This window comes from Sphingopyxis sp. NJF-3, assembly GCF_053514865.1.
Genome location: NZ_CM130726.1, coordinates 254,616 through 482,858, shown reverse-complemented (window position 1 = coordinate 482,858; position 228,243 = coordinate 254,616). Strand labels below are relative to the sequence as shown.

The window sequence follows — 228,243 nt, the reverse complement described above, 5'->3', positions numbered from 1 at the left end:
TAAGTATTGAGGTTAATGGCGGCAGGAATGAGCGGTCAGCATTCGCGGAGGCGGCGGGGCTGTACCTGTAGGCGCACCGGGCTGGCCACAACCAGCCCGGCACTTTCAATCAACACCTACTGGAGAGGTGAATTATGACAACACAACATATTATCGAACCAGGGCAAGCAGTGCATCAAGCAGCGGCTATTCTTTCTTCTTTGGAGTACATCAACCAAGCGGAAGCGCGGAGCCTTGGGCCATTGGCCGAAGCCGTCGCTAATGCTTTTATGGTGGTGTACTACCAAGCTGAAACGGGCCGGGCGACACAGGCTGATTTTCAAGAAGCAATGAACGCCTTGCGCCAAGCGTGCAGCTAATGACGAAAGGGCGGCCACTCGAACTGGCCGCCTTTTTCAATCTTCACTGTTTGGCCATTCCCGACCCACAGACGGCGCATCCATCCATTCGCGTTCCTCCGGCGGCAGCGGGTAAGCCCCGGATGCTTCCGCGTCGGCCAGTAGTTCGGCCAGTGTGTAGCGCACCCGACCAGTGGAAACGGCGCGGGCCGGGTCGGCCTTCTCATGCAGCCTGTTCTCTAGGTTCTTTGGGTCTGTCATCGGGCGACCTCAGCAAGCATGGATACTAGGTGTTCCAGGTCAGTGATCGAATGCGCCAGGAAGCGGCCGGCGCGGCAATCTGCAATCATTTCCTCAGTTTTTTCCTACTCATGTTCAACCTCGTTCGTACCAGCTCTTCGAGCGATTCACCACGCGCACGACCAGCAGCATCACCGGCACTTCGACCAGGACGCCGACCACGGTTGCCAATGCAGCGCCGGAGTGCAGACCGAACAAGCTGATGGCGGCCGCCACGGCCAGCTCGAAGAAGTTGCTGGCACCGATCAGGGCCGAAGGACAGGCGACAGAGTGCTTTTCCCCCGCCCGCTTGTTCAGCCAGTAGGCTAACCCGGAATTGAAGAACACTTGAATCAAGATCGGCACGGCTAGCATGGCGATCACTAACGGCTGCCGGATGATGGCCTCGCCCTGGAAGGCGAACAGTAGAACCAACGTCAGCAGCAGCGCGGCCATCGACCACGGCCCGATCTTCTGCATGGCCCGTTCAAAGGCGGCCTGTCCTTGCTTGAGCAGATGCCGCCGCAAGAGCTGCGCCAGGATCACCGGCACGATGATGTAGAGCACGACCGAAATCAGCAGCGTGTCCCAAGGCACCGAGATCGAGGACATGCCCAGCAGCAGGCCGACGATGGGCGCGAAGGCCACGATCATGATGGCGTCGTTCAGAGCCACTTGCGAGAGCGTGAAAAGCGGGTCGCCGTTGGTAAGGCGGCTCCACACGAACACCATTGCCGTGCAGGGCGCGGCGGCCAGCAAGATCAAGCCCGCGATGTAGCTGTCCAGTTGATCGGCCGGCAGGAACGGAGCGAACACTTGTCGGATGAACAGCCACCCCAGCAGGGCCATCGAGAATGGCTTGACGGCCCAATTCACGAACAGCGTGACGCCGATGCCGCGCCAATGCTCTTTGACCTGGTGCAGCGCCCCGAAGTCGATCTTGACCAGCATCGGGACGATCATTACCCAAATCAGCAGGCCCACCGGCAAATTGACCTGGGCCACTTCCATGCGGCCTATGGCCTGGAACACGTCAGGAAGGCCCTGGCCGAGCGCAACACCGGCGACGATGCACAGGGCCACCCACAGCGTCAGGTAACGCTCGAAGCCGCTCATCGGGGCCTGGCGCGGCTTCGCGGCGATGGCCTGTGCGCCGGCGCTCATGCTTCCTGCTCGGTCTTGCCGATGTTCGCCAGCTCGCGCTTGATGGCCGTCTGGTCAAGCATTTTGAGAGGCAGATTCACGAACAGGCGGACGCGGTTCATCATGTGCCGGAAGGTTTGTTCGAAGGCCCGGCGCTTCTCGGCGTCAGTGCCTTCGACGGCGGCCGGGTCTTCAAATCCCCAATGCGCCGAGATCGGCTGACCAGGCCACACCGGACACATTTCGCCGGCGGCGTTGTCGCAGACGGTGATGATGAAGTCCATCTTCGGTGCGTCGGGCGTGGCGTACTCGTCCCAGCTCTTGCTGCGCAGATTCTCGGTCGGGTAATTCACCGACTCCACCTTTTCGACGGCGAAGGGATTGACCTTGCCGGTTGGGTGACTGCCGGCGCTGTAGGCGCGGAAGCGCCCTTGCCCCATCGTGTTGATGAGAGCTTCGGCCATGATGCTGCGCGCCGAATTGCCGGTGCAGAGGATGAGGACGTTATAGATTCTTTCGGTCATGATGTTTCGCTTTCTGGTAGTGGCTGGGGAGCAATGGCGATGGATGAAAGATCGGTGGCCTCGTCGATGACGTGGCCGGCCGCTTTCCGTTCGGAATAGCGGTCTGTCAGTGCTTCACGGTGCGGCCGTACCAGCGCCGTGAAGCGCACCAGTTCTTCCATCACATCGGCTATTCGGTCGTAGTACGGCGAGGGCTTCATGCGGCCCGCCGCGTCGAACTCTTGGAACGCTTTGGCGATACTCGACTGGTTCGGAATGGTGAACATTCGCATCCAGCGGCCGAGCAGACGCAAGGTGTTCACGGCGTTGAAGCTCTGCGAGCCGCCGGATACCTGCATCACGGCCAGGGTGCGGCCTTGGGTCGGCCGGATGCCGGCCATTTCAAGCGGCAGATGGTCAATCTGCGCCTTCATGACACTGGTAATCTGACCGTGGCGTTCCGGGCTGCACCAGACTTGTCCCTCTGACCACTCGGACAGGGCGCGCAGCTCCTTGACGGCCGGGTGATCGTCGCTTTGCACTTGATCGGGCAACGGCAAATCGGACGGGTCGAAGATGCGTGTTTCTGCGCCAAAGAATTGCAGCAGCCGGGCCGCTTCCTCGACGGCCAGCCGTGAGAACGAGCGGGCGCGCAGCGAGCCATACAGCAGCAGGATACGCACCGGCGGGGCGTCGGGTGCCAGCCCGAGCGCCGGGCGCTCGATGGCAAAGGATTTGTCCAAAGCGGGCAAAGAATCGGGGTCGGAAAGATGGCGAAGTCTCATGCCAACACCTTCCCGGCTTCCGTGGTGCAAGACAGGTTGCACACCTGGCCGCCGCAGCAGTTTTCCGTGAGAAAGGCCACCAGGTTAGTGGCCGTCGAAAAGTTCGCCTCGTAGATCACAAATCGGCCTTCTTGCCGCGACGTGACCATGCCGGCGTGTGCCAGCTCTTTCAGGTGGAAGGATAGCGAAGACGGCGGGATGCCGGCCGCTTCGCTGATTTTTCCGGCGGCCATGCCGGCGGGGCCGGCCTGGACGAGAAGCCGGAACACCGCGAGGCGCGATTCTTGAGCGATGGCCGCCAGGGCGGCTACAGCATTTATCGTTTCCATGTTTCAATAATAGTCGAAATATGGAGTGTGCTCAATAGCTCATTTAAGCTGTAAAAATGAGCTAGGCGCATTTAGATCGATATGTGATAAATTGGCCTGCCAGTTTAAGATGGGTGCATTTGAGTATGCCCAAAGGAGCCCGCAAGTATGCGCAGGACGAAGCCAGTAGCCGCGCCGATGGTGGCGCGGGTCTATCTGCGCGTCAGCACCGACGCGCAGGACTTGGAACGCCAAGAGGCGATCACTACGGCCGCGAAGGCCGCCGGCTACTACGTCGCCGGCATCTACCGTGAGAAGGCATCCGGCGCACGCGCCGACCGGCCTGAGCTGCTGCGCATGATCGGCGACCTACAGCCCGGCGAGGTGGTCATTGCCGAGAAGATCGACCGCATCAGCCGCCTACCTTTGCCCGAGGCCGAGCGCCTGGTGGCCTCGATACAGGCCAAAGGCGCACGCCTGGCCGTCCCTGGCGTGGTCGATCTATCCGACCTGGCGGCCGAGGCCCAGGGCGTCGCCAAGATCGTGCTGGAAGCCGTGCAGATCATGCTTTTTCGCCTGGCCTTGCAGATGGCCCGCGACGACTACGAGGACAGGCGCGAACGCCAGCGCCAAGGCATTGAGTTGGCCCGCCAGGCCGGGCGGTACAAGGGCCGCCGTGCTGATCCGAAGCGCCGCGCCCAAGTTGTCGCGCTGCGCAAGTCCGGCTACAGCATCAACAAGACCGCCGAGCTGGCCGGGTACAGTGCGGCCCAGGTGAAACGGATATGGGCCGAGGTCAGCCAGGCCGAAGCGAAGCAGCACGGCGCGTTCGTGGAGGACGCATTGACGGAAGCCGATGCCCTGGCCGCTGTCGGCCAGGATGAGCGCCAGGAGGAAAGGGCATGAAGAAGCCGAACCAAGACGACGAGCCGTTTTTCATCACCGAGGAGATTGCGGCCGAAATGATCGCCGGCGGCTATGAGTTCGAGCTGCCGCCCATTCCTTGCACCATCCGCCTACGCGACGTGCTGGAGCGCATGACCGATGCTGAGCTAGCATTGCAGCCGGGCGAGATCGCCGACCAGGAGCGTGAACGCTGCCGGCGCAAGCCGTGTTCAACCTCATGATCTGGTCATGGTATTTTTCATGGCACTGAGCCTGATAGTTCTTGCAAATTGTTGTCACTAAAGGGTTTTGTGTGCTTGTTTACAATCGAGTGGGAGTGACGGGCACTGGCTGGCAATGTCTAGCAACGGCAGGCATTTCGGCTGAGGGTAAAAGAACTTTCCGCTAAGCGATAGACTGTATGTAAACACAGTATTGCAAGGACGCGGAACATGCCTCATGTGGCGGCCAGGACGGCCAGCCGGGATCGGGATACTGGTCGTTACCAGAGCCACCGACCCGAGCAAACCCTTCTCTATCAGATCGTTGACGAGTATTACCCGGCATTCGCTGCGCTTATGGCAGAGCAGGGAAAGGAATTGCCGGGCTATGTGCAACGGGAATTTGAAGAATTTCTCCAATGCGGGCGGCTGGAGCATGGCTTTCTACGGGTTCGCTGCGAGTCTTGCCACGCCGAGCACCTGGTCGCTTTCAGCTGTAAGCGTCGCGGTTTCTGCCCGAGCTGTGGGGCGCGGCGGATGGCCGAAAGTGCCGCCTTGCTGGTTGATGAAGTACTGCCTGAACAACCCATGCGTCAGTGGGTGTTGAGCTTCCCGTTTCAGCTGCGTTTCCTGTTTGCCAGCCGGCCCGAGATCATGGGGTGGGTGCTGGGCATCGTTTACCGCGTCATTGCCACGCACCTGGTCAAGAAAGCGGGCCATACCCACCAAGTGGCCAAGACGGGCGCGGTCACCCTGATCCAGCGTTTTGGATCGGCGCTCAATCTGAATGTTCACTTCCACATGCTGTTTCTCGACGGTGTGTATGTCGAGCAATCCCACGGCTCAGCGCGTTTCCGCTGGGTCAAGGCGCCGACCAGCCCAGAGCTCACCCAGCTGACGCACACCATCGCCCACCGGGTGGGTCGCTATCTGGAACGGCAAGGCCTGCTGGAACGGGATGTCGAAAACAGCTATCTGGCCTCGGATGCGGTGGATGACGACCCGATGACACCCCTGCTGGGGCACTCGATCACTTACCGTATCGCTGTCGGTTCACAGGCGGGGCGAAAGGTGTTCACTTTGCAAACTCTGCCGACCAGTGGTGATCCGTTCGGTGACGGGATTGGCAAGGTAGCCGGGTCCAGCCTGCACGCCGGCGTGGCGGCCAGGGCCGATGAACGCAAGAAGCTCGAACGGCTGTGCCGGTACATCAGCCGCCCGGCGGTATCCGAGAAGCGGCTGTCGTTAACACGAGGCGGCAACGTGCGCTACCAGCTCAAGACGCCGTACCGGGACGGCACCACGCACGTCATTTTCGAACCATTGGATTTCATTGCAAGGCTGGCCGCCCTGGTACCGAAGCCCAGAGTCAACCTAACCCGCTTCCACGGGGTGTTCGCACCCAACAGTCGGCACCGGGCGTTGGTCACGCCGGCAAAACGGGGCAGGGGCAACAAGGTCAGGGTGGCTGATGAACCGGCAACACCAGCACAACGGCGAGCGTCGATGACATGGGCGCAACGGCTCAAGCGTGTTTTCAATATCGACATCGAGACCTGCAGCGGCTGCGGCGGCGCCATGAAAGTCATCGCCTGCATTGAAGACCCTATAGTGATCAAGCAGATCCTTGATCACCTGAAGCACAAAGCCGAAACCAGCGGGACCAGGGCGTTACCCGAAAGCCGGGCGCCACCGGCTGAGCTGCTCCTGGGTCTGTTTGACTGACGAGCCTGAAGGCCAACGATACCAATCAAAATGCTGCGTTCACAGCGCCGCGGCAGGGATCCGCCGTGCTGGTTGTCGGAAAAGGAGCCGCTAGTGGGAAAGAGGAGGGTAAATTTTCAGCGTTGCTGGCTCCCCGTCAGCCGGATTGGGTTGCATCGCAGGGGTGTCGAAAGAGTCAACTGCGGTCCAAAGCTGTTGGACTTGGGTGAAAAGGGCGTTTATTCTTCCTATACGTTGTCGGCAGCGGGCCAAAAAGGAATACGTCCATGCCCATCGAGGTGAAACCGGCTGTGAGCGCGGGTTCAAGCATATAGCCCGACAGGCGCGTATCCTTGCCGATCACGACACGATGGCGGTGGTCACCGCGACGAAAGACACGGCCAGCCGCCATGCCGACGCGCAAGGCGGTTTCCGCCGTCATCGCGCCTTCGTTGGCTTTGCCACGAATACCGTCTGTGCCGAAATATTTGCGCACCATAAGGTCGATTATCCTGTCGTCGGGTCGCCCTCAAAGGGGACATGCCTGCTGAACCGCGAATATAGAGAAATATCCCGAATGTGCAGTTAACGAATTCTTGCGGTTTCTTTCAGCGCCGCCAATACCGCCAGCCCGTCGCGCAAGGGGCGCGGCTCGTGTGTGCGGATGAAGTCAGCTCCACCTGCGGCGGCGGCAAGCTCTGCAGCGAGTGTCGCGGCCCCGACATCCCCCGGACCACGGCCTGTGAGCGCGCGCAGAAAGGATTTGCGCGAAACAGACAGAAGCACCGGCAAATCGAAGCGCAGCCGCAATTCATCGAACCGCGCCAGCACCGAGAGCGAGGTTTCGGGAGCAGCCCCCAGAAAAAACCCCATGCCGGGATCAAGGACAAGGCGGTTGCGTTTGATACCGGCACCCGTCAGCGCCGCGATGCGCGCGTCAAAGAACGCCGCAATGTGATCCATGATGTCGCCAGCGGGTGCCTCGCGCCGATCTGCCTGCCCGTCTTGCACCGAATGCATAACGACGAGTTTGGCAGATGATTTCGCCAATTGCGGATAGAACGCAGCGTCTGGAAAACCGCGAATATCATTGAGATAGGCCACACCACGCGACAAGGCATAGGCTTGCGTCGCGGGTTGATAACTGTCGAGCGAGACGGGAATGCCATCTGCCTTGAGCGCGTCCAGCACCGGCGCGATACGCGCGATTTCTGTGTCGGACGAAACAGGCGCGGCGTCGGGATTGCTGGATGCCGGACCGAGGTCGATCACATCTGCCCCCTCGGCCATCAGCTTACGCGCCTGCGCAATGGCTGCGTCTGGCGCCAGATACCGGCCTCCATCGGAGAAACTGTCCGAGGTTATGTTGACGATGCCGAAAATGATGAGCGATTTATTCATGGGGGCTTCTATAATAATAATAATCGAGCATGAGTCTCATACGGATGCTCGGGTCGAAAGGGAATCCCCAGGCGAGTAACCTGTTTGCGGTGATCCATTAGCTGCAGGAGCAGAAGAGCATACATCTGGAAGCAAAGCCAGGAAAGCGGCCTATGGAGCTGTGCGGCAGCGCTCAGTAGGCAATTTTTCAAAATATTGTTAAGCCTTTTCTGAGCATGGTATTTTTCATGGTATTACCAATTAGCAGGAAAATAAGCCATTGAATATAAAAGATAAAAATGTCTTGTTTACAATAGAGTGGGAGTGATGGATAGTATAGGCGGCAATGGCGTAGTTTCGGCGGCGATTTACGCTGTGCTGCGATTTACGCCCCTTCGTTATGAGCTGCTATCTAGATTTGCAATTGGCTGCCGAGCTCGACGACCCGATTGGTCGGGAGCTTGAAGAACTCCATCGCGCTTTCCGAGCTCTTCATCATCCAGGCGAACAGCCGTTCGCGCCAGATGGCCATACCGGGATGGTCCTTCGAGGCGATCAGCTTCTGCCGGCCGAGGAAGAAGCTGGTACTCATCATGTTGAATGGTTCGCCGATGGAATCGATGCTGGCGAGGTCGCGCGGAATGTCGACGTCCTCCATGAAACCGTGGTGGAGGATGACTCGGTAGAACCCCTTGTCGGCGTCATGGACTTCGATGCGACCTTCCGGGTCTGCGTAAGGTATTTCCTCAACCAGGACAGTAAGGATGAGCACGCGGTCGTGAAGCACCTGGTTGTGCTTGAGGTTATGCAGCAACGCCGAAGGGATTCCTTCGGGCGAAGCCGACAGGAAGACCGCCGTGCCCCGGACGCGGTGCGCCGACGAGGCGGCGGAATCGATGAATATCTGCAGTGGCATGGCGGCTTCCTTGAGCCGCTCGCGCATTAGCCTTCGCCCGGCTGCCCAGGTCGTGAGGACGGTGAAGAGCACGGCGGCGACAACCAGCGGGAACCAGCCGCCGTCCGGAATCTTCGTGATGTTGGAGGCGAAGTAGGCGCCGTCGATCAGCACGAACAATCCAATCGTTCCGGTCGCCAGCAGCCGGTTCCAGCGCCACACCTGGAATATGAGGAAGGCAAGCATGATGGTAGTAATCAGCATCGTACCGACGACTGAGATGCCATAGGCCGAGGCCAACCGCGTCGATTCACCGAAGCCGAGCACAAGAATGAGCACCATTGCGAGGAGGCCCCAATTGATGGCCGGCATGTAAATCTGCCCGGCCGCCTTCTCGCTCGTGTGGAGCGTGCGCAGCCGCGGCAGGAAACCGAGCTGGATTGCCTGGTGCGTCACGGAAAACGCCCCTGTGATGACCGCCTGGCTGGCGATGATCGTCGCCGCCGTGGCAATGAACACCAGAGGGAGCCGCGCCCATTCGGGCGCCATCAGATAGAATGGATTGTGGGCGGCCTCGGGCGTGTCGAGCAGCAGGGCGCCTTGCCCCATGTAGTTCAGCATGAGGCAGGGATAGACGAGCGCCAGCCAGCTGATGCTGATGGCCTTGCGGCCGAAGTGTCCCATGTCCGCATAGAGCGTCTCAGCCCCCGTCACCGAGAGGAAAACCGAGCCCATCGCGAGGAATGCGACGCGCGGGTCGTTTCGGAAGAATTCGACCGCCCAATAGGGGTTGAGGATTCCGAGGATTTCGGGATGGCGCGCGATGTTGACGACGCCGAGCGTGGCCAGGGTGGCGAAATAGACCAGCACGATCGGGCCGAACAGCGCGCCCACCCGGGCGGTGCCGCGCGACTGGATCAGGAACAGCGCGACGAGGATCGCAACCGCGATCGGCAGCACCAGCGGCTCCAGGCTTGCCTCGACAATCGTCAGCCCCTCGACCGCCGAGAGGACCGAGATTGCCGGCGTAAGCATCGCATCGCCATAGAACAGCGAGGCGGCGAGGACGCCGAGCACGACCAGCCCGGCTGTCCAGCGCTTTCCTTCGAGATGCCGGGAGATGAGCGACAGGAGCGCGAACGATCCGCCCTCGCCGCGATTGTCTGCGCGCATCGCGATGAACACATATTTCGCAGTCACGATCAGCATCAGCGACCAGAAGATCAGGCTCAGCACCCCGAAGATGTGCAAGCGATCGACCGCCAGTGGATGCGGCCCGAAGAAGCTCTCCTTCAGGGCATAGAGAGGGGAGGTGCCGATGTCTCCGTACACGACGCCGATCGCACCGAGCATGAGGATTGGCAGACTCTCCCTGGGGCCGTGCGGGATTGGCGCGGCATTGAGTGCGAACGAGGTGGTTCTGGCGCTGGTCATGTGCGAGAAGTGGCCTGGACCGGCATAAAGAATCCATGTGGATTTGGCGGATTTCCGACCGAAAGCCTTGGAAATCGGTGAGGAATGCCCTCTCGACGTGAAGCACCTCCGCTAGCACTCTGAGTACATCATGATAGCAACCCCGCCAGCTTCGAACTATCAACCCAGAGTCGCCGGCTCGCGCCTGCGGGGATATGGGGAAGCCCTGTTGATGGTCACAGCGGCCACCTTGGCCGGACTGCTGATCGCGCCGCGCTGGGGCACCGCGCCCGTCGTCCTTCTCTACCTTCCTCCCGTGCTGGGCGCGGCGGTATTCTATGGGCTCGGCCCGGCGCTTCTTGTGGCCGTCGTTTCGACCCTTGCCTATAATTTCTTCTTCACCGCGCCCTATCGCACGCTGTTGATCCACAGCGCGGCGGACATGATGACGGTCCTCGTCCTGTTTCTTGTCGCGCTGGTCACGAGCCAGCTTGCCAGCTCCATGCGCGAACAAGCACGCCTCGCCGCGGCCCACGCTGCGCGCAATGCGACGATCGCCGGTTTCGCACGGCGATTGCTGTCATGTGGAGAGGCTCAGAATATCGCCGAGGTGGCAGTTGGCGAGTTGTCACGCCTGCTTGGTTGCAACGCGGTGTTCGTTGCTGGCGGAGATGCACCGGCTCTGCTGGCGAGCGCTCCGATTGAAATGACGTTGGCTCCCGGCGACATTGCCGCCGCGCGCCTGGCGCTCGACACCGGCGATCCCGCAGGGAGGGGGCTCCGGCACGACAGCATGGCGGACTGGCAGTTCCATCCCATTGCGTCCGATCAGACCGTGATGGCAGTCCTGGGCTTGGCGCGTAGCGACGGATCGCGGCCGGTGCCGGAAGACCAGCTCGCGCTCCTGGGCAATCTTCTCGACCAGCTCGCGCTTGCCCTCGAGCGCACCCGTCTGGAGCACGAGGCGCGCGAATTCTCCGCCACGCGCGAACGCGACAGGTTGCGCGCCGCTTTGCTGGCGTCGATCGGAGAGGACGTGAAGCCACGGCTCATGTCCATCATGCAGGCCGCCCGCACGCTGCGGCGCGATCCCGCAAGCAACAGGGCGGTCGTTGCCACCTTGACAAACGAGGCGACAAAGCTCGACCGCTACATAGATCATCTGGTCGACCTCAGCCCCGGTTCGGATCAGAAGCCCATCGAACTGGGGGAGGTGACAATTGACGTCTATCGGCGCTCGGTCTGCCGACGCGGCGAGGAGGTCCATTTGACGCCCAAGGAATACGCCGTGCTTGCGGAACTCGCCAAGCATGCCGGCCGGGTGCTTACCCACGCGCACCTGCTTCGCAGCGTCTGGGGGCCGGCGCAGGAAGGGCAGATCGATTACCTTCGCGTCGCGGTGCGGGCACTTCGGCAGAAGCTGGAGCGGAACCCCGCACGACCCGAGCTGATCGTCAACGAACCGGCCGTGGGCTATCGACTCGCAACGCCCTAGATCGATGCCGGCATGCTCCCAAACCGTCGGATACGACCGAGCGGGAGTGAGGGACAACTCAGCCGCGTAGCACGGGCTCGCCCGTTCGGGGATTGACCAGCGTTACATTTTCGAGCGCCTGGATTCGCCACGCGCCGCCGCGCCGCGTCACCACCGCGAGGATCATCGTATCGACCTCGTGCGGCCCCGCGGGATGCGCCGCGCCCGCGCTCAACCGCGACCAGATATGCAGAACCGCGGCATCGGCCGAAATCGGATCGACGTCGGCGACCTCGTTGGTCAGCGTCGAATCGCTGTAGATCGTCTCGTGAATAGGCGCATGGCCCGCGACGATCTGCTCGACCCCGCGCCAATAGGTGCCGAAGCGGTTCACGAAGCTGGCGTCGGGGTGGAACAGCTCGCCGAACACGGCCATGTCGTGCCGGTTCCACGCCTCCGCAAACCGCACCGCGATACCCTCCGGTCCCGCATCCTCTGCCATCGTCCGCCTCCTGCTCGCCGAGCTCTCGACGAAAGAACCGCCGCTTCCTATCCTGCATCCATGACCAAAGCGACAAGCGAGTCGGCATAGTGAAGCGCATCGAAACCGAAGCATCCGGCGGCTGTCAGTGCGGCACTGTCCGCTATCATGCGTCGGCGATGCTCGACACCTCGCACGTCTGCCATTGCCGCATGTGCCAGAAGGCGGCGGGCAATTATTTCGCCGCTCTCGTCGGGGTTCCGCGCGACGCGCTGACCTGGACGCGCGGTACGCCCGCGACCTTCAAGAGCTCCGATCCCGTCGAACGCGGCTTTTGCCGCGATTGCGGGACCCCGCTTTATTATGACTATCTGGACGCCGCGCATCTGAGCGTCACGACGGGCTCGCTCGACGAACCGGCGCGCTTTCCGCCGAAGCGGCAGTTCGGCGTCGAGGCGCGCCTGCCGTGGATCGACACCATCCCCGTGCTGCAGGCCGAAGGCAGCACCGAGGAGTTGATGACCGAGGAGGCAGCCGCGATCCGGGCGAGCAACCACCAGCACCCCGATCACGACACCGAAAGCTGGCCCTCGGCCGCCGGGAAGAAACCGGGACCATCGCGCTAGGCCGCCCGCCTTACCGCTGCTACACCGCCCGCCATGTCCGAGAAGAATCATCTCTATCTGGTCGATGGCTCCAGCTACATCTTCCGCGCCTATCACCGCCTGCCGCCGCTGACGAACCCCAACGGCGTGCCGGTCGGCGCGGTCTACGGCTACACCACGATGCTGTGGAAACTGGCGAAGGATCTGAACGATGCCGAGGAGCCGACGCACCTGGCCGTCATCCTCGACCATTCGAGCCAGTCGTTCCGCAACGAGATCTACGACCAGTACAAGGCGAACCGGCCGCCGCCACCCGAGGATCTGGTCCCGCAATTTCCGCTGATCCGCGACGCGACGCGCGCCTTTTCGCTGCCGTGCATCGAGATGGCGGGTTTCGAGGCCGACGACCTGATCGCAAGCTATGCCGAGGCCGCGGTGCGCGAGGGCTGGGACGTCACCATCGTGTCGTCGGACAAGGACCTGATGCAGCTCGTCCGCGAGCCGACCGACGGCTCGCCGCGCGTCGACATGCTCGACACGATGAAGAACGTCCATATCGGGCTGGAGGCGGTGAACGAGAAGTTCGGCGTCACCCCCGACCTTGTCGGCGACGTGCTCGCGCTGATGGGCGACAGCGTCGACAATGTCCCCGGCGTGCGCGGGGTCGGGCCGAAGACCGCGACCAAGCTGATCCAGGAATATGGCAATCTGACCGCGGCGCTCGACGGCGCCAAGGGCATGAAACCGTCGAAGCTGCGCGAAAACCTGATCGAGCACCGCGCGATGGCCGAACTGTCGCGCATCCTCGTCGACCTGAAGCGCGACTGCCCGCTGCCCGATCCACTCGACGCGCTGAAGCTCGGCGCGATCCCGCCGGGCCCGCTCAAGCTGTTCCTCGACGAACATGGCTTCCGCTCGCTGTCGGCGAAGCTCGACAATGGCGTCGCGCCGTCGGGACCGCCAACGCTGCCGCGCACGGGCGCCGCGCCGGCCGCAGCGCCTGCTGCACCCTCGACCCCGACCCTGCCCCCGATGCCCGCGATCGACCGATCGCTGTACGAGACGGTGACGACGATCGAGGCGCTCGACCGCTGGATCGAGGCAGCGCGCGCGGCGCACGTCGTCGCGGTCGACACCGAGACCGCGAGCCTCGACAGCGTCACCGGCGACCTCGTCGGGGTCAGCCTGTCGACCGGGCCGGGCAAGGCCTGCTACATTCCGCTCGGCCACGGCGGCACCGACATGTTCGCCGAAAAGCCCGACCAGATTCCCATGGCCGACGCGCTCGGCCGCCTCCACGCGCTGTTCGCCGACGAGGCGGTGCTGAAGGTCGGGCACAATCTCAAATATGACATCGGCGTGCTCGCGCAGCACGGGGTGAGCATCGCGCCCTATGACGACACGCTGGTGATGAGCTTCGCGCTCGACGCGGGCAAGCATCAGCACGGGCTCGACGAGCTGGCGAAGCTCCACCTCGACCATGTCTGCCTGACCTTCAAGGAGATGTGCGGGACGGGCAAGGCGCAGATCAGCTTCGCCGAAGTGCCGCTCGACCGCGCGACCGCCTATGCCGCCGAGGACGCCGAAGTCGCGTGGCGGCTGTGGAAACTGCTCAAGCTGCGCCTGCCGATCGAGGGCGGCACCCGCATCTACGAAATGGTCGACCGCCCGCTCGCCGCGATCGTCGAGGGGATGGAGCGCGCCGGCATCATGGTGAACCGCGACTATCTCGCGCGGCTGTCGGGCGAGTTCGCGAACGACATGCTGCGCATGGAGGGCGAGATCCACGGCCTCGCCGGCCAGCCCTTCGCGATCGGCAGCCCCAAGCAGCTCGGCGAGATCCTGTTCGACAAGCTGGGGCTCAAGGGCGGGCGCAAGGGCAAGTCGGGGGTGTGGTCGACCGACCAGACCGAGCTCGAACGGCTCGAACGCGACGGCGTGCCGATCGCGCGCAAAATATTGGAATGGCGCCAGCTCGCCAAGCTCAAGTCGACCTACACCGACGCGCTGCAGGAACAGATCAACGCGGTGACCGGGCGCGTCCACACGAGCTACAGCCTCGTCGGTGCGCAGACGGGCCGGCTGTCGTCGACCGACCCCAATCTCCAGAACATCCCGATCCGCACCGAGACCGGACGCCAGATCCGCGACGCCTTCATCGCGGCGCCGGGTCATGTGCTGATGGCGGCGGACTATAGCCAGATCGAGTTGCGCCTCGCCGCGCACATGGCCGACGTGCCCGAGCTCAAGGAGGCGTTCGCGCGCGGCGACGACATTCACGCCGCGACCGCGATCGAACTGTTCGGCGAGGTCAATCGCGACACCCGCGGTAAGGCGAAGACGGTCAATTTCTCCATCCTCTACGGCATTTCGCGCTGGGGCCTCGCCGGACGGCTCGAGATCACCCCCGACGAGGCGCAGGCGCTGATCGCCCGCTATTTCGAACGCTTCCCCGGCATTTCGGACTATATCACCGACACGCTCGAAGGCGCGCGCGCGAAGGGCTATACCGAGACCTTGTTCGGGCGGAAGACTTGGTTCCCGCGCATCAAGGCGGCGAGCCAGCACGAGCGCGCGGGCAGCGAACGCGCCGCGATCAACGCGCCGATCCAGGGCACCAGCGCCGACCTGATCAAGCGCGCGATGGCGCGCATGCCCGCGGCACTCGCCGACGCCGGACTGTCCGACGTGAAAATGCTGCTCCAGGTTCACGACGAACTCGTGTTCGAAGCCCCCGAGGCTCAGGCCGAAGCCGCGGGCGAGATCATCCGCCGCGTAATGATGGGCGCCGCCGAGCCCGCGCTGACGCTCTCGGTGCCGCTGGAAGTCGAGATCGGCACCGGCAAGAGCTGGGGCGACGCGCATTGATCGCCGCCCTGCTGCTGCTCACCGCCGATCCGGCGCCCATGCAGGCCCCGCCTCCCGCCGCCGCCGAAGCGCCTGCGCCTTTGCCGTCCGCGCCCGTCGCCGATAGCGATATCCGCGAATATGCGGCGATCGTCGGGCGCAAGGCGGTCGGCAGGCCCGTCGGCGGTCCTTTCGGCACCGCCGACAAGGTGCTGATCATCGCGCGCGACGACAAGGGTTATCCGGCCGTCGGCGCGAGCTTCGGATTTCCGGTTCGCGAATCGCTGCCTGCCCCGCCCGCCGGAACGCTGGCGGTCGTGCGGCTGCACCAGAAGCCCAGCGTCGTGATGCCGGGGCCGACCGACGACGACTTCGCATTCGTCGCGGCGAACCGGCTGCCCTTGTTCGTGATCGGCGAATGGGCGCGCCCGGCGCCGATGTGGGAAATCGCATGGCTCGACGGCGCGGTTCGCTATCGCACCGTGGGCGAGGTCGGCGAAATCGGACCCTGGCGGGACTAGGGTCAGGACCCCAGCCTCACCCCGCGACGGATAATCGCCGAGCCGCCACGCTGGCCGGATGGCCCGAGCCCCCAGGCGGCGCCCGCCCTTCCCTTGCCCGGCATTCGCGCCTATGACCGCAGCGTGACGTCTGGCTGACACAGATGTGACGGCCATCGACGAAAGACCGGCATGCACAATAATCTGCCCAGTACCGCTACAACAATTCAGCCGCCGACGCGCATCCAGCAGAATATCCTCGCGCGCAGCGAGCGGCGGGTGCTCAACTGGCTGTGCGCGCGCCTTCCCGGCTGGGTGACCCCCGACCAGCTCACCGCGCTGGGCTTCGCGGGCGCGGTGCTCGTCGCGGCGGGCTATATGCTGAGCTGGATCGACGACGAATGGCTGGGGCTGTCGCTCGCCGGCTATATCGTCAACTGGTTCGGCGACTCGCTCGACGGCAGTCTGGCGCGCTGGCGCCACATCGAGCGTCCCTCCTACGGCTATTTCGTCGATCACAGCGTCGACGGGCTCGCGATCGTGCTGATCGTCGGCGGTATCGGGGCCAGCCCCTATTTCCGCCTCGACGTCGCGCTGTTCGGCGCGATCGGCTATCTGCTGCTCGCGATCCACACCTTCCTCTCGGCGAAGGTCCTCGGCGAATTCCGTCTCTCCTACATGGCGGGCGGGCCGACCGAGCTCCGCCTGATGCTCATGGCGATGACGATGATCATGCCGCTGGTCGGCGGCGCCTCGGTGCTCGGCACCAGCTTCTCGGCCTTCGACCTTTTCGGCCTGGGCGTCGCGAGCATCCTGGTGACGCTGTTCGTCATCCAGAGCCTTGCGACCGCGCGGCTGCTCCGCAAGCGCGGCGGCTGAGCATCTCTTGAGTTCGGCGGCGCGGGCCCGCGCCGGAAATTACCCCCGCACCCGCGCCATCGGATAGGTGCCGAGCAGGCGCAGCGATTTGGTCTGGAAATCGAGCTCCTCGAGCGCGCGGTCGATCGTCTCCTCGCCCGGCGCGCCGACGATGTCGGCGTAGAAGGTCGTCGCGGCGAAGCTGCCGCCGACCTGATAGCTTTCGAGCTTGGTCATGTTGACGCCGTTGGTCGCGAAGCCGCCAAGCGCCTTGTAGAGCGCGGCGGGCACATTCTTCACCTCGAAGATGAAGGTCGTCATCAGCGGCACATCCCGCGGCGGCGCGGCGAGCGGTTCGCGCGCGAGGACGACGAAGCGCGTCATATTATGATCGGCATCCTCCATGCCGGTGCCATGCAGCGTCAGCCCATAGAGGTCGGCGGCGTGCGGCGGCGCGAGCGCGGCGAGCCCGACCTCGTCGCTGTCGGCGACCCAGGCGGCGGCGCCCGCGGTATCGCTATGCGCGACGGGCGCAATGCCGTTGGCGCGCAGCCACTGGCGGCACTGGCCGAGCGCCTGCTCGTGGCTCATCGCGCGCGTCACCGGGCCGAGGTCGCGGCTCATCAGGCCATAGCGGATCGGCAGGAAATGCTCGCCGACGATCGACAGGCCGGATTCGGGCAGCAGGAAGTGAATGTCGGCGACGCGGCCGTGCAGGCTGTTCTCGATCGGGATGATCGCGCGGTCGACGCGCCCCTCGCGCACCGCCTCGATCGCGTCCTCGAACGCATAGCAGGGCAGCGGCAGCGCATGCGCGTCATATTCGCGCGCGGCGAGATCGCTGTTGGCGCCCGGCGCGCCCTGAAAGGCAAGGCCGCGCGCCGGTTCGGCGAGCGCCGCCGCCTTCATCTCGTCGACCAACCGCTGCGCCGAAGCCGAATAGCTGCCCATATCTGCCTTCCCTGGAGTGCGCGGCGGCGCATAGCCGGACGGCCCGCACCGCGCAACTGTGCCGAGCGGCCTTCATCCCCTTGCGCCGCCGCGCGCGCGCCAGTAAGGGAGCGGCCAATCATATCATGCGCCCCAGCCGCGGGCGCCAGCGAACGGGGCTGCTAGCATGGACAATCGCAACAATACTATTGCCGGATGGGTGCTGTTCGCGGGCATTTGCGCGCTCGGACTGTCGATCGGTTCGGGCATGTTGAATGCGAGCCATAATCCCGAAAAGCCGGGCTTCCCGATCGAGGACGCTGAAGCCGGTGCCGCCGGCGGCGAATCGGCCGTGCCGCTCGCCAACCTGCTCGCCACCGCAGACCCCGCCAAGGGCGAGACGGTGTTCGCGAAGTGCGCGGCGTGCCACACGGTCAACTCGGGCGGCGCCAATGGCATCGGCCCCAATCTTTTCGGCACACTGGGCGAGGAAATCGGCCACGGTAAGCACGGCTTCGCCTTCTCCTCGGCCCTGTCGGGCATGGGCGGAAGCTGGGATTTCGAAAAGATGGACAAGTGGCTGACCAGCCCGCGCAAGTTCGCGCCGGGCACCAAAATGTCCTTCGCCGGCCTGTCGAGCGCCGAGGATCGCGCCAACCTGATCGTCTATCTGAACGCGCAGGGTTCGAACCTGCCGCTTCCGGCGCCCGAGGCCGCTCCGGCCGCCGACGCGGCGGCGGCGCCCGCCGAGGGCGACAAGGCGGCTGCCCCCGCCGATGCCGCGGCCGCACCGGCTCCCGCCGAAGCCAAGAAATAATGCGCGCGGCGTCCGCCCTGCTGGCGGGCGCCCTGGCGCTCGCCGGCTGCGGCAAGCCGCAGGACGCGCCGTCCCCGGACACCGCGAGCGCTGACGCGCCCGCCGCTCCGGCTGCCGCGATCGAACCGACCGCCGCGATGGGCGAGCAGGTCTTCAAGCGCTGCGTCGCCTGCCACACGATCGACAAGGACGGCGCCAACGGCATCGGCCCGGGCCTCCATGGCATCGTCGGCCGCGCGGTCGCCGCACACCCCGGCTTCTCCTATTCGGGCGCGATGAAGGCGAAGGGCGGCACCTGGGACGAGGCCGCGCTCGACACCTATCTTGCCGAACCGATGAAGACCGTGCCCGGCACGCGCATGGCCTTCGCCGGCGTCATCGACCCGGCCGACCGCAAGGCGCTGATCCTCTATCTGAAAGCGCAGTCGGAATAATCCCCCTTCCCCCTTGATGGGGAAGGATACGCGGCCTTATCGCGGAGCGATTAGGCGGAGTTCGATGGGGGTGATGGCGCGGGGTAGCGCAAGGCCGAGAGCTCACCCCCTCCGCTGCAACTAGCCAGCAAGCTGGCAAGTTTCGCTGCCTCCCCCATCAAGGGGGAGGACCATTCTAGTGATGCTCGGCGTTCGCGTAGAAATCCTGGATGATGGTCCACGCCTCCTCCGCCGTCTCGACGAAGGTGAACAGGTCGAGGTCGCGGGCGCTGACCACGCCTTCCTCGACCAGCGCCTCGAAATTGACGACGCGGTTCCAGAAGGATTTGCCGAACAGTACGATCGGGATCGGCTTGATCTTGCCGGTCTGGATCAGCGTCAGCAGCTCGAACATCTCGTCGAAGGTGCCGAAGCCGCCCGGAAAGACCGCGACCGCGCGCGCGCGGAGCAGGAAGTGCATCTTGCGGAGCGCGAAATAGTGGAACTGAAAGCTCAGCTCCGGGGTCACATAGCGGTTCGGCGCCTGTTCGTGCGGCAAAACGATGTTGAGCCCGATCGATTCGCGCCCTTCGTCGGCGGCGCCGCGGTTCGCGGCCTCCATGATCGACGGCCCGCCGCCCGAGCAGACCACGAAATGGCGGTCGCCATTGGCGTCGACCGGCACCTGGCTTGCCAGGCGCGCGAGCTTCCGCGCTTCCTCATAATATTTCGCCTTGGCCTTCAGTCGCCGCGCGATGTTGCGCGAAGCGTCGTCGGTCGCCGCGGTCTCGAGCGCATCGGCCTCGCCGGGCTCGGGAATTCGCGCCGAGCCATAGATGACGAGCGTCGATTCGATCTTCGCCTCGTCGAGCAGCAGTTCGGGCTTGAGCAGTTCGAGCTGGAAGCGGACCGGGCGCAGATCCTCGCGCAGCAGGAAGTCGGTGTCCTGAAAGGCGAGCCGATAGGCCGTGCTGGCGGTCTGGGGGGTGGAGGTCGCCTGCTGGGCGAATTCGGCGTCGTCCTTGGCCTTGTGGAACCGCGAACGATGGGGTTGTTTCTCTTTTGTCATTAGGGAGCGGCTAGCGACTTCCCCGCGCTTTGCCAAGTCAGCGGCAATATCCGTTGCCGCTCATGTCGAGATGGAAATGATTATAGTGCGCCGCATTGTAATCGGGACTGAGCACGGTTCCGAAGCGCCGGCACGCCGATTTGTGCAGCGCGCGCAGGAAATCCTGCGACGTCTTGTCGCCATTCCAGCCGCCGTCGAGCATGATCCGCCGCCCATCGGCGAGCACGAAGCCCGCGACATCGACCGCGTTCGAGGAAGCATGCTGCGACAGTCGCCCCGATCGGCCGCCATAGATGTTGCGGCAGCTGTAGGTGCCGAAGGTCTCGATCTTCACCACCTCGGTGCCGAAATAGGCACGCGCCGCGGGGCGCACCGCATATTGCGCCCAGGCGGCGAAGTTGCGCGCGAGCGGACAGGTCATCGCGCCGAGGTTGGTGACCGGGGTGCCGATGTCGAGCAGCTTCACCGAATCGATCGAGGTGCAGCCGCCGCCATGATCCTCGTTGGGAAGCGGGGTGAAGCGCACGCCCGCCCGCTGGAGGTCGAACGCGCATTGCTTCGCCTCGGCGCTGGTGAAGGAGGGGGTGCCCACGCTCTGGGGGCGATCGGGCTTCGATGCGCCCGGCCGCTTGCCGCCATATTGCTTCATCGCGTCGGGAGCGCCGAAACAGGCGGACAGCGCCAGCGCCGCGGTCATCGCGAGGAGCATCCGGGGCTTCAGGAGCGTCGGGATCGCCATGGCGTCAAATTACCGACAAATTGGTAAAGAAGCTCTTAACCATTGACTCGGCTCACCGATAATTTCGCGCGGCCTGCGCATTTTGTTTGACAGTTTCGCGGCCCGCCCTAAACGCGGCGCCGGGCCACGCGGTCCCAACGCCGCGCGCGCTCTCTGCAAGGAGAGACTATGATGAGTGAAGTGCCGACGCCACAGGTGCGCCCGACGCGCCCCTATTTTTCTTCCGGTCCCTGCGCCAAGCCGCCGGTCTGGTCCCCCGACAAACTCGCCACCGAATCGCTGGGCCGGTCGCACCGCGCCAAGATCGGCAAGACGCGCCTCCAATATTGCATCGACCTGATGCGCGAGATGCTGCAACTTCCCGACACCCACCGTATCGGCATCGTGCCCGGATCGGACACCGGCGCCTTCGAAATGGCGATGTGGACGATGCTCGGCGCGCGTCCCGTCACGACGCTGGCGTGGGAGAGCTTCGGCGAGGGCTGGGTCACCGACGCGGCCAAGCAGCTCAAGCTCGACCCCACCGTCATCCGCGCCGATTACGGCCAGCTTCCCGACCTGACGCAGGTCGACTGGTCGAACGACGTCCTTTTCACCTGGAACGGCACCACCAGCGGCGTGCGTGTCCCGAACGGCGACTGGATCCCGGCAGATCGCGAGGGCCTCGCCTTCGCCGACGCGACCTCGGCGGTGTTCGCCTACGACCTGCCGTGGGACAAGATCGACGTCGCGACCTTCAGCTGGCAGAAAGTGCTCGGCGGCGAAGGCGGTCACGGTGTGCTGATCCTCGGCCCCCGCGCGGTCGAGCGGCTCGAAACCCACACCCCCGCCTGGCCGCTGCCGAAGGTGTTCCGCCTCGTCTCGAAGGGCGCGCTCGCCGAGGGCGTGTTCAAGGGCGAGACGATCAACACCCCGTCGATGCTCGCGGTCGAGGATGCGATCTTCGCGCTCGAATGGGCGAAATCGCTGGGCGGTCTCGACGGCCTGAAAGCACGCAGCGACGCGAATGCCGCGGCGCTCGACACGATCGTCGAAGGCCGCGATTGGCTGAGCCACCTCGCCGCCGATCCCGCGAGCCGGTCGAAGACCTCGGTCTGCCTGTCGGTCGCGGGCGCCGACGCCGACTTCATCAAGAAGTTCGCCGGGCTGCTCGAAAAGGAAGGCGCGGCCTATGATGTCGCGGGCTACCGCGACGCCCCGCCGGGCCTGCGCATCTGGTGCGGCGCGACGGTCGACACCGCCGACATCGAGGCGCTCGGGCCCTGGCTCGACTGGGCCTACGCCTCGCTCAACGCATAACGTCGTCCCAGCGAAAGCTGGGACCGCTATCGATCATCCCCATTCCCAACGATCCCAGCTTTCGCTGGGATGACGGAGAAAGCCAATGACCACACCCAAAGTCCTCATCAGCGACAAGATGGACCCCAAGGCCGCCGCGATCTTCAAGGAACGCGGCATCGACGTCGACGTCATCACCGGCAAGACCAAGGACGAACTGATCGCGATGATCGGCGACTATGACGGTCTCGCCATCCGTTCGGCCACCAAGGTCACCGCCGACGTCCTCGCCGCCGCGACCAATCTCAAGGTGGTCGGCCGCGCCGGCATCGGCGTCGACAATGTCGACATCCCGGAGGCGTCGAAGAAGGGCGTCATCGTGATGAACACCCCCTTCGGCAACTCGATCACCACCGCCGAGCATGCGATCGCGATGATGTTCGCGCTCGCACGCCAGATTCCCGAAGCCAATGCGCTGACGCAGGCGGGCAAATGGCCGAAGAACGACTTCATGGGGGTCGAGCTGACGCAGAAGACGCTCGGCCTGATCGGCTGCGGCAATATCGGCAGCATCGTCGCCGAGCGCGCGCTGGGCCTGCGCATGAAGGTCGTCGCCTTCGACCCCTTCCTGACCCCCGAGCGCGCGATCGAGCTGGGCGTCGAAAAGGCCGATCTCGACACCTTGCTCGCCAAGGCCGACTTCATCACGCTGCACACGCCGCTGACCGACCAGACACGGAATATCCTGTCGAAGGAGAATCTCGCCAAGACCAAGAAGGGCGTGCGGATCATCAACTGCGCGCGCGGCGGGCTGATCGACGAGGCGGCGCTCAAGGAGGCGCTCGACGGCGGCCATGTCGCGGGCGCGGCGCTCGACGTCTTCGCGCAGGAACCGCCCGCGGCCGACCATCCGCTGCTCAGCACCCCGAACTTCATCTGCACGCCGCACCTCGGCGCCTCGACCGACGAGGCGCAGGTCAATGTCGCCATTCAGGTGGCCGAGCAGATTTCGGACTATCTGCTGACCGGCGGCATCACCAACGCACTCAACGTTCCCAGCCTGTCGGCCGAGGAAGCGCCGAAGCTGCGCCCCTATATGAGCCTTGCCGAAAAGCTCGGCAGTCTCGTCGGCCAGCTCGCGCACGACAACCTCACCACCATCTCGATCGAGGTCGAAGGCGCGGCGGCGGAGCTCAACCTCAAGCCGATCACCGCCGCGGTGCTCACCGGACTGATGCGCCGCTATTCGGACAGCGTGAACATGGTCAACGCCCCGCACCTCGCACGCGAGCGGGGGCTCGACATCCGCGAGGTGCGCCATGATCGCGAGGGCGATTACCATACCCTCGTCCGCGTCACCGTCGCGACGAGCCAGGGCGACCGCTCGGTCGCGGGCACGCTGTTCGGCAACAACGAGCCGCGGCTGGTCGAGATGTTCGGGATCAAGGTCGAGGCCGATCTCGACGGCCATATGCTCTATATCGTCAACGAGGACGCGCCGGGCTTCATCGGCCGCATCGGCACCGCGCTCGGCGAAGCGGGGCTCAACATCGGCACCTTCCACCTCGGCCGCCGCGCCGCGGGGGGCGAGGCGGTGCTGCTGCTGTCGCTCGACTCGCCGCTGCCCGAACCGATGCTGTGGCAGATCTGCCAGCTCCCCGGCGTGAAGACGGTGAAGGGGCTGACGTTCTGAACTACGACACGCCCTCCCCTTCAGGGGAGGGCAGCGAGCCCCGGATCAAGTCCGGGGCGCAGCGGGTGGGGGCCAGAGGCCTTGCGCTAACCTCGAGCCCCACCCCAACCCCTCCCCTGAAGGGGAGGGGCTTTCACAAGCCCGTACCACGGGCTAGGAGAGCCACCGCAATGACCAAGGCCCCCGCCCTGCTGCCCGAAGGCCTCCGCGACCGCCTGCCGCAACAGGCGGAGGCGGCGTCGCGCGTCACCCGCGCGCTGGTCGATGCGATGCGCTCGCACGGCTATGGCCGCGTCGCGCCGCCGCTCGCCGAATTCCGCGAAACGCTGGGCGGCGATGACGAGCGGTCGGCGCGCGACCTTCTCCGCTTCACCGACCCCGTGTCGCAGCGCACCCTTGCGCTCCGCCCCGACATCACGCGGCAGGTCGGGCGCATCGCGACCTCGCTGCTCGCCCATGCGCCGCGGCCGCTGCGCCTCTGCTACGCCGGCCAGGTCGTCAAGCTGCGCGCGAGCCAGCTGCGTCCCGCGCGCGAAATGCTGCAGGTCGGCGCCGAGCTGATCGGCAGCGACAGCGTCGCCGCGGCGCGGGAGATCGTGACCGTCGCGATCGACGCGCTCGAAGCGGCCGGGATCGGCCCCGTCACCATCGACTTCACCCTGCCCGACGTCGTCGACCTGCTCGCGGGCGGACCGCTGCCCGTCGATGCCGACATCCAGCAACTGCGCGACGAACTCGACGCCAAGGATGCCGGCGCGCTCGTGCGGCTCGGCGCCGAGGCCTGGCTGCCGCTGCTGCGCGCGACGGGACCGTTCGACCGGGCGATCGCCGACCTTCGCGCCTTCGACACCGCGGGCGTGTTGACGAGCCGGATCGAGGCGCTCGAAGCGATCGCGGCGCCGGTGCGCGGCCGCGCCGACCTGACCCTCGATCCGACCGAGCGGCACGGCTTCGCCTATCAGAGCTGGTTCGGCTTCCAGATCTTCGTTCCCGGTCAGGGCGACGCGATCGGCCGCGGCGGCGCCTATGCGATTCCGGTCGGCGAGGACCGCGAAGAACCCGCGGTCGGCTTTTCGCTCTATCCCGACCCGCTGATCGACGCGGGGCTGGGCGGCGAGGACATCGCCGAACGCCGCATCTTCCTGCCTATCGGCCACGACCCCGCGATCGCCGCGAGCCTGCGCGCCGACGGCTGGCAGACCGTCGCGGCGCTGACCGACGCCGAGGATGCGGCGCGGCTGGACTGTGGGTGGGTGCTGGGCTCCGAAGGGCCGGTCGAGGCGTAACGCTCTTATCCTTCCCTATTATCTCCATTATCTCGTCACCCTGAACTTGTTTCAGGGTCCATGGCCTGCCCTCGAATACAGCGCAGCGCAGAAGGAGAGGCCCGATCATGGATGCTGAAACAAGTTCAGCATGACGGAAGAGGTGGCGCCGGCGTGATCAAAATCGGTTCTATAGTCCCCGCCCTTGCCTCTCCGGCCAAATCCGCTAAGGCCGCGCGGGCCTTGGAGCCAGCAGACAGCAGGACAGCATCATGGCAAATGTTACCGTCATCGGGTCGCAATGGGGCGACGAGGGCAAGGGCAAGATCGTCGACTGGCTCGCCAGCCGCGCCGACGCCGTGGTCCGCTTCCAGGGCGGCCACAACGCCGGCCATACGCTCGTCGTCGGCGAACAGGTCTACAAGCTGTCGCTGCTCCCCTCGGGCATCGTCACCGGCACGCTGTCGATCATCGGCAACGGCGTCGTGCTCGATCCGTGGGCGCTCAGGGACGAGATCGCGAAGCTCCGCGGCCAGGGGGTCGAGATCAACCCCGACAATTTCGCCATCGCCGACAATTGCGCGCTGATCCTGCCCTTTCACCGCGATCTCGACGCGCTGCGCGAGACCGCGGCGGGCGCGGGCAAGATCGGCACCACCGGGCGCGGCATCGGCCCCGCCTATGAGGACAAGGTCGGCCGCCGCGCGATCCGCGTCTGCGACCTCGCGCATCTCGACCATCTCGAACCGCAGATCGACCGCCTGACCGCGCACCACGACGCGCTGCGCGCCGGTTTCGGCGAGCCGCCGATCGACCGCGAGCGCCTGCTCGCCGACCTCGCCGAGATCGCCGACTATGTGCTCGAATATGCGCAGCCGGTGTGGAAGCGCCTCAAAAAGGTGCGCAAGGCCGGCGCGCGCATATTGTTCGAGGGCGCGCAAGGCGTGCTGCTCGACGTCGATCACGGCACCTATCCCTTCGTCACCAGCTCGAACACCGTCAGCGGCACCGCCGCGGCGGGGTCGGGGCTCGGCCCCTCGGCGGTCGGCTTCGTGCTCGGCATCGCCAAGGCCTATACGACGCGCGTCGGCAGCGGCCCCTTCCCCACCGAGCTCGAGGATGCGACCGGCCAGCAACTCGGCGAGCGCGGCCACGAATTCGGCACCGTCACCGGGCGCAAGCGCCGCTGCGGCTGGTTCGACGCGGTGCTCGTGCGCCAGAGCTGCGCGGTGTCGGGCGTCACCGGCATCGCGCTGACCAAGCTCGACGTGCTCGATGGCTTCGACACGATCCGCATCTGCACCGGCTATCGGCTGCGCGGCAAGATCCTCGATTATTTCCCGAGCCACGCCGCCGATCAGGCCGCGGTCGAGCCGATCTACGAGGAAATGGACGGCTGGCACGAATCGACCGCGGGCGCGCGCAGCTATGCCGACCTCCCCGCGCAGGCGATCAAATATATCCAGCGCGTGCAGGAACTGATCGAGACGCCGATCGCGCTCGTCTCGACCAGCCCCGAGCGCGAGGACACCATCCTGATCCGCGATCCGTTCAGCGACTGACGCCAGCCGCCGCCACGTCGCAAATCGCCGCGGCGAAGCCCGCGGGATCGTTCTCCTGCACGAAATGCCCGCCGCTGAGCGTACGGTGCGCCATCCCGCGGGCACCCGGCACGCGCCCGGTGAACAGCGCGTCGCCGCCGCGCGTGATCGGGTCGCCGTCGGTGAAGCAGCAGAGAAAGGGCTTGTCGAAGGCCTCGAGCGCCGCCCACGCCCGCTTCTGGTCGGGCACCGCGACATTGTCGCCGAGCGGCACGAAGGAGGGGAAGATGCGCGCCGCGACCTTCGACGCGCGCGTCGGAAAGGGCGCGTCATAGGCGGCGATCTCCTGGGTGGTCAGCCGCTTCTTCGCCCCCGCGTTGACGATCCGGCCGATCGGTAAGACCGGGCTGAACCGCGAAAAGGCGCGCCAGATCGCGAAGGCGCGCGGCGCGGGCTGACCCTCGGGCAGCCCGCCGTTCGACAGCGCGACCCCGGCGAAGCGCTCGGGCATCTCGGCGACGAGGCGGAGGCCGATCAGCGACCCCCAGTCCTGACAGGCGAGGATGATGCCTTTGAGGTCGAGCGCCTCGATCCACTGCCGCATCCACGCGACCTCGGCGGCATAGCTGTAAGCGGCGCGATCGAGCGGCTTGTCGGAGCGGCCGAAGCCGATCAGGTCGGGCACCACGGCGCGAAAGCCCGCCTCCACCACCGGTCCGATCATGCGCCGGTAGAGATAACCCCAGGTCGGCTCGCCGTGCAGCATCAGCACCGGCTGCGCCTCGCGCGCGCCCTCGTCGACATAATGGACGCAGCCCGTCCGCCAGGTCGCGGTAGTGCGGCGCATAGGGCCAGTCCGGCAGCGCCGCGAAGCGCTCGTCCGGCGTACGATAGACGCGCATGATGATCTCCCCCACTTTGGTCGCCGCCAGCTTAGGGGCCGGACCCGCTCGCGCAAGCGCTTCCGTTTTCGCGGGCGCCGTGGCACGAGGGCGGCATGAGCCGCACCATCCTCGTCTTCTACGGAAGCTATCGTCGCGACCGGCAGGGCATCAAGCTCGCGCGCTGGATCGTCGAAGCCCTCGCCGCGCGCGGCGACCGCGCCGAGCTGGTCGATGCGAAGGCCGTCGACCTGCCGATGCTCGACCGCCGCCATAGCGACTATGCCGAGGGCGAGGCGCCCGCGGCGATGGACGCGCTCGCCGAAACCATCGCGGCCGCCGACGGCTTCGTCTTTGTCACCGGTGAATATAATGGCGGGCTGCAGCCCGGCCTCAAGAATCTGGTCGACCATTATCTGCCGCAATTCGCGTGGCGACCGGCGGCGATCGCCTCCTATTCGGCGGGCCCCTTCGCCGGCATCCGCGCCGCGACCGCGTGGCGCACCACCTTGGGCGCGATGGGGATGGTGGTGACCTCGACCCCGCTCAGCCTTGCCCGCATCGGCGGCGCATTCGACGCGGACGGAGGTCCGATGGGCGAGGATGGCACACGGATCGCCAAGGCGTTCCCGCGCTTCGCCGACGATCTATGCTGGTGGATCGACGCGGCGCGGGCGCAGCGCGCGGGGGCCGGTCAGCCTTTTTAGAACGTGATCATATTTGACGGAAACGTCATCCGAAGGCCGGGATATCACCGGTGCGTCAGCCCGAGACGGCGAGATCCCGGCCTTCGCCGGGATGACGAGAAAGAAGTGACTATGTTTCAGTCTAACCCGATCACGATCAGCCCGACTTGAGCTCGCGCCCAAGGCGCAGGCTCGCGCGCCAGAAGAAGAAGGCGGGGACCAGCCCCAGCCATGCGGCGCCATAGAGGACATAGCGCACGCTCTCCTCGCCATAGGCCGGCGCCAGCGCATCGGACAGCACGCCGAACAGGAAGGGCCCGAAACCGAGCCCGATCAGATTCTGCCCGAACAGCATGATCGACGCCGCGACCGCGCGCGCCTGCGGCCGCACCAGCCCTTGCACGCAGGCATAGGCGGGGCCGTAATAGGCCGAATTGACGATGCTCGGCACGATCAGCAGCGCCATCGCGACCCGCCAATCCTCCATATGATAGCCAAGGAACAGCAGCGGCGCGACGATCGCCATGCCATAGGCGGGCAGGCTCAATATATGCCGCTTGGCGCGCCGCCCGAACACGTCCGCCGCCTTGCCGCCCAGCCAGGTGCCGAACGCCGCCGCCAGCCCCAGGACGACCGCCATCGACAGCCCCGCCTCGGTCGTCGACAGGCCGTGGCTGCGGATGAAGAAGCTGATCGTCCACAGCGCCTTGCCATAGCCGAGGAAGGCCGTGACCGACGCCGCGATCAGGATATAGACGAAGGCGCGCGAGCCGAAGATCTCGCGCAGTGCTGCCCCCGCGGGAAGCCGCGCGGGCGCCGCCGTCGCCGCCTCGGCGACGCGATGATGCCGCGGCTCGCGCATGAAGACCAGCACCGCCAGCGCCAGAATCAGCCCCGGCGCGCCGACGAGCATCAGCGCGACGCGCCAGTTGTAGAGATCGTTGACCACCCCGCCGAGGACCAGCCCGAACAGCGATCCGATCGGGATGCCGAGCCCGTAGAAGGCGATCGCCGACGAGCGCTTCTCGGCCGGAACGCTGTCGGTGATCAGCGAATGCGCGGCGGGGGTGCACCCCGCCTCGCCCACTCCCACGCCGATGCGCGCGAAGAGCAATTGCACGAAATTCTGCGCGAGACCGCACACCGCGGTCATCGCCGACCAGATGGCGAGCGCGAGCGCGATCAGCCGCACCCGGTTCGTTCCCTCCTTGTCGGCGTGGCGCGCGATCGGGATGCCGAGCAGCGCGTAGAAGACCGCGAAGGCCGGCCCCGCGAGCAGCCCCAGTTCGGTATCGGAAAGGCCGAGATCGGCCTTGATCGGCTCGGCGAGGATGTTGACGATCTGCCGGTCGAGGAAGTTGAAGATATAGACGGTCAGCAGGATCCACAGCATCGTCCGCGTCTGCGCGGCGGTGGCACCGGCGGCGCGCGACCCGCGCCCTGCGGCAAGGGCAGGATTTTCGCTCATTTTTCTCTCCCGCCGCCATCGGAGCAGAGCCGGGGCCGGCCTGTCAACGCCGTTGCGCCCGGCCGAAATCGCCGCTTGCAATTGCCGTTACGGCTGCCAAGCCTGCATCCCATGGAAAAATTTCGCCCGCTCGCCGCGCTGGCGGTCGCCGCCGCCCTGCTGCCGCTCGTCCCCGCCGCCGCGATGCCGCCGCCGCTCCCCGATATCGAAGGCAAGGATGCGGCGACGCTCCAGGCCGAAATGACCGCGGGGACGATCGACAGCCAGCTCATCACCAGCATCTATCTCGACCGCATCCTGAAGCTCGACGACAATGGGCCGAAGCTCGGCGCGGTGATCGCAACCTTCCCCGACGCGCTCGCCGAGGCCCGGCGGCTCGACGCCGAGCGCCGCGCCGGAAAGGTCCGCGGCCCGCTCCACGGCATCCCGGTGCTGCTCAAGGACAATATCGAGGCCGCCGGGCCGGTGCCGACCACGGCGGGCTCGCTCGCGCTCAAGGACAATGTGACGAACCGCGATGCGCCGCTCGTCGCGCGGCTGCGCGAGGCGGGCGCGGTGATCCTCGGCAAGACCAATCTTTCGGAATGGGCGAACATCCGCTCGAACAGTTCGACGAGCGGCTGGAGCGCGGTCGGCGGGCTGACGAAGAACCCCTACGCGCTCGACCGCAACACCTGCGGATCGTCGGCGGGAAGCGGGGCGGCGATGGCGGCGAGTCTCGCGGCGCTGACGGTCGGGACCGAAACCGACGGCTCGATCACCTGCCCTGCGGGGCTGAACGGCATCGTCGGTTTCAAGCCCACGGTCGGGCTCGTCAGCCGCACCTTCATCGTGCCGATCAGCCACAGCCAGGACACGGCCGGGCCGATGACGCTGAGCGTGCGCGACGCCGCCGCGATGCTGGGCGTCATCGCGGGCAGCGATCCCGCCGACCCCGCGACCGCCGAGGCCGACGCGCACAAGGCCGACTTCGCCGCCACGCTGTCGCCGGACGCCTTGAAGGGCAAGCGCATCGGGGTGCTGCGCGACCGCATCGGCACGCGCGCCGACATCGCCGCGCTGTTCGACGCGGCGCTGAAGCAGATGGCCGGTCTCGGCGCGACGATCGTCGAGATCGAGGATAGCAAAACTGGCCTCGAAGGGCTTGGCGACGCCGAGTTCGAGGTGCTGATGATCGAGCTCAAGGCCGACATGGCCGCCTATCTCGCGAGCCTCCCGGCGACGAACGGGCCGAAGACGCTCGCCGACCTCATCGCCTTCAACAAGGCGCATCCCGAGGAATTGCGCTGGTTCGACCAGTCGCTGTTCGAGCTGGCCGAAGCCAAGGGCGGGCTCGATGGCCCCGCCTATCTCAAGGCGAAGGCCAAGGCGGCGCGGCTCGCCGGGCCCGAGGGGATCGATCGGCTGCTCAAGGCGCATGGCGTCGACCTGCTCGTCGGCGTGACCAACGGCCCCGCCTGGACCACCGACCTCGTCAACGGCGACCATTATACGGGGCCGAGCGTCAGCGACCTCCCCGCGGTCGCCGGTTACCCGCACCTGACCGTGCCGATGGGCGCGGTCGAAGGGCTGCCGGTGGGCCTCTCCTTCATCGGCCCGAAATGGTCCGACGGCGCGGTGCTCGCGGCGGGCTATGCCTATGAGCAGGCGAGCGCCAAGCGGATCGCGCCGACCTACAGGGCGAGCGTGGATTGATCCTCCCTGTCGCCTAGCGATGGGGAGGATTAAGCTAGGGCGTGATCATCTTTGACTGAAAAGCGTGTGTCCCCGCGAAGGCGGGGACCCAGAGCAGTCTCGCACCAACCCGCTCTGGGTCCCCGCCTTCGCGGGGACACACGGATTATTCATGACACCGATCTAACCGATCGAGCGCTAACGCCGCTGCCGCCGCAGCCAGCCCATTTCCTCACCCTCGAGCAGGTCCATCGGCACCTGGATCGCGCGGATGGCGAGGCGGACCTCGACGAGGAACAGCACCAGCGACACGAGCAGCAGCAGCATCGCGAGCGCGAACGCCCACGATGCCGCGACGCCGAGGTTGAGGCCGGTGAAGGCCTGGGTGAACAGCAGCGCGACGAGCAGGCAGACGACGATGCCGCAGACGACCGCGGCGAGGATCGAATTGTTGATCACCCGCATCCGCCGGTCGGCGGCGCGCAGTTCGGCGACCACCCGCCCATGCTCCTCGCCCTCGGTCTCGGGCCAGCGCGCCATCAGCACCCGCGATCGGTCGACGACGCGCGACAGCCGCCCCGCGAGCACGTTGAGCAGGCTGCCGGTCGCGACCAGCAGGAACACCGGCGTGACCGACAGCTGGATCGTCTGGGCTATCGCGCTCGCGTCCAAGGTCGCCACCTGCCGATCAGTTCCCGCCCGCGGCGATCGACGGCGTGTTGACGCCGTGCATCGACAGGAATTTGCGGATGTTGCGCGCCGCCTGGCGGATGCGCTGCTCATTCTCTACCATCGCGATGCGGACGAAGCCTTCGCCGTCCTCGCCATAACCGACCCCCGGCGCGACCGCGACCTTGGCGTGGGTCAGAAGCTGCTTCGAAAATTCGAGGCTGCCCATCTCCCTCAGCGCGGGCGGCAGCGGCGCCCAGGCGAACATCGACGCCGGCGGGCTGGGGATTTCCCAGCCGGCGCGGCCAAAGCTCTCGACCATCACGTCGCGGCGCTTCTGATACAGCTCGCGGTTCCGCGCGACGATATCCTGCGGGCCGTTGAGCGCGGCGCAGGCCGCGGCCTGGATCGGCGTGAAGGCGCCATAGTCGAGGTAGGATTTGACCCGCGTCATCGCCGCGATCAGCCGCTTGTTGCCGACCGCGAAGCCCATGCGCCAGCCCGCCATCGAATAGGTTTTCGACATCGACGTGAACTCGATCGCGACGTCCTTCGCGCCGGGCACCTGCAGGATGGAGGGTGTCGGATTGCCGTCGTAATAGAGTTCCGAATAGGCAAGGTCGCTGAGCACCCAGACCTTGTTCTCCTTCGCCCAGGCGACGAGCCGTTCGTAAAAGGCGAGGTCGACCGCCTCGGCGGTCGGGTTCGACGGATAATTGACCACCAGGATCGACGGGCGCGGCACGGTGAAGGCCATCGCGCGGTCGAGCGCACGCCAGTAATTCTCGTCGGGCGTCGTCGGCACGCTGCGGATCGTCGCCCCGGCGATGATGAAGCCGAAGGTGTGGATCGGATAGCTGGGGTTCGGCGCGAGCACGACGTCGCCGGGGCCGGTGATCGCGGTCGCGAGGCTCGCGAGCCCCTCCTTCGACCCCATCGTCACCACGACCTCGCTCTCGGGATCGAGTTCGACGTTGAAGCGGCGGGCGTAATAATTGGCCTGCGCGCGGCGAAGGCCCGGAATGCCCTTCGACTGCGAATAGCCGTGCGCGTCGGGCTTCTGCGCCACCTCGCACAGCTTGTCGATGACATGCTGCGGCGGCGGCAGGTCGGGGTTGCCCATCCCCAGGTCGATGATGTCTTCGCCCGCCGCGCGTGCTGCCGCTCGCATCGCGTTGACTTCGGCGATGACATAGGGCGGCAAGCGCTTGATGCGATAGAATTCATCTTCGGACATGGGAAACTAGAACAACTCCTTTTCGTGTGCGTTTGAATTGACGCGAGCGGCAATCTCGCCAGCCGCATCGCGGCTTGTTATAGGCATATTGACGGCACTGACCAGCGGGAACGAACATGAGCGATGCGGGCACCGACAAGGGTGGGAAAGACACGGTCGACACGCTGAACCCTTTCATGCCGTGGCCCGAAGACATGCAGCATTGGTCGAGCGTCATGGCGCGCGCGCAGCAGATGATGCTCGACTTTGCGCTGGGCCAGGCCGACGCGGGCCAGACCGCTACGCCGCTATTCGATCCGACCCGATGGCTGGGCAGCGACGGCGCGCAGATGTGGGCCGAGCAGAGTGCGAAGATGTGGGAACAGGGCGCCGCCTTCTGGACCTCGCTCGCGGCGCTGGCTCCCGGCTTCACCCCCGATCCGCCCGCCGATGCCCCGAGGGACCGGCGCTTCGCCGATCCCGACTGGACCGCGAATCCGGCGTTCGCGCTGATCCGCCAGACCTATGGCCTGCTGTCCGATCAATTGCTCGCGACCACGCGGCAGATGCAGGGGCTCGACGAAGCCGCGCGCGCCAAGATGGAGTTCGCGGCGAAATCGATGACCGAGGCGCTGTCGCCGACCAACCTCGCGATCACCAATCCCGAGGTGATCAAGCGCGCGGTTGAGACGCGCGGCGAAAGCCTGCTCAAGGGGCTCCGCCACATGCTCGCCGACCTGTCGCGCGGGCAATTGAGCCATGTCGATCCCCACGCCTTCGAGGTCGGGGTCAATATCGCGACGACGCCGGGCAAGGTGATCCACGAGACCGAGCTCTACCAGCTCATTCACTATGCGCCGACGACGAAGGAGGTGTTCACCGTCCCGCTCGTCATCTTCCCGCCGTGGATCAACCGTTTCTATATCCTCGACCTCAACCCCGCGAAGAGCTTCGTCAAATGGGCGACCGAACAGGGGCTCTCGGTCTTCATGGTGTCGTGGAAATCGGCCGACGCGTCGATGAAGGATCTGGTGTGGGACGATTATGTCGCGGCGCAGGTCGACGCGATCGACACGGTCCGCGACCTGCTCGCGGTGCCGCACGTCCACGCGATCGGCTATTGCGTAGCCGGCACCACCCTCGCCGCGACGCTCGCGATGCTGGCGGCGAAGGGGGAGGCCGACAAGGTGAAGTCGGCGACCTTCTTCACCGCGCAGGTCGATTTCGAACTCGCGGGCGACCTCAAGATGTTCGTCGATGACTCCTATCTGGCGCTGCTCCAGCAGCTTTCGGCGCAGGGCTATCTCGACGGCCGCTACATGGCCGCGACCTTCAACACGCTGCGCGGGCGCGACCTGATCTGGAATTATGTCGTCAGCAATTATCTGCTCGGCAACGACTATCCGCCCTTCGACCTGCTCTACTGGAACGGCGACGTCACCAACCTGCCCGCGAAATGGCACCGGCAGTATCTGGTCGACCTCTATCGCGACAACAGGCTGGTCGTCCCGAACAGCCTGTCGGTGTGCGGCACCCCGATCGACCTTAAGAAGATCAGGACCCCCGCCTATATCCAGGCGGGGCGCGAGGACCATATCGCGCCGCTCGCCAGCGTCTGGCGGCTGATGGATCATCTGGCGGGCCCCAGGACCTTCCTGCTCGCGGGATCGGGGCATATCGCCGGGGTCGTCAACCCGCCCGCGGCGGGCAAATATCAATATTGGACCGGCGACAATGCCGCCGCGAGCCTCGACGACTTCACCGCCTCGGCGACCGAGACCAAGGGAAGCTGGTGGCCGCACTGGATCGGCTGGATCGCGGCGCAGGACGGCGCGAAGACCCCCGCCAAGGGTGCGCGCGTTCCCGGCAAGGGCAAGAAAAAGGCGATCGAGGACGCCCCCGGCCGCTACGTCAAGCAACGGTAATATCCCGCGATTATCCTGCCATCGTGGCGGCTTCGCGATTATTTTTGTGCGGTGCACAAAAATTCTCTTGAAATCGCCGCGCCACTCCTATATTGTGCACTGCAACATAAAGGAGTTGTCCCATGGCTACCAAGATGGACAGTGCTGAAAAGGCTTTCGAAGCCGCGACGCTGGAAACCGCCGCCAAGCCGGCGACTCCCGCGGCCCCGGCTGTCGCCGAAGCCGCCGCCCCGACCCCCGCGAAGGTCGAGGCGCCCAAGACCAAGACCGTGAAGGCCAAGGCCAAGCCGGTCCAAAAGAAGGCCGCAAAGCCGGCCACCAAGGCCGCTCCCAAGAAGGCGACCGCGAAGACGATTGCTCCCAAGATCAAGGCCGCGCCGAAGCCGGTCGCCGCCGCCACCAAAGGATTCAAGACCATGAACGACACCGTCAAGAAGTTCGCCGACGAAGCCAAGGCCCGCACCGAAGCCCTGACCGCCGATTTCAACGAGCGCGCCAAGGAAGCGATGTCGAAGACCAGCAAGCTCGCCGAAGAAGCCGTCGAGTTCAACAAGGCCAATGTCGAAGCGCTGGTCGAAGCCGGCAAGATCGCCGCCAAGAACTTCGAAACGCTCGGCCAGGAAGGCGTCGCCTTCGCCCGCAAGAGCTTCGAGGACACGTCGGCCGCGCTGAAGGGCTACACCGCCGTCAAGTCGCCGGCCGAATTCTTCAAGCTCTATGCCGAGAACAGCAAGAAGGCGTTCGACGCCGCCGTCGCGCAGACCTCGAAGACCAGCGAGCTGGTCGTCAAGATGGCGAACGACAGCTTCGCGCCGATCTCGAACCGCGTGTCGGTCATCAGCTCGAAGATGAAGGCAGCCTAAGGGCCTTCCTCTTCCCGTTGGCGCGGGCCTCTCTCCCCTCCCCCCGCCTGCGCCGGCGACCCCAGGACCGCTCGCATCCCTCGCGGATGCGGGCGGTTCTTGCTTTCGCTGGGTCCGCTTTCCGCAAGGAGCCGCGAAAAGGGGGTTAATGCTTCCCCGCCCTCTTGCGATTCCACTGCCGCGTGCGATATTCCGGGTGATGATGTTTTCCGTTCCGCCCTCCGGTCCGGTCCGCGCCATGGCGGACAAGGACGACGACGCGCCCGGCACCCCCGGCGTCGGCATCGCGACGCGCACCCGCGCGAAGCCCAAGAAGCCGTCGATGTACAAGGTGCTGCTGCTCAACGACGATTACACCCCGATGGAGTTCGTCGTGATGGTGCTGCAGCGCTTCTTCAACATGGACATCGAACAGGCGACGCAGGTGATGCTCCACGTCCACCAGCAGGGCGTCGGCGTGTGCGGCGTGTTCAGCTACGAGGTCGCCGAGACCAAGGTGAACCAGGTGATGGACGCCGCGCGGCAGAACCAGCACCCGCTCCAGTGCACGCTGGAAAAAGCCTGACCCTTTGTCCCCTCCCTGAAAGGGAGGGGTAGCGAGACTTGCGGACTTGTCCGCTAGTCGCAGCTAGGGGTGGGTCGGCGATCAAGAAAGAACGCCTGCGGCCACCCACCCCCAACCTCTCCCTTTCAGGGAGGGGAGATCAACCCGCCTTCGCTGCCTGCTCGGCCCTGAGCGCCGGCGACGGCTCTCCCTTCAGCGCGCCATAGCGCAGCACCTCGCCGCAGCCGGGGCAGACGGTCGCCGTGCCGACGTCGGTGCCGCAGGTGCGGTGGATATAACGCATCGCGGGCCCGCCGCCGGTCTCGCCCGCTTCATACGCCCAGCGCTCGGCCCAGCCGCGCATCGCGTAGAGGACGTCGAACAGATCCCTGCCCTTCGCGGTCAGCCGATATTCGTGGCGCGGCGGCCGCTCGCGATAGGCCTGGCGCTCGACCACGCCCTCGGCCAGCAGCCGCTTGAGCCGCGCCGAGATAAGCTGCGGGCCAAGGCCGCTATTCGCCGCGATCGCCTCGAACCGCCCCCGCCCGAAGAACAGCTCGCGCAGGATCAGCAGCACCGCCCGGTCGCCGAGCAGCTCGGCGGCGCGGCCGACGGGACAATAGGTGTCCGAGAGGTCGGTACGCTTGGGCATGGGCCCTCACCAACTCGCGTCATTGCGAGCGCAGCGAAGCAATCCAGAGCGGTTGACGCCACCCTGGATTGCTTCGCTGCGCTCGCAATGACGAACCATTTTCCATGACCGTCGAAGGGACCTCCTCATCAAAAGAGAAAATATCTTGTCACTATGATTATCATATCTACTATGCCTCTCCAAGAGGAGAGTCGCGATGCCCAACCCCGCAGCCATCATCATCGGCGCCGGCGACGCTACGGGCGGCGCGATCGCGCGCGCCTTTGCCGCCGAGGGCCTCACCGCCTGCGTCAACCGCCGGACTCGCAACGCCGATGCGCTCGAAACGCTTGCAGGGTCGATCCGCGATGCAGGGCATCAGGCGCGCGCCTTCCCTGCCGATGCCCGCGACGAAGCCGAGATGATCGCGCTGTTCGACCGGGTCGAGGCCGAGGTCGGCCCGGTCGAGGTCGCGGTGTTCAACATCGGCGCCAATGTGAACTTCCCGATCAGCGAGACGAGTGTGCGCGTCTATACCAAGGTCTGGGAAATGGCGTGTCTCGCGGGCTTCCTGACGGGGCGCGAGGCCGCGAAGCGCATGGCTCCGCGCGGCCGCGGGACAATCCTCTTCACCGGCGCGACGGCAAGCCTGCGCGGCGGATCGGGCTTTTCGGCCTTCTCGGGCGCCAAGGCGGCGCTGCGGATGCTCGCCCAGTCGATGGCGCGCGAGCTGGGGCCGCAGGGCATCCACGTCGCGCACACCGTCATCGACGGCGCGATCGACACCGAATTCATCAAGGGCCGCCATCCCGATTTCGATCGCGCGAAGGCGCAGGACCTGATCCTCAATCCCGAAGCCATCGCCGCCAATTACGTCATGCTCCATCGCCAGCCCAAAAGCGCCTGGACGCACGAACTCGACCTTCGCCCCTGGGGAGAAAAATGGTGACGGGAATACCCTCTCCCCTTGCGGGAGAGGGTTGCGGAGACTTGGCGGCTCTGCCGCCTAGTCATAGCTGGGTGAGGGGTATGCGATCCGCAGGATCGCGCGAGCTTCGCTCGCACCCCTCATCCAAGTCCGCCTAATCGCTTTGCGATAAGGCTCCCTATCCTTCTCCCGCAAGGGGAGAAGGGAAAGGATTGGAAACATGACCAAGACCCTCGAACTCATCTTCGATTTCGGCAGCCCCAACGCCTATCTGACGCTGAAGGTGCTGCCCGAATTGCTCGACCGCACCGGCGCAGACCTCGTCATCACGCCCTGCCTGCTCGGCGGCATCTTCAAGACGACCGGCAACAAGGCGCCGATGCTCCAATATGCCGACGTCCCGGCGAAGCTCGCCTATGAGAATCTCGAGATGCGCCGCTTCATCGACCGGCACGGCCTGACGAAATTCCGGCTGAACCCGCATTTTCCGGTCAACACCCTCCTCCTCATGCGCGGCGCGATCGTCGCCGAGGATGAAGGCCATCTCGACGACTATATCGACGCGGCGAACCGCGCGATGTGGGAAGAGGGGCTGAAGATGGACGACCCGGAGGTCGCCGCCGCCTTCCTTTCGGCGAACGGCTTCGACGGCCCCGCGCTGCTCGCGCGGACGCAGGAGCCCGGGATCAAGGCAAGGCTCGCCGCCAACACCGAGGCCGCGGTCGCGCGCGGCGTGTTCGGCATCCCGACCTTCTTCGTCGGCGATGCCATGTTCTTCGGCAAGGATCGGCTCGATCAGGTGGAGGCGGCGCTCGCCTGACCGCCCTCGGCGGGTTTTCCCGCTACCCATATGCCCGCGACGATCAGCACCAGCCCCGCGACGTGGAAGGGGTGCAGCGCCTCGCCCAGGAACAGCATCGCCAGCCCCGCGCCCATCAGCGGCATCACGTTCAGGAACTGGCCGGTCGCCGCCGATCCGATCAGTTCGACCCCGCGGTTGAAGAAGAGATAGGCGAGGAAGGACGGAAAGACCGAGACATAGGCGATCGCCAGCGCGCTTTCCGCCGCGGGCACGATCCGCCGTCCGCCCGCCAGCTCGACCATATAGACGGGCGCGATGAGCAGGATGCCGACGATGATCGAGGCGGCGAGCAGGCTCAGCGGATGTACCGGCGGCCGCCGCCGGAGCAGCACCGAATAGAGCGCCCACAGCAGCACCGCGACGCCGATGATCGCATCCCCCCTGTTCAATTGCAGCGCGAGCAGCACGGCGGGATCGCCGCGCCCGATGATCGCCAGCACGCCCGCGAGCGACACGATCACCCCGGCAATCTGCCGCGGGCTCGTCCGGTCGCGCATCACCAGCGCGCCGACGATCAGGATCAGAGCGGGCTGGGCCGACTGGATCAGCATCGAATTGAGCGCGGTCGTGGTCTGCAGCCCGGTATAGAGCAGGACGTTGAACGAGCCGATCCCGAGGAGCCCGAGCGTCAGCACCACCGGCCAGCACGCGCGGAGTGCCGGCCAGTCGCGCTTCAGATGCGGCCAGGCGAGCGGCAGCAGCAGCGCGAGCGCGATCGTCCAGCGCCAGAAGGCGAGCGCCGCGGGCGGCACCAGCTCGCGCGCCGCGCGCCCGACGATCGAATTGCCCGCCCAGAACAGCGCGGTCAGCGTCAGCAGCACATAGGCACGCGACCACAATGCGCCCACCCCGCCACGCGCGCCCACCGCCTCGCTCCCTTCGCTGCTCATCACCCCTCTCTGTCGGCGCGGGCGTCGCGTGGCAACCGCCTCTTTTCGGCCATCAGAGACACGTCACGGTCTTCGGCAGAAGCAGACGCGCCAACAATCCTCGCCACCAGAGAGCAGCTATGGAACCATCCTCAACCGGCGGGGACGGCCCCGCCGGTTGCGAGCCAGGCCGACACCAGCGAATCCAGCCTGTCGAGCCTTTCCGCATGGGCCGCATTCAGCCTTTCCTGCCGCGCCTCGCGCGCTTCACGCGCCCGAACGACAGCGATCGCGCGGGCCACCGGGTCAGCGATATCGGCGAGCGCCTCGCGCTCGTCCTTGCCGAAAAGGCTGCCGTCGGGACGCGGCCCGAGCAACAGCCACCCGACGCGACCATGGCCTTCGGCGTCGAGCGGAACGCGCATCGGGAACAGGCGATCGTGCCGGTCGCTGTCGATCGCGTCGCCGGCCGGCGGTTGCCACCCGCTGCGCCACGCCTCGACGTCCTCGATCGCGACATCCCTCGCGCCCTCTATCTTCTCACCGACGAGCAATGCGGCCTGGCGCGCGCGAACGCCCTTCAGAACGGCGTCGAGCACCGCCGAAGCCAGCCCGTCCAGTCCCGCTGTCTCGCGCAGGTCGCCGACCAGCAGCGGCAGGCCGCGGCGAAGATGCAGCAGATGCTTCTGGAACCGGCGTTCCGCCCAATGCGTGACCCGATGGTGCAGCGGCGAGATCATCGCCGCCGCCGCCGCCGCCGCCAGACCGCCGGCGAATACCCCGAACCCGTGCCCCAGATATTCTTCGCCCAACAGCTCGATCACGCGCTCGGTGCCGGCGAAGATGGCGAGCAGCGCGACCGTCAACGCGCCATAGGCGATCGAACGGCTGATCGCCGCCTCGGCATCGTAAAGACGATAGCGCAGCAGCGAGATCAGCAGGCCGCCCACCATGCAGAGCGAAGCGACGAGACCGAATATGTTCGAAACCAGGGAGAGCGTCCAGTAAGCTGGCCCCCCGATCTGCATGGCGGCGAGGTAAAACAGGCCCGCCAGGATCAGGCTGGCGCCGCCCGCCACCAGCCCGAAGATGCCCCAGCGCACCTGTTGGCGCCCGGTGCCGAGCGGCATTCGGCGAAAGCGCAGCCATTGCCTCCCCATGCCGAGCGCGAGGAACGCGAGGATCGCCGGAACGCTGATCGAGAGGGACGGCATGACGAGCATGATGACCGACCAGCAACCGAGCGCGCCCGCGATGAGCCAGGCCGCCCGCGAGCCCATGCGACCGTCCGGAAATGCCAGCAGACCCAAGAGCAGCAGCGGCCAGTTGAGATTGGAAATGAATTGGAGCGCGTCGGCAACTTGGGGCTGATTCAGCCATACGATCGCCTGCCATGACAGCCCGACCTGGCAAACGAAGGCGAGCGCCAGAATGGCCGGCACCGGGTCGCGACGGCGGCGAAACAACAGCGCGGCGGCGCAAAGCGTTGCAATGCTCGAAAGAACGCCGGTTGTGATTTCGAACCAGCGCGTTCGCTCGGCATCGCGCGTGTTGGCGCGGTTGCGTGTCAATCGATGCTCGCGGACCTTCCCGTCTGCGCCCGCAACGACAGGCGGATCGCCGCGCCTTCCGGACGCGCCAATGCCTCCCGGGCCGCATTATAGCTCGCCCCGATCTTCTCCATCGGGATACCGTCGATCGCCACGATCGCATCGCCCGGCCGTATGTCCTGCGCGATGGCCTCGGAACCGACGACCAGCACGAGCTGCTGTCCCGAGGAGTCGGCGCTCAGACCGTAATTCAACCAGCCATATTCCATCGGCTGGGCGCTTTGCCAGGCGTTGAGCGCGGCGACGGCGATCGAAAGCCCCATCAGCGCGAACCACACCGCATCGTAAATCCTGAGCGCCCGGCCGCGCAGCGCCGGCAACGCTTCGGGCAGCGGCAGCTTGGGCTTTTCGGACACCCATTTGATCATCGCGATTTCCCCCTTCCACCCCTTTAGAGTCTTTGGTTCGCCGGGAGCAAGTGCGCGGGCGCGCGGCAGCCCGCCCGGCAAAAATGGATGGATGGGAGCGGTTTTGCACGCGCCTGCCTTGTCGCAGCCGCGCGTGGGTCAGCCCAGCGCCGGCCCCAGCAGGCATTTATAGCCGTGCAGCCCGACGACGGCCTCGCCCTCGCACAATGGCGCGGCAATCAGCCGCACCCAGCGGGTCTCCGCCCGCGCGGGGCTGATTTCGACGTCGAGGGTGAAGCCGCGGCGGTGCGCGATCGCATGGGCGCGCAGCCGCTCCATCGCCGCGCGCGATCCCTCGCAATAAAGCGCGACCGCATCCTCGCGCGCAACCGTGGCGCCGCGCGGAAGCCCGAACAGGTCATAGACCGTCGGCGACCAGGTCAGGCTGTCGCCCGCCAGGTCGCAGTGCCACGCGCCGACCCCCGCATGGGTCATCGCCTCACTCTCGTCCACCGCCCCGATCGCCATGTCCGCGGGGGGACGAATGCCCTGCCTGTCGACCCAGCCGAGATCGAAATGGCGCGCGCGTTCGAACAGCGGCCAGCTATGGTGGAGCGGCAGGGGATATTGATGTCGCAATGCGGGTGGTCCTCCCGCCCCCGATGCTAGCGCATGGCGCCCCGGAAATGTCAAACGTCCAATGCCGCGGGTGGTGACTCGGTTTGAAGGCATGCGTACGATTTTTCTTTCTTCGTCACCCCGGACTTGATCCGGGGTGACGAAGCAGGGAACGGCGCCTTCCAAATCCAAACTGAGTCACCACCATGCCGCGCGGACCAGAATGGCCTTGCCCTCGGTCGCCCGGCGTGAAACAAACGGGTGGTTGAGGGCGCCGTGCCGGTCTCTGTCAGCAGGATACCCACCATGCGTCCATCGCTCTGGGCAGATCGGCTGATGGCCCTTTCGGTCCGCGTGATCGGGCTGGTGATCATGCTCGCCGCGCTCGCCGCCGCCGTCGCCAGCTTCTTCTACAACAAGGCGCAGGAATCCGACCAGGCGGCGCGCATCGCCATGCAGGTCAACGCGCGGTTCAGCGACCAGCTCTCGATCCTCGAAGGGGTGCGCGCGCTCTATCAGTCGGACAAGTCGGCCGGCGGCGCCAGCGTCCGCGCCTATCTCGCCGCGCTCCAGCCGCAGGCGCGCGCGCCGGGGATGCAGGGCGTCGGCGTCGCGATCGCGATGGCGCGCAGCACGCCCGCCGCGGTCGAGGCGCGGCTGCGCGAAAATTACGGCCGCGATATCGCGGTCTGGCCCGCGACGGACCAGCCCGTCGGCTTTCCCATCGTCCTCATCGAGCCCGACGATCCACTCAACGCCGACGCGCTCGGCTACGACATGTACAGCGAGCCGGTTCGGCGCGAGGCGATGCGCCGCGCCTGGCTGACCGGCCAGCCGGCGGCGAGCGGCATCGTCCAGCTGGTTCAGGAACGGCACGCGGGCAGCAAACAGCCCGGTTTCCTGATCTATGTTCCCGTCTATGCCGAGCGGCCGCTGCTCGACGCAGGCGCCGCGCCGCCTCCGGACGAGGCCGCGACCCCGCCGACCGTCGCCACCGCGCGCGGCGCGCGTCCGGTCGAGGCGTTCGTCTATGCGCCTTTCCGAATCCACGACCTGATGACCTCGGTTCTCGGCAGACAGATCGACGGCATCGACGGGATAGAGGTGACCGCGGGCGAAGGCCCGTCGGCACCGCGCGTCTTCGTCCACGGCAAGATCGGCTGGGACGCGCACGAGCAGCGACTGCAGGTCGCCGACCGGCAATGGACGATGCGCATATCCTACGGCCGCTTCATCGACCGGCTGGGGCGGCCGCTCGCCATCCTGCTGTTCGGGGTCGCGATCGCCTTTCTCGCCATCCGGCTCCACCAGATGCAGCACCGGCGCCTCGGCGCCTTTCAGGCGCTCGCCGAGGAGAAGGAGCGCCATGCCGAGGATCGCGAGCTGATGATCGGCGAAATGGCGCACCGCATGAAGAACGCCTTCGCGCGCATCGGCGCGCTCGCGCGCATCACGGTGCGCGAATCGAAGGATCTGACCGATTTCGAAACCCGCTTCGACGGGCGGTTGCGCGCGCTGTCCGACGCGAAGCAGATGCTCGTCACCGGCGCGGTCGAGACCGTCGATCTCGGCGCGATCATCCGCCGCGAGCTCGACGTCGCGGGGTGGCCGGCCGAGCGCCTCGCCGCGCTCGCCGGCCCCGACGTGCGCCTGGGCGACGAGGCCGCGCAGGCGCTCGCGCTCGCGATCCACGAACTCGTGACCAACAGCATCAAATATGGCGCGCTCGCCGGGCGGGGTGAACTTGCGGTCGGCTGGCGCCGCGACGGCGAGGAGGTCACGCTCGACTGGACCGAAAGCGGCCTTCCCGAAACGCCGCATGTCGACACCGAAAGCTTCGGCACCCAGTTCATCCGCTCGCTGATCGAACGCCAGCTCAAGGGCAGCTGGGACCGCCACGCCGCCGACCACAGCCTCGCCGTGACCATCCGCTGGCCTGCCCCCGCGCCGGATTGACAAGCCCCCGGCGCGCGGCGAGAGAGGCCGGACGGCTTCGGCACCGAGGGGAGTAAGATGCTGCGTCCGACATCCTTCGACGTCGCCGAGCGCGCGGGCGTTTCACAGTCGACCGTGTCGCGCGCCTTGCGCGGCAGCCCCGGCGTCAATGCGGAAACCCGCGCGCGCGTGTCCGCCGCGGCGCGCGAATTGGGCTATGTCGTCGATCGCCACGCCTCGTCGCTGCGACTCAAGAGCAGCGAGACGATCGCGCTCGTCACCATCTGCCGCCCCGGCGAGGACCGGAGCGCGATCAACCCCTTCTATTTCGCGCTGCTGGGCAGCATCGCCGCCGCGACCTCGGCGCGCGGCTTCAACCTGCTCGTCAGCTTCCAGGAAAGCCCCGACAATTTCCGCGCCGATTTCGTCGCCTCGGGTCTCGCCGACGCGATGATCGTCATCGGCACGACCAGCAACCGCCCGGCGTGGCAATATTTCGCCGAGGCGCAGGCGTCGGGGCTCGACTTCACCTGCTGGGGCAGCCCCGGCGATCCCTTCCACTGGATGCGCAGCGACAACGAGATCGGCGGCCGGCTCGCCGCCGAGCATCTCGTCGCCAGCGGCCGCCGCCGCATCGCCTTCGTCGGCCCGCAGCAATCGCCGCAGCGCCAGTTCGACGAGCGCCGCGACGGCTTCACCGCCGCGCTCGCCGCGCACGGGATCACCCCGGTGGTCATCGCTCCGCCGCCGGCGCCCGACCGCCACGCGCAGGGCGTCGCCGCCGCCGCCGAGCTCCTCGCCGCGCACCCCGACGTCGACGCGATCTTCGCGGCGAGCGACATGCTGGCGCTCGGGGTCCTGCAGGGCCTCAAGGACGCGGGCCGCCGCGTGCCGGGCGACATCGCGCTGATCGGCTTCGACGGCATCCGCGCCGGCACCCTCGTCGATCCGGCGCTCTCGACGATCGAGCCCGACCTCGACGCCGCGGGCGAGGCGCTCGTCGCAATGGCGCTCGAGGACGCCGATCACAGCCGCAGCGGCACGCGCATCCCCGTCCGCCTCGCGCTCCGCGGCACCGCCTGAGCGCCGCGGTAGCCGGAAAAGTAATAAAGCGTTATCCCTAAGGCCCTTAAGGGAAGACCGGGTTACGCAGGACGCCGCCTTGACCGGACAATTCTTCATCTCGCTGCTCAATCCGGGCATCGGCCTCCTGTTCGCCGCCGCCTTCTTCCTCCTGTGGCTGAACCGCCGCGACCAGATCTATGTCGCCTATGCCGCGATCGCCTATCTCGCGTCGGCGCTCGCCTTCCTGATCCAGGACGTCGGCCCGATCCTGCCCTTCGAGCTGCAGCGCATCCCCTCGAACCTCGGCTTTCTCGCCACCGGCACCTTCTTCGCCGCGGCGATCGTCCGGCGCTATGGCCTCCCGGTGCCGTGGCGCGCGATGGCGGCGACCTCCGCGTTGTCGATGGCGGCCTTCCTCTTGTTCCTCCTCGGCCATCCCAGCATCGCTGCGCGCATCTATGCGATCAGCCTCGGCGCCGGGGTCATCGCGCTGATGGTCGTGCGCGCGCTGTGGCCGATCGCAAAGCCCCACCTGATCGACCGCGTCCTCTTCTGGGTCGCGGCGCTGTCGGCGGTCAACCTGATCGTCCGCCCGCTCGTCATCCTCTGGCTCGGCGGCGGCTTCGACAATTACAACGGCTTCCAGCAGTCGGTTTATTGGACGACGGTGCAGTTCAGCCAGGCGATGGTGTCGGTGCTCGCGGCGATCGCGCTGATGGTCGCGGTCGCGATCGACCTTCTCGCCGAACTGCGTGTGCAGGCGGAGGGCGACCCGCTGTCGGGCCTCCTCAACCGCCGCGGGTTCGAGGCGGCGGCGGGCGCCGCGCTCCGCCGCGCCCACGACGAACGGCGGCCCGCCGCGCTGCTGGTCGCCGACCTCGACCAGTTCAAGGCGATCAACGACACCCACGGCCACGCGGTCGGCGACGCGATCATCGCCGCCTTCGGCGCGCACGTCGGGCAGATCGGCCCCGCCGGCATGGTCGCGGGGCGCATCGGCGGCGAGGAATTCGCGCTGCTCCTCCCCGGCGCGGGGATAGAGGCGGCGCGCCGGCTCGCCGAGGCGATCCGCACCGGCCTCGCCCCCGCCTGCGAGGGCCGCATCCCCGCGGCGCTCACCCCGACGGTCAGCATCGGCCTGGCCGCTGGCGTGCCCGGCGAGGGCCTCTCGCGGCTGATGCGCCAAGCCGACCAGGCGCTCTACGAGGCGAAGCGCGCCGGCCGCGACCGCATCCGCGCCTTCAGCCCCGCGCCCGTCCCGCGCGCAATTGCCTGACCGACCCGCGCGCCGGCCGCCAGTCTGCCAGCACGCCCGGCCATCCGCGTCTCCCAGATCATTTTGGAACCCATTGGATGATAGGGATAAAGGCCTCTCGGTACATGTATATAAAGATTTCTTTATATGTTCATTGACAAACAGGCCGCGGACCCTATCCTGAAAGCTGTCGAGGTTCTTCGCGTCGCTGCGGCGGCGGGAAGCTAAGACGGGAAGCCGGTGCGCCCCGAAAGGGGCAAGGCCGGCGCTGCCCCCGCAACTGTAAGCGGCGAGCGGCGGTCATCACGCGTCACTGGTTCGGCAAGGAACCGGGAAGGCCCGACCGCCGCATGGACCCGCGAGCCAGGAGACCTGCCTCGCCAGATAACGTCCTCCGGCGGGGTGTCCGGTCAGGCCGCATGCATGGCTGCGCCCGACCTTGCCTTGCGGGCGTCGACCCCGTGCGTTCGCGTCTACCCGGCGCCTTGCTCCTTGCAAGGTGCTTATATCATGACTGTCAGTGTCGCCACTCTCGGCTTTCCCCGTATCGGCCTTCGCCGCGAGCTCAAATTCGCTCTTGAAAGCTATTGGGCGGGCAAATCGTCGCGCGCCGAACTGCTGTCCGCCGCCGCGGGGCTGCGCGCGCTGAACTGGGGGCGGCAAAAGGCGCTCGGCGCCGACATCCTGCCCTCGAACGACTTCTCGCTCTACGACCACGTCCTCGATACCTCGGCGCTGATCGGCGCGATCCCGCCGCGCTATGACTGGGCGGGCGAAAGCGTCGATCCCGATCTCTATTTCGCGATGGCGCGCGGCGCGCGAGCTGACACGGCCCGGGCCGGCTGCGGCCATGCCCATGATACGACCGCGATGGAAATGACCAAATGGTTCGACACCAACTATCATTTCCTCGTCCCCGAACTCGCGGCCGGCCAGACCTTCCGCATCGCCTCGACCAAGATTTTCGACGAATTTTCCGAGGCCAGGGCGCTCGGCTACCCGACACGTCCCGTTCTCCTCGGCCCCGTTTCCTTTCTGATGCTGGCCAAGGGCAAGGCGGTCGAGCCGCTCGCGCTGCTGCCGGCGCTGCTCGAAACCTATTCCGAAATCCTCGCGCGGCTCGCGGCGCTCGGCGCCGACTGGGTACAGATCGACGAGCCCTGCCTCGTCCTCGACCTGACCGCTGACCAGCGCACCGCCTTCGAGCGCGCCTACGCCCGCCTCGCGACGCGCGGTCCGAAACTGATGCTCACCACCTATTTCGGCGGCCTCGGCGACAATCTCGATCTTGTCGCCGAACTCCCCGTCCACGGCCTCCACCTCGACCTCGTCCGCGCGCCCGACCAGCTCGAGCCAGCGCTCGCCAGGCTCCAGCCGCACGTGCTCCTCTCGCTCGGCGTGATCGACGGCCGCAACATCTGGCGCGCCAACCTTCCCGATCTCTATTGGCGTCTCAAGGAACTGGCGGCGAAGCGCGACATCATCCTCGCGCCTTCCTGTTCGCTGATCCACGTCCCCGTCGACCTTGCGCTCGAAACCTCGCTCGATCCCGAGATCGCGCAGTGGCTCAGCTTCGCCGCCCAGAAGGTAGAGGAGCTCGCCGCGCTCGCGAAAGCCCTGAACGAAGGCGAGGATGCGAGCTTCGCCGCCTTCGCCGCCTCGCGCATCGCCGCGGTCGCGCGTCGGACCTCACCGAAAATCCACGACCCGGCCGTGGTCGCCCGCCTCGCCGCGCTCGACGCGCGCGCGACCAGCCGCACCTCGCCCTTCGCCGCCCGCCGCGAGGCCCAGCAAAAGCGCCTCGCCCTCCCCGCCTGGCCGACCACCACGATCGGCAGCTTCCCGCAGACCCCCGAGGTCCGCAAGGCGCGCGCCGCGTATATCAGGGGGGAAATCGACGATGCCGCCTATGACCGCTATCTGAAGGTCGAAACCCGCGCCGCGGTGAAATGGCAGGAAGAGATCGGTCTCGACGTCCTCGTCCACGGCGAGTTCGAGCGCAACGACATGGTGCAATATTTCGGCGAACAGCTCGCGGGTTTCGCCTTCACCCGCGCCGGCTGGGTGCAAAGCTATGGCTCGCGCTGCGTTCGCCCGCCGGTCCTCTATGGCGATGTCTCGCGCCCGAAGGCGATGACGGTCGACTGGTGGCGCTATGCCCAGGATCAAACCGATCGCCCGATGAAGGGCATGCTCACCGGCCCCGTCACCATCCTCAACTGGTCCTTCGTGCGGGACGACCAGCCGCGCGAGACGAGCTGCCGCCAGATCGCGCTGGCGATCCGCGACGAGGTACAGGATCTGGAGGCCGCCGGCGCCGCGATCGTCCAGATCGACGAGGCGGCGCTGCGCGAGGGCCTGCCCCTGCGCCGCTCCGAATGGCAGTCTTACTTGGGCTGGGCGGTCGAATGCTTCCGCATCGCCTCCTCCGCCGTTCGCGACGACACGCAGATTCACACGCATATGTGCTATTCGGAATTCAACGACATCATCCGCGCGATCGGCGACATGGACGCCGACGTCATCTCGATCGAGACCGCACGGTCGCAGATGGAGCTGCTCGACGCCTTCGCCTCTTATGCCTATCCGAACGCGGTCGGCCCGGGCGTCTATGACATTCACAGCCCCCGCATCCCCGCGGAGCGCGAGATGACCGACCTCCTGACCCTCGCCTGCAAGCACATCTCGCCCGAGCAGATCTGGGTGAACCCCGACTGCGGGCTCAAGACGCGCAAGTGGGACGAGGTGCGCCCCGCGCTGATCGCGATGGTCGCCGCCGCGAAATCGATGCGCGCCCGCACGCTGGTGAAGGAGGCCTATCTTGCAAGATAAGATCGCGCCGCCCGACCGGATGCCCGGCACCCAACCGGCGGTGCGCGTCACCGCCATGCCTGCCAACGCCAATGTCTATGGCGATATTTTCGGGGGCTGGCTGATGGCGCAGATGGACCTTGCCGCCTCCTCGGTCGCGTCGCTCCACGCGCGCGGCCGCGCGGTGACGATTTCGGTGGAGGGCATGACCTTCCACCGTCCCGTCTTCGTCGGCGACGAGGTTTCGGTCTTCGGCCGCCTCATCAAGGTCGGCCGCACCTCGATGCATGTCGAGGTCGAGACCTGGGCGCGCGAGCGGCATGCGGAGGAAGCGTACAAGGTGACGCAGGCGGTCTTCATTTTCGTCGCGGTCGGGCCCGACAGGCGGCCGCGCGCCGTCAGGACGCTGGAGGATTGAATCCGGCCGCCGAAAATCGGGGCGTGCGCCGAATGCGCACGCCCCACCCCTTGCATTTCCCGCCCTCCGGCGTAAGGCGGCGCCGACATAAACCCGCGCGCGCGACTCCCCGCGGCCCCGCTCTCCTGACCGGGCCTCGGGCCGTCATTCCCCGCCGCGCCCGAAGAGGGAACTGCACATGACCACCACCGGCCACGACACGCTTGGAACCCGCTCGACGCTCGACGTCGGGGGCAAGACCTACGCCTATTATTCGCTCGACAAGGCCGCAGCGAAGCTGGGCGACGTGTCGCGGCTGCCGTTCAGCATGAAGGTGCTGCTCGAAAATCTGCTGCGCTTCGAGGATGGCGGCTTCACCGTGTCGACCGATGACGTCCAGGCGATCGTCGACTGGCAGTCGAACCCGGTGTCGACCCGCGAGATCCAGTATCGCCCGGCGCGCGTGCTGCTCCAGGATTTCACCGGCGTTCCCTGCGTCGTCGACTTGGCCGCGATGCGCGACGCGATCGCGACGCTCGGCGGCGACACGTCGAAGATCAACCCGCTCGTCCCCGTCCACCTCGTCATCGACCATAGCGTGATGGTCGACGAATTCGGCCACCCCAAGGCGTTCGAGCAGAATGTCGAGATCGAATATTATCGCAACGGCGAGCGCTACGACTTCCTGAAATGGGGATCGAAGAGCCTGTCGAACTTCAAGGCCGTGCCCCCGGGCACCGGCATCTGCCACCAGGTCAATCTCGAACATATCGCGCAGGCGGTGTGGTCGAGCGATGACGGCGCGGGCGAAACCGTCGCCTATCCCGACACCTGCGTCGGCACCGACAGCCACACGACGATGATCAACGGGCTCGGCGTGCTCGGCTGGGGCGTCGGCGGGATCGAGGCCGAGGCCGCGATGCTCGGCCAGCCCGTCTCGATGCTGATTCCCGAGGTCGTCGGCTTCAAGCTGACGGGCAAGCTCAAGGAAGGCGTCACCGCGACCGACCTCGTGCTCACCGCGACGCAGATGCTGCGCGCCAAGGGCGTCGTCGGGCGTTTCGTCGAATATTTCGGGCCGGGCCTCGCCTCGCTCAGCCTCGCCGACCGCGCGACGCTCGCCAATATGGCGCCCGAATATGGCGCGACCTGCGGCTTCTTCGGCATCGACGACAAGACGCTCGATTACATGCGCCTGACCGGCCGCAGCGAAGAGAATATCGCGCTGGTCGAGGCCTATGCGAAAAAGCAGGGCCTGTGGCTGTCGGCCGACATGCCCGACCCGGTCTTCACCGATACGCTCGAGCTCGACATGGCGACGGTGGTGCCCAGCCTCGCGGGACCGAAGCGCCCGCAGGACAAGGTGGTCCTCACCGAAGTCGACGACGTGTTCAACGCGGACCTCAAGACGCTCTACGGCAAGAGCGGGCCGAAGCGCGTCGCGGTCGAGGGCAAGGCCCACGACATCGGCGACGGCGACGTCGTGATCGCCGCGATCACCAGCTGCACCAACACCTCGAACCCCGGCGTCATGGTCGCCGCGGGCCTCGTCGCGAAGAAGGCGAACGAGAAGGGGCTGAAGCCCAAGCCGTGGGTCAAGACCAGCCTCGCGCCAGGGTCGCAGGTGGTCACCGACTATCTCGCCAAGGCGGGGCTGCAGACGCATCTCGACGCGGTCGGCTACAATCTCGTCGGCTATGGCTGCACGACCTGCATCGGCAATTCGGGGCCGCTCGCCGAGCCGATTTCGGCCGCGATCAACGGCAACGACATCGTCGCCGCCTCGGTCCTCTCGGGCAACCGCAACTTCGAAGGCCGCGTATCGCCCGACGTGCGCGCCAACTTCCTCGCCTCGCCGCCGCTCGTCGTCGCCTATGCGCTGAAGGGCACGGTGACCGAGGATTTCACCACCACCCCGATCGGGCAGGATCAGGACGGCCAGGACGTGTTCCTCGCCGACATCTGGCCGACCAACCAGGAAGTCGCCGACGCGATCGCGGGCGCGGTCGACCGCGACATGTTCGAGGCGCGCTACGCGCACGTCTATCAGGGCGACGCGCACTGGCAGAGGATCGAGGTCGAGGGCAGCGACACCTATCAGTGGCGCGCGGGCTCCACTTACGTGGCGAACCCGCCCTATTTCGAGGGCATGGAGATGACCCCCGCGCCGGTGTCGGACATCGTCGGCGCGAAGCCGCTCGCGATCCTCGGCGACAGCATCACCACCGACCACATCAGCCCCGCGGGCAGCATCAAGGCGGACAGCCCGGCCGGAAAATGGCTTATGGAACATCAGGTTAGCAAGGCCGACTTCAACAGCTACGGCGCCCGCCGCGGCCACCACGAAGTCATGATGCGCGGCACCTTCGCCAACATCCGCATCAAGAATGAAATGGTCCCCGGCATCGAAGGCGGCATGTCGCGCTACGGCGCCGAGGTCATGCCGATCTACGACGCCGCGATGCGCCACAAGGCCGACGGCACCCCGCTGGTCGTCATCGCCGGCAAGGAATATGGCACCGGCTCGTCGCGCGACTGGGCGGCGAAGGGCACCAATTTGCTCGGCGTCCGCGCGGTGATCGTCGAGAGCTTCGAGCGCATCCACCGCTCGAACCTCGTCGGCATGGGCGTGCTGCCGCTGCAGTTCCAGGACGGCCAGACGCGCGAGACGCTGGGCCTGACCGGCGACGATGTCTTCACCATCACCGGCGTCGCTGACCTCAAGCCGCGCCAGACGGTGACGGTGAACGTGACGCGCCCCGACGGCTCGACCTTCGCCTTCGACACGCTCTGCCGCATCGATACGGCGAACGAGGTCGAATATTATATGAACGGCGGCATCCTCCACTATGTGCTGAGGAAGCTCGCGGCCTGATCGCGGCCGACGAAAGAATGCCAAAACGCCCGTCCCCGTGTGGGGCGGGCGTTTTCATATCCGGCGGCGGGCATGAGGATATGGTGGGCGATGACAGGCTCGAACTGCCGACATCCTCGGTGTAAACGAGGCGCTCTACCAACTGAGCTAATCGCCCCCATTGCGGGAAGGGCGCGCCCTGCCACAGAGCGCGCTCGCTGGCAAGCCGGCCCTATTCCTCGAGCGCCTCGAAATAGCGCGCCATCGCGTCGAACGCGCCCTCGGCGAGCGCGATGAAGATGCGGCGGCCGTCGTCGGGGTCGGCTTCGCGCAGGAACAGCCCGGCGTCGGTCATCGTCTTGATCCAGCGCAGCGCGGTTGTCGCGGGGACCGCGGCGGCGATGCACAGGCTCGACACCGACACCGGCTGGCGCTCGAGCCGCGCGGCGTAGAGGTCGAGCAGCATGTCCCACGCCGGGTCGGCGAACAGGTCGGCGGGGAAATATTGCTCGCGCATCCGCCGCTGACGCAGCATCCGCCGCACCCCCTTGGCGCGTTGCCGGTCGATCGTCCGCTCTTCAGGCAGGAAGCTGCGCGGCGTCGCGGCATAGTCGCGCGGCGGCGAGCGTAGCTGCCCCGGATAGTCACCAGCCGCCTCGCCGTGCGCAGCATAGGGTTTCGGCGTTCCCGGCAGGCCGCGCGGAGCCGTGAGATCGCCGAGCAGGCGCGCGATCCGCGCAACCTCTTCCTGCAGCCGGTCGATCCGCTCCATCGTGTCGTCGCGCGCCATGTCGTTGACGGCCATCAACCGCGGCGACTGGAGCGCCGCAACCGCCATCAGCCGGTCGGCGCTATCGGCTTCGACGAGCCATTCGGTACGCACCGAAGGAGGAATCGCCGCAGCCACGCGATCGAGCGCCGCGAGCGAGGTTTCGCACATCAGGCGGCCGCCGCGCGCGGCCAGCGCCTCGCCCAGTTCGGCCAGCACCGCGTCGTCGAGCCGCTCGGCGCCGCGGAGCCAGACGATGTCCGGCGATATCGTGTCACGGACATGGCCGGCAGCGCGCGCAGGCGCCACCGGCCCCGTCACGCGGAGCCGTGCCGCCACCGCCGGTTCGGGCGCCGCATCGCAGCCGTCGGCCACGAGCAGCACCGACATCGGCCGTTCCGGCGAGGACGCCCCCTGCCACACCGGGCGTTCCTGATCGGCCAGCATCGCCACGCTCCGCATCACATGTTCCATTGTGCCGCCCTTCCTTCCCCGCCTGTCCGTCCTGGTGTCCTTATGTCGCCACTACGGTGATATTCACCTTTTGTTCGTTCGCTTTTGCCGCCAATCCGGACCCAGCATCGTCGCTGCATGAGTCGGCGCCTGTCCTTTGGATCGGGATTGGTCCATTTTGGACATGTTTTGTTCTCGCCGTCAATCCCCCTCCGCGCATCTCCCCGCTCTTGCCAAGCGCTACGGCCGCGCGCAGGGCCGCGCCATGCCCTTCGCGCCCTCTTCGCTGACCGTTCTGCGCTGGAAGCGACGACTCCGATCCTTGGTCGCGCTGTTGCTGCTCGCCGGCATGGCGGCCGTGCTATGGGTCTGGCTTCCGGCCTCCACAACGACGCTGCCCCTCGTCCACGTCATCGACGGCGACAGCCTGACCGTCCGGCAGGCGGACGCGGCGCTGACGATCCGCTTGACCGGGCTCGACGCGGTCGAATACCGCCAGGATTGCGCACGCGCCGACGGGAGCCGCTGGCCGTGCGGGCATGAAGCGCGAACCGCGCTCGAACGGCTCGCGGGGCGCGGTCCGCTGCATTGCGAGCTCGCGGCGCGCGACATCTATCATCGCACGCTCGCCTCGTGCCGTACCGCGCCTTTCCCCGACGGCGTCGACCTCGCCGCCGAAATGATCCGCGCGGGATGGGCCGTCGCAACCGAAGACGGCTATGCGGTCGAGGAAGCCGAAGCGCAGGCGAGGCGGCGTGGAATCTGGCAGGGCGGCTTCACGCGCCCCGCCGACTGGCGCGCGGCGCACGAGCGTCCGGCGCCCGCGATGACGGCCCCCGATACATAGCAATGCGGCCGCTTTGCCTGAGCCGCTTTTGCGGCTAGGGCGGAGCCCATGAACGGCCTTTTCCCTGTCATGGTCGGCGGCGCGATCGGCGCCGGCGCCCGCCACCTCGTCGGCCAGGTGATGCTGGCGCGGCTCGGCCCCGGCTTTCCCTGGTGGACGCTGTCGATCAACATCGCGGGAAGCCTGCTGATGGGCCTGCTCGTCGGCTGGCTCGCGCGGAGCGGCGGCAGCGACACGACGCGCCTTTTCCTCGGCGTCGGCATTCTCGGCGGCTTCACGACCTTTTCCTCGTTCAGCCTCGAATTCTGGCTGCTGTTCGAACGCGGCGCTATCGCGCAGGCGGTCGCCTATGTGCTGTCGTCGGTCGTCGTCGGCATCGTGGCCTGCGGCCTCGGCATGCTGCTTATCCGGCAGCTTCCGGCATGAGCGCGCCCGAAACCGATCGCGACGGCGCCGTCGTCGCCGAAGAGGATGACGGCATCCGCCTCGACCGCTGGTTCAAGCGCCACCGGCCGGGTACGCCGCACGCGCTGATCGCGCGCTGGGCGCGGTCGGGCGAGCTGACCCTCGATGGCCGCAAAGCCGATGTGTCCGACCGTATCGAGGTAGGGCAACGCATCGCCATGCCCGTTCCCCCCGCAGCCCCGGCGGCGCGCCCGGCGCGCAAGGGGCGCCCGCTGACCGATGCCGACGTCGCGCTCGCCACGTCGATGGTAATCCACCGCGACGCGAGCGCGCTGGTGCTTGACAAGCCACCGGGCCTCGCAACGCAGGGCGGCACCAAGACCGACAGCCATGTCGACGGCCTGCTCGATGCGCTTCAGTTCGACGCGCCGGTGCGGCCGAAGCTCGTCCACCGGCTCGACAAGGACACGTCGGGCGCGCTGCTCGTCGCGCGCACCCCGCGCGCCGCGGCCTGGTTCGCCAAGGCCTTCTCCAATCGAAGCGCGCGCAAGACCTATTGGGCGATCGTCGTCGGCGTTCCCGACATCGCGCAGGGAGAGATCGACCTGCCGCTCGCCAAGCAGCCGGGGTCGGGGGGCGAGAAGATGCACGTCGATGACAAGGGGCTGGCGTCCAAGACGCGCTACCGGATCATCGAGCGCGCCGGGAACAGCGCGGCGTGGGTCGAACTCCAGCCGCTGACCGGACGCACCCACCAGCTTCGCGTCCATATGGCGGCGATCGGCCACCCGATCGTCGGCGACGGCAAATATGGCGGCAAGGGCGCCTTCCTGACCGGCACGATCAGCCGCAAGCTCCATCTGCACAGCCGCCGGCTGCGCATCGACCATCCCGATGGCGGCGCGATCGACATTTCGGCGCCGGTTCCCGAGCATTTCGCCGCCAGCCTCGACGCGCTCGGCTTCGACCCGCTGCTGGGTGACGTGCTCGCCGAAGAAACGCCGAAGCCTTCGGCCAAGACCGTGCAGAAGGCAAAGGCCAAGGCCCACGCCAAGCAGGTGCGCAAGGCACGCCGCGGCGAAAGGCGCGGCCGGGCCGAAGCCAAGGTTCAGCCCAAGGGACCGCCGAAGCGCGGGGCCGCAAAGCCGGGGAGCCGCAAGCCGGGTCCCAAAAAGCCGCGCTGATGCACCCCAATCCCGCTTTCCGTCCGAAGCAGGACGATCTTGCCGCCTTGCTCGTGCGCGAAATCGGTTTTGCCGCGATCTTCGCGAGCACGCCCGATGGTCCGCGGGTCGCCCATGCGCCGGTGATCCTCGGCGAGAATGCGACGACGCTGCAATTCCATCTCGCGCGCGGCAACGGGCTGACCAGGCATTTGGAGGGCGCGGTGGCGCTGGCGGTCGTACAGGGCCCCGATGCCTATGTCAGCGCGAACTGGTACGCGGACCGGGCGACGGCGGTGCCGACCTGGAATTATGTCGCGGTCGAAATGGAAGGGATGACGCGCAAGCTTGGCGATGCCGAATTGGCCGCCCAGCTCGACGCGCTGTCCGCGCTGCACGAGGCGCGGATCGGAGAAAACCCGCCCTGGACGCGGGACAAGATGGACCAGGCCTATTTCGCCAAGCTGACCGGAGCGCTTACCGGCTTCGAGATGCGGATCACCGCCTGGCGCCCGACGATCAAGCTGTCGCAGAACAAAGACGAAGACCGAGAGCGCATCGCCGACGGGATCGAGCGGACGGGCCATGGCGCGCTCGCCCATTTGATGCGTCAGCTCGGCGGCGTTAGGGAGGGGGCATGATGACCCCGGCCAACGACGCTCTCGCCAAAAGGCGCTTCTTCGCGCTCAACGCCATCCGCATCACGGGTGCGATCTTCACGCTCGCGGGCTTCGTCCTGATCCGCGGCGGCTGGACGCTCGCCGGGCCGCCTGCCGACCGTTGGATCGGGGTCGCGGTGGTCCTGATCGGCCTGTTCGACTTCGCGGTGATGCCGAAGATCCTCGCGCGCCGCTGGAAGTCGCCTGGGCCGCGATGAAGCGTTTCTGGAAGAAGAGCGAAGCCGCCCCGCAGGATGGCGGCTGGGGCATCACGCTCGATGGACGTCCCGTGCGCACCCCGACACGCGCGCCGCTCGTCGTCGCGAACCCGGCGCTCGCGGAAGCGATCGCCGCCGAATGGGCCGCGCAGGGCGAGACCCTCGACCCCGCGTCGATGCCGCTGACCGGCCTCGCCAACGCCGCGATCGACCTCGCGAGCCCCGACCCCGCCGCCTTCGCGGCGCCGGTCGCCGCCTATGCGGAGAGCGACCTTCTCTGTTACCGCGACGCGCGCGACGCCGCGCTGCAGACCGAGCAGGCGGCGACGTGGAATCCGCTGCTCGCCTGGGCGGAGGGGCGGCACGGCATCGAATTCACCCTCGCGCAAGGGGTCATCCCGGTCGACCAGCCCGCGGCGACCATCGCGGCGTTGCGTGGCGCGGTGCTGGACCTCGACCCCTTTCGCCTCGCCGCGCTCACACCGCTCGTCACGATCGGCGGCTCGCTGGTCGCTGGGCTCGCGCTGATCGAAGGCGCGTTCGGCGCCGCAGAGCTATGGGGGGCGGTCAACCTCGACGAGCTGTATCAGGAACGCCGCTGGGGCGCCGACAGCGAAGCGCAAAAGGCGCGCGCGCGGCGCGAGGCCGACTGGCACAATGCGGCACGGTTTTTGAGTCTTCTCGATTGACCGTCAATCGACGAAATTCGGTTTTCTTTTCTCCATCCCGGCCATCACTGCCTCCATCTGATTGGGGGTGCGGATGACCTTCACCTGCTCGTCGCTTTCGGCCTGAAGAATGTCCGCATCGCTCGCGTCGGCGAGCATGTTGCACAAGCGCTTCGCGCCGCGGATCGCGTGCGGATTCTTGTTCGCGATCACTTCGGCCAGTTCCATCGCCTTCGCCAGCGGATCGTCGGAGACATGCGTCGCGAAGCCCAGCGCCTTCGCCTCCGACCCGTTGAATTCGCGATTGGTATAGATCATCTCGCGCAGCACATCGTCGGCGACCTGCGTCCGCCACAGCGCCATGCCCGCGACGTCGGGGACGAGGCCCCAGCGCATCTCCATGATCGCGATCCGCGTGTCGGGGTGGACGATCCGGATGTCGGCGGCCGCCATGATCTGGCTGCCCGCGCCAAAGGCGACGCCGTGCACCGCCGCGATCACCGGCACCGGTAGCTCGCGCCAGCCCCAGGCGGCATATTGGGCATTGTTCGATATCCCCCGCGTGCGGTCGGAGAGCGTGCCCCCCGCGCTGCTCGCCCCCGGATCGCGCTCGGCGCTGAGGCTCGACAGGTCGAGCCCGGCGCAGAAGGCGCGCCCCTCGCCCGACAGCACCACGACGCGCAGACCCTGCCGGGCCTTGAGGTCGTCGATCGCCTCGGCGAGCGCCGACCACATTGCGGCGTCGAGTGCGTTCATCTTGTCGGCGCGGATCAGCCGGACGTCGGCGATCCCGCCGCCCAGCATGGTGATGGAAATGCGGTCCTTCATGGGAGAGTCCTTCGCGGTCAGCGTTGCGTTCAACGTGGCGTTCAACGTTTCAGGGCCGCTTCGACGAGCGGCAGTTGGTCGTTACCGAAATACATGTCCTCGCCGTCGACGAAGATGGTCGGCGAGCCATAGCCGCCGCGCGCGACCACTTCCTCGGTATTCGCGCGCAGCCGCGCCTTGACCGCATCGCTGCCGGATGCCGCGCGGATCGCTGGCCCGTCGAGCCCCTCGGCGGCGGCAACGGCTTCGAGCACGTCGGGATCGTCGAGATTTTCCTGCCGGTCGAAATAGCTCGCGAAGGCGGCGCGCGCGAAACGGACCAGCGCCGGCTGATCGTCCTCGAGCGCGGCGGCGAAGCGCATCGCGGCCACGCTCTTGGCCGGGTGCCATTGCGAGGGGAAATTCATCGGCACGTCGGCGAGCCGCGCCCAGTCCTTCAGCACCTTCCAGCCATGCTGCATCCGCCGGCTGTCGGCCTGCTCGCGCGCCGCGTAAACCGCCGGGTTCACCGCATTGAACACGCCGCCGACCAGGATCGGGCGGTGGCGCGCGCTCGCGCCGGTGCGCGCGAGCACCGCCGGCAGATTATGGAAGGCGAGGCAGGTCCACGGGCTCGACAGATCGAAGAAGAATTCGACGCGGGTTCCCATCACGCCTTTTCCTTCGCCTGCTCCCAATAGCGGTCGCGCAGCAGCCGCTTGTAGAGCTTGCCCGTGTCGTGGCGCGGCAATGCTTCCATGAAGTCGATCCGCCGCGGGATCTTCACCCCCGACAGTTTCTCGCGCGCATAGGCGCCCAGCTCCTCGCGGAAGGCGTCGGTCGCGTCGGCCATGTCGGCGGGCTGGACCACCGCGATCACCTCTTCGCCCATTTCCTCGTGCGGCCCGCCGACGACCGCGACATCGGCGACCTTCGGATGGGTGACGAGGTGGTTCTCGATTTCCTGCGGATAGATGTTCACCCCGCCCGAAATGATCATGAAGCTCTTGCGGTCGGTGAGGTAGAGGAAGCCGTCCGCGTCGAGCTTGCCCACGTCCCCCAGAGTCGACCAGCCCTTCGCGTTGCGGCTGGAGGCGGTCTTTTCGGGATCGTCATGATATTCGAAAACGCTTTCGCTTTCGAAGAAAACCGCCCCCTCCTCCCCGACGGGCACCTCGGTCTCATTATCCTCGCCGACGATATGAACGACGCCGTTGATCGCGCGGCCGACCGTGCCCTTGTGCGCGAGCCAGTCCTGGCTGGTCGCGAAGGTCATGCCATTGCCCTCCGACCCCGCATAATATTCGAGCAGCACCGGCCCCCACCAGTCGATCATCGCCTGCTTGACCGGGATCGGGCAGGGCGCGGCGGCGTGGATCGCGCTCTTCATCGTCGACACGTCATATTGCGCGCGCACCGCTTCGGGCAGCTTGAGCATGCGGACGAAATGCGTCGGCACGAACTGCGACGCGTTGCAGCGATAATGCTGGATCGCCGCGAGCGCGCCCTCGGGATCGAATTTCTTCATCAGCACCACCGTGCCGCCGAGCCGGTGGATCGTCATCGACCAGCGCAGCGGCGCGGCATGATAAAGCGGCGCGGGCGACAGATAGACGCTGTCGGGCCCGATGCCGAAGGCCGCGGCGGCGAGCATGACGAGGCTGTTCGGCGCGTCGATCGCGGGCTCCTCGGGCAGCGGCACGCGCACCCCCTTGGGGCGACCGGTGGTTCCCGACGAATAGAGCATGTCGACCCCGGCGCGCTCGTCGGCGACGGGCTCGGCGGGCATCTTCGCCAGTTCGTCCTCGATCTTCGGCCAGCCGGCGATATCGCCGCCCATCGAAAAGCGTTCGATCTGCGTCTGGAGTTGGAGCGCCGCGGGGGCGAGGCTCGCCGCGACGACGAGCATCCTCGCGCCCGAATTGTCGAGGATATAATCGGTCTCGTCCTGCGTCAGTCGCGACGAGATGCAGACATAGCGCAGCCCCGCGCGCTGTGCGCCCCATGTCAGGCCATAATAATGCGGCGTGTTGTCGAGCATGAAGGCGACCACATCCTCATGCCCCAGCCCGTGCGCCCGGAACATCTGCGCGGCGCGGTTCGACGCGGCATCGAGTTCGCCATAGCTGATCGTCTCGCCGGTTTCGGCGACGATGATCGCGGGCTTGTCGGGATTGGCGCGGGCATGGACAGAAGGGTGCATCGGCGATCGTCTCCGGGGCTGTCTGGTTTCTTTATTCCCGAGATGAGTAGCGGGTTGAAACTTTTGGTCAAGCAAGCTCGCCGCGCCGCGAGCGCAGCGCATAGCCGCGGCCCTTGACCGTGTGCAGCATCGGCCAGGCGAAACCACGGTCGATCTTGGCCCGCAGCCGCGACATATGCACCTCGACGCGGTTGGTGCCGGGATCGAAGTCGATCCGCCACACCGCGCGCAGCAACGCCTCGCGTGACACCGGCCGGTCGGGCACGCGCGCGAGATTCGCGAGCAGGTCGAATTCGCGCAGCGGCAGCCGGATCAGCCGCCCGGCGCGCTCGACACGGCGATCGATCAGGTCGATGCGCAGCTCATCCGTGCTGAGCTGCCCTGCCGCCATGCGGCTGCGGCGCAGCAGGCTCGCGACGCGCGCGACCACCTCCGTGGGATCGTCGGCCCAGCCCACCGCGTCGTCGGCGCCCGCGCCCAGCGCCGTCATCCGCTCGGCCCGGCACTCGCGGTCGGACAGGATGAGCAGCGGCCGCCGCGCCGCGATGCTGCGCGCGAGCAGGATGGTATCCGCCGCAGCCGGATCATCGAATGGGTCGACCACGAGCGCATCGAAACAACCATCGCGCCACCGGGCAGCACCGCCCGCGAGGGGCGGCAGGAGCGCGACGCGGAAGCCGGCGGCGGACACCGCGTTCGCGAGCGTCCATGCGCGGGCCTCGCGCGGGTGATGGATGGCGACGAGCGGCGGAAGGTCGATCGGCGCACAGCCGTCGCGTTCGTCCATCGCCCCTCCCCGCGGCCGCCCCGCCTCAGCCCGGTCCCTTCCCCATGTCGTTGCACGCTAGCGCCGCTGTGCTAACGAATCGCTATGACCAGTGCCGACCTGCTCGCCTCCGACTTCGCCACCCTGCCCGATCTGGTTCGCGCCCACGCGCAGGAACGTCCCGATGCCGTAGCGGCTGCCGATCCGTTTCGGCGCCTGAGCTGGTCCGAACTGGACCAGATGATCGACCGAATCGCCGCGCGGCTTCAGCAGGATGGCTTGGCGAAGGGCGACCGCACCGCCATCGCCGGGCTCAACAGCGTCGAGCAGATCGCGGTCATCCTCGGCACGCTGCGCGCCGGCGGCGTCGCGGGGCTGATCACCAACAGCGCGACGGGCGAGCAGATGGCGGCGATGATCGCCGACACCGGCGCACGCCACCTCTTCCTCGACAGCGCCGCCTCGGTGAGCCTCGAAGGACAGGCCGTCACCGCCAGCGACCGGATCGCGATGGACGGCAGCGACGTCGGCGTGGCGCTGGGCGACTGGATGGCCCCCGAAGGCGCCACGCCGGCCGCCGTCGCGATCGATCCGCTCGACGGCTTCAACATCATCTATTCGTCGGGCACCACCGGCACGCCGAAGGGTATCGTCCACAGTCATGCGATGCGCTGGCAGCATATCCAGCGCGGCGTCCCCGCCTATGGCCCGGCGGCGGTGACGATCCTGTCGACCCCGCTCTATTCGAACACGACGATGGCGAGCTTCCTGCCGACGATCGGGTCGGGCGGGCAGACCGTGCTGATGAAGAAGTTCGACGCGCGCGGCTTCCTCGAACTCGCCGAGCACGAGCGCGCGACCAACACGATGCTCGTGCCCGTGCAATATCGCCGCATCATGGCGCTCGAGGATTTCGGCCGTTTCGACCTGTCGAGCTTCATCATGAAATATTGCACTTCGGCGCCCTTCCCCGCCGCGCTCAAGGCCGACGTGCTGGCACGCTGGCCGGGCGGGCTCGTCGAAATATACGGCATGACCGAGGGCGGCGCGGCCTTCATCCTCGAGGCGCATCAATTCCCCGACAAGCTCCACACCGTCGGCAAGCCCGCGCCCGGCCATGTCGCCAAGGTGATCGACGAGGAGGGCAACGAACTGCCGCAGGGCGAGGTCGGCGAGGTGGTCGGCCGCAGCCCGGCGATGATGACCGGCTACAACAACCGCCCCGATGCGACCAAAGCGATGCACTGGCACGACGCCGACGGAAACCTCTTCTATCGCCACGGCGACATCGGCCGGATCGACGAGGACGGCTTCCTGACGCTGATGGACCGGGCGAAGGACATGATCATCTCGGGCGGCTTCAACATCTTTCCGAGCGATCTCGAGGCGATATTGGCCGCCGACGACCGCGTCGTCGAAGCCGCCGTCGTCGGCATGCCGAGCGACGAATGGGGCGAGACGCCGGTGGCGTTCGCGGTGCTGAAGGCGGGCGCCGACCCCGAAGCGGTGCGCGCCGACTGCAACGCCAAGGTCGGCAAGACCCAGCGGCTGAGCGCGATCAAGGTCGTGGAGGAACTGCCGCGCAGCCCGATCGGCAAGGTGCTGAAGCGCGAATTGCGCGATGCCTATGCGGGGTGAATGGCCGGTAGCGACCGAAGGCGGCCATAGCTGACGTGATCCCCGGCGAAAGCCGGGGTCCAGGGCGTTGGAGTGCCGACGCTGCGCCGTCACGCTCTGGAACCCGGCTTTCGCCGGGGTCACGAGAGGATTACCGATAGAAACGCAATTCTTTTTCCATCGTCATCCCGGACTTGATCCGGGATCCCGCTTTTGAAGGCATCGACTGGCTTCGGCATCCAGCGGGACCCCGGATCAAGTCCGGGGTGACGATAGTGAATAGATAGCCGCTCTCTACCGCAAAAACCGACATCCAGCCGTGCTCTTAATTTACGTCAACCCGGCCGCCTGGATCGCCGCCAGCGCGCTGTCCAGCCGCGCGTCGCCTGTGCCCTCGACCCACGCCCAACGCAGCCTTCGGCGGTCGAGTTCGCCAATCGCCACGTCCATGAAGCGTCGCCGCGCCGCCGCGCTGCCGAAGAGACGCGTGCCGTCCTCCTGCCACGGCAGGTCCATCGCGGGGACGAGATAGAGGTCGGCGGTGCCCTGCCACCGGTCGATCGCGGGCAGGCGGCGGCCGAGCAGCATGATCGCCCATGCCTGCGTCATCAGCGGGTCGGTGTCCGAAACCAGCCAGTCGGGCCGCTGCGCCAGCGCCGCCTCCGTCGCGGCAACATGGCCATCGAAGATCGCGAGCAGGTCGGCCTCGTCGAACTCAGTGCCGTTCGCTTCGGCATAGAGGCGGCCATATTCGGGTACCACGACTCCGCCAAGCCGGGCCGCAAGGCGCGGCGCCAGCGTCGACTTGCCGGTGCTTTCGGCGCCGTGAAGGCAAATGTGGCGCGTCATGCGGGCGCCGCTCCCACCGCAGCGGCGCGGCGCCATTCGATCAGGCCGGCGATCGAAATGCCGAGCAGCACGACATAGACCGCGCTCGTCGCATAAAGGCCCCGCCACGCGAACAGCGGGACCGCGATCAGATCGACGAGAATCCAGAGGAACCAGCTTTCGACCCGACGCCGCGCGAGCAGGCCTTGCGCGGCGATGCTCGCCATCGCGATGCCGCCGTCGGCCCAGGGCGCCGCTGCGTCGGTGAAACGGTGCATCGCCGCGCTCCACGCGACCCAGGCGATGATCGTCGCGAGCGCCCAAAGACTCCGCTCGCGCGGCGTCATCCAGCCGACCGGCACGCCGCTGTCGTCCTTTGCGCGCAGCCAGTTCGCCCATCCGTAGAGGTTGAGCGCGAAGAAGAAGCCCTGGAGCAGCATGTCGCTGTAGAGCTTCGCTTCATAAAAGACGAAGGCGTAGAGCGTCACCGCGACGAGCGCGAAGGGATAGTTCCACACGCTGCGCCGCGCGACGAGCGCGACGTTGATCAGCACCAACACCGCCGCCAGCCATTCGAGTTGGCTCATTCGCCTTTCCCTGCCCGCGGCCGCGTCCACAGCCCCTCGCGGCTGATCCGGCGCAGCGGCGGGCGGCGCAATACCGACCAGCCGGCGCGGGCGACCCAGCCGAGCTTCGCGCCAAGCGAACTCGATGCGCGGTGATCCCAGGCATGGTCGCCGCGGCGGCGGACCTCGCGAGCGATGTCGCCGTAGATACCGGTCGCGGCGAGCACAGCCCAGCGGCTGCGCGGGCCGAGCTTGCGCGCGCCCCAGCGTGCCGATGCCTCATATTCCTCGGCCATTTCAGCGAGCCATTTCGCCATCACCGCAAGCCGGGACCGGAAGGCGGGGTGCATGTGCTGGCCGGGTGGGATGTCGAGTTCGACGAGCCATTCGTCGGGCAGGTAGCAGCGGTCGGCGGCGGCATCCTCGGCGACGTCGCGCGCGACATTGGCGAGCTGGAAGGCGATGCCGAGGTCCGATGCGCGGTCGAGCGTCATCTCGTCGCCGGCGTCGATCCCCATCACCAGTGCCATCGCGACTCCCACCGCGCCCGCGACATGATAGGCATAGCGGAGAAGATCCGCCTCGCTGCGCGGCCGCCAGTCGTCGGCGTCGAGTTCGAAGCCGGCGATGATGTCGTCGATGACGCCGCGCGGAATCGCGATTTCGCTGAGCAGCAGGCCAAGCGCGTCGAAGGCGGGCGCGCCGGTCGGCTCACCCGCGAACGCGCGGTCGGTCAGCGCGCGGATCCGCGCCAGCGCCGCCTTCGCGTCATGGCCTCCGGCCATCGCCCCACCGTGATCCTGCCCGTCGACGAGATCGTCGGCGGCGCGGCACCAGGCGTAGAGCAGCCACACCCGTTCGCGCGTGATCCGGTCGAACAGCCGGCTCGCGAGCGCGAAGCTCTTCGACCCCTGCGCGATGCTGTCGTGCGCGAAGCCGTGCAGGGCCTGTGCGTCATAGCCCCCCGCTTCGTTCATCAGAGATCGTCGGCCTTCATGGCGAAGATCGGCTCGTGCGGCCGATAGGCCGCCATCTTGTCGAGCAGTTCGTCGATTCCCGCATCGACGATCATGATTCCCGCGTGCGCGGGGCGGATGAAGCCCACGTCGATCATCTTGCGGTTGAAGGCGATCAGATCGTTGTAGAAGCCCGCCGCATTGAGCAGCCCGACGGGCTTCGCGTGATAGCCGAGCTGCGCCCAGCTGATCGCTTCCCACAGCTCGTCCATCGTGCCGACGCCGCCGGGGATGGTGAGGAAGCCGTCGGAGAGGTCGGTGAACATCCGCTTGCGCTCGTGCATCCCCGAAACGACATGGAGTTCGGTGACGCCGCGGTGCGCGACCTCGGTGCCGACGAGCGCGTCGGGGATCACGCCGATCACCTCGCCGCCCGCCTCGAGCGCCGAATCGGCGACCGCGCCCATCAGCCCCAGGCGCCCGCCGCCATAAACGACGCCGATGCCGCGGCTCGCCAAGGTGCGGCCAACGTGGCGCGCGGTTTCGATATAGACGGGATCGGCGGGGGTCGCGGATCCGCAATAGACGGCGAGGCGTTTCATAGATCTTCCAACATCAAACGGGCCGTTGCCTTGGCGCTGCCAACGACCCCGGGGATACCAGCGCCCGGATGCGTCCCCGCGCCGACGAAGTAAAGGTTCGAAATCCTGTCGTCGCGGTTATGGGCGCGAAACCAGGCGCTCTGCCGCAGCAGCGGTTCGAGGCTGAAGGCGCTGCCGAGATGCGCCGACAGGTCGCGGCCGAAATCGCGCGGGCTATAATGGAAGCGGGTGACGAGACGGGAGCGCAGCCCCGGCAGCATGCGCCGCTCGACCTCGGCGAGGATCGCGTCGGCGAAGCGCTGCCCGAACGCGCCGTCCCAGTGGGCGGGCGCCTTGCCGAGATGCGCGACCGGCGCGAGCGCGTAGAAGGTGGCGTGGCCCGGCGGCGCCATGCCCGGGTCGGTCGCGCTCGGGTGATGGAGGTAGAGCGAGACATCGTCGGGCACGGCGCCGCGCCGGTAGATGTCGTCGAGCAGCCCCTTGTAGCGCGGGCCGAACAGGATGCTGTGATGCGCGACGTCGGGATAATCGCCCTTCACGCCAAAATGGACGACGAACAGCGAGGGCGACCAGCGTTTGCGCGCGAGCCCTTTGGCGATCCTGGCGCCGCGCTTGTGATCGAGCAGGTCGCGATAGCTGTGCATCAGGTCGCCGTTGCACGCGACCATGTCGGCGTCCGCCCGCCAGCCGCTTCGTGTCGTCACGCCGGTCGCGCGGTCGCCCCGCGTTTCGATTTTCGCCACCGGATCGCCGAGACGCAACGTCCCGCCCAATCGCTCGAACAATCGCACCAGCCCCGCGACCAGCGCGTTGGTGCCGCCGCGCGCCCACCAGACGCCGCCCTGCTTCTCGATCGTGTGGATCAGCGCGTAGATCGCGCTCGTCGTCATCGGATTGCCGCCGACGAGCAAGGTGTGGAACGACAGCGCCTGCCGCAGCCGCTCGTCGCGAACGTAGGACGAGACGATCGAATAGACGCTGCGCCACGCCCGATATTGCATCAGCGCTGGCGCGGCGCGGAGCATCGAGGCGAAGTCGAGGAAGGCGGCCGCGCCGAGCTTCACATAGCCTTCGCGATGCACCCCATTCGCATATTCGAGGAAGCGCTCGTAGCCGTCGACGTCGGCGGGATCGAGCTTCGCGATTTCGGCGCGCAGCGCGGGCTCGTCGTTCGAATAGTCGAAGCTCGACCCGTCGGGCCAGTCGAGGCGGTAGAAGGGGGCAACGGGCACCAGTTCGACATCGGCCGCCATATCCTGCCCGCTCAGCGCCCACAGCTCCTCAAGGCACGGCGGATCGGTGATGACCGTCGGCCCCGCGTCGAAGGTGAAGCCATCGCGCCGCCAGTGATAGGCGCGCCCGCCGGGTTTGTCGCGCGCCTCGACGATGGTGGTCGCGACGCCCGCGGACTGGAGCCGGATCGCGAGCGCGAGGCCGCCGAAGCCCGCGCCGACGACGATCGCGCGGCGCGTCATCTCCAGTCGAAACGCCGGAGCGCGGCAATCGCCCGGCCGACCGGCACCGGCGGCTTGCCGGCGAGCAGGCGCAGCTTGTCGCCGGCTCGCAAGCGCCCCGCGTAGAAGCGCGCGATCAGGCCGGGTGAGAGGCGGTAAAAGCGCTCGAAGATGCGATAGCGCTCGTCGGGTGCGGCGGCGCGGAAGAGCATCGCGCCGAGCATCCGGTAGAAGCGCTGACGCCGCCACCCCGCCGCGGCCCGCTCGCGCAGCACGGTGGGCAGATCGGGGCCGATCAGGTCGGGGAGCGCGGCGGCGGTACGCACGGCATCGGGAAGCGAATAACCCGTCGTGGCGTGAAAGGCGCCGGCGCGCACGCCGATGCGCGCGGTGCGATCGGACGGCGGCCAATAGCGATCGAAGTCGCCCGCGATCACCACCGGCAGCGCACCGCTCTCCTCGCGCACGGCCTTCTTCGCGACCTTCCACCCCTGCGCCGCGGCATAAGCCTGGATGCGTTCGCGGACCGCCGGGACGTCGAGGTCGGGCGCATCGCTGTAGCAGGTGTCCTCGATGAACATCGTCTCCGCATCGAGCGGGAGCAGATAGACGAAGCGATAGCCGCCGATCTGCTCGACCGCGGCGTCCATCACCACCGGCTGGGCCAGTCCGTGCCCGCCCTTCACGCGCAGCGCCTGTCCGACGAACTTCTGCCAGCCGCAGGTCAGCGCCGACCCGTTCCCCGCGCCGCGCGCGTCGATGACGTGGCGCGCGTCGAGCCGCCCGCCCGCGGCGAGCAGCACATGGTCGGGCGCGAGATGCAGCGCGCGGTCGGCGATCAGGCGCCCCTCAGGCAGCGCTTCCGCGACAGCCTCCGCCAGCGCCTCGCCGGGGATGCTCTTGTACCCCATGCGCAGCGTCCGGTGATGCCCGGGGAAGCGGACATGATAGGCCGGCCAGTGATGGCGGACGAGCGGTGCGACGAGCCAGCGGTCGCGTTTCGCGATGTCGCTGTCGAAGAAGGACCAGATATGGTTGCCGCCGACCGTCCCCGCCTCGACCAGCCGGACGTCGAGCTCCGGCCGTTTCGCCGCGAGCGCCAGCGCGGCGAGCCCGCCCGCGAGCCCGCCCCCGACGATGGCGATGTCGCAGCGCGAGGACGGGGTGCTGGTCATGCGACGGGCGTAGCCGAGGGAGGTGCGGCGGGGAAGGCAAATGGCGCACCGTTCGGCGCGGATGACTTTCGGTGCGGCTTGCTGCAAAATCCCGCCATGTCCACGCCCGGCCCTCTCATCGAACCCGCAACACCCGACGACGCCCGGGCGATCGCGTCGATCTACGCGCATCATGTCGCGCGCGGCACCGCGAGCTACGACATCGAGCCGCGCAGCGTCGCGGTGACCACGGCGCTGATTTTGGAGCATCGCGCCAGGGGCTGGCCCTTTCTCGTCGCGCGCGACGCGGACGGCGGGGTCGCGGGCTACGCCTATGCCAGCCAGTTCCGCCCGCGCGCCGCCTATGCCTGGGCGTGCGAGGACAGCATCTACGTCGCCCCGGCGCAGCAGGGTCGCGGCGTCGGCCGCGCGCTGCTCGACGCGCTGCTGGTCGCGGCCGAGGCGGCGGGGTTCCGCACGATGGTCGCGGTCATCGGCGGCGGCGAGCCCGGATCGGTCGCGCTCCACGCCGCCTGCGGCTTCGCCCACGCCGGACGCCTCGCGGGGATGGGCTGGAAGCATGGGCGCTGGCTCGACACCGTCTATATGCAGCGCGCGCTCGGCGACGGCACCGCGAGCCCGCCCGAATGAGCGCCGCGGCGGCCATCGCGCTCGCGGCGCTCGCGATGACGCTGATCGTCGGGGGGCGCTATCTGGTGTCAAGCGGCGCCTTCGCGCTGGCGACGCGGCTTCGGCACCCCGGCCTCTATCGCGGGCTGGGGCCGCAGATCCGGCGTGAGATCGGCTGGAGCCTCGCGAGCGCCGCCATCTACGGCATCCCCGCCGGCATCGTCGCCTGGGGCTGGCAGGCGCGGGGCTGGACGCGCATCTACACCGATGTCGGCGACTATCCGCTCTGGTATCTGCCGGTCAGCCTGCTCGCCTATCTGCTGATCCACGACGCCTGGTTCTATTGGACGCACCGGGCGATGCACCGCCCCTGGCTGTTCCGCCGCGCGCATGCGGTGCATCACGCGAGCCGCCCGCCGACGGCCTGGGCGGCGATGAGCTTCCACCCCGCCGAAGCGGCGACCGGCGCGGTCGTCATCCCGGCACTGGTTTTCGTCGTCCCGATCCATGTCGCCATGCTCGGCCTCGTCCTCGCGATCATGACGCTGATGGGCGTCGCCAATCATATGGGGTGGGAAATGGCGCCGCGCGCGCTGGTGCATGGACCCGCCGGGCGCTGGCTGATAACCGCAACGCATCACGAGGCGCATCACGCCGCCTATCGGGGGAATTATGGGCTCTATTTCCGCTTCTGGGACAAAGCGTGCGGCACGGATATCGGGCTTGGTTCTTTTGCCGTTGCTGATCGCCGCGAGCGCGCCGCCGACGGTTGAGGTCAGCGTCACCGGGCTTCGCAGCACCAAGGGGCAGATCCTCGTCTGCCTGACCACCAATGCAAAGGCGTTTCCCGATTGCAGCAAGGACAAGGGCGCGGTGCGGCTCGCCGTGAAGGCGGCCGATGCCGGAGATTTCAAGCTCGCCGCTCCCGCCGCGGGCACCTATGCGATCGCGATCGTCCACGACGAGAATGGTAACGACAAGATGGACATGGCGCTGTTCCTGCCCCGCGAAGGCTTCGGATTTTCACGCAACCCGGCGATCATAGCCGGGCCGCCGAGCTTCAAGGCGGCGAGCTTTGCCGTGAGCGGCGAGGTGCGGCAGGCGATCAAGATGAAATATATGCTTTAGCGGAGGCCCGGTTCGAGGCGGCCCTTGGGGTGGGGAGTTGACATCCCCACCTTCGTCATTTCCGCGAAAGCGGGAATGACGAAGCTATGAGACGCAGAATGTCGCTAACCGCTCACAACCAGCCATATCCTCTCCGGCGCATGCGTCATTGTCGCCGCCCCATCGCGCCGCTAAAGCACCCGCGTGACCGCGCTTTCCTCCCGCATCGCCGCTCTCGCCCACCGCTGGCCGAAGGGCCTCGCGCTGCTTCTCGGCCTCGTATCCGCGACCGGCTTTGCGCCGCTGAACCTGTGGCCGCTCACCCTGCTCGCATTCGCGGGCTGGCTGTGGCTCGTCGCGCGAGCGCCGCGCGGCTGGCGCGCGTTGGAGATCGGCTGGGCGTTCGGGGTCGGTCATTTCGCGCTCGGATTGAACTGGATCGCGACCGCCTTCACCTATCAGGCGGCGATGCCGGCCTGGCTCGGCTGGATCGCAGTGCTTCTGCTGTCGCTCTATCTTGCCGTCTATCCGGCGCTGGCGGCGTGGGGGGCTTGGGCGGTGCAGACATTCGTCGCCCCAGCGAAAGCTGGGGCCGCCAGCAGGCAAAGCACGAGGCCGAATGCGGCCCCTGCCTTCGCAGGGGCGACGCTCTCCTTCATCCTCGCCTTCGCCGCGCTGTGGACGCTGACCGAATGGCTGCGGAGCTGGGTGTTCACCGGCTTTGCGTGGAATCCGTTAAGCGCCTTCCTCGTTCCGGTTTCGCTGGCATCACCGGCGAAGATCGTTGGAACTTACGGCTTGTCGGGGCTTGCCTTGCTTTGGGTGGGGTGGGGTTTGCGGCTTGCGCCCCGATGGCTGACGGTCTTTCGCAGCAGCCTCAAGGATGGCACATTCGTTTCGGTCATGATCTTGGGTCCGATCGCCTTTTTCGGCGCCCCCGTCCTTGTCGCCGCGCTGATGAATATCGGCGAGGCCGAATTTGCGCGTCTGGGGGCCATCACCCCCATCACCGTCGTCCAGCCCAACATCGGACAACAGGACAAATGGGAGGGCGGCAAGGCCGACGCCAATTTCGCCAAGCTCGCGCGGCTGACGATGCCGCAGGACGACGCGCCGCGTCTGATTCTGTGGCCCGAGGCCGCGATCCCCGACTATCTCGAAACCGGCTATCCGCCTGTCTATTATGATCGCTCGCCCGCAGAAGCGCGCGGTCGGCTGACCAGCCTGATGAACACGCACGACCTGATGCTGCTCGGCGCTCTCAAGCTCGAACTCGATCGCACCGGCGAGGCCATCGGCGCACGCAACGCGGTGATGACAGTGCACGCGGACGGATCGCTCGGGCCGCGCTACGACAAGGCGCACCTCGTCCCCTATGGCGAATATCTGCCGATGCGGCCTTTGCTTTCCGCGATCGGCCTGTCGCGCCTCGCGCCGGGCGACATCGACTTCTGGCCCGGCCCCGGCGCCCGCACGCTCGACCTCGGGCGCTTCGGCAAGGCAGGCCTTCAGATCTGCTACGAGATCATCTTTTCGGGGCAGGTCGTCGACCGCGCCCACCGCCCCGACTTCATCTTCAACCCCTCGAACGACGCCTGGTTCGGCGCCTGGGGCCCGCCGCAGCATCTGGCGCAGGCGCGGCTGCGCGCGATCGAGGAGGGACTTCCCATCGTGCGCGCGACGCCGACGGGGATCAGCGCGGTGATCGACGGCGATGGACACGTGCTCGAATCGATCCCGATGCACAAGGCCGGACGGATCGACACCATGCTGCCGCGCGCGCACGCGCCAACGCCCTTCGCACGATACGGCAATGCGCTTTCTGTCGCTTTCGCGCTGCTGCTCCTCGCGCTCGCCATTGCCTTTCGCCGCCGTGGGCGCTAACAGCAGCGCGACATAAAGCATCCTTTATATCCGATTCACAGAAGGTCTCTCCATGCGCAACAGCTTCCTCTTCACCTCCGAAAGCGTGTCCGAAGGACATCCCGACAAGGTGTCGGATCAGATTTCGGATTCGATCGTCGACCTGTTCCTGTCGAAGGACCCCGAAGCGCGCGTCGCGTGCGAGACGTTGACCACCACCCAGCTCGTCGTGCTGGCGGGCGAGATCCGCTGCAAGGGCGTCTATGAGGACGGCGCCTGGGCCCCCGGCGCGCTCGACGAGATCGAAGCGACCGTCCGCAAGACGGTGAAGGACATCGGTTACGAGCAGGACGGCTTCCATTGGGAGACGCTGCGCTTCGAGAATAACCTCCACGGCCAGTCGGCGCATATCGCACAGGGCGTCGACGAAAGCGGCGACAAGGATGAGGGCGCGGGCGACCAGGGCATCATGTTCGGCTATGCGTCGGACGAGACGCCCGACCTGATGCCCGCGACGCTCGATTACAGCCATAAGATTCTCGAGCGCATGGCCGCCGACCGCAAGGCGGGTACGGCGCCCTTCCTCGAACCCGACGCCAAGAGCCAGGTCACGCTGCGCTACGCCAACGAACGCCCCGTCGAGGCGACCGCGATCGTCGTGTCGACCCAGCACGCGCCCGGCTATTTCTTCCACAATGGCGAGGGCGACGAGGCGAAATATGCCGAGCTTCGCGACTATGTGAAGCGCGTGGTCGCCGACGTGCTGCCCGCCGAGCTGCTGACCGCGAACACCGTCTATCACATCAACCCGACCGGCCGCTTCGAGATCGGCGGACCCGACGGCGACGCGGGGCTGACCGGACGCAAGATCATCGTCGACACCTATGGCGGCGCGAGCCCGCACGGCGGCGGCGCGTTCAGCGGCAAGGATCCGACCAAGGTCGACCGCTCGGCCGCCTATGTCACCCGCTATCTCGCCAAGAATATCGTCGCCGCGGGGCTCTCGCGCCGCTGCACGATCCAGCTCTCCTACGCGATCGGCGTCGCCGAGCCGCTGTCGGTCTATGTCGACCTCCACGGCACCGCGGCCGAGGGCGTGACCGAGGCGGCGCTCGAACAGCTGATCCCGCAGCTCGTCCGCCTGACGCCCAAGGGCATCCGCACCCACCTCGGCCTCAACAAGCCGATCTATCGGCAGACCGCCGCCTATGGCCATTTCGGCCGCCAGGCGAACGGCGACGCCTTCCCGTGGGAGCGCACCGACCTGACCGACAAGCTGAAGGCGGCCTTTGCCTGATCGGTATCCGGGGCGGCTTGCCGCCCCGGCTCCGTATCGCTAACGCGCCGCCATGACTGCTTATAAGTCCGGCGATCCGACCACGCTCAACCGTCTCTATGGCCGCGCCAAGGGCAAGCCTCTGCGCGCGGGCCAACGGGATCTGGTCGACCATCTGCTGCCGCAGATCGCGGTGCCGGACGTTGGCGAAGTTTCCGCGGAGCGTCTGTTCGGCGACGACCGTCAGTTGCATTTTGAAATCGGTTTCGGCGGCGGCGAGCATATGGCGGGGCGCGCCGACATGCTGCCCGATCACGGCTTCATCGGCGCCGAGCCCTTCGTCAACGGGGTGGCCCAGGCATTGGTCCACATCGGCGGCGACCATGGCGCGCACCCGCCGCTCGGCAATGTCCGCATCCATCATGGCGACGCGCTCGAAGTGCTGCGCCGCATCCCCGACGGCGCCCTCTCCTTCGCCTATCTGCTCCATCCCGACCCCTGGCCCAAGGCGCGCCACGCGAAGCGGCGGATGATGAACGACGGCCCGGTCGACCTGATCGCCGCGAAGCTGAAGCCGGGCGGCGAGTTCCGCTTCGGCACCGACCATCCCGTCTATCTCGCCCACGCGCTGATGGTGATGCGGCGCCACCGCCACCAGTTCGAATGGCTGGCGAAGGATGCGAAGGACTTCCTCGTCCGCCCCGGCGGCTGGCCCGAAACGCGCTATGAAGCCAAAGCGCGCGCGCAGGGGCACGAGGTGTGGTATTTCCGATGGAGGCGTAAATAGGAGTGCTATAGAACTGAAAAGAGTAGTTTTTTTCTGTTCTGGTCTTTGCTACTCTTACCCAGATTATCCAGCGATTTCGGTCACGGTGATTGCTGGGTGATTGCTGGAAAACGCCTTATCGGGAGACCTGATTATGGCGAGCGGAAAGATCACGAAGCGCTCTATCGATGCCCTCATCGCGGACACCGAATGCGGCATTCTGTGGGACGATAGCATCAAGGGATTCGGTGCCAAACGAACCAAAGCCGGTGCCGTCTCATATGTGCTGCAATTTCGAATGGGTGGCAGAGAAGCCAAGACCCGCAGATACACGATCGGCAGTCACGGTTCGCCGTGGACGCCAACTACTGCCCGAAGCGAGGCTGAACGCTTGGCGATCCTGATTGCTCAGGGCGTCGATCCTGGCGAGGCAGAGCGACAGCGGCGGAGAGAGGCCGTCGATCTCGCTTTTGACAATTATGCCGACAAATTTTTGGAGGCATGCGTCGGCAAGGGCTGGCGGCGATTGGTGGAACAGGCTCTCAGGCTTCATGTAAAGCCGGTCCTAGGCGCAAAGCCGCTTCCCAGGCTTTCTCGAATCGACGTGGTTGCGGTTTTCGACAGAATGCCGCGCGCGCACGTCGCCAATATCCGTAACGTGTTTGCGGTCTTGCGCCGCCTCTTTCGCTGGGCGGTGAGCCGCGGCGACATCGAGCGTAGCCCCATGGAGGGCATGGAGACCCCGCCTGCGGTAAAGCCGCGCGATCGCTGGCTATCGGACGAGGAACTGGGACGGATATGGATTCAGGCGCCAAAAACACATCATTGTTTCGGGCCGATCGTGCGACTGCTGGTTGTCACCGGTCAGCGCCGGGAAGAAGTTTCGTCGCTCTCGTGGCAAGAACTCGATCGACGGGAGCGCCTCTGGACCCTGCCGGGCGACAGAACGAAAAATGGCGAACCGAACCGCATACCGCTGAACGACCTTGCTCTCGCAATCCTGGACGAACTCGCCGGCTCGGACGCATGGCCGCGTCATGGCAGGCTGTTCGCGACGTCGCGAGGCGGAGCGTTCACCGGCTATGACAAGGGCAAGAAAAAGCTCGACCGGCTTGTTTCTGAAGACGGCGGCGAGCCGGTACCTAATTGGCGCCTTCACGATCTTCGTAGAACTCTCGCCACCGGATTTCAGCGTTTGGGTGTACGATTCGAAGTTACCGAGGCGGTGCTGAATCATGTGGGCGGTTCGCGGGCGGGCGTGGCTGGAATCTATCAGCGCCACGATTGGAAGGACGAAAAGCGTGAAGCACTGGCTCTATGGAATGACCATGTTTCCTCGATAATCCGTTGCCTCGTTACGCCTGCCGCCTGAGTTTGCCGAACTCCCGATCTCCAGCGATAAAACGCTCGATCATGGGTGGGATCAGGCGCTCGGGTGCGAGCGGCTCTGGCAATCCATGGAGCTTCGCGTGGACGCGCGCGTAGTCGGCGAGGTCGCGCAGCAGACTGCCCGAAAATTCGACGGCCAGCTTCGCGGATTTTTCCTCGATGACCGGACCGAGCCTGAGCTTGCTCATGGCCGGGACTCCAAAGGCTCCAGAATGAGATCGCGCGTCACGATCACCCTGAAGGCAAAGCCTGGCCGGATACGGATTGTTGGCTCGATCCCGATCTCGCGCTCGGCAAGCCTCCGCCCAGTCTGGCTGACGGCATCTTGCGATCCCTCGCGGATCGCGCGCACGAGTTCGTCTTCGCCACTGGCGACAAGCTCGGCACCGGCTCCGAATAGGGTCGAGACAAGAGCAGCCCTGAAAATCCGGCCCCAATGATGGTCGACGCGATCGGCGAGGCCAGCCATCCCGCGCACATCGGCGCCGGGTTGCCGATCAAGCTTGATCGAACGCCCCCCCGGAAGGATCAACCGGTCCCATGCCAACAGCACGCGGTCCTGACCCGCCGCGACCTCGCTGTCATATTCACCGATCAGCCTCGCCCCTTGCGGGATGAGAAGATGCCGGCCTGTCGGGCTATCGAAGACATTTTGGGTGACCTGCGCCGTGATCTGGCCGGGCAGATCCGAATTGATGCCCGTGATCAGCGCGGCGGGAATGACGCTGCCCGCCTGAACGATGTAAGGCGAACTGGCTGGCCGTATCCGCTCGGCGCTCTCGGCCACCTGGCCATTTTGCGCGAGAAATGGCGTCCGGCCTGCTGCCGATGGATCGGGTTGACTCGATAAGGGGACATCGGGCGGGAGCGAAGCGGTCTCGACGGCAGCGGCGCCGAAAAGACGGCTCGAGCGCGCAGCTTCCCGTTCCTGCTGTGCCCGCTGACGCGCCTGCTCTGCTGCGGTCCGCGCCGGATCGGGAGATGACGGCCCCTGCCCCATCGACGGTAGCGGAACCGGCTCTCCATCCTGCTGCGCGGATGCGAGTGATCGACCGAGTTCGCCGGGAGGAGGCGGTCCGAGTTTGGGAATGGCACCATAATCTTTCGGCGCGCCGGTGACTGCTTCGGACCGGTTGTTAGCCGCCGCGTCGTATAGATTCTCGGGCGCTTCATGCACCGCCGGCCTCAGGGCCCAGAAAAGCGCGCCGCCGATCACGATGCCCGCCGTGCCGCCCACGACCGCCAATGCCTTTCGCGACAGACGCATGACATGCGGCGGCTCGGGCGTAAGCCTGAATGGTTCGGCGGGAACGATATCCGGACTCGGCAATTCCGCGGCCGGGATTGCCTCTTGGGCGCCGGTCATGATGCGCTTCCCACACGCTTGATGCGAACCGCCTTGGCGGCCCGCCCGTTGCCGAGCCGCAATTCGCCCCGATCGAACAGGCGATCGACGACGAGGAAGCGGCCATCGACACGGTAGTTGACGAGTTCAGCCTGATCCTTCGCGCCGAGGATGAAAAGCGGCGGCATGTCGCCGACCGCGATGCTCTCGCCAAACTCGATGAACAGCTGTCGGCCGTCATCGAAGACGCGAACCGGGCGCCAGGGAACCCGGTCGCCCGACAGCTTGTAGCCAAAATTGAGCGAAGGCAGCGCGATGCCGGTAGCAACCGAAGTCGACCGCGCGGCCTCCGCTTCGGCCAGCTTGAGCGCCAGCAGTTCGTCGGCGGGATAGGTCCATGATACCGACGCCATATAGGCGGACGGCGTCGCGCGCAGCTCGATATGATAGGTCCGCCGGTCGGTGTTGATAATCATATTGGTCATGATGTCGGAGCGCACTGGTTTCACGAGCAAATGAACACGGCGCTTAGCGCCGGCGCCGCTGACGGTGTCACCGATGATCCAGCGCACCGTGTCGCCCGCGGCGACCGGTCCAGGCCCAACCAGCTGTTCGCCCTCCTGCAACACGATGTCGGTGACCTGCCCCGGCGACGCGTAAACCTGATAGAGCGCACCGTCGGCCCACGCATATTGCTGGATTGCATTGCGAAAGCCCTGCCGATCGGGCTGGACGCGCGCCTCGGCATTGGCGCGTCCGACCCGTTGTTTCGGATCGGCAGGTTCGCTGGCGAAAGCGACGGAAATCGCCAACGTGAACGCAAGCGAAGCGGCGGAAACTCTCATCATTGGCTGAGCTCCTTGGACCATGAAATAGCCGACACGAAGAGACCGAGCGGATTGCGGCGAAGCCCGTCGGCATTGCGCGGCGGCTTCAGGCTCACGGTCAGGATCGCCGACCAGCGCGATGTTTCGATGAGGCTGCCATCCTGATAGCGGCGCTCGGTCCATGCGATGCGAAAGCTGTTTTTAGACGCGCGGATGACGCTCGAGACGTCAACGGCGACCTGGACCTTGCCGACCTCGGCAAACGGATCGTTGTTCCGCGCATAGTCATTGAGCGCCTGTGCGCCCGTCGCGCTTGCAAAGTCATAGGCCGAAAGCCAGTCCGCGCGCAGGACCACCGGATCGGCGGGAATGCTGCGGACATGCTCGATGAAGCGTGCGAGATGGAAAGCGATCTGCGGATCCGTCGGCGACCAGTCGGCATCCGCCGGCGCCACCGCTCTCGCCTCGCCGAGCTTGTCGACCTCGACGACCCAAGGCGTGATCGTACCGCGCGCGGATTGCCAGACGAGCCCTCCGGCGAGGCCGCCCGAGAGGATGAGGCATCCGAAAAAGGCCAGGCGCCAGTTTTTCGCCTGCACGCGCGCCGAGCCGATGCGATCGTCCCAGACCTGCGCGGCGCGCTGGTACGGGGTCACCGGCGTGGGCGATTTGCCGTAATGATTGGATGCGCGTCGGAACATGGATCAATCCTTCTCGCTGATGTCGGGCGCCGATCCGGCGCCATGGCTGTCGCCGCTCTTGAGGGTATGGGCGCCGATGGTCGCGCCCTGCGTCACTGACTGTCGGCGGCGCATTGCGGCAGCCCATGCCGGCGGGCCATCGCCTGCAGCGCGGGACGTTTCGCCGGCACCCTGTCCGGCCTTACCGGCCTGATAATCTGACCGCATTTTCGCGGCGGCGCGGCGAAGCGGGCTGGAAGCCGCGCTTGCGGCGCTTCGGGCCACATTTGCCAGTCCGCCGCCAACCGCGCTCGCGCCGCTCTTGCCAGCGGACCCCGCTGCGTAAGCGGCGGATGCGCTTCCCGCTCCGCGCACGCCAGTAGCCGCTGCACCCCGGACAGCCGTCGCGGCTGCGCCGCCCGCCAGCGTCGCTCCCGCCGCTCCGGCTGCCAGCGTTGCGCCTGCCGCGACCGTGGTCCCCGCGGCGGCGCCCGCACCAAGCTGCGGCCCGCCGGCGACGATGCCATTGGCGATCGAGGGGCCGAAGATGCCGAGCCCGAGCAAAGTCAGCGCACCGAGCGCAATCGCCATGGCCTGCTCGATATCGGGCTCGGGTCCGACCCCGGCGTCAAGGAAGCGGGAGAAAAGCGTCGTGCCGATCCCGGTGATGACCGCGAGCACGAGCAGCTTGATGCCCGACGAGACGATATGGCCAAGGACTCGCTCCGCCATGAAGGCGGTGCGGCCGAAGAAGGCAAAAGGTATCAGAACGAAACCCGCGAGCGTCACGAGCTTGAATTCGAGGATCGTGACGAAGACCTGCACCGCGAGAATGAAGAAGGCGAGCACGACGATCACCCATGCGACGAGCAGGATCAGGATCTGCATGAAGTTCACGAACAATCCGATCGGGCCGAGCAGATCGGCACTCGCGTCGAGCAGCGGCTCCGCAGCGTCGAGGCCCGTAGCGGCGATCATGCCAGGACGCATGAAGTCGCCGATCGCAAGCCCGCCGCCGCTGGCCTTCAGGCCGAGCCCGGCGAAGCTCTCGAGCAGGATCGTGGCGAGGGTCTGAAAATTGCCGATGATGAAAGCAAAGAAGCCGATGTAGAGCGTCTTTTTGACGAGCCGCTGCAGCACATCCTCGTCGGCACCCCATGCCCAGAAGAGCGCCGCGATCGTTACGTCGATCACGATCAGCGTCGAGGAGAGAAAGCCGACCTCGCCGCCGAGCAGCCCGAATCCGCTGTCGATATAGGTCGAGAAGACCGACAGAAATTGGTCGATTATGCCGGTATCTTCCATGGAATCAGTCCTCTTTCCGGCCGAAAAAGCGATCGCGCTCGGCCTCCCATGCGGCTGCGCATTCCGCATGGGGCTCGGTGACGGTGCGGCAACGGCGCAGCGTGTCCCGGCGCCCGGGCGGCGCGTTCGCCTCGAATATCTGCGGAGCGGGCGCGCGCGGCGCGGGCGGGTCGAGGGATGCGACGACGGCGATCGTCAGCGCGAGCCCGCCGCCGACCGCCACAAGCACCAACCTGCCCGCCCCGCCCATCTCAATTGCCCTTGCGGAAGCGGTGGAAGCGTTCGCGGCCTTCGGCCTCGATCGCCGCGGCGCGCGCAGCGTCCAGCATGTCGGCGCGCCCTTGCGCGGTGATGGCGGCGGCAAGATCGCCGAGCTGCTGCGACTGGAGCGCGAGCAACTGGTTGCCCGCCTGCGCCGCCTGCAGCGCGCCGGTCGCCGACTGACTCGCCGTCACGAGGATCCCGATCGAGCGCCGCGCACTTTCCATGTTGCCGACGACACCGGCCTGCACCTTCAGCGCGTCCTGGAAGGCGCCGACGCTATCGCTCCAGCGCGCTTCGGCGTTGGCGACCATCGCGGTCTGCGACCCCGACAGCGCGGCGCCCTTGTAGCGAGTGTCGAACGCCTTCTGGATGTCGCCGACGTCGAAGGCGACACGCTGCGCTTCGCCGAGAAGCTGGCGGGTGCGGTCGACCTGGCCCTGCAATTCCTGGAGGGTCGAGACGGGCAGGCTCGAGAGATTCTTCGCCTCGTTCATCAGCGAGGCCGCCTGGTTCTGCAGCATGCTGATCTGGTTGTTGATCTGCTCGAGCGTGCGTGCCGCGATCAGGATATTCTGGGCATAGTTGCGCGGATCGTGGACGATGCCGCCGATCTGCGCGCTCGCCGGCGCGGCAGCAAAGCCGACGGGGGCAGCGGCGGCCACCAGCACCGCGCCGATAGCGGCGCGAGCAAAATGAGTCTTCTTCATGGATACTACTCCTTCGGGGGTGAGGCGGATCGGAGCCCGGCGAGCAGATCGGCGGCCCATGCGAGACCGCGATAGCGGAGCCAGGCGGAGGCGAAGCCGTCGGCGCCATGCTCGGCGACAAGCTCGCCGATGCGGATCTGGTCGGTCTTCGAGGATGCGGCGGTGAAGGCGAGCGCGATGTCGCCGAGACCCAGTTCGAATAGGCGGTTGCCGCGGCGCGACTGGCAATAATAGTCGCGTTTCGGCGTCGCCCGGCTCAATATCTCGATCTGCCGGTCGTTGAGGCCGAAGCGTTCGTATACGCGCGCGATCTGCGGTTCGGCCGCACGCTCGTTGGGCAGGAACAGCCGCGTCGGGCAGCTTTCGATGATTGCCGGAGCAATGCTCGACGCCTCGATGTCGGCGAGACTCTGGGTCGCGAAGATCACACTCGCATTCTTCTTGCGCAGCGTCTTCAGCCATTCGCGAAGCTGCGCGGCGAAGGCAGATTGATCGAGGACGAGCCATCCCTCGTCGATGATGATGAGCGTCGGCGATCCGTCGAGCCGGCCTTCGATCCGGTGGAACAGATAGGAAAGGATCGAGGGCGCCGACGATGCGCCGACAAGCCCTTCGGTCTCGAGCGCCTGAACGCGGGCGTCGCCGAGATGCTCGGTCTCGGCGTCGAGAAGCCGGCCCCAGGGACCGCCGACAAGATAGGGCGCGAGCGCGAGCTTCAGTTCCTGCGACTGGAGCAGCACGGCAAGACCGGTCAGCGTCCGCTCTTGGGCCGGCGCGGTCGACAGCGAGGTCAGCGCCGACCAGAGATGTTCCTTCGCGCTCGGGTCGACCGCTACCCCCTCGCCCGCGAGCAAGGCGGCGAGCCATTCGGCAGCCCAGGCGCGTTCGGACGCCTCGTCGATCCGCGCGAGCGGCTGGAGCGCGACCGAGCCGACGCTGCCGGCGTCGTGAAGCGCGCCGCCGAGATCCTGCCAGTCCCCGCCCATGGCGATCGTCGCAGCCCGGATCGAGCCGCCATAATCGAAAGCGAAGATTTGGCTGCCCGCATAGCGGCGGAACTGCAGCGCCATGAGCGCGAGGAGCACCGATTTGCCAGCGCCGGTCGGGCCGACGACGAGCGTATGGCCGACGTCGCCGACATGGAGAGTTAGGCGGAACGGGGTCGAACCTTCGGTCTTGCCGTAAAGCAAGGGGCTATCACCGAAATGCTCGTCCCGTTCCGCCCCCGCCCACACCGCGGAGATTGGGATTAGGTGGGCGAGATTGAGCGTGGAAACGGGGGGCTGGCGGACATTGGCGTAAACTTGGCCGGGGAGGCTCCCGAACCAGGCCTCGAGCGCGTTCACGCCCTCGATCGTGCAGGTGAAGTCGCGGCTCTGGATGATCTTCTCGACAAGCCGGAGCTTTTCGGCGGCGAGAGCCGGGTCGCGATCCCACACCGTGACCGTCGCGGTCACATAGGCGATGCCCGCTTCGTCGGCGCCGAGTTCCTGCAGCGCAAGATCGGCATCGGCTGCCTTGTTCGACGCATCGCTGTCCATGAGCACCGAAGCTTCGTTGGTCATGACCTCCTTGAGGATCGCCGCGATCGACTTGCGCTTCGCGAACCATTGCCGCCGGATCTTGGTGAGCAATTTCGTGGCGTCGGTCTTGTCGAGCATGATGGCGCGCGACGACCAGCGATAGCCGAAGCCCTGGCGATTGAGTTCGTCGAGCAGGCCCGGGAAGGTGACGCTGGGAAAACCTGTGATGGTCAGCGTGCGCAGATGATGGTCGCCGAGGCGTGGTTCGAGGCCGCCGACGAGCGGTTCGTCAGCGAGAAGGGCATCGAGATAGGCGGGCGTCTCGGGGACGCGGACCCGCTGCACCTTCGTCGAGACGCAGCTGTGGAGATAGGTCAGCGTCTCGCTGTCGCCGAGCCATTCAGCCTCGGGCATGAAGCTCTCGACGAGGTGCAAAAAACGGTCGGTGCGGTCGGCGAAGCTTGCCAACAGTTCCCTGGGATCGACGCCGGTCTTCGAGCGCCCCTCATAGAGCCAGGCTTCGGCGCGCGCGGCCTCCTCGGCGGGCGGCATCCAGAGCAAAGTCAGATAATAGAAGCTTTCAAAATGCGCGCCTTCCTCGCGAAACTGCTCGCGGCGCTCGACATCGACAAGCTCGGACACGGCGTCCGGAAACTCGGCGAGCGGATAGGATTGCGCCGGAACACGCTGCGCCTCGACGAACACCGCCCAGCCCGAGCCGAGCCGGCGCAGCGTGCTGTTCAGCCGCGCGGTCACGGCGACGAGTTCGGCAGGCGTCGCGCTGTCGAGATCGGGGCCGCGAAAGCGCGCGCTGCGCTGGAAGGACCCATCCTTGTTGAGGACAATCCCCTGCGCGACGAGCGCCACCCACGGCAGATAGTCGGCGAGATGGGCGGACCGGGGGCGATATTCGGAGAGATTCATCATCAGCGCATCCAGACGGGATATTTGAGGTGACGCCGGGCGACGTCGACGAACTGCGGATCGCGCCGCGCCGCCCAGACCGAGAGCGCATGGCCGATCGCCCAGATGGCGAGGCCGGCAAGCCAGAGCCGCAGACCGAGGCCGATCGCCCCCGCGAGGGTGCCGTTGACGATCGCGAGACTGCGCGGCGCCCCGCCGAGGAGGATCGGCTCGGCCAGCGCCCGGTGCACCGGGGCGAAGAAGCCCGGGACCTCCATCAGACGAGCACTCCGCCGCCGAAGGAGAAAAAGGAGAGGAAAAAGCTCGACGCCGCGAAGGCGATCGACAGGCCGAAGACGATCTGCACGAGCCGGCGGAAGCCTCCCGAAGTGTCACCGAAGGCCAGGCTGAGTCCGGTGACGATGATGATGATCACCGCGACGATCTTGGCGACCGGCCCCTCGACGCTCTCGAGGATCGACTGCAGCGGCGCTTCCCATGGCATCGACGATCCGCCGGCATATGCAGGCGCGGTGAAAACAAGGGCCGCGGCGAGCGCCGCTGCGGCGATGAGCGGTCGGCCTGAAATCGGGATGGTCATGCAAGCTCTCCTGCAGAAAGGGCTGGGGTCAGGCGGTATTCGGAAGATCCGGGATCGAGCCCGTCGACACGCACGAGTTCGGACAGGTGCCGACCGGCGCCCGTCCGAACGAGGACGGCGACGAGATCGATCGTCTCCGCGAGTAGCGCGCGCGGCACGGTGACGACCGCTTCCTGGATCAGCTGCTCCATGCGGCGGAGTGCCCCGAGCGCGGTTCCGGCGTGAATGGTCCCGATGCCGCCGGGGTGCCCGGTGCCCCACGCCTTCAGGAGGTCGAGTGCCTCGGCGCCGCGCACCTCACCGATCGGGATGCGATCGGGGCGCAGGCGAAGCGAGGAGCGGACGAGATCGGAGAGCGAGGCGACCCCGTCCTTCGTGCGCATCGCGACGAGGTTCGGTGCCCTGCATTGAAGTTCGCGCGTGTCTTCGATCAGGACGATGCGCTCGTCGGTCCCGGCCATTTCGGCGAGCAGGGCGTTGGTGAGCGTGGTCTTGCCGGTCCCGGTCCCGCCCGCGACGAGAATATTCAACCGGTCGGCAACGCCGCGCCGCAGCAGATCGGCCGCGCCGCGTCCCATAATCCCCGCCGCCACATAATCATCGAGCGTGAAGACCGCGACGGCGGGCTTGCGGATGGCAAAGGTCGGCGCGGCCACCACCGGCGGCAGCAGCCCTTCGAACCTTTCCCCGCTTTCCGGCAGCTCTGCGGACACGCGGGGCGACAGGGCATGCACTTCGGCACCGACATGATGGGCGACGAGGCGAATGATGCGCTCGCCATCGGCTGCGGCAAGCCGGGCCCCGCTATCGGCGAGCCCGGTGCCGAGCCGGTCGATCCACAGGCGGCCGTCGGGGTTCAGCATGACCTCGACGATCGCTGGATCGGCGAGCCACTCGGCAATGGCTGCGCCCATCGCCGTCCGCAGCATCCGGGCACTGCGCAAGTTTGCTTCGATCCGGATCGGTTCTGCGCCCATCGGGAGCCCCATTGACATGTCCGGGCAAGGGCGCCCGGCTCGACGGGGTCGAGTAAGAGACGCAGGAATGCAGGCGATTCAACAAGCTTTTCGCGTCATCAAACAATGGGGAAGAAAGACAGGCCATGGGGTAGCTCGCTTCGCCGCGACACGGCCTCAAGCAACCGTATCGCGGGGTCGGTAGCTTGTGCTGCACCGGTTTTTGGCAAGAATGTGCGGATGACTGATTCGGGGTCGCAGCCCTCAGACGATTATTCGCGCTGGCAACGCCTTACGGAAAAACAGCGTGCCTGCCTCGACCTGTTGCTCGAGCGGCAAACGTCGAAGCAGATTGCGCGCCGGCTCGATATCTCCAAGCAGGCCGTCGATCTGAGGCTGACGACCGCACGGGACATATTGGGCGCCGCGAACCGTGACGAGACGGCGATCCTTTATGCCCGGCTTCGACAGACCTATGACCGGATACCATGTGATCCGGTCATACTACCGTCGCGCGCCGGATTGGTGCCATCCGATCTTCCGAACGAAGGGACGGCCGAGACATGGGCGCATGCCGCGACGCTCGAGGATGGGTCTGTCGAAGCCGGCCCGGCGTTCAAGGATCTTTGGAGACATGATCATCCGCGAGAGCGAAGAGGCTGGATCATGGCGGGGATGCTCACGCTCCTCGTTCTTCTTGCTCTCGCAGGCCTGATCATCGGCGACACGCTGACCAGGCTGCTCTCCCACTGATCCTTTCACCCTGTCGAAGGTCAATCGCCGGAGCAATCTTTCCGGCAAAGGAGAAGTCATGTCCCAGGAAATAACGATCACCGCGGCGCGCCTCGTGCGCGATGTGCCGGCTGCGGAAGTCCGAATCGACGATGCGCTCATCGCGGTGTCGTCGCTGATGACGAGCGTCGTCACGGCGCGTCGCGATACCGCCGGCGTGTCGGCAAGGAAGGGCCAGACGACCATCAGGCGATTGCTGAAAGCGCAGACGGCTCTCATCGATGTCAGCGGCGATATCCTGCGCGTGCACGGCGAACTGGCCGACATCGGACGCGAGACCGGCGGGTATGATCTTCACGAATGTCCCGCGATCGAAAAGGGCCCGTCAGCCGTTTCGTCAATGGCCTGACGCCGGTTGACCGGGAGCGGCCGCCATGAAAGTCTGGAGCGATGCGAATAGCGTTGTTTCTCGCCTTCTTGGCCGTTGCCGCAGGCTATGCGGCGTGGCGCGGTGGCGGGCCCGAACGAACGATGGCGGCGATCGCGCTCACGATGGTCGGCGCCGACCAACTGCTCCACGCGTTCGTCCCGCCATCCTTCGCCTCGCTCGATACCGGCCATCTGGTAATCGACCTTTTTGGCGCAACGTCTACGACCCTGCTCGCGCTCTTTGCGCATCGCTTCTGGCCCATGCCGATGGCCGTTTTGCACATGGCACCGCTGCTGGCTCACATGAGCCGCTTCCTGGACGTAGCGCTTCATCCGGCCGCCTATCTGATGATGCAGGTCGCAACGTCCTGGGCGGTGCCTCCCATTCTTATCCTCGCAACCTGGCGACACAGAAGACGGCTGAAGCGCGGAAGCAACGAGCCGTCCTGGCTGATCTCATCGCCGTCATCGATCCCGGGAACAGCGAAGCCTTAGCCGAAGCCCTGCTCGCCGAGCATCGAACGCTCGCGCGGCTATTCGCGCAATCCCGCGGTGCACTTGCCCGCACGCTTGGCGACGACAGTCCGGTCGGATCGCTGCTCCTGGCCGCCCAGGCCGCCACCATCGAAGGAATGCGCCCGAGCCTTGTCGGCCGTGAAGTCGCCCCCGCCAGCCCGCAACTGCTGCAATATCTTCGCGCGTCGATGGGCGGGCTTCCGGACGAGATACTGCGCGTACTGTTTCTCAGCCCGTCGCGCCGACTGCTTGCCGACGAGCAATTGCAAAACGGGTCCTTGAGCCATCTCGTCGTTTATCCGCGCACGATCTTCCGACGCGCGATCGAGCTTGAGGCGGCGGCAATCATCCTCGTGCACAATCATCCGAGCGGCGATCCGGCACCGAGCCAGGCCGACATCGACGCCACCGAACGGCTCGTGGCGGTCGGGCGCTCGCTCGACGTCGAGGTCCTCGAGCATATCGTCGTCGCGCTCGGCGGGTACAGCATGATCCTGAAAAAACGAAAGACGCCGCACCCGGTCACCTCGTCGGGGTTGCTGTTCCGCAGCCAGCCCAAGGGGTGGCGCCGGTCGCCAGATCGGTCCCGGGCGCTCGCGAACGCGCACCGGGCGTGTCGCCGGCGACTATTGCGCCGCCAGCTCGTCGGCGCCGCCGAATTGTTTGGCGAACCCGCCTGGGACATGCTCGTCGATCTCTTCATTCACGAAGCCGAGGCCCGCCCCGTGTCGACGAGTTCGGTCTGCATCGCGTCAGGCCTGCCGATGACCAGCGCGCTTCGCCTGCTTCAACAACTTTGCGACGCGGGTCTGGTGACCCGCGAGCCGGACCATGACGACGGGAGGCGAAATTTCATCCGGCTTGCGCCCGATCTCGGGCATCGCCTCACGGCCTATTTCGCGGAAGGCGATGAGTGACGGCACCTCCTCGCGACCATTGCCGAGGCATGTAACGCGGCGCCAAATTCTTGCACATCGCCGCAGGGTTGATGATCGTCAAATTGCCACAAGCGAATTTGTTGTCGGCAAAACCGCCTTTCACGATCATCAACAGCCTGAGTTGTCATTTGGCGATCATCAAATCCGATCATCGCCAACGATCAGGCGGAGGCGGATTTGCCAATTCAATATCATCGGGCGGCTTTCCACCCTCTGACCTCGATCTGAGTGCGATTTTTCCTCTAGTAGGGCCAGCGAATGCCGCGATCGCTCGATATGAGGACGTGCTGGCAGGGACACCTGCCATCTTCATGTTCAGCGAACTGCTCAACATTGCCGAAGGGCGCAAGATAGTCTGACCGGCACTGCCGCGGTCAGTTAAGCCCGGACAAATGCACAGGGCGGCACAGCGAACCGCGCGGTCGCGCGGCGACACCGAGACGCCCTTGCACTGCTGCGAGACGCAAAACACCACCCGTTCAGATTTCTGTATCCCATGTTTCGGGCTTCTTCCGAGGAGCGCGCCGACAAGACCGTCTCGACACGTGCGGGCTATGGCTCGACCAGCCGAGCGGCGCGCACGGCCATCGCCTCTCGCGGGCGGCCTGAACCCATAGTGCTTGACGCGCGGAAGCCCCAATCCCATCGTCACCCCATGCTGACGCGCCTCGAAACGATCGTCGTCGAAAAGCCGTGGGGCCGCACCGACGTCCCGCGCGCGTTCGGCGATTTCGCAGGCCGGCGGATCGGCGAGATATGGTTCATGAACCCGGCGGGCGACGCCGCCCCGATCCTCGTCAAATTCCTCTTCACCTCGGAGCGGCTGTCAATCCAGGTCCACCCGGACGACCAGGACGCGCGCGCCGCCGGCTATCCGCGCGGAAAGGACGAATGCTGGCTGGTTCTGTCGGCCGACCCCGGCGCCGAACTCGGCGTCGGACTCACCGCCGAAACGACGCGCGAGGCGCTGCGCGCGGCGGCGCTCGACGGCAGCATCGTCGAGCAGGTCGACTGGCGCGCGTCGAAGGCGAACGACTTCGTCTACAACCGCGCCGGCACGATCCACGCGATTGGCGGCGGGCTGACGGTGGTCGAGGTGCAGCAGAATGTCGATTGCACCTATCGCCTCTACGATTACGGCCGCCCGCGCGAACTCCACCTCGACGAAGGGCTGAAGGTGGCGACGCCCGGCCCGGTCCGCGATCCGCGCGACACTGTCGTTGACCCGCACGCGAACCATATGCTGGTTGAGGGACCCTATTTCCATCTCGTCCATCTCGCGGGTCCGGTCGATCCGGCCCTCATCGAGAGGGCGCAAGGCGAGCTGACCTTCGTGCCGCTGTCGGCGGGGTGCCGCGCAGCGGGCGAAGCCGTCGCGCTGGGAGAAGCGGTGCTGATCGACGACCCAGCAACAATCGAGATCGATACCGACGGTCGCGCGCTCCTCGCCTGGCCCGCCTGATCTCCCCTCCCCTTGCGGCCCCGCCGCGGATCTCCCATATCGCGCCCCATGAGCGAACCGACCGCGCACCGTGCCGCGCCCTGGCACGGCACCACCATCCTTTCCGCCCGCACGCCCGAAAAGGTCGTCATCATCGGTGACGGCCAGGTGTCGATGGGCCAGACGGTGATGAAGCCCAATGCGAAGAAGGTGCGCCGCCTCCACGACGGCAGCGTCATCGGCGGCTTCGCGGGCGCGACCGCCGACGCCTTCACGCTGTTCGAACGGCTCGAAGCCAAGCTCGAACGCCACAACGGGCAATTGCTCCGCGCCGCGGTCGAGCTCGCCAAGGACTGGCGCACCGACAAATATCTCCGCAACCTCGAGGCGATGATGATCGTCGCCGACAGGGAGGTGACGCTGGTCATCACCGGCAACGGCGACGTCCTCGAACCCAAGGGCGGGATCGCGGCGATCGGATCCGGCGGAAATTTCGCGCTCTCCGCGGCGCGCGCGCTCGTCGATTATGAAAAGGACCCCGCGGTGCTGGCGCGCAAGGCGATGGAGGTCGCGGCCGACATCTGCGTCTACACCAACGACCAGTTCACTCAAGAAATCATAGAAATCCAGGCATAAGCGAAATGAACAAGGACCTGACCCCCAAGGCGATCGTCGCCGCATTGGACACGCACATCATCGGCCAGGACGCCGCGAAGCGCGCGGTCGCCGTCGCGCTGCGCAACCGCTGGCGCCGCCAGCAGCTCGCGCCTGACCTGCGCGACGAGGTGAGCCCGAAGAACATCCTGATGATCGGCCCGACGGGCTGCGGCAAGACCGAGATTTCGCGCCGTCTCGCCAAGCTCGCCGACGCGCCCTTCATCAAGGTCGAGGCGACCAAGTTCACCGAGGTCGGCTATGTCGGCCGCGACGTCGAACAGATCGCGCGCGACCTGGTCGAGGAAGCGGTGCGGCTCGAAAAGGACCGCCGCCGCGAGGCCGTGCGCGCCGCCGCCGAGGAGGCCGCGATGGAGCGGCTGCTCGACGCGCTGACCGGCAAGGGCGCGAGCGAGGCGACGCGCCAGAGTTTCCGCCAGCGCATCCGCGAAGGGCATCTCGACGACAGCGAGGTCGAGATCGAGGTCGCCGATGCCCCGAGCATGGCGTTCGAGCTTCCCGGCCAGCCGGGGCAGATGAGCATGATCAACCTCTCGGACATGCTCGGCAAGGCGATGGGCGGTCCGCCGAAGAAGCGCCGCAAGCTGACCGTCCTCGAAGCCGCGACGCGGCTGATCGAGGAGGAGCAGGACAAGCGCCTCGACCAGGACGATGTCGCGCGCGTCGCGCTCGCCGACGCAGAGGCCAACGGCATCGTCTTCCTCGATGAAATCGACAAGATCGCGGTCAGCGACGTGCGCGGCGGCTCGGTGAGCCGCGAGGGCGTGCAGCGCGACCTGTTGCCGCTGATCGAAGGCACGACCGTGGCGACCAAATATGGCCCGATGAAGACCGACCATGTCCTGTTCATCGCATCGGGCGCCTTCCATGTCGCCAAGCCCTCCGACCTGCTCCCCGAGTTGCAGGGCCGCCTGCCGATCCGCGTCGAACTGGGCGCACTCAGCGAGGCGGATTTCGTCCGCATCCTTTCCGAGACCAAGGCGGGGCTTCCCGAGCAATATGCGGCGCTGATCGGCACCGAGGGCGTGACGCTCTCCTTCACCGACGACGCGATCGCGCGCGTCGCCAAGCTCGCGGCCGAGGTCAATGAGAAGGTGGAGAATATCGGCGCCCGCCGCCTTCAGACGATCATGGAGCGGCTGGTCGAGGAAGTCAGCTTCGGCGCCGAGGACATGGCGGGCACGACGCTGACTGTCGACGCCGCCTATGTCGACCGCCAGCTTGCCGATGTCGTGGGGGACACCGACCTCAGCAAATATGTGCTTTAGCGCGTACGACGGGTTCGACCGGTTGGGGACATTCCGCGTCTCATAACTTCGTCATTCCCGCGAAAGCGGGAACACCGATGGTGATGACTCTGGCTGATAGCGATCGAGCTGCTTTCGGCTAGAGAGACCGTGTAAGGAGCCGACGGCATCCACAGCGGACCACCAGGGCCAGCGCAAAAAGCGGCACCGGCGGTTCTTCATAGTCCACACCCTAACTGCAAATGGGCTCGGTCGCGACGAGCCGCCGGGTCTTTGCTGGATGATCGCGTATGCTGAGGCATTGCAGACCCGCATTGAGCGGACATGTCGTCGTCAGCATAACGCCGCTATTGCCATCGGTCGTCATTGCGTCTTCGGCATCGGTCGGCTTTCCGATTCTGCCGGAGGTGTGGATCCAGAGCGAAGCCTGCTTTCCCGCATAGGAAGCGAGCGCCCACTCGCCGTCCAGCGATTCTATGAGATAGGAATTGGGCAACCGCCACCGGCGCAATTCTTTGCCGCGGCTGTCGATTTCGATAGCGATGGTCGCGACCAGGCCATCGCGGTCAGTGAAGGCGGGAATCGACGTGACGTCGAGGTAGGCCACCGCCCCACAACCATCCTCACCCATTTCGACAATCCCGGGATAGGGGCTGGCACTATCGCTCGACACCGAGAAGCCAAGTCTCATCGGTTCACCCAGTGCGGCAGGCTCAGAGACGAATTGGTTGGCTGGCCATGACCCGGCATTTCCCTGTTTTGACCCAACATACAGAATAGCTGGGATTATTGTCATCCCGTTTAGGTTAGGACAGGTCGTGCGGGCATATTGTGATCGAGATCACGCATCGACATTGTTATGGGCGAGCCTGGGCCGGATGGTGCGGGACGGCGCGAGTCCCGAGCTCGACGCGTTGACGCCAGGCTGAACTTGCATATTCTCCCATATGCTCCCGGCGACCCTTGAGCCCCCGAGAAGCTGGGGGCATGTTTCACGCCAGAAAGGCCGCGATAGAATGGCGCGGCCTTTTGCTGGTGGGCATAACAGAGTGTTGCTGATGATGGGCGAAGCGCGCAGACCGCGCGGTGCCGCAATGGTTCGGCAAACTGCCCCGGCGCACCTGGGGGCCGCTCTTCGAGGCGTCGGCGCAAGGAGGCACCGATGCGCGGATCGCCGGAAAAGGGTGTGCCGGGCAGCATCATGATGTCGCACCGCGACGCGACGACAACGCCCCTGTACCAGCTTGCCGCATGGGTGGTCGACGAGGGTGTGCCGGGACATCGCTTCCAGATCTCTTTTGACACATGAGAACGACGCCCTTCCCGCTTTTCGCCGTGAAGACAAGGTGACGCCCTATATCGGAGGATGGGCACTCTATGCCGAGGGGCTGGCTGGAGAAATGGGCCTCTATCGCGACGCGAAGGAACGGTTCGGCCGCCTGTCGTTCGAGATGTATCGTGCCTGCCGTCTGGTCATGGATACCAGCATTCACTGGATGCGCTGGACGCGGGACCAGGCGAAACAATGCTTGGTCCGAAATACGGCGCTCAGTCCCGCCATGGTCGAGTTCGAGACCAACCGCTATATCAGCCAACCGGGGCAGGCGCTGGCATGCAAGATTGGCGAGCTTCGCATCCGTGCCGTTCGCCAGCGCGCGGAGAAAGCCCTGGGTCCCGAATTCGACATTCGCGCCTTTCGGGATGCGCTCCTCGACGGTGGCCCGATGCCCCTCGATATGCTCGATAGCTTCATGGGCGAGTGGATCGCCCAGCAAGCGAAATGACATCTCCCGCGCAACTGGGACAATTCACCAAGCCCTGCCACGCACTCTCGCGGACATTTGCCGAACTTCATTTGACTTTGCTGCATCGTCGATGCGAGAACGTGCCCCGACACGGCCGACATGGGGTCGCAAACGGCTGGCACGGAGACAGTAATGGCAGACGAAGAGGGCGCCGAGCAGGGCGAACTGGCGATTACGCGCACCGGTGACCGGCTGCGGCTGGCGCGCGAAGCCGCGGGACTGTCGCTCGCCGACGTCGCGACCCGCACGCGGATCACCCAGCGCCATCTGGAAGCGATCGAGAAATCCGATTTTTCCGAGCTTCCCGGACGCACTTATGTCACCGGTTTCGCGCGCGCCTATGCACGCGCGGTCGACCTTCCCGAAGCCGAGATCGGCGCTTCGGTGCGCCGCGAACTCGAAGAGGACGCCTATGCCACCCGGCCCGCCTATGAGGCCTATGAGCCGACCGATCCGGCGCGTCTGCCCACGGCGAGACTGACCTGGACGCTGGTGATCGTCACGGCGCTGCTGGCGTCGGCTTATGGCGTCTGGCGTTTCCTGTCGATCGAACCCGACGAAGCGCTGATCGCCGCACAAAATGCCGACGCCGACGCATCCGAGGCGCCCGCCGCCGATACGGCGACCGCGCCAGCCACCAAGACCGGCGCCGCGGGTACCGCGCAGGTCGCCGAAAACGCGCCGGTCGTGCTCACCGGTCTTTCGGAAGTGTGGATCGGCTTCGACGACGCTACCGGCAAGACCGAGAATTGGCGGACGCTCGATCCGGGCGAAGTCTATCAGGTTCCGCCCGCCTATATCGAGCAGTTCACGCTGCGCACCAGCATCCCGCAGGCCTTGAAGGTCACCGTCGGCGGCCGCGATATCGGGGCCATCGGGCCCGCCGACACGCTGGTCAAGGGGGTTTCCCTGAAGCCGGCCGACCTCGTCGCACGCGCTGAGGGAAGCAGCGGCGGCGCGCCGGTCGTCCCCACTCCCAAGCGCTGACACACGCCTCGTCCGGCCCGCCACAGGCGGCGACGCACCGAAATGGATTTGCGCTGCCGTCCTTTGCCGCGTTATGGACAGCGAAAATGGTTAACCTGTGGGGGCTGATCGAAAGATGATGATGCGGAAAATCCTGTACCTTGGCGCGGCGAGTGTCGCGCTGACCGTGATGGCGCCGGGCGCGTCGGCGCAGGACGGGGCGATCGACAAGCGTGTCGAGCGGCTGGAAAAGGAAATGCGCGCGGTCCAGCGCAGCGTGTTTCCCGGCGGCAGTCCCGCCTTTTTCGAAGGCGAGATCGCGCCCGATAACACCCCCGGCGAGCGGGTGAAGAGCACGGCGCCGGTCATCGACCTGACCGCGCGCGTCGATGCGCTCGAGGCGCAGCTCCAGACGCTGACCGGTCAGAGCGAGCAGAACGCCTTTCAGCTGCGCGAACTCGAAAAGCAGTTCACCGCCTATAAGGCGGAAATGGACAAGCGCTTCGCGGCCCCCGAGGCAGCGGAGGCGACCACAGCCGCGGCCAGCCTCGCCCCGGCGGTGCGGCCGACGACAAGCGCGGCTGCTACGCCTCCGAAAAAGGCCGACGATAAACCCGCGGCAAGCACCGCCGACGCGGCGCGGCTCGCGCTCGTCAAGAAGGTGGAGGTTCCCGCAACGGGCAACGAGGCCGCCGACGCCTATACCTATGGCTATCGCCTGTGGGACGCGAAACTCTATCCCGAAGCCGAAGCGCAGCTCAAACAGGTCGTCACCAAATGGCCCAAGAACAACTATGCGAGCTATGCGCAGAATCTGCTCGGCCGCGCCTATCTCGACGAAGGCAAGCCGAGCCTTGCCGCGGTCGCCTTTTACAATAATTACAAGGCCCAGCCCAGCGGCCCGCGCGCGCCGCACAGCCTGATGTACATGGGCGTCGCACTGACCAAGCTCGGCCGCAAGAGCGACGCCTGCAAGGCGTTCCGCGAGCTCGACGAAGTCTATGGCGACAAGGCGCCCCAGGATGTCCGCGACGATGCTGCCGCCGCAAAAGCAAAAGCAGGCTGCTGATCCCGGCAGCGTCGAGCGCTTCGCCGCCGACCTGGCCGCGCTCGCGGGCCCCGAATGGCACGACAAACGCTACGGCGTCGCCGTCTCGGGCGGCCCCGACAGCATGGCGCTGCTCTGGCTCGTGGCGTCGCTGCTGCCCGGTCAGGTGTGGGCGGCGACGGTCGATCACAAGCTGCGCCAGGGCTCGGCCGACGAGGCGCGCATGGTCGCGGGCTATTGCGCGCGCGAGCATATTCCGCACGCCATCCTGCATCCCGCCGCCCCGATCGCCGGATCGCTGCAGGCCGCGGCGCGGATCGAGCGCTACCGGCTTCTCGAACAATGGCGCGAGGCGCAGGCGCTCGACCATATCCTGACCGCGCATCATGCCGACGACCAGCTCGAAACGATGATCATGCGCCTCAACCGCAGCAGCGGCGTCGGCGGGCTGGCGGGCGTCCGCGCCTCGAACGGCGCGGTGCTGCGGCCGCTGCTCCACTGGCGGCGCGACGAACTCGCGGGGCTCGCGCTCGATGCCGACCTGCCGATCGTCCAGGACCCGTCGAACGCCGACATCCGCTTCGACCGTGCCCGGTTGCGGCACGCACTGCAGTCGCAGCTGTTTCTCGACCCGCAGGCGGCCGCCCGGTCGGCGCAATGGCTGGGAGAGGCCGATACGGCGCTCGACTGGGCGGTCGAGGTGGCGATCGCGGCCTGGCCTGATGCCGGCGACGCGTCGGTGATCCGCGACCGGGATTATCCCGACGAGATTTTCCGCCGCATCGTCATCCAGCGGTTGCGCGCCAACGACCCGCAGCTCGCGCTTCGCGGTGCGTCGCTCGACGGCGTCATGGCCGCCATGAAGGGCGGCCAGCGCGCGATGGTCGGCACGTTGCTGATTGACGCCGTTCGCGGCCTCGAAGGCACGATGTGGCGGGTTTCGACGGCGCCGCGCCGGCGCAAATTCGCAAAGGGGTGAGCGGCTCGTTCCTGCGCCCGGAGGCCGGAATCAAGCGTCCCGAACCTTCCGTCTCGACGTCTTCAGTTCGTGCGACATGGTGAAGAGAAACCTGTCATCGGGGCTGGCTTTGGCACGGTACGAAGCACCGAGGCGGGTTTCGGCGAGGTGGGAATCACCGGTCAGGGCCGCAAGCAATCGCGACCGCGACCCCATGATCGTTATTTTATGCTCGCGCACCTTGATCTTCTCGATAACCAGCTTGGCGAAGTGGCGATAGGAGGCGGCATTGCTTTGCAGTTTCTCGCGCGTTTCGAGCGCGATACGCGCGAGATCGCCGGAGCGCGCGATGGTTCTTGCAAACAGGTCCCGCCGTTGGCGGGCCCGCTCGGCGGCATGAAGACAATCATCGCGCAATCTCTGCAGCGCGGCGATCCGCTCCCGGATCGAGGACTCGCTGCCGCGCCGCAGCCCTTCCTCGACCGCCTGAAGGTGAAGGGCCACATCTTTGCTCGCATCATCGGCGCTGGAACTGAACGCCCGTGCCTGCCGGTCGAACTCGTCAAACAGCTTGCGATGCCGGTCGATCACGCCGTCGAGCGTCTTTGCCAGATAGGGAGCGTGCAACAGGCGGCCCTGGATGAAGGATTTCATATATTCGTCGAGGCGCGGTCCCGAGATGCTGAGGCCGCCGCAAGCCGCAGGCCCGTGACGCGCACGAGCGGCACAGGCGTAGGACCGGTGGCCGCTGCCACCGACCTGGCCCGATAATCTCGCTCCGCATTTACCGCAGTATATCATTCCTTGCAGCAGGTAAGGGGGACGCCGGCTCCCGATCGGCAGCGTAACGCCCCCGCGGGAATCGAGCAGAATTTGAACGGCCTCGAATGTTTCGCGATCGATAATCTGCGGTATCGCCGTCCGGATGACGGCATTTTCCGATCGGCTTCGCCTCCCTTTACGGCGCTCGTTGAATACAAGTTCGCCGGTATATGTGCGGCGCCGCAAGACGCGGTAGACCGTCGCCAGACCCCAATGGCCTCCGCCGGGGGCAAGAATTTTTCGGTCGTTCAAATGGGATGCAATGCGCGTCACCCCAAGCGGCCCGCTTTCCTCGCTGCCGTGCAGGGCGAGACGATATATGAGCCTGATGGTGTCGGCGTGAAGCGGATCTATCTCGAGCTTTCTCTTGCGGCTGCGGCCCCGCGTTTCAACGACCACGGCCCGGTAGCCGACCGGTGGCACCGATCCATTCCAGAAGCCCTGACGCGCATTTTCTCTTTGCGTCCTGCGCACATGCTTGCCGGTTTCCCTTGACTGATATTCATCGAAGAGCGCGATGATGTGCCGCATCATCTCCGCCATCGGATCGTCGCCGATCGTCTGCGTGATGGACACGAGCTTCACGCCATTTTTGTTCAGCGCCCTGATATGGGCTTCGAGTTCGAAATGGTCCCTGAAGAAACGCGAATAGCTGTGCACGATGATCAGATCGAAGGGCGCGGGGGCCCATGTCGCCATTTCCATCATTCGGCGAAATTGCGGCCTGCGGTCACTCACGGCCGAGGCGCCAGGCTCCTCGAATATCTCGACGACTTCAAAGCCGCGCGATGCGCAATAATCTTGTGCCTGCCTTATCTGGTCGGGAATGGAGAGGTCATGCGCGGCCTGCCCTGTGGTTGAAACACGAACATAGAGCGCAGCGCGAGACGCGTAGTGCCGGTCTTTTTCCAATTCGCTCCCTCCGTTCCAGCGATCCTCGGGCCCGCCACGGCCCATCCCGAGGCCGCTCCGTAATTTGGTGATTGCAGGCGAAGCGGCGATGGCCGGCGTGGACCGGCGATGACAGCCGCCACCCTATGAGCGGGTTGCTACCTCACGCACCGCCATCCGCCCGTCAGTTCCTCGCGATCCCGTATGTAACGCAGTCTTGCGGCCGCAAGACGCCGTCGCGGCGCCAATCGACGTCGGCGACGACAGTCCCTTCACCGACATGGAATATCGCGTCGAGAAGGCGGGATTTCACGCATGTCAACCGGATCTCATTTGCCCCGACATCCACACGCTCGGCCAAGATCGTCACGAGTCTCTCGAGGACTGCCGGATTGTCTCTTATCCGTGCCCTTGTCTTGCGGACGGCGCGCTCGATCATCGATGGCTTCAGCGCCGCGGCTGCCATTCGGTTCTGCAGTTTCGCCAATTCCTCGAGCGACCGGAGATGTTCGGTCCGGATCTCGCGCAAGGCGTCGATCCTTTTCATTACCGAGGCGTCATCGAACTCGACAACGCCCCCTTCGATCGCATCATATAGTCGGCGAAGCCGGCGGTCGGCGTCGCCGGATGCCTCCTCCCTGAACGCCGCTTCGCGGGCCGGGAGAGACTCTGGACCGTCCTCGACGACGGTCTCGAAGAGCTGCGCGATAGATTTGGGCTGCAGCAATTGCTGTCGCACAAAGCTTTTTACCCGTCCCTCAAGATCGGACGCCGGCACCGTGGCCTGCGGGCAGCGGCTGCCGCCGGGCAACGGTTTCCCCAGACAGGTATAATATCGAAATCCCCGACACTTCGCTGCTCGTACGGTCATCCGGCCACCGCAAAGCGAGCAATGGACCGCGCCTTTGAGAAAGGGGGGCGGCCCATAAGCCTTGCTCGGTTTCACGTCGAAGGCGCGCCGCCTCAGCAGCATCTGAACCGCCTCGAAATCCTCGCGACTGACGAGCGGAGGCACCGGGACAATGACCATTTCGCTGCGGGGATTGAGCGAACCTCCCTTGCCGCGGCGATTGTAGCCATGCTCGCCCATATAGGTGCGGCGGGTCAGCATGCGGTGGATTTGCGCCGTTTGCCATCGGCCGCCATTCGGCGTGGTGAGGCCCTGCTTATTGAGATGGGATGCAATCCTTTTTATGCCCATCGGGCCGCTCCCCGAATGGCCTTTGAGGGCAAGACGATAGACCTGCCGGACGAGGGCAGCGTATTCCGGATCGATATCGAGTTTTTTCTTGAGCGTGGGCCCGCGCTGTTCGGCCGCGACGACGCGATAGCCGACCGGCGGCGTGGACCCGCACCAAAAGCCCTGGCGCGCATTTTCCTTGAGGGCGCGCATGACATGCTTGGCGTTTTCCTTCGACTGATATTCGTCGAACAGGGCGATGACCTTGCGCATCATGACATGCACGGGATCGTCGCCGACGTCCTGCGTCATCGACAGTAGCTCGACCCCGTTCCTGGCCAGCTTGCGGACATAAAGCTCGAATTCGAAATGATCGCGAAAGAAGCGCGAGAAGCTGTGGACGATGATCAGGTCGAAAGGCCGTGCCGGGGTGAGCGCCGCTTCGATCATGCGCCGAAATTCGGGGCGTCGATCATTGAGAGCCGACGCGCCTTCCTCGACATAGACGGCGACGATCTCGTAACAATGGGCCTGGCAATAGGCTATCCCATGGCGATGCTGATCGGGGAGCGATACCTGCTGGTCGGCCTGGCGCTGGGTCGATACCCGCAGATAGAGCGCGGCGCGCGCCTGGAAGGGACGGCGGCTAGTTTGTTCTTCGCGGTCTTGCATCTTGGGCATGACGCGCGATGCGGGCGGCACCCCAGTATTTTTTCCCGAGACGGGGTCCGGTCGCGCAAGCCGACAGGGGCGTCGAGAGTCGCCGAACGACCACCCCTGGTCTCCGTCTCCTGCGGAAAGGACGGCATGCCGGGCGAACGGTGCGGCGCCGGAGGCGAACGGCGCCCTATCCCCCCGCCCCTTATTGCCTTACCGTCACAACGCCCTAATTTATACGGGCAGGCCGCGTACCGGGCGGCGATTGGGAAAGATTCCGCATGCAGGACGACAAGGAACCGCAGGGCAACCCCTGGATGAAGAGCGTGATGATCTGGAGCGGCATCCTGCTCGCCATGCTCCTCGTCGCCTCGATGTTCGGCGGCGCGACGCAGCCCGCGGGCAACGCCCTCGCCTATTCCGAATTCCGGCAGAAGGTCGAGGACGGGAGCGTCAAGTCGGTCGTCTTGTCCGAGGACCGCGTCACCGGCGAGCTGTCGAACGGCGACCGCTTCACCGCCAATCTCGTCCGCGATCCCGAGCTTTTGAAGTTGCTGAACGAGAAGAACGTCAAATATGAGGGCAAGCCGACCGAGGTTCCGAATTTCTGGATGTATCTGCTCGTCCAGTCGTTGCCCTTCCTGCTGATCATCGGCATCGCCTTCTTCGTCTTCCGCCAGGTGCAGAAGAACAATGGTTCGGGCGCGATGGGCTTTGGCAAATCGCGCGCGAAGATGCTGACCGAAAAGCAGGGCCGCGTGACCTTTGACGACGTCGCCGGCATCGACGAGGCGCGCGAGGAGCTGGAGGAAATCGTCGAGTTCCTGAAGGATCCGACCAAATTCTCGAAGCTCGGCGGCCAGATTCCCAAGGGCGCGCTGCTCGTCGGCTCGCCCGGCACCGGCAAGACGCTGCTCGCCCGCGCTATCGCGGGCGAGGCCGGCGTCCCCTTCTTCACCATTTCGGGCTCGGACTTCGTCGAAATGTTCGTCGGCGTGGGTGCATCGCGCGTCCGCGACATGTTCGAACAGGCGAAGCGCAACGCGCCGTGCATCGTCTTCATCGACGAAATCGACGCGGTCGGTCGCCATCGTGGCGCCGGGCTTGGCAACGGCAACGACGAGCGCGAACAGACGCTCAACCAGCTGCTGGTCGAAATGGACGGCTTCGAGGCCAACGAGGGCATCATCATCGTCGCGGCGACCAACCGCCCCGACGTGCTCGACCCCGCGCTGCTGCGTCCGGGCCGCTTCGACCGCCAGGTCGTCGTGCCGCGCCCCGACATCGAGGGCCGTCAGAAGATCCTCGAGGTCCACACGCGCAAGAAGCCGCTCGCGCCCGACGTCGACCTCCGCCGCATCGCGCGCGGCACCCCGGGCTTTTCGGGCGCCGACCTTGCGAACCTCGCCAACGAGGCGGCGCTGCTCGCCGCGCGCAAGGGCAAGCGCCTGATCGCGTCGAACGAGTTCGAGGAAGCCAAGGACAAGGTCATGATGGGCGCCGAGCGCCGCTCGATGGTGATGACCGAGGACGAGAAGAAGGCGACCGCCTATCACGAAGCCGGCCACGCGCTCGTTTCGCTGCACGTCGAGCATAATGATCCGCTGCACAAGGTCACGATCATCCCGCGCGGGCGCGCGCTGGGCGTGACGTGGAATCTGCCCGAGCGCGACCGCTATTCGCAGAATATGAAGCAGATGAAGGCGCGCCTCGCGCTCTGCTTCGGCGGCCGCATCGCCGAGCAGCTCATCTACGGCAAGGACGAACTCAACACCGGCGCGTCGAACGACATCCAGCAGGCGACCGACATGGCGCGCGCGATGGTCATGGAATATGGCATGTCCGAAAAGCTCGGCTGGCTGCGCTATCGCGACAATCAGGACGAGGTGTTCCTCGGCCACAGCGTGTCGCGCGCGCAGAACATGTCCGAGGAGACCGCGAAGCTGATCGACGCCGAGGTCCGCCGCCTCGTCGAGGAAGGCGAAAAGGTCGCGCGCAAGGTGCTCACCGACCATCTCGACGAGCTCCACCTGCTCGCGGGCGCGCTGCTCGAATATGAGACGCTGTCGGGCGAGGAGGCCAAGCGCGCGATCAGGGGCGAGGACATCGGCCGCGAGGACGATCAGGGCAAGCACGGCACCCCCGTCCAGGGCCACGCCGGCGGCCTGCCCCAGATCAAGCGCAAGCCGCGACCCTTCGGCGACGCCAATCCGCAAGGCGTCTGACGGCCCGTCCCTATCGGGGCGGGCGATCTGGATGGGCTTATCCCGGATACCGGCCCCCTCGACCCGGAGATCAGGCCGGCAGAATCGTGTCGCCATTGCACGAGGCAAGCGTTTTTGCTAGCGGCCCGCCTCGTGACCTCGGGTTGCCCTTCACCGGGCATGAAAAGGGAAGTCCGGTATCCAATCCGGCGCTGCCCCCGCAACTGTCCCGGCGAGGTGGGTATGAACACGCCACTGGAGCGCAAGCTTTGGGAAGGCCGTATCCACCAATGACCCGGAAGCCAGGAGACCTGCCAGGGCGTCGCCGTTATCTGCGCGCGGGCGGGGTGCACCGGGAGCAGGCGAGGATCCTCGCGTGACGGCAAGACCGTAACGCCTGGAGGACCCGAATGAAGACCATCGCCTATCGAACCACCCTGTCGCTGCTCGCGCTCGCCGCGGCGTCGCCCGCTCTCGCCGACGAAGCGCCGCTCGATGACCAGTCGATCACCGTGATCGGCGCGCCGCTCGCGCTTGCCGAAAGCAACGCGTCGGTGTCGGTCATCGACAAGGAAGACATCGACCGCGCCCAGAATGGCGCCGCCGCCGACCTGATCGCGCGCCTCCCCGGCATCAATGTGACGCAGAACGGCGCCTTGGGTGGTGTGGCGAGCCTGCGCATTCGCGGCGCCGAGGATTCGCAGACGCTGGTCGTCATCGACGGCGTCCGCGTCGGCGATCCCTCATCGCCGGGTGGCGGCTTCGATTTCGCCAATCTGATGCTCGGCAGCATCGACCGGATCGAGGTGCTGCGCGGCGCGAACAGCCTGCCGTGGGGCAGCCAGGCGATCGGCGGGGTCGTGTCGATCACCACCACCGACCCCGAGCTCGCGGCGGACGGCGGCACTTCGGGCCGGATCGGCGCCGAATATGGCGCGCGCGACACGGTGCGAGTGAACGGCCAGCTGCGCACGGCCGCGCTCGGCGCGTCGCAGTTCGGGATCGGCGGCGGCTATGTCCGTACCGACGGCTTCAGCAACGCCGCGGCCGGAACCGAGCGCGACGGCTATCGCCAATATTCGGTGAACCTGACCAACCGCACCGAGATCGGCAGCACGCTCGTCTTTCGCGCTTTCGGCCTTTATGCCGACAGCCGGGCCGATCTCGACGGTTTCGCGCCGCCGACCTATAGTTTCGGCGACACGAACGAGTTTCAGAAAACAGGGGAGCATTATGCCGCCGCGACCCTTGAGCACCGCCCCGACGGCAACGACAGCGGCGGCGGCTTCTCGCAGCGGCTGCAGTTCGGGTTCGCCGATGTCAACCGCGACAATTTCAACCCCGATTTCGGCGACGCGCCGACCTTCCGCGCGCGCGGCCGCAGCGAACGGCTGAGCTACAGCGTCGACTGGGGTCTTGGCGATGTGTTCGGCAGCGGGACCGGTGACAGCCTGCGGCTGCTCGCGGGGGCCGAGCGCGAATGGACGCGTTCGCTGACCGACGACGGTTTCGCCCCCGACGAGGGCCGGACCGCGACCACCGGCGGCTGGGCGATGCTGGTCGCACGCCCGACCGAGACATTCTCGCTGACCGCGGGCGTGCGCCGCGACGATCACCGCGATTTCGGCGGCGCGACGAGCTTTGCCGCCGACGTCGGGCAAAAGCTCGGCGACTATGTCACCCTCCGGGCCAGCTACCGCGAAGGGTTCAAGGCACCGACCTTGTTCCAGCTTTCGGCCTCGGCGGGCGCCTATGGCAACCCCGACCTGCTCCCCGAACGCGCGAAATCCTATGAGGTCGGCGTCCGGCTGGGCGATGCGCGGCGGTTCGTCGATGTCGCCTGGTATCGCCGCGACAGCCGTAATCTCATCGATTTCGTGTCCTGCCCGCCGGGCCCCAATCCCCTGCCCGCGATCTGCGCGACCGGAAGTCGTCCGTTCGGCACCTATGACAATATCAACCGCGCCCGGGCCCAAGGCGTCGAGGTCGAGGCGGGTGCGCAGCTCAGCGACAGTTTCGCGGTTCGCGCCAACTACAGCCTGACGATCGCCACCGATCGCACCCCCGGCTCGCCGCTCGAGCATAATCGCCTCGCGCGGCGCCCCCGGCATCTCGCGAACGCCGAGCTCGCCTGGACCCCCGGCGGCGCGCTCGAAGGCGCCGACCTGTCGGTCGCGGTGCGCTATGCGGGCAAGAGCTTCGACGACCGGGCGAACACTATTCCCCTCGACGATTATGTCCTGGTCGACCTGCGCGCTTCCTATCCGCTCGTCGCGGGGATCGACCTCTTCGGCCGCATCGAGAATCTGTTCGACGAACAGTATCAGGCCGTCGCGACCTACAACACGGCGGGCCGCTCGGCCTATGTCGGGGTGCGCTGGGGCTTCTGATGCGGCGGGCGGCGGCCTTGGCGGTGCTGGCGATCCTCACGGGCTGCCGGGACCGCGCGCCGCTGCCCGCGCTGCACGGCGTCGCAAGCATCGACTTCTGCGCCGACCAGATGGTGCTCGGATTACTGCCGAAAAGCCGGATTCGCGCGCTGTCGTTCGAAGCCGACAGCGATACCAGCTTCGCGGTCCCCCGCGCGAAGGGGCTCGCGCGCCTGCGGCCGCAGCTCGAGGATATCGTCGCGCTGCGACCCGCGGTCGTCGTGCGCAGCTATGGCGGCGACGGACGGCTCGACCGGCAGCTCGCCGCGATGGGTATCAAAATCGTGCAACTCGGTTTCCCGGCCTCGCTCGCCGACGCCCGCGTCGACATGCTGCGCGTCGGGGGAGAACTGGGCGCCGACGCGGAGGCGCGCGCCTTGGTCGCGGGCTTCGATCGCCAACTTGCGGCGGCGCGCCGCGCCCCGGCCAAAGGCACCGCGCTCTACATCACCCCCGGCGACGTCACCACGGGCCCCGGATCGCTCGTCGCCGAGGTGATGGGTGCCGCGGGCTACACCCCCTATCGCGCCGCGCCGGGCTGGGGCAGTCTGCCGGTCGAGGATATGGTTCGGCGACCGCCCGATCTGGTTTTCCGCGCCTTTTTCGACAGCCCGCGCTACCGTCAGGATTATTGGACATCCTCGCGCCACCCGGTCGTCGCCCGCGCGACGCGCGGCGCGCGCGATGTCGAGGTGCCGGGCGCGTGGCTCGCGTGCGGCAATTGGCTGATGGGGCACGCCGTGACCGAATTGGCGAAAGCGCGATGATCCGGGTCAACGCCCTGCTCGCGGCGCTGCTGCTGCTCGCCGCGATGCTGGCGGCCATGGCGGGAGCGCACGGCCTTTCGCCCGCGCTGCTTACCGACTGGCTCGGCGGGCGCGATCCCGCAGCGGCGGTCATCCTCTTCGATATCCGCTTGCCGCGCATCCTCGCCGCCGCCGCGGTCGGCGCGGCGCTCGGTCTCTGCGGGGCCGGCTTGCAGGCGCTGACGCGCAACCCGCTCGCCGAGCCCGGCATCCTCGGCGTCTCGGCGGCGGCGACGCTGGGCGCGACGCTGACGCTCTATTTCGGGCTCGCCGCGGCCTGGTCCTGGGCCTTGCCGCTTGGCGCGATCGGCGGCGCGGGGCTGGTGACGGCGCTCCTCGCCTCGGCGGCGGTGCGCACGCGCGGCATGGCGACGCTGATCCTGATCGGAGTCGGCCTGTCGAGCCTCGCGGGCGCGGCGATGGCGCTGATCCTCAATTTCGCGCCCAACCCCTTCTCGCTCTCCGATCTCGTCAACTGGACCCTGGGGTCGGTCGCCAATCGCTCGCTCACCGATCTCGGCCTCACTGTCCCCTTCATGGCGGCGGGAGCCGCGCTTCTCCTCACCCAGCGTCGAAGCCTGTCGCTGCTCGCGATCGGCGAGGAGGCGGCGAGCGCGCACGGGCTCGATTTCCGGCGCACCCAGATCGCGGTCGTCGTCGGCACCGGGCTCGCGACCGGCGCCTCGGTCGCGCTCGCGGGCGCCGTGGGCTTCGTCGGCATCGTCGCGCCGCATGTCGTGCGGCCCTGGGTCGGCCATGATCCGGGGCGCACGCTCGTCCCCGCGGCGCTCGCCGGCGCGACGATGCTGATCGTCGCCGACATGCTCGTCCGCCTGCTGCCGACCGATACCGAACTCCGCCTCGGCGTCGTCGCCGCGCTTGCCGGCGCGCCGATCTTCCTGCTGATCGCGCTGCGCCGGGGAAATGTCCGCCATGACTGAACTCGCAGCCACTAGGCTCACGCTCGCGGGCCGGCTCGCCGGTGCCGATTTCCGCCTTTCGCCGGGCGAGCTGGTCGTCATCGTCGGCCCCAATGGTTCGGGAAAGAGCAGCCTGATGCGGCTGCTCGCGGGACAAGGGCGCGCCGACAGCGGATCAGTCAGCCTGGATGGACGCCAGATTGGGCGCTTCGGCCCGCGCGAACGCGCACGCCGGCTCGCTTATCTCCCCCAGCGGGCCGAAATCGCGTGGCCGATCGCCGTCGCCGACATGGTCGCGCTCGGCCGGTTCGCGTTCGGGGGAGCCGAAGTGGCGCGCGGGGCAGACGATGCGACGCGATGGCTCGACGAAGTCGGCTGCGCTCCCCTCGCCCGCCGCTCGACCGCGACCCTGTCGGGCGGCGAGCTGGCGCTCGTGGCGCTCGCGCGTGTCTTCGCGGCGGAAGCGCCGCTCCTGCTGCTCGACGAGCCCGTCGCGGCGCTCGATCCACGCCGCCAGATCGACGTCATGACGCGCCTCGCGGCACGAAGCCGCGCGGGCCAGGGGATCGCGGTGATCCTCCACGACCTCAATCTCGCGGCGCAATTCGCCGATCGCATCCTGTGGATGAAGGCGGGACGGATCGTGGCCGAAACCTCCCCCGACCCCGACCCCATCGCGGCCCACGCCGCGGACGTTTTCGATGTGGCCATCCACGTCGAGCCGGGCGAGGGCGATCGCACCAGTGGGCTTTACCTCAAGCGGTAGTGTCTCGTCGGCTTTGCGCCGGCGTCCTCTGTGACTCGGCGCTCGTCAGACATCCGGAATTCAAGGCGACGATTATGGCCACGGCGGGCCTCGCTCGATCGTGGCGGCGGCTTGTAGCCTCAAACAACCCGTGAGCACGGACTAACGAGAATGAGCGAAGGGCGGAGAACTCCCGCGAGTATTAAAGTGCGGATTTGGGGATGGTTTTGGTCCTCATGCCGCAGGCCGTTCCTGGCGTTCGCCATAGTTGGCGTCGACCCATTCCCGATAGCTTCCGTCCATGACGGCGCGCCACCAGCTTTCATTGTCCAGATACCAGCGCAGCGTCGTCGCGAAATAATCGGCGAAGTCGCGTGCCGGCGCATAGCCGAGTTCATTGCGGCTTTTGGTTTCGTCGATCGCATAGCGCCGGTCGTGCCCGGGCCGGTCGGCGACGTGGGTCTTGAGCGTATCGGTCGGCCGCCCCTTTGCCGGCGCCGCGTCCGGATAGCGGTCGGCAAGCCCGGGGTCGCGGGCGAAGGCATCGTCGACCGCCGCACACAGCGTGTCGATGACCGTCAGGTTCGGCAGTTCCGCACCGCCGCCGATATTATAGCATTCGCCGACGCGGCCCTTTTCCAACACCCGCTCGATGCCGCGGCAATGATCCTCGACATAGAGCCAGTCGCGCACCTGCTGACCGTCGCCATAGATCGGCAGCGCGCGTCCGTGCAGCGCATTGATCAGGAAAAGCGGGATCAGCTTTTCGGGAAATTGATAGGGTCCGTAGTTGTTCGAGCAGTTCGAGGTCGTGACCTGCAGCCCATAGGTGTGATGATAGGCGCGGACGAGATGATCCGAAGCGGCCTTGGACGCCGCATAAGGCGAATTGGGGGCATAAGGGGTCGTCTCGGTAAAGGCCGGGTCGTCACGGCCGAGCGTTCCGTAAACCTCGTCGGTCGACACATGATGAAAGCGGTGCGGCCTGCCCGTGCCTTCGTCGAGCCATACCGCCTTGGCCGCCTTCAGCAGATCGTGCGTGCCGAGCACATTGGTTTCGATGAAGGCGTCGGGGCCGTGAATCGACCGGTCGACATGGCTTTCGGCGGCGAAATGAACGAGCGTGTCCACGGCATGATCGCGCAGCAGGGATTGCACCAGCGCACCGTCGCGAATGTCGCCCTGCACGAAATCCACATTCTCGAGACCGTCCAGATTCGCGCGATTACCAGCATAGGTCAGCACATCGAGAACGACGACACAGTCGTCCGGATGCCGCTCGCGCCAGTAATGCACGAAATTGGCGCCGATGAAGCCCGCGCCACCGGTGACGAGGAGGTTAGCCATTGGAAACGATTTTCCATGTCGCAACCATGTCGCGCAGTTCGCTACGCCAGTGCCGGGCCGGGCCGCCGAGTGCATCCCAGGTCGCGGTCTTGTCGAGGACGCTGTAGGCGGGACGCCGGGCGGGTGTCGGATAGTCGGCAGTTGGGATCGGGACGACGCGCGTCTCGCCGGGAAGCAGGCCCGCCGACCGCCCTTCTTCCTCGATAGCCACCGCGAAATCATACCAGGACGCGACGCCCGCGTCGGTAAAATGATGAACCCCGCGCGCATCGAGCTCCGCGAGCCGCCACGTCGCTTGCGCCAGCGACAGCGTGTGCGTGGGTGTGCCGACCTGATCCGCGACGACGCGGATTTCATCGCGCTCACCCATCAGGCACAGCATCGTGCGAACGAAATTCGCACCTTCGGCGCCATAGACCCAGGCGGTGCGGATCACGAGATTGGCCGGATCCGCCAAAGCCTGCGTCTCCCCTGCCAGCTTGCTGCGTCCATAGACGCCGAGCGGCGCGGTGGGATGATCGGGCCGGTACGGCGTCGAAGACTGCCCGCCGAAGACGAAATCGGTCGAAAAATGGACAAGGCGAGCGCCCTGCGTCCGGCAGGCTTCGGCGAGGAAAGCAACCGCGGTCCCGTTGATCCGCTCGGCATTCCCGACTTCGCTTTCGGCTTTGTCGACGGCCGTATAGGCCGCAGCATTGAAGAGGATGTCGGGCTTCGCCTCGGCGACCGCCGCAGCAACCGCATCGCGATCGCCGATGTCGAGCGTGGCGCGATCCAGCAGGGTGATCTCCCACCCCTGCGGCGCGGTCGCGGCCAGAGCGTGGCCAACCTGCCCGCCCGCGCCGGTGATCAGCGCCCTCACGCGTAAAGCTCGGCATCGGCGAAGGAGGTGCCGGCCTGATCTTTCGCCGAGAGCCGCGGGGTCAAACCATCGACCGGCCATATGATGCCGATGTCGGGGTCATCCCAGCGGATGCTGCGCTCGTCCTGCGGCGAATAATAGTCGGTGCACTTATAAAGGAAATCGGTGCCGTCCGCGAGCGTCAGAAAGCCGTGCCCCAGCCCCGGCGGGACCCACAGCATTCGCTTGTTCTCGGCCGACAGTTCGACACCGACCCACTTTCCGAAGCTGGGCGAGGAACGGCGCAGATCGACCACGGCATCGAACACGCACCCGGCGGCGACGCGCACCAGTTTTCCCTGCGGCCGATTGACCTGATAGTGGAGCCCGCGCAACACACCGCGCGCCGAGCGGCTATGGTTATCCTGAACAAAGCTCTCTTCGATACCCGCCTCTGCAAAGCGGGCGGCGCTCCATGTCTCCACAAAGAAACCGCGCTCATCGCCGAACACCGCAGGCTCGACAATCACGAGGTCGTGAATGGCGGTGGGAATGGTCTTCATACGCGCCTGCTCGCGAGCTGGGTCATCAGATATTGGCCATATCCGCTCTTCTTCAGTGGATCGGCCAGCCGTTCGAGTTGGGCATCGTCGATAAAGCCCAGCCGCCACGCGATTTCCTCGGGACAGCTGATCTTGAGGCCCTGCCGTTCCTCGATGATGCGGACATAGTTTCCGGCGTCGAGCAACGAAGCATGGGTGCCGGTGTCGAGCCAGGCGAAACCGCGGCCCATGATCTCAACGTTCAGCGCACCCTCTTCGAGATAGAGGCGATTGAGATCGGTGATTTCCAGTTCGCCGCGCGCCGACGGCTTGATGCTGCGCGCCCGCTCGACGACCGTCTCGTCGTAGAAATAGAGGCCGGTGACGGCGTAGTTCGATTTCGGCTGCGCCGGCTTTTCCTCGATCGTCTCGGCGCGCCCATCGCTATCGAACGAGACGACGCCATAGGCCGAAGGCTCAGCGACATAATAGCCGAAGACGGTCGCGCCCGATTGGCGCGCGTCGGCCGCGCGCAGCAGTTCGGGAAAGCCGTGGCCGTAAAAAATATTGTCGCCGAGCACGAGCGCCGACGGACCGTCGCCCACGAAATCGGCGCCGATGGTGAAGGCCTGCGCCAGCCCTTCGGGCTTGGGCTGCACGGCATAGTCGATCGCGAGCCCCCATTGCGATCCGTCGCCGAGCAGCGCCCGGAAACCGGCCTGATCCTGCGGCGTGGTGATGATCAATATCTCGCGAATGCCGGCCATCATCAGCACCGACAGTGGATAATAGATCATCGGCTTGTCATAGACGGGCATGAGCTGCTTGCTGATTGGCAGTGCGAGTGGGTAGAGGCGGGTCCCGGACCCACCAGCTAATATGATGCCTTTGCGCATGCGTTATCCGCTCTTGACGGCAAGGACCGATAGGTTCCTCGCTCGGGCCTCGCGAATGCTAGCTACCATATTACACTTCCACGGTCACTGTAGCGTAAAGCGCACTGAAAGCTCGGCTTGTCAAGACGATGCCCAGTATCTTGCAGCCGAATTCGTCTGCGCAGACGGGACCGTCTCGACGAGCCACTATTGAAGACCTTGGCCAATGCACGCATCCCCCGGTTCATCAACTGCGGGGTCGTGCTGGCATGCTCACGCTCGGCCGGCTTGTGTTCATGCAATGCAGACTGTTGCGAAGCGACACGACCAGGCAATGGCGAGTCAAGTGAACGTCGCGCTCCGCGCCACCCTGCAACGAATGGCCTTATGATCAGCTTTTGTCGGAGCGTCACATTTCACCGGCGGTACGCCGAGCAATCCGCACCGCCCGGCGCAAATCGCAACCTGTTGCGCGTCCGCCGGGAACGATTGGCCATGCCACGAATTATAGCGCCGTCCGGGAAGACAGATTGGAAGGCGGGGCTCCTAACATGTAGCACTTGTTGAATTATCTACGGCATGCGTCTAAGACGCGGGCCGCATCTGCCGCGAGGAAGTCTCGCGGGGATGCAGGGTCGCCGCAGGGAAACATCCCGACGCTATGACATTGTGGGAGCGGATTCACAGGATCCGACAAGCAGCGGCAGACGATAAATGATGGTTCAAAACAACGTCCGGTGGCGCGCGATACGCGAGCAGATACTGTCCTTCATCGTGGACCGTCCGCGTGTCCAGCGGCAGTTGATGGCCGTGGCGATCGACGGTTTCCTGTGCATCGCAGCAGTATGGATCGCCTTTTCGCTGCGGCTCGGCGTGTGGGAGCTCTTTTCGCTTCCGATCGCGACCTTTGCAGTCTTCGCGCTGCTGCTCTGGTATCCTATCGCCTGGAAAGCCGGTGTCTACCGCTCGCTGATCCGCTTTTCGGGCACCCGGACCATCGCCGATCTCGCTATCGCCTGCGGCCTGCTCTCGCTGCCGCTATTCGTGGTCTGCGTGGTGTTCCGCCTGCCCGCGGTGCCACGCACGCTGTGCGTCCTTCACCCAATGATCTTCCTCCTGTTGCTCGCCGCCAGCCGAGTGGGCATCCGCTTTGCGCTGCTCGACCTTCTGAAAGTCGTGTCGGCGAGTGCCCGCCGCGTCGTCGTCTATGGCGCTGGACGCGCGGGACAGCAGCTCGCGCTGTCGCTACGCCACGAACCGCAGGTCCATCTCGTCGGCTTCGTCGACGACGACCTCCGCCTTGATGGCCAGCGGCTCGACGGCGTCCCTGTCTTCGGCGCCAACCGCCTGCACAAACTGCTCGAAGACACAGACGTCGACGAAGTCCTCCTCGCCATCCCCAGCGCTTCGCGCGCGCGCCGGCGCGAGATCATCGAGACACTCCAGGACGAGGAAGTCTATGTTCGCTCGCTCCCCAACCTGACGAGCGTGATCGAGGGCACGGTGACGGTCAGCGACCTGCGCGAGATCCAGATCGAGGAACTTCTCGGCCGCGAAGCGGTCGCGCCCAATGAGTTGCTGATGGGCAAGACGATCGTCGGCAAGACGGTGATGGTGTCGGGCGCCGGCGGCTCGATCGGCAGCGAACTTTGCCGCCAGATTATCCCCTGTCGGCCGGCACGCCTGATCCTTCTCGAACAGTCCGAATATGCGCTCTATGCGATCGAACAGGAACTCGCAGGACTGATGCGGGAACTCGGCATTTCGGTGCCCATCGTTCCCGAAATGGCGAATGTCTCCGAACGCTCGTCGATGCGCCGCGTCTATTCGCACTATCGTCCCGAAACCGTGTTTCACGCCGCCGCCTACAAGCATGTGCCGCTGGTCGAAGCAAACCCGATCTCGGGGCTGCGCAACAATATCATGGGGACGCTCCACAGCGTCGAAGCCGCCGAAGAGGTGGGCGTCGCCAATTTCACCCTGATCAGCACCGACAAGGCGGTCCGCCCGACGAACATCATGGGCGCCTCGAAGCGGGTGTGCGAACTGATCCTCCAGGCGCGCGCGGCGCAGCCCGGCGTGAAGACGGTGTTCAGCATGGTCCGCTTCGGCAATGTGCTGGGGTCGAGCGGATCGGTGGTGCCGCGCTTCAAAGCGCAGATCGCCGCCGGCGGCCCGGTTACGCTGACCCACCGTGAGATCACGCGCTATTTCATGACCATCCCCGAAGCCTCGCAGCTCGTCATCCAGGCGAGTGCGATGGCGAAGGGGGGCGAGGTCTTCGTGCTCGACATGGGCCAGCCGGTGCGGATCGCCGACCTCGCGCGCTCGATGATCCGCCTGTCGGGGCTGAGCGTGCGCGACGCCGACAATCCCGACGGCGACATCGAGGTCGTGGAAACGGGGCTTCGCCCCGGCGAGAAGCTCTATGAGGAATTGCTGATCGGCGACAACCCCGAGCCGACCAATCACTCGCGGATCATGCGCGCGCGCGAAGGATTGTGGCCGTGGGAGGAACTCGATCACGAGTTGAAAAGCCTCGACGCGACGATCCGCGGCAGCGGCGACGGCGTGACCGCGGTCCAAGTCATCAGCCGCCTAGTTCCCGAATATGCGCCCGACGTCGAATGGGCTGAGCGGCTGGAGGGCGGTCGAGCCTAAGTATGCCCCGATGCGAGCGTCTCGCCTGACTAGAGTGCGTTCGGTTTTGATGGAATCAAAACCGGCGCTCTAGATTCTTGTTTTACCGTGTTTTCCGAGTCGTCAGGTGATTCCACCTGACTTGAAAACACTCTAGGCGCTCGCCGCAACCAGCACTTCGCGACTGACGTCGGCCGTCAGCTTCATTTGCTCGGGCGTCAAGGTCGGGTGCACCAGCCACATCAGGCTCGTTTCGCCCATCTCGCGCGCCACCGGCAGGCGCTGAGCCGGGCGCGTATCGGTCCCGTCGAATGCCTTTTCCAAATAGACCTCCGAGCAGCTACCCTGGAAACAAGGAACGCCGCGCGCGCTGATCTCATTCATGATCCTGTCGCGATCCCATCCCTCGCGCAACCGCTCGGGACGAACATAGGCGTAATATTTGTACTCGGCATGGACGCTCCCGTCGTCGACCAGTCGAGGCGTTCGGACTATCCCGTCCGGGCCCGCGAAGTCCGCCAACGCGTCGCGGAGCATAGCCGCGTTGCTCGTGCGCGCTGCAGTCCACTTCCCCATACGGCGCAGCTGAATGCGGCCAATCACAGCCTGCATCTCCAGCATCCGCCAATTGGTCCCAACGCTTTCGTGCAGCCAGCGGAAGCCGGGCGGATGCTCACGCTCGTAAACAGCTTCCCAGCTTTTTCCATGATCCTTGAATGACCACATACGCGACCACATATCGCGGTCATTGCAGGTGAGCATACCACCCTCCCCGCCCGTCGTCATGATCTTGTCCTGGCAGAAGGACCAGGCCCCCACGTCGCCGATTGAGCCAACACTGCGTCCCCTATAGCGCGCACCATGCGCTTGGGCGCAGTCTTCGATCACCTTGATCTCTCTCGCGCGCGCCATCTCCATGATCGGATCCATATCGGCGGGCCAGCCTCCGAGGTGGACGACGATGATCGCCTTGGTGCGTCCGGTAAGGCGCGGTGCGATGGTCGCAGCCGAGAGGTTTCCGCTGTCGCGGTCGACATCGGCGAATACCGGCACCGCGCCCGCATTGAACACGCAACTGACGGATGCGAGGAATGTCCGCGGGGTGACAATCACCTCATCATCGGCGCTACCCCCGTTGACGCTACCGATCCCCAGGCCGTGCAACGCCAAGTCGAGCGCCACGGTGCCATTGGCAAGCGCGATCGCGTGTTCGGTTCCGGCCCATTCGGCGAATTCGCGCTCGAAGCTCCGACATTCGTCGCCTGTCCAGTAATTGACTTTGTTCGATCGCAAGACGGCCGCAACGGCATCGACTTCCTCGTCGCTGAAGCTAGGCCATGGGGAAAAGTTGGTATTCAACATCTCACTTCTTTTCGAGTATCCTGGCGGGGTTTCCGATAACGGTAACGCCGGGGGGAACATCTTTGGTGACGATCGCGCCCATTCCGACCGTCGCGCCTGAGCCAACCGAAACGCCCTGTCGCAGAATGGCGCCCGATCCAATATAGGCATGATCGCCAATCGTCACATTGCCGTTGCAATGCACCCCGGGGGCGAAGGTTACATAATCGCCGATTGCGCAATCATGCTCGACATAAGAATAGAGATTGGCGTGAAAACAGCGGCCGATATTGATATTCGAGGTTAGCGTGACGAATGGCGAAAGGAGCGCCCCTGGACCGATTTCAACGTCGTCCATCACGATGACATTGGCAGCAGTTGCGCCTACAATACCGACTCCAGCCTCGTGGCATCGAAGATCCAGCTTCTGGCGAATGGCCGAATCGGCGATCGCCAAGACCGCGAAGCGCTCTTTTGCCGGCTCGCCGGTGAAACGATCGAACATCCAGACCGGATGGCCGTTAATGCTGCTTGCCCACGGGTCGTCGTCGATGAAGACGAGCCGGGCATCCTGCTCCTCCATTCGCAGCCTCGTGCGCAGGAGCGGCATGATACCGCGCCCGCAGCCACTGGCACCATAGACGCCGTAGAGTCGCGTCATCGTTCAGGCGTTCCTTCAAACTTCGGCATGGTCGCCTCCCCCGCAGCGCTAATGCCATCGCGTTGCAGTACCTTGACCACGGTCATCCATAGAATCCGGATATCCAGCCAGAGACTCTGCCTGTCGACATACCAGACGTCCAACGCGAATTTCTGATCCCAGCTCAGAGCATTGCGGCCATTAACCTGCGCCCAGCCAGTCAGGCCAGGCCGAACATCATGTCGTCGTGCCTGCTCGGCATTGTAACGGGGCAGATATTCCATCAGCAACGGCCGCGGGCCGACGAAGCTCATGTCTCCCTTTAAAATATTCCAAAGTTCGGGAAGCTCATCAAGACTGGATGCACGAAGAAAGCGGCCGAAGCGAGTCAGGCGCGCCTCGTCCGCGAGCGGCGTTCCATCATCGGCGAAGGCGTCGCGCATGGTGCGAAACTTCAACATCTCGAACGGCGCCCCATGCAGACCTGGACGTCGCTGTCGGAATAGGACGGGGCTTCCCATACGAGAATGGATCAGCACCGCGAGTAGCAACAGAAAAGGCAGCAGCAGCAGCAGCAGCAGGCCGGCCGTGACCACATCGATCAGGCGCTTCATCATAGGCTGCGATCCGCATTTGGAACCGAAACGATATCAACGCCATATTCTTGAAACATATGCCTCGCAATCCGCCGGCGGGCGATGATCATGTCGGATCGAGCAGGGAGATAATTTTGGGACGCCCACCTACTGACCCAGAGCATCTCTGGCAAGCCGCCTCGGGCTGCAAGCGTGGTTGGCTCATCCAGACGACGAGTGGTGCGATATGCCGGATCAAAACGGTTGGTCTGTCGACCTTCGGGCCCAATTAGCGTTTGAGACGCTCCGGGGACTCTGATAATGGCCCTGCCGCCGAAGCCCTTCGATGCTAATCTGCAAAGTTGCGACAGATAATGCTACCCTTCCCCGTCAACTCCCTGGCAGCGAAGCCGCGCTTTCCCGGTCGTTGCATCAACCGGCCGAGCGCGCCGGAGAGGCGGGATATTTACGGCAGACTTCCCATACACATTGTTCGCGAGCAGCATCTTCTGAATTAGTCGCTCAGCTATCATTTCGACATCTTCATCCAAGGACATCCCTCTTATGGCAGGCACGATCAATTCCGTTCTTATTACTGGCGGGACGGGAAGTTTCGGCAAAACCATGCTCCGCGAACTGCTTGCCGACGGCATTCCGGAGATTCGCGTGCTCAGCCGCGACGAAGAAAAACAGGATCATCTGCGTAGCGAACTTGGGGATTCGCGGGTGCGCTTCTTTATTGGTGATATTCGCGACCGATCGAGTGTCGACCGTGCAGTGGCTGGGGTTGACGCGATTTTTCACGCTGCGGCGCTCAAACAGGTTCCGTCCTGCGAATTTTTTCCGCTCGAAGCCGTGCGAACGAATATCTTGGGCAGCGAGAACGTCATTCGCTCCGCCGTCAACGCCAAGGTGAAGAGCCTCGTCTGCCTGTCTACCGACAAGGCGGTGATGCCTATCAATTCGATGGGCATGTCCAAAGCAATGATGGAGAAGCTTGCTCAGTCGGCGGCGCGCGAGCTTGGTTCGTCGGGTACGACGATCAGCTCGGTTCGCTATGGCAACGTCATGTATTCGCGCGGCTCAGTGATCCCGCTCTTCATCCGTCAGATCACGACGAATCGACCGATCACCGTTACCGAACCCGAAATGACCCGCTTTTTGATGCCGCTCCGGGACAGCGTGGCATTGGTCCGCTTTGCCTTTTCGCATGCACGCCAGGGCGACCTCTTCATCAAGAAGGCTCCCGCGAGCACGATAGCCGATCTGGTCATCGCGCTGAAGGAGCTGTTCGGCGTGCCCGATCATCCGGTGAAAGTCATTGGTTGGCGGCACTCGGAAAAATTGTACGAAACGCTCGCGAGTTCACAGGAACTGGGGACCGCTGAGGATTTAGGCGATTATTGGCGTCTGCAGCTCGACGGCCGTGATCTCAACTACAATGCCTATTTCTCGGAAGGGACCGAGGATCTCGACAAGTTCGAAGATTTCCATAGTCACAATGCGGAAAGACTGGACGTCAAAGGCGTGAAGCAGTTGCTCCTGTCGCTTCCCGAAGTGCAAGAGCAATTGGAAATCTGGCGGACCACGGCTCAATGAAGATTGTCATCACAGGCGCGCGAGGACTGCTTGGTTGGCATTCAGCCGCCCGGCTTCACGCGGACAATTGTGCCGCGCGTTATCGCAACGCTCCTGAACCTTGGACGCTGGCGTTGCTTGATCACGCAGGTTTCAACGACGATGCGGCGCTGCATCGCGCGCTGCAGGATGCCGCCATCGTGCTACATTGGGCTGGCGTAAACCGCGGTACGGACGAAGAGATCGCCGCCGCTAATCCAGCGATCGCGCAGCGTCTGGTCGATTTCTGCGAGGCGGGCGGCCACCACCCCTTCATTGTCTATGCGAACAGCACGCATGCCGAATTCGACACCATCTATGGCCGGTCGAAGAAAGGCGCCGCGGACATTATCGCTGCTTTCTCCGGCAACGATTATTGCAATCTCATACTGCCGCATATCTTCGGCGAAACGGCGCGCCCCTATTATAACAATGTCACAGCAACCTTCATCGACCAGATATGGAAGGACGAAAAGCCGTCGATCAATGCAGACGGCCGCGTCGAACTGCTCCATGCAGGCGAAGCGGCGCGCGCGGCGACAGAAGCGGCGCTCGAGCGCCGCGTCGGTGCGCTGCGCCCCGAAGGCCGAAGGATCGCTGTCGCTGAACTCTGGGACAAGCTGACCGCATTTCACGCCGACTATTGCGAGGGCATCTTTCCCAACCTCGCCGATCCGTTCGATCTCGCACTCTTCAACAGCTATCGAACAGCCGCCTATCCGGAACGCTACCCCACCCCCCTGACGGTCAATGCCGACAGCCGTGGCGTCCTGTTCGAAACCTCGAAGGCCAGGGGGTCGGGTCACGCATTTCTCTCGACGACCCACCCTCAAGTGATCCGCGGCGATCATTTCCATGCCAGCCTTGTCGAGCGCTTCGTCGTTGTGTCCGGAAAAGCGGTGATCCGCGTCCGCAAGGTTCTTACAGACGAGGTGCGGGAGTTCTTCGTATCGGGAGACGAGCCTGTCGCGATTGACCAGATTCCTTTCCATACCCATCACATCCAAAATCTCGGCGATGACGAACTCATCACCTTTTTCTGGTCGCACCGCATCTTTGATCGCGCCAATCCTGATACCTATCAGGATCCGGTGCTCGGGAACCTCTGACAATGCAGAAATTGAAAGTCACAACTGTCGTCGGCACCCGGCCGGAGATCATTCGTCTGTCGCGGGTGATGAGCCGGCTCGACGCCTATACCGACCATCGGATCGTCCATACTGGGCAGAATTGGGACTATGAGCTCAACGAAGTATTTTTCTCGGATCTCGGCCTTCGCAAGCCAGATACCTTCTTTGGAGTCGACACATCGTCGCTGGGCGTGGTCCTCGGCGGGATATTGATCGAAGCCGAAAAGGAACTGCGCGAGAACCGACCCGATGCTCTGCTCGTTCTCGGCGACACGAACAGCGCCATTGCCGCGCTAATGGCACGGCGAATGAAGATTCCGGTCTATCATATGGAGGCTGGGAACCGCAGCTTCGACCGCAACGTGCCGGAAGAGACCAACCGCAAGATGGTTGATCACATCAGCGACTTTAATCTCGTCTATACCGAGCATGCGCGGCGACACCTGCTTAGCGAAGGTATGGCACATCGTCGCATCTATCTCACCGGCTCGCCGATGCGCGAGGTGCTCGACCATTACCGTCCGCAGATCGAGGCGTCGGACGTCCTCGCCCGGCTCGAGCTTGCGTCCGGCAGCTATTACATTGTCTCGATGCATCGCGAAGAGAATGTCGATAGCAAAGAGCGGCTGATCGAGGTCGTGGCGTCGCTCAACGCACTGGCCGAGCGTGACGGCCTGCCGGTGATCATCTCAACCCACCCGCGCACGCGCCGGCGGCTCGACTCACTGGATAGCGTGATGCTCGATCCGCACGTCCGTTATCTGAAGCCTTTCGGTTTCCACGACTATAATCATCTGCAAATGCATGCCCGCTGTGCGATTTCGGACAGCGGCACGATCGCCGAGGAAAGCGCTATTCTCGATTTTCCTGCGATCACACCGCGCGATGCAATCGAACGTCCTGAAGCGCTCGACACCGGCAATATCGTCGTCACCGGCATAGATCGAAACGCCATTCTCGCCGGGATCGACGCGGTCGTCGCGATGCACGCCGAGCGCAAGGCAGCGGGAGCGCCGGGCGTGGTTCCGGCCGACTATGCCATCGGCAACACATCGGAACGCGTCGTCAAGCTGATCGTCGGGACCGCGCGTCTGTCGAACGGCTGGGACGGCATCCGCATGCATGATTACGTCTGATCGCCCGTAGGCGGTACGGCCGTGCGTATCCTCTACCTTACTCAGTGGTTCGAACCCGAACCGGCGTTCAAGGGCGCGGCCTTCGCGCGCGCGCTTGCCGATGCGGGGCACGAGGTTCAGGTAGTGACCGGCTTTCCCAACTATCCCGGCGGCAAGCTTTACCGTGGATATCGCATCCGCCCCTTCGCGCGCGAAACGATAGATGGCGTGCAGGTGCATCGGCTGCCGCTTTGGCCGAGCCACGATAAATCAACCATCGGCCGCATCGCCAACTATCTGAGCTTCTTCGCGAGCGCGCTCGTCTATTGCCTCCTCCGGATGCGGGCTTATGATATCGTGTATGTCTATCACCCACCGCTGACGCCCGCCCTCGCGGCAGCGCTCGCGGGTGTCTTCCACCGTGTCCCGTTCGTGATCGATATCCAGGACCTGTGGCCCGATACGGTCGCGGTCTCGGGCATGGGCAACCCAAGGATCGTTGCGATCCTCAATCGTCTGTGTCGCTTCGTCTACAACCGCGCAGCGCATATCCTATGCCAATCCGACGGCATGGCCGAACGGCTCGCTAATCGAGGCATTCCGCGCAACAAGCTGACGCGCATTTACAACTGGTCGAATTATCGTCCCGGGACCGAGGGCGAGGCCGACGTTCCGAACGAATTCGCGGTGGCTTTCGCTGACCGCCTCAATATCGTCTATGGTGGGAATATTGGCCAGGCGCAAGCGCTCGAGCATCTGGTGGAAGCCGCCATCCGCGTTCAGCGCGACGTCCCTGCATTGCGTCTACACATCGTCGGGCAGGGGATCGAACGCGACAGTATTGCTGCCCTCGCGGCCTCCGCCCCCGACACAGTGCGGCTCTACGCGCCGGTTCCCCGCGCCGTCATGGATCGGATCTTCGAGCGCGCCGACATATTGGCGCTGCACCTCAAGGATGATCCGCTATTCGATCTCACGATCCCGTCGAAGCTCCAGCATTATCTTTCGATAGGCAAGCCCGTGCTCGCAGGAATCGGGGGAGAGGCTGCGCAGCTGCTGCGACGGAGTGGCGCGGCGCGGGTCGGGCCGCCCGCCGATGTTGCAGTAATGACACAAAATCTCATCGCGCTCGCGCGTATGCGGAACGATGAGCGAGCGGTGCTGGAGACGTCAGGTGCGGCCTATTATGCAAGCAAATTGAGCTTCGAATCCGCGCTGCGCGATACGCTGGCTATATTATGCGCCCATGGCGACCCAGTGACCCGCAGGCGCGCGCAACATGACGAGCAATAAGGCGTTGAACCACAGTTCCGGGAAAACCGGTCGAGACAATGTAGGAAGATTATGAGCAACGATATCAAATCGGCCATTCGTGCGGCACGGAATCAGATCGTCAATGCCATAAAGGGCATCGACAGCAATGCACTCTTCCGGGGTGAGGATGAATTGTTCCGGGACGCACTCGCTACATGTAAGGTCTACGGCGAATATGGCTGCGGCGCATCCACCATCTGGTGTGCAAGTAACAGCGCCGCACAGATTCTATCGGTCGACACGAGCAGCGAGTGGATCGAAACGGTGCGGAACAAAACGGGTCGGCCGCCACAACTCCAGTTGGTCCATGTCGATCTCGGGGCCCTCGGCGACTGGGGCCGGCCACGTGACTATTCGCACCGCGACCGCTTCGCCGATTATATCGCTGCCCCGTGGCGCTTCCAGGTCAAACCCGATGTCGTGTTAGTCGACGGGCGTTTTCGCGTCGCCTGCTTCCTGACTTCGCTCATCGAAGCCGAAGCTGGAACAACCATCCTATTCGACGACTATGCCGACCGTCCCCACTATCACGTCGTAGAAGACTATGTGTCGGTCGTGGGACAAGCCGGAACGCAGGTGAAGTTCATCGTTCCCGACGATCTCGACAGGGCCAAAATCGCGGAAGAGGTTCAGAATTTCCTTTATGTTATGGACTGATATTTTCCGGTGTCGATGAAACAGGAACCAAGCATTTTGCACGCTTTCGATATTGTGGAAACGGGAATGGAGATTGCGCGGGCGCGCATCTGCGTTATCGTCGTGACCTACAACCGGATCAAATCGCTAGAGCGGCTACTCGCGTCCCTCCAGCGCGCCGACTATGGTGGTGACGCAGTAGACCTTATGATCTCGATCGACGGCGGCGAGGTTTCCAAGACAATTTACGATTATGCGTCAGGCATCTCTTGGCCGTTTGGGCGCCTCGCTGTCCGCCGGTTTCAGCGGAATCTGGGTCTCCGCCGTCACATATTGAACTGCGGTGCGCTTGCCCATGATTATGATGCCATCATCCTGCTTGAAGACGATATCGTCGTCGGCCCTAATTTTCATGCTTTTACGAGGCAGGCCATCGACCATTATAGCAATGACGAACGCATCGCTGGCATCTCCCTCTACGCCCCCTCTCACAACGAAATGGCCGACCTGCCATTCCAGCCGATGCTATCGGGATTTAGCGTCTATTGCCTACAGAGCGCACAAAGCTGGGGACAGTGCTGGACCCGCAAGATGTGGGCGGATTTTGAGGCATGGTACGTAGCCTATGGCGACATGCTCCTTCATGCGCCCGACATGCCGGAACGCATTTACAGCTGGCCCAAAAGCTCTTGGAAGAAATTCGCCATGAAGTATCTGGCCGAAACCGGGAAGACATGGCTCTACCCCTATCGGTCGCATACCACCAACTGTTCTGAAGTCGGCACACACAATCGCCAAGTTACCGCCATCTATCAGGTCGGTCTGTCACACGGAAATGAAAAATTCGCCTTCGCCCCGTTAGAGGATCTCATTCATTACGATTTGTATTTCGAACGTAAGGGTGAGCAGTTACGCGACAGTCTTCGGGTGCCCGATGATCAGCCGCTGATCCTCGATCTGTACGGGACGCGGCAGCAAGTCGTAGGGCCCGCTCATCTCCTCACCACGCGTATCTTGCCCCGCGCACCGCTCCAAAGCTTCGGCTTTGCTTTCAAGCCGCAGGAAATGAATATCACGATGGCAACAGCCGGCGACCTCGCGGGATTATATCAGATCGACGTCGGCGAAACGGTCGACCTGTGCCGTCTCGACGCCGCCCGGCCGAGGGATTATTTTTCAAGCACCGGCTGGCGCGATCAGCTTCACGCGGGACTCCAGGGTCTGAAGGCCGCGATCACCCGAAGATTAAAGCGATGACGGTTCCGTTTCGCGTCCTCGTGGTCGTGACCCGGCCCGAAGCTACCGTCGAAGCACGGATCATGGACAATATCATCGGGGCACTTGGCACCGCGGGTATCACACACGAGGTGTTTCGTACCCGCGGGATAGCCGACATACGGTTTCGCAAGCAGTTGGCGCAATGCGATATCGTGCTACTTCACACGCCACTACTGCTCAGCTTCGTCTACGCGCTCATGGCGCGCTATTGGCATCAAAAGCCGATCGTTGGCATAGTCTGGGATAGCTATCCTGTGACGCTCGGCGGCATTCGGTACGATCGAAGTTTGCGGCGGCGGATTCTCGACTGGATCGAGAATAGAGTCGTGACACTTTGCAAGCGCATTCTCGTACCATCTGCGGATTTCCTAGAGGAACCCCGGTTCTCGACTGCCCGCGTCGTGGGCCTATGGCATCCCTTGAACCTGCCATTGATAGATCACGGATTCGAGATAGAGGATGCCCCCACCCCCTTGCGGATTCTTTTCGCCGGCCAGATCAATGCTACGCGCGGCCTTGAGGCCGCAGTCGCAAGACTCGATCAAGTGACCTGCGGGCGTTTTCACCTCAAGGTTGCCTCAAGTGATCCGCTGCCTACTAAACTCGCCGATCATCCGAAGATCGAGCATCTCGGATATCTCGATCGTGCTGCCCTGCGCAGGGTTGCTGCCGAGTGCGATTGCGGGCTGGTCTCATTGGCACGCGATTTCGACGGCCCCGGCTTCCCCTCGAAGAGCTTCGAATATCTCGAAGCCGGCATTCCCTGCCTCTATTACGGCAAACGGCTCCGCCATTACCTCCGCACTCTCGAAGAAAGCGGTGCCGGCATCGACATCAGCGCGGACGCCCACGGCAGGCTTGACCGCTGCGATGTGCTGCGTCTCAAGCGGAACATCGGCGCGGCGACGGCCGTCTTCACAGCGGCGTTCGAGCTCGATGAGCTATCTTTTATTGCCCGGCTCGTCGAAACGAAGGCCTAGTCATGCTGCAGATCGCAAAACGCTTAGGCTGCTGGAGTAAGCTGTATCACGGCCAGTCCGGCGCCTTCTGGATATTTTCCGAACGCGTGCTCAGCAGCGTTCTCAATCTGCTCTGCATCGTCGCGATCACGCGCTTCCTCGGCCCGACCCCCTACGGCCATTGGGCATTCGCGCTGTCGGTGGTCGGGGTCTTACTGGCCACGGGCCATCTCGGGCTGGACGGACTGCTGATCAAGAAGATCGTCGACGCACCGGATCGTGCGGCGCATCTACTGGGTACGGTCGTCGCACTCAAAGCGGCGATCTACATCCCAGCGATCGTGGGCGTCCTGCTATTCTTCCACGATCGTCCGGCCGTCACCGCCGAAGAGCAGAAATTGCTGTTCATCCTGATGATCCCGGTCATCATGGCGCCGCTGACCTCGTCCCTGTTGGCGTGGACCAACGCGACATCGGAGTTCGGCAAACCCGCTAGGTCACGCATTGCCGCCAATGTCACCGGAACTACCGCAAAACTGCTCGCTGTTTTCGCGGGCTTCGACATCGTCAGTGTGGGCTATATCCATGCAGCGATGTTCGTGCTCGAAGCGCTGCTGCTACTCCTTGTCGTCGGCAGTCAGGGAGGGCCTCTACCATGGCACTGGCGGCCTGACCTCGCCGATGTTCGGCCACTGTTGCGTCAGAGCGGCTATCTGTTCGCCGCGACAATCTTCGCCATTCTCTATTTCAACACCGACATCATGATGATGCGGCTCTTTCGCGGCCCCTATGAAGTCGGCACCTATGCGCTGGTTCCGCAGATCATCCAGGCGATCCAATTAATCCCCTATGCATTAACCCTATCGACCTTTCCCGCGCTCGTTGCGCTGGCGGGCCAAAGCCAGGATCTCTTTCACGCGAGGATTTTGTCGCTGACGAAACAGCTGTTCCTGATCGCGGCACTGGTCGCCGTCGCGCTGGTCGGTTTCGCCGCCATCGGTTTTGAATTGATTTTCGGTGCAGCCTACAAGGCGACAATCCCCGCGCTGATGATCGGCGCGCTGTCGTTGCCCTTCCTGTTCATCCGTCAGTTGACCACGAAGATCTATATCTGCACTAATCAGGGACGGCGGCTGGCGGTCATCGAATTGGTGGGCCTGCTGCTGTCGATCGGACTGAACTTGATCCTCATTCCGCGCTTCGGCGGCCTCGGCGCGATCTCGGTACTTTGCCTCGTTTGCTTCTTTACCGTCGTGATTTCGCTGCTCTTCTTCGAGCAGGGCAGCCTTGTTCGCCGCATGCTGCGCTAGCAGCGGGGATGGCGCCAGTGTCTATCCTCGCGCATGCGGCCCATCGTCACAACGGTCTATGATTGCCGGAGCGGCGAAACGGGCAGAGTCAATGAGCGCGTTCCGCCGCCCATCATCATCATCGCTATTTGATGAAATCGACGATCAGCGAAAGCGGCCGCGGATCGCTCCGTACGCGCGGATCGTGAGCACTGGTGCGCTGGACATAACCGCGTGCATAGTCGACGGACTTCATGATCCTGCCGCCATCGGGCTTATATCCTTCAAGAATCTCGTAATTCTGGAACTTGCTAGCTTCGATGAGCGCGACCAGATTTTCGAAAACGGGAAACCACAGATGCCCTCCCTCGATCACTTTGCCATCGACATAACGCCCGCCACCGCCCGGATCGAAGACGATCTTGTCGTCCGCGTAAAGGCACCGCAAGCGATAGACGTCGGCGCGATAGTCTGGAAGGCTTAGGCGAAAGAAGCCGCCCGGCCGCAACACGTTATAAACATGGTTGAGGACGTCAGGCATCACCTCATAGGGAAGATGCTCAAACACATCCTCTGACTGATACACGTCGATCTCGCCCGCCAGCGGCATCGCCTTCGTGACATCATGCGCAATGTTTCGGCTGCTCGGGCTGAAGGGGGTCAGACCGATATAGCCTTCATACTGCGGCAGGCCGCGGCGCAGTTTGCCCGCGTAGAGCTTCCGCGCGCGCCGGGCGTCCTCCCACGACGCGCCACGCTTCACGCCCCAGCGCACCAGCGTGGAATCCACATTATCCATCACATGGAGAAGTCTCGGATAATCTACCATTCCGCGCTTCCTGTCTCGCCTTCGATTGAGTGAGCGGCCAAATAGCATATGGCCTCGTCAAAACATCAGCAATATTGCTCCGGCGGTCATCTTCGCCCTATTTCCCGTAATAATCGCGAAACCAGGCAACGAATTCGGCGATGCCGTCGCGTACTGCGGTCTGCGGGCGATAGCCGGTCAGCCGCTCGATCAACGAGGAGTCAGCCCAAGTCGCGGGCACGTCGCCTTTCTGCATCGGTAGATAGTTGCGGATCGCTTCGACCCCCAACTCGCGCTCGATCGCATCGACGAAGTCGAGCAAGCGCACCTTTTCCGAATTACCGATATTGACGATTCGATAGGGCGCCGCCGGCGACAGACTGTCATCGGCCGCAATTTCGTCCTTGCTTTTGGGGCGCATGGGCGGGCAGTCGATCAGTAGCCGAATCGCGCGCACTATATCTGTGACATGCGTAAAATCGCGGTACATCTCACCGTGATTGTAAATATCAATCGGCTTGCCGTCGATGATCGCGTCGACGAACTTGAAGAGAGCAAGGTCAGGTCGTCCCCAGCTGCCATAAACCGTGAAAAAGCGGAACATCGTCGTCGGCAGGTTCCACAGATGCGCATAGGCATGCGCCATCGATTCATTGGCCTTCTTCGTCGCCGCATAAATGGTGAGCTGGGTGTCTGCTCTTTCGGTCTCGGTGAACGGCATGTCCTCGTTCGCTCCATAGACGGACGAGGTCGACGCCATCAGCAGATGCTGCACCGATAACCGCCGCGCTGCCTCCATCACATTGAAGGTGCCGATGACGTTGCTGTCCAGATACGCGCGCGGCTCTTCAAGGCTGTAGCGAACCCCCGCCTGGCCGGCGAGGTGGACAATGACGTCGGGCTGGAACGCGTCGATCGTCGCATCCAGCAGCGCCTGGTCCTCAAGCATGCCCTCGGTCGCAGTGAAGTTAGGATTCTCGCTCAAATGCCGGTGCCGCTCCTCTTTTAGCCGCACGTCGTAATAGTCGGTCATGCCGTCATAGCCGGCGACCGTGAAACCTTCGGTGAGCAACAGCCTGGCGAGGTGAAAACCGATGAAACCGGCGGTGCCGGTCACGAATATCTTTCGCTGCACGAAAAGATCCTCAATTGGAGTCAGGGCCGGTCGTACCGCCGCTGGCGGCGAGGGGTGGACCCGCCTCGCCTCCGCCCGCCGGTGCCAGCGAAATGTTGCGGAAATATGCATCAACGCCCGCGGAATCGTCGGGCAGGGCGACGTCGATCGACAGCCAGTGCCAGCGGCACGCGCTCTCGGGAATGGCGAACGTTACGGCATGCTTGCCCACAACGAGCGAAATGGGCTGGGTTTTCGCGGATTTCGCACCCGGCTCAGCACAGGTAACACGCGCCAGCAAGGTAGCGGGGTCGATCGGCATCGACGCCGACAACGACCAACTCAGCCTATAGTTCCCCGGCGACAACGAAACGAGCTGACGCGCCGCAAAGCCGCGCGCGCCGCCGATCGCGGAGACGAGAAGGCTCTTGTCCTTTTCGTCGATCGACGCGCCCAGCGTTCCCGATACGGCCAGTTGCCAGTCGAACGGCGGCAGTTGCGGCTGTTGCTCGAAGTCTCCGTTCGACAGCAGGGTCTCGGAGCGCGATTTCCGCGCGAGGCCCAGCCCTGCATATAAGGCATGGGCCGCTTCGAACTGACCGCGGTTCGTCAGAGCGATCGACAAATAGCGATCTGACCGGCTGATCGCGGTTTGCCGCCACGGCGCCTGCGCAACCGCCACGCGCAGCTTAGCCGCATTGAGAAGACTGGCAGGGCGTTGGATAACCTGCTGCCAATAGGTCTCGGACCAGCTCGGCGCTGGGCCAATCACGGGGGTCAGCGCGGCGACAGCCGCCTCCTTAGCCGTCGCATCAGCCATCGCACCGACATAGGCCGCGCGCACATCATTGTTGGTCAGCACCGAACGCGACAGCCAGAGGAAAAAGGCCTTGTCGTCGCCACGCTGCGCCGCCGTCCGGATCTGCTCCTCGTTGAGCAACGAGTTGCGCCGCGTCAGTTCTCCGGCCCTTGCGAGCAGCGATTGCCGCGCCTTGCCTTCGGGCATCGTCGGGATAATCAGGCTGAGCGCGGTCGACGACAAGGGCTCGGCACGGTAGGCGGCGCGCGCGAGGTCGATCTCATGCTTGGTCGCGATCGCTTGGGGGTCCTTGAGGATCCGGATCCCATAAGCCATCATCGCGAAATTGGCGCTCGCGGTGCCGGTCGGCGGAAAGCCCACGGCATGAGCTGCCGCGGGGGCCTTCACCTCGTTTGACGTGACGAAAGTCGATACGCCCACACAGACGGCGAGTGCACCCGCCACCAGCCATCCCGCTGTACGATATGGTTTCACCGTTCGTCCCAAACGCTCAGTCGACGCACGCCCGCGTCAGGTCTTTTTCTCGTCGCCGTAGCTATAGCCGTAGCCGTAGCCGTAGCCGTAGCCGTAAACCTGATTGCGCGCACCGACCTTGGTGACGATCGCGCCGAACAGCTTGGCGCCCGACATGCGCAGGCGCGTCAACGCCGTCGAAATCGCTCGGTTCTTGGTCGCATTGGCCTCAATCGTGAACAGGACACCTTCGACACGGCGCGCGATCAGCGGCGCATCGGCGAGGCCAAGGAGCGGCGGCGAATCGATCAGCACATGGTCATAGCGTGCCAACAGCGTTTCGATCAGCATCGGCAGGCGATCGCTACCCAGCAGTTCCGCCGCGTTGGGCGGCAACTGACCCGCCGTGATGACCGAGAAGCCGAACTTGGGCAGATCCGCGATCATGCCGTTCAGATCCTCGTCCCCCGACAAATAATGGCTGAGCCCGCGCTTGTTCGGCATATCGAGATAGCGGTTGAGCGACGGATTGCGGACGTCGGCGTCGATCAGGATCACCGACTTGCCCGTCGCCGCGAGTACCGTGGCGAGGCTGAGCGACGAGTTGCTCTTGCCTTCCTTCGGCCGCGACGAAGTCAGCATGATCGACCGCGGCGCGCCATGCTCGGTGAGAAAGGTCAGGTTCGTCATCAACGAGAAATAAGCTTCGTAAATCGCTGATTTCTTGTCGAGGATCGCGTCCGCGACATTCTGATCGAACACTTCGGGGATCGTGCCGAGCAGCGGGAGACCGAAGCGGCCCACGACGTCCTGCGGATCGCGAACCGAGCTGTCCATCTTTTCGAGGACGAACACGAGCGCCGCGGCGAACGCGGTCCCGGCCAGCAACGCCAACAGCAAATTGGTGAAGAGCGAAGGACTCGACGGCTTGTCGGCGACCTTGGCGCGATCGACGACGGCTATATTGTTCGTGCCCACGCCCGACGCGCCGATCTCCTTGTAACGCTGCAGCAACCCGTCATAGAGTTGGCGGTTAGAATCCACTTCACGCTGCAGGATCGCCATCTGAATCGATTCACGCTGCTGAGCGTTATAATCGCTGGTCAAGCGGTCAAGCTCGCCTTCAAGGTCGCGCTCGCGCTTGACCGCGGCATTATAGGCTTCACGATTACCCTGCGTCGAACGAGCGGTTTCAGTGGCGATGCTGCGGTCGAGATTGTCGACCTGGGCACGCAGCGACACCACGGCGGGATAATCCTCTTCGAATATAGTGCGCAGGCGGGCAAGCTCGGCGGCCGCCTCGGCCCGCTTTTGCCGCATATTGCCGATCGCAGGTGCGTTGACCTGAGCGACGCCAGTTTGCGTATTGGAGAGCTCGGCTTCAGCCGCGATGCGCAGTTGCCGCGCCTCGGCCAGCGCCTTACTGACGGCTTCGATGTCCGATCCCACCAGCGTCTGGGTCTTCGTCTGCCCGTTGATGTCGGTTTCGGATGAAATGGTCACGATGCCCTTGCCCATCGTGTAGTTGATGAGCGCGCGTTCGGAGGTTTCGAGATTCTGGCGCAGCGTGGTCAAGCGCGCCTCAAGATATTTGCGGGCGTCCGACGTCGCCGCGAACCGGCGGTCGATGCTAGCCTGAACGAACTGCGTGACCCATAGATCCGCGAGCTTCGCCGACAATTGGGGCGATGGCGTCGCGAAACCAACATCGACGAGGCTCGATGAGCGAACAGGCGTTACTTCGAGATGGTCTAGCAAGATACCAGCCGCACGCTTGCTGATGTCGCGGCGCTGCGCGCTCGTCATGCCAGCTTCGGGCGTATCGAGCTTGAAAGCGGCGGTAAACGCCTTGTCCGCTGTCAAATTTCCCGCCCGTACGACACGGTCAGCTAGCGACCGCGACTGCAGCAACGAATATTGCGTGTTATAGAAGGCGATCTCGTTGACAGGCGCGCTATCGCGCTCGCCTTCCACCGACGTCGCGACGGGCGCGTCGGGTAGGATCTCGATCCGCGCCGTCGACGTATATTGCGGCGTGGCGAGAAAGGTCGCGAGCAGCCCGAGCAGAAGGCAAGCCGCGATTACGCCGATCACCCAGTTCCGATGATTGACGACGGCGGCGAAAACCCGCTCGAGAACCGGCAGCCCACTGTCTTCGTCATAAGCCGCATGGTAGTTTACGCCGTCGAGCGACGACAGGGAATCGCGCGTGGTGGCCAAATCATTCATGGTGCGATCCGTCCTCGACTTAAACTTCGCGGGCCAGCAGGATTATCGGCGACAGCAGGGCCGGGAATGTCTGGAGAATATCCTTGAACATGCGCCGCTGCGGGGAGTCGCCGACGATCACGATATCGTTCGGGAAAATTTCCGGATCGGCGTAATTGCCGCGGCGAATGCCCTCGAGATTGTAGATGCCGACATATTTCTTGTTGCCGACATCGCGGAACACGACGACGTCCTCGAGCTTGGCGAATTCGGTCGTGCCGCCGGCGAGCGCGACCGCGCGCATCAGCGTCATCCGACCAACGACCGGGTAGGACCCCGCCTTGTTAACCTGGCCGTCGACCGTCACCGACATCGACTGAATGGCGAGTTGGCTCGTCGGCGACTTGAAATTGACCGTGACCTGGGGGTCGCGCACGTAACGGCCGATCAACTTGCTGCGGATCTCAGCCGCGATGATGTCTGGAGTCTTTCCTGCCGCAGCGATGGTTCCGACCAGCGGGAACGCGAAATTGCCCTCGCCGTCGGTCATGATATCGCGCTGCATGTCTTCGACACCGAACACCTCGACGCGCAATTCCGTGAACGGTCCGACGAACGACGTCCGGCTCGAATGCACAACATCAGCGGCCTCGGGCTTCGGCAGTTCGGCGAGCTTGGACACCGGGCTGTTCGGAGCGCTCGCGACCGGAGGTGCATTCTTGACGCACCCGGCGAGAGCCATGACGCCGAGGGCGAAGATGATGCGGATTTGGGTCATGAGACTGATAGGATATCCATATGCTTCGAGGACAGGGACGCTATAAAGGCTTGGGGCATGCCCGCAAGTTTAATCCCGCCGCGCATGCGTCGACGCCGGGCAACAGAGCAATGTTGTCAACATGATGGCCATGACCTGCAACGAGGGCACACGAAGCGGATAATCGACGAAACTCGCCGCCGCGAGAATAACAACCACGATGAGCACGGGCAGCCGAAGATCGCCGCGGTGACCCTTGACGAGATTGCGCAAGCCAAGCGCCAGGAACCGGCGGGCGAACCAGACGATGGCCGCGATCAGGATCAGAGCCATCGGCAGCCCGCCCGAGAGCAGAATTTCCGCCCAGTCATTATGGGCGTGATTGAAATAGGAAGGGCTGAGCAAAGCGTCGGGCTCGAACATCTTGTAGACGTCCGGGAAAGAGCCGATCCCGCTCCCGGCAACCCAATATTTTTCGATCATCGAGAGCACGGTGGGCCACGCCTGGACGCGCATATCGTCACCCACGCCTTGATCCGCCATCCGGCTGAGCGCGGTCGTCCGATCCGAGAGCCAGATCGCGGTTCCGAGCAACATCGCGAGCAGAATCGGCGGCGAATAGACGAGATAGCGCCAGCTTCCCAGCTCGCCAGAGCGGGCCGGGACGCCGCGCCGGCCCACAGGCTTCGAGTGCCAATCCGCGACGACCATCGCATAGCCCACGGCAAACGCGACCACGCCGGCGACAAACCCGGCGCGCGAACCGATCATCGCGGTGAGCGCAGTGAAAGTCAGCCCGGCGAAGATGAGGGCAAGCTGCATCGACCGGTTCTGCCGGTTGCGCATCCGTTCGTCGCGGAGCAGCATCGCGGTGATGACTGTGGCGCAGGCGAGGAACACCGCGTTATGGTTGCGGTTCGCGAACAGGCCGACCATCGCATCGGAATTGGTGATCCGGTACAGATAGGCCGCGCTCCCCGCTCCCGACAGCAGTTGGAAGAAGCCCAGCAGCGCGCTTGCCGCGGCGACCCCGATGATCGCCAGCATAAATCGCGGATACTCCTCGGGATCGAGGCGTGCCGCCAGAAAGAGCGCGGCGAAGGGGACCGACATGGCAAGCAGCCCGTTCCACGTCTGCGACGGCGCCAGCGAAATCGGCCTCCAAAGGTCGGGCTGACCCAGCAGGCCATCGATCGCCACGATGGTTTCCCGCCCCGGAAGCGCGTGCCAGATCGCCGGCGGCAGCGGCACGAGCTGAATCGCCATCCATAAGGTCAGCAGGACGAGCAGCAGGACGGGGGTACGGATGCGCCGCCAATCGTCCGCGGTCAATCGCATCGCTGCCCAGAAAGCCGTGAGAACCGCCACCGCGCGCAGCAGAGGCAGCGAGTTCAGATCACCCCGCGCGCCACCACCCACCAAGAACACGAAGATCAGGAAAAGTATAGGAGCCGAGGTCGACAAGGCCGAACCAAAAGACAATTTCGGGATAGGAGTTGCCACCGCGTGTCTATTCATGATCGTCTTTTCTTGTCTTCAGTAACACGGGGCCCAGCTTCGCTCGGTTGCGCGGCGGGGGCTTAGACGCTCGCTTCGGGGGTGACAAGCGCGATAAGGCGGACTGCACCAAAGCGCCGGTGAGATTGGATTTGCCTGGAAATCCGCCGCCCCGGCCCGCCACCATCATGCCGCGGCGCGTTCGAGCTTCTCGCGCGCGAAAAGGAACCAGCGCTGGTCGCCCTCGAGCGCGAGCGCCGCCAGGATCCCGCTGCGAAACGCCCCGACGTCGACGCCGATCCGGTTCGCCTGCTCGTCGGGCTCGGCGGTGATGCTGTGGCCGTGGACGATCATCTTGCCATGGTCGGCGAGGTTGTCGAGGAAATCGTCGCGAATCCAGCGCAGGTCGGACAGTGCCTGCTGTTCGAGCGGCACGCCCGGCCGGATTCCGGCATGAACGAAGGCATAATCGCCGATCTCGATGACATCCTCGCCCATTCCCAGGAAGGCGACATGTTCGGCCGGGACCAGCCGCGGCAGCCGTTCGGCGACTTCCTCGAAGCTCGCTTCGGCGAGGCCCGCGTCATCATTCCAATAGCTCGCGACCGTGGCGTCGCCGCCGATCCGCATGAAATAGCGCAACCGCCGAACGTCGCCCGTCAGCGCGGCGAGGAAGCATTCCTCGTGATTGCCGATGAGTAGCCGGGTATCGGGAAATTCCTCGCGCAGCCGCATCGCGCGCTCGATGACCTCGGCCGATTGCGGGCCACGATCGACGAGATCGCCGAGCAGGATGATGCTGATCTGCGCGGGACCGCGCGCGGCATGGTCGGCACGGATCAGGTCGAGTATCTCAGCGAAGAGGTCGTCGCGACCGTGAATGTCGCCGATCGCATAAACGCGCTGTCCCGCGGGGACCGAAAAGCCACTGCGCGCCGGCTGGGCTGGCTTGCTCTTGCGCTTCCAAAACATGAACTAAAAGACCGATCTATCGTATTTCAAGCAAGACAAATGGCCGAAAACAGGGGCCCAGGAGGGATATCCGCCCCCTACCCCCCCAGATCGGCCGTGGCAATATACGCGGTATGCGCGCAAGCGTTGCAATGCGCGCGATCACAAGGCGCAATTTTCCGTTCGTCGAAAAAATTTAAGGGTGTCGCAAGCATTTGCGCTTAATCCGTCATTAGCCACAAGCGCCGGATATACCATATGAAAATCATGACAGTTTTTGGGACGCGCCCGGAAGCGATCAAAATGTTTCCCGTTATTCACGCGCTCCGTCGCCACGGCGGCATCGACGTGCGCGTCTGCGTCACCGCGCAGCATCGCGAGATGCTCGACCAGGTGCTGCACATCGCGCGCATCATCCCCGACATCGATCTCGACGTCATGCGGGCGAACCAGACGCTCGACGCGCTGCTGGCGCGACTGGTGACCGAGCTCGGCGAAACCTTCGACGCCGAAAGGCCCGACCGCATCCTCGTCCACGGCGATACGCTGACGACGATGGCGGCGACGCTCGCCGCCTATTTCCGCAAGATTCCCGTCGGCCATGTCGAGGCGGGATTGCGCAGCGGGAACATCTATCACCCCTGGCCGGAGGAAGTGAACCGCAAGGTCACCGGCGCCGTCGCCGATCTGCACTTCGCGCCTACCGACACCGCCGCCGCCGCGCTGCGGGCCGAGAATGTTGCCGCCGACCGCATTCATGTCACCGGCAACACCGTGATCGACGCGTTGCTTGCTACCAAGGCGCGCATCGACGAGGAGCCCGCGCTCGCCGCGGGGCTAGACCCTCTGATCGCGCGCTTTGCCGGCAAACGGATCATCGCGGTCACCTCGCACCGGCGCGAGAATTTCGGGGACGGTATGAGGGCGATCGCCGAAGCCATCGCGGCGATCGCGGCGCGAAGCGACGTCGCGGTCGTCTTTCCCGTCCATCCCAATCCGCACGTGCGCAGCGCGATGGAGCCGATCCTCGGCACCCTCGCCAACGTCGCGCTGATCGACCCGCTCGACTATCCGCATTTCGTGCGCCTGCTCGCCGAATGCGACCTCGTGCTGACCGACAGCGGCGGCGTGCAGGAGGAAGCGCCGTCGCTCGGCAAGCCCGTGCTCGTGATGCGCCAGACGACCGAGCGGCCCGAAGGCGTCGCCGCCGGGACCGCCCGGCTGGTCGGCACCGACAGGGACCATATCGTTTCCGAAATCTTCAGCCTTTTGGATGATGGTGCCGCCTACAACGCCATGGCCCGCGCCCATAATCCGTTCGGCGACGGGACCGCAGGCGTCCAGATTGCGGAGATTGTCGCGCGCGCCGTTGAAATCGAGCAGAAAGTCGCCCCTGTCGGCCTTGATCGCCCGTTCGCACTACCAGTCGACTGACGCAACGCTCCCCAACTGCCTGCGGCTGCCCATCCTCAGAAACCGTGAGGCCGCACCCACATCTTCAGAACATCTTTTCGACTGAAGTTCCTAAAGAGCATCAGTTTCAACTGAGCCCGACGCGCTTAACGACCTGAAGCATTGCCCCTTGGCCTGCGTGCCTGGAACATGGGCAGCGACATTCGCGCGATAGCCGAAGCGCCCGCGCTACCCACGCAGATGATCTATGGTGATATCGGTGGGACGGGAATGATATTTTACTCTTCAAGAGCCGCAGTCGATCATCCTTTCAGCATCGTTTTGCGATGCACGCCCTCAAAAGACGGGCTATGCCCGTACTCCACCGCATATGGCGCAAGGCGCTGCTCAACAAACCCCCTTCACACCCCCGATGCCCCTCTTTTCAACGCCGATTGAACGTCCCTTTTTTGCGATGTTCGACAGGCCGGGTATGGAGTTTGGATTGAGACATCACGCGAATCTCCATAAAGAGGGGATTGGCGCCGGCTGCCTCGTTTCCTTAAAGCGATTGCAGAATGTAGGAGACAAGGAATGCGCGAAAAGAAGGATATAACGTTAGACGCGGCGCTTTTTCTGGTTCTGGTAGCCGACATTCTGTTTGCCCCGTTCTTGCTCCCGGTTCCGGTACCGATTTCATTCGCCATCCTACCAATATGGATTTTCACCTTGCGATCGGTGCCGCAGGCGCGCGTGTTCGTGCCGGCTTGTATCGGAGCTGCTTTCGCGGTGCTCAGCTATGTTTACGGACTTGAACGCATCCCCTCCATCAATGACCTCGCCGTTGAACGAATGGCTAACACAGCAATCGTTGTTTTCATGTTCGGAGCCTACGTCATGATGATGACCACGCGAATGTGGTCCTTCAACAGAGTCATCCAACTCCTCCGGATCTACCTGATTTTCCTGTTCATCCTCGCCGTGATCTTCTTCATAAACAGTAGCGCCTATTTTGCAGTTCGGAACTTCTGGTCATTCAAAGAAAGCGTAGAAATTGTAAGCGATCTCAACATTCTGACGCGCTTCACCGGAACAATGAGTGATCCTAACAACCTAGCGGTTTCTACATGTGCGATCACCGCACTACTGGTGTTGTACCAGGAATCGAAGATATGGTTGAACCTGATAGCGATGGCTCTAACTGCGGTGATAGTTGTAGCCTCTATGTCGGTGACCGGAGTCATCTGCTATGCGCTCCTAGCAGCAACCTATGTACTCGGCTCCAAACTGCCGCCGCTCACCCGAATCGCTCTTTTGATGGCAGCTGCCATTACCGGACTTGCCATTTTCTTCGCAATAAGGGAAACTGAGGTCTTCAGGCTGGCCACAGAGCGCGTCATGGACAGCGACACCGATTCCCGCCTTTCGCGATGGGCCGTGGCGATGAATATGGATAAATTCATTGCGTCCATCATCCTTGGCGACGGTGGCACAATCTTTATGAACAATTTCGAGTATCGCCCTCACAATGGGCATATTCATTTGATCTATAGCTTCGGCGTTTTCTGCTACCTTGCCTTCATAAGTATCTTTTTCCGTATTCGTCGCATTGCCGATTGGCGACACTACCTGTTTCTGGTGATCCTGTTCATCGGTTTCACTGTGAACGTGGGGATTTACGAGCATCGATTCGCCGGAGTCTGGGTGATTTTGATGGTGATCTACCACCAAGTGAGCGCTGCCTCGCATATCAGGCAACGAAGGGTAGGACTCATTGATCATCACAACCAGAAGATGACGGTCGCGGAGAGGGCGAGGATAGAAAAGAAGGTGCTCGGCCGTAGACTCACAAGCGCGGAGCCACAGCCGCATTAAGGCGAGTTGGACCATGGCGAGGGAGTTCTCGGCCAGCTTGTCGTATCGGGTACCTCACGGCTTATTGGGCAGAAGCGGTCGATCACGCGCCGTTCGAAGTCAGTCAGGTCAGCCGAGCCCCAACGCCAATGTCTTATGGGTTCACGGCCTGGTTACAGAGGCGTCGTCGCGGGAGCGGCAACGCTCGTCGCTATGGAACAAGCGATTTCGTTTCCGAAATCTTCAGCCTTTTGGATGATGGTGCCGCCTATAACGCCATGGCCCGCGCCCATAATCCGTTCGGCGACGGGACCGCAGGTGTCCAGATTGCGGAGATTGTCGCGCGTGGCCGTTGATATCGAACAGAAAGTTACCGTTGTCGGCCTCGGCTATATCGGCCTGCCGACCGCGGCCCTGATCGCCCGCTCGGGCTGCAAGGTCACCGGCATCGACGTCAGCGCGAAGGTGGTCGGGACCGTCAACGACGGCAAGGTGCATATCGAGGAAGTCGACCTCGACGGGTTGGTGCAGGGCGTCGTCGCGCGCGGTACGCTCGTCGCCTCGACCGCAATGGTCGCCGCCGACAGTTTCGTCATCGCGGTGCCGACCCCGCACGACGCCGAGCATCGCCCCGACATCAGCTTCGTCCTCGAAGCCGCACGTGCCATCGCGCCGGTGCTGGAGGCGGGCAACCTCGTCATTCTCGAATCGACCTCACCCGTCGGCACGACCGAAAAGGTGGCCGATCTGATCGCCGACCTCCGCCCCGATCTTCGCGTTCCCGGCCGCTGCAGCGGCGCGGCGGACATCTTCATCGCCTATTGCCCCGAGCGCGTCCTGCCGGGGCGCATTCTTGTCGAGCTGGTCGACAACGATCGCTGCATCGGCGGCATCACCCCGCGCTGCGCCCGGCGGGCAATGACCTTCTATCGCCAGTTCGTACGCGGCGCCTGCGTCACCACGACAGCGCGCGCCGCCGAGATGGTGAAGCTGGTCGAGAATAGCTACCGCGACGTCAACATCGCCTTCGCCAACGAGCTATCGATGATGGCCGAAGCGCTGGGGGTCGACGTGTGGGAGGTGATCCGCCTCGCCAACCGCCACCCGCGCGTGAACATCCTCCAGCCGGGTCCCGGCGTCGGCGGCCATTGCATCGCGGTCGACCCCTGGTTTCTCGTCCACGGCGCGCCCGAGCACAGCCGGCTGATCCGCACCGCGCGCGAGGTGAACATCGCCAAGACCGCCCATGTCATCGGCACCGCCGAAATGCTGGTATCGCAGCATCCCAAGGCGCGCGTCGCGTGCCTGGGTCTCGCCTTCAAGCCCAATATCGACGATTTCCGCGAAAGCCCTGCGGTCGAGGTCGCCGCCGCTCTGGCGCGACGCTTCGGCTCGCAGATCGACATCGTAGAGCCCTATGCGCGTGGCCTGCCGATGGAGTTCGCGGGCACCGGCGCGCGGCTGATCGACCTCGACAGCGCGCTTGCCGAATGCGATGTGCTGATCGTGCTCGTCGATCACGACCTGTTCAAATCGATCCCGCTCGAGGAACGCGCCGACAAGATCGTCTATGACACGCGCGGGCTGTGGCTCGACCAGCCGAGCGGCGGGCACGGCAACCATCTCCACCGGGCGGCCTAACCCCGTATCGCTTGGCCCGCGAGGATAGCCGCGTGGAGGCGAGACATCGCCCTACGAAGGCGGGCGCCAGGATCCGGCCTTTCGCAAGTCCTATACGACCGCTCATCCCGGCTCAAACCTGGGGGCGCCCGTTCCTCGCCTAACAGTGTATCATTTTCGATGGGAGCGCCCTTAAGCTGAGGAAGCCCGTCGAGGCAGGAGTGTGGCGCACTGACCACATCGTGAATGTCATATTCGCCCAGCAGCGTCGGGTGGAAACCTGGGTCATCGACCTCTCACGCAGAATTTCGGATCGTTATTCGTCGCTGGTTCCAATAGCGATGTGTTTGAAACCATGGCGTGCGACCTCGTCGCGGCGATAGATGTTGCGCAGGTCGACGAGCAGCTTGTCGGCCATCGTCGCGCCGAGGCGCGCGAGGTCGAGGGCGCGGAACGCGTCCCATTCGGTGACGATCGCCACGGCATCCGCGCCCTCGGCGGCGGCATAGGCGCTGTCCTTCATCACCACATCGGGCATCATCGGCGCCGCGATCGCCATGCCCTCGGGGTCGTAGGCGGTGACCCGCGCGCCGGCGTCGAGCAACGTCTGGACGATCGCGAGGCTGGGCGAATCGCGCATGTCGTCGGTGTTGGGCTTGAAGGTCAGGCCGAGCAGCGCGACGGTCTTGCCGCGCGCGCTGCCCCCCATCGCGGTCACGATCTTGCGCCCCATCGCGCGCTTGCGCAGGTCGTTCGCCTGCACCGTCGCCTCGACGAGGCGCAGCGGCACGTCATTGTCCTGCGCGGTCTTCAAGAGCGCGAGCGTATCCTTGGGGAAGCAGCTGCCGCCATAGCCGGGGCCGGCGTGGAGGAATTTGGCGCCGATCCGGTTGTCGAGGCCGATCCCGCGCGCGACGTCCTGAACGTCCGCGCCCACCGCCTCGCACAGGTCGGCGACTTCGTTGATGAAGGTGATCTTGGTCGCGAGGAAGGCGTTGGCGGCATATTTGATCATCTCCGCGGTGCGACGGCGGGTGATGAGGATCGGCGCCTCGTTGAGGAAGAGCGGGCGGTAGATTTCGCGCAGAACCGCCTCGCCGCGTGCATCCTCGGCGCCGATGACGATGCGGTCGGGGCGCTTGAAGTCGCCGATCGCCGCACCCTCGCGCAGGAATTCGGGGTTCGACGCGACATGGTGACGGCGGCCCGGCGCCCGTTCGCGCAGGATGCGTTCGACCTCGTCGCCCGTTCCCACCGGGACCGTCGACTTGGTGACGATCACGCAGTCGTGCGTCAGCGTCGCCGCGAGCTCCTCGGCGGCGCCGAAGACGTAGGAAAGATCGGCATGGCCGTCGCCGCGCCGCGACGGCGTGCCGACCGCGATGAACACCGCGTCGGCGTGGGCGACCGCGGGGGCGAGCTCGGTGGTGAAGGACAGGCGCCCCGCGGCGACGTTCGCCGCGACGAGCGCATCGAGCCCCGGTTCGTAGATCGGCATCCGCCCGGCGTCGAGCGCCTCGATCTTGCTGGCATCCTTGTCGACGCACACCACGTCGTGCCCGAAATCGGAGAAGCAGGCTCCCGAAACCAGGCCCACGTAACCCGTTCCGATCATGGCGATTTTCATGCGAATGCGTCCTTGGATGAGGGGTGAAAAATTCCGAGCAGCGAACCAGCCCAGCGCCGCGTCCTTATGGCCAAACGACGGAAAGAAAAAGGGCCTCGACGCCAAGACAAATCCCTTAGTCGCGGGAATTGCACTTCTTCCCTTGGGGGGCGTTCGCCGCTAAGCCGCTGGGCCATGAAACCGATCCGCAAAGCCGTCTTTCCCGTTGCCGGCCTCGGCACGCGCTTCCTGCCCGCGACCAAGGCGATCCCCAAGGAGATGCTGCCGGTGGTCGACCGGCCGCTGATCCAATATGCGGTCGACGAGGCGCGCGAGGCGGGGATCGAGCAGATGATCTTCGTCACCGGGCGCGGCAAGAGCGCGATCGAGGATCATTTCGACATCGCCTTCGAGCTCGAGAAGACGATGTCGGAGCGCGGCAAGGACCTGTCGGTGCTCGAACCGACGCGGCTCGGCCCCGGCAACTGCGCCTATGTCCGCCAGCAGGAGCCGCTCGGGCTCGGCCACGCCATCTGGTGCGCGCGCGACATCGTCGGCGACGAGCCCTTCGCCATCTTCCTGCCCGACGAGTTCATGCACGGCAGCCCCGGCTGCATGAAGCAGATGGTCGACGCCTATGCCCGCGTCGGCGGCAATCTGATCTCGGTGCTCGAAGTGCCGCACGAACAGGTGTCGTCCTATGGCGTGATCGCCCCCGGCCGGCGCGACGGCGCGCTCACCGAGGTCACCGGGCTCGTCGAAAAGCCGAAGGTCGAGGCGGCGCCGTCGAACCTGATCATCTCGGGCCGCTATATCCTGCAGCCCGAGGTGATGCGCGTGCTCGCCGACCAGGAGAAGGGCGCGGGCGGCGAAATCCAGCTGACCGACGCGATGGCGGCGATGATCGGGACGCAGCCCTTCCACGCGGTGACCTTTGCCGGCGCGCGCTATGACTGCGGGTCGAAGGCCGGCTATATCCAGGCCAACCTCGCCATCGCGCTCGAACGTCCCGACATGGCCGACGACGTCCGCGCCTTCGCCGTCGACCTACTCAAATAACAATACAATTCCTTCTTTCACCGCCGCAACCTGGTGACCGAAACACCCATCTGCCTCGCGTCCTATATACAGCGCGACTTCCTAGTTGTTTGAATTTGATACCGCGATATTCCAAACGCTGTTCCCCCAGTTAGATCAAAGAAGCAGAGTTCGGCGAAGACAGGCAGTCGTGGATAGAACCGCGCAACAGGGTAAACCCGACATGCAAGCGGAGATGTTGTGTATGGAGCCGTTTGATCACAATGGAAGCCCGATCAATGTAATGACCGGTATCCGCAATCAGCCATCGCTTCCTTTATCCAACTCAGGGTGAATGCGTCGCCAGCGCAACCCGATCATCAGTATAAATGGCCAGAAAATCGTGTTGAGCAAATCGAATATGGAATCCGGTAATCGCCACATTCCATGCGCCACGCGATCCGCAGCCTCTTTGAGAAGCGCAATCAGCAATACTATCAAAAAGGGGGTCCATGTCGCCAGCGATCGCCGCGTCAGCAAGCGAGCGAGGAACATGACAGCAAGGCCCCCATGCACATGGAGAAGCGAATCCGAAGCACCGGTTCGATCTCCGATAGCGCCACTCAATTCGCTATAAAGGCTCAATATGTCCGTCATAAGACCGTGTTGATGAGGCGCGAGGCGGCTGCAAGTTTGAACCCCATCTGTCGGATCGTCCGCAATGCACAATTAGACACGATATCACACTCCACTGACTGCCTTGCCTTAACGCCAAGGAGAAGCTTCTGCTCCCAGAACGCTTGGGCATGCGGTCCTTACCCGCCTTTGTCGGCGACATTACCCCGGGTGGAGCAGTTCAAGCCTCGTCCTGTGCTTGGGCAAACCGCAACGCAGGTGGAGAATATCGAGTTGCATATCTCAACGCCCTAATTTGCGCCTAGCCCCTATCAAAGAAGTGGCCGATTACATCCCGGCTTTAAAGGATCCGAAAATCGATCAAAGTGAAGCGCGCCGGACCGGTCGCAAAAACCCCATGCCCTCGCCCTCCCGCCGTACCAAACACCAGACCGATACGGGAAGAGTGAACCAGTGCTTCATTGAACGCCTCAACATCAAAATTGCGCGCTCCACCTGATACAGGCACCCAGTTCCGATCACTCAGATCGACAATCATTTCGTGCACCCCGGGCTCGATTGCCTGGATCGTGGTCGAGGGCGCGTACCAACGATAATGATTGAACTTGCCCTTTGCCGTCCATGTGTCACCGCTGCGCTGAAAAAAGAGCGACACAGTGGCGGTCCTGTCGGGGTACTCGCGCGACACAAAGCGGACATTTTGGTCTGCTTTGACTTTATAGCGGATTATGATCCTGGATTTTCCGGCGAGAGAGCCAGGATTGAAAGTCACGTAGTGCACATGCCCACTACGCAGGTCCGGGTATGGAAAATCAAAATACCATCCCTTGCCCAATCGGACGGGATGAGGCGGCATCCCGACCGAATAATTTTTTGAACGGATGACCGGACCGATTTCCCAGTCCACCGCCTCCCGCGCCAACGACGAGGCAGAAAGGCCGACTATTGCAAATGTCGAACACGCAAAACGGACCAGCGATGGCAAAAGGTTCGGCATATTCCTCAGATAACAATCATGCCTTTCAATGGCCTGAACATAGGGCAATCAGCAATTGGAAGCAGGCAACGAGTAGCTGCCTGACGGATCAGCCTTTCCCAGACGGTCAATATCGCAGCGTCGACCTCACACGACCTCAAGCATTGCCCCGACATCGGCTTCGCGTCCTCGGGAGGCGCGCCACACAGATCGCCGCGGGCCGCGAAAGATTAAAACGATTCCGCGGAAAGAGATAGGCTAGCGGCCAATCTGGGCCTCTAGTTCGGCGATACGCTCCGAGCAAATGGCGTGGACCGCACAGCCGAGTTCCTCGACCCGCCCGGCAAGCCAGAGCAATTCCTCTTCGGTAATACGATAGTGCTTTGAGTAGCGCGCCTTCACATAGGCTTCCTTCAACTTCTCGAACCGCGCGCGATCGGCGCGCAGCTCGCGCGGCCAGGCATCAACCAGCCGCATGTCGATGCGCTCGGCCTGCGTCCGCAAGAAGCCGAGGTTATGCACGTGCGGCGTGTAGAAGGTGCAGACCAGCAGGACGCAGTGGTAAAGTCGTTCAGTCGCTTGATGCAGCGAAAATGCCGCTTCTTTTAGGCGACCCTTGCCACGATAAAACTCCGCGCCTTCTAACAGTGCCGCAGCGCTGGGATACCACTCGTCAAAATACTCCCGCGCCATCGCCAATGCCTGCTCGGGCGTCTTCGGCTTGGGCTGATGCAATTCCTTGTCGTCATATTCATAGAGCGCGATGCCGTCCTTTGCGACGTCCATGAAGAAATAGCGCCCGTGCGCCAGCCCGTCGTTTACCTCCTGCAGGGTGTGGACGATGAAGTTGACCGGGGTCCTGAGCGTCTTGTCGATCGCGAGTTCGCGGATCAGCCGATCGTCGAGTTTGCCCCAGAAATCGACCTTCTCGGTGAGGCGCTTGTCGTTGACGATGATCAGCAGATCGAAATCCGAACGATAACCCTTCGCGGTGTGGGGCTCATCGACCCAGCCGCCGCGCGCGTAGCTGCCGTAGAGGATGATCTTGTCGATCCGGCCCTTCTTCTTCCAGCCCATGGTGCCGAGCGCGATCGCATCCTCGAATTCTTCGAAGATGATCGCCTTCACGCGCTCAAGCTCGCGCTGCTTGGCAGCAGGAAGATGATCGAGATCGGTTCGCATGCATGGGAATCTTCGGGAACATTGCGCGTCTTGGCAAGGGCTAAAGCCCGGCGCCGAAACGGGAAGCCAGAGTTTGCGCCAATCCGGACGCGCTCGCCTTGGCGATGGAGGGCTGGGGAACGGCGGCCTGCGCGATCGCGGTTTGAACCGTGCCAGCGCGTTCGTTGATCGCGGACACCAGCTTCGCGCGGTCATTGGTGAATATCGTCGCCGACTGCTTCGCGCGCGAGATCCCGACGTAGAAGCTTTTCTGGTCGACGAGATTGACGGCGCGGCTGTCGGCATGGATGAGGACATGATCGGCGGTGCGCCCCTGGGCGGCGAAGGCGGTATCGACATAGCCGTGAGCGATATGCCGATCGCGGGCAGCATCGAGGTGCAGCGTTTGAACCTGGCCTCGCGCGCCTCGAACCGTGGCGGTTCTCGCCGCGGCATCGACCGCCATCACCTCGGCGCGCACGCCGTTCACGCGGCCAGCCTCGCGGTCGTTACGCGTGAACCGGATGCTGTCGCCGGCCCTGAGCTCCAGCCGCTGCGCCTCGAACAGCTGCACCTTGCCGGCGCCCCATTGCCGCAGCCGCCAATCCACCTCGCGCCCGTCCTCCGATCTGAGCGCGACCGCCGCCTTGGCCGGATCGACGCCTTCGACCCGGAACGCCTCGCCGCGAGTGACGCCCTTGTCGGCATAACCCTGCGCAAATCGGACGACGTCGCCCTTGTCGTAACTCAGCGGATCGCGCGCTTCGGCGCGCGTCAACCCCTTGTTGACGAGGCTTTCCATGACAACGGCCGGTCCCCTGAGCGCCCCCGACCGGATCAGCGCCTGACGAATATCGGCGGTCAAGGCGTCGCGGCCTTCGCGCGAGGGTTCGATGACGAGGGTGCGCGCACGATCCGCCCGGCCGAGACCGGCATAGCGCTCCGCGATCGCGGCGAAGCGCTCGGCGCGATCAACATTCTCGATGATTTGACCGCCACCCCGATCGAGCGCGGCCAGCGCCTTCTTCGCATCGCCCTCGATCGATGCCCGCACCGCATCTCTGGTGGCAGCGTTCGTCTGCCGGACGATCTCGCCGAGCCTGGCGGTTTCCATGCCGGCGGCCTGCAGTTGTCCAAAGGCGGCGCCCGCCTCGACCGATCCGAGCTGCTTTACATCTCCCACGAGAATGACACGGGCGCCGTGCCTTTCGGCCAGGTCGAACAGGCGCGCCGTGTCCCGGGCCGAGAGCAGCGACGCTTCGTCGACGATCCACGCGGCGGGCTGACCGGACACCGACGGCCCCGGCGACAGCATGTGGCGCGCGACCGTATCGCCGCGTGTTCCCAACGCATCGCCGAGCACCATCGCCGCCGAGGCCGTGGGCGCGAGCGCGACGACCGACGCGCCGCGCGTCTCGGCCTCGCGCGCGAAGGTCGCGAGCACCGTCGTGGTCTTCGCGGTGCCGGCATAGCCCTGCACCGCCGTGATCCGGTTACGACTGGCCAGAAGCTGCCGCGTCGCCGCGCGCTGGTCGTCATTCCAGGCAAAGCCCGCGCGCTCGGCCTGCCGAGAAGCCGCCGCGACGGCCTTCGCCGCGGCGAGCGGCGATGCGATCGGTGCGAACACGCCCCGGCCCTCCGCCTCGATCCGGAGCAGCCGGGTTTCGACGTCGATGTTGTGACGCGTGGTGAGCCCGGCGAACTCGGCGCCGCGCCGGTCGAGGAAGGTGCGAGCGATGAGGTCGCCCCGCTCGCTGGCCGCCTCGATCGCCTCCCCGATCTCAGCATAGCCGACTTTCCCCAGTCCGACGCGCCCCGCTTCCTCATGCAATGCCGCCACGGAGAAGACCGACTGCCGCTCGCCGAGCTTGTCGGCGGCATGCGCCACCGCGCGCTCGGCCGCGCTCGCCTGCTCCACAGTCCCGGCCGCGCCGGCGGCATTGGCTTTCGCGTCCTGAACGAGCGCGAGACGTGCGCCGGCATCGAACCCAGCCCGGTCGGCGGTCGCGCGCCAATCGGCGACCAGGGACGCCCGGTCGGCCGCGACCTTGGCTTGCCGGGTGCCGAGCGCGACGATCTGCTTTTCCGCCGCGCTGGCGTCCTCGCGCGACGTTCCGCGTGTCCCGAGCGCGGCTTCGATCGCGGCGCTGCGGGTGCTGAACGCGGTCATGGCCTCGGCGGAGACGCCCCTGATTTCGAACATCGAGTCCTTGCCCGTCTCGATTTCGTAACCGAGCTCGCGGACCTTGAGCGCGAGTTCCTGCCGGTAGATCGCGCCGATCTGCTTCTGGAGCTGATAGAGCGCGCGCGGCTCGAGGCTGCGCCAGGTACCGTCTTCGCCCCGCGTCGCGTTCATGATGACGTTATGGGTATGAAGCTGCGGGTCCTGGGCCCGGCTGGTTCCGTGCTGGAAGCTCGCGACGATGAGATTGCCGGTCGCTTCGCGGGTCACGCTGCCGCCATGCCGAATGCGGGTCGCGGCCATATGCGTCTCGACATGCGCGAGTGCCGTTTGCACCGCTTGCCCATGCGCCGCGATCAGCCGCCGGTCGCCCGCGATCTCGGCCATGATCGACACCGATTTGGGGGCGCTCAGGGTCACATCCCAGCCGGGCCGATGTTCGAGCTGGCCATCGCGGATCGCCCCGAGCTGCCGGCCGCTCACCTTGCCGTCGAGCAGGTCGCGAAAGATATCGCGATCGACCTCGCCCGACAGGCCGAGTTCCTCGGCCCCTTTGCCTTGCCATGCCGACGGCGACAGGCCGCCCTCGGCATAATAGTCGTCGGCCTCATAATAGCTGCTGGCCTGCGCCGATCTGGTCAGCGCCGATAGCGAGGCCACCATCACAGCGGCCCGTCATCGATCGCGGGAGGCGGCGCGGGTTTCACCGCCGGCTTCGATGTCGGTGTTTCGGTGCGAGCTGGCGCTTCGGTGGGAGCGGGCGCTTCGGTGGGAGCTGGCGCTGGAGGCTCGACTTGCGGCGCCGGAGACGGCGTCCCCGAATGATTCCACAGGCTGGTTTTGGGATTGCCCTCGACGAAAGCCCGCTGGCGCGGTTCGCCGCGGCGCGCGATGTGATCGGCGGTGAGCGCGATCCGCGCGACCGGCAGGCCATCGGGGAAGAGCAAATAGCCCTCGTGGCGCGCGAGTCGCAGTTCGCTTTCGAATATGGCGGGGCGGGTCTTGCGCTGGCGCCCGAGCGTGATCCGGGGCTTGTCGTCACCGTCGCCGAGCGCGCCGGTCATCGTGTGGACCTCGACCTCGCAGCTGCCGATGGTCTTGCTCGCCCACTGCCGGCTCTCGCCATCGATCATCTGGAGGAAGAGCTTGGTGTTGCAGCAGCCGAGCATCGCTTCGGCAAGATCGTCGCCATAGCGATGGCGCATCTGCCCGATCGCCTGGAAGGTCAGCACGACCGCGGCGCCGAACTTGCGCCCCTCGGGGAGCAGGCGCGCGAGATTATCGACGCGCGGCAGGTCGGCGAGTTCGTCGAGCAGGAACCAGACGCGCCGGTCTGCCGATGGCGACAGACCGAGCAAGGCGCTCGCCGCGCATTCAAGCCAGCAGGCGAGCAAGGGCTTCGATGCCTCGAAATAATCCTCCTTCCGTGGAACGAAAATCCAGGGCTTGGCACCCTTGCGCTCATCGAGGCTGGCGATGAACGCGCGAAATGAGAAGGGCACCTCGTCGCCGTCCTGCACGCGCAGGAACTGGATGAGGTTCGCGGCCTTGGCGAGCATGAAAAGCACGCTACCCGTCGCCCGGTCGGCATCGTCGGCGAAGGTCCGCGCCGACGAGCTGTCGCCGAGCCACGCCTTGAGATCGTCCTTGGTCCGGACCTGGAGCGCATCGAGCAAATCGGGCAGCGTGCCCTTCTTCTCCTGCCAGAGCGCGCGGAGCATGTTGGCGACGAGGATGCGGCTCGTCTCGAGCCAGACGTCGCGGTCGTGCTGTCCGGTCTCGGTGATCAGCTGATGCGCGATGCGATCGGCGTCGGCGGGGTGTTCGATCTCGGCGAAGGGCGACCAATAGGCGCAGCGAGCGTCGAAGGGGTTGAGGATGATGTCGCCGCGCTCGGGGTTGAAATAATGCGCGATGAATTCGCCGCTGGTGTCGTAGACGAGCGCCGCCTCGCCGCGTTCTTCGATGCGATCGAGCATCTGCCGGAGCACGGTCGTCTTGCCGCTGCCGGTCGTGCCGACCATCGCCAGGTGGCGCGTCTCGAGGCGCAGCGGCAGCGGGACGGGTCCGATAGCCAGCGACCGACCGCCGGCTTCAGCCGCCGTGAGCTTCGCGAGCGTCGCTTCGTCGGTCACCCTGGTGCCGCTGATGAAACGGTCGCGGAGCGCGCGCTCGCGCCGGCGCGCCGCGACGCCGCGCAGGAGGAAGAGTCCAGACAGCCAGGCCGCGAACCCGATCAGGCTCCCCCGGACGACGAAGGAGCGCGTGACGCCGGCTGCCCCGCGATAATATCGATGCGCGGCGACCGCTCGCGCCGACACAAGATAGTCTGCTCTCTCATGACGGACCGTCATGCCGGGGTCGCCCTCACCGGCGCCTGCAAACCAGCTCAGCAGCTTCGCCTGATACCAGGTGCCGGCCCCCTGCAGAATCCGGGGATCAAGCATCAGCCAGGGCGCGGCGAGACCGCCGAGCGCGATCGACGCAAGCATGATCATGGCGTGCCGCTTGAAGCGCCGGACCTGGCCGTAACGATCGTGGCGCCGCAGCGTCTCGGCATGGAGGCGGCGGTCATGGGGCTCGCTCATGTCCCGGCCTCGGCAATGGCGCGCTGCCGCTCATAGGCACGGCCCACTTCGCCGGAAATGGTCTCGTCGCTCTTGCCGCCGCCCATCGCCGCGCTGCGCGCGTAGCCATAGGCGGCGCAGGCCGTGAACAGGGTGCGGTCGAGAAGTCCCTCGATATCGGCGAGGCGGGTGCCGAGCGATGCCAGTTCGCTGACCACCTCGCCGTTCCCGTCCTCCTCGGTGGCCGGGCCGGCCAGCGCGGCGACCCCGGCTTCGACGATATGGGACAGCATCGCATAGGCGGTAAGGCCGCGCTCCTTCGCGATGCCGAGAACAGCCTTGTCGACCTCGGCCGACAAGCGAACCGTGTGCCTGACCAATTTCATCGTGCATCGCCCTCCGAGCGGCGGTGCAGCGGCTCGAAAAGCGCTGAAAAACCGGGATATCGAACCGAGCCTGACGATGCGCTGTCGTATCCGCCGCTCGAAAAGTGGCGGAAAAGCTGGATGCACCCGTGCGTGAGGTGTGTATCCAAATTACGGGTCCGATGCGAAGCATCGCGGCCCTGCAACCTTGCGTCAAAAGCAATCGATTCAGACATACTGGGAATTCTCCTCAATGGGGGTGTGCTGTGTCGCCGCGGGCTCCCCGGGCCCGGGCGGCAGACCCCCGATCTGGATTGATGGCCAGTGATCACGGCGCCACGGGCTCGGCACCGATGGCGTCCCATGCTTGCAACCGGCAACGCGTCCGGCGGCCGATGCAAGGCCGTGCACGCCATCAACGAGACGCGCTCCAACCTCATTCGCCGCGCACCGAAAGCGCCACGAAGATCGACGCCGGCGGACGCGCGATGGCCTGCGGCGGTGCAGCCGGCGTGTCGCCGCCCCGCGAAGCAACCGCTGCGTCGGCGGCCCCCTCCGGGCGAGACGAGCGCTCGGTAAAGAGCGCCGCGCCGCGCCAGTCGGGCATGCCCGGTGCGCGACCGGGTGCCGGCGAAATGTCCCCCGCCGCACCGAGCGACGGCGTGATGGCCGCGACATAAGCGATGGTTTCGGCAGGCAGGTGGCGCCGTCCCGCCGCATAGGCATCGGCGCGCCCGGGGCCCGCATTATAGGCGGCGAGCATCAACGAGACGTCGCGATAGCGGTCCCACATCGCGCGCAGATAGGCCGCACCGCCAAGGATGTTCGCGCGGGCGTCGAAGGGGTCGGTCCCGAGCCGGTGACGCGCGCTCAGCATCGCCCAGGTCGCGGGCATGATCTGCATCAGCCCCATCGCGCCGGCGCGCGAGACGGCGCGTGGATCCCCGCGGCTCTCGGCGTGCATCACCCGCCAGATCCATGTTTCGGGAATGTCGAACCGGCGCGCCGCCTCCGCGACGAAAGCGGCGTGCGGCTGTCCACGCTGCACCTCCATGGCGCTCGCGGCCGGCGCGGGCGTGAGCGAAGCGGCGGTCGCGATCACGCCGACGGGCTGCAGCAATCCTGCAACCACGGCACGGACAAAATGCGCGGCGCGCGTCATGAGGTGACGCTCGGCGGCATGCTGGAGCGCTGCCAGCACAGCGGATGGGCATCATCGAAAATGACATCGAGGAGCAGCGTGGCGCGCAATGGCGCGGCGAGCACCGGACTGTCGATCTGTATCGCAATGCAGTCGCCCGACTCGGCATCGATGCGATTCCAGCCATTGCCGATCTCGTCGTCGCTGACCTCATCACCCAATATGACGTGCCAGTCAGGCGCACCTTCATCGTCGCACGGCGGCGCGGGGACGATCATAATCGTCGCATCGAGGCCCAGCGTCAAAAGCCGCCCGGTGTAGACGTCGCCATATTTGCACAAGCCTCCGATGATCATGGCCGGTTCTCCTGTTCGACAGCAACATGTTGGTCCGTGCGCCCGGCGCGGAAGCGAAGCGGCGCGCCGGGCGCACAGCGGGTGAGGATCGGATGCGCGGTGCCGAGCATTCCCGCCGCCGGCATCGGCCCGAAATATCGGCCGTCGAGGCTGTCGGGCGCGGCATTGACGAGAAAGAGTTCGCCGGGTCCGACGATACGGCAGCCGCTCCAGACCGGCAGTTCCCGCGCCGCGCGGTCGCGCGAGAGCGCGCGCGCCGCACCGACACCGTCGATGGTGATGAAGACACCGGAGCGGCAGACGCGAGCGCCCGGCAGGGCCGCCACGCGTTTGAGCAGCGGCACGCCGCGCGGAAGATATCCGCGACGATCGAGGAACGCTTCGAGCGCAGGCGGCGGGTCGATGGCGACAAGGTCGCCGAGCCGCGGCTGGGCGCCGACATCGATGCGATAAAGGCCGGTCGGCGCGCTGGCACTCGCGTTCCAGAGGAAGCGCGGCCGTGGCTTCAGCCACGCGGTCGCGACGAAAATCGTGCTGAACAGAGCCGCCACCGCTACGGTCGCATGGAGCGCGCGGCGGTTCATCCCTCGATCGCCCGGCGGCGCAGCCATGCCCTATGACGATCGCGTCCGTAAGGCCGGAACGGCAGGCCGGCGGCAATGCATTCGCCGACGTGCCGCCAGTGATCGGGCGCCGCATCGGCGGCGTCGATGCCGGCGGCTTCGACGGCGTCGATCGCCTCGATCACCGCCTGTACCTTCGGCCAGCCATCGATCCGCGTCAGAATGTCGGCGCCGGGACGGACGAACGGGAGCATGGAAAAGACATCGCCGGGCCGGGCGGCGGCGGCGATCGCGATGGTCGAATGGATCGTTCCGAAATCGCTCGACGTCTTGCGGACGAGCGCGAAGACCGCGCCGGGGCGAAAGGAAATGATGCGGGTTACACGGCTGACAATCCGTTCGCTTGCGACGCGCCCGAAGCGAATCCATTGCTCCTGACGGCCTACGATCGAGGTCAATTCGACCTCGGTCGATGCGCCGTCGCCAAGCGCACCGCCCGCACCCGTGACAGCGGAGGTCAGCGGCAAGCTGCTACGCCGGGAGGCATTCGCGGAGCGCATCAGTCGCGCACCGGTCGTGCCGGATGCACCGTGCCGGTACCGGGATCGGAAGTCGACGAACGGCGGCCGAGTTCGACCCAGGCGTCGAGTTCGTCGATCGCGTAAATGACGCGGCCGCCGAGCTTGCGATAGGCGGGCCCCGTTCCATAGCAGCGATGCTTTTCGAGCGTCTTCGGCGCAAGGCCGACGCGGCGTGCGGCATCGGGGGTCCTGAGATAGCGCGGCGGGGGCACGGCGGTCATGGGCTGCTCCTTCCAGCAAGCGAACCCGGCATGCGGTGACGGCGGGTGCGGCCGCGTGATGGCGGGAAGGACGGCCTCGGGAGGAGCGGCGGAAAGCAGCGGTTATTTTTGTCGCCCCGCCCGGCCCGCAAGCAGGCTGCGGTAACCGCACGTGACGAGCGCCTCGGCCTCGCGGATCAGGCGCTGGGTGCGGCGGCGCTCGGGCGAGGATTTCCAGGTCGCGCCGCGACCGATCGACAGGCGCGGATATAGGAGGCGGCGCCCCACCTCGTGACTCGTCACGGCCGGGTCGGCGGCCCGCAGGTCGAAAATGGCGAGGAGCAGCTTGAGGCGGTGCGCCTGGTAATGGGTCGGACGTGCCGCCGAGACATCGCCGGCCTCCTGACCGCCCCATGATCGGTGGAAGTCCGATACCACGCGCAGGCGGGCATCGACCTGGGCGTCGAGGGGAATGGATGCGGCCAGCGGACCTCCCGGGCTCGCGCTGCGCAACCAGAGCCGATGCAGAGCGCCGGCGGCGCGCACCACCAGATGTCTGCCGTCGCGTCCGGTGCGATCGGCGACGATGTCGCAGCGCGCGAGATCGAAGCCTGCCGCAAGGGAAGGCGTCACCGGCGCTGCGTCAAGGATCAACACATGGGGACAAAGGTCCGCGTCCCAGTGCGCGGGCGCTTCAATTGTGTCGGCCCGAGGATCAAAGGGGAAAGCAGAGGCCCCAACGGCGGGCCATGACCTCCTCCGATGGCGGCTCCGCGAGCGGACCCGTCATCACTGCCTTATAGTCAGCGCGATAGGCAGGATTGCGGCGAAGAAACTCCTGCGCGAACCCCGGGAAGTCGAGGTCTTGCCGCCAGTCGTCGCTCGCCTTCAACCCGCTTGCCATCGCCGCCTCCGGAAACGGCAGCGTCCGCGATCGGCGGAGATTCGCCAATTCCACAGCTTAGGGAGGGACTTCCCCAGAAGTGGGTATCCCGCCCGGCGGTGCCGGGCGGGATTCGGGGGCTCAGTCGGCCCGGCGGCTCGGCCGGGTCCAGACGAGGTCGTGCGCGTCGCCTTCGCCGGCGAAGAGCTGGGCGAAGATCGGGGCGGTGAAACTCGGGTCATCGAGCTTCAGCGACAGATAGGGACGCTTGTCCTGCGTCTTCTTCTCCCAGGCCGCGCCGACCTCGGCGTCGCCGATAAAGACGCGGTGGCTCGGGGCACTGGCGCCGGGATTGTCCTCGGGGAAGATCCGCACCGACTTCGCCTGTACCGAGAGCGTGACGATTTCGCCCTCATACGCTTTTCCGACTTTCTTGAACGTACCGATCCTGGCCATGATGCATTCCTTTCCTGTGTCGAGCCGCACCATCGCGGCCTCGATGCGCATCGGTCGCCGGGGAGGGACCGGCGGTGCAGCCGAAGGCCCGCAGCGGAGCGGAGGACGGCGCGCAGCGACTTTCTTGTTTCGCGAGGAACGGCGGCACGCCGGGGGAAGAAAGTTGCCGCGCGCGGTTGCACCAGGCCGGGCCAGCGCAGCGCCGCGCCGGCAGATGGCGCATGTCGAGAGGCCGTGATGGTGCGGCGGGCCGGGAACAGCGACTTGCCGGAGCCGAAGACGAGACAGTCAGACGATGATGCGCCGAGACCGCTTCAGGACTGCGAAACCGGGTCCCTGTTCCCGACGCCGGCGTGACAAGATCTCGCCAACTGCGGCATCCGGTGACGAGACCGGCGAGGGTTCCGAAAGCATGCTGCCAGACTGGGCCGAGGCCCCCGAGCATCGCGAGAGCTGTTCCAGCCTGATATCCGGCAGCGGCCGCAGCGCCCGCAAACAGCAGGATCACCAGGAACCGGAGCCAAGCAGATGCACCGGAACGCGCGACGAGCCGGCCCATACCGAGGATAGTGACACCTGTCGTCAGCCCGGCCAGGATTACATCAAACCAGCCATGGCCCATCTCGTGGAGGCGAAGAGCGATACCGAGACCCGCGAAGACCGGAAGCGCGAAGGTCGCGCAGCGAAAGAGCAGGATGAGGCAATAGATCGCCGCCGCAACGCCAAGGATGATCATCAGGGTCATAAGCGTCCTTTCCCCGGACGCGCCCGCCACCACCTCCACAGCGCAGTCTGCAATGTGGCTATACGAGGCAAAGACCCGGGACAGAAGCCGGACTGGCTCCATCCCAGGTGTGATTTCGATGCCTCAGCGATTGAAGGGATCATATTCGCAGACGATCGTTTCGGGATCGCCATCGAACTCGTCGAGCGGCATCACCGAATAGCCGGCGCTGGTTTCGACGAGGATGATCACGGTCATCATCGTGCGGGCGAGGTTCCAGCCGAGCGATTGGGCGGTGGAAAGCGGCATGGCGTAGGCTCCTGTGCTTGGGAGCGGGTCCAGTCCCGCTCGACAGGCGCCCCGCCGGACGGGGGCAGGCCGCAATCACCGCGAGCGCAGCCGCGGCCCGAGCGAAGCGTGGGGACCCCGAAGCGGGTTGATTGAAGGAGGCCTGGCCGCGGCCAAGGGATCAGCGGCAATCGAGAGCGGGTCTGGACCTGCGCCCATGCGGCGTTCCGCTATGCTCTCATCGCCCCATTCGCCGCCGCGTTCCGGCCGATATCTGACCACCCTGACATCGACGACGCAGCGTTTCTCGAAGAGAGCCACCGAGCGAACCGGTCAGAAACTCGCACTGAGCGACGCCTTTCGAAGAGCAGCCCTCGGCAGAGGCGCTCCGTCGCCGCAGCATGAAAAAAGCGGCCACGCGGGCCGCTATCTGCAGATCGGGGAATGATGAAACGGCTCCGCCCTAAGGCGGAGCCGGGAACCCGTCAGGCGGGCGGGTTCCAGATGATGACCTTCTTCATCGGGTCGTCGCCGGGAGCATTGGCGACATTGCCGTAGATCGTCCCGAACTCGGGGGCCGACATCGTCACCGACACATATTCGGCGCCGTTGTTCTGCGAGAAGCGTTTCCAGCCGGCGCCGAGTTCGAAGCCATTCTTGCGGCTGATGATCCGGTAATCGGGCTCGCTGTCCTTGGTCTTGCGGCCGTTCGGGACGATCGCGATCGGCGCGGTGACGTTGAGGGTGGCCAGCGTGCCTTCGAAGCTGCCGTCAGCCTTGACGTTGAGATTGGCGATGGTGGGCATGATAGTCTCCTTCCTGTGCTCGGGGGACATCCCCGATGGCGCCGAAAGAAGGGGCCGCGAGCCGCCGTCACCGAGCGAATGCGAGGGCGAACCCCGCATGGGGTTGACGGCCAGAGGCGAAGCGGGACCGGACACGGGCGACAAGGAGGGGTGACCCCGAACGCAGGACGGAAGAGCTGCCCCATCGCGTCCGACCATGGATGCAACCCGAAGGTCGAAGCCTCTCAATAGCCGCGACGCTTTCCTCGACAGTGCTGCCATAGGGCCACCGTATCGCTGCGAAGCATGGCGCAGCTGACGAGCGCGGGACAGAAGAGGCGGTTGCCCATAAAAAACGGGCCAGCTTGCGCCGGCCCGGTGAAGTTTTGGGAGAGGATGCCTGAAAGGCAAAGTCGATGTGGGAATCGCTCAACTTTGTTGCAAGTGCGAACGAGCAATTTTTCCATATGATTCATAACCTCGCAGGGATCAGGCTCGCTTTTGAGGAGGATTTTCGGCGTTCGACCAGTCTTCAGACGACCTGCTTCGGCGCGAGGATCAAGAAGCAGGCACTTGGCGCTCCATGATGTCTGACGATGGGAAGAAGGCGTCGTCCTTCTGTTTGGCTCTGTGCTATCTTCCAGACATGACAACGGGCTTGGAACGAGTCGCTCGTGCATTGTGCGAACTGGATGCCAATCCGCCCAATGCGACGATGGATGGCAAGCCGCTTTGGCAGGATTATCTGCCCGAAGCCCGGGCCGCGATCATGGCTCTGCGCGAAGCTGACCAAGCAATGATTGGCGCTGCCCTGCTCAAAGCGGCCCAAATTGGCGAAGGCAACCTCAATGAGATCTATCGAGCCATGATCGACGCGGCGATGGCTGAGTAGTCCAGCGAGCAGCGCAACGCGTGAGTGCCGGCGGCCAAAAGAGGCCAGAAGCGGAACGTCGGCTTCACGCATCGCTGGCTCATATTGCAGACGTTCTCGGCGCCCTCGGGATATTACATAAATTTAATGCGGACCGATTGGGCGCCTTCCAGCCAGTGTCGCGTGCGATCATCGGAGACTCGGAAAAATCGGCGCACGGACTCGAAACGCGCTTCAACACAACGCGCGGTTTGATCCGTTTCAGCACCGATATTGAAAGTTCCTCCACTTCGCGGCGGCACCGCTGCCGATCCGATGAGCAATTAGGAGCGGTTCCGATCGTCCTATGGTGGGTTCGCGCTCCCGCTCGATCGATATTGTGGACGGCAACCGACCCCAAATCGCCGATCATTCGAGCCGGGAAGATCGCATCCTCGCGGGATTGTGGAAAACAGGCCTCGCCCCAGACTTCACCAGAATGGATGTAAATGGCGCAGAAACCATGCTAGAAATCGGACATAAATGCTGCGTCACTTCGGGGGAAAGGGCAACGCATGGTGGGGATACTCTCTGAAACCGGCTCGCAAGGTAGCGATCTGTACGCGCGTCTCAACGAGCTAGAGTGGATGGTGCAGAGGCTGATGGGAGGGGCTCCCGTCCTGTCGGCTGCCAGCGCTTCCCTCCAACCGCTCGCACCGGATTATCATCGGGATGGGCTGGTGCCCGTCGAACCCGCGGCACGACCTTCCTTCGGAAGCGTCGCGCGTGCTCCCTTCGATAGCCGGCACAGCGATGCGGGACCCAGGGGTTTCGACAGCGGCCGCGCCAAGCTGGTTCGCAGGCTCATTCGCAAGCGCCGGCAGCGCGACCAGTTCTTCCCGTCGGACCTGTTCGCCGATCCCGCCTGGGACATGATGCTTGATCTCTACGCCGCGCACTATGAACGGCGCGAAATTTCGGTTTCGAGCCTCTGCATCGCGGCGGCCGTCCCCGCGACGACGGCGCTGCGCTGGATCAAGACGATGGTCGACGACGGGCGGTTCGTGCGCGTTGCCGATCCCGATGACGGACGGCGCATCATCGTGAGCCTCGCCGACGACACCCGCTGCCGGCTCGACGAATATTTCGACAATTTAGAGGACTGACCCAAGCCTCCGAACGGCACGCGCGCCAGAGCCGCATAGCCGGCGGCGTCAATTCATGAAGAGATTACGCCGCAGCCGTTCGATTTCCTCTTCGCTCGGGGCTTCGCCGAGTTCGCGATTGAGACGATCGATCGCCGAACTGAGGTCGGCTGCGGTGCGGCTGTCGCCCAGCTGGTCGAGGCGAAGCATCTGCTCGACCAGCGTATCGCGGATCGCGCGGACGGCCTGCAACCTTTCGATATCCTCCGCCATAATGCCTTGCGCCTTGTCGGCCTCTCGTCCAGACCAGCCAGGTGCTGATGGCGAGGCGCGCGGCAAATAGCAAACTCGGCGGCGTGCGAAAACATCTTCCTCACCAAAATGACCCGATCGGACGAGGTAAGCGGCGGATTCAGTGGCCTTGTGTCTCGTTTTGCGCCTTGATCAGTTCGTCGAGGCAGGCGGCGATGGCTTTCCACATCGCGATGCCTTCGCGGTCGCCCGCGAGCGCCAGAGCCCCGATCCGTTCGGCCACCACCACCGCGGCCCGCGTGCCATGCTGGCGTTCGATCGCGAGCGCGCAGGCCCAGACATGCTCTTGAGGTGACATGGCGTCCGATCTCTTTGTCCATCCTTCCCGCGAGGATGGCGGGCTAGAACAAGCGGCGCACCATCTGCCAGGCACCGACGAGGAAGGAGCCGCCGACCACGATGGAGGCGATCCAGAATTCGATCGCGACAGCACGATCGCGCCATTTATTCGAGTCCCGCCCCTTCATGCAGCCATGATGGCATCGGGGAAGATTGTAGGAAAGCCCACTCCCGCAAAATAGGAGATGCGGCGCACCACACACACAATCGCCCAGGCCGCACGATCGTCACCATATTGGCAGTATATCCATCCGATTATGGAAAACGGTCTTTTGCCGTAACGGAAACTTATGGTTAATATGGCGGCGCGATGCCGATGGATAATGACTCGAAATCGAAGGCCGACGAATTCGAATTGCTGACCGAAAAGCAGGCGGCGGTTCTCGGTCTTCTCGCGCGAAGCCTGACCAGCAAGGAAATTGCTGCCAAACTTCAAACATCGGAATCCGCGGTCAACCGCCATATCGAGATATTGCGGTCGCGTTGCGGCGGCATCACGCGCGCGCAGCTCGCGCGGCGCTACCGCGAAAGGCCGGGCGATTTCCGGCAGATAGCCGGCGCTCCCGCATGTGTAGAACCTACCAAGCAAATAATTGATCTCGCCGGAGCCGCGCCCGGCGAGGAAGGAGAGCCCCAGGACGGCTCCGAGGCCGGTCTCGCTTTCAAGGACTCGCTCGAGATGACGCTCGACGCGCCTTGGACGAGATCGGAAGAGCAAAGGGTCGTCCCGAGGGTGCTCGACGGTGACAATGCCGCGCTCACCCGTGGTGCGGCGATCGCGATCATCCTGTTCGCGCTCATTGCCAGCCTGGTCCTCGGCCTTGCCGCGGCGCAGGCAATCACGGATGCGCTCGGCAGCTAGCCGCCCTCATCGACGACAAGATGATGAGCCCATGGCCGCGAGCGCATGGGCCGGGGGACGATAATGACCATTTCCAATCCGACCGCACCGGTTCCCGCCTATATGATGCGCATCCGCAACCAGATCCGGGCGGCCGAGGCCAAGGCCGACGAAAGCCTGCTCGCCAAGCTCGACGTGATGAGTTCGATCCTGCGGGCACGCCAGATCGAGGATATCCCCGCGCCGCACGTCGGCCAGGAAGCGATCATCCGGCTCGGCCGCGCGATCCAGTCCGACATCAGCGGCGCGAACGACGTCTTTCGCACACATAATGCGCTCGTCGCCGACAAAACGCTGATCACGGGCATGCCGGGTCACGACGACACCAAAGGCTTCGCCGTCGAAGAGGAGGGCCGACAGGCTATTGCCTGACGATTGACGGCGCCGCCGCGCGGGGCCAGTTTCACCGAGTGAGCTGGATCTGGTCCTTCAACTTCCTGTCGGTTGCGATTCTCGGCGTGGCGGCGCTGCGCTGGGGAGCCGGTCCCGAACGGATCTGCGCGGCGGCGCTCCTCGCGATGAATGTTGCGGACCGTATCTATCATGCCCTCGCCGGGCGCGGGACGATCTACGGATCGGTCGATATCGGTCATCTCGTCATCGATATGCTCGTCGCGGCGGCCTTCATCGGCGTCGCGCTCAAGGCGAACAGGGTCTATCCGCTATGGCTATCGGCGTTTCAGCTGGTCTCGGTCGTTTCGCACTTCGCTCGCGAGGAGAGCCGGAAGATTGCGGAACTCGCTTATTTCCTGATGAACTATGCCCCCTATTACGCCCTCCTCCTGATCCTGGCGGGCGGCATCTGGCGTCATGCGGCGCGGACGCGGCGCCACGGGCCATACCGGTCGTGGCGCATCTCCTCGAACCCTTCGCCGGCAACCGCGCGCACGGCGCCGCCGTCCGGCTGATCACGCATTTCGGAAGCCTGGGGCGCGCGCTCGACGCCTCATCCGGGCAGCTCGCCGCCGCGCTCGGTCGCGACGATGAACTGGTCGGCGCGATCGTCGCCGCCCGCGCGCTCATCAAGGCCGGGCTGCGCGAGCAGGTCGCAAGAACGCAGGTCTCGGTTCGCGACCCCCGCTTTCGCGACTATCTGCGCAGCATCATCGCGAAGTCGCCCACCGAATGTTTGCACGCGACCTTCGTTGCGCAGGATTGGGGCTATCTTGCCGACGAGATGCTGGCACAGGGCGGGACTGCCCACGTCGAGGGCGATCTGCGCCGGCTGCTCGGCCGAGCGTTCGATGTCGGCGCACAAGGCGTCGTCCTCGCGCACAACCACCCGTCGGGGTCGGCCGAGCCGAGCGCGGAAGACATAAGGCTGACGCGCCGGATCGCCGATCTGACCCAGGCGGTGGGCGTCCAGCTTCTCGATCATCTCATCCTTGCCGGAACCGATATCGTCAGCATGCGCGAACGGGGTCTGCTGTGACGTCGGGGCCTGACGAGCCCGCAAGCGAGGCCGGCGACATCCCGCTCCTCGGCGGCAATGAACAGGATCAGCTCGCGGCCATCGCGCAAAGCGAGTTCCACAACCGCCGGCGCCGCGACAGTCTCATCCGCTACGATCTTTTCGCCGAACCCGCGTGGGATATGCTCCTCGATCTCTACATCCAGCATCACCGCGGGCAGCCGGTTACCATCGACCGGCTTTGCACGGCCGCCGCGACCGCCAGCACCACCGCACTGCGCTGGCTCGGCCTGCTCATCGAGAAGGAGCTGGTGATACGGTCGTCAACTGCCGAAGAGGACGGCATCGTCCGTGTCGCCCTGAGCGAGCGCGGGATCGGCGAGATGGAGCGCTATCTGCGCGATTTTCTGCACCGCGACCGGCTTGGTGGCGACATAGCCGCCGCGCTCTCCACGCGCTAAAAGGGAAGCGGGACCAGGGGACATGCTATGCGTGCGCTGACACTTGCCATCCTGCTTCTGCTCGCTCCGTTCGGAGCCTCACGCGCCGCGGCGGACGACATCGTGCCAAGCGAGCGCGTGTCGAGCGCAGTGCTCGTGCGCGAAGGGCCGTCCACCGATACCGCCATTCTCGGCCGTCTGCGCCCTGGCGATAGCGCGCGGCTCGTCGGCGAAGTCAGCGGCTGGTACCGCGTTGCGCTGCCCGACGGCACGCAAGGCTATGTCAGCAAGGCATGGACGCTGGTGATCGGCACCCGCCCGCCCGGCGAAGCCTTGACCGGCGCGGCTTACAAGGTCCATGTGATCGATGTCGGTACCGGGCTCGCCATATTCGTCGAGGGCCGCGATTTCGCGCTGCTCTACGATGCCGGAAGCCAGGATGATCTCCACGACGGCGACGAGAACCGGGTCGCCGCCTATATCGAGGCCGTGCGTCCCGGCCTTGCGCGCATCGACCATCTGATCCTCAGCCATCCGCACAAGGACCATCTCCAGCTGATGCCCGATGTCTTCCGCCGCTTCGCGGTCGGCCATGTCTGGGAGTCGGGGCGGGTTAACAAGACCGATGGCTACTGCCATTTCCTCAAGGCCGCGATGGCCGAAGCAGGCGTCCAATATCATGACGCAATCGCGGCGAATGCAACACGGACCGTGACCTTCACGGGCAGCGGCTGCAACGGAACGGTCATCGTGCGCGAAAGCGCGATGATGGACGCGACGCCGGTAACGCTCGGCGCCGGGGCAGACATGCAGTTTCTCTATCGCGATCCCCGAAACTACGCCGATCCCAATGGCAACAGCGTCGTCGTCCGGCTCGATCTCGGCAATCGGCGCATTCTCCTCGCGGGCGACGCCGAGGGCGGCGAACGCGAATTGCCCGCCACGCCCCCGCAGCAGAACAGCATCGAGGCGAGGCTCCTAGCCTGCTGCGCCGCGGATCTCCGTTCGGACGTGCTCGTCGTCGGCCATCACGGCAGCCTCACCTCGTCGCGGAGCGTCTTTCTCGATGCCGTCGGCGCCTCGATCTACGCGATCTCGTCGGGACCCTATCCCTACAAGCGCGTCCGGCTCCCCGATCCCGAGATCGTGACCGAACTCGAGGGTCGCGGCGAGGTCTTCCGCACCGATCGCGACGACCTCTACCGGATCGAAGGCGAGAGCCGCTCGTGCGAACTCAATCCGCGCAAGATCGGCCCCGATGCCGACGAAACCCCGGGCGGCTGCAACAACATCCTGATCGAGATCGGCCCGTCAGGCACGATTCGGGCGGGTTACAACACTGTCGCCGACTAGCGCGGTCAGGAGAAGCGAAGATGGCCAAGGCTCCAGCGGACGAGACTTCAGCGCAGCAAGATAAGGCGCCGGTGAGAAATACGAAGGGGCGCAATCTCGTCGTATTGTGCGACGGCACCGGCAATGAACTGGGCGGTGCGCTCTCGGACGAGATCAGCGATATCCGCATATCGAATGTCCCTGAACTACGCCTTCGTTCGGTGCAAATGCGAGGGAGCTCAGCCTTCGCGAATGGCCGTTGCACGAACCGCTTCGCGGATTGGCTCTAGTGGCGATGTAAAGCGGCCCCGCGAGCGCCGCGCCTGATTGAACGCGGGCTGCCGCATGCAGACCCTTTCGACTCCTTCAACTGAGGAGTCGAACGATGAATGAGCTTGTACAGATTGCTCCGATCAGCCCGCTGCGTCAGCGGCTGATCGACGACATGACCATGCGGCGCTTCTCCACGGAGACGCAGCGTAACTATCTGCGCGATGTCGGACGGTTCGCGACCTGGCTCGGGCGCTCGCCCCACACTGCGAGCGCAGAAGATATACGCCAGTTCCAGATCGAGCAGCAGCAGGGGGGCGTCCCGGCGCCGACGATGAACAGCATCGTTGGCGCGCTTAGGTTCTTCTTCACGCACACGCTCGACCGCCCCGACCTCGCGCGCAAGCTCGTCCGCACCAGACAGGTTCGCAAGATCCCGGTCGTGCTGACGATGGCCGAGGTAAAACGGCTGCTCGATGCGACGCGCTCCCTCAAGCACCAGGCCGCGCTGTCGGTCGCCTATGGCGCGGGACTGCGCGTCGCCGAGGTGTCGGCGCTGAAGGTCACCGACATCGACAGCAAGCGGATGCTGCTCCGGATCGAGCGCGGCAAAGGCGGCCGCTACCGCAATGCCATGCTGCCCGAAGGCCTGCTCCTGTTGCTGCGCGACTGGTGGCGCGCCGGACGGCAACAAGGCATCCTCGTTCCCGATGGCTGGCTCTTCCCCGGACAGAGCGCCGCGGCCCCGATCAGCACGCGGCAGCTCTACCGTGTCGTCGTCGAGGCCGCAGAGGCGGCGGACATAGACAAGCGCGTCGGACCGCATACGCTGCGCCACAGCTTCGCCACTCACCTGCTCGAAGACGGTGTCGATATCCGCGTCATCCAGGCGCTGCTCGGCCATGCTAAGCTCAACACCACCGCCTTCTACACCCAGGTCGCAACAAAGACCGTCCGTTCGATCGTCAGCCCGCTCGACAGGCTCGCGCTCGCATCGCCCAGCGAGGAGGCCCCCGACGGCTGAGGCCGATGCGCGCCTCGCTCGAGGTCGCCGACGTCTTCCGTGCTGCTGGCCCCGCGTATCGCACCGCGCATGCCGGGCATCTCAGCCTGCACCAGCTCAAGATCATGTCGGCGATCGAGCATTGCCGCACCGCCGCCCTAGGCGGACACGTCGAGGCTTGCACCGACTGCGGCCACTGGCGGATCGCTTACAACAGCTGCCGCAACCGGCACTGCCCCAGGTGCCAGGGCGCAGCGGCGCGCACCTGGCTCGAAGCGCGCGAGGCCGACCTGCTCCCGGTCGGTTACTTCCATGTCGTGTTCACGCTGCCTGCCGAGGTCGCCGCGATCGCCTATTACAACAAGGCGATGGTCTATGATCTGCTGTTCAAGGCGGCGGCCGATACGATGCTGACCATCGCCGCCGACCCGAAGTACCTCGGCGCCCGGATCGGCATCACCGCGGTGCTTCACACATGGGGCTCGGCACTGACCCACCATCCGCACATCCACATGATCGTGCCCGGCGGCGGCATCTCCCGCGATGGAACGCGCTGGATATCCGCACGCCCCGCCTTCCTCCTGCCCGTTCGCGTGCTCGGTGCGCTCTTCCGCCGCCTGTTCCTGACCCGGCTGCGCGCCCTCCATGACCGCGGGCAGCTCGCCTTCTTCGGCAGCAACATGACCCATCTTGCCGACCGGCGCGCATTCCTTCGCTACCTGTCACCCGTTCGGAAGAAGCGCTGGGTCGTTTATGCCAAGCCGCCGTTCGCCGGGCCCGAGGCGGTGCTCGCTTACCTCGCGCGCTACACCCACCGGGTCGCCATATCGAGCAGCCGCCTCGTCCGGTTCGACGAGGCCGGGGTCACCTTCCGCTACAAGGATTACCGCAAGTCCGGCGCCGGACGGCAGCAGGTCATGACGCTCGCCGCCGACGAGTTCATCCGCCGCTTCCTCCTCCACGCCCTGCCGCGCGGGTTCCACCGCATCCGCCACTATGGCCTCCTCGCCAGCGCACGCCGCAAGGACCATCTCGAACGCGCGCGCCACCTCCTCGATGTCGCACCGCCACCGACCGAGGAACCGACCGACGATACAGAGCCCCGGCCGACCTGCCCGTGCTGCGGCGGTACCATGATCATCATCGAGGTCTTCGAGCGCCGCTATCTGCCTCGCGCACCGCCACCGCCATCCCTCGCACCCGGGACACCTGCGCCGTGATCCGGCACGGCCTCGTGCAGACGCGATCCAGCGCACACCCGCGCCTGGAAGCGGACCCGCTCACGCCGGCGCCGCCCAAAAGCAGACGCCACACCACCAAAATCGGCCCGTCTGCTTTTGCAGGTCCGCTTTTACGACCCATATCCAGACGATCCGCTACCGGAAGCGTCCGCTTTTGGGCTGCGCCCGGCTACCCCACCATCAGCGCAAAACAGCTTTCCCCATAGCTCGGCTCATGACCACCGCGGTTCGGGCACCGAAGACTTTCTGACGCCTGGCGGCGTCTGAAACTCTCAACGTTAGCGGAATGACAGCTTTTGGGCTCAGGATATGAAAAGCGGACGTCAGCCTATCAAGATTAGACAAGCGTCGGCGTCACCGCACCCGGATCACTCTGATATGCCCCTGTGACGCGCGCGCCGGAGAACCACTTTTTTAGCGTAACATCTGAATCCATTCCCACATGCGTCGCGGCGACGGATCGCCTTCGGCACGCGGCAACTGCTGGCTCGCCAAGGCGCGCGCCTCCCGCAGGGTCACGCCGAAACGGGCCCAGAATGATCGCGCAAAAATGATCCGATTTTCGGCGAATTGCCCTATGAATGACGGATCGCAGTCCGGCATCGCCTAGCCTCAGAAGTCGAACTCGAACCCAATTTTCGAAAATGTCCCCTCGCGAAAGGTGCCGCATCGCGCCCGCCGCGCGCCAGCATCGATGGCGATGCCTTCCCCGTCAGGCAGCCAGCGAGGCTGCAGATGGTCGGGGATTCCTTTCATCGAACCGATATAGAGATCGCAACGGAGCGTTTCGCAGCGCCCCATATATTCGCGGCAGCCAAAGTTCGGATGCCCCGATGCCCATTCTCCGGCAAATTGAGAATGATCGGGGAAGGTGAAGACGCCAAGGGGTCCGTACCGGCCAGTCTCATGCTGTCCGGCAAATGCCGACCGCAGGCTCGGCGTCAATTCCTCGGACAAGGCATAGCTGCGCGTTACGCCTAGGCCGTCAGCTTCATCCCCCGCAGCCTCGCCGATGAAATCATCGTGCGAATCCCATATCTTGACGATCCGCGGCCGCTCACCCGGCGCCTGCTGCATTCGCAGGATCCGGAAAGGCTTGGGGATGCCGTCAGCCATCGCTTCGGCCATTTCGGCGGCGAGGTTCATGCGGGTATCGCCCGCCAGTTGCCGGGCCGTTGCGGCGATATCCCGCGCCTCCCGCGCGTGCGATAGCGCAAGATCAAACCGCGCTGCAAAGGAGGGAGCGTGGACCGCAATGGCAGCGCGCAGCGCGTCGAAAAATGGCCCCTCGAACGTACGGGGACGCCAGAGCGCGGCCCGGGCACGGTCATTCGGCGCATGCGCTGTTGGCGCCGGGGCGCCCAAGGCTCCCCACTCATTGAACCGACCGGTCAGGAACAGACGGAGCGCTTCCGCCGACGCCTGCGCCGCGAACGGCTTGTAGCGGTCGCTCTTTTTGGGATCGGCATGATCCATCACGCCCTTGATCACAATCCACTCCACGCCGGCGCGGCGCGCCGCCCTGCCGACGGCCGCTGCCTCCATCTCAAGCCCGAGTACGGTTCGCACACCCATTTGCCGCAGTTTGTCCCAGGTAAGCCCGTCCTTGACTACGACGTTACCGCTCGCGATCGGGCCCACCTTGATCGCAAGCGGCAGCGATTTGGGCGGATCCAGTTCGAGAACAATCGAACGTTCGACTTCGCTCCGTCCCGCGGGGCCAAGCTTGAGCATGACCCCTTCCTGTTCGATGATCCGGGCCTCGAGCAGTTCGGTCACCACAGTCTGCCATTCTCCTAGCCTGAAATAACGCGAACGAGCAGGATGCTTCGCGGGATCGTCGCCTGCATAGAGCCTTTCGAGCAGCCAGAAACGAGCGTCGGCTGCGCTCGCTGGGCCATAGCTCGGTAGATCCTCGGCCCGCAGTAGGGATGCCGCAGTCTGCCAGTCGGCAGATACCGGGGATTGACGATGATCGCCGACAAACCCCTCGTCTTCAAGCTTGCCCTCGTCATATTGATAGGCAAGTTCGGAGATGACGATATCGCCGAGAGCAAGATCGCCAGGATTGCCGGCACACACACCGCACATGACGAGGCACCTGGGGGACAGACGTTCGGCAAGAACCGCCGCGACGGCGCTGGTCGAGATGCCGCCCATCCGGTCGGGCCGCGCGAGCGCAATTTTATAGAGCGGTTCTCCCTTATGATAGAAAACGCCCGAGATATGCGGCGCGACCGCCGGAGCCCGCTCATCTTGCCAAGCTCGTACGCCGTCGTCATCGAGCGCCTCCGCGCTGAATATCTTTTTCGCTGCCTCGAATTCTTCAGGGATCGCCGCAATCAGCACGACGTCGATCATGACTTGCCCTTCACCTTCCCTGCCTGACTTCCGGCTGAGCCTGAAATGGCCTCCGGAAAACTGGCTGGTCCAATAATTGCCGCTCAATTCCTGGCCTTCAGCAAAATATCGCAGGATCGCCGCACCTTTGTAGGGATGTGGCGCATTTGCTCCGATGGCTTTCGGTTCCACCTCATAAATATAATGAAGGACCGGATCGCCCGAAGGGTCGTGTCCCGGCACTGCCAGGATGGTTCGCGAGTCCGAACCTTTCGAACGGACGGTCATGCCGATGCCCAGATCGTCCTGCCGGATGAAGGCGGACGCCTCGAGGCATCCGCTTTCGCCCTCGCGGTTCCAGTGAATAACCATGGCCCATTCGCCGGCGACATCGGGAAAGGATCGGAGACCGACCCCGGACGCGGACCTGGTTTGCGCGGGCCTTTCCTTGTCGCTCATGCGCCAACGACCTCTCGCCCATCCTCGAAGACCGCCACCCCGTAGACGTTGCTTGCCACCCCCGCGGCTAGGACGGCTGGAAGCGCCGAACCGAATAGAGCCGACATATATCTGGCGCCGAACCGCCGTTCCTCATCGGCACCCACGCCAGCGACGATGGGCGGCGCAAAATATTGCGACACCCGGACCAGTTCGAATGCCGGCGATACAATGTGAAAACCGTCATGAAATTCATTGCCGAGCTTCGAGATGGCGGCGAGCGTATGGCCTATACCGCCCGCTTCTTTCCATCCGATCGAGGGACGCAACGCAACGATCGGCAACAATTCGGGCGCCCCGCTGACGAGAATGCCGATTCCAGAAAAATCCGGCCCGCTTTGTGAAACAATCTCTTCGAGCAGATGGCGCAGTTCTGTAACCGTGGAGGGCGGGGCGGATAACGCGTTCATTCCATAGTCCTAGCGCGGCCGTCGCGTGCGGGAAAGGCCTCCGCACAGCGGCGGGTCATATCCTTTTCGGTTGCCGCAACCGCCCCGCAATTCGCCAGCCCGAGGAAAGTTGTATCTGCGCTGGGGCTGGCCGCGCGAAGCTGCTAGTCCCTCGCTATGGGCAAAGAATATATCGAGCAGTTCATGTGGGGGTATCAAGAGAGCTTTCGGCGCAGCTTAGCGCGCCTCGGCGAATCTGTCCTCAACGCTCTTGGCGCCGAAGTTAGGCCGAAGGCATTTCTCATCGGCGTCCTCGCCGAAGATGTGGATGCCACCGATGCAAGGTATCTTGTCTGCATCGAACCGGAGGACGACACAGAACTCGTCCAATTATTCTCCGGTCTTCGCGAGCAAGTCGTTGAGGCAGTTCCAAAGCATGAGCTGCAGAAAATGTTCTATGGCGACGCGCAAACGATGCGTGACAAGCCCGAGCGCATACGCCGTATTGTTCTTGTTGAAGAAGCAGCGAATAGACTTAATCCTTATGACCACGCGCACGGGGTTCGTTCGTTTGTTGGTTACCCGGCGCGGATAGGCGACTATCGTGTAGCGCCCGTTCTCCAGGTCCCGTCACAGCTGTTCTCGGAGTTTCCTACGCTGCGAAGCGATGGACGCGGGCGGATGTCTATATACAAAAGTCTCATTGAGGCCGCGGTCGTACACGTTCTTGAAGAAGGCTCGCGCGAGCTAGAGCTCCCCGACTCAGGGCGGTTTTTCGATCGCGGAACTCGCAGCGGGGAAGAAGTTGTATTGCGCGCGGCCGACGCCTTCCTCCGCGCACCGGCAATCCTCATCACCGAGCAAATACCGGACTACGATCTCTTCAGCATTTTGAACAACATTTCGCTGATGCGATACGAACATGGCGAAGGGGTCGGGCGGCTGCTTCTTGCAAGTTCTAGCCATCCGAAAATCGACTTTCTGCTGAAGCTCGCCGAGCCGATCGCCTTGCGCGACGCCCGATGGGCCCGAAAGATGCTTGAGATGGCCGAAGGCAGTGTAGCGGTCATCGCGGATAGTCGGAAGATTTACGGTCTGGGCGTGCTCGGTGCGGACCATAACGCCAAATCCGAAGATGCCTTCTGGATCGATTTTCTGGGCCACCATCAATGGGACTTCGGCAACGGCGATCAGATTCTGATGCGCACCCGCTATGGATCACCACTGCTCCCTCAGGAAACGATCAGCGAGGCGCGGTTTACCGACAATATGATCCGGCAGTTCGCTTCCTGCGATCCGGAGCGGCTCTGGTCTATCTTTCAGACGTTGCTGCACCAACAGCGCGGTGCGATGCTAATCATCGCCGATGATGCTGCTGAAGAGGCCGACCGCCTCGGCGGACAGGGCACGAAAATCGTTCCGACGCTCGCCGAGGAAGAACTTATCGCGGCAGCCACTAGGATAGACGGTAGTATACTTGTCGATCCACTTGGACACTGTCACGCGATCGGCATCATTCTCGACGGAACCGCCAACAATCTGGGTAGCGGGGCTCGAGGCTCGCGGTTCAACAGCGCGATGCGATATGTCGCGGCGACCGATCAGGTTCGCGTCGCGGTGGTCATCTCCGAGGACCGCACGGTCGATATTCATCCGCTACTGCGCCGGAAGATTGATCGTGATCTTGTCGAACGGCACTTGGTCGCGCTCGAAAACGCTTCAATCGACGATTTCTACGAGCCGCGAGAGTTCATCAATCAGAACCGCTTTTACCTGCTTCCGGAGCAGTGCGACCGCGCCAATGCGGCACTGATCCGCATAAATGAACTACCCGCGCCAGTTGGTCGCATTAAATGGACTACCACGCCACTAGAGCCCGATCCCGAGATGAACGAGGGCTATTTCCTATAGCGTGTGCAAAGTGAGCCCGCGAAAACCTTGAGAGAGTACTAGCCATAGCCGAGTATTCGGGACTTTATGGCATACCTGGCTTCGACTATTCTTATCGATTGGCCCAGCCATTCCAAAGCGTTCGAAGAGCCGACAGAAAGGCTTGGCAGTTATCTGCGCGCCAAGTCACCGGCGTGCTCCCGAGCAACGAGTGAATCCCGTTCGCGCACCGAAATTCAGTTCGGTCCGCATTGTTGAGAAAGTTGAAAGTTTCGACGAAACTGTCGTCAAAGCTGCGACCGAACCGATCGTCCGGAACGTTGAAGAGCATCCCTTCAATGAAGTAGGATGGCGCCAGTCCATCAGGGATCGCCCCGTGATCAGCGAGATAGTTGCGCATGTTTTTGTAGACCCGCACAACCTTCTTGAACCACTCCCCTGTACGTTGGTGTTTCTGAGTACAGTTGGTGGCGTGCTGTTTCGGAAAATTCACGATCTGCGTTCCGTCGGCGAGATAGAAACATATGCCGCTGACGTAGTTTTGGTCCTGAATCGATTTGAATTTATAGTAATAGCGGTACTCGATCGCCGGAAGCACGTCGCACTCCCGGCGGTTTTGATTAGCTGGGACGAGGATCGCCTTCCCCGCCGGATCCACGCCGTTTCCATAGTTCTCAATCAACCAGCGAGAGACGTCGGCCCGATAGTGGGAATATGTGTATCCCGCCGATCCGGGATATCCGCGTTCGAACGCTGCGTAGTCCTCTGCTTGCATCGTCTGAGCGTCATGCGCGAAGGTTGAGTCAATTAGTGCCACCACATCAACATCGCTGTCGCGAGCAACATTCGTATCATTGGCATATGACCCCTGAAGGAAGACGTCCGGGCTGTGCATCGCATAAGGCGCGTTGCCGCTCTCGAGCACACCCTTAACAGACGCATAGGTGTCGCGTGACGGCCCCGAGGCGCCCTGATGTGACCATGTAACGAGCTGCGCTTCAGGTATTGCCATAACCTATACTCCAAATAGCGTTTTTAGCTCCGCCTCGTGCTGTCGGAAGCTCTCGCGCCCCCTTTGATACAGCTGATCAAGTTTGAGCATGTCGTTCTCAAACATGTCCGCCGCCATTGTCGGCTCGCTATAGCTATTGCTTATCCTTACCGTTGGCACCGCACTAAAGAGAACGCTGCGGAGTTGGGTCATCGACTTAGTGTTAATCTCCATAACCTTTTGCAAAAGCCGGACAGTGAAGAGGTAGCCGATCCAATGGCCTACCGTAAGATAGCGCTTTGGAGCTGGATACTCGCCGACACCGACACTGACCACCCGGATGTGCTCACGGGAGACCTTGAGCGCTTCCGCCGCATCAGCGATTGCATAAAGCGTAGGGTTATTGGCGCAGAATCCCCCGTCAGCGGCCAAGATACGTTGGCCGTCGGACGTAGTCACCCACTTGCGGCAGAAGAATGGATACGCTGCGCATGACGCTTGCACAGCGTCGCCTATTAAGCAGCCGAAACCGGGCACGAAATTGCCGACATCGCCGTGCGATTGAGCTTGGGATGATTTAAAGATCAGCGGAGTTTCAAAGTCCCATCGCGTTGCCACGATACCAATGTTAGTCGCCAAGCCTTCGAATTTTCGGTCGCCAAAGACTTTCTCGGCTAGATTCCGAAGCGCTTTGGACTTTCCCCAAGGCGTTACCCGGCCCATAATCACCGTCACGTGTTCTTCATACAGTTCTTTTATTTCGTCGACCGAATAGCCTAGGCAAATCAGTGCTGCGATTATGGAACCTGTGCTGGTTCCGAATACGAGATCAAATTTCTCGCTCAGAGGTTTGCCGAGCATGCCTTCAAGGCCTTGGAGGACCCCCAACGTATAGAAGCCCTTGGCGCCGCCACCGTCTAGGCTCAATATTCGACAAGGGCTGTCGCCATCAAACACCTTCAAGTCAGCACCTCCAATTTTGACACCCCACCCCAGTCCTTCTCCTAACTCACACTTCCAGCAAACGAAAGCTGGCGGAAGTTATTAAGGTCGAGGTCTTCAACAACTAAGGATTGGCTTGAGGTGCGTTGCGCCCAAAGATCGTCGGCAAACCAAACGTCTGCTTTGGGTGCCAATCAGCGTCGGCGGCAACGGCCGACATCAGGCGCAAACCAGCCATTAAACCGCGTCCACCTAGTTCGCGGCTCCATGAGCAGCATATCTGCGGCAATCCTCCGAAAACTACGGTTTGGACTCACAACATGCGCCGTGATCATCCCTGCCCGTCGCGAAGCGGCGAAGAGGGCATTCCGAAGACCAACCATGGGGTCCCCATCGACGAGATTTTAGCCGGTATCTCGAAAATGGAATGCGGGCGCCGAGACATGACGATCGGCGTCCGTATTCCATTTTGCCGGCCATAGCACTCGCCGCTGGCCTCATCTTCCGGCTCTCACTACTGAGCCACCGCTCAAAATTCTAACCGCGTCCTGATGCCGATCGTGCGAGGTCGCGCCCATGAAACGGCGTCGCCGGGTTGAAAGGTGGGATAACTATTGGGCGATCGAAGTAGAATTTTTGTTCCATTGGTCAGATTCTGGCCGAACAGCCCGATCTCGAAATTGTCGGTCCGATAGGTCGCCGAGAGGGTCAGATAGTCGCTCGCGGGGATATGCCGGTTCTGCGGAAGGTTACGATTGAATTGCGTATCGACGCCATCGCGGAACGCCCAGCTTCCATAAAGAAGCATCTCCCCCTCTCCCAAGGGGTGACGATATTGCGCGGTGAGCGTCGCGATATAGCTGGGGAAGTAGGGCGCCGGGTCGCCATCGAGCGCCCCCAGATTGTCGATCGGGCCGTCCGCTTTGGCGTCAGTATAAGACGCACTCAAACCGAGGGTCAAAGCCGAGGTCACGTCGAGCGATGTTTCGAGCTCGAGACCGCGGCTTTGCACGCTGCCCTTGTTCTGAATGAAATAATAGGCGCAGCTTGGCAGAAGCTTCTTCGACTGGACATCGTCCCACTGGATGACAAAGCCGGTCGCGTTCAACTTCAGTCGATTGTTAAAGAATCGGCCTTTCTCTCCGATCGAATAGCTCCACAGGTGATCGGCACCAAAGGTCACCGGTCCCTGCGATAGTCCGAGCGAGTTGAGTTCCGGGCCGCAAAGCGAAATTGGTAACGGCTGGTTCACCCCGCCATAGCGAAAGCCTTTGGACGCCTCGGCGAACAACATGACCTTGTCGTTCACGCGGTAGGAAACGACGGCGCGAGGGTTGACGCCTTTCTCGCGGGCGCGGTCCTGCGTCGTGAGCGGTAGACCCGCTCCATCGACACCGAATAGCCCCCCAAAGTACAACGAAAAGTCCTGCTTCCAGTTGAAGTAACGGAGCCCCCCGGTGACGTCGAGCCGCGGAGTGATCGACCATGTCAGTTCGCCAAACGCCGCGAACTGCTTCTCGCGCAGGTTCTGGAGGCCCGAGAAATCGGCATCCGGCGTGAAGGCGCCGAGATCGGTCGAGCTGAAGCCACCGGGCGGCAAGCCGAGCAGCGCGCCGAAGCGATCGTCGAAGTTATCGCTGGGGTCGTTTTGCCAGACGTCACGCTTCTGATTCTGGTAAAAGAGGCCGGTGACGAGACGGAGCGGCCCCTCGCCCTTCGTCGAAAAACGGGCCTCGTAATCCCATTCGCGGATGTTGTTCTTCAGGAAGATATTCGCGCGGATCGGTTCGCCGAAGAAAAACTCGGCGAGCAGATATTGGTTACCGCCGATCGCGGTAGAGTTATTGCGGCGCACATGGCTTACACTTGCGACTATGTCGCCGATCCCGACATCGAAGTTGCCGGTGAGGTTGTAGACCTGCAGCTTGTCGCGGTAGAATTCCGGACCGATGATAGAAGTTGTGAATTTGCCGAGGCCAAGATAACCAGTCGGCAGCGCTTTGGCATCGAGATCCATATATAGTGCGCTGGCATCGATCGAGACGGCTTCGCTCGGGGTCAGACGAAAAGCCACGCGTCCTTGCGTATTCGTATTGGAATTGGCGTCTGTCTTGCCGCTGGCAAGATTGTCGACAAAGCCACCTTCCCGCCCCTGGTAGCCGGTGACACGCATCGCAAGCTTGTCGGTCACAAGCGGCACGTTCACCATTCCCCGCAGGTTATAGTTCGCGCCTCCACCCTTTTCAGTGACCGAGATGCCGGCTTCACCGGAACCGAAGAATCCGCTGGCGTCGGGCTTTTGGGTAATCAGTCTGATCGTTCCGGACATCGAACCGGCGCCGAACAGCGTGCCTTGCGGGCCCCGAAGCACCTCCACGCGTTCCAGATCGAGAACCTTGACCTCGGGGTTGCTCGACGCAAGCGAGATCGGGACTTCGTCGATATAGACGGCGACCAGCGGGCGGTCCTGCGCGTCCGTGAAATCGAAGGTGCCCGAGGTGATACCGCGAATGTCGATTTTGTTGCGGCCCGGGCCCGATGACTGAAGCGAAACGGAGGGAATGCCTCTCGTATAGTCGTCGAGACCGCCTTGCCCCCCGCGCAGAAGGTCCTCGGGCGAAATAGCGGTGATCGCCATGGGTACGCGCTGTATCGATTGCTCGCCTTGGCGTGTCGCGGTGACAACGATATCGTCGCCATAGACCCTGCTCTCGTCGGGGGGCGTGTCGCGGTCGGCTTGGGCAGGTGCAGACATAGTTTGAGCCAGAGCGGCTGGCGACGCTGCAAGACCGATCAAAGCCGTGGTCGTCACGAGGTGCCGAAGTATCGAAACCATCATCATATCCTCCCCATCGCTGCGCAATTCACGCGCGCGGGCCGAGCGCCCGTCTTTCTCGATCATCCAGAGACGGAGAGGGTTTGGCGAGTGCCTTATTCGGATAGCTGCATATTAAAAACTGATTCCGACCGTCATGGCGCTGCGATCGACGGCACCGACTTCCCATTGTCGATCTTCGAGAAGCTGGCGATAAACCAGCTTCGCAGCACCGAAATGGCGGGATCATCAAGGTCTTCCGCGCGCAGCGTCAGATAATAGCTGAAACCGTCATCGATCACCGCATCGAACGGCATGCAGAGCCGGCCCGAGGCGATCTCGTCCGCGAACATGCCGATATCGGCGAGCGCTACGCCGCCGAATTTCTCGGCATAGGATACGGCCAGGGACACGGTATCGAAGCTCATATCACGGTCGACCTGGACATCGATCCCCATCTGCTGGCCGAACATCCGCCACAAGAAGCCACGCGGCTGATCCTCAATAGCCACGTGCAGCAGCATATTGTCCGCCAGAAATTGCTCGATCGGTTTGCCCGCATGGTCCGCTAGCGTTTGGGGCGAACAGACCGGCGCCACCTTCGAGCGCCAGAGAAGGTCGGTGACCCGGTCATCAACCGCAGGACGGTCGAAGACGATCGCCATGTCGATGCTGTCTTCGGGCAGGCCGGTGGCACGCGAACTGTGAACATCTATGTCGAATTCGGGATATTCCGCCCGAAAATCGCGCAGGATCGGCAAGACGATCTGCTGAAGGAGCGATGGCGGAACATGCAGCCGGATCGGGCGCTTGACGAGACTATGCTGGCAGATTGCGTTCATGGTCTGCTCGAGCCGGTCGAACGACAAGGTTACTTGCGGCAATAGCGCCTCGCCCGCAGGGGTCATCACCAAGGCTGTTCCCGACCGATCAAAAAGCTTGTGACCGAGCAAGTCTTCGAGGGCGATGATATGGCGACTGACAGCGCTCTGCGAAACATTGAGCGTTTGCGCTCCAGCCGTGAAGCTGAGTTTTCGCCCGACCGCCTCGAATGCACGTAGCGCATTTAGGGGTAGCCAGCGCCGATTGACCGAAGTTCTCGCGATTACATTTCTCCCGCCCTTACGGGCTTCGCCTAGACCAACCGCTCGACCCTGCCAAGGCGTGCGGCCGCGTCAGCCGCGTCCGGTCGCTTGCGGTTTTGGATTGAACCCGCGCGCGGCCGCCCAGAAATGATAAGCAGCCCAGAAGCCGGTAAGCGCTAGGAGGACCAGCGCCCAACGCAGCGACTGCGCCGATACGCCAGCATCGCCGCCAAACATGTCGCTGAGCACTCCGACCAGGACAGGGGCGATAACAAGATTGGTGATATTCCCCATCAGCACGGAGATCGCGGTCGCTTGCGCACGCATGGGCACCGGAACGGCGTTCTGGAGAAGGCCTATCGAAGGGCCGATATAGAAGTAGATGGCAGGCAAGAAGGTCCAGAGCAGTATAAGTGCTGCCCCGCGCGAGGACGCGAGCGGCATCAGGAGCGACGGGACCGTACTGACCGCGACGACCACCGACATTGCGAGCAGGATCGTGCGCGGCTTTCGCATGCGCTCCCAGCTCATGACCCAGCTCGCGAACAGCGTCACGCCTGCTCCTGCGACCAGATGCGCCGCCCCGAGTGAGACACCGATGTCGCCAGAGGTCATTCCGAACGCGCGTATGAAATATGTCGGAGCCCACCAGAGCAGGCCCCAACCCCAAAGCGCGGTGACCGCGCCGGCAGCCATGAGATGAAGCGCTGGCTTGTTGTGCCACAAGGTCGAGAGAGTTTCGCGGAGCGTCACCGGTTCGGTGGCGGCATCGGGGCCATCATAGACGGCGCGGCGCGGCTCGCGCACGGTCAGCATGATCAGCATCGCAAGCAGCATCCCGGGAAGTCCGAGCACGATGAACGCCATCCGCCAGCCGTGCAGGTCCGCCACACGGCCGGCGATGTCCGATCCAAGCCAGGCCCCGAGCGGTGCCCCGAGAGTGAAAAACGTCATCGCCATCGGACGCTCGAACGGACGAAAATAATCCGAGATCAGTGCGGCCGACGCTGGCGTTGCTCCGGATTCGCCAATCCCAACGCCGATGCGCGCCAACACGAGATGCCACGAATTGCGGACGAAGCCGCACAGGAGGGTCATAAGCGACCAGAAAAATAGCGAAGCAGCGACGATCGTCCGGCGGCTGTGGCGATCGGCGAGCATTGCGACGGGAATGCTCACCGCAACGTAGAAAATGGCGAGAGAGCTACCGGTCAGAAAGGCCACGCTGGCGTCGCTGAAATGAAGTTCCAGCCGGATCGATTCCAGGACGGTTGAGACGACGTAGCGGTCGGCGATGTTGATCGCGTAGACGAGCGACATGATTGCGAGAACATACCAACGCAGCAGGTTTGCCTGCGGCGCTTCATTGGCGCTGATCATATCCCTCTCCTAACACGCCGCCTTATGCGATCGCGATCCACACCGACTTCTGACGCGTGTACGCGCCGAGCGCATGATGTCCCATTTCCTTGCCCCAGCCGCTGTCTCCGAAGCCGCCGAACGGCGATGCAAAATCATAGCAGCCATAGCGATTGACGAAGACCTGGCCGGCCTCAAGAGCCGCGGCCACCCGGTGCGCGCGCGACAGATCGGAGGTGTAAAGTCCTGCGGCGAGGCCGTACCGCGTGTCGTTGGCCATTGCTATGGCGTCCTCTTCGCGGGCGAAGCGTTGCAGGACGAGGACCGGGCCGAAGATTTCTTCGCGTGCGATCGAAAGGCTATTGTCGACATCCCCAAATACCGTCGGAGCGATAAAGAACCCGTCCGGGGCATTTGCCGGCGATACCGCCTCGCCGCCCGCGAGCAGCGAGGCACCGCCAGCGACGCCTTGTTCTATATGCGCAAGGATCGATCGATATTGGGCTTCCCCGCATTGCGGCCCTTGGGTGGTCGCGGCGTCGAACGGATCTCCGGGAACGATCCGCTCGACACGTGCCAGCACGGCGTCGGCGAAGCGGTCATAAAGACTATCCGCGATGATGAGGCGCGTCGGCTCGGTGCATTTCTCGCCCTTCTGGGAAAAATGAACCTGCACGCACCGATCGACCGCGGCTTCAATGTCAGGAAGGTCGTCAAACAGGAGGACCGGCGCCTTGCCACCCAGTTCCAGCGTGACGGTTTTGAGATTGGACGCGCCGGCCGCCTGGACGATTTTACGTCCCGTCGAGGTGCTGCCAGTGAAGGAGATCTTGTCGATATCCATATGTCCGGAAATCAGCGCGCCGGTATCCCGGCCGCCCGTGACAAGATTGATGACCCCGGGCGGAAAGAGCCTGTCGGCGTCAAAGAGTTCGAGGCAGCGCAGCAGCGAGAATGGGGTGAGTTCGGACGGCTTGACGACCAAGGTATTGCCCATTGCAAGAGCGGGTGCGATCTTCCACATCGCAAGAAGCAGAGGGAAATTCCAAGGGACGATGAGCCCGCAGACTCCGACCGGCTCACGGGTGATATAGTTCAGGAACCCTTTTTCCACGGGCGCCGTCTCGCCGTAATATTTGTCGATCCAACCGGCATAATAGTCAAAAACTCCCGCCGTATCGGGCATGTCATCGTCGCGCGCCTCGACGAATGTCTTTCCGTTTTCCATGGCAATGATCGCGGCCAATTCATCTGCATGAGCGCGCAGGATTTGAGCCGCTCGCCGCATCCGCTCAGCGCGCTCCCCGCGTGACATGGCAGCCCACGCTTCCGAACGAAAAGCATTGCGGGCGGCGGCGACTGCCGCATTGACGTCAGCCGCTTCTGCCTTGCCGGCGCGGCCGATCGGCGCTCGGCGCGATGGGTCGGAACATTCCAGAAAGCTCGAAGCCTCGCGCCATGACCCCGCAATGTAGAAGCCATGATTGCCTGCTGCCCAATCGCGCGCGTTCTCACGCAACATATCGTCTCCGTGATCTTACCGTTCGCTGTCAGGAAACCGGCCATCGCGACGCATTTCAAATCACAAAATCAGATCATGCCATGCGAAACAGGCGGAGCACTCGCACTCACGCGAACCTCGCCCTCTCGCCAATATTATCTCCACTCCAGTGAAAGTAAGCGAGCAGCGGCTTTTCGGCTGTTCGCATTGCATGCGCTACGCCGCTACGATGAACGATCGTCTGTAGCGGCGGCACCTCGCGCCAGCCGCGGTCGGCGTCGAACCAGGCGGCGGTGCCCGACAGGGGCACGTAAATCTCGTGCGCGGGATGGCTGTGAGCGGGATAATAGCATTGGGGGCCAAGCAGAAGCAGGCCCGCCGATATTTTATCGGCACGCACCAGTCCATCCGCCCCGGCGAGTTCGGTCCAACCATATCTCTCGAGAAAGCCGGCATCCGCCTCGCCCGGACGGTAAGTTTGACGCCAGCGCATCATGCCGGCAACCGTGGTAAAACTGCGCATAAGGCTCGCGAGCGCACCGTCGGCCCCAGCATCGAGGGATGGCGCATAGTCAAGTACCGGGAGCGTGGTAGGGGCGCGCAGTTTGATCGCGGCGTCGTTCAGGATCGGCGGTAGCGCAACCCCGGGGGCGGCAGCCGCGAGTAGCGTCCGAAGCTCTATGATCCAGCCTGAAAGCTCGGACAGGCAATTCTCATCCATGCTTCCCTCCCGCGCTGCCCGGATGACGATAGCGCAGACTCGCAATGACGCCAGCAACCGGAAAGTCATACGCTGATCGAATTTTGGCATTTCGTGCCCGGCACTTTGCGTGCCACCCCTCCTCCTGTCGGATACTTCCACGGGGAAAACAGGCCTCAAAAGGACGCGCGATGGATTATGTGAGACTGGGGTCGACGGGACTGCGCGTTTCGGCGTTCGGGATGGGGACGATGGGCTTCGGGACGCCCGACTGGCGCCCGTGGATCCTCGACGCCGACGCCTCGACCCCCATTCTTCAGCGCGCCGTCGAGCTTGGCATCAACTTTTTCGATATGGCCGACTTTTATTCGATTGGCCTAAATGAGGAAGTCGTTGGCCGAGCTTTGCTATCCCTGGCGCGCCGCGAGGACCTCGTGCTGGCGTCCAAGGTTTATTACCCGATGAGCGATGGGCCGAACGACCGCGGACTCTCTCGCAAGCATATCATGGAGGGCATTGATGCCACCTTGCGGCGCATCGGCACCGATTATCTCGACCTCTATATCATCCATGCCTTCGACCCCGACACACCGATGGAGGAAACGATGGCCGCGCTTGACGCGGTCGTGCGCGCCGGAAAGGTCCGGTACCTTGGCGCATCGACCATGTATGCATGGCAGCTAGCCAAACTGAACGCCGTCGCCGATCGTGGTGGATGGACGCGGTTTCAGAATATGCAATGCCAGTATAGCCTCCTTTACCGGGAGGAAGAGCGCGAGATGATGCCCTATTGCCGAAATGAAGGCATCGGGATCACGACGTTCAGCCCGCTGGCACGCGGCATGCTCGCAGGCGCGACTGATCTTCGGATGCAGACCGACACCTTCACCCATGATTTTTTCGGCGATGAAGTCGATCTCGCGATTGTTGCGCGCGTCGCCGAACTCGCCGCCGACCGCGGGGTGAGCGCTGCCGAAATAGCCCTGGCCTGGGTATACCAAAGCACCAACGTCGACTGTCCGTTGATTGGTGCCCAGTCCGTCGGCGAACTTGAGACGGCCGTGGGCGCAGCACAAATTCGGCTAGCACCTGAAGAAGCGGCTCTTCTTGAGGAGCTCTACAGCCCTGCCGATGTGATCAACGACCATCACCCCAATCGACGCCCCCGCGGACTGGCGCGACGGGGGCAGCCGCGGAGCGCGATCGATGCATGACATTTCACTCGGCCGCATTCCTGCGATCCGCGGCGCGGCCGGTGCCGCTCGCGGCCTTGGCGCGCACGCCGCTGCACTCACGACCGCGCCGCGCACGCTCGTCATGCTTGATCCGGCTCTCGCCGAACCCGGACCGCGTGACGCAATCCTTGCGGGCCTCGCCGCCAGCGGCATTACCGCAAGCGTATTTGTCATGCCGGCTGGCGAACCCAAGGAGAGCACCGTCGAGGCGGCCGCTGAACAGGCTAGTGGCTTTGAGGCGGGATCGTTGATTGCGGTCGGTGGAGGATCGACCCTCGACAGCGGCAAAATCGTCGCGAACCTCGTGCATGGTCATGAGGGCATCGAAGCTTATCGGCTTGCCGCAGCAGCGCTTCCGCCAAATCGTCTGCCGCTCATTTGCGTCCCCACCACGGCGGGCACCGGCGCCGAGGCGACGTCTGTGTCGGTCCTCTCGGCATCGGACGGCACCAAATATTGGTTCTGGGCCGATGGTCTGAAGCCTGATCTCATTGTCCACGACCCCGAGTTGATGATCGGCTTGCCCGCTTCGATTACTGCCCTCACCGGTATCGACGCGTTGGTCCACGCCGTCGAGGCTGCAACAAATCGCAACGCGTCTCCTGCGAATAATCTTTACGCCTGGCGTGCTATCGCACTGATCTGCGAGCATTTGCCCGTCGCTATCAGCTCGCCCACCGATCTCGCGGCGCGCGCGGGACTGCTCGAAGCCGCGACCTGCGCCGGCATAGCGATCGATAATGCGGGTACGGCAATTGCGCACAATATCGGTCATGCTCTCGGATCGCTGGCGGCGGTTCCGCATGGCCGCGCCGTTGCGATCGGGATGTGCGCCTCCCTTGCCTGGAACGTCGAGGCTGTGCCGGACGTCTATGCGCCCGTTGCCGACGCGATGGGCGTAGCGGGGGGCCCCAAAAAGCTGCCCGAATTTTTCGAAGCGTTCGTACGACAAGTTGGCGTCGACTTGTCGGCGCTAAACGTCGCACCGCACGATCTGGCCGAGCAGATGGCGCGGCCCGAAAATGCCGCGATGCTCGCGTCGAACCGCCGCGAGGCATTGAAGTCAGACCTCGCTTATCTCGCCCAGTCTGCGCTTTCATTGGCCAGCTGACGCCACTTTATCAAAGAGATTTCAATGCCACACAGCCTATCTTACTCCGATTGGACAGAGCGGCGCGGCCGAATAAGCCCAGAGACGCGCGCCTTTATTGGAGGCCGCTATGAGGCGGCTGGCGACGGTGCCACGTTCGACCGCCATTCGCCGATCGATGGATCGCATCTAGCCGCCGTCGCACGGTGCCGGGGGCCAGAAGTCGACAGGGCGGTCAGTGCGGCCCGGATGTCATTCGAAACAGGTGTGTGGCGTGATCAGGAACCCGCGCAGCGCAAAGCCGTCCTGCTCCGTTTCGCGGCGCTGATCCGCGAGCATATCGAGCAGCTGGCTTTGCTCGAAGCGACCGAAGTGGGAAAGCCAATCCACGACGCATTGAATGTGGACATTCCATACTGCGCCGACGCGATCGCTTACTATGCCGAGTGTATCGACAAGCTGACCGACGAAGTGGCCCCGACTGGCCCCAACGACCGGGCGCTCGTGCGCCGCATGCCGCTCGGGGTCGTCGGCGTCATCGTGCCCTGGAACTATCCCCTGATTATTACTTCCTGGAAAATAGGTCCCGCGTTGGCGATGGGCAATTCGGTCGTTCTGAAGCCCGCCGAGCAATCGTCGCTTGCAAGCCTTTATCTGGGGCAACTCGCCCAGGCAGCGGGCATCCCTGACGGTGTCTTCAACATCGTGCCCGGGCTCGGGGAGGAAGCGGGCGAGGCCCTGGCAAACCATCAGGACGTGGATCTGATAGCCTTTACGGGATCGACGGAGGTCGGCGCCAAGATCATGGCGGCGGCAGCGCGCTCCAATCTGAAGCGGGTCGCGCTGGAACTCGGTGGAAAAAGTCCCCAGATCGTGATGGCCGACTGTCAGGACCTCGACGCGGCCGCGAGTGCGATCGCCTGGGGCATTTACTACAATGCCGGAGAGACCTGCCATGCCGGCAGCCGCCTGCTTGTTGAACGCTCGATCGCCGATGATTTGCATCGACGTATCGTCGAACAGACCGCGACCATTACGCCAGGTCACCCGCTTGATCCTGCGACCCGCTTCGGTGCGCTCATCGAGCCAGGTCACCGCGACCGGGTCATGGATTATATCGAGCTTGGACAAAAGGAGGGCGCGGTCCTCCGCATGGGGGGATGCACTCTGCCGGTTACCACAGGTGGATGCTATATCGCGCCAACGCTTTTGACGGATGTGCCTCCGGGCGCCCGGGTGGCACGCGAGGAGATATTCGGGCCAGTCCTTGTCTCCATAGCCTTCGACGGCGAGGAGGAAGCGATCAGGATCGCGAACGACAGCGACTATGGCCTCGCAGCGGCAGTCTGGACCGCTGATGCCAGCCGAGCGCACTGGATGAGCGAAGCGCTGCGTGCGGGTACGGTTTGGATAAACTGTTATGACCGTTCCAGCCTCGCCACGCCTTTTGGCGGCTTCAAGCGATCCGGGTTCGGGCGCGACCGCTCGTCCCACGCGCTGGAAAAATATGCAGACCTCAAGACGGTCTGGACGCACTATGCCTGACGGGGGGCCGATCGCATGAAGATACACTCGATCGAGATCACGCATCACCGGCTCCCGCTCGAACCCGCGTTCAACGCGAGCTGGGACCGGAGGCCGCGGACTCACTTCGACGCTACCATTGTCAGAGTGCGTACAGACGAAGGCCTTGAAGGCTGGGGTTCGGGCGACCTCATGCTTGGGTTCGAGGGTCATGAAGAATTGTTCATAGGCGAGGATCCGCTGCGCCTTGAACGCCACCACGCGATCTTGTCGCACATCGATTTTCATTATGGTCGGTGCTGGCCCCTCGACCTTGCGCTTTGGGACTTGGCGGGCAAGATCGTCGGACAGCCTGTTTGGAAACTGCTCGGCGGCCGCAGCGACCGGGTACGAGCTTACGCATCGACAGGGACACTACGTGATCCTTCGGATATGGCGGACGTAGTGGAGCGATTGATCGCCGAAGGATTTCCGGCATTGAAGATTCGCTTCCACCGTGAGCATTGGCGTGACGATATTGCGGCGCTCGCCGAGGTTCGAAAACGCGTCGGCGACCGGCTGACGCTCATGGTCGACTGTAATCAAGGCTGGCGCATGCCTTGGGATTTGAAGACGCCTTGGACCTATAAGGATGCTCTCGCGGTCGCCCGTGAACTCGAACGGCTGGATATCTTCTGGATGGAAGAGCCACTTCACCGATCCGATCTCGATGGCATGCGGCGGCTGCGCGACCATACGAGTGTCCGGGTCGCCGGCGGCGAGATGACGCGCGAACCGAGCGCGTTTCGCGATCTGCTCGTGGGCGGAGCGATCGATGTGCTCCAGCCGGACGCAGCGCTGGTCGGCGGCATCACGGGTCTGCGCCGCGTTGCGTATATGGCGGAGCAACATGGTGCGATCTTTACGCCGCACACCTGGACGAACGGCGCTGGCATGATCGCCAACCTTCATCTCGCTGCCGGCGTCGCCAATGCCCCTTACATCGAATTTCCCTATGACCCTCCAGACTGGAACCTGGCCCGCCGCGACTTTATGCTCGCCGAGCCGGTGCACCCCGATCGCGATGGCTGGCTGATCCTTGACGATCTGCCGGGTCTCGGCTTTGCCCTCGACGAGGACCGGCTGAAACAGACGCGCCGCTGACTCATTTTGACGGATGTACGGGAGGCGGGATAACAACGATGGCTAGTGTCGATCGCAGAGGTTTTTTGAGCGCGCTGGCTCTCAGCTTCTCGCCAGGACTTGCTGGGACTGCGCTCGCGCAGCCTGTTCGTTACCCGGTGCGAACGGTCGAACCGGCATGGATCCGGGTGTCCGACGGGAACAAGCTCGCGGGGCGCCTGTGGTTACCCGACGGCCCTGCCTCGGCACGCTTTCCGGTCGTTCTCGAATATATCCCCTATCGCACCTTTGACCGATATCGCCCGCTCGACGACTATTGGGGCGCGGAACTCGCGGCGCGCGGCATCGCGTTTGCTCGGGTCGATATCCGGGGATCAGGCAACTCCGAAGGCGTTCTGCTCGACGAGTATCTCGAACGTGAACAACTCGACGGGGTAGACATTATCGCCTGGCTGGCCGCGCAGGACTGGTGCAACGGCGCGGTGGGGATGCGGGGAATTTCCTGGGGGGGATTTTCAGCGCTCCAGGTCGCCGCCCACCGCCCGCCGGCGCTCAAGGCGATCATGCCGATGTGCGCAACCGACATGCGCTTCCGCAACGACGCCCATTATGTCGGCGGAACACCGGGCCTTACAAACCTTAAATGGGCAGCGGGCCTCGAGCTTGTCATGGCATCGCCACCCGACCCTGCAATCGTCGGCCCGCGCTGGGAGTCGATGTGGCGAGAGAGGCTCGAGGCCACGCCATCGATCGCGGCCAAGTGGCTTAGGCATGACAGCAACGATTCCTACTGGCGGCACGGCTCGGCCGGCCTCGAGCCGGAGGCGATTGCCTGTCCCACCTATCTCGTCGATGGCTGGGCCGATTCCTACGCTGAATCCGCAGAAAGGCTAATGCGAAACTTGCGGGTACCCCGCAAAGCCATCTTCGGGCCTTGGGGGCATATCTACCCCCAGTTCGGCAGTCCCGGACCCGCCATCGACTGGATCGAGGAGGAAGAACGCTGGTGGAAGCACTGGCTGGCGGGCGAGAAGACGGGCGTAATGGATGGGCCTGCTTTTCGGTTTTACCTAGGTTATCAGACGGCATCCCAGACGAATATGGACGATATAGACGGCCATTGGGAGGCCGAAGCACGATGGCCGTCCCCGACCATCGAAACGCGCGTCCTTCATCTTTCGCGTGGCAGGCTCTCGGACAAGCCTTCTCGTGGGCGTGCCGTTTACAAGCCCGAACGCATTGTGGGTCTAACGGCGCCCGAATGGATTCCCTACGCAGATGCCGAATTGCCGCGCGATCAATCGCCGGATGACGAGCGATCGCTTTGCTTTGATGTCCCCTTGAGCGCAGACCTGGATGTTGTGGGGCTTTCGAAACTTCGGCTGCGCGTTGCCAGCGATAAGCCGGTCTCCGCAGTGGCTGCCCGCCTTTGCGAAGTGGATGCCGAGGGACGTTCATGGCTTATAAGCAAGGGGCTGCTCAACCTCTGCTTCCGGGATGGTTTCACCGCGGATCCAAGTCGGATCGAACCAGGCCGCTTTTACGACGTCTCGATCGAGCTCGCGCCGATCGCCCATCGGCTAAAAAAAGGGAATATTCTCCGGCTCGCTATCTCCGACGCCCTCTGGCCGCTCGTTTGGCCCCTACCGGCCAAGCCCCGGCTCACAATTGACCTCGGCGCCAGCAACCTGTCGCTTCCGATACGGCCTCGGTCGCAAAAGGAAGTGCCCCTGCCTATCTTGCAGAAGGGCATTTCGCTTCCGCGCAGCAATCCGACGCTCGAAATTTCAGAAACCCCAGATGGGCGTGCTCTCGTGGAGGGAGCTTGGCCTTCTTCGACCAGCACCATCGAGGCAAGCGGAACCACATTGTCCGGTAGCGGCCCGGATATGCGCTTGGAATATGATCCGTCAGATCGCACCAGCTGTTGCTGGCAGGTGGAACAGACCAGCCGCTATTCGCGCACCGGCTGGGACTGCGAGATTCGCGTAAGCATCGAAATCACATCGACGCGCGAGAGTTTTGCGATCTCCGAACGGCTCGTCGCTCTCAAGGATGGCACCATCTTCTTCGGTCGAGAAAACCACGACCTCGTTGCACGGAATTTCAGCTAATTAACGGCACATTTTAAGGGCTCACCGACGACATCCATAGGTCCAGCTGTTCATCTTAAAAACTGTATTCTATAATATATAATCTTGGGACTCGTGATACTGAACCTTGCTCACATATTTTCATTTTTCGCTGACCCTGTTCGAAGAGTCCGGGGAGTATATGGGTATCCGCTACGCTGAAGCCGAACCATGACCGAGCGAGCCTCAATTAGAGCGATCAATGTCTCCGAACCGAGCGCGAAGCTGCGGGGCGAATATCGCGCCGCTTCGGCATCTTTAAAGCCGAGGACATATTTTCATGTTGCAATTAACGCCTTCACCTGCTCGGGTGTGGCTTGGGCCATCGGCTTGAAGGCCGGGCTAGCCATATAGGCGCGCAGGCTGGCGCGAAGCTGCTGCGTTACCGGATCATCGGTGCCCGGTCCCTGCAGCGGGCAGCCGCACACAACAAGTCTGCCCCGACCGACGGCCAGTTCAACGACAAGCCCGAGCGGCCGCGCGGTGAACCAGTCATCGATAACGCGCACGATCGGCTTCACCTCGGACGGCAGCACGTCGAGACGCAGGGCGCCGGCGCGGTGCAGGAGGTACCACCATTGCCAGTTGCTATGCGTTTCAGTGGGAAAGTCGCCAAGCGCCGGGTGGCCTGGGTCGCACAGGATGCCCAGCGTTGTCGGCGCTTGGTGCTGCGTCCACAATGTGTTCCAGAAGATGCTCGAGAAACCGAGTTTCACCGGGCGTTCGGCATGATTGGCGACCCGCTCGCGCGGCAAGCCTAGCAGCACGGTGCCGCCCTTCGCCAGGTGATCCGTCCCCGCTCGATCGAATGTCGTGGTTTCGTAAATTGCGCGAACCGAAGGGGACGGCGTCTTTGGATAAACCCAGAGGTCCCAATCATTCTCGGCAATGGCGCGCCCATCGACCATCACCGAAACAACCAGCTTGGCTGCCACCGCTTTCGCAGAAGCAAGGACCGCATTCGCGGCAAGCCCCAAGGGCGCATTGCCGAGGGGAACAGCTTGAGGGCCAAACTTGCCCTTCGCAAGCTGGGCGCCGCTTGTGGCACGGATGGACCAGGCGATCGTCGCGCCTTCGAGCGGCTTGTCGCCGAAATTTGCAATGTCGACGGTGAACGGCAGAGCCTCGCCCGATTTGACCACCCGGCGCGGCAAGCGCGCGAGTGGGACGATATGATTGCAGAAGCGTCGATACTCAGCAGGAGTGATGTAGGGTTTCTCATCCCAGAAGGGATCGACGACACCGACCAATGCGGTCCCCTGCCCTGGAAAATCCTGAAGCCCGAGCAACTGGAATCCGCCCATTCCATGAGTGCGCAGCGCGCTTTCGATGTCTTCCTTATAGCAAAGCGTTTGCAACCTTCCCGAGGCGTGCAGGAAAGGCTCGGCAAGGTCGCGTAGCCCGTTGTCGCTCAGCCTGTCTGCGAAAATCTCAAAATTCTTGGGCTTTAGGTAACCGGTGTATTTCTTCGCCTCTTCGAGGTTGGGATAAACGCACCACTGGCCGATCTCGTGACTGATAACCGGCACGTCACGCTTGCCGACGAAATCGCCATAGTCGGTGACGGTCTCTGGGGGCTTCGCATTGATGCGCGAGTTCAGTTCTTCGCCCCAGTTCTGGACGCGCGGCGTCGGAGTAACATGGAACTGGCTGTCGGCAATCTCGGGCCACCCTGCCCCCGCTGTCCAGAGGCGACGAGGATCCTTTGCAATATAGTGCCGCACATATTTACCAAGAAACGCATCGCGCCTTGCCTCGCCATCGCTCTCCTTGCCCCCGCCCGGCTCGTTCCCATGCGTGGCAAGCAAGAAGGAGGGGTGATTCCCATGCGCTTCGAGGATACGATCGGTTTCCTCGTAGATCCATTTGTCGACCGCAAGCCCTTGGCCGATCGCCGCCGATTGGTTCGCCCACACCGCTTCGACTTCCACGTAGATGCCAGCTTCATCCGCCGCGACGAACGCCGCCTCGGGCGGGCAATAGCTATGAAAGCGCAGGTGATTAAGACCATATGCGCGGGTCTGGCGCATGATCTTGCGCCAGCTTTCAATGTCTACCGGTGGGTGGCCGGCGGCCGGGAAGATCGCACACTCGAGCGCGCCGCGAAACATCATCGGACGGCCGTTGAGTTCGAACCCTTTTGGCGTCGCCTTGAAATCGCGCCATCCAAAACGATCGCGCCACTCCGCCCCATTGTCGAGGCGCACCGACGCCGCGTGCAGCGTGGGGGTGAACTCGTCCCATGGCGCCAGCGCTGCCTTGTCCGCAGCACCGAAAGAGATGGTTTCATCGAAGGCGCCGCCCGCCACCTCCCAGGTAAGCGAAACTTTACGCGAGACTCCGGCCGCCGACAACTCGGCGACGCCCCCCCCGGCGCGCCCGCTGACGTTGCCGATGCGGCCGACGAAGCGCAGCGTACGTGCCTCGAGATCGGGGTAAAGCGCAACGCTGTCGACCCACACGGGCTCTGTTGCGCGCAATTCGATGGTACCGGCGATCCCGTTCCAGTTGCCCTGCGTGTGATCGGTCACGCCGTGACCGTTATGCCCGATCTCGACGACCATCCGGTTGTCGACGCGGAGCGACAGCAGGTGCGTACCGGGTGCGAGCAGGCCGAGGTTGTAGCGATGCGGGACGTGCAACGCATCAGTGCCGCCGACTTCGCGCCCGTCGAGCCAGAGACGGGTCGCCCAATGGGGGCGCTCGAGAAACAGCTCGACACGGCGCCCCTTCCAGCTTGCCGGAATTTCGATCTCGCGCTGAAACCATGCGTTGCCGCGATACCAGGTTTCGGGCTGAAGACAGAAGGGCACCTTGACGGCGCCCTTGGCACGATATCGCGCATATTCGGGCGCAGTGAAGAAGGATTTGTCGTTGATATCGCCCGTCCATGGCGTGTCGACCCCCACCGGGTTGCCGCGACGCTGCGTTTCAAGGCTGCCGGGAAGCGGCAGCTGCTCGGCCAGTGGGCTGCGGTGCCAGTTCTTGGCGATACCCGCATCATCAGGGTCCAGTGCGACCCGCCAACTTCCGGCGAGATCCCCGTTCCTTCGTTCGGCGGCGGCCGCAAATGTCGGCAGCGAGGACGAAAGACCAATGAGCGGCGTCGCGCCAAGCGATTGGACGAAAAGGCGGCGGTTGAGGACGGGGCCGGATTTCACGCGTTCAGACATTGGTGGTCCCTGAGTGCAATAGGGCTGCGGCAGGCGCTGGGGTGGGAGCGCCTGCCGCAGGGGGGGCATCAATAGGTGGCGCGGATCGAAAAGCCGAAGCGGCGATCGTTCAGCGTATATTGCAGGGGTTCGGTTTCCCTGCCGATATAGGTTTTGTTCATCCGATTGTTGAGATTCACGGCATCGATCGAGATCGCGATATTGTCGTTCAGATTGTAGCTGATCGACGCGTCGAGGCTGGCGTAGGGCGCCTGAATCTGCGGCTGACCGTTGGCGCCGCTACCCACGGTCGTATCCAGATACTTGTCGCGCCAGCTCCATGCCACGCGAGCGCTGATTGGACCTTTTTCATAGAGACCGACGAGATTGTAACTGTGCTTGGACAGCTTCTCTAGCGGAACCAGCGTCGGGATCGTGCTGCCGGGGGTCGCAAATGGATTCTGTACGCTACTGTCGACATAGGTGTAATTCGCCTGCACGCCCAGGCCGCTCAGCACGCCTGGCAAGAAGTCGAAGAACTGTTGGTAGGCGACTTCGAACCCCTTAATCTTGCCATCATTAGCGTTGACGACGGTCCCGATATCATAATCGACGCCGCTGAAGTTGCGAACCACGGTCCCACTTGTCAAAAAGCCTTTGACGTCTTTGTAAAAAGCGCTCGCGGTGAGCGATCCGGCACGCGCGAAATACCATTCCAGCGAGGCGTCGAACTGCGTCGAACGGATCGGCTTCAGGAAGGGGTTGCCGGACGATCCGGACGGACGACCGGTAGCCGGATTGACCAAGTTTGCCGGCCCCAATGTGGTGTTCGTCGACATCTGGGTAAAGTCGGGCCTCGCGAGCGCTTTACCAAACGCTAGGCGGAGCTGCAGATTGTCGGTGAAATGGGCACGCAGATTGATGCTGGGAAGCGCGTCCACGTAGGTCTGACCAACCGAAATCGGCGTCACCCCGGAGGTGGTCGTCAAAATGCCTTCGGACCGCACTTTGGTCTGCACGAGGCGCAAGCCCACCGTACCGTCGAGGGGGATGCCAAGGCGATCAAGATCAAAGTTAGCGCTGAGATGGCTGGTCAAAGTCCGCTCATACTGATGGTTCAGGTCCTGGGGCAGGAACCCGTTCTGGCGCTCGGCGCCGAACGCCGCATAAGCGGCGTCGATCCTATCGTTGACGGTTTTGCCCGGCGCGGTGGGATAAAGGACGCCATCGACCGAGCGCCCCTCGAAGAAGCCTTTAGCGGGGCCGTCGTAAATGAACTCCCGCAGCGCATCCGAATAGGGGACCAGGGCGCTGCCTGCGGGCGCCGAACAACTTGCGAAATTTCCTGTGTCGAAGGTGCAGAAGCCGGGGCTGTAGCTCCGGATGGCGATATCGGCCTCCGAAAAACGCATGCCGATATTCACTGCCTCGACGACCGAATCGACAGGCTCCCACTTCACATCGTATCGCAGCGCGAGTTGATCGGTATCGTTGCGTGTGACGCTTTCCTGGAGATAAGCAAAGCGGTAACGATTGGGATCGGTCAGGAGTTCGGGCGAACGAACCGTCCACGTCGGTCTGCCCGAAATATCGAAATCGACAATGTTTCGATTTGGCGACGCTGACTGCGGCTCCCCGAAGTCGCGAAACTGTGAAATGATGAAACTGTACGCGTCTACGTCGTAACTTGACTTCAGATACTGACCATCGAACGACACCGAGAGCGTATCGGTCGCTTGCCATTCGAGACGGCCGGCGAGATTGGTATTTTTGGCGCTCAAATCCTGATCGCCGCGGAACGATTCGAAGAGCATGTTATTGAACGAACCACTGAGCATCCGGCCGTCGTCGGCATAGGTAAAGGTCGCGCCGGGGGTCGGGGTCGGGCTTTCGGTCCTGTTCAGATTGTAAAAGTAACGGCCTTCGCGGAGGAATTTATAGTCGCTGTGCAGGGCCTGCAGGGTAAGCTTCAGATTGCTCGACATCTGCCACTGGAACGCACCAGCGAGGGTCAGGCGCTCGCGCGAACCCAATTCATCGTAAATTTGCACGCCGGCCGGCGCGCGAGCGCCGGTGGGAGCCACCGGATCCTGGGGCGCCGTCGGCGCACCGGGGAAGGTACCCGGCTGGATGTTGAAGAACGACTGGATTAGGATCGCATCCTGACGATATTTCCCTTTGCTATATACCGCGTTCAATAAGAGGCCCATTTCGCCAGCTCCGGTATCCCAGCGGTTGCTGTAAAGACCGGACACCGAGCCACCCCATTTTTCCGCCAGATCATAATAGCTGGCACGGGCCGTGACGTTGATCACCTGCCCTTTTTGATCGAATGGAAGCCGGGTGCGCAAATTGACAACGCCGCCGATTCCGCCCTCGATCACGTCCGCCGACGGGTTCTTGTAGACGTCAATGCCGGCAAGAAGTTCGGGCGGCAGGGCCTCGATATCGAAATTGCGACCGCCAGCAGCCGAATAGCTATCGCGTCCATCGATCTGCGTGCGGACCTGTGTCAGTCCGCGGATCGCGATCGCCGATTGCGTGCGATGATCGACATCGGTGCCGCCTTCGCCATAACGGCGCTGGATCTGGATACCGGTGATACGTTGAAGCGCTTCGACGGTGTTCACATCGGGCAGCTTGCCGATATCCTCCGCCTGGATCGAGTCGACGATCTGATCGCTGTTACGCTTGACCTCCTGAGCAGAATCCAGGCTGGCGCGCACGCCCGTCACGATGATGTCTTCTGCCGACGCATCATCGGAAACGGCAGGCGCCACCGCATCCTGCGCATAGGCTACCTGCGTTGCTGCTAGCACGATGGCGGTGACGGACGTTCCCCCACGGAACAGGCGGCTCAAGCTGGACATCGAATTCCTCTCCCTCGAAATCAAAGGCAATCCGTTCTTTCCGGATCATCCTGTCGAGCGGATTATTAATATGTAATATTTTATAGTCAACCCTTCAGGTCAATTCGGGTACGACACCTTGACTAGTTTGGAGCCGGCCTGTCCGCGATCGTCCCTAAGCTCCTTTTATATAGCCGTTTATTTGATTTCCCTCCCGCACATCGATACGCGCAGACGGCAATTGCGCGATCTCTCATCGCGCTAGATAAATGCATTGCCCTCCCGCCGAGAGGAGGAGTGAGAATGTAAAAGCATATTTTTTCTGGTTGTGAAAAGGACAGGTCGCATGTCGCGATCATAACCCGAGGTCCGGAGAGGGGCCCGGCACCATGCGCAAAAGTCTCGGGATTTTCTGGCCTTAGCACGGGTAAGGCGTCTCGGGTTCGCCGGCATGCCATCTTTGCCGAATCGTGGCAGCCGTCAGAAGCCGGGCCGCGCCTTGTCTCCGCCAGCGACCAGCAAGAGATCCAGGGCGCCCTGGATCAATTCCCGCATCAAGCGGGCCGCGCGTTCGGTGTCGCCCCTGACGATCGCGTCGGCGACATGCTGGTGATCAATGGCGCTTGCTCGCGACACGCCCGCATAGGCATTGGTTCGTCGGATGCTGAAGCGGAGCGTGGTTTCCGACAAGTCAGTGAACTGCCGCATAAATCGGTTGTTGCTCGCCTCAAGCACCGCGACGTGAAAGGCAATATCGGCTTCTAGCGGATCATCCTGGCCGCGCTCGGCCGCGAACATGCGCTCGGAAGCATCGATGATAGCAGCGCGCTGCGGGCCCGTCGCGCCATAAGCGGCGAGTCCCGCCGCGCGCGGTTCGATCGACATGCGCATCTCGGTGAAGTCGATAAGAAGATCGATCGAAAAATCGCGCTCAAGGAGCCATTTGAGGACGTCGGGATCGAGCAGGTTCCAGTTGCTTTCGGATTCGACGACGGTTCCCGCGCGCTGTCGAGCGCGAAGTAGCCCTTTGGCCGTAAGCATTTTGACCGCTTCGCGAACAACCGGCCGGCTCGCATTATACTGCTGGCACAGCTCCGCCTCGACGGGAAATCCCGACGCGGGCGTAAACTGTTCGGTCACGATCGCCTTGCCGAGGTCGTGGACGATCCGCTTGGTCAGGTTTTGACCGCCAAATTTCGTATCGTCCGCTGTCGATGCCGCTGCCACGTTGCCTCTTGCTCCTTTGGCAACGGGTGTAGGCACTTTGCCTGCGGTGACAAGCTGGGGATCGCGTCTGCGCACCATGTCCTCATCCGCCAAACGGTGTCGGAGCCAGCCCCCCGACCGCGACATCAACTTCGAAGAGGGCGCCCGAAAGCGGCTCGTCTTCGCCATCGATCGTCGAGGACGTCACGAACAGGCGGTCCAGTCGATTCCCAGCGAATGCGCAACTGGTGATATTCGTAGCAGGCAGCATCACCGATTCGATCCATTGGCCATCGGGGGAGAATCGGCTGATCCGCCCTCCCCCCCAGTGCGCAATCCACACGCAGCCTTCAACATCGGTCGTCATGCCGTCGGGATATCCCCAGTCGTCCTCGAAACGCAGCCAAATGCGCTTGTTCGATATGAAGCCGTCATCTGCCAGATCGAAGGCAAAGACGGTCCGCGCGGCGCTATCACTGTGATAGAGCGTTCGCCCGTCAGGGCTGAAAGCAGGGCCGTTGGTAACACCATAACCATCGTCGAGGCGCTTCCAGCTCAGATCCGTGTCGAGCCGATACAATGCGCCCGAGGCTGCCCGATCGGTGTCATCCTTTGATCCCGCCCATGTGCGACCCCACTGATCGACCTTGGCATCGTTCAGGCGATTATCGGGGCGATCCGGCTCGGGCGAGCCGATCGGATCGATTGCGCCCGTCTGGAGGTCGAGAAAGGCGAAGCCGCTACGCAAGCCGCAGAGGGCGACAACGGAATTAGCGCGCGGCACGATCCAGCCGACCGCCTCTGGCATGGGAATCGTCCGGACCTTTTCCGCACTCAAATCGAGCAAATGAACAGCTGGCGCAAAAATATCGACCCAAGCCAGTTCACCGCGATCCGCAAACCAGGTCGGACCCTCGCCCAAGCGGTCGCGGGCCTCCCTATGTATGATTTTAAAGTCCATCGCATATCTCCGTCACAATAAAATATGATATTAACTTGACCTTTGTCCAGTGCAACCATTACCATTGTGACAATCACTGGCTCGGCAAGCCGGATCGCGGCGATGTAGAGGAGCGGAATCACGATGAATATGCGACAGGACGAGGCAGCCCGGACCGACGCGCCTCGCCCCGACTTGCCCCCAAGCGATGGGGCCGCGGGGGACCGTATCGCCCGGATCGAATGTTTCGCGGTTCGTCCGCGCTGGATTTTCGTGCGGATCGAAACCCACCAAGGCGCCGTCGGCTGGGGTGAGGCAACGCTTGAAGGCCATGCGGAAGCGGTGATGGGCGCCATTGATGCGGCACGCGACCGGCTCATCGGGCATGACCCCGATCGCATTGAGGATGCATGGCAGATGCTGCATCGTCTCGGTTTCTATCGTGGCGGCCCCGTACTCATGTCGGCGATCTCGGGGATCGATCAAGCGCTTTGGGACCTCAAGGCTCGAAAACTCGGGGTGCCCGTATATGATCTGCTGGGCGGACGGGTTCGCGACCGGATCGCCGTTTACGCCTGGATCGGCGGCGATCGGCCAGACGACGTCGCGGCGGGCGCTGTCGCGCGCAAGGCGCAGGGCTTCAAGGCGGTCAAGATGAATGGCGTTGAGGATATCGGCTGGCTGGACTGCCCGGAACGAATCGACGCGATGGCCGATCGCGTTGCAGCGGTGCGCGAAACGGGGATTGACGTCGGTGTCGATTTCCACGGCCGGGTTCATAAACCCATGGCGCGCGCGGCGCTGCGCGCGATTGAGCCGTTTCGCCCCCTTTTTGCCGAGGAGGTGCTGCTCGCCGAACATCCACAGGCGATCGCGCAATTGGCGCAACACACCAGCATCCCCCTCGCGATAGGTGAGCGGCTCTACAGCCGATGGGATTTCCGCCCCTTCCTCGAATCCGGCGCAATCGATATCGCGCAGCCCGATCTGGCGCATGCCGGAGGTATCTCCGAATGCCGGCGCATTGCCACGATGGCCGAGACCTACGACGTCGCGCTGGCGCCGCATTGCCCGATCGGTCCGCTTGCACTTGCGGCGTGCCTGCAGCTCGCGGCTGCCACTGCCAATTTCGTGCTTCAGGAAATGTCGCTAGGCATCCATTACAATGGACCGTCGGAGGATTTGACGACGCTGATCCGCAATCCCACCCTGTTCGCGGTCGAGGATGGCTCGATCGCAATTCCCACGCTTCCGGGCCTGGGGGTGGACATCGACGAAGCCGCCGTCCGCGAGATGGCACGCGAACCGCACCGCTGGCGCAACCCGGCATGGCGCGGCCCGGATGGGGAATTGCGAGAATGGTAAACCGCAGCGTCATTGTCACCGGCGGCCTTGGAGGCATCGGACTTGCCGTTGCGCGCGCCTTCGCGCTGGAAGGCGCCGATATCTTGCTTGCCGACACGCGATCCGGCGACAACGGCGCCGCTGACATGCTTCGCCACTCAGGGGCCGGGCAAGCGCACCACATCGCTGGAGATATCGCCGACGAAGCGTTTGTGACGTCCACGGTTCACTTCGCTCTCGAACGGTTCGGCCGCCTCGACGTCATCGTTAACGTCGCGGGAATGATGATCTACAAACCGCTTGCCGAGCTGGACGGCGCCGAGTGGCGCCGGTTGCTCGATGTAAATCTGATCGGCGCAGCGCTGTTCACTGGCCACGCGCTGCGGCGGATGCAGCCGGGCGGCTGTGTGATCAATATTGCCTCCGTCCATGCCCGCCGCACCTCGCCGCTCGTCGCGCCTTATGCCGCTGCCAAGGCTGCGCTGGTCAGCTTAACGCGGTCGGCGGCAATCGAAGGAAAGCCGCTCGGCATCCGCGTAAACGCCATCCTGCCCGGCGCAATCGACACGCCGATGCTTCGCGAAAGCCCGAATATCAAGTCCGGCGCCGAAGTGATCGCTGCCGACGACCTAGGTCAGCCGGACGATATCGCCGCGCTCGCCCATTTCCTCGCGTCCGATGCGGCGCGTTTCATTACCGGCGAAGATGTCGTGGCCGACGGCGGCCGCATGGGGAGGCTCTGAACATGCACGCAATCGATATCAATGCCTCGTCTTCCGGAACTGCCACCGTGGGTGCCTCGGGTGCCGTCTGGCTGGCGGCCGCGGTGTCGGCGCTCGGTGGATTCCTCTTTGGTTACGACTGGGTTGTCATCGGGGGCGCCAAACCCTTTTATGAGGCAAGCTTCGGCCTGACCGCTCCGACCGATCAGGCTTGGGCGGTGAGCTGCGCGCTGATCGGCTGTCTTGCGGGTGCAATGGCGTCGGGGGCATTTGCGGACCGTTTCGGCCGCCGGCGCGCACTCCTGCTGGCGGCACTGATCTTCGCGGTTTCTTCGGTCGGAACGGCGCTGGCGCATGACTTTACCTCGTTCGTCCTGTGGCGGATGCTGGGCGGGGTAGCGATCGGCATGGCTTCGGGCCTTTCACCGCTCTATATCGCCGAAATCGCCCCGGCTGGCAGCCGCGGCAAACTCGTGTGTCTCAACCAGATCGCGATCGTTATTGGCGTGTTGACTGCTCAGATCGTCAACTGGCTGATCGCGCAGCCGGTTGCCCCCGCCGCAACGCTGGGCGAAATCGCGGCGTCGTGGAACGGCACTACGGGCTGGCGTTGGATGTTCGCTGCGGCGACGGTGCCAGCGATCGGCTTTTTGTTAGGCTGCCTGCTTATCCCCGAAAGCCCGCGCTGGCTCGCGCAGCGGGGTCGGTGGGACGAAAGTGCTGCGGTGCTGAACCGCTTCGGCGGCGCTGAATATGCCGATCGCGCGATTGCCGATATTCGCGAGGCCATGGCGACGGCGCCCGGCCGCAGCCTCGCCGCCGTTGTCCGCGAACCGCGCTTCCGGCGCGTTTTGGTGATCGGGATCGTGCTCGCGGTGCTGCAGCAATGGTGCGGCATCAACATCATCTTCAACTATGCGCAAGAAATCTTCGCGTCCGCGGGCTACGCTGTGTCCGACACGCTTTTCAACATCGTGATCACGGGGGTTGTGAACTGTGTGTTCACGTTGTTCGCCCTTATCACGGTCGAGCGCTGGGGTCGCCGCCGACTGCTCCTGATCGGCTGCGTTGGGCTCACGCTCATCTATCTCGTGCTCGGCGCCTGCTACCTCGCGGGCCTGCAAGGTTGGCCGCTGCTCCTGCTCGTTGTCGCAGCCATCGCCTGTTACGCCATGACACTTGCGCCGGTCACCTGGGTCGCGCTGTCGGAGATATTCCCGGGCGAAGCTCGCGGCGCCAGCATGGCGGTAGCGACAACCGCGCTATGGGCGGGCTGTTTCCTGCTGACCTACAGCTTTCCGCTCCTCAACGCCGCAGCGGGTACCGGACTGACTTTCTGGCTTTACGCCCTCATCTGCGTCGCCGGCTTCGTGTTTATCTTCCGCACCCTGCCCGAGACCAAGGGACAGACGCTGGAACAGATCGAGCAGAACTGGGCCTGACGGACCGCGGGTCCAACGCTCTAATCGCTAGGATCATGAATCAATGAGTGCGCCATTTCTCGCCGTCGATTGGGGAACGACCAATCGCCGCGTCTTTCGTATCGAGGACGGCCTTGTGGCGCATACCGAGCGCGATGCCCGCGGCGCCACCGGAATTACGGATTTTGCCGCTGAGGTAGGCGACATCCGCCATCGTCTTGGCGATCTTCCGATGATGCTTGCCGGGATGGTGGGGTCGAACCTCGGCTGGCGGACGGTGCCCTATGTGCAGGCGCCCGTTGGTTTGGCCGAACTTGCCGCCGGGCTCTGCTGGATGGACCCGCGCACTGCGATCGTGCCAGGCATATGTCACTTTGGCCCGTTCCGCTCGGGCGATGTCATGCGCGGCGAAGAAATTCAGCTACTGGGCGCTGCGGCTGCGGGGCTGGTACCCTCCGACGGCCTGCTGTGTCAGCCAGGCACGCACTGCAAATGGGCGCGGCTCACGCAAGGGAAGATTACCCACTTCACGACGGCGATGACCGGCGAATTGTTCGCGCTGCTGCGCAATCACAGTCTGCTGGCCGGCCAACTTTCCGGAGAAATAAAGGCCTGCTCCGCCTTTCGCGACGGGGTTCTCGAGGGAGCTATGGGCGATCTCGCGGCAAGCCTGTTCAGCATCCGCGCCGACGCTCTCCTGGCACTGCGCGTGTCCCGCGACGCGGCCTCTTTCGCGAGCGGGCTCCTTATCGGCGCCGACGTTGCGCATCGTCTGCGCCAATCTCCCGGCACTCCAGTCCATATTCTCGCCGATCCCGTGCTCGGCGAACTCTACGGAGCCGCGATCGGCACACTCGGCGGGGCATCATGTCGTATCGACAGCCATGCCGCATTCGTCGCCGGGATCACCAATCTATGGGAGCGCATCCAATGACCAACCGCGCCGATTTCGACACCGCATTTAAACGCTGCCCACTTATCGCCATCCTGCGCGGCATCAGGCCGGATGAGGTTGAGAATGTCGGTGAGGCACTAGCCGACGTCGGATTCACAATCATCGAAGTGCCGCTAAACTCGCCCGATCCGTTCGAGAGTATCGGCCGACTGTCACGCAGCCTGGCCGGGCGAGCCGTGATCGGCGCCGGCACGGTCCTGTCTTGCGAACAGGTCGAGCGCCTCGAAGCCGCCGGCGCCACGATCGCCATCGCACCGAACGCCAATACCGAAGTCATTGCTGGAGCGTCCGAGCGGGGTCTAGTTGCCATTCCGGGATTTGTGACACCGACCGAGGCTTTCGCGGCCTTGGAGGCCGGCGCCGCAGCGCTGAAGCTGTTTCCAGCGGAGGCGGCAAGCCCGGTCGGGCTCAAGGCGATGCGCGCAGTACTGCCAGCAACCGTCCCCATCCTGCCGGTTGGCGGCATCACGCCAGTGACAATGGAGAATTGGCGTGCCGCGGGTGCCAGCGGTTTCGGGCTCGGCTCAGCGCTTTATCAGCCTGGAATGACCGCAGCGGACGTACGAACGCGCGCGGAGCTATTCATCAAATCTTTGCCGCCCTCATGATCAGCGATGAAACCAAGGTACAACAACTGAATCGCAAAAGGACGAACCATATGAAAGCCGTTTTGATCAGGGCCTTATGTGCCGGCAGTGCGCTAGCCATTCTTTCGCAGCCGGTCGCAGCGGCGACCGCCCCTGCGTCGCTTCCGACCTGCGAGGGCGCGGCTCCGGTCACCATCCAGCTCAAGTCGGAGTGGTCGCAGCCGCGCACGACGTTCGCTGGATGGGGGACATCGCTCGCCTGGTTCGCCAGCACGACGGGCACATGGCCCGACCCGGTGCGCAATCGGCTCGCCGATCTTCTGTACGGGCCCAATGGCCTCGGCTGGACGATCGCACGCTACAACATCGGTGGCGGGCGAAAACCCGGCACACCGCCGCTATCGCGCGCCAATGCCAATGTTCCAGGCATGTGGCGGATGCCGACGGGTGCAACCGGCAAGGATTGGTGGCGGGCGGATGATCCCGCGATGTGGGACTGGACGGCAGACCCTGGCCAACAATGGTGGCTGGCCGCGGTCAAAAGCCGTGTCCCTGAAGACAAAAGGATCATCGAGGCTGCGGCCTATTCACCGCCTTGGTTCATGACGGTCAGCGAGGATGTCGCGGGCGGCGAAAAGCCCTTAACCGAAAATTTGCGTCCCGGATTTGAAGCGGCCTTCGCCGACTATCTCGTCCGGGCAATGAAGGGACTGGAGGCGCGTCACGGTATACGCTTCCACAGCCTAGCGCCGCTCAACGAACCCAACACCCCTTATTGGGTCGCGGGCAACCGGCAGGAAGGCAATTACTTCAGTCCTTCCGGCCAGGCGAGGATGCTGATCGCCGCAGACAAAGCGCTCCGCGAACACCGCATGGCCGCGATCCTGTCAGCAATGGACGAGACCAACCCCGATACCTTTGTTGTCGACTGGGCCGACTATCCCGACGCGGCGCGCGCTGTCGTCCGTCAGCTCAATGTGCATACCTACAGTACCACAGGTTCGACCGGACCGCGCGACATTGCGACAGTTGGACGGCTGCCACTGTGGATGTCCGAAGTCGATCTCGCTGCGCCGAACCGCCCACAGGATTTTGCGGACCGGTCGTCGGCGCTGGCGCTAGGCGAGCAGATCGTACTCGACTTCAAGCGTCTCGAGCCCGCGGCTTGGGTCGTCTGGCAGGCGGTAGAACCCAAGGAAGCGAAATCCAATTGGGGTCTGGTGCAGGCCGACATGTCCAGCCTCCGACCAGCCGACATGAGCATAGAAGTCACCGCTAAATATTGGGCGATGGCGCAGTTCAGCCGCCATATTCGGCCCGGCTTCCGTCTGGTGCGCAACGACGACCCGGATACGGTTACCGCGATTGCACCCGATGGCCGCGAAGCTGTCGTGGTTCATGTAAATCACGGGCCCTACCCCCGTCGACTCGCCATTGACACCGCCGGGCTTCGAGGCCGGCACTGGTCATTGGCCGGCAGTGTCAGCGACGATAGTCGCCAAGCCGCCCAGTTCTGTCACAATAGTTCCGCTCCACGAGGCGTGATCGCGCCGCCGCGCGGCATCACAACTTTCCGGCTGATCGCCGACCGATGACGCGTGCATTGAGACTTTCTGCATTCCTATCGCCGCCGCGCAACCCGCCGACGCTGGTCTTACAAGTTATCCGCTTTTTGCGGATGGCCATGACCGAGATGAGGCGCGTTGCTTCCGGCAGGTCCTGCGGGGCCCGAATGGCAGCTCCCAGACGTCGGTTTCGCGGTCCGCTATGACTGGGATGAGGCGCTAAGCTGCCGGAAATTGACTCCAGATCTGGATCCAGTTCCGGTTTCCCCCGGCGAGATTACGAGTATCTTTGCTTTCCAAAATCGAAATGGAGGATGACTTGGTTCGGCGCGGAATCTTGCTTCTTGGGCTTTGTATCTCGGCGTGCGGGCAGCCCGAGCCCCGAAGCGTGCAATATTTCGAAGCGCATCTCGACGAAGCGCGGGAGATCGTGGCGAGTTGCCGCGACGGATCGACGAAGGGTGACGAATGCAGCAATGCGGGCGTGGCCGTGCAGGTCGCGGAAGGCCGCGAACGGTTCGAGCGCTTCCGCGGGAAGAAATAGGCTAGTGACCGACGCGCGCTTCGAGTTCAGCAATGCGCTCCGAGCAGATCGCGTGCACGGCTCGCCCGAGTTCCTCGACGCGTTCCGCGAGCCACCGCACTTCCTCCTCGGTGGCACGGAAATGCTTTGAATAGCGGGCCTTCACATAGGCTTCCTTCAGCTTCTCGAACCGCGCACGATCGGAGCGCAGTTCACGCGGCCAAGCATCAACCAGCCGCATGTCGATACGCTCGGCCTGCGTCCGCAAAAATCCAAGGTTGTGCACGTGTGGCGTATAGAAGGTGCAGACAAGCAGAACACAGTGATAAAGGCTTTCCGTCGCCTGATGCATCAGGAAGACGGCACGCTTGTAGCGCCCTTTTGCGATTAAATGGTTTGCGCTGTCAGAAAAATCCTCCGCGGATGGAATCCACTCCTCGAAATACTCCCGGGCCAAAGCCAGCGCCTGCTCGGGCGTCTTCGGCTTCGGCTGGTGCAATTCCTTGTCGTCATATTCGTAGAGCGCGATGCCGTCCTTCGCGACGTCCATGAAGAAATAGCGCCCGTGCGCGAGGCCGTCGTTCACTTCCTGCAGCGTGTGAACGATGAAGTTGACCGGCGTCTTGAGCGTCTTTTCGATAGCGAGCTCGCGGGTCAGCCGATCCTCGAGCTTGCCCCAGAAATCGACCTTCTCGGTCAGGCGCTTGTCGTTGACGATGATCAGCAGGTCGAAGTCCGAGCGATAGCCTTTCGCCGTATGCGGTTCGTCGACCCAGCCGCCACGCGCGTAGCTGCCGTAAAGGATGATCTTGTCGATCCGGCCCTTCTTCTTCCAGCCCATGGTGCCGAGCGCGATGGCATCCTCGAATTCCTCGAAGACGATCGCCTTCACGCGTTCGAGTTCGCGCTGCTTGGTGGCCGGAAGATGATCAAGATCGGTACGCATGATGGGTCCTCACCCTGTAAGCAGCTTTGCCGGAAGGCAAGTGCGGTCGGATCCAGATCGGGAGTTCATTGCTGGACCCCGACACGAAAATCCCAGACCGGGATGCCGAAGGCGCGCGCCTTGTCGACGAGATTGTCCTGGATACCGGTGCCCGAGAAGACGATCAGCCCGGCGGGCATCGCATCGATCATCCGCTCGTTGCGCTTGAAGGGCGCGGCCTTCTTGTGACGGTTCCAGTCGGGTCGGAAAGCGACCTGCGGCACCCCCCGCGCGTCGGCCCAGCAGGCGGCGGCGCGTTCGGCGCCGGTCGGCGTCGCGCCATGCATCAGCACCATGTCGGGATGACGGGCATGAACCTTGTCGAGCGCGGACCAGATGTGGCGATGATCGTTGCAGGCGGGGCCGCCACTGAACGCGATGCGGGTACCCTCGGGGATCAGGGCCGCGGCTTTGGCGCGCAGGCGCCGGTCGAGAAAATCGCGGCTGTCGACGATCGCCGCGGTCATCGTCTTCTGGCGGACACGCGACCCCGAGTGCGGCACCCAGGCCTTGCGGACATGGATGCGATATTGCTCGGCGGCGCATTCGCGGAAAAACTCCATCGCGTCGCGGCGTTCGATCAGCGTGATCCCCTCGGCGAGTGCGCGCTCAAGTTCGACCGAACGGATTTCGCTGCCGTCCTGCGCCCGCTGGAGGTCGCGCTGCGCGGCCTCGTTGCGGTCGAGCTCGCGCTCGATCCGCGCGCCGGCAGCGTGGAAAAGATTGGCGACGCCCCAGAGCAGATCCTCGAGATCGGGTTCGATCCTTGTGTCGACCAGACAGCCCGCGAGCGCATCGAAGATGTCGGCAACGGCGCCGGCGGCGAGCCGGTCGTCGGGAAGCGGCCGGCGATCGGGTTCGTCCTCGAAGGGCCGATAGCCGTAGAGCTGCAGTTCCTGAAGGAGATGCGCGCTGGCTCCGGGTTCGAAGGCATCGTCGGGATCGGAAAGGTCGGGCTCGAGGGTCATGTCGTGTCTCGCTGAAACTGGCCGCGCCTTTCGCGGCCTTCGCGGCGACAGCTTGCGGCGCGGCGGGCGGGCGCGCACCGAAGGGGGCGCCAGCCCCCGCACGGCCGGAGCGTGAGCGGAGGATCGCGCGGACGGCGCTATTTTGTCTCGCGATGCAAAGGGGAGCAGCCCCGGCGGAAAATAGGGCCGTCCGCGGATTGCCGCGCCCGGCCGCCGTGCCGCAGTCGCCCTCCAGCGAAGGCCGAAGGCGCGCATGTCGGGCTGAGATGCGGCCCCGCTGCCGGCGACATACCGCGGACGACGCCAGGCGATCCGGCGAGGCCTGCGCGAGAACGCCGGAGCGATGCGGCGGGCGCGCCTGCACCGGCGAACCGGGCGGTCAGAGCGCGCCGCCGATGGCGTCGGCGCGGGCGGCGACAAGCGCGACCAGCGCCGACAGGATATCGGGGTCGCACCCTTCGCCCGCAAGCGTATCGGCGGCCGCGGGCGCGGCGTCGCGGATGCGCGTCGCGAGCGCATCGACGCGGCGGCGGACGAACGGCACGGCCAGCTCCATGTCGGCCGCGAAGCGTTCCCATGCGCGCGCGTCGAGGGCCTCGAGCTGGTTCGCGCGGCCGATCGGCATCGCGAAACGGGTGGCGATCTCGGGATAATAAGCGGTGACCATGAGGTCGTAGAGCGGCGCGAGAACCGTCGCCTCGTCGCCATAAAGGAGACTGAAATTCTTGCCATGGGCGTCGGCGTTGCCGATCACCGCGTTGAAGATGGCGGCGTCGAGGAGGCGCAGCAGGTCGCGCGCCGGCGTCGTGCAAATACGCCGGACAAGGTCGAAGCAGGCGGCGAAGCCGGGTCCGCCTTCGATGGCATATTTATTCTCGGGCGCGATGCCGAGGGCCTGGCAGAAATCCTCCTGGTGGATGCGGCGAATCGCGGTGCCGTCGTGGCGGCGGTCGAAGCGCTCGACGAGAAGATAGGCGATGGCGCCGGCACGCCGCGGTTCGACGCGGGCGACATCGAGGCCCACCCCGGCGGCAAGCCGCATCGCAAAGGCCTCGGTTTCGACGCTATTCGCGAACCGGGCGATGGCGGGCTTCACGATATGCGTCGTGGGCTGCCCGGGCGATGGCAAGGCGGGGACGCCGTCCACCAGCACCACGGGGAGCTTGGGCTGGGCGCCCGCGAGCGACATGCGAATGCCCTCGTCGCCGACGAGAAAGGGGCGGCGCGGCAGTTCGTCGAGAAGTTTCGCGAGTTCGTCTTCAGCTAGGGCCTCCGGCGCGAGAGGAGACGGTGCGGGAAGCGGCTGCCCTTCCGGCAGGATGACGAGCGCGCCGGCGACGTCGCCGCCGAGCGCGTCGAGAAGCGCATAGTCATTCTGGCGCGAGACCCCGGCGGCCTGCGCGGCGGCGGCGCGCTGGCCTTCATCGGGAAGAAGGCCAGCAAAAAAAGGACGGGTCTGCGCGCGGCTGAACGGTTCCGCCTGCCCGGGAAGCGACGCGGAGATCGGCCTGAACGCGGGATCGGCAAGCCACCCGGCGTCATAGGCGAAGAGCATCGTCCCTTCGGCATTGCGCGCGAGGGTGCCGATCCGCCGCGCATCCCACCAGACAGCAAGCTCGCTCATCCGGCCATGCCTTCGCCGGGCGCCGACAGCGCGACGGCTATGCCGAGCGTTTCGAGAACGCGCAGCACCTTGCCGATCTGAAGGGTGGGCTTGCCCGCTTCAAGATCGACGATGAAGCGTATGCCGACCCCGGCCGCGCCGGCGAGCTCGTCCTGACGCAACCCCGTCCGCTTGCGCACGCGGCGCACCGTCTGGCCGATAGAGACACTGTTCATAGAAATATTCCCGTTCGGGAATTTTCTAGCATGACCTGCGCTCGATTCCAATAAATTTTACCGCTCGGGAATATTAGGCCAAAATGAGGTCCGCAACGCCAAAATATTCCCGTGCGGGAATAGAAAAGCCGCCATCATGACTCCAAGGCAGGCCGACATTCACCCAGATGGCAAAGCGGACGCAGCTCTGCGTGAAAGAGCGCAGCCGCACACGCCGCGACGTTCGAGGATCGGCCCACAAGGCCGCACTTTCTGACGGAAGGAGGGGCGCAGATAAACTCGCCTTGTCCGAAAATTCAGGTTTTTCGGACATTCCCGCTGACGGACGAAGGAGGTCGAAAGCCCGACCGACGCGTCCGCGGCGGCTATGCGGCACGCGCGATCATCCGGACATCCTCGGCCGCCAGCTGTCCGGCAACGGCGGCCGCCACCCGAGCCCGTCCGAACGCCATCAGATCGTCGTTGAAGTCGCCGCCGAGCGGGCGAAGCGGCACGAGTTCGATATCGGCAGCCACGGCGCGCGCGGTCAGCGCCGCCAGCGCCGCCGCCCCCGCCGAATCCGCGTCGCAGGCCACATAAAGCCGGCGCAGTCCCACGGGAAAGCCGATCGCAGCGAGATGCGCGGCCGAGAGGCCCGCGATCATCGCGACCTCGGGCAGGATCTGGCGCAGCGACAGGATCGTCTCGATGCCTTCGCCGGCCGCCATGACCGGCGCCGCCGCGCCGAAGCGTACGCCGTTGCCGAGGAGATGGCCCATCGCACGGCGCGGACAGGCGACGGGCGCCTTGCCTTCTACCGGGTCCAGCCAGGTGCGATGGACACCGACGACGTCGCCGGCACCGTCAGTCACCGCCGCGATCATTGCGGGCCAGGCGCGGCGCACGTCGGGCGGATCATCGCGCGAGGGGCGATAATAGCAGTTCGGATGATAACGGAGCGACGCAAGGCCAGCACCACGATCGATGCCGCGCGCGGCAAGATAGGCGGACACGGGGGTGCCCGCGACGGGTTTCGACGCGGCCCAGAGGCGCCGCGCGGCCTCGCGCGTTCCGGGCACCGCCTTGCACGCACGCAGCGACCGCGACACCGTCGCCGGTGCCACATCGGGCAAGCTCAGGAAGCGCCGCGCTTCGGCGAGCGTCTCGCGCATCGCATGATGACCGCAGCTCGCCGCGATAATGTCGAGCAGATCGCCATGTTCGCCGCTCGCGGCATCGGTCCATTTGCCGGGCTGGCCACCGCTGCCCTCGGCACCGTGGAGCCGGACATAGAGGCTGCGCCCCGGGGTGCCGCGCACATCGCCGACGAGCCAGTAGCGTCCCTCGCGGCGCCCCTTGGGCAAATAGCGACGGCAGACGGCCTCGGCCTGATCGGCGAGACGGCGGGCGATGTCGGAAGGACTGTCCATGGGGCTCCTTAGCGGCTGGCATGACAGGCCCGACCTTTCGGCCGAAGCTGTCCGCGGGCGGCGCCGGCAGCCCCTGCCGGCAGATGCCGGAAGACTGGCACAAGGCGCGCGCGGATTTCAAGAAAATGCGGCGGCGACCTCGAGGAACAGGCCGACGCCGCACGGAGGATGGCGGGGCGACGCGCGCCGCCCCGCCCGATGCTATTCGGCCGCGGCGGGCAGTTCATCCCAATCGTCGCCGTCACCGCCGGCATCGCCGCCGGATCCGGCCTCGGTCGCGGCATCGTCCGCCCCGACTCCGGTCTGATCGCTGCCGGCATCGGTGCCCGGGCCGCCGTCCCCGCGCCCATCGTCGCCCACGGCCCCACCGGCGTCTGCGGCGTCTGCGGCGTCTGCGGCGTCTGCCGTTTCATCGGCAGCCGGCTCGGGCGGGGTCCGCATCGGCTCGGGCAGCCAGCCCGATTCGTCGAGCAGCTTTTCGGCTTCGCGCGCCATGTCGGGCTTTTTGAGATGGTCGATCATGTTCGCGAATTCAGTCCCGCGCGCCTCGGCGACGTCGGCGAGCAGCCGCGCCTTGGTGACGCCGCGGAAATAGCCGTCGGCGGTCGGCCGCCAGCCCGCCGCGACGACATCGAGGCTGACCGCGCGCGCGAGCACATGGCTGTGCGCGATCCGGCGTTCGACGCGATGCTGCGAGACCCGCCCGTTCGGATATTTGGGCAGAACCTCGGCCTGGGCGTTGAGCCCGAGCGAGGCGCAATGCGCGAACAGCATCGCCTGTTCGGTCTCGTCCAGCGCCAGAAGCGCATCCCACAGGTCGACATCTTCTTTCGGAAGCCGCTCACGCCATGCCGCATGGCGCGCCTCGATCGACCGCGCCGGCGCGCATTCGCGCAGACCCGCAGGCTCGTTGGTGAAATAGACGATGGGTACCGACAGCTCGAGGCAGGTCTCGTGGCTGGTCCGGTAGAAGACCGACAGGACGAGCGCATGCAGCACCGCCGCGAACGCCGCCTGCGGATTGCCGGCGAAGGCATCCTGCAGCGCGAGCGTGCGCCAGGCGGTGAGGTCGGACACGATCCGCTCGGGGAGCGGTTTCAGCCCCTCCTCTTCGGGCGCGTCGGGGGCAGCTCCCGCTTCGTCGGCCGCACCGGGATCGGCCGCGTCATCGCCGTCCGGCCCGCCATCGCCGCCGGGGTCGCCGTCACGACCATCTTCCGCCTCGGCCACCGGTTCGTCCTCGGGCCGCACGAAACCGCGATCGACGCGGATCGTGCCATCATAGTCGATCGACACGAACGCGCCGGCAAGACCGATCTCACTTTCATCGAAGATCTGAGGCCGATCGGTCAGTGCGCCGATCTCGGCTTCGATCGCCTCGAGGCGCGCATGCACCTCCTCGGGCACGTCGGGCTCCTCGGACCATCGATCCGACAGCGTGTCGGCCTCGGTCTCGAGCGCCGCGAGCTTCGCTTCCTCCTCGTCGGTCATCGCGACCTCGGTGCCTTCGAGCACACGAAGTCCGCGCGTCGCGCCATAGGGGAAGTCGACAAGGCTCTCGACCCACTTCCAGCCCTCGGCCCCGATGCGCTCGGCGATCGCCGCGAGCTTTTCGCTCACGAGCCGGTCGAGCAGCGCCGGGTCGGTGAGCCAGCCGCCATTGTCGGCCTCGAAGAGGTCGCGCACGATGCCGCCACCCGCCGCGAGATAGGCATCGACGCTCACGAAGCGCACGCGCTTGTCGGTGGCGCGGACAGTATCTTCGGTCAGCTTCTGCCGGATGAAGGCCGGCGACGTGTTGAAGCTGTGTTCGAGCATGTCCCAGACCTGCAGCTGGCGCGCATGATCGTCCGAAACCGTGAAAGCCATCAGCTGGTCGAGGGTCATTTCATCCTCGGCGTAGAGGTCGTGCAGCGCCGGCGACACCGAAGCCAGTTTCAGACGCTGGCGCACCACGGCGGGCGTCGTCATGAAATGCGCCGCGATCGCTTCGACCTCGGCGCCTTTGCCCACCATCGCCTGCATCGCGCGAAACTGGTCGAGCGGATGCAAATTCTCGCGGACGGCATTTTCGGCATAGCTGTCCTCCTCGGCGAGGATTCCCGCCGCCGACTGGACGATGCAGGGCACCGGCGCGTCCTTCGCGAGGCGCTTCTGCTTCACGAGCAGTTCGAGCGCGCGGTAGCGCCGGCCGCCGGCGGGGATTTCGAACCTGCCGGTTTCCTCGCCATCGTCACCGAGCTCGGGCCGCACATTGAGGCTTTGGAGCAGGGTGCGGCGGGCGATGTCGTCGGCCAGCTCGCCGATCGACACGCCGGCTTTCACACGCCGGACGTTAGACTGGGAGAGGACCAGCCGGTCGAACGGAATATCGCGCGACGGGCTGAGGGTGATCTTCGGTTTAGCTTTGGCCATGGCCATTCTCCATGACGGACCGCCGCGAGACACTCTCCCGGCTCACCAGCCCGTCATGGCGGAGGCGCGACCCTCTTCCTCGGGGAGGAGAGAGCCGCGCCTCGCCGGTCTGCGGGCGGCGCGCGGGTCAGGCCGCGATGGCGAACGGATCGACGGCGGCATGGATGGGCTGCGCCCGTCCCATCCAGGGTTCGGGCCGGATGCACCGGACCCAATCGGCAAAGCTCGGAATGAAGCCGAGATCCTCCCGCACATGCTGTTCGCCGATCAGCCGGACGGGCACGACGCGCCCGGTGGAGATGGTGATGGCCGCGCCGAAGAAGCGCTCGAGCATGAAAATACCCTCGGCATGGTGGCGCAGTGCGCGGTGCCGGAAGTCGGCGGTAATCAGCTTCGACGGCTCGTCGAACCATTGGTGCAACGGCTGAAAATCCTCCGGGCATCCGCCCCATTTCTTCGCGCTGGACAGCGCGTGGTGATAGCAATGTCCCATCGAACCCTCCGTCAAAATTCATGGGTGAAGAGCTCACTCGTCTCGTATCGCTCATTATATTCGAGCGTGATGAGACCGGCGGCGACATCGAAGGTGAAATCGCCATAGGCGCCTTCATTATTCTCCCATCCGCAATGGGAGGACTGGAGCAACGCATAGGCGAGGCTGTCGATCGCTTCGCCGAGCGGCTCCACCATGGCCTCGGGGGCATCGTCGCCGTATGAGATTTTCTGCAACTCGACGGCGGCTTCGGTGATCGGGCGCTCGGCGCCATCCTCTCCGAAGGCCGTGACCTCTTCGATCTGGCCGCTGTCGCCAGCCCCGTCGAAGCGGACCATCACTTTCGCGATGCCCTGCTCGCCAAGTGCTTTCAGCAAGGCCGCCTTGTTGAGGGGCAACAGGTCAGTAACCCGCGCTTCGAAGTCGTGATACCGGCGCATGATATCAGCGAAATCCGCAGCCGCTGGGGGCATTGCAGTAGGTGTCTCTTCGTCCATCGCTCTTCTCCATGACGGGCCGCCGCGGGACCCTCCCTCGGCTCACCAGCCCGTCATGAAGCCCCGGCTTTCCTCTCACTCGAACGGGGCCGCCACCGGCGGCCCCGAACTATGCCCGTATTTTCAGCCGCGCCCCGAAAGGCGGCGCGCGGCCGCGCGAAGGCGCTGCTCGCCCAGCACGATCGAGCCCGCGGCGCGGGCGGCCTCGGCATAGGCCGAGAGCGGATGCTGCGGCTCGAAGTGGAGGTCGCGCTCGATGCCGAGGCCGAAGGGCAGCCGCACCGCTTCGAGCTCGGCAAGCGAGAAGCTGCCGAGTTCGGGGCAGCCGAACCCGAGATCGGCGAGGCCGAACAGGATGCCGTCCGCATCGATCTCGGTGGCAAGCCAGGTCGCGGCGCCGACGGGATTGAAATATCGGACCACGGGTTTCGGATCGGGTTCGCGCGCGCCGCGCTCGATCGCATCGAACCGGGCGCGGGCATTGGCCGCAAGGCGGGCGGCGATTTCGGGGGTGAGCAGTTTCATGCTGCGATCCTCCCGATCGGCGCCTCGTCGTTGGCGCCCGGCATCGCGGGCAAGGCGGCGGCCGGGGACGTCGCGCCGGGCCGGAAGGCGAGCAGATAATCGGCCGCCTTCGACGCGGCACTGGCCGCGCGCAGGATCGCGCGATGATCTTCGCGGATAATCTCGAGCCAGGACCCGATATAATCGGCGTGCCGGACGCTCGGCGCGATGCCGAGCGCCGCGCAGACGAACGCTCCCGCCATTTCGGCGATGAGTTCTTCATGGCCATAGGGTTTCGAGCCGAAGCTGCCGGTCTGGTCGCGGCCGAGGCGGCTGTCATGGCCGGTCCAGTGGCCAAGTTCGTGAAAGGCGGTCCGGTGCCAGTCGACCGGTTCGTAAAAATCATCGGGGCGCGGCACCGCGACAAAATCATGCCGCGGACTGTAATAGGCCGACACGCCGCCGATGCGAAAATCAGCGCCCGTCGCGGCGATGAGTGCTTCGGCCTGCGGCAGGATCAGACCTTCGGGAATCGGCGGGGCGGGAACATGATATTTGCCGGGCAGGCCGTCGCACTGGTCGACCGAGAAGACGGTGAACTGCTTCAGGAAGGAAAAGCCGCTCTTTCGGTCGTCCTTGCCCTCTCCGCGCTGTTCGCTCGCGTCGGGTCCCGCCCGGCGGGTGTAGATGACCCCGACGCCACGCTCGCCGCGACGGACCGTGCCGCCAAGCGCCACGGCCTGCCGGAAGGTCAGAAATCCATGTCCCCGGAATCCGCGGTGGAGGACGGCGTGCCAGAGCGTCAGGATGTTGATGCCGCTGTAATGCCGGTCGCTCACGACATTGTAGGGAAGCCCGACGGCGGCCCGACCGGCGTCCCACGGCTGCACCCAGGGCAGGCGCCCGGCTTCGAGTTCGGCGATGATGCGGCTGGTGATATCTTCGTAGAGCGTCGCCCGGTTGCCGCCCTGGCGGCGGAATCTTGCATGAAAGGTCATTTCAGGTCTCCGCGACCGACCGGCGGCAAGCCTCTCTCGCCGCACCCAGCCCGTCACGGCCTCCCGGCCCCCTCTCCCTCCCGCGCGGCGCCGCCGCGCGGCAGACGATCATCGGCGATCCCGGAGCATGCGCTGCCCCAGGGCCTTGCCAAAATGTTCTTCCTATGTTCTCATGAGCGGATGGACAGAATCGATACCGCCCGAGTCGCCGAGACCATCCTTTCCGCCCCCGGCTGGGCACGCGTCGGCATCACCGCACCGACGAGCCATATTCGCGTCAAAGCCGCGTTCGAGCTTGCGCGCGCGATCGTCGAGAGCGTGCGCGCCGGCGCGGAGCCCGCAAGCCCCGACCAGCTTGGCCTCTCGCTGTGACGCGGGCGGCTAAAGAAGGAACGGGCGGCCCGGCGCGCCCTTCGATCCCTGCAGCATCCGGCAAATGGAAACGCCGCGCGATCGCGCTCGAATTCTGGCTCCTGTCGGCGCTGGTCGCGGGATCGTTCATCGCCGGACTCATCTCCGTGATCCGGTCGCTCGCCGGTCACTGACGAACCGGGCCCGAATGCGGATCAGGCGGCGCTCGCGCGGATCAAGTGTCAAACTGGACCCATCTCCTGAAGCGATAATCTTTACCCGTCTTTTCCAGATGTTAGACCGGGATAGCCGATCGCGTGCCGCGGCCAGGCAGCGGAGACAGTTGCCCGCCGCGGGATGACAGGACCCGTCGGCGACCTGTCCATCCTTCGCGCGCGCCGGAGAGGAACCGACAGCGCTCGATCTCAGGGAGCGGACCGCGGGCAGCCGGGTCGGGACCGTGTCAGCGGCCGATGATCAAGACGTGAAGCATTTTCATTTGACGGAGGAACTTGCACAGGAAATTACAGGAGCCCGCAAGGAAGAGCAGCTGTTCGAGGCGCTTTCGCGTGCCGCCGAGCGGATGGGCTTCGACCATTTCGCCCTCGCCTTCGACCGGCGCGGAGACGAAGCCGCCTCGCTGCTGGTCCATAATTATCCGGACGCCTGGGCGAAGGTTTATATCGGGTTCGATCTCAGGGCCACCGATCCGATCCGGCGCGCCGGCGAGCGCTCGATCACCGGCTTCCAGTGGCGCGACGTCGATCGCTATGTGCCGCTTTCCCGCGGCGACCGGCAATTGCTGAACGTCGCGCGCGAGAGCGGTATCGGCGATGGCTTTACCGTGCCGCGCCACCTGCCCGGCGAGGCGACGGGGTCCTGCTCCTTCGCGGTCAGCCCGCGCGCGGTCCTTCCAGGCGATATGCTGCACGCCGCCGAGATCCTCGGGGCGATCGCAATCGCTGCGGCACGCGAACTGATCGGTTCCTCGGCCTTTCTGCCGCGCCCCATGCTCACCGAGCGGCAGCGCGAATGCGTGCTCTGGTCGGCGCGCGGCAAGACCGCGGGAGAGATAGCCAATATATTGGGGATCAGCGAAGAGACGGTGGTGCGCCATCTCAAGATGGCGCGCGAGCGCTATTCGGTCCCTTGCCGCTCGATGCTCATCCTTTGTGCCCTGTTCGACGGGCTGATCGGCTTTTCGGACATCTACGACTGGTGGCGTCCGAACTGACGCCCCGGGCAAAATCGCAAAATGCTTGCCCAGAAATGGGCATAGGCGCGCCGCGGGATTGATGGTCTGATTCGGGCTCCACAGCCAAGGACATATCCATGACCACTCAATCCACGCGGGCGCCGGACGCGCCCGGGGACGCGGCGCTGCGCGCCATGTACGCGGCCCGAAAAAAGGTCTTCATCGACCTGCTCAAATGGGACGTGCCCGCGCTCGCCGGTCAATATGAGCTCGACCAATATGATAATGAGCAAGCGCGCTACCTGATCCTCCTCGACAGCGAAGGACACCACCGCGCGTCGGCGCGGCTGCTGCCGACCGAAAGCCCGCATCTTCTCGGCGAGCTCTACCCCTGGCTGTGCGTCAACACGCCTCCGCATGGTCCGACCATCTTTATAATCGGATTATTATTGGCCGCGCCGACAACATAATGAAAAAGGTGACCGAGCTATAGAAAGCGAACGCCGGGAGCGCGCATCGACACCTTTAGCTATTGGCCTGGACATACGTGACGAAGCCCGGTCACACGCTCACGTTACATCTCGGAGCGCTATGTCATATTCGTCCAAATTTCTGTTGCTGCAACGAGAACTGCATCCGCTGGCGGATCCATTTTTGGAGGACGGGCGCGCGCGTTCTCCTGCGCCACCGGTGGCTCTGTTCGGAGATCTTGGAAAATGTTTGTCGGCTCGAAAATGCGAATCAACTCGCCGCGGAGACGGAATGATGGCGCAGGTCCTCGGGGCGACAGCGTTGGGACCGAAACGTTGGTGTCAACGGTGCGGAGCCCTCGCCTAACGGAAACCGAATTGACCGCCATATTCCTGCGGGGACATGAGGTTTTTGCCGCCCTGGAAACGGTGATTGCCAGGTGATTGCTGGCCTGTTCGATAGAGCCAAAACCTTCCGTAAAATCATGAAATTTCAATAGTGTAATTGACTTTCGGCATAAAATCTGGTATTTCCGCTACCGGCGGCGCTGATTTAGAGCCGCGCGCGCAGCGCCGGCCAAATCGTGGCGCCCGAGCGTTTCATCGCGTCGAGCGTCGCGCGCGCCATCGCGCGATAGGCGGGCAGCAGTTCGGGCGAATGCCCGGCGAGAGCGGTCAGATGGCCCGCCATCGTTTCGCCGTCGCCGCGCAGCAGCGGGCCGGATAGTGCGGCGAAGCCGTGCGTCAGGCTGTTCTCCAGCGCCGCGCGAACGAGCGGCGCGAGTAACGTGGCCGGGTCGTCCACACCCGCGCTGCGCAGCGCCCCGAAGGACCCGTCGAGCAGGGTGACGAGGTGGTTGGCGGCATGGCACAGCGCGGCGTGATAGAGCGGGCGATGCGCCTCGGCGATTTCGACGCCAACCCCGCCGAGCCGGCGCACGACCTCCCCTGCTGCCGCGCTCGCCGCCGCGGTCGAGCCGGTGATCGCAAAGCGCGCGCCGGCCATGCGCCGCACCTCCTCCTGCGGGTCGCCGGTGAAGGTCATCACCGGATGGATCGCCGCGGTCAGCGCGCCGGCGCTGCGCAGCGGATCGAGCAGCGCCGCGCCGCTCCGCCCGCTGACGTGGAAGATGAAGGGCGCGCGTCCAGCCGCAACTGCCGGAATCATGTCGGCGGCGACCGAAGCGACCGCATCGTCGGACACCGCGATGACGATCAGGTCGCACGCCTCGACCAGCGTTTCGAGCCGTTCGGCGGCGACCGCCCGGCCGGCCCGCCCGACCGCCATGCGCAGCCGGTCCGGGGCGCGGCCCCATAGTATCACGGGTGCCGCCGAATGGGCGCCAAGGCCGAGCGCAAGCGCCTGCGCGACCCGCCCTGCGCCAGCGATCCCGATTTGCCGATAGCTGTCTTTCGTCATCCTGCCCTTGTAGCGCCCTCGAATCGCTGCCGCCATCGCGGGCTGGCCGCTGCAATCCGGCGCATCCGGGGCACGGCAGGCCCGATGGGGACTCCTTGCCCGGCAACATTGGTTCTAGGCCCTGTCACGGGGGGCGACTGCAGGACGGGAGCAAGGACATGAACGCCCTTTCGACGCGAGACGACGACAATGTCGCCAACGACGTGCACCGCGTCGAGCCCGGCGGGGCATCCACCGACACGGCGTTCGGCCTCCAGCTTTGCCGCGCCAGCACGCTGTCGCTGCTGCGGCTGCAGCTCGCCTTCGAGCGCGGCGACCGGACCGCGGCGATCGAGGCGATCGACCGGCTTCATGCGATCGATGCCAGGATCGAGCGCCTCGTCGAAGACATGCCGTCCGCCGAGGACCCGAAGCTGAAGGCGATCGCCCGTCAGATATTGGAAGAGAAGATGGCGCTTGCCTTCGAAAAGCTCGCGCTGGCGAGCGGAGTCAGCGGACCCGACCTTGCCTCCGCCCCCGCCTTCCTGCGCCGGGGGCCCGACGAGCCGCTTCCTGCGAGCGCGGAGTCCGATTTCGACGACGCGCCGCTGGAGGAAAGCGAGCGATTCGGGGCGATCCGCACCTATGCCCCGCGCGCCGCGCTGCTGCTCGCGCTCGCCGCCGGAACCGCGGGAGTGCTGGCCATCGCGCTATAAAAAAAGTGGCCGGGGCGGTGGGTGCCGCCCCGGCCGACTGCAAGACACCCCCGTAACCGGGTCGCATGGTTCAGAAGGAAATCCTTGCAGTCACGCGTGCACCATGAGTGCTGCGATCCAATGCCAATGTGCCCGAATAGGCCGCGCCGATGCTGAAGGCGCCGGCACTGTAGTCGAAGCCCGCCTCGACCTCTGCCGAATTGCGCGGGATCAGCAGGCCGGTGATCGCGAAGGGCGTCCCGCCGCCGCTGGCGAAGGCCGAGCGTCCCACCGCGGCGCGGTCGCCGAAGGCGCGGTTCCACGCCGCCGAGACATAGGGCTGGAAGCCCGGCTCGCCGGCGTTGAAGCGCGCCCGCGCGCCGAGGCTGAGGAAGGTGGTTTCCTGCTTCGTCCCGGCGACCGCGAGCGCCGCGTTGCCGCCGGTTTCGACGAAGGCGTCGCTCCTGGTGCGGACATGCGCCAGCCGCGCGAAGGGCGTGACCGCGGCCTTGCCCATCGCCAGATCATAGCCGGCCTCGCCGAAGAGTTGCAGCGTGTTCGCGTCGCGGCTCGAGGTCAGCGTCTGCGCGAGCGGCGCGAAGACCACCGAGCGGGTCGTGTCGACGTCGTGCCAGCCATAGGCGAGTCCGAAGGCGCCGCGGAATCCCTCGCCCGTGCCATAGGTCAGGTGCGCCGCCAGATATTTGCTGTCGGCCTTGGCCCGGTCGCCCCGGCCGTCGAGGCGGAAATCCGAATTGCCGATCCCGGCCGAGAGCGCCGCCGCAAAGCCATTGCCGCCATAGCCGAAGCCCGCGACAAGCCCCTTGTGGTCGGTATCCATGTCGAGCCCGCCGGCCTGCGCATCGAAGTCGCCCCAGCCACCGAACGCCGAGCCCCAGACGAAGGCGCCGCTTTCCTGTGGCGCGTCCATGCCCAGCAGCGCGTTCCGCAGGTGGCGGCTGTCGTCGGTGAGCCCGCTCAGCGTATCGGCGAGGATCTCGCCCGACAGGTCGCCATAGGCCGCCTGCGCGCCCGCCGCATTCTGGACCAGCAGCGTCTCGAACAGCGGATCGTCGATGCCGCGCGCCTGGATCGCCGCCGCGACCCCCGCCTGATTGCCGCCCACCGCGACGTCGGCGAAGTCGATGTCGTTGCGATAGAGCGACAGCGTCACGGCATCGGGGCCGTAGCGCAGCAGCGGATCGAGGAAGGCGAGATCGCTCGTCACCGACCCGAAGGTCCCGGTAACGCCGCCCGCGCCGGTCAGGATGATGTAGTCGGTGCGCGGATTGTAGTTGCCGTCCTCGGCGAGCACCGAAACGCTCGCGGTGCTCGCAATGGTGACCGCGCCCGTCGCGTCGACCCGGTCGCCCTCGCCCACCGCATTGACCTCGACCTCGAAGACCGAACCCGCGGTGAAGGCGAGGTCGCCCGCGACCGTCAGGCGGCCGATCGAATTGCCGGGAGCGATCGTGCCGCCGCCCGCCACGGTGGTCGAACCGACCGTGCCGTTGCCGCCGAGCGTGCCGCCGTCGCCGACCGTCACCGACGACGAGGCGATCGAGCCGTTGACCGACAGTGTGCCGCCGTTAACGTTGGTCGGCCCGGTATAATCGTTCGTGCCGGTCAGATTGAGATTGCCGTCGCCGTCCTTGGTGAAGCCGCCGGTGCCCGAGATCGTTCCGGCGAACTCGCTGTTATCGTCCTGATCGACGGTCAGCGTGTTGGCGCCGATCTGGACGTTCGCACCCTCCTCGCCCGACAGGCCGCCGATCGTCTGGTCGTTGCCTGAAATGTCGAGCGAGCCGCCGCCGAGGCTGAATTCGGTCTCGGGATCGATCAGCCCGCCGATGCGGACCGACCCGGCGAGGATGTTGGTGATGCCATCGAAGCTGTAGTCGCCGCTGAAGGTCAGGATGCCCTCGCCCAGCTTGTCGAGGATGCCGCTGCCCGAGAAGGCGCCGAGGAAGTCGTAATCGTCCGAGCGGTTGAAGATGAAACGCCCGTCGTTGACGATGTCGCCCGCAAAATTGCCCTCGGTTCCGCCCGCGCCGAGCTGGAAGCTGCCGTCGCCCGACGTCGTCACGTTGCCGAGCAGGGTGCCGGTGAGCACGAGCCCGCCGTTCGAGATCAGCGTGCCGCCGGTGTGCGCCACGGTGGCGGTGTCGACGGTGAAAACCGCATCGCCGATCAGTTCGACGGTGCCCGTGCCGGTGATCGACAGCTCGTCGAGCTGCGACACCACGTCATTCTCGCTGAAATTGAGCACCAGCCGGCCGTTGGTCGTCACCGCCGGGGTCAGGATCGGCGAGGAAAACCCCTCACCGTCGCCGAGATCGACCTCGTTGACCTGGAGCGCGCCGCCCTCGGCAATCGCGACATTGGCGAATTCGCCGACGACGCCAGCGGTCGTCCAATAGCCCGCCGCGACTTCGAGCGTTTCGAAGCCCGTCGAGGTTCCAAGCTGCTGCGCCTCGGTGAGTTCGAGGATGTCGCCGTCGAGGGTCAGGCTGTCGACCCCCGCGCCCGCATCGACCGCACCGGTGATCGCGCTGCCGCTATGGAGCGTGACGGCATCGTCGAAGGCGCCGAGCTGGACCGCGACGCCGTTCCCGCCGCTGATCGTGCCGCTGTTCGCCAGCGTCACCGCGCCGAGCGAGGTGAAGGCAACGCCCGTCCCGCTCGCGATCGTGCCGCTGTTCGTCGCCGTCGCGCTGTCGACGTCGAGCAGAACACCGCCGTCGATCGTGCCGCTGTTGACGAGTTCACCCGTCTTGCCCGCGCTGTTCTGGCGGCCGATGACGACGCCGGTCTCTCCGCCCGAGATCGTCCCCGCGTTGGTGACCGAGGCGCCGCTCACCGCGAGAACACCGTAGCGCACCCCGGCGATCGTGCCGTCGGCTTCGTTGACGACGCTGCCGAGCATCGACTGGCCGCTCGTATCCTGGCCGACGAAGGCCTGGATGGTGATGCCGTCGGTCAGTTCGCCCGCGACGCCTTCGATCGTGCCGCTGTTGACGACCGAGCCGCCGCCGAACAGGCGGATCGCGTCATTGGCGTCGCCGCGGATGGTGCCGCTGTTCGCGATTTCGGTGCCCGTCGCCCGCGCTTCGAGCTGGCCCGTCTCATCGTTGAAATAGAGCTGGGTGACGATGCCGTAGCCGGCGCCCGAGATGGTGCCGCTGTTCTCGACCACCGCATCGGCCGACTGGATCATCACGCCCGCATCGGCCGGGGCGTCGCTGCCCTCATAGGTGCCGTTGCCGCGGATCATCCCGGCGTTGGAAAGCGCGAGGCTGCCGTCGCCGCCGGCAAAGACCCCGTGGGTGCCGCCCTCGATCGTCCCGCCCGCAGCGTTGCTGATCGTCACGTCGCCGAGCGTCCCGTGGAACACGCCCGCGCCCGCTTCGCTGCTGATCGTGCCGCTGTTGTCGAGCGTCGCGGTTGCGAGGTCGCTGCCGAAGCCGACGCCATAGCCGTTGAGCCCGTCGGCGCGGCTGCCCGTGATGCTGCCCGAATTGACGACGCTGGCGGTCAGCCCGCTGCGCTCGCCGCTGTCGAGCGCGGTGCCCTGGATGAAGAGGCCGCCGTCGCTGCCCGCAATGCTGCCCGCATTCTCGACGTCGCCGCCGCCCGACAGGATGATACCGAAGCGGTCGCCCTCGATCGTGCCGCCCGCCGCATTGCCGACGAAGGCGCCATAATCCTCGCTCGCCTGGTCGTCATAGGCATACATCGAGATGCCGTCGGCGTCGGCGCGGCCGGTGCCGGCGATCGCGCCGCTGTTGGTCACGCTGCCGCCGCCGATCAGGCGGATGCCGTCGTTGAACTCGCCCGAGATCGTCCCGCTGTTGTCGACGGTGACGCCGACCGCGCGACCCTCGATCGCATTGGTTTCGACATTGAAATAATAGGCCGTGGTGATCCCCGCGCCGGCGCCCGAGATGGTGCCGCTGTTGACGATCGTCGAGGGCGCGCCGAGGATGGTGACCCCGCCCTCGGGCGGCGCGTCGAAGCCGTCGTAGCTGCCCTCGCCACGGATCGTCCCCGCATTGACGAGGTCGATGCCGCCTTCGTCGTCATAGACGCCCATCGTCGCGCCGGTGATCGTCCCGCCCTCGGCATTGGTGATCGCGAGACGGCCATAGGAACCGTTGGCGACCCCGAAGCCGGTGCTGCCTTCGATCGTGCCGCTGTTGGCGAGCGTCGACGATTCGAGATTGCTGCCGAAGATGATGCCGTTGCCGCCCGCGATCGTCCCGCTGTTCGTCACCGACGCGGTCTTGCCGGTTTCCTCGGTGGTGTTGGTCTGGACATAGAGGCCGCCCGCGCCGCCGGTCATCAGGCCGGCATTTTCGACCACCGCGCCGCCCGAGAGGATCGCGCCATAGCGATCGCCGCTGATCGTGCCGTCCGCGCTGTTGGTGAGGGTGCCGAGCGCCGTGACGCCCGAGAGGTCCTGTCCCTCATAGGCGAACATCGAGACGCCGTCCGCGCCCGCCGCGCCGGTTCCGCTGATCGTGCCACTGTTGGCGACGCTGCCGCCGCCGATCAGCCGGACGCCGTCGTTGCTCTCGCCGCTGATCGTGCCGCTGTTGGTCACCGTGGTGCCGACCGCGAGGCCGACCAGTTCGCCGATCTCCTCGTCGAAAAGATAGGCCGTGGTGATCCCCGCGCCGGCGCCCGAGATGGTGCCGCTGTTGGTCACGCTCGACGATGCGGTGCCGATGGTGATGCCCGCGTCGGGCGGCGCGTCGAGGCCGTCGTATGCGCCTTCGCCGCGGATCGTGCCGGCGTTGACGACGGCGAGCGTCCCGTTCGCGTTCGAATAGATGCCCGAGGTCGCGCCGGTGATCGTGCCGCCCTCGGCATTGGTCACCGTCACGTCGGCGAGCGAGCCGTGGAGGACGCCGACGCCGAAGTCGCTGCTGATCGACCCGCTGTTGTCGAGGGTCGCGGTCGACATGTCGCTGCCGAAGCCGACGCCATAGCCGTCGCCGTTGCTGCCGCCGAAATCGCCGACGCCGCGGATGCTGCCGCTGTTGACGACGCTCGCGGTCAGCCCGCTGCGGTCCTCGTCCGGGTCGCTGTTGAGCGCGGTGCCCTGAACATAGACGCCGCCGTTGCCGCCGAGGATCGAGCCCGCGTTGGCGACGTCGCCGCCGCCCGACAGGATGACGCCGAAGCGCTGCGCCGCGATCTCGCCGCCTTCCTCGTTGGTGACGAGCGCGCTGTAATCCGCGTTCGCCTGATCGGTATAGGCGAACATCGAGATGCCGTCGGCGCCGGCGTCGATCTGGCCGTAGATCGTGCCGCTGTTGTTCACGCTGCCGCCGCCGACCAGGCGGACGCCGTCGTCGCCCTCGCCGATGATCGTGCCGCTGTTGACGACCGTGGTGCCGGTGGCGAGCCCCTCGAGCTCGCCGGTTGCGGGATTGAAGTGATTGGCGGTGGTGATCCCGAAGCGCGTGCCCGAGATCGTGCCGCTGTTGTTCACGCTGCTGACGCCGCCCGAAATGGTGACGCCCGCGTCCGGCGGGGCGTCGAAGCCAGGATTGGCGCCGTCGCCGCGAATCGTGCCGGCGTTGGTGAGGTCGAGCGCCCCGTGGTCGGCGTGGACGCCCGACTCCCCCCCACCAATGATGCCGCCCTCGGCATTGACGATCGTCGCCGTGCCGTCGGCACCAAGATTGGTATAGATGCCGTCGCCGGTCAGCCCGCTGATCGAGCCACTGTTGGTGACGGTTCCCGTGACGCCCTCGGCGCCGATCTCGTTCAGGATCGCGACGCCGCGCGCATTGCCCGCGATCTCACCGCTGTTGTCGACGCTGCCGCCGTTCTGCAGGCGCACGCCGTCGGCATTGGCGCCCGAGACGAGACCGCTGTTGGTCACCGCGACGTTGGTGGCGCGATGCTCGGTGGTCTGCGGGGTCGGCTGGAACGCGTTGGTGGTGATGCCGAAGCTCGCACCCTGGATCGTGCCGCTGTTGCCGATCACCGCGTCGGCGGTAGTGATGTTGACGCCGGCGTTCGCACTGCTGTTGATGAGGCCGGCATTGTCGACCGCCAGCGTTCCGGCGGTCGAGGTGATGGCAAAGCCATTCGAGGTGATCACGCCGGCCTCGCCATTGTTGATGGCGAGCGTACCCGATGACTGACCGATGATGCCTATGCCGGGGCCGTTGATCATACCGTCATTGTTGACCGTCGTCGTTTCGAGCGATCCCGTGGCCAGCACGCCGAGAAGTCCGGTGATGACGCCTTCATTGTCGAGCGTCGCGCTGCGCCCCTCCTGTTCGGGGGTGGCACCCATGATGACGGCGAAAGGGGTCGTCGCCGGGACCGCGGGGTTGAACTGGCCGGTGCTGCGGATGGTGCCGGCATTGTCGATCGTGCCGCCGCCTGCCAGCACCGCGCCGAACGTCTGCCCTTCGATCAGGCCGGTTTCGCTGTTGGTGATCGAGCCGACGCCGGTCGCAGCAGGGTCGATCGCGTCGGGGAATTCGGAAATTGCGACACCCACGCCCAGCGCACCGTTGCTGCCGGTCAGACCCTGGATGAAACCGCCGTTGACGACGCTGCCGCCGCCGGTCAGCCCAACGCCGGTGCCCGATTCGGCCTGGATGGAGCCGGTGTTGGTGACGCTGGTGTTCGCGGCCCGCGCCTCAGGGGGTAGTTCGTCGTCATTCGCGTCTTCGCTGAAGAAATAGGAGGTCACGACGCCGTTCGCGGCGCCGCTGATCTCGCCGCTGTTGACGATGATCGAATTGGGCTGCGCGATCACCACGCCGCCGCTCGGCCGGCTCTGGGGGGTGCCGACGTTGTTGCCGTTGCCCCGGATTTCGCCGTCGTTGGTGAGGACCACCGCGCCATTGTCGGCATAGATGCCGATATCGCTGCCGACGACGTCTTCGTCGGTCTCCGCTATCGTGACTTCCAGCGTCTCGGGCTGGTCGTTGTGGATTCCGAACGAATCCTGCGCCTGCGCCGGCGCCGCGAGATAGAGAGCCGACAGGCCGGCGATGGCGCTGGTGGCAAGCAGGCGGGACTTGGAAATAGCGGACATCGAGCAATCACTCCCCTCGGTGAAAAACGGGTAGACGAAAGGGGTGACGCGGCGCCGATGCGCCTCGCCCATCCATTCGACCTGTCTGTTGCGCCCCCGCGCCGATCAGATCGGTGCCTGACCTTCGACGTTCTGCGGGCGGACTAAGTGTCGGATGCGCCTGGCGTCTACCCAATGTTTTTTGGGGTCGTCCCGCGCGCACCTCCGCGACGGGGCTCCGAACGGCCGCTTTGGACGCCATTCCGCGGCCTTGCGTGCCATCGGGCGCGCCAAACACCTCAACCCAAAAGAAAATTGACTTCCGCCCTGCGCGCAGCAACATCGCCGGCCATGGGGGGCAAAGGCCGGATTCTGCTGTTCGCGCTGGCGATGCTGGCGGCGCTGCCTTTCGCGCGGGCCGCGCCGGCCATCGCCGATCGCCCAACTTCCTCCGACAATTCATCGCCTTCCCTCCGGTCGTTGCCCCCCGCGCTAGGGCCGGACCATCGCCCGAGCGTGAGCCCAGCGTCCGAATTGCGTGAAAAATCCTGCGACGGTCCGCGCGAGTGCCCCGAGCGGCCGGGCAGCGGATCGCCGCCGCTGCCGGTGCTCGACCTTCGGCCCGGCAAGGATGCGCCGCCGCTCGCGCCCTTCGTCCGCTATGCGAAGGATGCCGGGACGATCGACCGCACGAGGGTGGACGCGCTGCTCGCCGCGCCACTCGCGCGCGTCACCGGCCCGACGATCCACTTCGGGCCGCCCGGCCATCGTACCGCGGTCCTGTTGAAGCTCCGCAACGCGAGCGGCAGCCAGGGCAGCTGGATCCTCACCACGGGGCGCGGCTCACTCAAATATTTCCGTCTCTACGATGCGTCGGGGGACGGGCTGGATCTGCTCGTCGATGGCGCAGACGCACGCGCGGCGAGCGACAATCTGCGCACCTATCAGGCCTTCAGCAGCGAGATCGTGCTCGACACGGGGCAGGAAAAGCTGATCCTGATCGACTTCCTGTCCGAAAACTCGACCTACCTGCCGCTCAAGATCGCGACCTACGGGACCTTCTTCAAGGAACGGCGCGCGAACATCGCGATGGTGGCGGGGGTGGTGCTCGGCGCCGGCGTGCTGTTCCTCCTGAACTTCCTCTTCTTCTCGATCACCGGACACCGCGAATTCATCTGGCTGGCGATCGCCGAGGCCTTTTTCGCGCTCAACACCATCCATTCGGAGGGCTATTTCACGATCTTCTTCCTCGCCGACAAGCCGCTGACCGGGGTCGCGGTCGAGGATGCGATCAAATGCGGCTTCGCCGCCGCGATGGCGCAATTCTGCCGCAGCTTCGTGGGCACCGCCACGCATTTCCCGAAACGCGACCTCGCCCTCAAGGGCCTGATCCTCGCCGCACTGGCGATCATGCTGCTGCAGCCCGGACTCTCGCTCTATCCGCAAAGCCTGCGCGGCGCGCTGCACAGCGCCACCTGGCTGGTCGCGGTGGCGGTCGCCCTGTTCCTGCCCTTTGTCGGCTTCGCCGCGATGCGGCAGCTCGGACGCCAGCTCTGGCCGCTCTTCGTCGGCTGGGCCAGCCTCGCGCTGTTCATCGTCTATGCCGCGATCGCCTCGATGGGATTTTTCGCCTGGCTGCCGATCAACTGGCACCTCGCAGGGCCCGTCGGGCTGTTCGAATCGATCATGGTGACGCTCGCGCTCGGCCTCAATCTCAAGAAGATCCAGGCCGACAAGCTCGCCGCCGACACCAACTACGCCCGCTCGCTCGCCGAACGGGTGCGGATCAGCGAGCGCGCCGCCCGGCTCGCCGAGGAAAAGGCGTTCGCGCTCGCGACGGTCAACAGCCAGAACGCGCTGCTCCATGCCTCGGGCCACGACAGCAAGCAGGTGATCCTGGCGCTCAACAGCGCGGTCGACGTGCTGAAGCGCGGCGATACCGCAGGCGCGCACCGCGAGCTTACGGAGATGCTGCAAAGTTCGGCCGCCTATCTCAGCGAGATCGTCTCCACCACCATCTCGGGCGCCAATATCGCCGGCAGCGACGCGGACTTTCTCGCGCTCGGCAGCTTTCGCGCGCAGGCGCTGACCGAGCCGCTGCTGATGATGTTCAAGACCAGCTTCGCCCAGAAGAATCTGACGCTCGACGCCGAGGTCGAGGGCGAGATCACGATCGTCTCGGACAAACCATTGCTGATGCGCGCGCTCGCGAACCTGCTCAGCAACAGCTATCACTACACCGAAGCCGGCGGCGCGCGGATCCGCGTCGCGATGGCGGATGGCCGGGCAGTCTTCACCATCACCGACAGCGGCAAAGGCATGCCCGCCGACGTCATGGCGCGCCTCAACGACGATGCCGTCGGCCGGCTGCGCGCCGACGAGAACGCCCAAGGCAGCGGATCGGGCTTCCAGTCGGCAAAGCGGCTGATTCAGGCGCTGTCGGGGTCGCTGCGCATCACCGCCTCGACCCCGGCCGGCACCGAAATCCGCATCGCCCTGCCTTGCGCGTACGGGACCGCAACGCCGTGTTCGGCGGCCGACATCGCGGACGCCCTTCCTGATTTCCATCTGCTCGACTTCGATCAGCGCGACGCATTCGAGGCGGCGCTTTCCACCTCCCCGGTCGCGAAAGACCGGATCGTCGCGCTCACCTATGACGACACGAGTGTCACGCGCGGCCGCCTTGCCGACATCGTGGGCATGGTCCTGATCAAGCCGCTGTGCCGCGAAATGGCGGCGCACCCGCGGCTGGAAAGGCGATCAAAGGAGGTTTAGCTCGTGCGCGCGATCGACGATCTTGCGGTTGTGCGAGACGTCAAGCTTGCGCCGCAGCTCGGCGATGTGGAACGACACGGTCGGCTGCGCGATCGACAGCCTGTAGGCGATTTCCTTGTTGCTTTCGCCCTGCGCCAGATAGTGCAGGATCGCCATCTGCCGCGACGACAGGGCGACCGGGGGCTGGCGATATTTGCCGAGCGCATCGCGCATGTGCGGCGAGATATAGATGTCGCCCGCCAGCGCCGCCTCGCACGCTGCGATGATCTCTTCGGGCGGATCCGCCTTGCTCACCACCGCGCGCGCGCCGAGCTTCAGCGCGTAATCGACCTCGCCATACTGGCTTTCGCCGGTCAGAATGATCACCGTCATGTCGCGCGAGCCGACGATTTCGGCCAAGATGTTGATGCCGCGCACGTCGGGCATGTTGAGGTCGAGGATCACCAGATCGACCGGCTGCGACTGGACGAAGGCGCCGACCGTCGCGCCGCGATCGAGCGCGCCGACGACGGTGAACCGCTCGTGCCCCGCGAACAGAAGCCGCAGCCCGCTCTGGGTGATCGGGTGATCGTCGACGATCAGGATTTTGTGATGCGCGCTCATCGCCGTGCCCCGCCCCCGCAAGGCGCCTGCTTTGCCTCAACTGACGGAAGCGCCGCAACCCGAATAATCTTGGGTACCCTGCCTGGTTCCCGCGCGGTTCATTCCCTCCCTTCCCCCTTGATGGAGGGAGGATAAGAAGCCTTATCGCGCAGCGATTAGGCGAAGTTGGATGGGGGTGATGGTGCGGCCTCGTGCAACAAAGAGAGCGCACGCCCTCGCCCCCTCGCAGACATTTATTAGCTTTTCGGCGCTATTCGCGCGGGAAGGGGGGCATTCGCTTGTATCACGCGCGGTGCGACATCGACACGGACACGGACGCGCCATCGGCGCTGTCCGCGCCCGCGCGCGCCGTCGACCTCGCCGCATCCGAAGCGCCGGAGCGGCTGGCCTTCGAATGGCAACGGCTGGAACGGCATGGCGCCTGGCCGACGCAAAGCCACGCCTTTGCCGCGGCGCTCGAACCGCTTCTGGCCGAGGCGCACCGCCGGATATTGGGCGCGCGCCGGGGCCGGGCGATCACGGCGATATTGCCGCTGACCCGCGAAGACCGGCCTCTCGCGCGCTGGCGGCTCGCCGGATCGCGCGAATTGTTCGAGCCGGGCGATCTCCTCTGCGCGCGAGCCGAAGACGCTGATCCTGTCGCCGCCGCGATCGCCGCGCTGCGCCATCCCGTGTCGCTCGACCGGATTTCGGCCGATTCGCCGCTTGTTCCCGCGCTCCGCAAGGCGATCGGGCGGCGTGGCTGGCTGTCGGTTCGCCCCGCGATGCCCTGCCCCGTCATCGCGCTCGACAGCGGCTGGCGCGACCCCGAAACCCGGTTCAACGCGCGCCGCCGCTCCGATTTCCGCCGCGCCGCGCGCCGTGCCGAGGCGATGGGACAAGTGACGTTCGAGACGCTCGCGCCGACGGCGCAGCAATTCGACGCGCTGTTCGACGAGGCAATCGCGGTCGAGCTTCGCAGCTGGAAGCGCGACGCGGGCAGCGCGATCGCAGTCGATGCACGGCGCGAGCTGTTCTTCCGCCGCTTCTTCCGCTCGGCGGCCGCCGAGGGCAATTTCCGCCTGTCCTTCCTCCGCATCGATGGCGAGGCGGTGGCGATGCAATTGGCGCTGCTATGGTCGGGGCGCTACTGGCTGTTCAAGATCGGCCACGACGAGCGCTTCGGCAAATGTTCGCCGGGAACGCTCCTGATGCTCCATATGCTCGGCTGGGCGGCCGAGCAGCGGCTCGAAAGCTTTGAACTGCTCGGCGAGGCCGAGCCGTGGATCACGCGTTTCTGGACCGACGAGCAGCGCGCCTGCGTTCATGTCCGCACCTACCCCTATAGCCTGCCCGGCCTGCTCGCGGTCGCCGCCGACGCGCTCGTCTGGCTGCGCCGGCGCCTGTCCGCGCCGCACCGGTGAGCGGTTCGGCCGTCTGGCGCTGGCTGCGCGACCAGCGCTATGCGTTGCCGCGCCGCGCGGGGCGGTGGCTGCCCGCGCCTGGGCCCGTCGAAGCCGCCGCGCTGATCGCGCGGCTCGACCGTCGGGGGCTTGCGGCGACGGTCGGCTATTTTCAGGCCGAAAGCGACAGCCCCGATGCGATCGTCGCGGCGTGCCGCGCCGTGATGCAGCGGATGGGACCAAGAGCCGCCCCCGCGCGCCTGTCGGTCAAGGCGCCGCCGCTCGGCTTTTGCGCCGCGCGCCTCCGCACCCTCGCCGAAACCGCCGCCGCGGCGGACATGCGGCTGATGTTCGATGCCCACGCACCCGCCGACGCCGATGCGACGCTCGCCGCCGTCGAGGCGCTGCTTCCCGACTTTCCCGGCACCGGCTGCGTCCTGCCGGCACGCTGGCGGCGCAGCCTTTCGGATGCCGATCAATGGCGCGACACGTCGGCGCCGATCCGCGTCGTGAAGGGCGAGTGGCGCGATCCCGACGCCGACGCGGAGGATATCGACGCGGCCTTTCTGACGCTGGTGTCGCGGCTTGCCGGCCGCGCGGCGCCGATCGCCGTCGCGACGCACAGGCCGGCGCTCGCCGAGCGCGCGCTCGACCTGCTGATCGCGGCGGGAACGCCGTGCGAGCTCGAGCAGCTGCGCGGGCTGCCGCGGCGGCGCACCGCTGCGATTGCACGACATCGCGGGGTACCGGTGCGCGTCTATATTCCCTTCGGCCCCGATTGGTGGCCCTATGCGATCGACAAGGCGCTCGCGCGACCGCATCTGCCGCTGTGGATGCTGCGCGACGCGCTGGGTCTGCGTGATCGCGAGGCGCGCGCCGTTCCGCCCCGATAAAAGGGGATTATATAATTTGCACCGATCTTCGTCATTGCGAGCGAAGCGAAGCAATCCAGGGCGGCCTTACACCGCTCTGGATTGCTTCGTCGCTTCGCTCCTCGCAATGACGAGGCAACGGATGCAACCGACATGACCACACAAACAAATGGGGCGGCCCGGTTAGGAGCCGCCCCAGTTGTGGTGCCTGCCGGGGAGAGGGAGAGTGCGGCAGGCCGGAGATTGGTGCCGATGGCTCAGCGAGCGGCCATCTGGCTGTCGGATTCGGTTTCGGCGACGCCGGCGATCTTCAGCGCGGCGCGATACTGCTTGGCGGCGGCGCGTTCGTTACCCGCTTCGCACAGCTTGTTGCCGGTCGACACGAAGCGCTTGGCGCTCGACTGCTTGCCGCCCTGCATGTCGTCAGCGGCGGTGCGCGCCTGGTCGGCAAGGCCGGTGCAGCGATAGTCGCTGCCCTTCGCTTGGGCATAGGCCGGCGAGGTCGAGGCGATCAGGCCGGTGAAAGCGAGCGCCGAAGCCGCGACGATCGCGAAGGCGGAGGGGAAGCGTCGGAAAGAGGAGAGCTGATAGGTCATGGGAGAGGTTCCTTTCGTTTCGTTGTGCAACCTTTTTAGCCGCGGTTGCGCAAATAGATAATCCTCTATAATCTGCAAGTGCCTTGAAGCAGGATTTAACAATCCCCCATGGGGCGCTCGACGGGATCGAAGCTTTCCTGCGCGTCGCGGAGAGGCGGAGCTTTTCCGCCGCTGCCGCTGACCTCGGCGTCTCGCCATCCGCCATCAGCCAGACCGTGAAAGCGCTCGAAGCCCGCGTCGGCGCCCCACTGTTCATGCGCACCACGCGCAGCGTCGGGCTGACCCAGGCGGGCGAGATGTTCCTCGAACGCGCGGCGCCCGCCTATTCGGGGCTCGCCGATGCCTATGAAGCGGCGCGCAATCTTGGCAACCG

At 64.7% G+C, this 228,243-nt stretch carries 212 protein-coding genes, 1 tRNA gene, 2 pseudogenes and 2 riboswitches (2 of these 217 running past the window's edge); of the genes and pseudogenes, 106 read left to right on the top strand and 109 right to left on the bottom strand.

Annotated features, from left to right (window positions below):
* Positions 1-71: the end of a hypothetical protein gene (locus tag ACOTSS_RS02195; RefSeq protein WP_000213809.1), read on the top strand. It extends 178 nt beyond the left edge of the window; 71 of the gene's 249 nt are visible here — the last part of the coding sequence; its start codon lies off the left edge, out of view; the stop codon is at positions 69-71.
* Between the two features lie 63 nt (positions 72-134).
* Positions 135-359, top strand: a complete 225-nt coding sequence (locus tag ACOTSS_RS02190; protein WP_000211355.1) for a type I toxin-antitoxin system ptaRNA1 family toxin — start codon at positions 135-137, stop codon at positions 357-359.
* Between the two features lie 354 nt (positions 360-713).
* Here the strand turns inward: ACOTSS_RS02190 and arsB are convergent, their stop codons facing one another.
* The 4 genes from arsB to ACOTSS_RS02170 are packed head-to-tail and all read right to left on the bottom strand — an operon-like array spanning position 714 to position 3,377.
* On the bottom strand, positions 714-1,781 hold the full coding sequence (gene arsB / locus ACOTSS_RS02185; RefSeq protein WP_001272375.1) for an ACR3 family arsenite efflux transporter: 1,068 nt from the start codon (positions 1,779-1,781) through the stop codon (positions 714-716).
* The gene (locus ACOTSS_RS02180) at positions 1,778-2,284 is read right to left on the bottom strand and encodes an arsenate reductase ArsC (RefSeq protein WP_000140066.1); all 507 of its coding nucleotides are present in this window, start codon (positions 2,282-2,284) and stop codon (positions 1,778-1,780) included. The genes arsB and ACOTSS_RS02180 overlap by 4 nt, the downstream gene beginning before the upstream one ends.
* The gene (arsH, locus tag ACOTSS_RS02175; protein ID WP_001239389.1) at positions 2,281-3,048 is read right to left on the bottom strand and encodes an arsenical resistance protein ArsH; all 768 of its coding nucleotides are present in this window, start codon (positions 3,046-3,048) and stop codon (positions 2,281-2,283) included. Before arsH ends, ACOTSS_RS02180 begins: the two co-directional genes overlap by 4 nt.
* A complete protein-coding gene (locus ACOTSS_RS02170) occupies positions 3,045-3,377 on the bottom strand; it encodes an ArsR/SmtB family transcription factor (RefSeq protein WP_000447876.1) in 333 nt (110 codons plus the stop codon). The genes arsH and ACOTSS_RS02170 overlap by 4 nt, the downstream gene beginning before the upstream one ends.
* Before the next feature lie 147 nt (positions 3,378-3,524).
* Here ACOTSS_RS02170 and ACOTSS_RS02165 point away from each other — a divergent pair, with 147 nt between their 5' ends.
* From ACOTSS_RS02165 to ACOTSS_RS02155, 3 genes are all read left to right on the top strand, one after another.
* Positions 3,525-4,262, top strand: a complete 738-nt coding sequence (locus ACOTSS_RS02165) for a recombinase family protein (protein WP_001366550.1) — start codon at positions 3,525-3,527, stop codon at positions 4,260-4,262.
* Positions 4,259-4,483, top strand: a complete 225-nt coding sequence (locus ACOTSS_RS02160) for a hypothetical protein (protein WP_000743213.1) — start codon at positions 4,259-4,261, stop codon at positions 4,481-4,483. The genes ACOTSS_RS02165 and ACOTSS_RS02160 overlap by 4 nt, the downstream gene beginning before the upstream one ends.
* Positions 4,484-4,693: 210 nt before the next feature.
* Complete coding sequence (locus ACOTSS_RS02155) at positions 4,694-6,187, top strand: IS91-like element ISCR2 family transposase (protein ID WP_001120888.1); 1,494 nt, start codon at positions 4,694-4,696, stop codon at positions 6,185-6,187.
* Between the two features lie 235 nt (positions 6,188-6,422).
* On the opposite strand, the pseudogene ACOTSS_RS02150 reads toward ACOTSS_RS02155, so the two are convergent.
* The 3 genes and pseudogenes from ACOTSS_RS02150 to ACOTSS_RS02140 form a co-directional block, all read right to left on the bottom strand.
* Positions 6,423-6,665: pseudogene (locus tag ACOTSS_RS02150) on the bottom strand (phosphoglucosamine mutase); the annotation flags it as partial.
* An 86-nt stretch (positions 6,666-6,751) separates the two neighbouring features.
* The gene (gene sul2 / locus ACOTSS_RS02145; protein ID WP_001043260.1) at positions 6,752-7,567 is read right to left on the bottom strand and encodes a sulfonamide-resistant dihydropteroate synthase Sul2; all 816 of its coding nucleotides are present in this window, start codon (positions 7,565-7,567) and stop codon (positions 6,752-6,754) included.
* Positions 7,568-7,958: 391 nt separating this feature from the next.
* Positions 7,959-9,875 carry a potassium transporter Kup gene (locus ACOTSS_RS02140; RefSeq protein WP_448689919.1) on the bottom strand — a complete coding sequence of 639 codons (1,917 nt, stop codon included), beginning with the start codon at positions 9,873-9,875 and terminating at the stop codon, positions 7,959-7,961.
* A 211-nt stretch (positions 9,876-10,086) separates the two neighbouring features.
* Between ACOTSS_RS02140 and ACOTSS_RS02135 the strand changes: the two genes are divergently transcribed.
* The gene (locus ACOTSS_RS02135) at positions 10,087-11,349 is read left to right on the top strand and encodes a DUF4118 domain-containing protein (protein ID WP_448689918.1); all 1,263 of its coding nucleotides are present in this window, start codon (positions 10,087-10,089) and stop codon (positions 11,347-11,349) included.
* 58 nt (positions 11,350-11,407) lie between these two features.
* On the opposite strand, the gene ACOTSS_RS02130 is transcribed toward ACOTSS_RS02135, so the two are convergent.
* Positions 11,408-11,830: an SgcJ/EcaC family oxidoreductase gene (locus tag ACOTSS_RS02130; RefSeq protein WP_448689917.1), complete on the bottom strand. Its 423-nt coding sequence runs from the start codon at positions 11,828-11,830 to the stop codon at positions 11,408-11,410.
* A gap of 89 nt (positions 11,831-11,919) precedes the next feature.
* Here ACOTSS_RS02130 and ACOTSS_RS02125 point away from each other — a divergent pair, with 89 nt between their 5' ends.
* The 4 genes from ACOTSS_RS02125 to ACOTSS_RS02110 all read left to right on the top strand — a co-directional run bounded on the left by ACOTSS_RS02125 (position 11,920) and on the right by ACOTSS_RS02110 (position 16,640).
* Positions 11,920-12,435 carry a GFA family protein gene (locus ACOTSS_RS02125; RefSeq protein WP_448689916.1) on the top strand — a complete coding sequence of 172 codons (516 nt, stop codon included), beginning with the start codon at positions 11,920-11,922 and terminating at the stop codon, positions 12,433-12,435.
* 33 nt (positions 12,436-12,468) lie between these two features.
* Positions 12,469-15,282 (top strand): DNA polymerase I, encoded by a 2,814-nt coding sequence (gene polA, locus ACOTSS_RS02120; RefSeq protein ID WP_448689915.1) that lies wholly within the window; start codon positions 12,469-12,471, stop codon positions 15,280-15,282.
* Complete coding sequence (locus ACOTSS_RS02115) at positions 15,279-15,782, top strand: hypothetical protein (protein WP_448689914.1); 504 nt, start codon at positions 15,279-15,281, stop codon at positions 15,780-15,782. The genes polA and ACOTSS_RS02115 overlap by 4 nt, the downstream gene beginning before the upstream one ends.
* Before the next feature lie 171 nt (positions 15,783-15,953).
* Positions 15,954-16,640, top strand: a complete 687-nt coding sequence (locus ACOTSS_RS02110; RefSeq protein WP_448689913.1) for a CDP-alcohol phosphatidyltransferase family protein — start codon at positions 15,954-15,956, stop codon at positions 16,638-16,640.
* A 39-nt stretch (positions 16,641-16,679) separates the two neighbouring features.
* Here ACOTSS_RS02110 and ACOTSS_RS02105 read toward each other — a convergent pair whose 3' ends face one another.
* Positions 16,680-17,570, bottom strand: coding sequence for a prephenate dehydratase (locus ACOTSS_RS02105; RefSeq protein ID WP_448689912.1), 891 nt, complete (start codon positions 17,568-17,570; stop codon positions 16,680-16,682).
* Positions 17,571-17,736: 166 nt separating this feature from the next.
* On the opposite strand from ACOTSS_RS02105, the gene ACOTSS_RS02100 reads away from it, so the two are divergent.
* Both ACOTSS_RS02100 and ACOTSS_RS02095 read left to right on the top strand, forming a co-directional pair.
* Positions 17,737-18,366, top strand: coding sequence for a c-type cytochrome (locus ACOTSS_RS02100; protein ID WP_448689911.1), 630 nt, complete (start codon positions 17,737-17,739; stop codon positions 18,364-18,366).
* Positions 18,366-18,800: a c-type cytochrome gene (locus ACOTSS_RS02095; RefSeq protein WP_448689910.1), complete on the top strand. Its 435-nt coding sequence runs from the start codon at positions 18,366-18,368 to the stop codon at positions 18,798-18,800. The genes ACOTSS_RS02100 and ACOTSS_RS02095 overlap by 1 nt, the downstream gene beginning before the upstream one ends.
* A gap of 175 nt (positions 18,801-18,975) precedes the next feature.
* Here the strand turns inward: ACOTSS_RS02095 and ACOTSS_RS02090 are convergent, their stop codons facing one another.
* Together ACOTSS_RS02090 and ACOTSS_RS02085 are read right to left on the bottom strand one after the other, a co-directional pair.
* On the bottom strand, positions 18,976-19,848 hold the full coding sequence (locus ACOTSS_RS02090) for an LOG family protein (RefSeq protein WP_448689909.1): 873 nt from the start codon (positions 19,846-19,848) through the stop codon (positions 18,976-18,978).
* A 37-nt stretch (positions 19,849-19,885) separates the two neighbouring features.
* Positions 19,886-20,587, bottom strand: coding sequence for an extensin family protein (locus tag ACOTSS_RS02085; protein ID WP_448689908.1), 702 nt, complete (start codon positions 20,585-20,587; stop codon positions 19,886-19,888).
* 171 nt (positions 20,588-20,758) lie between these two features.
* Between ACOTSS_RS02085 and ACOTSS_RS02080 the strand changes: the two genes are divergently transcribed.
* The 4 genes from ACOTSS_RS02080 (at position 20,759) to ACOTSS_RS02065 (ending at position 26,385) form a co-directional block, all read left to right on the top strand.
* Positions 20,759-21,886, top strand: coding sequence for a phosphoserine transaminase (locus ACOTSS_RS02080; protein WP_448689907.1), 1,128 nt, complete (start codon positions 20,759-20,761; stop codon positions 21,884-21,886).
* An 85-nt stretch (positions 21,887-21,971) separates the two neighbouring features.
* Positions 21,972-23,558 carry a phosphoglycerate dehydrogenase gene (gene serA / locus ACOTSS_RS02075; protein ID WP_448689906.1) on the top strand — a complete coding sequence of 529 codons (1,587 nt, stop codon included), beginning with the start codon at positions 21,972-21,974 and terminating at the stop codon, positions 23,556-23,558.
* Between the two features lie 170 nt (positions 23,559-23,728).
* Positions 23,729-24,844 (top strand): ATP phosphoribosyltransferase regulatory subunit, encoded by a 1,116-nt coding sequence (locus ACOTSS_RS02070; RefSeq protein ID WP_448689905.1) that lies wholly within the window; start codon positions 23,729-23,731, stop codon positions 24,842-24,844.
* A 251-nt stretch (positions 24,845-25,095) separates the two neighbouring features.
* Positions 25,096-26,385, top strand: a complete 1,290-nt coding sequence (locus ACOTSS_RS02065; protein WP_448689904.1) for an adenylosuccinate synthase — start codon at positions 25,096-25,098, stop codon at positions 26,383-26,385.
* On the opposite strand, the gene ACOTSS_RS02060 is transcribed toward ACOTSS_RS02065, so the two are convergent.
* Positions 26,375-27,211, bottom strand: a complete 837-nt coding sequence (locus tag ACOTSS_RS02060; protein WP_448689903.1) for a haloalkane dehalogenase — start codon at positions 27,209-27,211, stop codon at positions 26,375-26,377. The two genes, ACOTSS_RS02065 and ACOTSS_RS02060, sit on opposite strands and share 11 nt — an antisense overlap.
* 150 nt (positions 27,212-27,361) lie before the next feature.
* Here ACOTSS_RS02060 and ACOTSS_RS02055 point away from each other — a divergent pair, with 150 nt between their 5' ends.
* Positions 27,362-27,952: an NADPH-dependent FMN reductase gene (locus ACOTSS_RS02055; protein WP_448689902.1), complete on the top strand. Its 591-nt coding sequence runs from the start codon at positions 27,362-27,364 to the stop codon at positions 27,950-27,952.
* 136 nt (positions 27,953-28,088) lie between these two features.
* Here ACOTSS_RS02055 and ACOTSS_RS02050 read toward each other — a convergent pair whose 3' ends face one another.
* Positions 28,089-29,399: a spinster family MFS transporter gene (locus ACOTSS_RS02050; protein ID WP_448689901.1), complete on the bottom strand. Its 1,311-nt coding sequence runs from the start codon at positions 29,397-29,399 to the stop codon at positions 28,089-28,091.
* Positions 29,400-29,510: 111 nt separating this feature from the next.
* Between ACOTSS_RS02050 and ACOTSS_RS02045 the strand changes: the two genes are divergently transcribed.
* The gene (locus tag ACOTSS_RS02045) at positions 29,511-31,094 is read left to right on the top strand and encodes an amidase (protein ID WP_448689900.1); all 1,584 of its coding nucleotides are present in this window, start codon (positions 29,511-29,513) and stop codon (positions 31,092-31,094) included.
* 177 nt (positions 31,095-31,271) lie between these two features.
* Here the strand turns inward: ACOTSS_RS02045 and ACOTSS_RS02040 are convergent, their stop codons facing one another.
* Both ACOTSS_RS02040 and ACOTSS_RS02035 read right to left on the bottom strand, forming a co-directional pair.
* Positions 31,272-31,754 (bottom strand): DUF2721 domain-containing protein, encoded by a 483-nt coding sequence (locus ACOTSS_RS02040; RefSeq protein WP_448689899.1) that lies wholly within the window; start codon positions 31,752-31,754, stop codon positions 31,272-31,274.
* 7 nt (positions 31,755-31,761) lie between these two features.
* Positions 31,762-32,979, bottom strand: coding sequence for an LL-diaminopimelate aminotransferase (locus tag ACOTSS_RS02035; RefSeq protein ID WP_448689898.1), 1,218 nt, complete (start codon positions 32,977-32,979; stop codon positions 31,762-31,764).
* 116 nt (positions 32,980-33,095) lie between these two features.
* On the opposite strand from ACOTSS_RS02035, the gene ACOTSS_RS02030 reads away from it, so the two are divergent.
* From ACOTSS_RS02030 to clpS, 3 genes are all read left to right on the top strand, one after another.
* Complete coding sequence (locus ACOTSS_RS02030; protein WP_448689897.1) at positions 33,096-34,883, top strand: PHA/PHB synthase family protein; 1,788 nt, start codon at positions 33,096-33,098, stop codon at positions 34,881-34,883.
* A gap of 122 nt (positions 34,884-35,005) precedes the next feature.
* Complete coding sequence (locus tag ACOTSS_RS02025; RefSeq protein ID WP_448689896.1) at positions 35,006-35,746, top strand: phasin family protein; 741 nt, start codon at positions 35,006-35,008, stop codon at positions 35,744-35,746.
* A 199-nt stretch (positions 35,747-35,945) separates the two neighbouring features.
* Positions 35,946-36,311, top strand: coding sequence for an ATP-dependent Clp protease adapter ClpS (clpS, locus tag ACOTSS_RS02020; RefSeq protein WP_448689895.1), 366 nt, complete (start codon positions 35,946-35,948; stop codon positions 36,309-36,311).
* A gap of 139 nt (positions 36,312-36,450) precedes the next feature.
* Here clpS and ACOTSS_RS02015 read toward each other — a convergent pair whose 3' ends face one another.
* Positions 36,451-36,942: a winged helix-turn-helix transcriptional regulator gene (locus ACOTSS_RS02015; RefSeq protein ID WP_448689894.1), complete on the bottom strand. Its 492-nt coding sequence runs from the start codon at positions 36,940-36,942 to the stop codon at positions 36,451-36,453.
* Positions 36,943-37,138: 196 nt separating this feature from the next.
* On the opposite strand from ACOTSS_RS02015, the gene ACOTSS_RS02010 reads away from it, so the two are divergent.
* Both ACOTSS_RS02010 and ACOTSS_RS02005 read left to right on the top strand, forming a co-directional pair.
* A complete protein-coding gene (locus tag ACOTSS_RS02010) occupies positions 37,139-37,870 on the top strand; it encodes an SDR family oxidoreductase (RefSeq protein ID WP_448689893.1) in 732 nt (243 codons plus the stop codon).
* Between the two features lie 199 nt (positions 37,871-38,069).
* Entirely contained in the window at positions 38,070-38,669 is a 600-nt protein-coding gene (locus ACOTSS_RS02005) for a DsbA family protein (protein ID WP_448689892.1), read from the top strand.
* Here ACOTSS_RS02005 and ACOTSS_RS02000 read toward each other — a convergent pair.
* From ACOTSS_RS02000 to ACOTSS_RS01985, 4 genes are all read right to left on the bottom strand, one after another.
* Positions 38,645-39,601, bottom strand: coding sequence for a DMT family transporter (locus ACOTSS_RS02000; protein ID WP_448689891.1), 957 nt, complete (start codon positions 39,599-39,601; stop codon positions 38,645-38,647). The two genes, ACOTSS_RS02005 and ACOTSS_RS02000, sit on opposite strands and share 25 nt — an antisense overlap.
* Positions 39,602-39,732: 131 nt before the next feature.
* Positions 39,733-41,151 carry a hypothetical protein gene (locus ACOTSS_RS01995; RefSeq protein ID WP_448689890.1) on the bottom strand — a complete coding sequence of 473 codons (1,419 nt, stop codon included), beginning with the start codon at positions 41,149-41,151 and terminating at the stop codon, positions 39,733-39,735.
* Complete coding sequence (locus ACOTSS_RS01990; protein ID WP_448689889.1) at positions 41,148-41,639, bottom strand: hypothetical protein; 492 nt, start codon at positions 41,637-41,639, stop codon at positions 41,148-41,150. The genes ACOTSS_RS01995 and ACOTSS_RS01990 overlap by 4 nt, the downstream gene beginning before the upstream one ends.
* A gap of 57 nt (positions 41,640-41,696) precedes the next feature.
* A complete protein-coding gene (locus ACOTSS_RS01985) occupies positions 41,697-42,176 on the bottom strand; it encodes a hypothetical protein (RefSeq protein WP_448689888.1) in 480 nt (159 codons plus the stop codon).
* A gap of 285 nt (positions 42,177-42,461) precedes the next feature.
* On the opposite strand from ACOTSS_RS01985, the gene ACOTSS_RS01980 reads away from it, so the two are divergent.
* The 6 genes from ACOTSS_RS01980 to acnA all read left to right on the top strand — a co-directional run bounded on the left by ACOTSS_RS01980 (position 42,462) and on the right by acnA (position 52,493).
* Positions 42,462-44,111 (top strand): CHASE domain-containing protein, encoded by a 1,650-nt coding sequence (locus ACOTSS_RS01980; protein ID WP_448689887.1) that lies wholly within the window; start codon positions 42,462-42,464, stop codon positions 44,109-44,111.
* Between the two features lie 57 nt (positions 44,112-44,168).
* Positions 44,169-45,173, top strand: coding sequence for a LacI family DNA-binding transcriptional regulator (locus tag ACOTSS_RS01975; protein ID WP_448689886.1), 1,005 nt, complete (start codon positions 44,169-44,171; stop codon positions 45,171-45,173).
* Positions 45,174-45,252: 79 nt separating this feature from the next.
* Complete coding sequence (locus tag ACOTSS_RS01970; protein WP_448689885.1) at positions 45,253-46,431, top strand: GGDEF domain-containing protein; 1,179 nt, start codon at positions 45,253-45,255, stop codon at positions 46,429-46,431.
* Positions 46,432-46,586: 155 nt separating this feature from the next.
* Positions 46,587-46,804: riboswitch (cobalamin riboswitch) on the top strand.
* Positions 46,805-46,920: 116 nt separating this feature from the next.
* On the top strand, positions 46,921-49,242 hold the full coding sequence (gene metE / locus ACOTSS_RS01965) for a 5-methyltetrahydropteroyltriglutamate--homocysteine S-methyltransferase (RefSeq protein WP_448689884.1): 2,322 nt from the start codon (positions 46,921-46,923) through the stop codon (positions 49,240-49,242).
* Between the two features lie 19 nt (positions 49,243-49,261).
* Entirely contained in the window at positions 49,262-49,639 is a 378-nt protein-coding gene (locus ACOTSS_RS01960; protein WP_448691277.1) for an acyl-CoA thioesterase, read from the top strand.
* Between the two features lie 178 nt (positions 49,640-49,817).
* On the top strand, positions 49,818-52,493 hold the full coding sequence (gene acnA / locus ACOTSS_RS01955; RefSeq protein WP_448689883.1) for an aconitate hydratase AcnA: 2,676 nt from the start codon (positions 49,818-49,820) through the stop codon (positions 52,491-52,493).
* Between the two features lie 81 nt (positions 52,494-52,574).
* On the opposite strand, the gene ACOTSS_RS01950 is transcribed toward acnA, so the two are convergent.
* A tRNA-Val gene (locus ACOTSS_RS01950) sits at positions 52,575-52,650 on the bottom strand.
* 54 nt (positions 52,651-52,704) lie between these two features.
* Complete coding sequence (locus ACOTSS_RS01945) at positions 52,705-53,715, bottom strand: MarR family transcriptional regulator (RefSeq protein WP_448689882.1); 1,011 nt, start codon at positions 53,713-53,715, stop codon at positions 52,705-52,707.
* Between the two features lie 301 nt (positions 53,716-54,016).
* Here ACOTSS_RS01945 and ACOTSS_RS01940 point away from each other — a divergent pair, with 301 nt between their 5' ends.
* The 6 genes from ACOTSS_RS01940 to ACOTSS_RS01915 are packed head-to-tail and all read left to right on the top strand — an operon-like array spanning position 54,017 to position 57,675.
* Positions 54,017-54,541, top strand: a complete 525-nt coding sequence (locus ACOTSS_RS01940; protein ID WP_448689881.1) for a thermonuclease family protein — start codon at positions 54,017-54,019, stop codon at positions 54,539-54,541.
* A gap of 48 nt (positions 54,542-54,589) precedes the next feature.
* Positions 54,590-54,967, top strand: coding sequence for a fluoride efflux transporter CrcB (gene crcB / locus ACOTSS_RS01935; RefSeq protein WP_448689880.1), 378 nt, complete (start codon positions 54,590-54,592; stop codon positions 54,965-54,967).
* Positions 54,964-56,130: an RluA family pseudouridine synthase gene (locus tag ACOTSS_RS01930; protein WP_448689879.1), complete on the top strand. Its 1,167-nt coding sequence runs from the start codon at positions 54,964-54,966 to the stop codon at positions 56,128-56,130. Before crcB ends, ACOTSS_RS01930 begins: the two co-directional genes overlap by 4 nt.
* Positions 56,130-56,750, top strand: a complete 621-nt coding sequence (locus ACOTSS_RS01925; RefSeq protein ID WP_448689878.1) for an FMN-binding negative transcriptional regulator — start codon at positions 56,130-56,132, stop codon at positions 56,748-56,750. The genes ACOTSS_RS01930 and ACOTSS_RS01925 overlap by 1 nt, the downstream gene beginning before the upstream one ends.
* Positions 56,747-56,986, top strand: a complete 240-nt coding sequence (locus ACOTSS_RS01920) for a hypothetical protein (protein WP_448689877.1) — start codon at positions 56,747-56,749, stop codon at positions 56,984-56,986. Before ACOTSS_RS01925 ends, ACOTSS_RS01920 begins: the two co-directional genes overlap by 4 nt.
* Positions 56,983-57,675: an ATP12 family chaperone protein gene (locus ACOTSS_RS01915; RefSeq protein WP_448689876.1), complete on the top strand. Its 693-nt coding sequence runs from the start codon at positions 56,983-56,985 to the stop codon at positions 57,673-57,675. The genes ACOTSS_RS01920 and ACOTSS_RS01915 overlap by 4 nt, the downstream gene beginning before the upstream one ends.
* 3 nt (positions 57,676-57,678) lie before the next feature.
* Here ACOTSS_RS01915 and ACOTSS_RS01910 read toward each other — a convergent pair whose 3' ends face one another.
* The 4 genes from ACOTSS_RS01910 to ACOTSS_RS01895 form a co-directional block, all read right to left on the bottom strand.
* Positions 57,679-58,482, bottom strand: coding sequence for a crotonase/enoyl-CoA hydratase family protein (locus ACOTSS_RS01910; RefSeq protein WP_448689875.1), 804 nt, complete (start codon positions 58,480-58,482; stop codon positions 57,679-57,681).
* A 41-nt stretch (positions 58,483-58,523) separates the two neighbouring features.
* Entirely contained in the window at positions 58,524-59,132 is a 609-nt protein-coding gene (locus ACOTSS_RS01905) for a DsbA family protein (protein ID WP_448689874.1), read from the bottom strand.
* The gene (locus ACOTSS_RS01900) at positions 59,132-60,664 is read right to left on the bottom strand and encodes an acyl-CoA synthetase (protein ID WP_448689873.1); all 1,533 of its coding nucleotides are present in this window, start codon (positions 60,662-60,664) and stop codon (positions 59,132-59,134) included. The genes ACOTSS_RS01905 and ACOTSS_RS01900 overlap by 1 nt, the downstream gene beginning before the upstream one ends.
* Before the next feature lie 67 nt (positions 60,665-60,731).
* Complete coding sequence (locus ACOTSS_RS01895; RefSeq protein ID WP_448689872.1) at positions 60,732-61,451, bottom strand: winged helix-turn-helix transcriptional regulator; 720 nt, start codon at positions 61,449-61,451, stop codon at positions 60,732-60,734.
* Between the two features lie 84 nt (positions 61,452-61,535).
* Here ACOTSS_RS01895 and ACOTSS_RS01890 point away from each other — a divergent pair, with 84 nt between their 5' ends.
* Positions 61,536-63,068, top strand: a complete 1,533-nt coding sequence (locus ACOTSS_RS01890) for a class I adenylate-forming enzyme family protein (protein ID WP_448689871.1) — start codon at positions 61,536-61,538, stop codon at positions 63,066-63,068.
* Positions 63,069-63,377: 309 nt separating this feature from the next.
* On the opposite strand, the gene ACOTSS_RS01885 is transcribed toward ACOTSS_RS01890, so the two are convergent.
* The 6 genes from ACOTSS_RS01885 to crtY are packed head-to-tail and all read right to left on the bottom strand — an operon-like array spanning position 63,378 to position 68,628.
* Entirely contained in the window at positions 63,378-63,896 is a 519-nt protein-coding gene (locus ACOTSS_RS01885; protein WP_448689870.1) for an AAA family ATPase, read from the bottom strand.
* Positions 63,893-64,462 carry a nicotinamide riboside transporter PnuC gene (pnuC, locus tag ACOTSS_RS01880; RefSeq protein ID WP_448689869.1) on the bottom strand — a complete coding sequence of 190 codons (570 nt, stop codon included), beginning with the start codon at positions 64,460-64,462 and terminating at the stop codon, positions 63,893-63,895. Before pnuC ends, ACOTSS_RS01885 begins: the two co-directional genes overlap by 4 nt.
* Complete coding sequence (locus ACOTSS_RS01875) at positions 64,459-65,418, bottom strand: phytoene/squalene synthase family protein (RefSeq protein WP_448689868.1); 960 nt, start codon at positions 65,416-65,418, stop codon at positions 64,459-64,461. Before ACOTSS_RS01875 ends, pnuC begins: the two co-directional genes overlap by 4 nt.
* Complete coding sequence (locus ACOTSS_RS01870; protein ID WP_448689867.1) at positions 65,418-65,999, bottom strand: LOG family protein; 582 nt, start codon at positions 65,997-65,999, stop codon at positions 65,418-65,420. The genes ACOTSS_RS01875 and ACOTSS_RS01870 overlap by 1 nt, the downstream gene beginning before the upstream one ends.
* Positions 65,996-67,474: a phytoene desaturase gene (locus ACOTSS_RS01865; protein WP_448689866.1), complete on the bottom strand. Its 1,479-nt coding sequence runs from the start codon at positions 67,472-67,474 to the stop codon at positions 65,996-65,998. The genes ACOTSS_RS01870 and ACOTSS_RS01865 overlap by 4 nt, the downstream gene beginning before the upstream one ends.
* The gene (gene crtY, locus ACOTSS_RS01860; RefSeq protein WP_448689865.1) at positions 67,471-68,628 is read right to left on the bottom strand and encodes a lycopene beta-cyclase CrtY; all 1,158 of its coding nucleotides are present in this window, start codon (positions 68,626-68,628) and stop codon (positions 67,471-67,473) included. Before crtY ends, ACOTSS_RS01865 begins: the two co-directional genes overlap by 4 nt.
* A 96-nt stretch (positions 68,629-68,724) precedes the next feature.
* Here crtY and ACOTSS_RS01855 point away from each other — a divergent pair, with 96 nt between their 5' ends.
* From ACOTSS_RS01855 to ACOTSS_RS01825, 7 genes are all read left to right on the top strand, one after another.
* Complete coding sequence (locus ACOTSS_RS01855; RefSeq protein ID WP_448689864.1) at positions 68,725-69,258, top strand: N-acetyltransferase family protein; 534 nt, start codon at positions 68,725-68,727, stop codon at positions 69,256-69,258.
* Complete coding sequence (locus tag ACOTSS_RS01850) at positions 69,255-70,010, top strand: sterol desaturase family protein (protein WP_448689863.1); 756 nt, start codon at positions 69,255-69,257, stop codon at positions 70,008-70,010. Before ACOTSS_RS01855 ends, ACOTSS_RS01850 begins: the two co-directional genes overlap by 4 nt.
* Entirely contained in the window at positions 69,961-70,365 is a 405-nt protein-coding gene (locus ACOTSS_RS01845; RefSeq protein ID WP_448689862.1) for a DUF2141 domain-containing protein, read from the top strand. Before ACOTSS_RS01850 ends, ACOTSS_RS01845 begins: the two co-directional genes overlap by 50 nt.
* A gap of 183 nt (positions 70,366-70,548) precedes the next feature.
* Entirely contained in the window at positions 70,549-72,228 is a 1,680-nt protein-coding gene (gene lnt / locus ACOTSS_RS01840; RefSeq protein ID WP_448689861.1) for an apolipoprotein N-acyltransferase, read from the top strand.
* Positions 72,229-72,280: 52 nt separating this feature from the next.
* Positions 72,281-73,504 carry a methionine adenosyltransferase gene (metK, locus tag ACOTSS_RS01835; protein ID WP_448689860.1) on the top strand — a complete coding sequence of 408 codons (1,224 nt, stop codon included), beginning with the start codon at positions 72,281-72,283 and terminating at the stop codon, positions 73,502-73,504.
* 52 nt (positions 73,505-73,556) lie between these two features.
* Positions 73,557-74,270: a tRNA (guanine(46)-N(7))-methyltransferase TrmB gene (gene trmB, locus ACOTSS_RS01830; RefSeq protein WP_448689859.1), complete on the top strand. Its 714-nt coding sequence runs from the start codon at positions 73,557-73,559 to the stop codon at positions 74,268-74,270.
* A 100-nt stretch (positions 74,271-74,370) separates the two neighbouring features.
* Complete coding sequence (locus tag ACOTSS_RS01825; protein ID WP_448689858.1) at positions 74,371-75,621, top strand: tyrosine-type recombinase/integrase; 1,251 nt, start codon at positions 74,371-74,373, stop codon at positions 75,619-75,621.
* Here the strand turns inward: ACOTSS_RS01825 and ACOTSS_RS01820 are convergent.
* The 11 genes from ACOTSS_RS01820 to trbB are packed head-to-tail and all read right to left on the bottom strand — an operon-like array spanning position 75,605 to position 84,770.
* A complete protein-coding gene (locus ACOTSS_RS01820) occupies positions 75,605-75,826 on the bottom strand; it encodes a DUF2274 domain-containing protein (protein ID WP_448689857.1) in 222 nt (73 codons plus the stop codon). The two genes, ACOTSS_RS01825 and ACOTSS_RS01820, sit on opposite strands and share 17 nt — an antisense overlap.
* The gene (locus tag ACOTSS_RS01815) at positions 75,823-77,004 is read right to left on the bottom strand and encodes a TrbI/VirB10 family protein (RefSeq protein WP_448689856.1); all 1,182 of its coding nucleotides are present in this window, start codon (positions 77,002-77,004) and stop codon (positions 75,823-75,825) included. The genes ACOTSS_RS01820 and ACOTSS_RS01815 overlap by 4 nt, the downstream gene beginning before the upstream one ends.
* The gene (trbG, locus tag ACOTSS_RS01810) at positions 77,001-77,828 is read right to left on the bottom strand and encodes a P-type conjugative transfer protein TrbG (protein ID WP_448691276.1); all 828 of its coding nucleotides are present in this window, start codon (positions 77,826-77,828) and stop codon (positions 77,001-77,003) included. Before trbG ends, ACOTSS_RS01815 begins: the two co-directional genes overlap by 4 nt.
* Positions 77,828-78,511: a conjugal transfer protein TrbF gene (gene trbF, locus ACOTSS_RS01805; protein ID WP_448689855.1), complete on the bottom strand. Its 684-nt coding sequence runs from the start codon at positions 78,509-78,511 to the stop codon at positions 77,828-77,830. The genes trbG and trbF overlap by 1 nt, the downstream gene beginning before the upstream one ends.
* 3 nt (positions 78,512-78,514) lie before the next feature.
* Positions 78,515-79,795, bottom strand: coding sequence for a P-type conjugative transfer protein TrbL (gene trbL / locus ACOTSS_RS01800; RefSeq protein ID WP_448689854.1), 1,281 nt, complete (start codon positions 79,793-79,795; stop codon positions 78,515-78,517).
* 4 nt (positions 79,796-79,799) lie between these two features.
* Positions 79,800-80,045, bottom strand: coding sequence for a putative entry exclusion protein TrbK-alt (gene trbK-alt, locus ACOTSS_RS01795; protein WP_448689853.1), 246 nt, complete (start codon positions 80,043-80,045; stop codon positions 79,800-79,802).
* A 1-nt stretch (position 80,046) separates the two neighbouring features.
* Positions 80,047-80,766 (bottom strand): P-type conjugative transfer protein TrbJ, encoded by a 720-nt coding sequence (gene trbJ / locus ACOTSS_RS01790; RefSeq protein ID WP_448689852.1) that lies wholly within the window; start codon positions 80,764-80,766, stop codon positions 80,047-80,049.
* A 5-nt stretch (positions 80,767-80,771) separates the two neighbouring features.
* Positions 80,772-83,216, bottom strand: a complete 2,445-nt coding sequence (trbE, locus tag ACOTSS_RS01785; RefSeq protein WP_448689851.1) for a conjugal transfer protein TrbE — start codon at positions 83,214-83,216, stop codon at positions 80,772-80,774.
* On the bottom strand, positions 83,216-83,470 hold the full coding sequence (locus tag ACOTSS_RS01780) for a VirB3 family type IV secretion system protein (RefSeq protein WP_448689850.1): 255 nt from the start codon (positions 83,468-83,470) through the stop codon (positions 83,216-83,218). The genes trbE and ACOTSS_RS01780 overlap by 1 nt, the downstream gene beginning before the upstream one ends.
* On the bottom strand, positions 83,470-83,793 hold the full coding sequence (locus ACOTSS_RS01775) for a TrbC/VirB2 family protein (RefSeq protein WP_448689849.1): 324 nt from the start codon (positions 83,791-83,793) through the stop codon (positions 83,470-83,472). Before ACOTSS_RS01775 ends, ACOTSS_RS01780 begins: the two co-directional genes overlap by 1 nt.
* Complete coding sequence (trbB, locus tag ACOTSS_RS01770) at positions 83,790-84,770, bottom strand: P-type conjugative transfer ATPase TrbB (RefSeq protein WP_448689848.1); 981 nt, start codon at positions 84,768-84,770, stop codon at positions 83,790-83,792. Before trbB ends, ACOTSS_RS01775 begins: the two co-directional genes overlap by 4 nt.
* A 219-nt stretch (positions 84,771-84,989) precedes the next feature.
* Here trbB and ACOTSS_RS01765 point away from each other — a divergent pair, with 219 nt between their 5' ends.
* The 8 genes from ACOTSS_RS01765 to hslU all read left to right on the top strand — a co-directional run bounded on the left by ACOTSS_RS01765 (position 84,990) and on the right by hslU (position 90,748).
* Positions 84,990-85,502 carry a LuxR C-terminal-related transcriptional regulator gene (locus ACOTSS_RS01765; RefSeq protein ID WP_448689847.1) on the top strand — a complete coding sequence of 171 codons (513 nt, stop codon included), beginning with the start codon at positions 84,990-84,992 and terminating at the stop codon, positions 85,500-85,502.
* A gap of 58 nt (positions 85,503-85,560) precedes the next feature.
* Positions 85,561-85,890, top strand: a complete 330-nt coding sequence (locus ACOTSS_RS01760) for a hypothetical protein (RefSeq protein WP_448689846.1) — start codon at positions 85,561-85,563, stop codon at positions 85,888-85,890.
* A 41-nt stretch (positions 85,891-85,931) separates the two neighbouring features.
* Positions 85,932-86,405: a hypothetical protein gene (locus ACOTSS_RS01755; RefSeq protein WP_448689845.1), complete on the top strand. Its 474-nt coding sequence runs from the start codon at positions 85,932-85,934 to the stop codon at positions 86,403-86,405.
* 137 nt (positions 86,406-86,542) lie between these two features.
* On the top strand, positions 86,543-87,343 hold the full coding sequence (locus ACOTSS_RS01750; RefSeq protein ID WP_448689844.1) for a JAB domain-containing protein: 801 nt from the start codon (positions 86,543-86,545) through the stop codon (positions 87,341-87,343).
* 71 nt (positions 87,344-87,414) lie between these two features.
* Positions 87,415-87,723, top strand: a complete 309-nt coding sequence (locus ACOTSS_RS01745; protein WP_448689843.1) for a hypothetical protein — start codon at positions 87,415-87,417, stop codon at positions 87,721-87,723.
* 296 nt (positions 87,724-88,019) lie between these two features.
* Positions 88,020-88,826, top strand: a complete 807-nt coding sequence (locus ACOTSS_RS01740; RefSeq protein WP_448689842.1) for a class I mannose-6-phosphate isomerase — start codon at positions 88,020-88,022, stop codon at positions 88,824-88,826.
* 48 nt (positions 88,827-88,874) lie between these two features.
* Positions 88,875-89,441 (top strand): ATP-dependent protease subunit HslV, encoded by a 567-nt coding sequence (gene hslV / locus ACOTSS_RS01735; RefSeq protein ID WP_448689841.1) that lies wholly within the window; start codon positions 88,875-88,877, stop codon positions 89,439-89,441.
* A gap of 5 nt (positions 89,442-89,446) precedes the next feature.
* Entirely contained in the window at positions 89,447-90,748 is a 1,302-nt protein-coding gene (gene hslU / locus ACOTSS_RS01730) for an ATP-dependent protease ATPase subunit HslU (RefSeq protein ID WP_448689840.1), read from the top strand.
* A 211-nt stretch (positions 90,749-90,959) separates the two neighbouring features.
* On the opposite strand, the gene ACOTSS_RS01725 is transcribed toward hslU, so the two are convergent.
* Positions 90,960-91,334, bottom strand: coding sequence for a hypothetical protein (locus ACOTSS_RS01725; protein ID WP_448689839.1), 375 nt, complete (start codon positions 91,332-91,334; stop codon positions 90,960-90,962).
* Positions 91,335-91,889: 555 nt separating this feature from the next.
* On the opposite strand from ACOTSS_RS01725, the gene ACOTSS_RS01720 reads away from it, so the two are divergent.
* From ACOTSS_RS01720 to tilS, 5 genes are all read left to right on the top strand, one after another.
* Entirely contained in the window at positions 91,890-92,036 is a 147-nt protein-coding gene (locus ACOTSS_RS01720) for a hypothetical protein (protein ID WP_448689838.1), read from the top strand.
* On the top strand, positions 92,026-92,511 hold the full coding sequence (locus ACOTSS_RS01715) for a DUF885 domain-containing protein (RefSeq protein ID WP_448689837.1): 486 nt from the start codon (positions 92,026-92,028) through the stop codon (positions 92,509-92,511). The genes ACOTSS_RS01720 and ACOTSS_RS01715 overlap by 11 nt, the downstream gene beginning before the upstream one ends.
* Before the next feature lie 153 nt (positions 92,512-92,664).
* Positions 92,665-93,519 (top strand): helix-turn-helix domain-containing protein, encoded by an 855-nt coding sequence (locus ACOTSS_RS01710; protein WP_448689836.1) that lies wholly within the window; start codon positions 92,665-92,667, stop codon positions 93,517-93,519.
* A gap of 118 nt (positions 93,520-93,637) precedes the next feature.
* Entirely contained in the window at positions 93,638-94,567 is a 930-nt protein-coding gene (locus ACOTSS_RS01705; RefSeq protein WP_448689835.1) for a tetratricopeptide repeat protein, read from the top strand.
* A complete protein-coding gene (gene tilS, locus ACOTSS_RS01700) occupies positions 94,521-95,525 on the top strand; it encodes a tRNA lysidine(34) synthetase TilS (RefSeq protein WP_448689834.1) in 1,005 nt (334 codons plus the stop codon). Before ACOTSS_RS01705 ends, tilS begins: the two co-directional genes overlap by 47 nt.
* Positions 95,526-95,555: 30 nt before the next feature.
* Here tilS and ACOTSS_RS01695 read toward each other — a convergent pair whose 3' ends face one another.
* Both ACOTSS_RS01695 and ACOTSS_RS01690 read right to left on the bottom strand, forming a co-directional pair.
* Entirely contained in the window at positions 95,556-97,283 is a 1,728-nt protein-coding gene (locus ACOTSS_RS01695) for a recombinase family protein (RefSeq protein ID WP_448689833.1), read from the bottom strand.
* 118 nt (positions 97,284-97,401) lie between these two features.
* Positions 97,402-99,078 carry a recombinase family protein gene (locus tag ACOTSS_RS01690; RefSeq protein ID WP_448689832.1) on the bottom strand — a complete coding sequence of 559 codons (1,677 nt, stop codon included), beginning with the start codon at positions 99,076-99,078 and terminating at the stop codon, positions 97,402-97,404.
* Between the two features lie 257 nt (positions 99,079-99,335).
* On the opposite strand from ACOTSS_RS01690, the gene ftsH reads away from it, so the two are divergent.
* The 5 genes from ftsH (at position 99,336) to ACOTSS_RS01665 (ending at position 106,179) form a co-directional block, all read left to right on the top strand.
* Entirely contained in the window at positions 99,336-101,279 is a 1,944-nt protein-coding gene (ftsH, locus tag ACOTSS_RS01685) for an ATP-dependent zinc metalloprotease FtsH (protein ID WP_448689831.1), read from the top strand.
* A 124-nt stretch (positions 101,280-101,403) separates the two neighbouring features.
* A riboswitch (cobalamin riboswitch) is annotated at positions 101,404-101,591 on the top strand.
* Positions 101,592-101,668: 77 nt separating this feature from the next.
* The gene (locus ACOTSS_RS01680) at positions 101,669-103,648 is read left to right on the top strand and encodes a TonB-dependent receptor plug domain-containing protein (protein ID WP_448689830.1); all 1,980 of its coding nucleotides are present in this window, start codon (positions 101,669-101,671) and stop codon (positions 103,646-103,648) included.
* On the top strand, positions 103,648-104,454 hold the full coding sequence (locus ACOTSS_RS01675) for an ABC transporter substrate-binding protein (RefSeq protein WP_448689829.1): 807 nt from the start codon (positions 103,648-103,650) through the stop codon (positions 104,452-104,454). The genes ACOTSS_RS01680 and ACOTSS_RS01675 overlap by 1 nt, the downstream gene beginning before the upstream one ends.
* Entirely contained in the window at positions 104,451-105,434 is a 984-nt protein-coding gene (locus ACOTSS_RS01670) for a FecCD family ABC transporter permease (RefSeq protein ID WP_448689828.1), read from the top strand. The genes ACOTSS_RS01675 and ACOTSS_RS01670 overlap by 4 nt, the downstream gene beginning before the upstream one ends.
* Positions 105,427-106,179, top strand: a complete 753-nt coding sequence (locus ACOTSS_RS01665; RefSeq protein ID WP_448689827.1) for an ABC transporter ATP-binding protein — start codon at positions 105,427-105,429, stop codon at positions 106,177-106,179. Before ACOTSS_RS01670 ends, ACOTSS_RS01665 begins: the two co-directional genes overlap by 8 nt.
* Before the next feature lie 213 nt (positions 106,180-106,392).
* On the opposite strand, the gene rfbB is transcribed toward ACOTSS_RS01665, so the two are convergent.
* Genes rfbB through rfbA form a run of 4 tightly spaced genes read right to left on the bottom strand, consistent with a single transcriptional unit; the run spans position 106,393 to position 109,784 of the window.
* A complete protein-coding gene (gene rfbB / locus ACOTSS_RS01660; RefSeq protein ID WP_448689826.1) occupies positions 106,393-107,505 on the bottom strand; it encodes a dTDP-glucose 4,6-dehydratase in 1,113 nt (370 codons plus the stop codon).
* Positions 107,498-108,367 carry a dTDP-4-dehydrorhamnose reductase gene (gene rfbD / locus ACOTSS_RS01655; protein WP_448689825.1) on the bottom strand — a complete coding sequence of 290 codons (870 nt, stop codon included), beginning with the start codon at positions 108,365-108,367 and terminating at the stop codon, positions 107,498-107,500. The genes rfbB and rfbD overlap by 8 nt, the downstream gene beginning before the upstream one ends.
* Positions 108,364-108,909: a dTDP-4-dehydrorhamnose 3,5-epimerase gene (rfbC, locus tag ACOTSS_RS01650; RefSeq protein ID WP_448689824.1), complete on the bottom strand. Its 546-nt coding sequence runs from the start codon at positions 108,907-108,909 to the stop codon at positions 108,364-108,366. Before rfbC ends, rfbD begins: the two co-directional genes overlap by 4 nt.
* Positions 108,906-109,784: a glucose-1-phosphate thymidylyltransferase RfbA gene (gene rfbA / locus ACOTSS_RS01645; RefSeq protein ID WP_448689823.1), complete on the bottom strand. Its 879-nt coding sequence runs from the start codon at positions 109,782-109,784 to the stop codon at positions 108,906-108,908. The genes rfbC and rfbA overlap by 4 nt, the downstream gene beginning before the upstream one ends.
* A 753-nt stretch (positions 109,785-110,537) precedes the next feature.
* On the opposite strand from rfbA, the gene ACOTSS_RS01640 reads away from it, so the two are divergent.
* Positions 110,538-112,424, top strand: a complete 1,887-nt coding sequence (locus ACOTSS_RS01640) for a polysaccharide biosynthesis protein (RefSeq protein ID WP_448689822.1) — start codon at positions 110,538-110,540, stop codon at positions 112,422-112,424.
* A gap of 132 nt (positions 112,425-112,556) precedes the next feature.
* Here ACOTSS_RS01640 and ACOTSS_RS01635 read toward each other — a convergent pair whose 3' ends face one another.
* Genes ACOTSS_RS01635 through ACOTSS_RS01625 form a run of 3 tightly spaced genes read right to left on the bottom strand, consistent with a single transcriptional unit; the run spans position 112,557 to position 114,998 of the window.
* On the bottom strand, positions 112,557-113,765 hold the full coding sequence (locus ACOTSS_RS01635) for a DegT/DnrJ/EryC1/StrS family aminotransferase (RefSeq protein WP_448689821.1): 1,209 nt from the start codon (positions 113,763-113,765) through the stop codon (positions 112,557-112,559).
* Between the two features lies 1 nt (position 113,766).
* Entirely contained in the window at positions 113,767-114,405 is a 639-nt protein-coding gene (locus tag ACOTSS_RS01630) for an acetyltransferase (protein WP_448689820.1), read from the bottom strand.
* Positions 114,402-114,998: a sugar transferase gene (locus tag ACOTSS_RS01625; RefSeq protein WP_448689819.1), complete on the bottom strand. Its 597-nt coding sequence runs from the start codon at positions 114,996-114,998 to the stop codon at positions 114,402-114,404. The genes ACOTSS_RS01630 and ACOTSS_RS01625 overlap by 4 nt, the downstream gene beginning before the upstream one ends.
* A gap of 525 nt (positions 114,999-115,523) precedes the next feature.
* On the opposite strand from ACOTSS_RS01625, the gene ACOTSS_RS01620 reads away from it, so the two are divergent.
* The 8 genes from ACOTSS_RS01620 to ACOTSS_RS01585 all read left to right on the top strand — a co-directional run bounded on the left by ACOTSS_RS01620 (position 115,524) and on the right by ACOTSS_RS01585 (position 124,318).
* The gene (locus ACOTSS_RS01620) at positions 115,524-116,558 is read left to right on the top strand and encodes an SDR family NAD(P)-dependent oxidoreductase (protein ID WP_448689818.1); all 1,035 of its coding nucleotides are present in this window, start codon (positions 115,524-115,526) and stop codon (positions 116,556-116,558) included.
* Entirely contained in the window at positions 116,555-117,685 is a 1,131-nt protein-coding gene (locus ACOTSS_RS01615; RefSeq protein ID WP_448689817.1) for a polysaccharide biosynthesis C-terminal domain-containing protein, read from the top strand. Before ACOTSS_RS01620 ends, ACOTSS_RS01615 begins: the two co-directional genes overlap by 4 nt.
* 68 nt (positions 117,686-117,753) lie before the next feature.
* Entirely contained in the window at positions 117,754-118,842 is a 1,089-nt protein-coding gene (locus tag ACOTSS_RS01610; protein ID WP_448689816.1) for a UDP-N-acetyl glucosamine 2-epimerase, read from the top strand.
* Positions 118,843-118,863: 21 nt separating this feature from the next.
* Positions 118,864-120,114 (top strand): glycosyltransferase family 4 protein, encoded by a 1,251-nt coding sequence (locus tag ACOTSS_RS01605; RefSeq protein WP_448689815.1) that lies wholly within the window; start codon positions 118,864-118,866, stop codon positions 120,112-120,114.
* A gap of 51 nt (positions 120,115-120,165) precedes the next feature.
* Positions 120,166-120,792 (top strand): hypothetical protein, encoded by a 627-nt coding sequence (locus tag ACOTSS_RS01600; protein ID WP_448689814.1) that lies wholly within the window; start codon positions 120,166-120,168, stop codon positions 120,790-120,792.
* 15 nt (positions 120,793-120,807) lie between these two features.
* Positions 120,808-122,028, top strand: a complete 1,221-nt coding sequence (locus ACOTSS_RS01595) for a glycosyltransferase family 2 protein (protein WP_448689813.1) — start codon at positions 120,808-120,810, stop codon at positions 122,026-122,028.
* On the top strand, positions 122,025-123,029 hold the full coding sequence (locus tag ACOTSS_RS01590) for a glycosyltransferase (protein WP_448689812.1): 1,005 nt from the start codon (positions 122,025-122,027) through the stop codon (positions 123,027-123,029). Before ACOTSS_RS01595 ends, ACOTSS_RS01590 begins: the two co-directional genes overlap by 4 nt.
* A 2-nt stretch (positions 123,030-123,031) precedes the next feature.
* The gene (locus ACOTSS_RS01585) at positions 123,032-124,318 is read left to right on the top strand and encodes a flippase (protein WP_448689811.1); all 1,287 of its coding nucleotides are present in this window, start codon (positions 123,032-123,034) and stop codon (positions 124,316-124,318) included.
* A 124-nt stretch (positions 124,319-124,442) separates the two neighbouring features.
* On the opposite strand, the gene ACOTSS_RS01580 is transcribed toward ACOTSS_RS01585, so the two are convergent.
* From ACOTSS_RS01580 to ACOTSS_RS01550, 7 genes are all read right to left on the bottom strand, one after another.
* Positions 124,443-125,126, bottom strand: coding sequence for a hypothetical protein (locus ACOTSS_RS01580; RefSeq protein WP_448689810.1), 684 nt, complete (start codon positions 125,124-125,126; stop codon positions 124,443-124,445).
* Between the two features lie 97 nt (positions 125,127-125,223).
* Positions 125,224-126,222: a GDP-mannose 4,6-dehydratase gene (locus ACOTSS_RS01575; protein WP_448689809.1), complete on the bottom strand. Its 999-nt coding sequence runs from the start codon at positions 126,220-126,222 to the stop codon at positions 125,224-125,226.
* Between the two features lie 28 nt (positions 126,223-126,250).
* Positions 126,251-127,483, bottom strand: coding sequence for a hypothetical protein (locus tag ACOTSS_RS01570; protein ID WP_448689808.1), 1,233 nt, complete (start codon positions 127,481-127,483; stop codon positions 126,251-126,253).
* A gap of 66 nt (positions 127,484-127,549) precedes the next feature.
* Entirely contained in the window at positions 127,550-129,721 is a 2,172-nt protein-coding gene (locus tag ACOTSS_RS01565; protein ID WP_448689807.1) for a GumC family protein, read from the bottom strand.
* A gap of 19 nt (positions 129,722-129,740) precedes the next feature.
* Positions 129,741-130,478: a polysaccharide biosynthesis/export family protein gene (locus ACOTSS_RS01560; protein ID WP_448689806.1), complete on the bottom strand. Its 738-nt coding sequence runs from the start codon at positions 130,476-130,478 to the stop codon at positions 129,741-129,743.
* Positions 130,479-130,547: 69 nt separating this feature from the next.
* Positions 130,548-131,960 (bottom strand): O-antigen ligase family protein, encoded by a 1,413-nt coding sequence (locus ACOTSS_RS01555; protein ID WP_448689805.1) that lies wholly within the window; start codon positions 131,958-131,960, stop codon positions 130,548-130,550.
* A gap of 180 nt (positions 131,961-132,140) precedes the next feature.
* On the bottom strand, positions 132,141-132,926 hold the full coding sequence (locus tag ACOTSS_RS01550) for a metallophosphoesterase family protein (protein ID WP_448689804.1): 786 nt from the start codon (positions 132,924-132,926) through the stop codon (positions 132,141-132,143).
* A gap of 237 nt (positions 132,927-133,163) precedes the next feature.
* Between ACOTSS_RS01550 and wecB the strand changes: the two genes are divergently transcribed.
* Both wecB and ACOTSS_RS01540 read left to right on the top strand, forming a co-directional pair.
* Entirely contained in the window at positions 133,164-134,339 is a 1,176-nt protein-coding gene (wecB, locus tag ACOTSS_RS01545) for a non-hydrolyzing UDP-N-acetylglucosamine 2-epimerase (protein WP_448689803.1), read from the top strand.
* A 552-nt stretch (positions 134,340-134,891) separates the two neighbouring features.
* Positions 134,892-136,172, top strand: coding sequence for a hypothetical protein (locus ACOTSS_RS01540; protein WP_448689802.1), 1,281 nt, complete (start codon positions 134,892-134,894; stop codon positions 136,170-136,172).
* On the opposite strand, the pseudogene ACOTSS_RS01535 reads toward ACOTSS_RS01540, so the two are convergent.
* Positions 136,134-136,223 (bottom strand): annotated as a pseudogene (locus tag ACOTSS_RS01535) (IS5/IS1182 family transposase); the annotation flags it as partial. The gene ACOTSS_RS01540 and the pseudogene ACOTSS_RS01535 sit on opposite strands and share 39 nt — an antisense overlap.
* A gap of 273 nt (positions 136,224-136,496) precedes the next feature.
* On the opposite strand from ACOTSS_RS01535, the gene wecC reads away from it, so the two are divergent.
* The gene (gene wecC / locus ACOTSS_RS01530; RefSeq protein WP_448689801.1) at positions 136,497-137,792 is read left to right on the top strand and encodes a UDP-N-acetyl-D-mannosamine dehydrogenase; all 1,296 of its coding nucleotides are present in this window, start codon (positions 136,497-136,499) and stop codon (positions 137,790-137,792) included.
* Positions 137,793-138,087: 295 nt separating this feature from the next.
* Here wecC and ACOTSS_RS01525 read toward each other — a convergent pair whose 3' ends face one another.
* A complete protein-coding gene (locus ACOTSS_RS01525) occupies positions 138,088-139,398 on the bottom strand; it encodes a UDP-glucose dehydrogenase family protein (protein ID WP_448689800.1) in 1,311 nt (436 codons plus the stop codon).
* 174 nt (positions 139,399-139,572) lie between these two features.
* On the opposite strand from ACOTSS_RS01525, the gene galU reads away from it, so the two are divergent.
* Positions 139,573-140,436, top strand: a complete 864-nt coding sequence (galU, locus tag ACOTSS_RS01520) for a UTP--glucose-1-phosphate uridylyltransferase GalU (RefSeq protein WP_448689799.1) — start codon at positions 139,573-139,575, stop codon at positions 140,434-140,436.
* 279 nt (positions 140,437-140,715) lie between these two features.
* Here the strand turns inward: galU and ACOTSS_RS01515 are convergent, their stop codons facing one another.
* From ACOTSS_RS01515 to ACOTSS_RS01435, 17 genes are all read right to left on the bottom strand, one after another.
* Positions 140,716-141,051: a hypothetical protein gene (locus ACOTSS_RS01515; RefSeq protein ID WP_448689798.1), complete on the bottom strand. Its 336-nt coding sequence runs from the start codon at positions 141,049-141,051 to the stop codon at positions 140,716-140,718.
* Positions 141,052-141,370: 319 nt separating this feature from the next.
* A complete protein-coding gene (locus tag ACOTSS_RS01510) occupies positions 141,371-142,027 on the bottom strand; it encodes a hypothetical protein (RefSeq protein ID WP_448689797.1) in 657 nt (218 codons plus the stop codon).
* A gap of 237 nt (positions 142,028-142,264) precedes the next feature.
* Positions 142,265-143,188, bottom strand: a complete 924-nt coding sequence (locus ACOTSS_RS01505) for a HEPN domain-containing protein (RefSeq protein ID WP_448689796.1) — start codon at positions 143,186-143,188, stop codon at positions 142,265-142,267.
* A gap of 40 nt (positions 143,189-143,228) precedes the next feature.
* On the bottom strand, positions 143,229-146,012 hold the full coding sequence (gene mobF, locus ACOTSS_RS01500; protein ID WP_448691275.1) for a MobF family relaxase: 2,784 nt from the start codon (positions 146,010-146,012) through the stop codon (positions 143,229-143,231).
* Positions 146,012-147,937: a type IV secretion system DNA-binding domain-containing protein gene (locus tag ACOTSS_RS01495; RefSeq protein ID WP_448689795.1), complete on the bottom strand. Its 1,926-nt coding sequence runs from the start codon at positions 147,935-147,937 to the stop codon at positions 146,012-146,014. The genes mobF and ACOTSS_RS01495 overlap by 1 nt, the downstream gene beginning before the upstream one ends.
* A complete protein-coding gene (locus ACOTSS_RS01490) occupies positions 147,934-148,302 on the bottom strand; it encodes a hypothetical protein (RefSeq protein ID WP_448689794.1) in 369 nt (122 codons plus the stop codon). The genes ACOTSS_RS01495 and ACOTSS_RS01490 overlap by 4 nt, the downstream gene beginning before the upstream one ends.
* 415 nt (positions 148,303-148,717) lie before the next feature.
* Complete coding sequence (locus ACOTSS_RS01485) at positions 148,718-149,482, bottom strand: lytic transglycosylase domain-containing protein (protein ID WP_448689793.1); 765 nt, start codon at positions 149,480-149,482, stop codon at positions 148,718-148,720.
* Complete coding sequence (locus tag ACOTSS_RS01480; RefSeq protein WP_448689792.1) at positions 149,440-149,778, bottom strand: DUF736 domain-containing protein; 339 nt, start codon at positions 149,776-149,778, stop codon at positions 149,440-149,442. The genes ACOTSS_RS01485 and ACOTSS_RS01480 overlap by 43 nt, the downstream gene beginning before the upstream one ends.
* A complete protein-coding gene (locus ACOTSS_RS01475) occupies positions 149,775-150,389 on the bottom strand; it encodes a S26 family signal peptidase (protein WP_448689791.1) in 615 nt (204 codons plus the stop codon). Before ACOTSS_RS01475 ends, ACOTSS_RS01480 begins: the two co-directional genes overlap by 4 nt.
* The gene (locus ACOTSS_RS01470) at positions 150,359-150,901 is read right to left on the bottom strand and encodes a DUF2840 domain-containing protein (RefSeq protein WP_448689790.1); all 543 of its coding nucleotides are present in this window, start codon (positions 150,899-150,901) and stop codon (positions 150,359-150,361) included. The genes ACOTSS_RS01475 and ACOTSS_RS01470 overlap by 31 nt, the downstream gene beginning before the upstream one ends.
* Positions 150,901-151,143 (bottom strand): helix-turn-helix transcriptional regulator, encoded by a 243-nt coding sequence (locus ACOTSS_RS01465; protein ID WP_448689789.1) that lies wholly within the window; start codon positions 151,141-151,143, stop codon positions 150,901-150,903. Before ACOTSS_RS01465 ends, ACOTSS_RS01470 begins: the two co-directional genes overlap by 1 nt.
* 102 nt (positions 151,144-151,245) lie before the next feature.
* Positions 151,246-151,779, bottom strand: a complete 534-nt coding sequence (locus tag ACOTSS_RS01460) for a DUF2285 domain-containing protein (RefSeq protein WP_448689788.1) — start codon at positions 151,777-151,779, stop codon at positions 151,246-151,248.
* 58 nt (positions 151,780-151,837) lie between these two features.
* Entirely contained in the window at positions 151,838-152,026 is a 189-nt protein-coding gene (locus ACOTSS_RS01455; protein ID WP_448689787.1) for a transcriptional regulator domain-containing protein, read from the bottom strand.
* Between the two features lie 120 nt (positions 152,027-152,146).
* Positions 152,147-152,461 carry a DUF736 domain-containing protein gene (locus ACOTSS_RS01450; protein ID WP_448689786.1) on the bottom strand — a complete coding sequence of 105 codons (315 nt, stop codon included), beginning with the start codon at positions 152,459-152,461 and terminating at the stop codon, positions 152,147-152,149.
* Positions 152,418-153,206: a hypothetical protein gene (locus ACOTSS_RS01445; protein WP_448689785.1), complete on the bottom strand. Its 789-nt coding sequence runs from the start codon at positions 153,204-153,206 to the stop codon at positions 152,418-152,420. Before ACOTSS_RS01445 ends, ACOTSS_RS01450 begins: the two co-directional genes overlap by 44 nt.
* A gap of 123 nt (positions 153,207-153,329) precedes the next feature.
* The gene (locus tag ACOTSS_RS01440) at positions 153,330-153,494 is read right to left on the bottom strand and encodes a hypothetical protein (protein WP_448689784.1); all 165 of its coding nucleotides are present in this window, start codon (positions 153,492-153,494) and stop codon (positions 153,330-153,332) included.
* Positions 153,495-153,958: 464 nt separating this feature from the next.
* A complete protein-coding gene (locus ACOTSS_RS01435) occupies positions 153,959-154,279 on the bottom strand; it encodes a DUF736 domain-containing protein (RefSeq protein WP_448689783.1) in 321 nt (106 codons plus the stop codon).
* 625 nt (positions 154,280-154,904) lie between these two features.
* Between ACOTSS_RS01435 and ACOTSS_RS01430 the strand changes: the two genes are divergently transcribed.
* Complete coding sequence (locus tag ACOTSS_RS01430) at positions 154,905-155,150, top strand: hypothetical protein (RefSeq protein ID WP_448689782.1); 246 nt, start codon at positions 154,905-154,907, stop codon at positions 155,148-155,150.
* Positions 155,151-155,683: 533 nt separating this feature from the next.
* The gene (locus ACOTSS_RS01425; protein ID WP_448689781.1) at positions 155,684-156,274 is read left to right on the top strand and encodes a hypothetical protein; all 591 of its coding nucleotides are present in this window, start codon (positions 155,684-155,686) and stop codon (positions 156,272-156,274) included.
* A gap of 48 nt (positions 156,275-156,322) precedes the next feature.
* Here the strand turns inward: ACOTSS_RS01425 and ACOTSS_RS01420 are convergent, their stop codons facing one another.
* The 3 genes from ACOTSS_RS01420 to ACOTSS_RS01410 form a co-directional block, all read right to left on the bottom strand.
* On the bottom strand, positions 156,323-156,526 hold the full coding sequence (locus ACOTSS_RS01420; RefSeq protein ID WP_448689780.1) for a hypothetical protein: 204 nt from the start codon (positions 156,524-156,526) through the stop codon (positions 156,323-156,325).
* Between the two features lie 139 nt (positions 156,527-156,665).
* Positions 156,666-156,863, bottom strand: a complete 198-nt coding sequence (locus ACOTSS_RS01415) for a DUF6961 family protein (protein WP_448689779.1) — start codon at positions 156,861-156,863, stop codon at positions 156,666-156,668.
* A gap of 43 nt (positions 156,864-156,906) precedes the next feature.
* Positions 156,907-157,032: a hypothetical protein gene (locus tag ACOTSS_RS01410; protein ID WP_448689778.1), complete on the bottom strand. Its 126-nt coding sequence runs from the start codon at positions 157,030-157,032 to the stop codon at positions 156,907-156,909.
* A 227-nt stretch (positions 157,033-157,259) separates the two neighbouring features.
* On the opposite strand from ACOTSS_RS01410, the gene ACOTSS_RS01405 reads away from it, so the two are divergent.
* From ACOTSS_RS01405 to ACOTSS_RS01365, 9 genes are all read left to right on the top strand, one after another.
* On the top strand, positions 157,260-157,766 hold the full coding sequence (locus ACOTSS_RS01405; RefSeq protein WP_448689777.1) for a helix-turn-helix domain-containing protein: 507 nt from the start codon (positions 157,260-157,262) through the stop codon (positions 157,764-157,766).
* 63 nt (positions 157,767-157,829) lie between these two features.
* The gene (locus ACOTSS_RS01400) at positions 157,830-158,177 is read left to right on the top strand and encodes a hypothetical protein (RefSeq protein WP_095383213.1); all 348 of its coding nucleotides are present in this window, start codon (positions 157,830-157,832) and stop codon (positions 158,175-158,177) included.
* A 38-nt stretch (positions 158,178-158,215) separates the two neighbouring features.
* Entirely contained in the window at positions 158,216-158,713 is a 498-nt protein-coding gene (locus ACOTSS_RS01395; RefSeq protein WP_448689776.1) for a hypothetical protein, read from the top strand.
* Complete coding sequence (locus ACOTSS_RS01390; protein WP_448689775.1) at positions 158,653-159,237, top strand: JAB domain-containing protein; 585 nt, start codon at positions 158,653-158,655, stop codon at positions 159,235-159,237. Before ACOTSS_RS01395 ends, ACOTSS_RS01390 begins: the two co-directional genes overlap by 61 nt.
* Positions 159,234-159,677 carry a winged helix DNA-binding protein gene (locus tag ACOTSS_RS01385; protein ID WP_448689774.1) on the top strand — a complete coding sequence of 148 codons (444 nt, stop codon included), beginning with the start codon at positions 159,234-159,236 and terminating at the stop codon, positions 159,675-159,677. The genes ACOTSS_RS01390 and ACOTSS_RS01385 overlap by 4 nt, the downstream gene beginning before the upstream one ends.
* Before the next feature lie 27 nt (positions 159,678-159,704).
* Positions 159,705-161,009, top strand: a complete 1,305-nt coding sequence (locus ACOTSS_RS01380; RefSeq protein ID WP_448689773.1) for an MBL fold metallo-hydrolase — start codon at positions 159,705-159,707, stop codon at positions 161,007-161,009.
* Positions 161,010-161,029: 20 nt separating this feature from the next.
* Positions 161,030-161,278 (top strand): hypothetical protein, encoded by a 249-nt coding sequence (locus ACOTSS_RS01375; RefSeq protein ID WP_448689772.1) that lies wholly within the window; start codon positions 161,030-161,032, stop codon positions 161,276-161,278.
* A 95-nt stretch (positions 161,279-161,373) separates the two neighbouring features.
* Entirely contained in the window at positions 161,374-162,282 is a 909-nt protein-coding gene (locus tag ACOTSS_RS01370; protein ID WP_448689771.1) for a tyrosine-type recombinase/integrase, read from the top strand.
* Between the two features lie 5 nt (positions 162,283-162,287).
* The gene (locus ACOTSS_RS01365) at positions 162,288-163,481 is read left to right on the top strand and encodes an IS91 family transposase (protein ID WP_448689770.1); all 1,194 of its coding nucleotides are present in this window, start codon (positions 162,288-162,290) and stop codon (positions 163,479-163,481) included.
* 633 nt (positions 163,482-164,114) lie between these two features.
* On the opposite strand, the gene ACOTSS_RS01360 is transcribed toward ACOTSS_RS01365, so the two are convergent.
* Both ACOTSS_RS01360 and ACOTSS_RS01355 read right to left on the bottom strand, forming a co-directional pair.
* Entirely contained in the window at positions 164,115-166,301 is a 2,187-nt protein-coding gene (locus ACOTSS_RS01360) for a phosphorylase family protein (protein ID WP_448689769.1), read from the bottom strand.
* Positions 166,298-166,750 (bottom strand): hypothetical protein, encoded by a 453-nt coding sequence (locus ACOTSS_RS01355; protein WP_448689768.1) that lies wholly within the window; start codon positions 166,748-166,750, stop codon positions 166,298-166,300. The genes ACOTSS_RS01360 and ACOTSS_RS01355 overlap by 4 nt, the downstream gene beginning before the upstream one ends.
* Before the next feature lie 156 nt (positions 166,751-166,906).
* On the opposite strand from ACOTSS_RS01355, the gene ACOTSS_RS01350 reads away from it, so the two are divergent.
* Positions 166,907-168,640: a diadenylate cyclase gene (locus ACOTSS_RS01350; protein ID WP_448689767.1), complete on the top strand. Its 1,734-nt coding sequence runs from the start codon at positions 166,907-166,909 to the stop codon at positions 168,638-168,640.
* A gap of 91 nt (positions 168,641-168,731) precedes the next feature.
* On the opposite strand, the gene ACOTSS_RS01345 is transcribed toward ACOTSS_RS01350, so the two are convergent.
* The 7 genes from ACOTSS_RS01345 to ACOTSS_RS01315 form a co-directional block, all read right to left on the bottom strand.
* The gene (locus ACOTSS_RS01345) at positions 168,732-169,631 is read right to left on the bottom strand and encodes a nucleotidyltransferase domain-containing protein (RefSeq protein ID WP_448689766.1); all 900 of its coding nucleotides are present in this window, start codon (positions 169,629-169,631) and stop codon (positions 168,732-168,734) included.
* 3 nt (positions 169,632-169,634) lie between these two features.
* Positions 169,635-170,567: a patatin-like phospholipase family protein gene (locus ACOTSS_RS01340; RefSeq protein ID WP_448691274.1), complete on the bottom strand. Its 933-nt coding sequence runs from the start codon at positions 170,565-170,567 to the stop codon at positions 169,635-169,637.
* A 514-nt stretch (positions 170,568-171,081) separates the two neighbouring features.
* Positions 171,082-173,454, bottom strand: a complete 2,373-nt coding sequence (locus tag ACOTSS_RS01335) for a TonB-dependent receptor (protein WP_448689765.1) — start codon at positions 173,452-173,454, stop codon at positions 171,082-171,084.
* A gap of 68 nt (positions 173,455-173,522) precedes the next feature.
* On the bottom strand, positions 173,523-174,473 hold the full coding sequence (locus tag ACOTSS_RS01330) for a LysR substrate-binding domain-containing protein (protein ID WP_448691273.1): 951 nt from the start codon (positions 174,471-174,473) through the stop codon (positions 173,523-173,525).
* Positions 174,474-174,542: 69 nt separating this feature from the next.
* Positions 174,543-175,832 carry a spinster family MFS transporter gene (locus ACOTSS_RS01325; protein ID WP_448689764.1) on the bottom strand — a complete coding sequence of 430 codons (1,290 nt, stop codon included), beginning with the start codon at positions 175,830-175,832 and terminating at the stop codon, positions 174,543-174,545.
* Positions 175,833-175,854: 22 nt separating this feature from the next.
* The gene (locus ACOTSS_RS01320; RefSeq protein ID WP_448689763.1) at positions 175,855-177,333 is read right to left on the bottom strand and encodes an aldehyde dehydrogenase family protein; all 1,479 of its coding nucleotides are present in this window, start codon (positions 177,331-177,333) and stop codon (positions 175,855-175,857) included.
* Positions 177,334-177,439: 106 nt separating this feature from the next.
* The gene (locus ACOTSS_RS01315; protein WP_448689762.1) at positions 177,440-178,123 is read right to left on the bottom strand and encodes a dimethylsulfonioproprionate lyase family protein; all 684 of its coding nucleotides are present in this window, start codon (positions 178,121-178,123) and stop codon (positions 177,440-177,442) included.
* Between the two features lie 80 nt (positions 178,124-178,203).
* Between ACOTSS_RS01315 and ACOTSS_RS01310 the strand changes: the two genes are divergently transcribed.
* Genes ACOTSS_RS01310 through ACOTSS_RS01290 form a run of 5 tightly spaced genes read left to right on the top strand, consistent with a single transcriptional unit; the run spans position 178,204 to position 185,097 of the window.
* Complete coding sequence (locus ACOTSS_RS01310; RefSeq protein ID WP_448689761.1) at positions 178,204-179,226, top strand: aldo/keto reductase; 1,023 nt, start codon at positions 178,204-178,206, stop codon at positions 179,224-179,226.
* On the top strand, positions 179,219-180,358 hold the full coding sequence (locus tag ACOTSS_RS01305; protein ID WP_448689760.1) for an iron-containing alcohol dehydrogenase: 1,140 nt from the start codon (positions 179,219-179,221) through the stop codon (positions 180,356-180,358). Before ACOTSS_RS01310 ends, ACOTSS_RS01305 begins: the two co-directional genes overlap by 8 nt.
* Before the next feature lie 24 nt (positions 180,359-180,382).
* Positions 180,383-181,882 (top strand): aldehyde dehydrogenase, encoded by a 1,500-nt coding sequence (locus ACOTSS_RS01300; protein WP_448689759.1) that lies wholly within the window; start codon positions 180,383-180,385, stop codon positions 181,880-181,882.
* Positions 181,883-181,897: 15 nt separating this feature from the next.
* The gene (locus ACOTSS_RS01295) at positions 181,898-183,004 is read left to right on the top strand and encodes a mandelate racemase/muconate lactonizing enzyme family protein (protein ID WP_448689758.1); all 1,107 of its coding nucleotides are present in this window, start codon (positions 181,898-181,900) and stop codon (positions 183,002-183,004) included.
* A gap of 38 nt (positions 183,005-183,042) precedes the next feature.
* Positions 183,043-185,097 (top strand): CocE/NonD family hydrolase, encoded by a 2,055-nt coding sequence (locus ACOTSS_RS01290; RefSeq protein ID WP_448689757.1) that lies wholly within the window; start codon positions 183,043-183,045, stop codon positions 185,095-185,097.
* Between the two features lie 296 nt (positions 185,098-185,393).
* Here ACOTSS_RS01290 and ACOTSS_RS01285 read toward each other — a convergent pair whose 3' ends face one another.
* The 4 genes from ACOTSS_RS01285 to ACOTSS_RS01270 form a co-directional block, all read right to left on the bottom strand.
* Complete coding sequence (locus ACOTSS_RS01285) at positions 185,394-188,288, bottom strand: sugar-binding domain-containing protein (RefSeq protein WP_448689756.1); 2,895 nt, start codon at positions 188,286-188,288, stop codon at positions 185,394-185,396.
* 68 nt (positions 188,289-188,356) lie between these two features.
* On the bottom strand, positions 188,357-191,137 hold the full coding sequence (locus ACOTSS_RS01280; protein ID WP_448689755.1) for a TonB-dependent receptor: 2,781 nt from the start codon (positions 191,135-191,137) through the stop codon (positions 188,357-188,359).
* Positions 191,138-191,596: 459 nt separating this feature from the next.
* Positions 191,597-192,343 (bottom strand): FadR/GntR family transcriptional regulator, encoded by a 747-nt coding sequence (locus ACOTSS_RS01275; RefSeq protein WP_448689754.1) that lies wholly within the window; start codon positions 192,341-192,343, stop codon positions 191,597-191,599.
* Positions 192,344-192,425: 82 nt separating this feature from the next.
* Positions 192,426-193,283, bottom strand: coding sequence for an SMP-30/gluconolactonase/LRE family protein (locus tag ACOTSS_RS01270; RefSeq protein ID WP_448689753.1), 858 nt, complete (start codon positions 193,281-193,283; stop codon positions 192,426-192,428).
* 123 nt (positions 193,284-193,406) lie between these two features.
* On the opposite strand from ACOTSS_RS01270, the gene dgoD reads away from it, so the two are divergent.
* From dgoD to ACOTSS_RS01235, 7 genes are all read left to right on the top strand, one after another.
* On the top strand, positions 193,407-194,627 hold the full coding sequence (dgoD, locus tag ACOTSS_RS01265; RefSeq protein ID WP_448689752.1) for a galactonate dehydratase: 1,221 nt from the start codon (positions 193,407-193,409) through the stop codon (positions 194,625-194,627).
* Positions 194,621-195,349, top strand: a complete 729-nt coding sequence (locus ACOTSS_RS01260; protein ID WP_448689751.1) for an SDR family NAD(P)-dependent oxidoreductase — start codon at positions 194,621-194,623, stop codon at positions 195,347-195,349. Before dgoD ends, ACOTSS_RS01260 begins: the two co-directional genes overlap by 7 nt.
* 2 nt (positions 195,350-195,351) lie before the next feature.
* Positions 195,352-196,770, top strand: a complete 1,419-nt coding sequence (locus ACOTSS_RS01255; RefSeq protein WP_448689750.1) for a sugar porter family MFS transporter — start codon at positions 195,352-195,354, stop codon at positions 196,768-196,770.
* 43 nt (positions 196,771-196,813) lie between these two features.
* On the top strand, positions 196,814-197,683 hold the full coding sequence (locus ACOTSS_RS01250) for a 2-dehydro-3-deoxygalactonokinase (protein WP_448689749.1): 870 nt from the start codon (positions 196,814-196,816) through the stop codon (positions 197,681-197,683).
* Positions 197,680-198,312, top strand: a complete 633-nt coding sequence (locus tag ACOTSS_RS01245) for a 2-dehydro-3-deoxy-6-phosphogalactonate aldolase (protein ID WP_448689748.1) — start codon at positions 197,680-197,682, stop codon at positions 198,310-198,312. Before ACOTSS_RS01250 ends, ACOTSS_RS01245 begins: the two co-directional genes overlap by 4 nt.
* On the top strand, positions 198,309-199,886 hold the full coding sequence (locus ACOTSS_RS01240) for a glycoside hydrolase (RefSeq protein WP_448689747.1): 1,578 nt from the start codon (positions 198,309-198,311) through the stop codon (positions 199,884-199,886). Before ACOTSS_RS01245 ends, ACOTSS_RS01240 begins: the two co-directional genes overlap by 4 nt.
* A gap of 259 nt (positions 199,887-200,145) precedes the next feature.
* Entirely contained in the window at positions 200,146-200,400 is a 255-nt protein-coding gene (locus ACOTSS_RS01235) for an EexN family lipoprotein (RefSeq protein WP_448689746.1), read from the top strand.
* 1 nt (position 200,401) lies between these two features.
* Here the strand turns inward: ACOTSS_RS01235 and ACOTSS_RS01230 are convergent, their stop codons facing one another.
* The 10 genes from ACOTSS_RS01230 to ACOTSS_RS01185 form a co-directional block, all read right to left on the bottom strand.
* Positions 200,402-201,325 carry a nucleotidyltransferase and HEPN domain-containing protein gene (locus ACOTSS_RS01230; protein WP_448689745.1) on the bottom strand — a complete coding sequence of 308 codons (924 nt, stop codon included), beginning with the start codon at positions 201,323-201,325 and terminating at the stop codon, positions 200,402-200,404.
* A gap of 65 nt (positions 201,326-201,390) precedes the next feature.
* A complete protein-coding gene (locus ACOTSS_RS01225) occupies positions 201,391-202,332 on the bottom strand; it encodes a DUF2493 domain-containing protein (protein WP_448689744.1) in 942 nt (313 codons plus the stop codon).
* Between the two features lie 379 nt (positions 202,333-202,711).
* Positions 202,712-203,956, bottom strand: a complete 1,245-nt coding sequence (locus tag ACOTSS_RS01220) for a HipA domain-containing protein (RefSeq protein ID WP_448689743.1) — start codon at positions 203,954-203,956, stop codon at positions 202,712-202,714.
* Positions 203,953-204,171: a helix-turn-helix transcriptional regulator gene (locus ACOTSS_RS01215; protein ID WP_448689742.1), complete on the bottom strand. Its 219-nt coding sequence runs from the start codon at positions 204,169-204,171 to the stop codon at positions 203,953-203,955. Before ACOTSS_RS01215 ends, ACOTSS_RS01220 begins: the two co-directional genes overlap by 4 nt.
* Positions 204,172-204,536: 365 nt before the next feature.
* Complete coding sequence (locus tag ACOTSS_RS01210) at positions 204,537-205,580, bottom strand: DUF7146 domain-containing protein (RefSeq protein ID WP_448689741.1); 1,044 nt, start codon at positions 205,578-205,580, stop codon at positions 204,537-204,539.
* 201 nt (positions 205,581-205,781) lie between these two features.
* Entirely contained in the window at positions 205,782-207,995 is a 2,214-nt protein-coding gene (locus ACOTSS_RS01205; RefSeq protein WP_448689740.1) for a ParB/RepB/Spo0J family partition protein, read from the bottom strand.
* A 127-nt stretch (positions 207,996-208,122) separates the two neighbouring features.
* Entirely contained in the window at positions 208,123-208,488 is a 366-nt protein-coding gene (locus tag ACOTSS_RS01200) for a DUF6915 family protein (RefSeq protein WP_448689739.1), read from the bottom strand.
* An 11-nt stretch (positions 208,489-208,499) separates the two neighbouring features.
* On the bottom strand, positions 208,500-208,985 hold the full coding sequence (locus ACOTSS_RS01195; protein ID WP_448689738.1) for a DUF6878 family protein: 486 nt from the start codon (positions 208,983-208,985) through the stop codon (positions 208,500-208,502).
* Between the two features lie 123 nt (positions 208,986-209,108).
* Positions 209,109-209,510 carry a DUF2958 domain-containing protein gene (locus ACOTSS_RS01190; RefSeq protein WP_448689737.1) on the bottom strand — a complete coding sequence of 134 codons (402 nt, stop codon included), beginning with the start codon at positions 209,508-209,510 and terminating at the stop codon, positions 209,109-209,111.
* Positions 209,507-210,487 carry an ArdC family protein gene (locus tag ACOTSS_RS01185; protein WP_448689736.1) on the bottom strand — a complete coding sequence of 327 codons (981 nt, stop codon included), beginning with the start codon at positions 210,485-210,487 and terminating at the stop codon, positions 209,507-209,509. The genes ACOTSS_RS01190 and ACOTSS_RS01185 overlap by 4 nt, the downstream gene beginning before the upstream one ends.
* 180 nt (positions 210,488-210,667) lie before the next feature.
* Between ACOTSS_RS01185 and ACOTSS_RS01180 the strand changes: the two genes are divergently transcribed.
* From ACOTSS_RS01180 to ACOTSS_RS01170, 3 genes are all read left to right on the top strand, one after another.
* On the top strand, positions 210,668-210,859 hold the full coding sequence (locus ACOTSS_RS01180; RefSeq protein ID WP_448689735.1) for a DUF6771 family protein: 192 nt from the start codon (positions 210,668-210,670) through the stop codon (positions 210,857-210,859).
* Positions 210,860-211,322: 463 nt separating this feature from the next.
* Entirely contained in the window at positions 211,323-212,072 is a 750-nt protein-coding gene (locus tag ACOTSS_RS01175; RefSeq protein ID WP_448689734.1) for a LuxR family transcriptional regulator, read from the top strand.
* A 98-nt stretch (positions 212,073-212,170) separates the two neighbouring features.
* Positions 212,171-212,503: an acyl-homoserine-lactone synthase gene (locus tag ACOTSS_RS01170; RefSeq protein WP_448689733.1), complete on the top strand. Its 333-nt coding sequence runs from the start codon at positions 212,171-212,173 to the stop codon at positions 212,501-212,503.
* A gap of 553 nt (positions 212,504-213,056) precedes the next feature.
* Here the strand turns inward: ACOTSS_RS01170 and ACOTSS_RS01165 are convergent.
* Positions 213,057-213,923, bottom strand: a complete 867-nt coding sequence (locus ACOTSS_RS01165; protein ID WP_448689732.1) for a Rossmann-like and DUF2520 domain-containing protein — start codon at positions 213,921-213,923, stop codon at positions 213,057-213,059.
* A 158-nt stretch (positions 213,924-214,081) separates the two neighbouring features.
* On the opposite strand from ACOTSS_RS01165, the gene ACOTSS_RS01160 reads away from it, so the two are divergent.
* Positions 214,082-214,618, top strand: a complete 537-nt coding sequence (locus ACOTSS_RS01160; protein ID WP_448689731.1) for a hypothetical protein — start codon at positions 214,082-214,084, stop codon at positions 214,616-214,618.
* 70 nt (positions 214,619-214,688) lie between these two features.
* On the opposite strand, the gene ACOTSS_RS01155 is transcribed toward ACOTSS_RS01160, so the two are convergent.
* Positions 214,689-221,663 (bottom strand): autotransporter domain-containing protein, encoded by a 6,975-nt coding sequence (locus ACOTSS_RS01155; RefSeq protein WP_448689730.1) that lies wholly within the window; start codon positions 221,661-221,663, stop codon positions 214,689-214,691.
* A gap of 495 nt (positions 221,664-222,158) precedes the next feature.
* Here ACOTSS_RS01155 and ACOTSS_RS01150 point away from each other — a divergent pair, with 495 nt between their 5' ends.
* Positions 222,159-224,417: a sensor histidine kinase gene (locus tag ACOTSS_RS01150; RefSeq protein ID WP_448689729.1), complete on the top strand. Its 2,259-nt coding sequence runs from the start codon at positions 222,159-222,161 to the stop codon at positions 224,415-224,417.
* Here the strand turns inward: ACOTSS_RS01150 and ACOTSS_RS01145 are convergent.
* Complete coding sequence (locus ACOTSS_RS01145; RefSeq protein ID WP_448689728.1) at positions 224,403-225,020, bottom strand: response regulator; 618 nt, start codon at positions 225,018-225,020, stop codon at positions 224,403-224,405. The two genes, ACOTSS_RS01150 and ACOTSS_RS01145, sit on opposite strands and share 15 nt — an antisense overlap.
* A 278-nt stretch (positions 225,021-225,298) precedes the next feature.
* On the opposite strand from ACOTSS_RS01145, the gene ACOTSS_RS01140 reads away from it, so the two are divergent.
* Positions 225,299-226,423, top strand: a complete 1,125-nt coding sequence (locus ACOTSS_RS01140) for a GNAT family N-acetyltransferase (RefSeq protein WP_448689727.1) — start codon at positions 225,299-225,301, stop codon at positions 226,421-226,423.
* Complete coding sequence (locus tag ACOTSS_RS01135) at positions 226,420-227,295, top strand: proline dehydrogenase family protein (protein ID WP_448689726.1); 876 nt, start codon at positions 226,420-226,422, stop codon at positions 227,293-227,295. Before ACOTSS_RS01140 ends, ACOTSS_RS01135 begins: the two co-directional genes overlap by 4 nt.
* A 236-nt stretch (positions 227,296-227,531) precedes the next feature.
* Here ACOTSS_RS01135 and ACOTSS_RS01130 read toward each other — a convergent pair whose 3' ends face one another.
* A complete protein-coding gene (locus tag ACOTSS_RS01130; RefSeq protein WP_448689725.1) occupies positions 227,532-227,870 on the bottom strand; it encodes a hypothetical protein in 339 nt (112 codons plus the stop codon).
* Between the two features lie 83 nt (positions 227,871-227,953).
* Between ACOTSS_RS01130 and ACOTSS_RS01125 the strand changes: the two genes are divergently transcribed.
* Positions 227,954-228,243: the 5' portion of a LysR family transcriptional regulator gene (locus ACOTSS_RS01125; protein WP_448689724.1), read on the top strand. Its footprint extends 637 nt past the window's final position; only the first 290 of its 927 coding nucleotides appear in the window; it begins with the start codon at positions 227,954-227,956; the stop codon falls past the right edge of the window.

Coding starts and splice junctions, on each gene's coding strand:
- ACOTSS_RS01315 (WP_448689762.1), bottom strand. CDS start 178,123: ATGCCAAAATTCGATCAGCGTATGACTTTCCGGTTGCTGGCGTCATTG.
- ACOTSS_RS01710 (WP_448689836.1), top strand. CDS start 92,665: ATGGCAGACGAAGAGGGCGCCGAGCAGGGCGAACTGGCGATTACGCGC.
- ACOTSS_RS01885 (WP_448689870.1), bottom strand. CDS start 63,896: ATGACGCGCCACATTTGCCTTCACGGCGCCGAAAGCACCGGCAAGTCG.
- ACOTSS_RS01190 (WP_448689737.1), bottom strand. CDS start 209,510: ATGAAACTGCTCACCCCCGAAATCGCCGCCCGCCTTGCGGCCAATGCC.
- ACOTSS_RS01690 (WP_448689832.1), bottom strand. CDS start 99,078: ATGCCCAAGATGCAAGACCGCGAAGAACAAACTAGCCGCCGTCCCTTC.
- ACOTSS_RS01510 (WP_448689797.1), bottom strand. CDS start 142,027: ATGCCGAACCTTTTGCCATCGCTGGTCCGTTTTGCGTGTTCGACATTT.
- sul2 (WP_001043260.1), bottom strand. CDS start 7,567: ATGAATAAATCGCTCATCATTTTCGGCATCGTCAACATAACCTCGGAC.
- arsH (WP_001239389.1), bottom strand. CDS start 3,048: ATGAGACTTCGCCATCTTTCCGACCCCGATTCTTTGCCCGCTTTGGAC.
- trbL (WP_448689854.1), bottom strand. CDS start 79,795: ATGGAAGATACCGGCATAATCGACCAATTTCTGTCGGTCTTCTCGACC.
- ACOTSS_RS01855 (WP_448689864.1), top strand. CDS start 68,725: ATGTCCACGCCCGGCCCTCTCATCGAACCCGCAACACCCGACGACGCC.
- ACOTSS_RS01910 (WP_448689875.1), bottom strand. CDS start 58,482: ATGAAGGACCGCATTTCCATCACCATGCTGGGCGGCGGGATCGCCGAC.
- ACOTSS_RS01305 (WP_448689760.1), top strand. CDS start 179,219: ATGCATGACATTTCACTCGGCCGCATTCCTGCGATCCGCGGCGCGGCC.
- serA (WP_448689906.1), top strand. CDS start 21,972: ATGACCACACCCAAAGTCCTCATCAGCGACAAGATGGACCCCAAGGCC.
- ACOTSS_RS01870 (WP_448689867.1), bottom strand. CDS start 65,999: ATGAAACGCCTCGCCGTCTATTGCGGATCCGCGACCCCCGCCGATCCC.
- ACOTSS_RS01455 (WP_448689787.1), bottom strand. CDS start 152,026: ATGGCAAGCGGGTTGAAGGCGAGCGACGACTGGCGGCAAGACCTCGAC.
- ACOTSS_RS01170 (WP_448689733.1), top strand. CDS start 212,171: ATGACCACTCAATCCACGCGGGCGCCGGACGCGCCCGGGGACGCGGCG.
- crcB (WP_448689880.1), top strand. CDS start 54,590: ATGAACGGCCTTTTCCCTGTCATGGTCGGCGGCGCGATCGGCGCCGGC.
- ACOTSS_RS01900 (WP_448689873.1), bottom strand. CDS start 60,664: ATGCACCCTTCTGTCCATGCCCGCGCCAATCCCGACAAGCCCGCGATC.
- ACOTSS_RS02165 (WP_001366550.1), top strand. CDS start 3,525: ATGCGCAGGACGAAGCCAGTAGCCGCGCCGATGGTGGCGCGGGTCTAT.
- ACOTSS_RS01775 (WP_448689849.1), bottom strand. CDS start 83,793: ATGACCATCCCGATTTCAGGCCGACCGCTCATCGCCGCAGCGGCGCTC.
- ACOTSS_RS01875 (WP_448689868.1), bottom strand. CDS start 65,418: ATGAACGAAGCGGGGGGCTATGACGCACAGGCCCTGCACGGCTTCGCG.
- ACOTSS_RS02070 (WP_448689905.1), top strand. CDS start 23,729: ATGACCAAGGCCCCCGCCCTGCTGCCCGAAGGCCTCCGCGACCGCCTG.
- ACOTSS_RS01720 (WP_448689838.1), top strand. CDS start 91,890: ATGCGCGGATCGCCGGAAAAGGGTGTGCCGGGCAGCATCATGATGTCG.
- ACOTSS_RS01815 (WP_448689856.1), bottom strand. CDS start 77,004: ATGACCGGCGCCCAAGAGGCAATCCCGGCCGCGGAATTGCCGAGTCCG.
- ACOTSS_RS01410 (WP_448689778.1), bottom strand. CDS start 157,032: ATGAAGGGGCGGGACTCGAATAAATGGCGCGATCGTGCTGTCGCGATC.
- ACOTSS_RS02025 (WP_448689896.1), top strand. CDS start 35,006: ATGGCTACCAAGATGGACAGTGCTGAAAAGGCTTTCGAAGCCGCGACG.
- ACOTSS_RS01255 (WP_448689750.1), top strand. CDS start 195,352: ATGCACGCAATCGATATCAATGCCTCGTCTTCCGGAACTGCCACCGTG.
- trbJ (WP_448689852.1), bottom strand. CDS start 80,766: ATGAAGAAGACTCATTTTGCTCGCGCCGCTATCGGCGCGGTGCTGGTG.
- ACOTSS_RS01295 (WP_448689758.1), top strand. CDS start 181,898: ATGAAGATACACTCGATCGAGATCACGCATCACCGGCTCCCGCTCGAA.
- ACOTSS_RS01960 (WP_448691277.1), top strand. CDS start 49,262: ATGCCCGGCACCCAACCGGCGGTGCGCGTCACCGCCATGCCTGCCAAC.
- ACOTSS_RS01215 (WP_448689742.1), bottom strand. CDS start 204,171: ATGAACAGTGTCTCTATCGGCCAGACGGTGCGCCGCGTGCGCAAGCGG.
- ACOTSS_RS01145 (WP_448689728.1), bottom strand. CDS start 225,020: ATGAGCGCGCATCACAAAATCCTGATCGTCGACGATCACCCGATCACC.
- ACOTSS_RS01450 (WP_448689786.1), bottom strand. CDS start 152,461: ATGGCCAGGATCGGTACGTTCAAGAAAGTCGGAAAAGCGTATGAGGGC.
- ACOTSS_RS01360 (WP_448689769.1), bottom strand. CDS start 166,301: ATGAGCGACAAGGAAAGGCCCGCGCAAACCAGGTCCGCGTCCGGGGTC.
- ACOTSS_RS02005 (WP_448689892.1), top strand. CDS start 38,070: ATGACCAAGACCCTCGAACTCATCTTCGATTTCGGCAGCCCCAACGCC.
- ACOTSS_RS02080 (WP_448689907.1), top strand. CDS start 20,759: ATGAGTGAAGTGCCGACGCCACAGGTGCGCCCGACGCGCCCCTATTTT.
- ACOTSS_RS01245 (WP_448689748.1), top strand. CDS start 197,680: ATGACCAACCGCGCCGATTTCGACACCGCATTTAAACGCTGCCCACTT.
- acnA (WP_448689883.1), top strand. CDS start 49,818: ATGACCACCACCGGCCACGACACGCTTGGAACCCGCTCGACGCTCGAC.
- metE (WP_448689884.1), top strand. CDS start 46,921: ATGACTGTCAGTGTCGCCACTCTCGGCTTTCCCCGTATCGGCCTTCGC.
- ACOTSS_RS02190 (WP_000211355.1), top strand. CDS start 135: ATGACAACACAACATATTATCGAACCAGGGCAAGCAGTGCATCAAGCA.
- ACOTSS_RS01560 (WP_448689806.1), bottom strand. CDS start 130,478: ATGACCCAAATCCGCATCATCTTCGCCCTCGGCGTCATGGCTCTCGCC.
- ACOTSS_RS01475 (WP_448689791.1), bottom strand. CDS start 150,389: ATGGCTGCGCCGCCGGGCGATCGAGGGATGAACCGCCGCGCGCTCCAT.
- ACOTSS_RS01435 (WP_448689783.1), bottom strand. CDS start 154,279: ATGCCCACCATCGCCAATCTCAACGTCAAGGCTGACGGCAGCTTCGAA.
- ACOTSS_RS01420 (WP_448689780.1), bottom strand. CDS start 156,526: ATGGCGGAGGATATCGAAAGGTTGCAGGCCGTCCGCGCGATCCGCGAT.
- ACOTSS_RS01895 (WP_448689872.1), bottom strand. CDS start 61,451: ATGGACGAACGCGACGGCTGTGCGCCGATCGACCTTCCGCCGCTCGTC.
- trbF (WP_448689855.1), bottom strand. CDS start 78,511: ATGTTCCGACGCGCATCCAATCATTACGGCAAATCGCCCACGCCGGTG.
- ACOTSS_RS01400 (WP_095383213.1), top strand. CDS start 157,830: ATGACCATTTCCAATCCGACCGCACCGGTTCCCGCCTATATGATGCGC.
- ACOTSS_RS01765 (WP_448689847.1), top strand. CDS start 84,990: ATGACTGATTCGGGGTCGCAGCCCTCAGACGATTATTCGCGCTGGCAA.
- ACOTSS_RS01270 (WP_448689753.1), bottom strand. CDS start 193,283: ATGGACTTTAAAATCATACATAGGGAGGCCCGCGACCGCTTGGGCGAG.
- ACOTSS_RS02045 (WP_448689900.1), top strand. CDS start 29,511: ATGGAAAAATTTCGCCCGCTCGCCGCGCTGGCGGTCGCCGCCGCCCTG.
- mobF (WP_448691275.1), bottom strand. CDS start 146,012: ATGGTGGCCTCGCTATCGGCGCTGACCAGATCGGCGCAGGCCAGCAGC.
- metK (WP_448689860.1), top strand. CDS start 72,281: ATGCGCAACAGCTTCCTCTTCACCTCCGAAAGCGTGTCCGAAGGACAT.
- ACOTSS_RS01185 (WP_448689736.1), bottom strand. CDS start 210,487: ATGACCTTTCATGCAAGATTCCGCCGCCAGGGCGGCAACCGGGCGACG.
- ACOTSS_RS01495 (WP_448689795.1), bottom strand. CDS start 147,937: ATGAGCGAGCCCCATGACCGCCGCCTCCATGCCGAGACGCTGCGGCGC.
- ACOTSS_RS01260 (WP_448689751.1), top strand. CDS start 194,621: ATGGTAAACCGCAGCGTCATTGTCACCGGCGGCCTTGGAGGCATCGGA.
- ACOTSS_RS01930 (WP_448689879.1), top strand. CDS start 54,964: ATGAGCGCGCCCGAAACCGATCGCGACGGCGCCGTCGTCGCCGAAGAG.
- ACOTSS_RS01230 (WP_448689745.1), bottom strand. CDS start 201,325: ATGCGTACCGATCTTGATCATCTTCCGGCCACCAAGCAGCGCGAACTC.
- ACOTSS_RS01705 (WP_448689835.1), top strand. CDS start 93,638: ATGATGCGGAAAATCCTGTACCTTGGCGCGGCGAGTGTCGCGCTGACC.
- ACOTSS_RS01180 (WP_448689735.1), top strand. CDS start 210,668: ATGGACAGAATCGATACCGCCCGAGTCGCCGAGACCATCCTTTCCGCC.
- ACOTSS_RS01820 (WP_448689857.1), bottom strand. CDS start 75,826: ATGAGCAAGCTCAGGCTCGGTCCGGTCATCGAGGAAAAATCCGCGAAG.
- polA (WP_448689915.1), top strand. CDS start 12,469: ATGTCCGAGAAGAATCATCTCTATCTGGTCGATGGCTCCAGCTACATC.
- ACOTSS_RS01670 (WP_448689828.1), top strand. CDS start 104,451: ATGATCCGGGTCAACGCCCTGCTCGCGGCGCTGCTGCTGCTCGCCGCG.
- ACOTSS_RS02105 (WP_448689912.1), bottom strand. CDS start 17,570: ATGGGCAGCTATTCGGCTTCGGCGCAGCGGTTGGTCGACGAGATGAAG.
- ACOTSS_RS02100 (WP_448689911.1), top strand. CDS start 17,737: ATGGACAATCGCAACAATACTATTGCCGGATGGGTGCTGTTCGCGGGC.
- clpS (WP_448689895.1), top strand. CDS start 35,946: ATGATGTTTTCCGTTCCGCCCTCCGGTCCGGTCCGCGCCATGGCGGAC.
- ACOTSS_RS01445 (WP_448689785.1), bottom strand. CDS start 153,206: ATGACCCTGATGATCATCCTTGGCGTTGCGGCGGCGATCTATTGCCTC.
- ACOTSS_RS01865 (WP_448689866.1), bottom strand. CDS start 67,474: ATGACGCGCCGCGCGATCGTCGTCGGCGCGGGCTTCGGCGGCCTCGCG.
- ACOTSS_RS01205 (WP_448689740.1), bottom strand. CDS start 207,995: ATGGCCAAAGCTAAACCGAAGATCACCCTCAGCCCGTCGCGCGATATT.
- galU (WP_448689799.1), top strand. CDS start 139,573: ATGAAACCGATCCGCAAAGCCGTCTTTCCCGTTGCCGGCCTCGGCACG.
- ACOTSS_RS01130 (WP_448689725.1), bottom strand. CDS start 227,870: ATGACCTATCAGCTCTCCTCTTTCCGACGCTTCCCCTCCGCCTTCGCG.
- ACOTSS_RS01415 (WP_448689779.1), bottom strand. CDS start 156,863: ATGTCACCTCAAGAGCATGTCTGGGCCTGCGCGCTCGCGATCGAACGC.
- ACOTSS_RS01380 (WP_448689773.1), top strand. CDS start 159,705: ATGCGTGCGCTGACACTTGCCATCCTGCTTCTGCTCGCTCCGTTCGGA.
- ACOTSS_RS02160 (WP_000743213.1), top strand. CDS start 4,259: ATGAAGAAGCCGAACCAAGACGACGAGCCGTTTTTCATCACCGAGGAG.
- ACOTSS_RS02000 (WP_448689891.1), bottom strand. CDS start 39,601: ATGAGCAGCGAAGGGAGCGAGGCGGTGGGCGCGCGTGGCGGGGTGGGC.
- ACOTSS_RS01600 (WP_448689814.1), top strand. CDS start 120,166: ATGAGCAACGATATCAAATCGGCCATTCGTGCGGCACGGAATCAGATC.
- ACOTSS_RS01240 (WP_448689747.1), top strand. CDS start 198,309: ATGATCAGCGATGAAACCAAGGTACAACAACTGAATCGCAAAAGGACG.
- ACOTSS_RS01465 (WP_448689789.1), bottom strand. CDS start 151,143: ATGACCGCCGTGCCCCCGCCGCGCTATCTCAGGACCCCCGATGCCGCA.
- ACOTSS_RS01615 (WP_448689817.1), top strand. CDS start 116,555: ATGAAGATTGTCATCACAGGCGCGCGAGGACTGCTTGGTTGGCATTCA.
- ACOTSS_RS01515 (WP_448689798.1), bottom strand. CDS start 141,051: ATGACGGACATATTGAGCCTTTATAGCGAATTGAGTGGCGCTATCGGA.
- ACOTSS_RS01945 (WP_448689882.1), bottom strand. CDS start 53,715: ATGGAACATGTGATGCGGAGCGTGGCGATGCTGGCCGATCAGGAACGC.
- ACOTSS_RS01220 (WP_448689743.1), bottom strand. CDS start 203,956: ATGAGCGAGCTTGCTGTCTGGTGGGATGCGCGGCGGATCGGCACCCTC.
- ACOTSS_RS01300 (WP_448689759.1), top strand. CDS start 180,383: ATGCCACACAGCCTATCTTACTCCGATTGGACAGAGCGGCGCGGCCGA.
- ACOTSS_RS01225 (WP_448689744.1), bottom strand. CDS start 202,332: ATGACCCTCGAGCCCGACCTTTCCGATCCCGACGATGCCTTCGAACCC.
- ACOTSS_RS01760 (WP_448689846.1), top strand. CDS start 85,561: ATGTCCCAGGAAATAACGATCACCGCGGCGCGCCTCGTGCGCGATGTG.
- ACOTSS_RS01335 (WP_448689765.1), bottom strand. CDS start 173,454: ATGATCGAGAAAGACGGGCGCTCGGCCCGCGCGCGTGAATTGCGCAGC.
- ACOTSS_RS01620 (WP_448689818.1), top strand. CDS start 115,524: ATGGCAGGCACGATCAATTCCGTTCTTATTACTGGCGGGACGGGAAGT.
- ACOTSS_RS01755 (WP_448689845.1), top strand. CDS start 85,932: ATGCGAATAGCGTTGTTTCTCGCCTTCTTGGCCGTTGCCGCAGGCTAT.
- rfbC (WP_448689824.1), bottom strand. CDS start 108,909: ATGAAGACCATTCCCACCGCCATTCACGACCTCGTGATTGTCGAGCCT.
- trbB (WP_448689848.1), bottom strand. CDS start 84,770: ATGGGCGCAGAACCGATCCGGATCGAAGCAAACTTGCGCAGTGCCCGG.
- ACOTSS_RS02140 (WP_448689919.1), bottom strand. CDS start 9,875: ATGACCAGCGCCAGAACCACCTCGTTCGCACTCAATGCCGCGCCAATC.
- ACOTSS_RS01850 (WP_448689863.1), top strand. CDS start 69,255: ATGAGCGCCGCGGCGGCCATCGCGCTCGCGGCGCTCGCGATGACGCTG.
- ACOTSS_RS01480 (WP_448689792.1), bottom strand. CDS start 149,778: ATGATCATCGGAGGCTTGTGCAAATATGGCGACGTCTACACCGGGCGG.
- ACOTSS_RS01285 (WP_448689756.1), bottom strand. CDS start 188,288: ATGTCTGAACGCGTGAAATCCGGCCCCGTCCTCAACCGCCGCCTTTTC.
- ACOTSS_RS01370 (WP_448689771.1), top strand. CDS start 161,374: ATGAATGAGCTTGTACAGATTGCTCCGATCAGCCCGCTGCGTCAGCGG.
- ACOTSS_RS01250 (WP_448689749.1), top strand. CDS start 196,814: ATGAGTGCGCCATTTCTCGCCGTCGATTGGGGAACGACCAATCGCCGC.
- ACOTSS_RS01695 (WP_448689833.1), bottom strand. CDS start 97,283: ATGGGCCGTGGCGGGCCCGAGGATCGCTGGAACGGAGGGAGCGAATTG.
- ACOTSS_RS01550 (WP_448689804.1), bottom strand. CDS start 132,926: ATGTTTTGGAAGCGCAAGAGCAAGCCAGCCCAGCCGGCGCGCAGTGGC.
- ACOTSS_RS01780 (WP_448689850.1), bottom strand. CDS start 83,470: ATGGAGGTCCCGGGCTTCTTCGCCCCGGTGCACCGGGCGCTGGCCGAG.
- crtY (WP_448689865.1), bottom strand. CDS start 68,628: ATGACCAGCACCCCGTCCTCGCGCTGCGACATCGCCATCGTCGGGGGC.
- arsB (WP_001272375.1), bottom strand. CDS start 1,781: ATGAGCGCCGGCGCACAGGCCATCGCCGCGAAGCCGCGCCAGGCCCCG.
- ACOTSS_RS01920 (WP_448689877.1), top strand. CDS start 56,747: ATGATGACCCCGGCCAACGACGCTCTCGCCAAAAGGCGCTTCTTCGCG.
- ACOTSS_RS01210 (WP_448689741.1), bottom strand. CDS start 205,580: ATGGACAGTCCTTCCGACATCGCCCGCCGTCTCGCCGATCAGGCCGAG.
- ACOTSS_RS01365 (WP_448689770.1), top strand. CDS start 162,288: ATGCGCGCCTCGCTCGAGGTCGCCGACGTCTTCCGTGCTGCTGGCCCC.
- ACOTSS_RS01195 (WP_448689738.1), bottom strand. CDS start 208,985: ATGGACGAAGAGACACCTACTGCAATGCCCCCAGCGGCTGCGGATTTC.
- hslV (WP_448689841.1), top strand. CDS start 88,875: ATGAGCGAACCGACCGCGCACCGTGCCGCGCCCTGGCACGGCACCACC.
- ACOTSS_RS01200 (WP_448689739.1), bottom strand. CDS start 208,488: ATGGGACATTGCTATCACCACGCGCTGTCCAGCGCGAAGAAATGGGGC.
- ACOTSS_RS01680 (WP_448689830.1), top strand. CDS start 101,669: ATGAAGACCATCGCCTATCGAACCACCCTGTCGCTGCTCGCGCTCGCC.
- hslU (WP_448689840.1), top strand. CDS start 89,447: ATGAACAAGGACCTGACCCCCAAGGCGATCGTCGCCGCATTGGACACG.
- ACOTSS_RS01290 (WP_448689757.1), top strand. CDS start 183,043: ATGGCTAGTGTCGATCGCAGAGGTTTTTTGAGCGCGCTGGCTCTCAGC.
- rfbB (WP_448689826.1), bottom strand. CDS start 107,505: ATGGCTAACCTCCTCGTCACCGGTGGCGCGGGCTTCATCGGCGCCAAT.
- ACOTSS_RS01580 (WP_448689810.1), bottom strand. CDS start 125,126: ATGGTAGATTATCCGAGACTTCTCCATGTGATGGATAATGTGGATTCC.
- ACOTSS_RS01610 (WP_448689816.1), top strand. CDS start 117,754: ATGAGCCGGCTCGACGCCTATACCGACCATCGGATCGTCCATACTGGG.
- ACOTSS_RS01440 (WP_448689784.1), bottom strand. CDS start 153,494: ATGCCGCTTTCCACCGCCCAATCGCTCGGCTGGAACCTCGCCCGCACG.
- ACOTSS_RS01595 (WP_448689813.1), top strand. CDS start 120,808: ATGAAACAGGAACCAAGCATTTTGCACGCTTTCGATATTGTGGAAACG.
- rfbA (WP_448689823.1), bottom strand. CDS start 109,784: ATGCGCAAAGGCATCATATTAGCTGGTGGGTCCGGGACCCGCCTCTAC.
- pnuC (WP_448689869.1), bottom strand. CDS start 64,462: ATGAGCCAACTCGAATGGCTGGCGGCGGTGTTGGTGCTGATCAACGTC.
- ACOTSS_RS01635 (WP_448689821.1), bottom strand. CDS start 113,765: ATGTTGAATACCAACTTTTCCCCATGGCCTAGCTTCAGCGACGAGGAA.
- ACOTSS_RS01980 (WP_448689887.1), top strand. CDS start 42,462: ATGCGTCCATCGCTCTGGGCAGATCGGCTGATGGCCCTTTCGGTCCGC.
- wecB (WP_448689803.1), top strand. CDS start 133,164: ATGAAAATCATGACAGTTTTTGGGACGCGCCCGGAAGCGATCAAAATG.
- ACOTSS_RS02060 (WP_448689903.1), bottom strand. CDS start 27,211: ATGCGCCGCACTACCGCGACCTGGCGGACGGGCTGCGTCCATTATGTC.
- ACOTSS_RS02090 (WP_448689909.1), bottom strand. CDS start 19,848: ATGACAAAAGAGAAACAACCCCATCGTTCGCGGTTCCACAAGGCCAAG.
- trbK-alt (WP_448689853.1), bottom strand. CDS start 80,045: ATGGGCGGGGCGGGCAGGTTGGTGCTTGTGGCGGTCGGCGGCGGGCTC.
- ACOTSS_RS01345 (WP_448689766.1), bottom strand. CDS start 169,631: ATGGCAATACCTGAAGCGCAGCTCGTTACATGGTCACATCAGGGCGCC.
- ACOTSS_RS01375 (WP_448689772.1), top strand. CDS start 161,030: ATGGCCAAGGCTCCAGCGGACGAGACTTCAGCGCAGCAAGATAAGGCG.
- ACOTSS_RS02050 (WP_448689901.1), bottom strand. CDS start 29,399: ATGAGCGAAAATCCTGCCCTTGCCGCAGGGCGCGGGTCGCGCGCCGCC.
- dgoD (WP_448689752.1), top strand. CDS start 193,407: ATGAATATGCGACAGGACGAGGCAGCCCGGACCGACGCGCCTCGCCCC.
- ACOTSS_RS02130 (WP_448689917.1), bottom strand. CDS start 11,830: ATGGCAGAGGATGCGGGACCGGAGGGTATCGCGGTGCGGTTTGCGGAG.
- ACOTSS_RS01745 (WP_448689843.1), top strand. CDS start 87,415: ATGATCGTCAAATTGCCACAAGCGAATTTGTTGTCGGCAAAACCGCCT.
- ACOTSS_RS01470 (WP_448689790.1), bottom strand. CDS start 150,901: ATGCGCTCCGCGAATGCCTCCCGGCGTAGCAGCTTGCCGCTGACCTCC.
- ACOTSS_RS01525 (WP_448689800.1), bottom strand. CDS start 139,398: ATGAAAATCGCCATGATCGGAACGGGTTACGTGGGCCTGGTTTCGGGA.
- ACOTSS_RS02135 (WP_448689918.1), top strand. CDS start 10,087: ATGGTCACAGCGGCCACCTTGGCCGGACTGCTGATCGCGCCGCGCTGG.
- ACOTSS_RS01665 (WP_448689827.1), top strand. CDS start 105,427: ATGACTGAACTCGCAGCCACTAGGCTCACGCTCGCGGGCCGGCTCGCC.
- ACOTSS_RS02015 (WP_448689894.1), bottom strand. CDS start 36,942: ATGCCCAAGCGTACCGACCTCTCGGACACCTATTGTCCCGTCGGCCGC.
- ACOTSS_RS01675 (WP_448689829.1), top strand. CDS start 103,648: ATGCGGCGGGCGGCGGCCTTGGCGGTGCTGGCGATCCTCACGGGCTGC.
- ACOTSS_RS01490 (WP_448689794.1), bottom strand. CDS start 148,302: ATGAAATTGGTCAGGCACACGGTTCGCTTGTCGGCCGAGGTCGACAAG.
- ACOTSS_RS01350 (WP_448689767.1), top strand. CDS start 166,907: ATGGGCAAAGAATATATCGAGCAGTTCATGTGGGGGTATCAAGAGAGC.
- ACOTSS_RS02035 (WP_448689898.1), bottom strand. CDS start 32,979: ATGTCCGAAGATGAATTCTATCGCATCAAGCGCTTGCCGCCCTATGTC.
- ACOTSS_RS01540 (WP_448689802.1), top strand. CDS start 134,892: ATGCGCGAAAAGAAGGATATAACGTTAGACGCGGCGCTTTTTCTGGTT.
- ACOTSS_RS01355 (WP_448689768.1), bottom strand. CDS start 166,750: ATGAACGCGTTATCCGCCCCGCCCTCCACGGTTACAGAACTGCGCCAT.
- ACOTSS_RS02180 (WP_000140066.1), bottom strand. CDS start 2,284: ATGACCGAAAGAATCTATAACGTCCTCATCCTCTGCACCGGCAATTCG.
- ACOTSS_RS01740 (WP_448689842.1), top strand. CDS start 88,020: ATGCTGACGCGCCTCGAAACGATCGTCGTCGAAAAGCCGTGGGGCCGC.
- ACOTSS_RS01310 (WP_448689761.1), top strand. CDS start 178,204: ATGGATTATGTGAGACTGGGGTCGACGGGACTGCGCGTTTCGGCGTTC.
- ACOTSS_RS01425 (WP_448689781.1), top strand. CDS start 155,684: ATGGTGGGGATACTCTCTGAAACCGGCTCGCAAGGTAGCGATCTGTAC.
- ACOTSS_RS02010 (WP_448689893.1), top strand. CDS start 37,139: ATGCCCAACCCCGCAGCCATCATCATCGGCGCCGGCGACGCTACGGGC.
- ACOTSS_RS01165 (WP_448689732.1), bottom strand. CDS start 213,923: ATGACGAAAGACAGCTATCGGCAAATCGGGATCGCTGGCGCAGGGCGG.
- ACOTSS_RS01750 (WP_448689844.1), top strand. CDS start 86,543: ATGCGCCCGAGCCTTGTCGGCCGTGAAGTCGCCCCCGCCAGCCCGCAA.
- ACOTSS_RS01890 (WP_448689871.1), top strand. CDS start 61,536: ATGACCAGTGCCGACCTGCTCGCCTCCGACTTCGCCACCCTGCCCGAT.
- ACOTSS_RS01565 (WP_448689807.1), bottom strand. CDS start 129,721: ATGAATGATTTGGCCACCACGCGCGATTCCCTGTCGTCGCTCGACGGC.
- ACOTSS_RS01155 (WP_448689730.1), bottom strand. CDS start 221,663: ATGTCCGCTATTTCCAAGTCCCGCCTGCTTGCCACCAGCGCCATCGCC.
- trbG (WP_448691276.1), bottom strand. CDS start 77,828: ATGAGAGTTTCCGCCGCTTCGCTTGCGTTCACGTTGGCGATTTCCGTC.
- tilS (WP_448689834.1), top strand. CDS start 94,521: ATGTCCGCGACGATGCTGCCGCCGCAAAAGCAAAAGCAGGCTGCTGAT.
- ACOTSS_RS01325 (WP_448689764.1), bottom strand. CDS start 175,832: ATGATCAGCGCCAATGAAGCGCCGCAGGCAAACCTGCTGCGTTGGTAT.
- trbE (WP_448689851.1), bottom strand. CDS start 83,216: ATGATGAATCTCTCCGAATATCGCCCCCGGTCCGCCCATCTCGCCGAC.
- ACOTSS_RS02155 (WP_001120888.1), top strand. CDS start 4,694: ATGCCTCATGTGGCGGCCAGGACGGCCAGCCGGGATCGGGATACTGGT.
- ACOTSS_RS01585 (WP_448689811.1), top strand. CDS start 123,032: ATGCTGCAGATCGCAAAACGCTTAGGCTGCTGGAGTAAGCTGTATCAC.
- ACOTSS_RS02085 (WP_448689908.1), bottom strand. CDS start 20,587: ATGGCGATCCCGACGCTCCTGAAGCCCCGGATGCTCCTCGCGATGACC.
- trmB (WP_448689859.1), top strand. CDS start 73,557: ATGACTGCTTATAAGTCCGGCGATCCGACCACGCTCAACCGTCTCTAT.
- ACOTSS_RS01505 (WP_448689796.1), bottom strand. CDS start 143,188: ATGCGAACCGATCTCGATCATCTTCCTGCTGCCAAGCAGCGCGAGCTT.
- ACOTSS_RS01975 (WP_448689886.1), top strand. CDS start 44,169: ATGCTGCGTCCGACATCCTTCGACGTCGCCGAGCGCGCGGGCGTTTCA.
- ACOTSS_RS02110 (WP_448689913.1), top strand. CDS start 15,954: ATGCACAATAATCTGCCCAGTACCGCTACAACAATTCAGCCGCCGACG.
- ACOTSS_RS01160 (WP_448689731.1), top strand. CDS start 214,082: ATGAACGCCCTTTCGACGCGAGACGACGACAATGTCGCCAACGACGTG.
- ACOTSS_RS02065 (WP_448689904.1), top strand. CDS start 25,096: ATGGCAAATGTTACCGTCATCGGGTCGCAATGGGGCGACGAGGGCAAG.
- ACOTSS_RS02030 (WP_448689897.1), top strand. CDS start 33,096: ATGAGCGATGCGGGCACCGACAAGGGTGGGAAAGACACGGTCGACACG.
- ACOTSS_RS01625 (WP_448689819.1), bottom strand. CDS start 114,998: ATGAAGCGCCTGATCGATGTGGTCACGGCCGGCCTGCTGCTGCTGCTG.
- ftsH (WP_448689831.1), top strand. CDS start 99,336: ATGCAGGACGACAAGGAACCGCAGGGCAACCCCTGGATGAAGAGCGTG.
- ACOTSS_RS02055 (WP_448689902.1), top strand. CDS start 27,362: ATGAGCCGCACCATCCTCGTCTTCTACGGAAGCTATCGTCGCGACCGG.
- ACOTSS_RS01590 (WP_448689812.1), top strand. CDS start 122,025: ATGACGGTTCCGTTTCGCGTCCTCGTGGTCGTGACCCGGCCCGAAGCT.
- ACOTSS_RS01320 (WP_448689763.1), bottom strand. CDS start 177,333: ATGTTGCGTGAGAACGCGCGCGATTGGGCAGCAGGCAATCATGGCTTC.
- ACOTSS_RS01915 (WP_448689876.1), top strand. CDS start 56,983: ATGAAGCGTTTCTGGAAGAAGAGCGAAGCCGCCCCGCAGGATGGCGGC.
- ACOTSS_RS01925 (WP_448689878.1), top strand. CDS start 56,130: ATGCACCCCAATCCCGCTTTCCGTCCGAAGCAGGACGATCTTGCCGCC.
- ACOTSS_RS01430 (WP_448689782.1), top strand. CDS start 154,905: ATGACAACGGGCTTGGAACGAGTCGCTCGTGCATTGTGCGAACTGGAT.
- ACOTSS_RS02170 (WP_000447876.1), bottom strand. CDS start 3,377: ATGGAAACGATAAATGCTGTAGCCGCCCTGGCGGCCATCGCTCAAGAA.
- ACOTSS_RS01905 (WP_448689874.1), bottom strand. CDS start 59,132: ATGGGAACCCGCGTCGAATTCTTCTTCGATCTGTCGAGCCCGTGGACC.
- ACOTSS_RS01630 (WP_448689820.1), bottom strand. CDS start 114,405: ATGACGCGACTCTACGGCGTCTATGGTGCCAGTGGCTGCGGGCGCGGT.
- ACOTSS_RS01280 (WP_448689755.1), bottom strand. CDS start 191,137: ATGTCCAGCTTGAGCCGCCTGTTCCGTGGGGGAACGTCCGTCACCGCC.
- ACOTSS_RS02095 (WP_448689910.1), top strand. CDS start 18,366: ATGCGCGCGGCGTCCGCCCTGCTGGCGGGCGCCCTGGCGCTCGCCGGC.